This is a genomic window from Chitinophaga sp. CF418, from assembly GCF_900142925.1.
GTDB lineage: Bacteria > Bacteroidota > Bacteroidia > Chitinophagales > Chitinophagaceae > Chitinophaga.
Map to the genome: position 1 here is coordinate 173,014 of NZ_FRCN01000011.1, position 178,965 is coordinate 351,978.

Annotated in this window: 140 protein-coding genes and 1 pseudogene; 71 read left to right on the forward strand and 70 right to left on the reverse strand. The window is 46.2% G+C overall.

Annotation, left to right across the window (positions count from 1 at the left end):
- The first annotated feature begins 400 nt into the window (after positions 1-400).
- The 5 genes from thrA to rpe all read left to right on the forward strand — a co-directional run bounded on the left by thrA (position 401) and on the right by rpe (position 6,944).
- A complete protein-coding gene (thrA, locus tag F3I09_RS23385; RefSeq protein ID WP_149697473.1) occupies positions 401-2,848 on the forward strand; it encodes a bifunctional aspartate kinase/homoserine dehydrogenase I in 2,448 nt (815 codons plus the stop codon).
- Positions 2,849-2,888: 40 nt separating this feature from the next.
- Positions 2,889-3,824 carry a homoserine kinase gene (locus F3I09_RS23390; protein ID WP_149697474.1) on the forward strand — a complete coding sequence of 312 codons (936 nt, stop codon included), beginning with the start codon at positions 2,889-2,891 and terminating at the stop codon, positions 3,822-3,824.
- Positions 3,825-3,830: 6 nt separating this feature from the next.
- Positions 3,831-5,138 (forward strand): threonine synthase, encoded by a 1,308-nt coding sequence (gene thrC / locus F3I09_RS23395; RefSeq protein WP_149697475.1) that lies wholly within the window; start codon positions 3,831-3,833, stop codon positions 5,136-5,138.
- Between the two features lie 104 nt (positions 5,139-5,242).
- Positions 5,243-6,250, forward strand: coding sequence for a tetratricopeptide repeat protein (locus F3I09_RS23400; protein WP_149697476.1), 1,008 nt, complete (start codon positions 5,243-5,245; stop codon positions 6,248-6,250).
- 28 nt (positions 6,251-6,278) lie between these two features.
- The gene (gene rpe / locus F3I09_RS23405; RefSeq protein ID WP_223233351.1) at positions 6,279-6,944 is read left to right on the forward strand and encodes a ribulose-phosphate 3-epimerase; all 666 of its coding nucleotides are present in this window, start codon (positions 6,279-6,281) and stop codon (positions 6,942-6,944) included.
- A 586-nt stretch (positions 6,945-7,530) separates the two neighbouring features.
- On the opposite strand, the gene F3I09_RS23410 is transcribed toward rpe, so the two are convergent.
- Both F3I09_RS23410 and F3I09_RS23415 read right to left on the reverse strand, forming a co-directional pair.
- A complete protein-coding gene (locus F3I09_RS23410) occupies positions 7,531-7,911 on the reverse strand; it encodes a response regulator (protein WP_176842524.1) in 381 nt (126 codons plus the stop codon).
- 23 nt (positions 7,912-7,934) lie between these two features.
- A complete protein-coding gene (locus F3I09_RS23415) occupies positions 7,935-10,148 on the reverse strand; it encodes a PAS domain-containing protein (protein ID WP_149697479.1) in 2,214 nt (737 codons plus the stop codon).
- A gap of 212 nt (positions 10,149-10,360) precedes the next feature.
- Here F3I09_RS23415 and purE point away from each other — a divergent pair, with 212 nt between their 5' ends.
- The 4 genes from purE to F3I09_RS23435 all read left to right on the forward strand — a co-directional run bounded on the left by purE (position 10,361) and on the right by F3I09_RS23435 (position 13,312).
- On the forward strand, positions 10,361-10,816 hold the full coding sequence (purE, locus tag F3I09_RS23420) for a 5-(carboxyamino)imidazole ribonucleotide mutase (protein WP_149697480.1): 456 nt from the start codon (positions 10,361-10,363) through the stop codon (positions 10,814-10,816).
- An 83-nt stretch (positions 10,817-10,899) separates the two neighbouring features.
- Positions 10,900-11,859, forward strand: coding sequence for a PhoH family protein (locus tag F3I09_RS23425; protein WP_149697481.1), 960 nt, complete (start codon positions 10,900-10,902; stop codon positions 11,857-11,859).
- Between the two features lie 216 nt (positions 11,860-12,075).
- On the forward strand, positions 12,076-12,543 hold the full coding sequence (locus F3I09_RS23430; RefSeq protein WP_149697482.1) for a DUF4878 domain-containing protein: 468 nt from the start codon (positions 12,076-12,078) through the stop codon (positions 12,541-12,543).
- A 223-nt stretch (positions 12,544-12,766) separates the two neighbouring features.
- A complete protein-coding gene (locus F3I09_RS23435) occupies positions 12,767-13,312 on the forward strand; it encodes an inorganic diphosphatase (RefSeq protein ID WP_149697483.1) in 546 nt (181 codons plus the stop codon).
- Positions 13,313-13,487: 175 nt separating this feature from the next.
- On the opposite strand, the gene F3I09_RS23440 is transcribed toward F3I09_RS23435, so the two are convergent.
- Positions 13,488-14,261, reverse strand: coding sequence for a C40 family peptidase (locus F3I09_RS23440; RefSeq protein ID WP_149697484.1), 774 nt, complete (start codon positions 14,259-14,261; stop codon positions 13,488-13,490).
- An 80-nt stretch (positions 14,262-14,341) separates the two neighbouring features.
- Here F3I09_RS23440 and F3I09_RS23445 point away from each other — a divergent pair, with 80 nt between their 5' ends.
- The 4 genes from F3I09_RS23445 (at position 14,342) to F3I09_RS23460 (ending at position 17,224) form a co-directional block, all read left to right on the forward strand.
- Positions 14,342-14,914, forward strand: a complete 573-nt coding sequence (locus F3I09_RS23445; RefSeq protein ID WP_149697485.1) for a sigma-70 family RNA polymerase sigma factor — start codon at positions 14,342-14,344, stop codon at positions 14,912-14,914.
- On the forward strand, positions 14,907-16,004 hold the full coding sequence (locus F3I09_RS23450; RefSeq protein WP_188133929.1) for a tetratricopeptide repeat protein: 1,098 nt from the start codon (positions 14,907-14,909) through the stop codon (positions 16,002-16,004). The genes F3I09_RS23445 and F3I09_RS23450 overlap by 8 nt, the downstream gene beginning before the upstream one ends.
- Before the next feature lie 241 nt (positions 16,005-16,245).
- A complete protein-coding gene (locus F3I09_RS23455) occupies positions 16,246-16,812 on the forward strand; it encodes an RNA polymerase sigma factor (RefSeq protein WP_149697487.1) in 567 nt (188 codons plus the stop codon).
- 58 nt (positions 16,813-16,870) lie between these two features.
- Positions 16,871-17,224, forward strand: a complete 354-nt coding sequence (locus tag F3I09_RS23460; RefSeq protein WP_149697488.1) for an anti-sigma factor — start codon at positions 16,871-16,873, stop codon at positions 17,222-17,224.
- A gap of 74 nt (positions 17,225-17,298) precedes the next feature.
- On the opposite strand, the gene F3I09_RS23465 is transcribed toward F3I09_RS23460, so the two are convergent.
- Together F3I09_RS23465 and gyrA are read right to left on the reverse strand one after the other, a co-directional pair.
- A complete protein-coding gene (locus F3I09_RS23465; RefSeq protein WP_149697489.1) occupies positions 17,299-18,552 on the reverse strand; it encodes a lipopolysaccharide assembly protein LapB in 1,254 nt (417 codons plus the stop codon).
- Positions 18,553-18,681: 129 nt separating this feature from the next.
- Complete coding sequence (gene gyrA / locus F3I09_RS23470) at positions 18,682-21,270, reverse strand: DNA gyrase subunit A (protein WP_149697490.1); 2,589 nt, start codon at positions 21,268-21,270, stop codon at positions 18,682-18,684.
- Between the two features lie 407 nt (positions 21,271-21,677).
- Between gyrA and F3I09_RS23475 the strand changes: the two genes are divergently transcribed.
- The gene (locus tag F3I09_RS23475; protein WP_149697491.1) at positions 21,678-23,003 is read left to right on the forward strand and encodes a saccharopine dehydrogenase C-terminal domain-containing protein; all 1,326 of its coding nucleotides are present in this window, start codon (positions 21,678-21,680) and stop codon (positions 23,001-23,003) included.
- Between the two features lie 94 nt (positions 23,004-23,097).
- Here the strand turns inward: F3I09_RS23475 and F3I09_RS23480 are convergent, their stop codons facing one another.
- Positions 23,098-23,784 carry a Sir2 family NAD-dependent protein deacetylase gene (locus F3I09_RS23480; protein WP_149697492.1) on the reverse strand — a complete coding sequence of 229 codons (687 nt, stop codon included), beginning with the start codon at positions 23,782-23,784 and terminating at the stop codon, positions 23,098-23,100.
- An 81-nt stretch (positions 23,785-23,865) separates the two neighbouring features.
- On the opposite strand from F3I09_RS23480, the gene F3I09_RS23485 reads away from it, so the two are divergent.
- A complete protein-coding gene (locus tag F3I09_RS23485) occupies positions 23,866-24,723 on the forward strand; it encodes a phosphatase PAP2 family protein (protein ID WP_149697493.1) in 858 nt (285 codons plus the stop codon).
- Here the strand turns inward: F3I09_RS23485 and F3I09_RS23490 are convergent, their stop codons facing one another.
- The 6 genes from F3I09_RS23490 to pdhA all read right to left on the reverse strand — a co-directional run bounded on the left by F3I09_RS23490 (position 24,724) and on the right by pdhA (position 29,361).
- Positions 24,724-25,644 (reverse strand): DUF4349 domain-containing protein, encoded by a 921-nt coding sequence (locus tag F3I09_RS23490; protein WP_149697494.1) that lies wholly within the window; start codon positions 25,642-25,644, stop codon positions 24,724-24,726. It lies immediately after the preceding gene.
- Positions 25,645-25,708: 64 nt separating this feature from the next.
- A complete protein-coding gene (locus F3I09_RS23495) occupies positions 25,709-26,119 on the reverse strand; it encodes an EVE domain-containing protein (protein ID WP_149697495.1) in 411 nt (136 codons plus the stop codon).
- 31 nt (positions 26,120-26,150) lie between these two features.
- Positions 26,151-26,870, reverse strand: a complete 720-nt coding sequence (locus F3I09_RS23500) for a (Fe-S)-binding protein (protein ID WP_149697496.1) — start codon at positions 26,868-26,870, stop codon at positions 26,151-26,153.
- Between the two features lie 126 nt (positions 26,871-26,996).
- The gene (ribH, locus tag F3I09_RS23505; RefSeq protein WP_149697497.1) at positions 26,997-27,488 is read right to left on the reverse strand and encodes a 6,7-dimethyl-8-ribityllumazine synthase; all 492 of its coding nucleotides are present in this window, start codon (positions 27,486-27,488) and stop codon (positions 26,997-26,999) included.
- A 19-nt stretch (positions 27,489-27,507) separates the two neighbouring features.
- Positions 27,508-28,212 (reverse strand): tol-pal system YbgF family protein, encoded by a 705-nt coding sequence (locus tag F3I09_RS23510; RefSeq protein ID WP_149697498.1) that lies wholly within the window; start codon positions 28,210-28,212, stop codon positions 27,508-27,510.
- Positions 28,213-28,350: 138 nt separating this feature from the next.
- Positions 28,351-29,361, reverse strand: a complete 1,011-nt coding sequence (gene pdhA, locus F3I09_RS23515) for a pyruvate dehydrogenase (acetyl-transferring) E1 component subunit alpha (protein WP_149697499.1) — start codon at positions 29,359-29,361, stop codon at positions 28,351-28,353.
- A 182-nt stretch (positions 29,362-29,543) separates the two neighbouring features.
- Between pdhA and F3I09_RS23520 the strand changes: the two genes are divergently transcribed.
- The 3 genes from F3I09_RS23520 (at position 29,544) to F3I09_RS23530 (ending at position 31,548) form a co-directional block, all read left to right on the forward strand.
- A complete protein-coding gene (locus F3I09_RS23520; protein ID WP_149697500.1) occupies positions 29,544-30,623 on the forward strand; it encodes a DNA replication/repair protein RecF in 1,080 nt (359 codons plus the stop codon).
- Positions 30,624-30,649: 26 nt separating this feature from the next.
- The gene (locus F3I09_RS23525; RefSeq protein WP_149697501.1) at positions 30,650-30,937 is read left to right on the forward strand and encodes a DUF721 domain-containing protein; all 288 of its coding nucleotides are present in this window, start codon (positions 30,650-30,652) and stop codon (positions 30,935-30,937) included.
- 179 nt (positions 30,938-31,116) lie between these two features.
- Positions 31,117-31,548: a DUF3828 domain-containing protein gene (locus tag F3I09_RS23530; protein ID WP_188133930.1), complete on the forward strand. Its 432-nt coding sequence runs from the start codon at positions 31,117-31,119 to the stop codon at positions 31,546-31,548.
- A 116-nt stretch (positions 31,549-31,664) separates the two neighbouring features.
- Here the strand turns inward: F3I09_RS23530 and F3I09_RS23535 are convergent, their stop codons facing one another.
- The 6 genes from F3I09_RS23535 to F3I09_RS23560 form a co-directional block, all read right to left on the reverse strand.
- Positions 31,665-32,177, reverse strand: coding sequence for a DUF4252 domain-containing protein (locus tag F3I09_RS23535; protein ID WP_149697503.1), 513 nt, complete (start codon positions 32,175-32,177; stop codon positions 31,665-31,667).
- A gap of 29 nt (positions 32,178-32,206) precedes the next feature.
- Positions 32,207-32,728, reverse strand: coding sequence for a DUF4252 domain-containing protein (locus F3I09_RS23540; RefSeq protein WP_149697504.1), 522 nt, complete (start codon positions 32,726-32,728; stop codon positions 32,207-32,209).
- A 36-nt stretch (positions 32,729-32,764) separates the two neighbouring features.
- Positions 32,765-33,265: a hypothetical protein gene (locus F3I09_RS23545; protein ID WP_149697505.1), complete on the reverse strand. Its 501-nt coding sequence runs from the start codon at positions 33,263-33,265 to the stop codon at positions 32,765-32,767.
- Entirely contained in the window at positions 33,255-33,770 is a 516-nt protein-coding gene (locus F3I09_RS23550; RefSeq protein ID WP_149697506.1) for an RNA polymerase sigma factor, read from the reverse strand. Before F3I09_RS23550 ends, F3I09_RS23545 begins: the two co-directional genes overlap by 11 nt.
- A gap of 172 nt (positions 33,771-33,942) precedes the next feature.
- A complete protein-coding gene (locus F3I09_RS23555) occupies positions 33,943-34,995 on the reverse strand; it encodes an ABC transporter permease (protein ID WP_149697507.1) in 1,053 nt (350 codons plus the stop codon).
- Between the two features lie 8 nt (positions 34,996-35,003).
- Positions 35,004-36,092 (reverse strand): BT_3928 family protein, encoded by a 1,089-nt coding sequence (locus tag F3I09_RS23560; RefSeq protein ID WP_149697508.1) that lies wholly within the window; start codon positions 36,090-36,092, stop codon positions 35,004-35,006.
- Between the two features lie 84 nt (positions 36,093-36,176).
- On the opposite strand from F3I09_RS23560, the gene folP reads away from it, so the two are divergent.
- Complete coding sequence (folP, locus tag F3I09_RS23565) at positions 36,177-37,046, forward strand: dihydropteroate synthase (protein WP_223233352.1); 870 nt, start codon at positions 36,177-36,179, stop codon at positions 37,044-37,046.
- Between the two features lie 29 nt (positions 37,047-37,075).
- On the forward strand, positions 37,076-37,885 hold the full coding sequence (cdaA, locus tag F3I09_RS23570) for a diadenylate cyclase CdaA (RefSeq protein ID WP_149697509.1): 810 nt from the start codon (positions 37,076-37,078) through the stop codon (positions 37,883-37,885).
- Between the two features lie 461 nt (positions 37,886-38,346).
- Here the strand turns inward: cdaA and F3I09_RS23575 are convergent, their stop codons facing one another.
- Positions 38,347-39,228 carry an FKBP-type peptidyl-prolyl cis-trans isomerase gene (locus F3I09_RS23575; RefSeq protein WP_149697510.1) on the reverse strand — a complete coding sequence of 294 codons (882 nt, stop codon included), beginning with the start codon at positions 39,226-39,228 and terminating at the stop codon, positions 38,347-38,349.
- A gap of 27 nt (positions 39,229-39,255) precedes the next feature.
- Positions 39,256-40,260, reverse strand: a complete 1,005-nt coding sequence (locus tag F3I09_RS23580; RefSeq protein WP_149697511.1) for a bifunctional oligoribonuclease/PAP phosphatase NrnA — start codon at positions 40,258-40,260, stop codon at positions 39,256-39,258.
- A gap of 158 nt (positions 40,261-40,418) precedes the next feature.
- Between F3I09_RS23580 and F3I09_RS23585 the strand changes: the two genes are divergently transcribed.
- The 3 genes from F3I09_RS23585 to F3I09_RS23595 all read left to right on the forward strand — a co-directional run bounded on the left by F3I09_RS23585 (position 40,419) and on the right by F3I09_RS23595 (position 44,163).
- Positions 40,419-40,838 (forward strand): nucleoside-diphosphate kinase, encoded by a 420-nt coding sequence (locus tag F3I09_RS23585; protein WP_149697512.1) that lies wholly within the window; start codon positions 40,419-40,421, stop codon positions 40,836-40,838.
- An 89-nt stretch (positions 40,839-40,927) separates the two neighbouring features.
- Positions 40,928-41,824, forward strand: coding sequence for a site-specific tyrosine recombinase XerD (gene xerD, locus F3I09_RS23590; RefSeq protein ID WP_149697513.1), 897 nt, complete (start codon positions 40,928-40,930; stop codon positions 41,822-41,824).
- A gap of 1,367 nt (positions 41,825-43,191) precedes the next feature.
- Positions 43,192-44,163, forward strand: a complete 972-nt coding sequence (locus tag F3I09_RS23595; RefSeq protein WP_149697514.1) for a phosphatidylinositol-specific phospholipase C — start codon at positions 43,192-43,194, stop codon at positions 44,161-44,163.
- 133 nt (positions 44,164-44,296) lie between these two features.
- On the opposite strand, the gene F3I09_RS23600 is transcribed toward F3I09_RS23595, so the two are convergent.
- Positions 44,297-45,163, reverse strand: coding sequence for a hypothetical protein (locus tag F3I09_RS23600; protein WP_149697515.1), 867 nt, complete (start codon positions 45,161-45,163; stop codon positions 44,297-44,299).
- A 429-nt stretch (positions 45,164-45,592) separates the two neighbouring features.
- On the opposite strand from F3I09_RS23600, the gene F3I09_RS23605 reads away from it, so the two are divergent.
- The 4 genes from F3I09_RS23605 (at position 45,593) to F3I09_RS23620 (ending at position 49,193) form a co-directional block, all read left to right on the forward strand.
- Positions 45,593-46,003, forward strand: coding sequence for a hypothetical protein (locus F3I09_RS23605; protein ID WP_149697516.1), 411 nt, complete (start codon positions 45,593-45,595; stop codon positions 46,001-46,003).
- Positions 46,004-46,691: 688 nt separating this feature from the next.
- Positions 46,692-47,495: a sensor histidine kinase gene (locus F3I09_RS23610; RefSeq protein WP_149697517.1), complete on the forward strand. Its 804-nt coding sequence runs from the start codon at positions 46,692-46,694 to the stop codon at positions 47,493-47,495.
- Positions 47,496-47,632: 137 nt separating this feature from the next.
- Positions 47,633-48,292, forward strand: a complete 660-nt coding sequence (locus F3I09_RS23615; RefSeq protein WP_149697518.1) for a response regulator transcription factor — start codon at positions 47,633-47,635, stop codon at positions 48,290-48,292.
- Positions 48,293-48,356: 64 nt separating this feature from the next.
- Positions 48,357-49,193 carry a DUF2911 domain-containing protein gene (locus tag F3I09_RS23620; RefSeq protein WP_149697519.1) on the forward strand — a complete coding sequence of 279 codons (837 nt, stop codon included), beginning with the start codon at positions 48,357-48,359 and terminating at the stop codon, positions 49,191-49,193.
- A gap of 243 nt (positions 49,194-49,436) precedes the next feature.
- Here the strand turns inward: F3I09_RS23620 and F3I09_RS23625 are convergent, their stop codons facing one another.
- The 5 genes from F3I09_RS23625 to F3I09_RS23640 form a co-directional block, all read right to left on the reverse strand.
- Positions 49,437-51,152 carry a sodium:solute symporter gene (locus F3I09_RS23625; RefSeq protein WP_149697520.1) on the reverse strand — a complete coding sequence of 572 codons (1,716 nt, stop codon included), beginning with the start codon at positions 51,150-51,152 and terminating at the stop codon, positions 49,437-49,439.
- A gap of 134 nt (positions 51,153-51,286) precedes the next feature.
- Positions 51,287-51,448 (reverse strand): hypothetical protein, encoded by a 162-nt coding sequence (locus F3I09_RS34170; protein WP_188133931.1) that lies wholly within the window; start codon positions 51,446-51,448, stop codon positions 51,287-51,289.
- An 8-nt stretch (positions 51,449-51,456) separates the two neighbouring features.
- Positions 51,457-53,934, reverse strand: a complete 2,478-nt coding sequence (locus F3I09_RS23630) for a PIG-L family deacetylase (protein ID WP_149697521.1) — start codon at positions 53,932-53,934, stop codon at positions 51,457-51,459.
- 80 nt (positions 53,935-54,014) lie between these two features.
- Entirely contained in the window at positions 54,015-54,344 is a 330-nt protein-coding gene (locus F3I09_RS23635; RefSeq protein ID WP_149697522.1) for a DMT family protein, read from the reverse strand.
- Positions 54,345-54,652: 308 nt separating this feature from the next.
- Positions 54,653-54,967, reverse strand: a complete 315-nt coding sequence (locus F3I09_RS23640; protein WP_149697523.1) for a carboxypeptidase regulatory-like domain-containing protein — start codon at positions 54,965-54,967, stop codon at positions 54,653-54,655.
- A gap of 385 nt (positions 54,968-55,352) precedes the next feature.
- On the opposite strand from F3I09_RS23640, the gene F3I09_RS23645 reads away from it, so the two are divergent.
- The 3 genes from F3I09_RS23645 to F3I09_RS23655 all read left to right on the forward strand — a co-directional run bounded on the left by F3I09_RS23645 (position 55,353) and on the right by F3I09_RS23655 (position 60,504).
- Positions 55,353-55,892, forward strand: coding sequence for an RNA polymerase sigma factor (locus F3I09_RS23645; RefSeq protein WP_149697524.1), 540 nt, complete (start codon positions 55,353-55,355; stop codon positions 55,890-55,892).
- A 147-nt stretch (positions 55,893-56,039) separates the two neighbouring features.
- Positions 56,040-57,047 carry a FecR family protein gene (locus F3I09_RS23650; protein ID WP_149697525.1) on the forward strand — a complete coding sequence of 336 codons (1,008 nt, stop codon included), beginning with the start codon at positions 56,040-56,042 and terminating at the stop codon, positions 57,045-57,047.
- Positions 57,048-57,060: 13 nt separating this feature from the next.
- On the forward strand, positions 57,061-60,504 hold the full coding sequence (locus F3I09_RS23655) for a SusC/RagA family TonB-linked outer membrane protein (RefSeq protein WP_149697526.1): 3,444 nt from the start codon (positions 57,061-57,063) through the stop codon (positions 60,502-60,504).
- A 210-nt stretch (positions 60,505-60,714) separates the two neighbouring features.
- On the opposite strand, the gene F3I09_RS23660 is transcribed toward F3I09_RS23655, so the two are convergent.
- Both F3I09_RS23660 and pyrR read right to left on the reverse strand, forming a co-directional pair.
- A complete protein-coding gene (locus tag F3I09_RS23660) occupies positions 60,715-61,656 on the reverse strand; it encodes an aspartate carbamoyltransferase catalytic subunit (RefSeq protein WP_149697527.1) in 942 nt (313 codons plus the stop codon).
- Between the two features lie 85 nt (positions 61,657-61,741).
- Complete coding sequence (gene pyrR, locus F3I09_RS23665) at positions 61,742-62,263, reverse strand: bifunctional pyr operon transcriptional regulator/uracil phosphoribosyltransferase PyrR (RefSeq protein ID WP_149697528.1); 522 nt, start codon at positions 62,261-62,263, stop codon at positions 61,742-61,744.
- Positions 62,264-62,365: 102 nt separating this feature from the next.
- On the opposite strand from pyrR, the gene F3I09_RS23670 reads away from it, so the two are divergent.
- Positions 62,366-62,875: a peroxiredoxin gene (locus F3I09_RS23670; protein WP_223233353.1), complete on the forward strand. Its 510-nt coding sequence runs from the start codon at positions 62,366-62,368 to the stop codon at positions 62,873-62,875.
- A gap of 145 nt (positions 62,876-63,020) precedes the next feature.
- Here F3I09_RS23670 and pruA read toward each other — a convergent pair whose 3' ends face one another.
- A complete protein-coding gene (gene pruA / locus F3I09_RS23675) occupies positions 63,021-64,655 on the reverse strand; it encodes an L-glutamate gamma-semialdehyde dehydrogenase (RefSeq protein ID WP_149697529.1) in 1,635 nt (544 codons plus the stop codon).
- Positions 64,656-64,905: 250 nt separating this feature from the next.
- Positions 64,906-65,995, reverse strand: a protein-coding gene (gene prfB / locus F3I09_RS23680) for a peptide chain release factor 2 (protein WP_149697530.1) whose coding sequence is annotated in 2 segments (ribosomal slippage) — positions 64,906-65,934 and positions 65,936-65,995 — 1,089 coding nt in all. Because the reading frame shifts where the segments join, the coding sequence is not laid out codon by codon here.
- A gap of 86 nt (positions 65,996-66,081) precedes the next feature.
- On the opposite strand from prfB, the gene F3I09_RS23685 reads away from it, so the two are divergent.
- Positions 66,082-66,888, forward strand: coding sequence for a hypothetical protein (locus F3I09_RS23685; RefSeq protein WP_149697531.1), 807 nt, complete (start codon positions 66,082-66,084; stop codon positions 66,886-66,888).
- A 156-nt stretch (positions 66,889-67,044) separates the two neighbouring features.
- Complete coding sequence (gene pgi / locus F3I09_RS23690) at positions 67,045-68,697, forward strand: glucose-6-phosphate isomerase (protein ID WP_149697532.1); 1,653 nt, start codon at positions 67,045-67,047, stop codon at positions 68,695-68,697.
- Between the two features lie 727 nt (positions 68,698-69,424).
- Here pgi and F3I09_RS23695 read toward each other — a convergent pair.
- From F3I09_RS23695 to F3I09_RS23715, 5 genes are all read right to left on the reverse strand, one after another.
- Complete coding sequence (locus F3I09_RS23695; RefSeq protein WP_149697533.1) at positions 69,425-69,853, reverse strand: DUF3276 family protein; 429 nt, start codon at positions 69,851-69,853, stop codon at positions 69,425-69,427.
- Between the two features lie 159 nt (positions 69,854-70,012).
- Positions 70,013-71,809, reverse strand: coding sequence for an ABC transporter ATP-binding protein (locus F3I09_RS23700; RefSeq protein WP_149697534.1), 1,797 nt, complete (start codon positions 71,807-71,809; stop codon positions 70,013-70,015).
- Positions 71,810-71,906: 97 nt separating this feature from the next.
- A complete protein-coding gene (locus tag F3I09_RS23705) occupies positions 71,907-72,836 on the reverse strand; it encodes a phosphoribosylaminoimidazolesuccinocarboxamide synthase (RefSeq protein WP_149697535.1) in 930 nt (309 codons plus the stop codon).
- 136 nt (positions 72,837-72,972) lie between these two features.
- Entirely contained in the window at positions 72,973-74,343 is a 1,371-nt protein-coding gene (locus F3I09_RS23710; protein ID WP_149697536.1) for an exonuclease domain-containing protein, read from the reverse strand.
- A 166-nt stretch (positions 74,344-74,509) separates the two neighbouring features.
- On the reverse strand, positions 74,510-75,079 hold the full coding sequence (locus F3I09_RS23715; protein ID WP_149697537.1) for a DUF4142 domain-containing protein: 570 nt from the start codon (positions 75,077-75,079) through the stop codon (positions 74,510-74,512).
- A gap of 305 nt (positions 75,080-75,384) precedes the next feature.
- On the opposite strand from F3I09_RS23715, the gene F3I09_RS23720 reads away from it, so the two are divergent.
- The gene (locus F3I09_RS23720) at positions 75,385-75,957 is read left to right on the forward strand and encodes a TetR/AcrR family transcriptional regulator (RefSeq protein ID WP_149697538.1); all 573 of its coding nucleotides are present in this window, start codon (positions 75,385-75,387) and stop codon (positions 75,955-75,957) included.
- Between the two features lie 57 nt (positions 75,958-76,014).
- On the forward strand, positions 76,015-77,046 hold the full coding sequence (locus F3I09_RS23725) for an alkene reductase (RefSeq protein ID WP_149697539.1): 1,032 nt from the start codon (positions 76,015-76,017) through the stop codon (positions 77,044-77,046).
- Positions 77,047-77,388: 342 nt separating this feature from the next.
- Here the strand turns inward: F3I09_RS23725 and uxaC are convergent, their stop codons facing one another.
- The 8 genes from uxaC to F3I09_RS23765 all read right to left on the reverse strand — a co-directional run bounded on the left by uxaC (position 77,389) and on the right by F3I09_RS23765 (position 92,707).
- A complete protein-coding gene (gene uxaC / locus F3I09_RS23730) occupies positions 77,389-78,822 on the reverse strand; it encodes a glucuronate isomerase (RefSeq protein WP_149697540.1) in 1,434 nt (477 codons plus the stop codon).
- Positions 78,823-78,850: 28 nt separating this feature from the next.
- Positions 78,851-80,518 (reverse strand): UxaA family hydrolase, encoded by a 1,668-nt coding sequence (locus F3I09_RS23735; RefSeq protein ID WP_223233354.1) that lies wholly within the window; start codon positions 80,516-80,518, stop codon positions 78,851-78,853.
- 13 nt (positions 80,519-80,531) lie between these two features.
- A complete protein-coding gene (locus F3I09_RS23740) occupies positions 80,532-81,977 on the reverse strand; it encodes a tagaturonate reductase (RefSeq protein ID WP_149697541.1) in 1,446 nt (481 codons plus the stop codon).
- Positions 81,978-81,991: 14 nt separating this feature from the next.
- On the reverse strand, positions 81,992-83,884 hold the full coding sequence (locus tag F3I09_RS23745; RefSeq protein WP_149697542.1) for a DUF4350 domain-containing protein: 1,893 nt from the start codon (positions 83,882-83,884) through the stop codon (positions 81,992-81,994).
- 96 nt (positions 83,885-83,980) lie between these two features.
- Positions 83,981-86,176, reverse strand: coding sequence for a glycosyl hydrolase family 28 protein (locus F3I09_RS23750; RefSeq protein ID WP_149697543.1), 2,196 nt, complete (start codon positions 86,174-86,176; stop codon positions 83,981-83,983).
- A gap of 20 nt (positions 86,177-86,196) precedes the next feature.
- Positions 86,197-87,846 carry a RagB/SusD family nutrient uptake outer membrane protein gene (locus F3I09_RS23755; RefSeq protein ID WP_149697544.1) on the reverse strand — a complete coding sequence of 550 codons (1,650 nt, stop codon included), beginning with the start codon at positions 87,844-87,846 and terminating at the stop codon, positions 86,197-86,199.
- Between the two features lie 24 nt (positions 87,847-87,870).
- Complete coding sequence (locus F3I09_RS23760) at positions 87,871-90,831, reverse strand: TonB-dependent receptor (protein WP_149697545.1); 2,961 nt, start codon at positions 90,829-90,831, stop codon at positions 87,871-87,873.
- A gap of 238 nt (positions 90,832-91,069) precedes the next feature.
- Positions 91,070-92,707 (reverse strand): glycoside hydrolase 43 family protein, encoded by a 1,638-nt coding sequence (locus tag F3I09_RS23765; protein ID WP_223233355.1) that lies wholly within the window; start codon positions 92,705-92,707, stop codon positions 91,070-91,072.
- A gap of 62 nt (positions 92,708-92,769) precedes the next feature.
- Between F3I09_RS23765 and F3I09_RS23770 the strand changes: the two genes are divergently transcribed.
- A complete protein-coding gene (locus F3I09_RS23770) occupies positions 92,770-93,792 on the forward strand; it encodes a LacI family DNA-binding transcriptional regulator (RefSeq protein WP_149697546.1) in 1,023 nt (340 codons plus the stop codon).
- 9 nt (positions 93,793-93,801) lie between these two features.
- Here F3I09_RS23770 and gap read toward each other — a convergent pair whose 3' ends face one another.
- Together gap and F3I09_RS23780 are read right to left on the reverse strand one after the other, a co-directional pair.
- On the reverse strand, positions 93,802-94,809 hold the full coding sequence (gap, locus tag F3I09_RS23775) for a type I glyceraldehyde-3-phosphate dehydrogenase (protein ID WP_370512666.1): 1,008 nt from the start codon (positions 94,807-94,809) through the stop codon (positions 93,802-93,804).
- A gap of 14 nt (positions 94,810-94,823) precedes the next feature.
- Positions 94,824-95,828 (reverse strand): GlxA family transcriptional regulator, encoded by a 1,005-nt coding sequence (locus tag F3I09_RS23780; RefSeq protein ID WP_149697548.1) that lies wholly within the window; start codon positions 95,826-95,828, stop codon positions 94,824-94,826.
- A gap of 194 nt (positions 95,829-96,022) precedes the next feature.
- Between F3I09_RS23780 and F3I09_RS23785 the strand changes: the two genes are divergently transcribed.
- From F3I09_RS23785 to F3I09_RS23825, 9 genes are all read left to right on the forward strand, one after another.
- Positions 96,023-96,607 carry an RNA polymerase sigma factor gene (locus F3I09_RS23785; protein WP_188133932.1) on the forward strand — a complete coding sequence of 195 codons (585 nt, stop codon included), beginning with the start codon at positions 96,023-96,025 and terminating at the stop codon, positions 96,605-96,607.
- Between the two features lie 118 nt (positions 96,608-96,725).
- The gene (locus tag F3I09_RS23790) at positions 96,726-97,910 is read left to right on the forward strand and encodes a FecR family protein (protein WP_149697550.1); all 1,185 of its coding nucleotides are present in this window, start codon (positions 96,726-96,728) and stop codon (positions 97,908-97,910) included.
- A 263-nt stretch (positions 97,911-98,173) separates the two neighbouring features.
- Positions 98,174-101,473: a SusC/RagA family TonB-linked outer membrane protein gene (locus F3I09_RS23795; RefSeq protein WP_188133933.1), complete on the forward strand. Its 3,300-nt coding sequence runs from the start codon at positions 98,174-98,176 to the stop codon at positions 101,471-101,473.
- 10 nt (positions 101,474-101,483) lie between these two features.
- Positions 101,484-102,908, forward strand: coding sequence for a RagB/SusD family nutrient uptake outer membrane protein (locus F3I09_RS23800; RefSeq protein ID WP_149697552.1), 1,425 nt, complete (start codon positions 101,484-101,486; stop codon positions 102,906-102,908).
- Between the two features lie 23 nt (positions 102,909-102,931).
- The gene (locus tag F3I09_RS23805; protein WP_149697553.1) at positions 102,932-103,687 is read left to right on the forward strand and encodes a DUF4843 domain-containing protein; all 756 of its coding nucleotides are present in this window, start codon (positions 102,932-102,934) and stop codon (positions 103,685-103,687) included.
- 33 nt (positions 103,688-103,720) lie between these two features.
- Positions 103,721-105,253 carry a PKD-like family lipoprotein gene (locus tag F3I09_RS23810; protein WP_149697554.1) on the forward strand — a complete coding sequence of 511 codons (1,533 nt, stop codon included), beginning with the start codon at positions 103,721-103,723 and terminating at the stop codon, positions 105,251-105,253.
- A gap of 21 nt (positions 105,254-105,274) precedes the next feature.
- Positions 105,275-107,263, forward strand: a complete 1,989-nt coding sequence (locus F3I09_RS23815; protein ID WP_149697555.1) for a TlpA disulfide reductase family protein — start codon at positions 105,275-105,277, stop codon at positions 107,261-107,263.
- 1 nt (position 107,264) lies between these two features.
- On the forward strand, positions 107,265-108,347 hold the full coding sequence (locus F3I09_RS23820) for a S9 family peptidase (RefSeq protein WP_149697556.1): 1,083 nt from the start codon (positions 107,265-107,267) through the stop codon (positions 108,345-108,347).
- 266 nt (positions 108,348-108,613) lie between these two features.
- Positions 108,614-109,618, forward strand: a complete 1,005-nt coding sequence (locus tag F3I09_RS23825; RefSeq protein ID WP_149697557.1) for an NADP-dependent oxidoreductase — start codon at positions 108,614-108,616, stop codon at positions 109,616-109,618.
- Between the two features lie 78 nt (positions 109,619-109,696).
- On the opposite strand, the gene F3I09_RS23830 is transcribed toward F3I09_RS23825, so the two are convergent.
- From F3I09_RS23830 to F3I09_RS23855, 6 genes are all read right to left on the reverse strand, one after another.
- Positions 109,697-110,818, reverse strand: a complete 1,122-nt coding sequence (locus F3I09_RS23830; RefSeq protein ID WP_149697558.1) for a glycoside hydrolase family 76 protein — start codon at positions 110,816-110,818, stop codon at positions 109,697-109,699.
- A 34-nt stretch (positions 110,819-110,852) separates the two neighbouring features.
- Positions 110,853-112,649 carry a RagB/SusD family nutrient uptake outer membrane protein gene (locus F3I09_RS23835; protein ID WP_149697559.1) on the reverse strand — a complete coding sequence of 599 codons (1,797 nt, stop codon included), beginning with the start codon at positions 112,647-112,649 and terminating at the stop codon, positions 110,853-110,855.
- A 17-nt stretch (positions 112,650-112,666) separates the two neighbouring features.
- The gene (locus F3I09_RS23840) at positions 112,667-116,044 is read right to left on the reverse strand and encodes a TonB-dependent receptor (RefSeq protein ID WP_149697560.1); all 3,378 of its coding nucleotides are present in this window, start codon (positions 116,042-116,044) and stop codon (positions 112,667-112,669) included.
- Positions 116,045-116,118: 74 nt separating this feature from the next.
- On the reverse strand, positions 116,119-117,048 hold the full coding sequence (locus F3I09_RS23845) for a FecR family protein (RefSeq protein ID WP_149697561.1): 930 nt from the start codon (positions 117,046-117,048) through the stop codon (positions 116,119-116,121).
- A gap of 240 nt (positions 117,049-117,288) precedes the next feature.
- Complete coding sequence (locus F3I09_RS23850) at positions 117,289-118,290, reverse strand: YhcG family protein (protein ID WP_149697562.1); 1,002 nt, start codon at positions 118,288-118,290, stop codon at positions 117,289-117,291.
- Between the two features lie 327 nt (positions 118,291-118,617).
- The gene (locus F3I09_RS23855; RefSeq protein ID WP_149697563.1) at positions 118,618-119,085 is read right to left on the reverse strand and encodes a hypothetical protein; all 468 of its coding nucleotides are present in this window, start codon (positions 119,083-119,085) and stop codon (positions 118,618-118,620) included.
- Positions 119,086-119,305: 220 nt separating this feature from the next.
- Here F3I09_RS23855 and F3I09_RS23860 point away from each other — a divergent pair, with 220 nt between their 5' ends.
- On the forward strand, positions 119,306-122,233 hold the full coding sequence (locus tag F3I09_RS23860; protein WP_149697564.1) for a trypsin-like peptidase domain-containing protein: 2,928 nt from the start codon (positions 119,306-119,308) through the stop codon (positions 122,231-122,233).
- A gap of 388 nt (positions 122,234-122,621) precedes the next feature.
- On the opposite strand, the gene F3I09_RS23865 is transcribed toward F3I09_RS23860, so the two are convergent.
- The 7 genes from F3I09_RS23865 to F3I09_RS23895 form a co-directional block, all read right to left on the reverse strand.
- Positions 122,622-123,215: an RNA polymerase sigma factor gene (locus tag F3I09_RS23865; RefSeq protein WP_149697565.1), complete on the reverse strand. Its 594-nt coding sequence runs from the start codon at positions 123,213-123,215 to the stop codon at positions 122,622-122,624.
- 100 nt (positions 123,216-123,315) lie between these two features.
- Complete coding sequence (locus F3I09_RS23870) at positions 123,316-124,278, reverse strand: MBL fold metallo-hydrolase (protein WP_223233356.1); 963 nt, start codon at positions 124,276-124,278, stop codon at positions 123,316-123,318.
- A 72-nt stretch (positions 124,279-124,350) separates the two neighbouring features.
- Positions 124,351-125,421, reverse strand: coding sequence for a serine hydrolase (locus tag F3I09_RS23875; protein WP_149697567.1), 1,071 nt, complete (start codon positions 125,419-125,421; stop codon positions 124,351-124,353).
- Between the two features lie 6 nt (positions 125,422-125,427).
- Positions 125,428-126,549: a lactonase family protein gene (locus F3I09_RS23880; protein WP_149697568.1), complete on the reverse strand. Its 1,122-nt coding sequence runs from the start codon at positions 126,547-126,549 to the stop codon at positions 125,428-125,430.
- A 60-nt stretch (positions 126,550-126,609) separates the two neighbouring features.
- Entirely contained in the window at positions 126,610-128,988 is a 2,379-nt protein-coding gene (locus F3I09_RS23885; protein ID WP_149697569.1) for an ABC transporter permease, read from the reverse strand.
- 244 nt (positions 128,989-129,232) lie between these two features.
- Entirely contained in the window at positions 129,233-130,843 is a 1,611-nt protein-coding gene (locus F3I09_RS23890; protein WP_149697570.1) for a M1 family metallopeptidase, read from the reverse strand.
- A gap of 28 nt (positions 130,844-130,871) precedes the next feature.
- Complete coding sequence (locus tag F3I09_RS23895) at positions 130,872-131,294, reverse strand: secondary thiamine-phosphate synthase enzyme YjbQ (protein WP_149697571.1); 423 nt, start codon at positions 131,292-131,294, stop codon at positions 130,872-130,874.
- Between the two features lie 127 nt (positions 131,295-131,421).
- On the opposite strand from F3I09_RS23895, the gene F3I09_RS23900 reads away from it, so the two are divergent.
- Positions 131,422-132,270, forward strand: a complete 849-nt coding sequence (locus F3I09_RS23900; RefSeq protein WP_149697572.1) for a universal stress protein — start codon at positions 131,422-131,424, stop codon at positions 132,268-132,270.
- A gap of 103 nt (positions 132,271-132,373) precedes the next feature.
- Positions 132,374-133,591: a PAS domain-containing protein gene (locus F3I09_RS23905; RefSeq protein WP_149697573.1), complete on the forward strand. Its 1,218-nt coding sequence runs from the start codon at positions 132,374-132,376 to the stop codon at positions 133,589-133,591.
- 71 nt (positions 133,592-133,662) lie between these two features.
- On the opposite strand, the gene F3I09_RS23910 is transcribed toward F3I09_RS23905, so the two are convergent.
- The 4 genes from F3I09_RS23910 to F3I09_RS23925 form a co-directional block, all read right to left on the reverse strand.
- Positions 133,663-135,342, reverse strand: coding sequence for a RagB/SusD family nutrient uptake outer membrane protein (locus tag F3I09_RS23910; RefSeq protein WP_223233357.1), 1,680 nt, complete (start codon positions 135,340-135,342; stop codon positions 133,663-133,665).
- 23 nt (positions 135,343-135,365) lie between these two features.
- Entirely contained in the window at positions 135,366-138,647 is a 3,282-nt protein-coding gene (locus F3I09_RS23915; RefSeq protein ID WP_149697575.1) for a SusC/RagA family TonB-linked outer membrane protein, read from the reverse strand.
- Positions 138,648-139,214: 567 nt separating this feature from the next.
- On the reverse strand, positions 139,215-139,964 hold the full coding sequence (locus tag F3I09_RS23920) for a metallophosphoesterase (protein ID WP_149697576.1): 750 nt from the start codon (positions 139,962-139,964) through the stop codon (positions 139,215-139,217).
- A gap of 2 nt (positions 139,965-139,966) precedes the next feature.
- On the reverse strand, positions 139,967-140,704 hold the full coding sequence (locus F3I09_RS23925; RefSeq protein WP_223233358.1) for a hypothetical protein: 738 nt from the start codon (positions 140,702-140,704) through the stop codon (positions 139,967-139,969).
- Positions 140,705-140,891: 187 nt separating this feature from the next.
- Here F3I09_RS23925 and F3I09_RS23930 point away from each other — a divergent pair, with 187 nt between their 5' ends.
- Positions 140,892-141,350, forward strand: a complete 459-nt coding sequence (locus F3I09_RS23930) for a hypothetical protein (RefSeq protein WP_149697578.1) — start codon at positions 140,892-140,894, stop codon at positions 141,348-141,350.
- Between the two features lie 99 nt (positions 141,351-141,449).
- On the opposite strand, the pseudogene F3I09_RS23935 reads toward F3I09_RS23930, so the two are convergent.
- A pseudogene (locus tag F3I09_RS23935) lies at positions 141,450-141,729 on the reverse strand (GMC oxidoreductase); the annotation flags it as partial.
- Between the two features lie 92 nt (positions 141,730-141,821).
- On the opposite strand from F3I09_RS23935, the gene F3I09_RS23940 reads away from it, so the two are divergent.
- From F3I09_RS23940 to F3I09_RS23980, 9 genes are all read left to right on the forward strand, one after another.
- Positions 141,822-142,583: an SDR family oxidoreductase gene (locus F3I09_RS23940; protein ID WP_149697579.1), complete on the forward strand. Its 762-nt coding sequence runs from the start codon at positions 141,822-141,824 to the stop codon at positions 142,581-142,583.
- A 36-nt stretch (positions 142,584-142,619) separates the two neighbouring features.
- A complete protein-coding gene (locus tag F3I09_RS23945; protein ID WP_149697580.1) occupies positions 142,620-143,228 on the forward strand; it encodes a TetR/AcrR family transcriptional regulator in 609 nt (202 codons plus the stop codon).
- 26 nt (positions 143,229-143,254) lie between these two features.
- Positions 143,255-144,640: a TolC family protein gene (locus F3I09_RS23950; RefSeq protein WP_223233359.1), complete on the forward strand. Its 1,386-nt coding sequence runs from the start codon at positions 143,255-143,257 to the stop codon at positions 144,638-144,640.
- Between the two features lie 15 nt (positions 144,641-144,655).
- Positions 144,656-145,705, forward strand: coding sequence for an efflux RND transporter periplasmic adaptor subunit (locus F3I09_RS23955; RefSeq protein ID WP_149697581.1), 1,050 nt, complete (start codon positions 144,656-144,658; stop codon positions 145,703-145,705).
- A gap of 11 nt (positions 145,706-145,716) precedes the next feature.
- Positions 145,717-148,770, forward strand: coding sequence for an efflux RND transporter permease subunit (locus F3I09_RS23960; RefSeq protein WP_149697582.1), 3,054 nt, complete (start codon positions 145,717-145,719; stop codon positions 148,768-148,770).
- 273 nt (positions 148,771-149,043) lie between these two features.
- Complete coding sequence (locus tag F3I09_RS23965) at positions 149,044-149,640, forward strand: TetR/AcrR family transcriptional regulator (protein ID WP_188133934.1); 597 nt, start codon at positions 149,044-149,046, stop codon at positions 149,638-149,640.
- Positions 149,641-149,914: 274 nt separating this feature from the next.
- Positions 149,915-150,685 carry a hypothetical protein gene (locus F3I09_RS23970; protein WP_149697584.1) on the forward strand — a complete coding sequence of 257 codons (771 nt, stop codon included), beginning with the start codon at positions 149,915-149,917 and terminating at the stop codon, positions 150,683-150,685.
- A gap of 84 nt (positions 150,686-150,769) precedes the next feature.
- Positions 150,770-151,807, forward strand: a complete 1,038-nt coding sequence (locus tag F3I09_RS23975; protein WP_149697585.1) for an SDR family NAD(P)-dependent oxidoreductase — start codon at positions 150,770-150,772, stop codon at positions 151,805-151,807.
- 55 nt (positions 151,808-151,862) lie between these two features.
- Entirely contained in the window at positions 151,863-152,678 is an 816-nt protein-coding gene (locus F3I09_RS23980) for an AraC family transcriptional regulator (protein ID WP_149697586.1), read from the forward strand.
- A 136-nt stretch (positions 152,679-152,814) separates the two neighbouring features.
- Here F3I09_RS23980 and F3I09_RS23985 read toward each other — a convergent pair whose 3' ends face one another.
- A complete protein-coding gene (locus F3I09_RS23985) occupies positions 152,815-153,213 on the reverse strand; it encodes a hypothetical protein (RefSeq protein WP_149697587.1) in 399 nt (132 codons plus the stop codon).
- Between the two features lie 187 nt (positions 153,214-153,400).
- Between F3I09_RS23985 and F3I09_RS23990 the strand changes: the two genes are divergently transcribed.
- Positions 153,401-154,450 (forward strand): hypothetical protein, encoded by a 1,050-nt coding sequence (locus tag F3I09_RS23990; RefSeq protein WP_149697588.1) that lies wholly within the window; start codon positions 153,401-153,403, stop codon positions 154,448-154,450.
- A gap of 141 nt (positions 154,451-154,591) precedes the next feature.
- On the opposite strand, the gene F3I09_RS23995 is transcribed toward F3I09_RS23990, so the two are convergent.
- Positions 154,592-154,918 (reverse strand): DUF4870 domain-containing protein, encoded by a 327-nt coding sequence (locus tag F3I09_RS23995; protein WP_149697589.1) that lies wholly within the window; start codon positions 154,916-154,918, stop codon positions 154,592-154,594.
- A 309-nt stretch (positions 154,919-155,227) separates the two neighbouring features.
- Between F3I09_RS23995 and F3I09_RS24000 the strand changes: the two genes are divergently transcribed.
- On the forward strand, positions 155,228-156,940 hold the full coding sequence (locus tag F3I09_RS24000; protein WP_223233360.1) for a LuxR C-terminal-related transcriptional regulator: 1,713 nt from the start codon (positions 155,228-155,230) through the stop codon (positions 156,938-156,940).
- A gap of 160 nt (positions 156,941-157,100) precedes the next feature.
- Here the strand turns inward: F3I09_RS24000 and F3I09_RS24005 are convergent, their stop codons facing one another.
- From F3I09_RS24005 to F3I09_RS24015, 3 genes are all read right to left on the reverse strand, one after another.
- On the reverse strand, positions 157,101-157,670 hold the full coding sequence (locus tag F3I09_RS24005) for a hypothetical protein (protein ID WP_149697591.1): 570 nt from the start codon (positions 157,668-157,670) through the stop codon (positions 157,101-157,103).
- Between the two features lie 369 nt (positions 157,671-158,039).
- Positions 158,040-158,927, reverse strand: a complete 888-nt coding sequence (locus tag F3I09_RS24010) for a RimK family alpha-L-glutamate ligase (RefSeq protein WP_188133935.1) — start codon at positions 158,925-158,927, stop codon at positions 158,040-158,042.
- 23 nt (positions 158,928-158,950) lie between these two features.
- A complete protein-coding gene (locus F3I09_RS24015) occupies positions 158,951-161,440 on the reverse strand; it encodes a glycoside hydrolase N-terminal domain-containing protein (RefSeq protein WP_149697593.1) in 2,490 nt (829 codons plus the stop codon).
- Between the two features lie 424 nt (positions 161,441-161,864).
- Between F3I09_RS24015 and F3I09_RS24020 the strand changes: the two genes are divergently transcribed.
- Both F3I09_RS24020 and F3I09_RS24025 read left to right on the forward strand, forming a co-directional pair.
- A complete protein-coding gene (locus tag F3I09_RS24020; RefSeq protein ID WP_223233361.1) occupies positions 161,865-165,950 on the forward strand; it encodes a two-component regulator propeller domain-containing protein in 4,086 nt (1,361 codons plus the stop codon).
- A gap of 11 nt (positions 165,951-165,961) precedes the next feature.
- Positions 165,962-166,525: an SMI1/KNR4 family protein gene (locus F3I09_RS24025; RefSeq protein WP_149697594.1), complete on the forward strand. Its 564-nt coding sequence runs from the start codon at positions 165,962-165,964 to the stop codon at positions 166,523-166,525.
- Here F3I09_RS24025 and F3I09_RS24030 read toward each other — a convergent pair whose 3' ends face one another.
- The gene (locus tag F3I09_RS24030) at positions 166,526-167,602 is read right to left on the reverse strand and encodes a WD40 repeat domain-containing protein (protein ID WP_149697595.1); all 1,077 of its coding nucleotides are present in this window, start codon (positions 167,600-167,602) and stop codon (positions 166,526-166,528) included. It lies immediately after the preceding gene.
- 174 nt (positions 167,603-167,776) lie between these two features.
- Between F3I09_RS24030 and F3I09_RS24035 the strand changes: the two genes are divergently transcribed.
- A complete protein-coding gene (locus F3I09_RS24035) occupies positions 167,777-168,247 on the forward strand; it encodes a VOC family protein (RefSeq protein ID WP_149697596.1) in 471 nt (156 codons plus the stop codon).
- Between the two features lie 72 nt (positions 168,248-168,319).
- Here the strand turns inward: F3I09_RS24035 and F3I09_RS34175 are convergent, their stop codons facing one another.
- Entirely contained in the window at positions 168,320-168,487 is a 168-nt protein-coding gene (locus F3I09_RS34175) for a hypothetical protein (RefSeq protein ID WP_188133936.1), read from the reverse strand.
- A gap of 549 nt (positions 168,488-169,036) precedes the next feature.
- Between F3I09_RS34175 and F3I09_RS24040 the strand changes: the two genes are divergently transcribed.
- From F3I09_RS24040 to F3I09_RS24070, 8 genes are all read left to right on the forward strand, one after another.
- Positions 169,037-171,904, forward strand: coding sequence for a TIM-barrel domain-containing protein (locus F3I09_RS24040; protein ID WP_149697597.1), 2,868 nt, complete (start codon positions 169,037-169,039; stop codon positions 171,902-171,904).
- A gap of 94 nt (positions 171,905-171,998) precedes the next feature.
- A complete protein-coding gene (locus tag F3I09_RS24045; protein WP_149697598.1) occupies positions 171,999-175,112 on the forward strand; it encodes a TonB-dependent receptor in 3,114 nt (1,037 codons plus the stop codon).
- An 18-nt stretch (positions 175,113-175,130) separates the two neighbouring features.
- Entirely contained in the window at positions 175,131-176,696 is a 1,566-nt protein-coding gene (locus F3I09_RS24050) for a RagB/SusD family nutrient uptake outer membrane protein (protein WP_149697599.1), read from the forward strand.
- Positions 176,697-176,722: 26 nt separating this feature from the next.
- Positions 176,723-177,487, forward strand: a complete 765-nt coding sequence (locus F3I09_RS24055; protein ID WP_149697600.1) for a hypothetical protein — start codon at positions 176,723-176,725, stop codon at positions 177,485-177,487.
- A 270-nt stretch (positions 177,488-177,757) separates the two neighbouring features.
- Positions 177,758-178,177 (forward strand): hypothetical protein, encoded by a 420-nt coding sequence (locus tag F3I09_RS24060; protein ID WP_149697601.1) that lies wholly within the window; start codon positions 177,758-177,760, stop codon positions 178,175-178,177.
- A gap of 11 nt (positions 178,178-178,188) precedes the next feature.
- Entirely contained in the window at positions 178,189-178,398 is a 210-nt protein-coding gene (locus F3I09_RS24065; RefSeq protein ID WP_149697602.1) for a hypothetical protein, read from the forward strand.
- A 24-nt stretch (positions 178,399-178,422) separates the two neighbouring features.
- On the forward strand, positions 178,423-178,584 hold the full coding sequence (locus F3I09_RS34180; protein ID WP_188133937.1) for a hypothetical protein: 162 nt from the start codon (positions 178,423-178,425) through the stop codon (positions 178,582-178,584).
- A gap of 110 nt (positions 178,585-178,694) precedes the next feature.
- Positions 178,695-178,965: transposase (locus F3I09_RS24070; RefSeq protein WP_149697603.1), on the forward strand; the 271-nt coding region annotated here is incomplete at its 3' end.

Consider the following 178,965-nt stretch of genomic DNA (forward strand, 5'->3'; position numbering starts at 1 on the left):
AAAGTCCGGAATTGCTCTATCCCATTTCCCCCTGCGCCCCCGCAACACCCAATCCCCATTGAAAATCAACAAATTTGTCCTGCCCCGCTCGATATGGGTAATTTTTCACAATTTTCCCTACCAAAATTTAAATAATTTCAAAACTTTGACAATTCATTTGTTAATCCGAAAGTAATTCCAGACTTTTGTTAGCGAAAAGTAAATTTCATAATAGTGCTACCAATAGTTACATACTTCACATCTGCATCTCGCACCATCTCCGGCGCGGGTATCAGCACTATTACAATTACATCTATTACAACCCCGGTGCGGGGTTAATGTTCACATATCATCCAACGACCACCTAAGGTGGTACTCCCGGTAAGGGGACAGGAATTTTTACGTATCAACATCTTCAGACATGCAAGTATTAAAATTTGGCGGAACTTCCATGGGAAGTGCCCAATCCATAGAACAGGTTTGTAATATCATACAACACAAAAAGCCAAACGGGCGCTTTTCCATTGTTGCCTCCGCCATGAGTGGCATTACCGATAAGCTGATCCAATGCGGACAGCTGGCCGGACAAGGACAGGAACAATACAGGACCGTATTACAGGAAATTGAAAACAAACACCTGGATACTATCCGCACCTTATTCCCCATTACCGTACAAAGCGGCATTATCAGCCAGGTAAAAAAGCGCGTAAATACTCTTGAAACCCTCTGTGATGGAATATTCCAGGTAGGTGAGCTAAGCGCCCGCTCGTTGGATAAGATCATGAGTTTCGGAGAACTTGTTTCCTCCTATCTCCTTGCTGAAAAGCTGAAAGCAAGCGGCTTGAATGCAGTATGGAAAGACAGCCGCGAACTGATCGTTACTGATAATAATTTTGGCAACGCAGCAGTCAACTTCCTGGCTACTAACCATCAGACTTCACAGTACTACCAGCAGCAGAACGCTGACTTCGTAGTATTACCCGGTTTCGTTGCTGCAACCGCCGATGGTGAAACTACTACCCTTGGCCGTGGCGGTTCCGATTATACCGCTGCTATCGTTGCTGCCGCCCTGCATGCAGAGGTCCTGGATATATGGACTGATGTAAGCGGCATGATGACTGCAGATCCCCGTATGGTATCACAGGCTATTCCTATCCCGCATATCTCTTATGAGGAAGCTATGGAGCTGTCCCACTTCGGTGCTAAAGTGATCTACCCTCCTACCATACAGCCGGTAATGGATAAACATATTCCTATCTGGATCAAGAACACCTTCGCACCGGATGATTACGGTACGCTTATCCACTCACAGGATGGCAATGGCCGTACCTACCCTGTAACTGGTATTAGTGGCATCCAGAAGATAGCCCTGCTTACCCTGGAAGGTAGTGGCATGGTGGGTATCCCCGGTTTCTCCAAGAGACTGTTTGAAGCATTGCTGACTGAACGTGTAAACGTGATACTCATCACCCAGAGCTCTTCGGAACACTCTATCACTGTAGGTATCCATGAGACAGATATGCTGAAAGCCAAAACTGCTGTGGACAGCGAATTCTCCCAGGAGATACTGGAAAAACGTATAGAACCACTCATCGTGGAAAGAGATATGAGCATCGTAGCCGTTGTCGGCGATAAGATGAAGAACCATCACGGCACCAGTGGTAAACTCTTTGCTGCACTGGGTCGTAATGGTGTGAACGTCCGCGCTATTGCACAGGGTTCTACCGAAAAGAACATCTCTGCTGTGATCAATAAAGCCGATGTAAAAAAAGCACTGAACGTAATACATGAAGCGTTCTTCGAAGAACCACTGAAACAGGTGAACGTGTTCATAGCAGGTGTAGGCAATGTAGGCAGCAAACTGCTTGAGCAACTGGACCAGCAGCATAAATTCCTGATGAACGAATTAGGCCTGCACGTGCGTGTAGCCGGTATCGCCAACAGTAAAAAAATGGCGTTCGGTCATGAAGCGATCAACCTCCCTGAATGGAAGGCAGCCCTGGAAGCCGGTGAAGCTTCCGACATGGTCGCCTTTGCACAAAAGATAAAAGCACTCAACCTTCGCAACAGCGTATTTGTTGATAATACTGCCAGTCCGGAAGTGGCGGCAACCTATGGAGAGTTCCTCCAGCATGGTATTTCCGTGGTGACTTGTAACAAAATCGCCTGCTCTTCAGACTATGCTTACTATAAAAGCCTGAAAGACCTGGCACGCAAATACGATGCTTCCTTCCTGTTCGAAACCAACGTAGGCGCTGGTCTGCCGGTGATCAACACCCTGAATGACCTGATCCGCAGCGGCGATAAGGTGAACAGTATTGAAGCGGTGTTAAGTGGTAGTCTGAACTTTGTGTTCAACAATTTCGTGAATGGCGCCAGCTTCCGCGAAGTAGTGAAAGCCGCACAGGACGAAGGTTATACAGAACCGGATCCACGCATTGACCTCAGTGGTGTGGACGTAATGCGTAAGATCCTGATCCTGGCACGTGAAAGCGGTGCCAAGATGGAACTGAATGACATCACCAACCATTCCTTCCTGCCGGTAGAAGCATTGGAAGCGCCTTCTGTAGATGCTTTCTATGAGCAACTGGATGTGCATGCCGGTCATTTCCTGGCACTGCGTGAAAAGGCAGATGCTGAAGGCAAACGCCTGAAGTTCGTAGCCCGCTATGAAAATGGCAAGGCTTCCGTGGGCTTACAGTCTATCGCACCGGATCATCCGTTCTTCAAGCTTGAAGGAAAAGACAATATCGTACTCTATACCACCAACCGCTATGCGGAACAACCACTGATCGTAAAAGGCGCCGGTGCGGGGGCAGATGTAACGGCTTCCGGTATATTTGCTGATATCATCAGATCAGCCAGATAAACCGTATATCAGTAACATATAGCTTAAATTTCGACTCCTCATGGAAAATGACTGTATAAAAGTATTCGCCCCTGCTACTGTTGCCAATGTAGCCTGCGGCTTTGACGTGATTGGACTGGCCATGGATGCTCCCGGCGATGAAATGATCATGCGGAAGAGTGATAAACCGGGCGTTACCATTACAGCCGTACATGGCGCCTCTCTTTCTACTGATCCGGCCCAGAACGTATGCGGCGTTGCCATCCAGGCATTGCTGCAAAAGTATGGACAGCCCGATGCCGGGATAGAACTGGAACTCTTCAAGAATATCCCTCCCGGCAGCGGCATAGGCTCTTCTGCTGCCAGTTCAGCCGGTGCTGTAGTGGGCGCCAATTATCTGCTGGGCAATCCTTTCACACCCAAACAGCTGGTACGCTTTGCCATGGAAGGCGAAAGACTGGCCAGCGGCGCAGCGCATGCAGACAACGTAGCACCTGCCATACTGGGAGGTTTCACACTTGTAAGGAGTTACAAACCTCTTGACATTACAGGCCTGCATACGCCGTCAGAGCTGTGGGTGACCGTTATACATCCGCAGATAGAAGTGAAAACTTCCGATGCCCGTGAGATCCTTAAACAAAAGGTACTGATGACCGACGCCATCCGCCAGTGGGGTAACGTTGGTGCGCTCGTTGCAGGGCTTTACCAGGAAAATTATGACCTGATCAGCCGCTCCCTCGAAGATGCTATCGTAGAGCCGGTACGTGCTATACTCATTCCTGCTTTCTATGAGCTGAAAGTAAAATGTAAGGAAGCCGGTGCACTGGGCGGTGGTATCTCTGGCTCCGGGCCCTCTGTCTTCATGCTGAGCAGAGGCGAAGAAAACGCCCGTAAGGTTGCCGCGATGATGGATACTGTCTATGCTCCGCTGGGCGTGGATTACAAGATCCATGTATCGAAAATAAATACGGAAGGTGTGAAAATTACAAAAGTGTAAAGTCTAATGAAATATTTCAGTCTACAGAATAAACAACACATTGTCTCTTTCGAGGATGCAGTAGTACAGGGGCTTGCGCCGGATAAAGGTTTATATTTCCCGGAGCGCATTCCCGCTTTTGAAAAGGATTTTATCGATAACATCGAACAGCAAAATGACCTTGATATTGCCTACACTGCCATCCGGCCTTTCGTAGGTGATGAGATACCAGAGGCTACCCTGCGGCAGATCATTGCAGATACCCTGAGCTTTCCTTTTCCCGTGCAAAAGGTAGCAGGCAACATCTATGCACTGGAATTGTTCCATGGTCCCACCCTGGCCTTCAAAGACGTAGGCGCCCGCTTCATGGCCGGCTGCCTGGGCTACTTCAGAAGGAATGACACCCGCCCGGTAACCGTGCTTGTTGCTACCTCCGGCGATACCGGCGGTGCAGTGGCCCACGGTTTCTACAATGTACCCGGCGTTCGTGTGGTGATCCTCTACCCTTCCGGCAAGGTCAGCACCCTGCAGGAAAAACAGCTCACCACCCTGAACGGTAATATCACCGCACTTGAAATAGCCGGTACCTTTGACGACTGTCAGCGCATGGTGAAAACCGCTTTCCTGGATGCTGAACTACAGGCCCACTGCCTGCTTACCAGCGCCAACTCCATCAACGTAGCCCGCTGGTTACCCCAGATGTTCTATTACCTGCTGGCATGGAAACAGCTGAAAACAAGCTATCCGAATGTTGTTTTCTCTGTACCCAGCGGCAACTTCGGTAACATCTGCGCTGGTATGATGGCCGCAGCAATGGGACTGCCCGTAGATCATTTTGTAGCCAGCACCAATGTCAACGATACCGTTCCAAGGTTCATGCAGACAGGCCAGTATACCCCCGGACAGGCAACACCGACCCTGTCCAATGCTATGGACGTAGCTGATCCGAGCAACTTCGTCCGTATACTGGAACTCTTCTCCAACAGCCTGCCGGCCCTGAAAGAAAAGCTGACCTCCATCTCTTTCGACGATAAAGCCACCGCCGCCACCATGGAACAGGTATGGAAGGAACACCAGTATATGCTGGACCCTCATGGCGCCGTAGGCTACCTGGGTCTTCAGCAATACCTGCAGCAGACAGGTGCAGCTAACAATACAGCGGGCGTCTTCCTCGAAACGGCACACCCGGTGAAATTTGCCGATACTGCGCCCGCGTCCCTGCAGGACAAGATCGTCACCCCGGAAAGGGTACAATCCCTGTATGCCCTCGAAAAGAAAGCCGTACAGCTTCCAAATGACTATAAAGCCCTGAAAGATTGGCTGATCGCCAATTGATCCGGCATGCAATCCACACAGAATGGCTGACCCTGATGGTCGGCCATTTTTTTTGCTGTATGACCTAACTCCAAAAGATCGAGCATTTTTTATATTATTGTCTTATGAAATACCTGTTTCTTTTATCAATTCCCTTTTTCTTTTCCTGCCAGTCCGGCAAGCCGGAAGAGCAGACAGCCCATAACGATGCCGACTCTTCCCTCTACGCTCCTTTGGTGCTCCCGCTAACGGACTCCATCGCACAGTTCCCGAAAGATGAAGCACTCTATTTCCGCAGGGCCCTGCTCCTCTTTAATACCGACCCATTACTGGCACAAAAGGATTTTGAAAAGGCAGCACAGCTAAAACCAGGCGTTACCGACTTCTGGGCAGGTGCAGGCGAAGCAGCATTGGTATTGAAAGACTATCCCCGTTCTATCGCGCATTTCAAACGGGCGTTACAGACCGCACCCGGCTATCCTTACCTGGAATATCAGCTGGCCACCGCCATGATAGAAAACAAGCAATATAAATCCGCCGATAGCGTGGCATCCATACTGGGACAATCGGAAGGTACCCACGATAAAGCCTTTTATCTGAAAGCCCGTATAGCCGAAGATAACAAGGACACCACCCTGGCCATCAATCACCTGACCACAGCCATCGATAAAGCAGGTTTACAGAGCGATTACAGCGCCGTAATGGAGCTGGGCGACTTGTTACACATCCGGCATTCATCAGCCGCTGTAAAGTATTATAAACTGGCAGCACGTCTGGATTCCGTCAACTCAGAACCACTGGTATCACTGGCACAGTACTATGAAGAGACCGGCAACTATACAGAAGCGATCGCCACCTATAACAACAGCATATCTACAGACCCGGACGATGAAAGGGCTTACCTCGCTTTAGGCAGGATCAACATGAGGAAAAAGAACTGGAAAGAAGCGTACCGTTATTCCGATCTGGCTGCTAAAGCGTCCCCGGCCAATGCAGAAGCCTATTATTACCGTGCTCAGTGCAATGAAAATCTGGGACGTAAGGAAGACGCCATAGACGACTATGTGAAGGCGCTCACTTTCAAAAAAGATTACCCGGAAGCAAAAGCGGCACTGGACAAACTAAAAAAATAACAGCTATATTCGTAACAACTTTAAACGCGTGGCTTTGGAAAATAGAAACACATTTGTCGCACCGTCTCTCCTGGCATCCAATTTCCTGGAATTGGGTAAAGAAGTGGAAATGTTAAATCGCAGTGAAGCAGACTGGTTGCACCTGGACGTAATGGATGGCAGATTCGTACCGAATATCAGCTTTGGATTACCCGTAATAACACACATCAGAAAGGCCACTAAAAAAACCTGTGATGTGCATCTCATGATAGAAGAACCGGAGAAATATGCAGAAGACTTCAAAAAGGCCGGCGCAGACATTCTGACGGTTCACTATGAAGCCTGTACGCACCTGCACAGGAACATCCAGCAGATCAAAGGACTGGGCATGAAAGCCGGTGTGGCGTTGAATCCGCATACCCCGGTACACCTGTTGGAAAACGTCATCAATGACATCGACCTCATACTGATCATGAGTGTAAACCCCGGCTTCGGCGGACAACACTTCATTCCCAAAACGCTTGAAAAGATCCGTCAGACCCGGGAAATGATCAACCACTATAAAGCGCACGCCCTAATCGAAGTAGATGGCGGCATCACCGTTGAAAATGCTACCTCCATCCTCGACGCAGGCGCCAACGTACTGGTTGCCGGCAGCACCGTCTTCGCTTCAAAAGATCCGGAAGCAACTATCAGCGCTTTAAGGAAGGCGTAAAAAATCTAAGTTCGTTATTCAATTCCATTATTCAATTCTGTTATCGCATTTCGTCATCCCCCGGTCGAAACCGGGGGTTACAAACACATAGCCCCCAAGGGAGCTGATTGGAGCGAACGCTCCCATGTTTTCGATTTAGTTTACCGCTGTCTTTTATTTACTGCTGTCCTTTAAATAGTAACTCAATGCACTCTCTCTGACGCCCCTACGCAGCAGAGAGTTTACGTCGCTCTGAAGAATTAGCCGCTCTACTATCATTTTGGAGACTGTACGGAGCGAGTGGTCAGGTGGGAATCGCTGGCCTAGTTATTTGAAGTATGCCCACGCGACCTACCAGGAGTTCAATACATATCAAACGGTCAACCCGCCTTCCCCAGGCCAAATATTAAGGAACTTTAAAGAACTACAGCCAGTGAGCCCAGCCTGAACCGTGAGCAGGAAGGTCAGCGCTGGAATCACTGTCAGCCTATATACGTCTTAATAAAAATGACCAGAAAAATCAATGTTCCAACACCTACTACAACAAAACACAAAAGGGCTGTACCCCCTGGTACAACCCTCCCATTTAAAAATATAACGCTGTTTCTCAGCTGGCTTGTAACTTCGTAATGATCTCGCTGGACAAAGGCTTGGTCAGATACCCCTTCACAAAAGAGTAATTATCTACTTTCTTGCGGTCTTTATCATCAATGGATGACGTCAACACAAAAATCCCAATCTGCTTCGCAAGATCTTTATAAAAGCCGGCATAATCATTCAGGAAATCCCATCCATCCATAACTGGCATATTAAGATCTAGTAAGATCAGATCAGGCAATTGCTCCGGTTCGAAGGAGTATTGGCGTAGATAATCCAACACATCCTGCGCGTCCGAAAAGGCCCGCACATTCTCCCCAATCCCCTGTCGTTTGATCATAATGTTCGCGATCTGCTGATGTATCGGATCATCATCTACGATAAAAATCATGTTGTGCAATTGCATACAGGGATTTATTCAGTTTTAAAGGTAATAATAAATTTTGTACCCTGCCCTGGTGTACTTTCCGCCCGGATGCTTCCCCCCATTGCCTCCACCTGTGTTTTAGTAATGAACAGGCCGATCCCTTTTGCGTCCTTATTCTTATGAAAAGTTTTCCGGAAACCGAATAGCTTGTGTCCGAAGCGTTCCATATCGATGCCCAGGCCGTTATCTTCCGCGGTGAGAATGGTATAACCGTTTTCCTGCCAGCTCATAAAATGCAGACAGGGCCGGCGTTCCTGCGTACGGTAACGGATGGCGTTGGTGATGAGGTTTTGCAGGATGCTATCCAGGTACAGGCGCGGAAATTCCAGCATAGGTACATCGAAGTGGGTGGTCAGCTGGATACCGCTCTTTTCGATATCTGCGAATAATACATCTTTCACATATTGAAGGCGCTCGGAAAAAACCAGCGGCTCCCGGTCCATATCAACGTTCTTACGGATCTGTACGACGTCTACCAGGTCATTCAGCGTCTCATCTATTTTAAATATCACTTCCTGCAGTAAGGAAAGATACTGCTCCTTTTCCTGCGGTAAAGATGAATCATTATGCATCTGCATCAACGCTTTGAGATTAGCGATGGGTGCACGCAGATTATGCGACGTAATATGCGCAAAGTCTTCCAGCTGCTGATTCTGGTTGACGAGGCTCTTGTTCAGCTTATTCAGTTGTTTGTTGGCGCGGAAAAGATCTTTCTGCATGTTGCGGCTATCCGTAATATCACGGATAAAAACAGACACAGTACCATCCCTTAAAGGAGTAATCAGAAATTCATACCACTTATACCGGCGGGGAAAATAACTACTGAAAGAAGCAGAAGCAGTGCCTGTCAGTGCCGCAGAGAAACGGGTTTTAAACGGTGTGGCATATCCCAGTTCCGGCATGATCTCGAAGATGTTCTCACCCGCAAATATCCTCCGGCCGGCCATCTCTTCCGCTTTGCGGTTAGCAAAAGATAGCGTACCATCTTTTTCCATAGTAGCATATCCCATATCCACCGCGTCAAAGAAGAGATGCAGCTGTTCTGTATTACGTTGCAGCAGATTGCGCATCTGTTGTTCCAGCTTCCTGTCGGTGATATCATTCACCAGTACAGCAACGATCTGTTGCTTGTCCACAGGGTCTTTCAGGGGAAAGAGGGTAAGGTCCAGCCATACTTCACGACTCTGCGCTGTCCAGCGACTGTCTTTGGAGAAGTCCAGCTGTTTCTCTACGCGGATCACTTTATTTCCTACCATAACATCCTTAAAGAGCCTGTCCAGGCCATATAAGCGGGCAAAGGGATCGCTCATAATGTTAAAAGGCGCTTCGCCCTCTTCATATTCGTACTGGAAGAATTCACGCTGGGTATGGTTGATACGGCGGACAAAGCCGAAATGGTCGAATTGAATATAACCTATAGGCAGATGTTCTATGATCAGGTCCAGCAGGCGGGCGCTCTTCTCCAGGCGCCTGAAAGCCAATTGCCGTTCGGTGATGTCTTTCATCACAAGCTGCAATGTGCTGATATTGCCCTGTTCATCAGTCACAGCAAATACTGTCACATCATAATACGAAGGCAGTATCCGAACTACGCCCTTAGTCTCATGTTCGCGGTATCCCAGTAGAATTTCTTTCCTGGCGGATGCTTTGGTACACAACACTTCTTCAAACATTTCGCAGAGACCCGTTTCCTGGAAGACCGGCTCCTCAAACATATTATATCCGGGCCGGGACATAGCCGGGTCTATCGCTTCCCATATTTCCTGCTGCACTTCGTTGGCGCAGCAATGAATGCCATCAGGGGTAAACTGTTGCAGCCCGCAGGGTAAAGAACGCAAAAGAGATTGATCATCCGCCAGGGGACGCCTGCCGGTAATATCCGTACCTGTCAGCAGGAAATATTCTCCCGCAGCACTAAGCTGCCACTGTACCCACTGACGGGTATGGCAATACATATCCACACAGGCACTTCTGCCCATTGTATACAGATGACAAAGCATAGGCCAGTACACACCGGTATTCTTTCCTATGACATCATTAAAATGCAGACTACTTATATTTCCTGCCGGATGAAATTCCCCCTCCGGTACCTGCAGCCATCCCGCTGCCCCCTGGTTGACATATAACAGGTTACCGTGCAGATCCAGTAATAGCGCTGGTATAAGCTTTATCAACGCATTACCCATTATGGCATTCATCATAGATCCCGAACGATAATCCTTTAAAAATACTCAATATATGATTAAAAAAATCTATTCTTTATAACTATCTGACAGGACGACAGTCATTTATATTATTTAAGCACGTAATTTTGCGTTTTTCCACAATGTGGATTTCCGTTTTTCGGCAAATGTTCAAGGATAAATATCTTTGGGCAACGGTAACACGGCACAAACCATAAATACATATAGCGATGAAAGTACTCATTCTCATGGGATCAGAAAGTGACAAACCGGTAATGCAGGAATCACTCAATTTTTTACAGTTCTTTGGTATTGAAGGTGAAATGGTGGTAGCTTCCGCACATCGTAATCCTGATAAAGTAAGAGAGCTGTGTATCACAGCACAGGAAAAAGGCTTTGGCGTGGTTATTGCCGCAGCTGGTATGGCGGCCGCTCTTCCTGGCGTGGTTTCTGCTTATACCTCTCTGCCAGTTTTAGGAGTACCATTGGAAGGCGGCTTACCCGGTGGTGTTGACGCACTGTATTCCATCGTACAAATGCCTGCTGGTCTGCCTGTAGGCACACTTGCTGTAGGTAAAGCCGGTGCAAGAAATGCAGCCGTTCTCGCTGCCCGTATCCTCGCACTGAGCAATCCTGCTATTGCAGAAAAAGTGGAAGCCTTCAAAAAACAAGGTTATAAACTATAGGTTTCTTAATGTAAGGTGTTTGAGGTATATTGCCTCAGACACCTTATACTCAGACACCTCAAACGCTCTAAATAAAATATCACTTGACAGAATCAATTATCAGCTTAGATAGTATTAACCCTATCGAGTTCTTCGGAGTTAACAATGGAAAACTTGATCTGCTGAAGAAAAAATTTCCGCTGTTGAAGATCCTCTCCCGCGGTACTCAGCTCAAACTCTCCGGCGCTCCGGAAGAAGTAGCTACCGCACAGGAAAAAATCGGACAAATCATTTCCTACCTCGAGCGTAATGGCAACCTCAGCGAAAACTATTTCGAACAGATCCTGGGCGATGAGGAAAAGGTGGACAACTTCAAAGACCGCAATTCGAACGATATCCTGGTCTTTGGTCCTAACGGACGCAACGTAAAAGCCAGAACAGCCAACCAGAAGAAAATGGTAGCCCTGGCCGACAAAAACGACATCCTCTTCGCTATAGGCCCTGCCGGTACCGGTAAGACTTATACTGCTGTAGCACTGGCGGTAAGAGCGCTCAAAAATAAAGCAGTCAGGAAGATCATTCTGACGCGTCCAGCCGTGGAAGCGGGTGAAAACCTGGGATTCCTGCCCGGCGACCTGAAGGAAAAGATCGATCCATACCTGCGTCCGCTGTACGATGCCCTGGATGATATGATCCCTGCCGATAAGCTCAGCTACTTCATGACCAACCGTGTTATTGAGATCGCTCCGCTGGCGTATATGCGCGGACGTACGCTCGACAATGCATTTATCATCCTGGATGAAGCGCAGAACGCAACAGACCTCCAGCTGAAAATGTTCCTGACACGTATCGGTTCTTCCGCAAAAGCTATCATTACAGGGGACCTTACACAGATCGACCTGCCTAAAAATCAGAAATCAGGATTGGAAAAGGCTACCCGCATCCTCCGTCATGTGGATGGCATCGGCTACCTGCAACTGGATGAAGAAGATGTGGTAAGACATAGACTGGTAAAAGCCATCATACGTGCGTACGAGGCTGCAAAGGAAAAAGAGGAACACTAACATTAACAATTCCTTAACAGTGTTTTAAGTATGTTCACGGCTTAAAATGTGAACTGTTAAAAGTATTCCTTACCTATACCGGTTTACAAGAAGGAAACCAACAATTTTCAAAAACAGGTCTGAAACTTTAAAAATTACAACCCGCTGCCTAGCTGCTTTTTGTAATTTTCCACTTTCCACCTATTTTTGTTAACTGTATTATAATAGAACATTTGCATGACCAGTTATCTGCGTATCCTCACCTTGGCATTATTATTCAGTACTGTACTTAGCAGCTGCAAAAAGCGTGCTTCCCCACAGGAAGTAGCACTGAATTTTATGCATGCAATACAGGAATCGAACTTTGACCTGGCAAGGGACTACGCTACCAAGGAATCGCAACAGGTAATACAGCTTTACTCCTTTTTTGATGCCCGCCGCAATGATTCAGAACGGGATAAGATCAAAAAGGCCGGTATAAAAGTAATTGAGACAGAAGAAAACGGTGACAAAGCAACAGTAACTGTCCTGAACTCTTCTTCACAACAAAAGGAAAGACTGCAATTGGTAAAGGAAAATGGCCGCTGGAAAATATCTCTCACTTTTGAAAGTATTATTCCAAATTATCTGCCGCCGGCAAGTGCGCCATTGGATTCTACCAATATGCCGCCCCAGGATACTACGTCTCCACTCCCAGGTAGATAAAACATTACAATTATTCTTATCTGTATAATTTTGTATCTATTGCGAAATTACAGTTGAGTTCCTTATTTTTGCGACGCGCCAGCAAACTTTTATTCTAAATTCCACATTAGCATACGGTACGAACAGCTGCCAGGGTCCCGAAAAACGACTTTGCGCCGTTATACTTTTGCAGTGCGGAATAAATGCAGGGCACCAAAATAATAATAAACGAAAAAACAAGTTGATGATGACGACGAACAATCCCTGGCATAGTGTCAGCACAGGATCAGAAGCGCCTAAGATAGTGAATGCTATTATTGAAATTCCTAAAGGCTGTCGCGCCAAATATGAACTGGACAAAGAAAGTGGCCTGCTCAAGCTCGACAGGGTACTGTATTCTTCCGTATATTACCCGGCTAACTACGGTTTTATTCCAAAAACCTACTGTGATGACCATGACCCGCTGGATATCCTCATCCTCTCCCAGGTAGATGTTGTTCCTATGTGTATCATGGAAGCCAAAGTGATCGGTGTAATGCAGATGATCGACAACGGCGAGGCTGATGATAAAATCATTGCCGTAGCTGCCAACGATATGAGCGTAGCACACATCAACGATATCTCAGAACTGCCTCCACACTTCACTGCTGAAATCCGTCACTTCTTCGAAGAGTATAAGAGACTGGAGCACAAAACAGTAAAAGTTTCTGAATTCCAGAACAAAACAGTGGCTGAACGCATCATACTGGAAAGCATCGAGTTCTACAACAAGACTTTCGGCGACAAATAATTAAAAAGGCTGGTAGCTCACCCGCTGCCAGCTTTTCAAAAAGAAACATCCCATAGCTACAGTACCTTCATGGTGTCTATTGCTATGGGATTTGTTTTTGCTGGACCTGCGTTTGTAGGCAGGGAACAAAACGATATCACTCGCTGCAATCAGCTCCGACGGGAATGGTTTCCCGTTAAAAGAATCGCTTGATGATCCTCAGCTTATGCGTTCTGACACCAGTATCGGTATTAGTAATTCCCTGGTTGTCGATAGGGTCCACCCTCACCTTCCCTGATGAATGAATGATCTCATGATCATTCAGCAATATTCCCACGTGCGTAATACGCCCCTCTGCATTATCAAAGAAAGCCAGGTCACCTAAACGCGCTTCCTGCAGAAAATCGACCGTCCCGCCCTGTGTAGCCTGCTGATAAGCATCCCTTAAAAGATCAATGCCCAGTGTTTTATATACCGTCTGCGTGAAACCGGAACAATCCACTCCAAATACCGACTTGCCACCCCATAGGTACGCCGTGTTCAGGTACTGGAAGGCCGCAGCCGTCAATGCACTGGTATCTACCGCATTCGCCTTGCCTGTAGCTGCCAGCTTTTCCTCAAACTGTACCGTTACCTTTCCCCAGTTTGTAACAGGGCCATCCCCCGGCTTTACAGCGCATCCGAAAGGCACATGCATAGGCTTGCCATTCAGCTGTATCCTGTTCACCCAACCAGTTGTATAATGTGTATACGGCGCATTATATAACTCCTCATCAATGGTTTCCAGATGATTGAAAGTAGCCCATCCTTCATACCCGTCAAACTGGCACTTCACTTTTACCCAACCATCATTTCCGGTAATAATAATTTCACTGCATTCACCCCACAAGGCTTGTGAGATAATTTCACTTTTGTGAGATGGTTCTGACCGTAACGGCATCACCGGTACAACAGTAATCGCGTATGGCATATTAATTGTCTAAAATAATTATATGTCAAAGACAACAAAATGAACATTTTTGTCTTTAATATGTAAATATAGGTAACACTATGCTACAGCAGTTAACTAATTTATCAGATAAAGAATTGATTTCCCGGGCAAGAAAACTCAAGGACCAGGAAGCAGAAGGTGTACTCATGGAAAGATACAGCCACCTAATGGTTGCTGTTTGCCTCCCTTACCTTAACAATGGTCCCGGAACCAGTCCCGAAGAAGTTTATCCCAGGCTGCTGCAGCGCCTCAGCGCCAGTCTTAGAACCCAGACGATCCCGAAAGCCAATGAATGGATATACCATACTATCAGGGCACAACAGGCTCAGACAGAAAAGAATAATCCATTTTTTCCCAGTACGGAATCCAGGGAACAGCAACAGATGGAAAACAAAGTAGAAAAGGTAGCTACCAACCTCAAAGAACAACAAGTGCTGGCAGCAGCAATGGAAGAGGCGCTTGGTAAACTGCCCGCAGAGGAAAAATATTTTCTGAAAGAATTTTACCTGAACAATAAAACCTTTACAGAACTGGCCGCCGGCAAAAAGTATACTGTCGAAAAAACGAGGCAGATTCTGCAGCAGGCAAAGCAAAAAATGGCTTCCTTATTGATGAATGAAACCTATGAGTAACTTGGAAAACAATGAAAAAATACTGAAGATCTTCAGTAACATCCGCTGCCTGAACAGGGATCAGCTTCCCCGTTACCTCGATGGCCGTCTCACTGATGTTGAGAAACACCTGGTGGAACAGCACCTCGTTGACTGTGACCTCTGTTTCGATGCATTACAGGTACTCCAGCAACCCCAGTACAGGGAAAAATACCAACCACTCGCCAGCAGCATGCAACAATTCATCCGCGCCAGTATTAAGCGGATATCACAGGTGCATAAGGTAGAACGCTACCAACGCCAGGAGCAGAAAAAGGAGAGCTTCCTGATCTACTTCTGGGTAGTGGCAGCTATTGCCATTGGTGCAGGCGGTATTTATCTCGTACAGCAGCAAAGCAAATTCAAAACGCCGGTATCTAAAGCAATTGCCAGCAATACAGAATTGCCGGCTACACAGTCGGAAACTCCCCGCGTACAGGCGGCCATCGTCACTCCTGTCCGGACTGAAAATGAAGTAAGCCGAAAACCTGCAGAACCGGTTACCACCACCACACCGGCGCCGGCGCCACCCGATATGCCCAAACCTGTTGTGAAGGATTCCGTAAAAACAAAAGTCAAACCACCGGCTACCGCCGCTGCTGTCAAAGACAGTATCAGGGATAGCGCCCGGAAACAGCTGACTGCTGCGCCTAAATCACCGGAAGTGAAAGACGCTCCGAAGGATAAACCAGCTACACCGGAACAAAAGGATACACCGACCGTAGCAAAGAAAACAGAAGATAAACCGGAGCCTAAAGCGCCACCTCCGCCAAAGAAAGAAAAAGAGGACGCCCCCGAAAAGAAGCCCGCTGCAGAGTCCACAAGTACGGATGAATTCCTCTATAAGGCTGCTATGGTATATCACCAGCAGGGCGACCTGAATGAGGCTATTTCCCGCTATAAACACCTTTCTGAAAGCCCCGGCAAGTACGGTGAACTGTCCCGCTATCAGTTGGCTGTCTGCTACCGCAGCAAAGGCCAGACCGGCAAAGCCCGCCGTATGTTCAAGGAGGTGGTGCGCATGAACGGCAGCATGAAAGACAAGGCACAGGCAGCCCTGGATAACCTCTGATCTCATTGATTCGGCCCCATCCCCCATAAACTGGTAAATAAGTCCATAAAGCATTCCCATACCCCAATAAACGGAGTTCTTTATGGGCTTAGCAGACCTCGATCCATTCCCCTGTCTTTCTGTTTATATCCTCCCGGTTAGGTAAGCATACAGTCCTCCCCTGTCCATCAGTTACTTTTATTTTTTATGGAAATTCCAGGGCTCACGCATCTTTATATTACAAGTATTTTATCTTTATCCAGTGAATTATAAGAATAGCCAGGAATTAACAGACGAAGAGCTGCTGGAACGGTTCAAAACCGATGAGAACAGCGATTGGATAGGCATCCTGTTTGACAGGTATGCGATCCTTTTATTGGGTATGTGTATGAAATACCTTAAAAATGAAGAGGATGCAAGAGATAGTGTACAACAGATCTTCCTGAAGGTATTAGCTGAGATCAACAAGCACAAGGTACAATTCTTCAGGGCCTGGATCTACCAGGTAACCAGGAACCATTGCCTGATGCAGTTAAGACACAAAACCCAGGTAAGACAGGAGGAAGTCAGTGAAAAACACATGAACAATCCTACGGAACAGGAAGAAGACAAAGCCAGATTTGTAGAAAAGGATAACTTGCTGGAGAATATGCAGCATGCCCTGGAACAGTTAAACCCTGAACAGCGTATCTGTGTCAAACTATTTTACCTTCAGAAATTATCTTACCAGGATATTGCCGGCCAGACCGGTTATACCCTGTTACAGGTAAAAAGTTATATTCAGAACGGAAAGCGTAACCTGAAGCTGTTATTGGGTGCGCAGGGATAGCAAAGTATTGTATGAATGCATCAGATAAGTATGCACGAATTTAATTATTGACGATTTTATGAACGAAGAATATCAGGATATTTTCACCACAACGGCCTGTCCTACCCAGCAGCAATTGCTGGATTATGTACAGGGCCGGTTATCGGCTGACGAGCAACATGAAGTGGAACTTCATCTGGCTGATTGTGAGATGTGCAGTGAAGCTGTGGAGGGATTATCTGCATTTGAGCAGAAGGAAAAGATACCCGTATGGCTACGCCAGATGAAATGGCAGATGCTGCGTAAACTGCGTGCCCGCAAACGTCGTAAGCACCAGGTGTCCTACTTTATTGAACTGGCCATCATCGTACTTGTGGTCCTTTTCATTATACTGGGGGCGTTCTGGACATACCATTTCATGACGCATAAATAAAGATCTTCCCCACATAAAAAAGTCCCGGCTGTATAAACAACCGGGACTTTTTTATGAAAAATGTATCAATACTATTATTTCAGATTTTCCAGCTTTTTCTTAACAACTTCTACTTTCGCATTGTCGTTCTTAATAGCATAGATCTTCTGCAGCGCATACAGACAGCTTTCGTAAGTCTGTTTGTCGCTTGGCTCCAGGCTTGCAGCTTTAGCAGTGAAGTTTTCGTCTGCTTTCTCAAAGAAAGGCAGCGCCTGATCCATCAGACCAGTAACTTTTGCCTGCAGTTCTTTTGCTTTAGGAGTACTCAGAGATTTGCTGTCCATTGCGTTCAGCTCTTTGTTGAAACCTACTGCACGGTTGAAGTACAGTGCGCCTAACTGGAAGTTAGCAGTAGCATCATCAGCTTTCAGTTCGATCGCTTTTTTGTAAGCAGCTTCTGCTTTGTTCATCAGCTCATCGTAGTTAGCTGGTTTTGCAGCATCCTGACCGCCTTCACCACGAGGGTTAGCCAGGTTGTCTACACGGATACCGTAGTCCAGCACTGTCTGAAAATCGTTTGGATTCTCCGCCATTTTCTTTTCCAGCATACTCAGTAACTCAGCAGTTTTACCGGTTTTGGAGTAGTACATCAGCTCCATATCGTTAAAACGCTTGTCTTTAGGGAAGGTTGTTTTACCTTCTTCTATAGTTTTCAGCCAGTTGGCGTTATCACCTTTTTCTTCGTAAGTCTGTGCCAGCAGCACATACAGGGCTGGTTCAGCCTTGAAATGCATATCAGCAGCTTTTCTCAGGTAGATCAGTCCATCATCTTTCTTACCTGCCTGGTTAGCAGCATAACCAGCATAGAAGGTCATAGAAGTATCTGCAGGAATAGAACCACCTAAGTTCTTACCGTTATAGAAGTCAGCGATGGAAAAAGCGTCTTTGAAATGTAAATACGCGGAATCCCATTTCTGGTCATTCAGGTTAGCATAACCTGCGTTACCTATGGTAGCATACAGGTTAAACATGCGCTGGTTCATTTCCAGCAGGGCTTCAGGTAATTTAGCATTGATATCCAGTGCTTTCTTATAAGCATCGAATGCTTCCAGTGCTTCTTTAGGATCTTTCTTCTCAGTAGCTGTTGCTTCGAAGATCTTACCCTTTACATACCAGGTTTTAGCCTCTCCTTTGGTTTTTTCATTTTCCAGTGCTGCCTGAATATCGGCTTTCGCTTTATCATAGTCTTTTTTAGTCAGTGCCTCTTCTGCGCTGTTTACCTTCGCACGCTGCGCTACAGCAACCAATCCTGCACTGCAAAAGACCAATGATACCAGTAGTTTTTTCATGTTGCTCAATATTTTTTTGTTTTCTTAAGTATGGCCTTAGATTTTAATGCCTGTTTCAACCATAATAAATACAATCCGCCGCAGGTTAACCATTATTAGTTCGCACAAATATTTTGCGGTTTCTTATAATTATTCTGCAGGCGTTCCATCTTCCGAAGCCTCAGCTGTTGCTGTTCCCGGATTTTCTGAGCTGTTGTCCAGGGGCTGTTCGCTTCCATCTCCTTCCATACCTTCATTATCGAGCTTTTCCTCTTCCTGTTCATCCAGACGTGCTACGGCCGCTATTTCATCGGTATCGTCCAGTCTGATCAGGCGAACACCCTGTGTAGCCCTGCCCGCCTCGCGGATGTCAGCTACCGCCATACGGATGGTAATACCGGACTTACAGGTGATCATCAGGTCATCTTTCTCTGTTACGTCAAGGATCGCGATCAGGTTACCTGTTTTTTCTGTGATATTGATGGTTTTAACACCTTTACCACCGCGGTTGGTAATTCTATATTCTTCAATCTCAGTACGTTTGCCGAATCCCTTCTCAGAAACCACCAGCACAGTGCGGGTTTCATCCTCCTTATTTACACAAATCATACCAACCACCTCATCTTTGTCATTATCCACCTCAATACCTCTTACACCGATCGCTCCACGGCCTGTGTCACGTACGGTATTTTCAGGGAAACGGATAGCGCGGCCGCTCTTGATAGCCATCATGATCTCACTGTTACCGTTGGTCAGCTTAGCTTCCAGCAATTGGTCGCCTTCATTGACGGTGATAGCGTTCACACCATTCTGACGCGGGCGGGAAAACTCTTCCAGCAGGGTCTTCTTGATGGTACCATTTGCCGTACAAAGCACAATATAATGAGAGCTGATAAAATCTTTATCACCCAGGTCCTTAATATCTATAATTGCTCTGATCTTGTCATCTGTCGGCAGGTTGATCAGGTTCTGAATAGCACGTCCCTTACCGCTCTTTTCACCCTCAGGAATCTCGTACACCTTCAGCCAGTAACAACGGCCTTTCTCTGTGAAGAACAACATGGTATGGTGGGTAGAGGCTACGAACAGGTGCTCGATATAGTCCTCTTCGCGGGTCTTGCCACCCAATGCACCACGGCCGCCACGTTTCTGCTGACGGTAGTCATATGCCGAAGTACGTTTGATATAACCCAGGTGGGAGATAGTGATCACCACATCTTCCTCTGCAATGATATCTTCCATACGCATTTCACTCGCCAGGTACTGGATCTCAGTCTTACGCTCGTCACCGAAACGTTTCTTCACATCTTCCAGTTCTTCCTTGATGATCTTGAAACGCAGTCCTTCGTCAGACAATACCTCCTTCAGGTAGGCTATCAGTTTCATTACTTCATCATATTCTTCCTTGATCTTATCACGCTCCATACCGGTCAGACGTTGTAAACGCAGTTCCAGTATTGCCTTAGACTGAATCTCACTCAGTTCGAAGCGGCTCATCAAACCGTCTTTGGCTTCTTCCGGTGTACGGGAAGCACGTATCAGGGCAATGACCTCGTCCAGGTGATCCAGCGCTATCAGGTAGCCCTGTAAGATATGCGCTTTTTCTTCTGCTTTACGCAGGTCAAAACGCGTTCTGCGTACTACTACTTCATGACGGAACTCTACGAACTCTGACAGCATTTCTTTCAGGTTCAGTACACGCGGACGTCCCTTTACAAGCGCCACGTTATTGATACCGTAAGAAGTCTGCAGTTCAGAATATTTATACAGCTGGTTGATCACCACGTTAGCAATCGCTTCACGTTTCAGATCGATCACCAGGCGCATACCGTCGCGGTCACTCTCGTCACGCGCTTCGGAAATACCTTCAATTATTTTATCATCAGCCAGCTGTGCGATCTTCTGGTGCAGGGCCGCCTTATTGATCTGATAAGGCAGTTCATAGATCACGAGGCGCTCACGGCCCGCTTTGGATGTTTCTACGTTGATCTTACCACGTACCACTACCCTTCCGCGGCCGGTCTCAAAGCCCTGTTTTACCCCTTCATAACCGTAGATGATACCACCTGTAGGGAAGTCCGGCGCTTTCACATGCTTTATCAGTTCTTCAATCGTAATGTCACGGTTATCGATGTATGCAATTGCACCATCCACTACCTCAGTAAGATTGTGCGGCATGATGTTGGTAGCCATACCTACCGCAATACCGGACGCACCATTGATCAGGAGGTTCGGAATACGTGTAGGCAATACAGTAGGCTCTTCCAGGGTATCGTCAAAGTTCAGCGTGAAATCCACTGTTTCTTTATCGATGTCCTCCAGCATTGCCTCCGCCATGCGCTGCAGACGGATCTCCGTATAACGCATTGCTGCCGGCATATCCCCATCCACAGACCCGAAGTTACCCTGACCGTCTACCAGCATGTAACGTAAGCTCCATGGCTGGGCCATACGTACAATGGTATCATAGATGGAGGCGTCACCATGCGGGTGGAATTTACCCATTACCTCCCCTACAATACGGGCTGACTTCTTGTAAGGTTTATTACTGTTATTCCCTAACTCATTCATACCAAACAACACGCGGCGGTGTACCGGCTTTAAACCGTCCCGGACATCCGGAAGAGCACGACCAACGATCACTGACATAGAATAGTCTATGTATGCCGTTTTCATCTGCTCCTCAATGTTGATCTGGATGATCCTGCCGTCTTGCTGATTTTCCGTATTTTCTGACATTGTATATTGTTGATTTACAATTTACTTCCTAAAAAAATAAATAGATGCAAATATAGCCATTTTAAGCCGTATTCCGGCCTTTTTGACAGAGAATGTGAATAAAAAAGGAATTGTCATATGCTACAAATACGCTATGCAATAGTAACTATTTCTGCAGATACTCCATTTAATCCTTATTTTGCAACAACTCCTTCAATTAATATTCCATATAATAGAAAAGAGGAATATTGGGAAAATAAAATATTGGCAAACATTTTGTTTTTAACCCGGTGAAAATCAGAGGGTCACGGACAGTTAATTAGAATTCAGGTAGGTTAAAAACGAAATTTACTGAAATTTCGAACATTAGTAACACGACTGATGTTAAATCCCTGTTCTGTAACCATATTAAAGATGAACAAATTAATATGAAGAATATACTCTTGTTTGGCGCCGGCAAGTCGTCCACCAGCCTGATCGACTACCTGGTATCAAATGCTCCGCGGCAAAAATGGCATATCACTGTCGCGGACCAGGATCTTGCACTTATTAAGTCAAAGACCGGCAAATCTTATTACGTTACCCCCGCCGTTATTGATATCCGGGACCAGGCCTCCAGGCAGAAACTGGTACAGGAAACAGACCTCGTGATATCGCTGCTTCCTCCCTCACTGCATATTTTCGTTGCCAGGGACTGCCTTCAGTTCGGCAAAAACCTGCTGACCGCCTCCTACATCGATCCAGAGATAAGACTCCTCGAAAAGGAAATAGAACAGGCAGGCTTGCTGTTCATGTACGAGATGGGTCTCGATCCAGGTATTGACCACATGAGCGCTATGAAGCTCATTCATTCCATTGAAAAGAAAGGCGGACAGATCTCTGCATTCCGCTCTTACTGCGGCGGCCTGATCTCCCCTGAAAGCAATGATAACCCCTGGCAGTATAAGATCTCCTGGAATGCGCGCAATGTTGTGCTGGCAGGCAGCTCAGGTGCTATATACAGGGAGAAAGGTAAAGTGAAGGAGATTCCTTACCAGCAACTGTTCGATCAGCCTAAAACCATCCATATCCCCAGCCTGGGCAAACTTGCTTACTATCCCAACAGGGATTCCATGGGCTACATGGATGCCTATAAGCTGGAAGAGATCCCGACCTTCATGCGGGCAACCCTGCGCTACCCTGACTTCTGTGAGGGATGGAGCACACTCGTGAAACTAGGCCTGACCGATGACTCAAAAAAAATACAGACGAATGCCCTGACCTATTACGATTGGGCCAGTCAAAAGGTCGAAAAGGATCCGAAACAGAGCCATGAAGAGAACATTGCCAGTTACCTCGGTATCAGCGCCAAATCCAAAGTACTGCGACAACTGAAATTCCTGGGACTGCTGAACGGTGAAACCATCGGGCTCGGTGAACAGACCAATGCCTCCATCCTCCAGCATGTGGTAGAGGCCAAACTGGGCATGGAACCTGCTGATAAAGACATGATCGTGATGACGCACGAAATAGAATTCGAAAGAAGAGGCATGACCACACGCCTGCATAGCTACATGATCACACAGGGAGAAGACAGCCTGCGTACCGCTATGGCCAAAACTGTAGGACTCCCCCTGGGTATAATGGCCAAGCTGCTGCTGCAGGAAAAGATCAGCCTCAAAGGATTACAGATCCCGATCATGCCGGATGTATATAATCCCGTTTTAAAAGAACTGGAAGAATACAATATCCGGTTTGAAGAAAGCTTTGAGTAAAACTGCCTGATATAAACTGAAAGAGGCCATCCACTATAAGGTGAATGGCCTCTTTCAGTTTATACGTTCCCGAAGGCTATACGGAAAATGCTTTTTATAATTTCGCCAATGCCTCCTCCAGGTCCAGTATCCCTTCGGTTGCAGGCTTTTCTATCTTCACCAGTTTTTTCCGGTAAGCCATCTCCGGAATTTTTTTATCGACCACAAAAGCAGGCACATGTACCGGCAGATGATCTATAAGACCTGCGGCAGGATATACCGCCAGTGAGGTACCAATTACAACAAAGATATCAGCTGATAACACCAATGCAGTGGCATCCACGATCCTAGGTACATCTTCTCCAAACCATACGATGTCCGGACGCAGTTGTGCACCGTCCGGCCCTTTATCTCCCACGTTAATATCGCCTACGATCTCATAGCTGCGCGACTTGTCCCGCACACTACGCATTTTCAGTATCTCTCCATGCAAATGCAGTACCTTCTTCGATCCTGCACGCTCATGCAGATTATCAATATTCTGTGTGATGATATCTACATCGAATTTCTCCTGCAACCTGGCCAGCCCGAAGTGCGCCTCATTAGGCACTGCCGCCAGCACATCCTTGCGGCGCAAATTATAAAAATCGAGTACGAGCTGCGGATTTCTCTGCCATCCCTTCGGGCTCGCAACTTCCTGTACGTCATATCCTTCCCATAGACCATCACTGTCGCGAAACGTCCGCAGTCCACTCTCTGCACTGATACCCGCACCAGTTAAAACTACTAAACTAGGCTTCATTTCTACAAGACATTTTTAAAATTTAAATATACGGGTTTTAACATTTACCGTAACTTTATCGCCTAGAATAAATAACAGCAATTGAAGATTTTACAGACGCTTACACTGTGCAGCGTGTTATTAGCGCATGTGAATGCCAACGCACAGTCAGACACCACCACCCTCCAATATACCGATAGCACAAAAACGAAGGAGGTACATACATTGACCGCAGCGGATACTACTATACGTTACCGCATAAACGGCGCTTACCTCGGAAGTATGTGGACAGACCTGAAATACACCGTATCCAGGCCTGCACACTGGAATGGAAGAGATTTTACCAAACTCGGTATCGTTCTTGGTACTGCCGGTGGCTTGCTGGCGGTTGACTATGAAGTGAAGCAGTTCTTCCTCCGTAATCATACCAACTTCTGGAATAGTGTGACCGGCCAGGTAGAACCTTTTGGAAACGCCTACTCTCCGTACCTGGTAGGCGGTATGTATGTAGCAGGCGTTATATCAAAAAACCGGCAGCTGGAACATACCTCACTGATGACGGCCAAGTCCTTACTCATTTCCACACTGATCTATACATTCACAAAGTCTGTGGTAAGACGCGGCAGGCCAACATACTATGATGACCCGCTGGTATTTAACGCGCCCTTCTCCATGGATAAATACCATACCTCCTTCCCTTCCGGCCATATGCTGACAGTGACTTCTGTGGCCACTGCCCTGGCAGAGGCTTATGGCGAGGAACATCCATGGGTGCCCTGGGTAGCTTATTCCATTGCGATCATGACAGGTACTACCCGCCTTTACCAGGAAAGACACTGGAGCAGCGATGTATGGATGGGCGCATCTCTCGGTTACTTTGTAACCAAAGGCGTCTTCAAACATCATCGTCAGCTGGAACGTAAAAAAGCAATGGCAGCCTTAGCGGCCACCATGCCATAATCACGCGCCAGCTTTTGTCAAACGGCGACGTTTTCTGTATCTGCGGATAATGATAAAGAGCGCAGTAGCCACTACCCATACAGGCCATAAGCCGGTGATTGAAATAAGCGCTGCCAGTACACTATTCCAGCCATCTTTAATGGAAAAGAAGATGCTGGAAAAGAAGCTCGGTCCCCGTGGTGTTGTATTAGAAAATGTCTGGAAAAAAGAGAGGTGGATAACGCTCATGGCTACATTGTGATCGATGTATTGCAAACGTCCCTGAGCTGCTTCCACTTCCTCCCGGATACTCTTCAGCTGCTCTTCCACTTTCAGAATATCTTCTACGGTCTTTGCCTGCTTCAGAATGTCGAGGTAACGCTGTTCCACCTCTTTCCTTGCCTTCATCCTGGCGGCGACATCCACATATTCTTCTGTAACATCCTTTGAAGTGATGTTCTTTACCAACAGGTTTTCCTCTGCACCAACCAATGCATCCAGGCAGCTATCAAACTTTTCGGCCGGTACCCTGATCTCCAGCTCCGCTTCCCATGATACGTCTGAACGATGCTCTGCCTCACTGATCACAGATCCTCCATTACGGGCCACAATGCCAATCAGTTCTTTATGGGCGTGCTTATAATCACGAACCGAATAACGGAGTGTGCCTTCTTTGATGATCTTTTGGGGTATGTCGGCATAATTCTCTGATGCTGCAGATGGTATTGGAGCCATCATCATTGATACAGGAGCAGCTGCATCCATTGCCTTGTATTCTGATATTTCATTATCAGACCGATAGCCTTCACTTTTTATGGCCAGCGACCGCTGAGCGGCAATGCTTCCGGGCTTTTTGCAGGCACTTAACATAAGTGCGGCAAACAAAAGCATACAGGGGAAAACAATTACAGTATTCATTAAAACAGAACATCTTCTTGTCATAGGAATTTATTTTTAGGATAAATACTATAACAGGAAGATGCCGCAGGAACTAAAATTCCATAAACTATTTCATATCACCCATCTCCAGGATGGTCTCAAATTCGCCTGCAGTCACTGCACAAACTGAGAGACGTCCCTGGCGGATAAGGGAAAGATTTTCCAGTCTTTTTTCAGCTTTCATCTGCGCCAGCGTTACCGGTGTTTTGAATGGCTTTACCGGCTGCAGATCTACCACTACCCAGTTAGGATCCGGTGTGGTCGGGTCCTGATAGTGTTCTTTCGCTACTTTTGCAATACCTACTACGGCCAGGCCCTCATTACTGTGATAGAACAATACCTGGTCTCCCTTTTTCATACCTTTCAGGTTATTGCGCGCCTGGTAATTGCGCACGCCGTCCCAGAAGGTTTTCCCGTCTTTTACAAATTGGTCCCACGAGTACTTAAAAGGTTCTGATTTTACAAGCCAGTAGTTCATTCTCTAATAATTTAAATTCGTCTTTTGCCGCTTACCAGCCACTGGCCAGTACATCGGCAATATGCATCGTTTTAATATTCAGTTCGTGTTTCCTGATATAACCATCCAGGTGCATCAGGCAGGAAAGATCTGTAGAGATCAGGTAATCTGCACCGCTGGCCACCGCATTGTTCACCTTCTGTTCTCCCATACCGATAGAGATAGGCTCGAACTTCACAGAGAATGTTCCACCGAAGCCGCAGCATACCTCACAATCATTCATTTCCTGCAGCTCCAGCCCTTTCACTTTTGAAAGCAGGCTGCGTGGGCCTTCCTTGATGCCACATTCGCGTAAAGCCCCGCAGGCATCATGATAAGTAGCCACACCATTAAGCGTTGCGCCAATATCTGTTACATGCAGTACGTCTGTCAGGAATTCGGTGAATTCATACATCTGCCTGCGCAACATCTTTACATCATTGTGTGCAGCGGAATTGTCGAACAGTTTGCCGTAGTAATTACGTACAAATCCTGTGCAGGAGCCACTGGGCGCCACTATATAATCGACAGTATGAAAGTCTTTGATGAATTTATTGGCAACGGAACGGGCTTCATCCCAATATCCTGCGTTAAAAGCAGGTTGTCCGCAGCAGGTCTGGTTGGGATTATACTTAACGTTACATCCCAGCTTTTCCAGCACTTTCACCATATTGAAGCCTGTTTCCGGGAACAGCTGATCTACGAAGCATGGAATAAAAAGCTGTACGTTCATTGAGTTAGTCTTTAGTGATAAACCGCAGTTTTGGTAGCTGCTGGTAACAGGAATAAAGTATACCGGCCTGAAACTGTAGCGATAATGAACATCACACGTAACTAATATGGGGCTTAGCAGCTATGCTTACAATTGACGCATCATAGATATCATTTTCAGTGCGGTGATAGCGGCTTCCTCCCCTTTGTGCCCATGTATGCCCCCCAGTCTTTCTTCCGCCTGCTGCATATTGTCGACAGTCAGGATACCGAAGATAACGGGTACCGGTAATTCCAGGTTCAATTGCATGATACCTTCCGTTACACCTTTACAAACATAGTCAAAATGCGGGGTTTCTCCTCTTATCACGCATCCGAAAGCAATAATAGCGCCAGGTTGTTTGGATGTACCCTGTGTACGGTGCCAGTACTGTTTGCAGGCAAAGGGGAGTTCAAATGCGCCCGGTACAACTACTTTTGAGACCTTGGATACGTTGTATTGCGCCAGCGCCCGGTCGCAACCTGCTACCAGTTCGTTGATCACCGTATCATTCCATTCGGTATATACTATAACAACACTGGCATCCTCTAGATTGAGAATGCCAGCATCGTTCAATAAGCTTTGATTATGTATTGACATGACCAGATTAAAATATCAATTAATTCCTCACCTCACCCAGGCGCGCCAGGTATTTGTCCATTTCGCGGCCTTCAGCGGTCTGAGGATATTTTTCGCGGATTTCTTTGTAAACAGCAATGGCGTCAGCAGGTTTGTTTGCTTTTTCCAGTGCCAGACCAGCGCGGAACAGGAAAGTAGGTGCAGTCAGCTCATTGTTGCTGTGATGACCTGCTTTCTTGTAATATTCAATACCTTCTTCAGTTTTGCCCAGTTCCATGTAAGCATCACCAGCTAAACCGTAGGCCATAGCCTGTACGATCTGGTCGCCGCTGCTGTAACTGCTCAGCAGGTCTGCACCTTTCTGGAATTCACCCAGTTTTACGTAGCATACGCCTGCATAATATTTTGCTAACTGACCTGTTTTGGTGCTGCCGTATTTATCAATTACCTGCAGGAATCCGTAATAGTTACCGTCTCCATTTAATGCAACACGGAAAGAATCCTTTTCGAAATACTGCTGTGCATGGAATACCATGTCCTGCGCTTTCTTTTCGTTAGGACCTTTGATGAATCTGTTGTAGGCAAAAGAACCGCCCACTACCACTACTATTACGAGCAGGGCTATGATAATGCTGTTTTTATTCTTGTTAAAGAACGCCTCCGCCTTGTGGATAGAGTCTTCCAGTTGGAATTCCTTTGACACGGAAGTATTTTCAGCTGCGGTCTTATTTTTTGTCTCGGTCATTGTAAATGTGATCGTTAAATTGTTATTTCTTATTACGGTACAGGTACGGCTGTGTAAAATTCCCGCAAATATAAAAAAGGTTAGCGAATCTACCCGTTTATATTAAACAGCCGGGATCGCTAACCTTTCACATATTATTTAGTCAACAATGAATGGGTAATCCTGTTGAACATATACGTCTTTCAGCAGCTCATCATCTGAAGGCCATGGAGACTCTTCTGCGAACTGTACGCAATGTTCCACTTCTTGTTTTACCTTTTCGTTGATAGCTTCGATTTCCGCTTCCGTAGCCCATTTGTTCTTCTGGATAGTAGCCAGTACCTGGTTGATAGGATCTTTCTCCTTATACTCTTCTACTTCCTCTTTGGTACGGTATTTAGCCGGATCGCTCATGGAGTGACCACGGTAACGGTAAGTCTTGATTTCCAGCAAGGTAGGACCTTCACCGGCACGTGCACGTTTTACGGCTCTTTCAACGCCTTCGTGTACAGCTTCAGCGCTCATACCATCGATAGTGGCGCTAGGCATATCGTAGGCGTTCGCTAACTTATAGATATCCAGTACGTTGGAAGTACGTTCTACTGAAGTACCCATCGCGTACATGTTGTTTTCGCAAATGAATATTACCGGCAGTTTCCACAGCATGGCCATGTTGAAGGTCTCATGCAGCATACCCTGACGGGCAGCACCATCACCGAAGAAGCAAAGCGCTACGCTGTCAGTGCCCTTGTACTGCTCAGCAAAAGCCAATCCAGCACCGGTACCGATCTGTGCACCCACGATACCATGACCACCATAAAAACCTTTATCCGGAGCAAAGAAGTGCATACTACCACCTTTACCCTTGGAACAACCTGTAGCTTTACCATACAGTTCAGCCATACACTCATCAGCAGTCATTCCTTTTGCTATAGCCAGCGCGTGGTCGCGGTAGGCAGTGATGAACTTGTCGTCCGGTTTAGTCGCAGACATCGCACCTGCGGCAATTGCTTCCTGTCCTATGTACAGGTGACAAAAACCACGAATCTTCTGCATCCCATACAATTGGCCGGCTTTTTCTTCAAAGCGGCGCAGCAAGAGCATCAATTCATACCAGTACAAATATGTCTCTTTGGTGAATTTCGTCTTTACGTCTGTTTTTGTAGCCACTGTTTCTTAATTTGTCCGCAAATATAACAGGAAAATCCTAAAAACTAAATACTTTGCAACTTTGCAGCAACTTGTCCGCAAATAGTGGGGTTTCGGGAAGGCCTGATTACCAGTCTTTCCGCGTACACCGGCAGGTTACGATAAATATATTTTTAATTCATAACTGATAATCAGAAAGTTAATTGCTGTCGCTCAGAAAGATATCACTTGTTCAGTTTAAAAATTACTCCGGGAAAAGTTTCACCTTCAACAAGCGCATCATCGGCATTACCGGTCGCAACGGCTCCGGTAAGACCAACCTGCTCGATGCTATATATTATATATGCTTCACCAAAAGCTACTTTACCAGCAGCGAAGCACAGAACACCCAGTACCATACCAATGGCTTCCGCCTGGAAGCCCTCCTCGACAGGGACGGCCAGGAAGGAAAGATCGTCTGTACCCTCAAAGACGGCAAAAAGGAAATTGCCCTCAACGATGAGCCTTACGAACGTTTCTCCCGCCATATCGGTCAGTTCCCTGCTGTTATGATCGCACCCGACGATGCGGAGATCATTCTTGGTGGCAGTGAAGAACGCCGTAAATGGCTGGATGCCCTGCTCTGCCAGTTGCATCCCGGCTACCTCGATCATCTCATTACCTACCAGAAAATATTACAGCAGAAAAACAGCCTGCTGAAAACCATCGCTACCCAGGGAGGTAACCAGGACGCCCTCCTGGATGTATTTGATGAACAACTCGTGCATCACGGCACTCCCGTCTTCGAATGGAGACGCGCCTTCCTCCCGGGATTTATCAAACAGGTGCAGGAACTATATGATTACCTGGCCGGTAAACATGAAATTGTCAATATACAATATCAATCCGGTCTGCATGAACAGACCTTCACTGAACTGCTGGCTGCCAACCGGTATAAGGATATGATGATGCAAAGAACTACCGGCGGCATACACCGGGATGACCTTCAGTTCCTGCTGGACGATCATGCCATGAAAACAAGCGCCTCACAGGGACAACGTAAAAGTTTTCTCTTTGCATTGAAACTAGCACAGTTTGAAGTCATTAAAGAACATAAAAAATTTCCTCCGCTCCTCCTGCTCGATGATGTCTTTGAAAAATTGGACCAGGAAAGAGTGAGTAGACTGATAAAACTAGTGAGTAGTCAGGCATACGGCCAGGTCTTTATTACCGATACGCATGCAACAAGAATACGCGAAGCGTTCAAAGAAAATGAAGAGAGTTTTCAGTTAGTAGAGATGTAGTAAGACGAAATGCTTATCTTTGCCGCATGCGCTACGGAATGACGTCAATGGAGGATGCACTCAGAGATTTTATGTCTAAAAGCCGGTTAAAACCGAGGCTCACTGAAGTGCGTATACAGGAAAACTGGGAACAACTAATGGGAAAGACCATCTCCCGTTATACAGAAAGTATACAACTCATTGACAATAAATTACACATCACTACCACTGTAGCTCCACTGAAACAAGAGCTGAGCTATTCTAAAGACCGTATTATCAAACTGGTAAATGAAATGCTGGGAGAAACCGTGGTAAGAGAAGTGGTGATAAGATAAAATAACACTATTAATAAAACAAGAAGAGGCCGTTTCAATGATAATTGGGACGGTTTTTTTTATATAACGCTGTACATACCGGCCGTCGCATTCTTTATGGTACGGACTGGTCGATAGTCGTAATCCGAAGGTCTGATTATTTGGAACTTCAACCTTCATAAAATTTATAGATGGTATATATGAAAACACAATTTTTAGCTTCCTGTTTTGTCAGTATCCTGATATTCTTTAGCTCATATTGCCGGGGGCAGAATAAGACATCCAATGATAGTGCAGCAACCATGTTAAAGCAGTTTTATACCAGTTACATTACTGCAAGCGTGGAGTCGCTTGACGAAAAGAAACTTACTTTAATTAAAAAGCAATATTGTACAAAAAAAATCCTGAACAGGATAGCCAAAGATGAGGAATTGGATAATGATCCATTTGTGAATGCACAAGACACGGACATCGACTGGCTGAGGACTTTGGTTATAAATAAGGATCCCAAAAAGCCAAATGTCTATATTGCGTCTTACATAAGCAACTACACCAAAAAGAGGATCATTAACAAGTTACTCGTAGTAAAAGAAGGCCAGACCTATAAAATAGATGATATCCTGACGTATTGAAACAGTGCGCTGGATTAACAAAAAAGCCGTCCCAATAATAATTGAGACGGCTTTTCTTCATAAATGCAGTATATAGGCTATCGGTCTGGTCTATCAGTAATATTCAGGAAGCATTTTTAGTTCTTTGCAAATCCTTCTATCAGTGTGTTCACATCATTCATGTGCAACTTTGTACGTAAGCTCACGATCACAAATTCGGTATCTTCCTGTACCAGCATCACCACATTACCTAACTCATCTTCCCTCCCTTTATTCATGATAAAGACATTCGCACCTTCATGTCTCACTTCCATGAGGGTTTCAAAACCGTCCTTATCCATAAGTGTTTGCTTCAGTCGCTGTATGGAGGCCACATCCACAAAGTTCTGGCTGCCCATCAGCGTATACACCTTTACCTTCTGCACTTTTCCGATCAGCCGTTTCAGGGGTACTCCTTCTTCCTTCATGGCGCTCTTTGGCACTATCCAGGAAGCCAGTTTCAGCGGGATTCTTCCTACGCCTATTCTCACTCCCATTACATCGCTATGACGGCGTTGCTCGCGGTAAAATTTACGGAGAGATTTCTTCTGGGCCATAGCCGGACTTACCGCCAGCAAAAGTGCTGCTACAAGGATGGAACAATATTTCATTTCAAAAGGTTATGTGGTGATAAAGTGGGTTAATGTTTCAGGTTCTTGAGCTTGTCAAAACCGTCTATATTCATATTTGATGCCAGCTGGCTGATCTCCGCGAGGTCAATGTCTCCTACCAGGCTCATTGCCAGGAACTCGTCGTCGCTGCCTACCAGCATGATCAGTTCAGCAATGTTCCCTTTCGCATTTTCCTTTACCAGGAAACGAAGGTCGTCTTTTCCATCGCGGACGGTCATCAGCTCTTCAAATTCTTTATTCAGCATAGAGGATGCTTCTTTGAATAACTGATTCCCTCCTTTGGTGTTTTCTTTCGCCAGGATACGCAGGCCCCTGATCTTTTTTACGATCTGGAGGAATTGTTTTCCTTCGGAGGAATTGATGTCCAGTTTACTGAACATGCTAAACATCTTGGGTGTGACACTTATCAGGGTGAAACTCTGATCGCTCTCATATTTTTCAAAAAAGCGGTCTATTCCACTTCCCTGCTGGGCAAATAGCGGCGTGCTGGTGACTGCAACAAGCAGCAACAGTAACAAAAAGCGTTTCATGTGTTTTTTTTTTATCGAAATTTAGAATGGCCTTGATTAATTTGCTTTGATCTTCTCCGTAGCATCGTTGAAGTAAGCCAGTTTCTGCATTTGTGCTGTACCCTTGTTCAGGTTGCGGGACAGCAGCTGCAATGCTTTCTGTGTGACAGCAAATGCTTTTTCGGGATCATCAAAAGTGTCCTGCTCTGACAGTGATGCCATTATCCGGTCCTGCTTTGACTCGACCTGCCGCGCTGCATACCCGATACCCACTGCGACCAGCAGCATGGCGGCATACTTCATCCAGTGCTGCCATATCATTTGTCTGACAGGCCTTTCCGGCGTCCGGGCCACTGGCATCTCTATATCAGGGAATACTGGCATCGGAATATCGCTTTCCTCAGCAAAGTATCTGAACAATGGCTGCGCCTCTTTCAGATCCGCAGGGAGATTAGCGATTTCCCTGCTGAAAAAACTGCGCAAAACTTCCTCTTCCTCCAGTGTAGAGGTACCATCCCAATAGCGGTCCAGTAGTTCCCTGACTTTGTTAAACTCCATACACTTGCAGTTTTTGTAATTGTTCACGCACTGTTTTCCTTGCACGGTGAAGGTTTATCTTCACTTCACTCAGTTCGACAGACAGTATCTCTGCTATCTCCTGATAGCTGTACCCGTCAATATCTCTCAGTTGTATAATAGTACGGTATTTTTCCGGCAAAGCCGCAATAATACGATGTACCCTGTTCATTACGTCCTGTTGCTCTGCAGCAGCATGAGGATTAGGCTGATGTTGTGCAGGCATATCCCCTGCCTTGTCCAGCTCTTCCGACCGCCTGTATTTCCTGGCTTTCAGTTTGTCAAGGGCCAGGTTGCGTACGATACGCATGCACCAGGCTTCCACGCTCTGCAGATCGGTCATCCGCTCCTGCTGCTGCCATACCTTCATCAGGGCGTCCTGTGTTATGTCCATCGCATCTTCCTCGTTCTCAAGCAACCGGTAGGCAAAGCGGTACAGCTTCTGCCTGACGGGTACTACCTGGGAGAGAAATATTGCTAATGACATAGATAACAGATTCCTTGTTCTAAGTTACTAATTAACCCCTACCGCTTTTTCTCTCCTCTTCGATCCGGATGCCACAGGGCGTTTATACAAAGAAGACGACCCGTAAAATACTTTGTTACAAAAAAAGGGAAGATTTTTAGAAAAAAAGGACAATCTGTTTAAAATGAGTAGGTTATAATTTTATCCGCGGATCTATAATGGTGTACAAAAGATCCGCCAGCAGGTTAATGATCACAAAAATACCCGCTGTAAATAAGATAGCTCCCATCAGCACGGGAAAATCGAACTTTTCCAAAGCATCCACCGTCACTTTCCCGATACCCTTCCAGCCGAAGATATATTCCACGAAAAATGCCCCTGCCAGCAATTCGGCAAACCAGCCGGTGATAGCAGTAATAACGGGATTCAGGGCATTCCGGAGTGCATGCCGCAATACCACCAGCCTTCCGGGCAGGCCCTTGGCATAAGCAGTACGTATATAATCCTGGTGCAGCACGTCCAGCATGGCGCTGCGCGTTAACTGCACAATAATGGCCAGCGGCCGGATGCCCAGTGTAATGGCAGGCAGGACGAGGTTCTGGAGATTGATGGTCCTTCCCGCAAAAGGATCTGTTTCATACAAACTGCCCGTCATATGCAGCCCTGTATAATCGCTCCATACAAAGCCAAACAGGTAAGCCAGCACAATACCCATAAAGAAAGACGGGGCAGAAATACCCACCACACTGGCAAATACAGCCCCTGTATCCATCCAGGTATTTTGTTTTACTGCGGATATGATGCCTAGTCCTATCCCCACCACAGTTGCAAACAGCATGGCAGCAATGGCCAGGACCAGCGTTCCCGGCAGGGCTTCCGTCAATATTTCCCAAACGTCTTTCTTTCCCTGGTAGGAACGGCGCAGATAGGGTGTTTTCAGTACAAGCATCCTGTCGCCTGATAAATGAGCTAGTGTAAGATAATGCAGGACGCCTTTCGCTTCCTCCTGGGTATGAATACTCAGCGGGGAAATGTCATTTAAATACAAAAGGAACTGCACCGGTAATGGTTTATCCAGGTGCAATTCCTTCTTTACATTTTCAAGCGATGTCACATCTGCGCGCTGTCCCAGTGTCAAACGGGCCGGATCTCCCGGCAATACATTGAACAGGAAGAATACCAGGAGTACTACACCCAGCAGTACTAGTACCCCATAACTGAGTTTACGCAGCAGAAATCTGAACATGCATTTATTTATGGTATGTCGTTATAATGCCATTTGCCCTTTACAGTGCCTTTTTCCAGCAATATCAGGCATGGATTGCTCCTTCCTGCTGTCTTGATTGCAGTGCCGTCCATCTGTAAGAATGGGAACTGCAATCCATGTGCAGCGGTAAAAGCCGAAATATCCGCTTTACCGGAAGCGGTCACACCGTAAATATAGACCTTACCAGCCTTAAACTGTTCCTGCAGGGCATGCATTTTGGCATCCCAGCCTTTACCTGCTTCATTTACATTCTTCACGAGGAACAGGTATACCGGTGTTGGTTCAGACAGGATAGCCTGGGTCTGATCTGCGCCATCCAGGTCTGTCAGGATGAAGTCCTTCACAGGCGCCTCTCCTTCTGCTTCACGTACCAGCTTATCACGACGGTCTACAAACTTCCAGGTGCTGTCTGACCATGGATAGTTCTCAGGAGTGAATTCTTTCTGCTGACCATCCTTTTCGTATATCAGCACTGTTTCATATTCCGCAGGACGCGCACCTGGAGGCAGTTTCATCTTCTCCGGCAGGTTGTTACCTACTTTATATCCCAGGCAATCCACGATAGGCAGGTGTGACAATGTATACCATTGTAAGCCGGCCGCAAATAAAACAGATACAAGCGTCAGCACAGCCGTCAGCTTTTTACCAAACAGTGGCTGTATGCGTTTCCTGTAGATGAAAATGATCAGTATCATCACCAGCAGTATCACATCTTTCCAGAACGTTTCTGTAGCCGTCAGTTTGATACAGTCGCCAAAACATCCGCATTCCTTTATTTCCCCGCTGTACAGGGCATAACCTGTCAGGAAGGTAAAGAACGCGATCATGAGAAGCAGTAAGGTGGAAGTCAGACGCATGCTGAATCCTAAGATTAAAGCAGCGCCCAGCGCTATCTCCAGGGTATTCATCACCAGGGAGTAGGTAAGCGATAACGGAGACATGAAGGTCATGTGCAGGACCTCAAAAAACTCTTCCATTTTATAACTGAGTCCCAGGGGATCATTTGCTTTGACGAGACCTGAGAAGATAAATAAAACGCCAACGATAATTCTTAATAGGTTCAGGAGCAGTTTCATGGATAACTATTTTTAGTGGTGCTCACATACTTACTTGCAGATCACCACATTATTCTATTTTTGTCTGGCAAAATAATCAATAAAATGCAAATGGATACTATGGAAGGGAGGAACGGCGAATATACCGGCACGATCAACTGTCAGGGCTCATTACTGGATTTGTCCAAACCAGTTATAATGGGCATCATCAACATCACGGAAGATTCATTCTTTGCCGGCAGCAGAACGCAGCATATTGATCTCATTCTTGAAAGAGCGGCGCAGCTGCTGGAACACGGAGCACAGATCCTGGACATCGGTGCACAGAGCACCCGTCCCGGCGCCATCGACGTCGGTCCTGAAACAGAACTGGCGCGCTTACTACCGGCTGTCAGGATACTGAAAGAACATTATCCAAAAGCCATCCTCTCTATCGATACATACTACGCGAATGTAGCAGAACAGACTATACATGCGGGCGCAGCCATCATCAATGATATCAGTGCCGGTGATATGGATAAGGAGATGATCCCCACTGCAGGACGGCTACAGGTGCCTTACATCGCCATGCATATGAAAGGCACACCTGCTGATATGCAACATAGGCCGGCCTATGAAGATGTAACACAGGAAGTGCTGGATTACTTTATCCGTAAACGTGCAGAATGCCTGCAGGCAGGTATCAAAGATATCATCATCGACCCTGGTTTCGGCTTTGGAAAAACCATCGCCCACAACTATACGCTGATGAAGAAGCTCCATGTGTTCCACATGCTGGATTGTCCGCTGCTGGTAGGCATTTCCAGGAAATCAATGATCTATAAATTGCTTGACATTACACCTGCTGAAGCATTGAATGGTACAACAATACTGCATACACTTGCTTTGCAGCAGGGCGCACACATCCTGCGTGTACATGATGTGAAAGCTGCTATGGAAGCGGTAAAGATCACGCAGTATATGAATACACTTTAGCTGATAAATATTCGCTATTTTTACGATCTATGGAGAGCTTATTTAGTTTTTACGGTTATCATTTCCACTGGTTAAATATACTCGACCTGGCAATCGTGATCTTCCTGGTGGTACAGCTGTACCGCCTGTTGAAAGGTAGCCTGGCCTTTAACATCTTCGTAGGACTATTGATCATCTATCTGGCTTACTTTGTAGTACAACACCTGCAGATGCCGATACTTTCTACTCTGCTGCAGAGTTTCATCAATATCGGACTGATCGCTATTATCATAATTTTCCAGCCTGAGATCAGGAAGTTCCTGCTGGTATTGGGGAAAAAGGCGCCGCTCAGTAAAGACAGTTTTTTCACCAAGTTGTTCCTGCCTGATAAGTTTAAAAGTTATAAGGAAGAAGAGAATATCATCAATGAAGTGATCACTGCTATAGCCCGTATGGCCGGCAGCCGCACAGGAGCGCTGATCGTGATCGCCAATACTTATCGTGTGAAGTTTGACACTGCATCCAGTATAGCTATCGACAGTAACATCAACGCCAAATTACTGGAGAGCATCTTCTGCAAAGGCAGTCCCCTTCACGATGGCGCACTGATCATTGTAGGCAACAAAATACTCGCTGCAAAAGTGATACTGCCTGTGTCAGAGAATCCTAACCTGCCCACGCGGATCGGTTTACGTCACCGCTCAGGTGTAGGCATCACGGAGCACAGCGATAACCTGGCGCTTATCGTTTCGGAAGAAACAGGTGCTATTTCATATGCGCAGGATGGCAACCTGGTGCAGGATGTCTCGCTGGAAGAGCTGAAGGTGAAGATGTATGAGGTAATGGTGGATGGATATTGATGATGATGGCTGGAGCTGCCTCCGTCGCCCGGTATTTACAAAAACGTCATTAATACAACATAATGGGGCTGTCTCATAAATAACTTTTACCCAAATTTATTCGGGTACCTGATGGAGAAAATTTTCGTATAAGAAATTCTCAGAGCCATCGAGTTACTTATGACACAGCCCCTTGTTTGTAACGCGGGGTGCAACCCCGGGGGAACAATACAGGATCATTCATGGTAATCGGCTCCCGGCGGAGTCCTTTGTTTGTAGCGCGGGATGCAACCCCGGGAACGTGTCGTTTATAACCTCGGAAATCCCTTGAAACGTGTTGTTTATAACCTCTGGTGTAATCCCCGGGGATTGGATGGACGCGTAAATGGAATCAATGAATTTTAAATGATAGGACAAATCATAAAACAAAAACGGCCGTTCGCATAAGACGAACGGCCGTTTTTATTATCGGTAACTTTTGATTATTTCTTACCTGGTTGCAGCGCAGCAGGTGTAGCAGGAGCTTCAGGAGCACCAGCTTTAACATCTACCAGCTGAACATCAAATGCCAGTACGGAGTTACCTGGGATAGCAGGAGGACTACCCTGTAAACCGTAAGCTAAAGTAGAAGGAATGATCAGCGTTGCCTTGCTTCCTTTTTTCAGCGAAGCGATACCAGCATCCCAACCTTTGATCACGAAACCGCGACCGATAGGGAATTTGATAGGCTCGATCTTCATACCTGGTCTCAGTGTAGAATCCAGGCTGGAATCAAATACTTTACCATCCAGCAGTTTACCGGTGTAGTGTACATAAACGGTATCGCCTGCTTTAGGCTGAGCACCAGTACCTTCTTCCTTTACGGATACGTATACGCCCTCAGGAGTAGCGGTAGCGGTGATCTTGTTTTTATCCATGTATTCCTTAATGACTTTTTCGTCTTTTGCTTTCTGCTCAGCAGCTGCATATTTACCTACTACTACGAAAGTCACATTCAGCTTATCACCTTTTTTACCGAATGGTGGATGAGGCTCAGGCAAGCTATCGATAGGAATAGAGAAAGTAGCGCTATCGCCTTCTTTCAGCATAGCCAGACCGTCCATCAGGTCGTACTTGTTTACGGACTTAGAGATAACGAAAGGTACAGGACCTCCCGCCATCTTGCGGGACTCAACGAGTACGGAATCATTCAGACTTTGGATGATGTTCAGCAGTACAGTGTCACCCAGCTTCAGCTGCGCACCACTTCCTGACTTATGAACAACGAAGTCTACGCCGCCTGGTGTCTTTTTGGAGCCACCGGCACCGCAGCTGGCCAGAAAGAGGCCTAATGCTGCAACTAACAACTGTTTGTTCTTTTTCATTTGACTGTATTAGTAGGATTGAATAACTTATTGTAACTGTTCTTCGTTCTCTTTAATGGCCTCAATAAAATGCTCCACTGTTTTATCAAGTGATTCGGAGCTGTGGCCGCCGGCTGCGTGGAAATGGCCGCCACCGTCGAAGTATTTCCTTGCGAACGTGTTCACATCAAAATCACCCTTGGAACGGAAAGATAGTTTTATTTCCGCATGACGATCTATGATCAGCGCTGCCAGCTTGATACCCTGGATAGACAGCAGGAAGTTCACCACTCCCTCTGTATCGCCGGTCTGCAGGTCGAAGCGCTTCAGGTCCGTATACGGAATTGCGATCATGGCTGTATTATATTCGTAATACACCTCCATACGGTTCAACAGGCTGTGGCCCAGGAAACGCAGGCGGTTTTCAAGGAAATTGTCATAGATCGCTGAGTGGATGATCTCGTGTTTCAGACCGCGGTCAAACAGATCAGCCACCATACGGTGTACTCTCGCAGAAGTAGAGGTAAAACGGAAAGAACCTGTGTCTGTCATGGTGCCCGCATAAATACACTGGGCCATATCTTCATTGATCAGGTCCTCATCTCCCAGTTTATAGATGATCTCGTATATCAGCTGTGCAGTGGAAGCCGCCGTAGTATCGCTAATGCCGTAGTCAAAAACCGGCTGCGGTTCCAGGTGATGGTCCACCAGGATCTTCGTGCAGGCCATCTGTGTCAGGTATGGTTCCATACTCTTCGTACGATACAACGCATTGAAATCCAGGCAAAACAGCAGTTCAATTCCGTCCAGCGCTTTCAGCGCTTTTTCCTGCATGGATTCAAAATCAATTACTTCCTTAGCACCAGGCATCCATATCAGGAAATCCGGGAAATTAGTAGGGGAAATAACGGTTACATCATGACCTTTCTGTCTGAGATAATGGTATAAGGCCAGTGATGAGCCCATTGCGTCTGCATCTGGTTTCTGATGCATTGTTATTACCACTCTTTTAGGGGTTTCCAGCAAGGGCTTGATTTCCTCTATCCTCTTCATTCTTAACCTTTAAATACAGGCGTACCTGCTTTTATATTAACAATAAAATATAACCGTTTCTTTCCAAAAAATGAAGTGCGAAGTTCTCTTTTTTTTCATCACTAAACAAATTCTGGTTACATTTGCGCGCAAAATTAGTTAATTAGGAATCTAAATATATGGCTAACAACAGAACTTTTACAATGATTAAGCCGGATGCCGTTGAAAATGGGCATATTGGTGGTATTCTGGACAAAATTAACGCTGCCGGTTTCCGTATCGTAGCAATGAAAATGACCAGGCTCTCTGCAGAGAAAGCGGGTGAATTTTATGCTGTGCATAAAGAAAGGCCTTTTTACGGCGAACTGGTAGAATTCATGAGCAGCGGTCACATCGTGGCAGCTATCCTGGAGAAAGCCAATGCTGTAGAAGACTTCCGTAAACTGATCGGTGCTACCAACCCTGCCAACGCAGAAGAAGGTACTATCCGTAAGAAGTACGCTGAGTCTGTAGGCCGTAACGCTGTTCACGGTTCTGACTCTGACGAGAACGCAGAGATCGAAGGTAACTTCTTCTTCTCCGGTCTGGAAAAATTCTAATTAGACTGCCGGCAAACTGATTGCCGGTGAATGATATAAGAGGCCTTCCCATTACTTTGGGAGGGCCTTTTTTATGTAACTTGCCGCCCATGTGGGACATATACCTGAAAGGATTCAAAGCATATCTGCAGCTGGAGCGATCCCTGTCAGCCAATTCTATCGAGGCCTATATCCGCGATGTAGAGAAGCTGGTGCAATACCTCCAGTCAGCCGGCTCACAACTGCCCCCCGACCAGGTAACACTTTCTGAATTGCAGGCCTGTGTGCAGTGGATAGCTAACCTGGGTATGAGCGCTACTTCCCAGGCCAGGATCATTTCCGGTATCAAGGCTTTCTACCGCTACCTGCTGCTGGAAGATATCATCCGCCAGGACCCTACCCTGCTGATCGAAGCGCCCAAAACACGCCGGCAATTACCGGATGTGCTCAGCTTCGATGAAATAGAGCAGATCATTGCACAGGTGAAGGCAGGTACCCCGGAAGGCCAGCGTAACCGCGCCATCCTGGAAACTATGTACAGCTGCGGCCTGCGTGTCAGCGAAGTGGTGAGCCTGAAAATATCCCAGTTACATTTTGACGCAGGCTTCATCCGCGTAGTCGGTAAGGGCGACAAGGAACGCCTGGTGCCTATCGGCCCCGATGCCATCAAATACATCAATATTTATAAGGACGAAATACGGGTACATGTGCCCATAAAAAAAGGCCAGGAAGATATCCTTTTCCTGAACCGCCGTGGCAGCGCACTGACCCGGGTCATGATCTTCATCGTTATTAAAGATCTAACCGCAGCAGCGGGCATTGAAAAACAGGTATCGCCCCATACCTTCCGCCACTCCTTTGCCACCCACCTCGTAGAAGGCGGCGCCGACCTCCGCGCCGTACAGGAAATGCTGGGGCATGAGAGCATTACGACTACAGAGATCTATACACATCTTGACAGGGAGTTTTTAAGAGATACATTACAACGGTTTCACCCGCGGTTTTGAATGTGTTATTCACGCGAAGTAGCCCGGTTTCATGGGGGCTTTCTGGATTGCAGTTGAGGGGTGTCGATTATTCACGCTAAGTAGCCCGGTTTCGTGGGGCTTTCTGGATTGCAGTTGAGGGTCGATTATTCACGCTAAGTAGCCCGGTTTCGTGGGGCTTTCTGGATTGCAGTTGAGGGTCGATTATTCACGCTAAGTAGCCCGGTTTCGCGGGGGCTTTCTGGATAGCAGTTGGGGGTCGATTATTCACGCTAAGTAGCCCGGTTTCGTGGGGCTTTCTGGATTGCAGTTGAGGGTCGATTATTCACGCTAAGTAGCCCGGTTTCAGAATGGGATGGCGGTCGGCGCCTCTCTGGATGGCAATTGAGCGTTGTCAAGCGAATAGGGTTTTGAATATGGATTGAACAGCAGCGGTCGTGTCACCCGAGAGCCGAAGGCCCGCCATTCCCATCTGAAACCGCTGCTACTTCCGCTCTCCCTACGACTATGCATTGGGTCCTGCTTATCAGGACGATGATGGGTATATTGCCATCACATCAGCAGGGATATAGGGATATCACTTACATACGCTTTATACCCGACGCATCCCCGACGCATATGTGGACCTATACCCGGCGCGCCCGGACTACAAACACGTGGCACGCCCGCGGCAGCCTATCGCCGGATCATTCCGTATTGTTACCAGGCTTTTACCATGCCTTTACCATGCCTTTACCATGCCTTTGACTTGGACTTAATGCGTTTTATCCGGGGGGACGCGATCCCTCCGTGTTGCACTCCGGCTTACAAACACGACGCCACGCCACAGGTCGGCAGGAATGCAAAATTCATCTCAAAGCCAACTCATAACATCTATATGCAATACGAACTACAATTATTAGCAACAACTAACAAATAAATGTTTCTAAACAATCTCTGTAAGGGCGCTACTATACTCTGTTTTCGGAGATAACCCATATATAACCCATATATAAGCCATATATGACCCATATATAACCCATGTTTAAGAGGTATGGATTATATATGGGTTATATATGGGTTTATAAAGGATTAAATATGAGATGCCGGCAAGAAAGAACCCTGTTAACGTACCGTTTCAATACCTATCAGGATTAAGAAGTTAAGAAGCAATAAAAAAGGCCCTCAGCGTAACTGCCTTTTTAAGGGTTGTTACACTGAGGGCCGCGACCGTTTGACGGACTGTCCTCTGATTATTATCGTATTGTTAACTCCTTTTTTCTGATAGTTGTGCCCGTTATCTTGTGTGTCTTATTAATGTGCAGGCTGTATTATCCGTGTTGACGAAAACCTGTAAACAGAAGACCAATAAAACCTTATAAAACCTTATAAACCTAAACCTACCACTGATGAACACACAACGTTTCATGCCCGTAGCAGGCGTCCTGCTGTCTGCAGTATTTTTTTCCGGTTGTTACAAAGAAGACGCTATTCAGCCGGCACTGAAGGTGGACAATGAAGTAGCCGTTGCATCCCAGGCGGCTGCAGTGGCGATGAACAACTGGATGACCAGCCTTCCTGACAACAGTAGCATTGCTGCCCTGTCTATTCCAGGTACACATGACAGTGGTGCACGCGTTGAACCAGTATCTGGCACCGCTAAATGCCAGGACCTGACCATCGCCGCTCAACTGGAAGCTGGCGTACGTTTCCTGGACATCCGCTGTCGCCACATTGGTAATGCCTTTGCCATCCACCACGGTTCTATTTACCAGAACATGAACTTTAACGATGTATTAGTGGCCTGCACCAGCTTCCTGACCAGCCATCCGGGAGAGACCATTATTATGAGCGTGAAAGAAGAGTACGATGCGACTGACAACACCAGGACTTTCGAGCAGACTTTTGACACCTATGTACAGCAGTATTCCAGCTTCTGGTCTTTAGGTGCCACTATCCCGGCACTGGGACAGGTAAGAGGAAAGATCGTATTACTGAGAAGGTTTGGCGCAACTGCCACGCCTAAAGGTATTGACGCCACTGCCTGGGCGGACAATACTGTCTTCACTATCAACAACAGCAATGCCAGCCTGAAGATCCAGGACCAGTATGTAGTGCCTGACAACAATGCAAAATGGAACAACATCAACGCTTTGTTCACTGAAGCAAGCACACAGAGCAACAATGTACTGTACGTTAACTTCACCAGTGGCTACAAATCACTGATCTTCAGTATACCGAGCATCACCACGGTATCCGGCAATATCAACCCCAGGATCAATACTTATTTTACCAGCAATACGCATGGTAGGTTTGGTATTATTCCAATGGATTTTGTGAATGCTGAAAGGGCATCCCTGATTGCTAACACTAACTTTTAGGCATAAAAAAAACAGCTACCCTGGGAACTGGAAAAGGGGTAGCTGTTTTTACTGAATGTGTGTGTATGTGGGTCACCAAACTTCGTAATTGAGGCATGTAGTACTGAATATAGGTTAAATAGCACCTTATCTCTTAATGACTTACCAGTGAGGACTTCCGTCCTGGCACCGCCCAGTGGCTTAACCAACCAGGTACATAGCCTGATGTTTTTTTGAGTGCAATGTTCTGCATAATGATATTGATCATGCTGCAGGGCCTCACTCCTTTTCGTTCCGGCATCGCAGCTACCTGGGATTCTTCTTCCCAGAGCAGCTGTTTATCCCGATACACCTTAAAATAAATATCCGGTCCGCTGACGTTCCGGCGTTCACCGACCAGCATTAGTCTGCTGGTCAGTTGTTTTCTGCTGAACCGGAGTTGATAGCGCCCTTTTTCATCGGTGCGCGCACATCCCAATAAGCGATGGTTTCCGGCATTGTACGCTTCTACTCTTAATTGTGCTTGTCCCTCCCTGGCGTGTAATCGTCTTACTGTTCCTGCGATCACCCAGGTACCATAATTGGCCCTTATCTGCCGCCAGCTTTCAACTGGCAGGATATATGCATAAGCCGCAACATATTGTTGTCCTGAACGTTTCCAATGTAGCACCGTAGTACTCAGATGGTAATGGGATTCCATCCCTCTGATGTCTGCCTGTTCAGGCATATGGCGCAAACAAATGTCAAGTTCCAGTGGTTCCGTAAATAAATGTAATTGTTCCCAGGTCAGCGTAAAATTCCCTCTCTCATCCAACCTGGTCTCGGCAAGTAAGCGATCCCGCTTCGCCTCGACCTGTCCCGCTGTAAGCTGACCGGGACTCTTAAAAATGTCTCTTTTGGGGTGGGCTTCTATGGGGTGACGCCCATCTGGTAAATAAACACGTAAAAATGCATCTACCAAAGGTTCTGTACAATCATCCGAGATCAATGCAGAAATGTTTCCAATTAACAGGTAACACATAGCTTTAAGATTTAAAAGAAGGGGGTTAACACACTTAACCACATTCTGGCCGATATGGATAGCCGCTTTTTTTTCTCTGCATTGTCTAGTAAAGGAAGAACAAACATGGGTAGAAAGGCCCATTTTACTATGCTCGCATGAGATAAAGAATTTATCCTTAACTCACTATGCAAAGATTACTAAGTTATTGACAGCAGACAAGCGTTAAAGTACTGTTTGCACAGAATGCGTAGTTCTACGCATTTTTTATGGGACACTACGTTAGTATTTTGCCCCTAAAACGGATAAAATCACCTTAAACTACTAATAATCAGCCAATTAACACACTACCCGAACACTACGTGGTACAAAGATGTTATATACGTATATGCTTTGCCAAGTGATTATTTATAATAATTTTACCATCAACTTAAAAACCACAGCACAATTATGGAGATTCCAAAACACTTCCCCCCAGACACCGGCGCCTTTATCTCCAAGAAGGAAGCCGAACGCTTAAGAGGCAATTACATGACGAGGAAAAGAAAACAGCATGGACATGATGATTTCATCCAGGCTTACTTCTTCGGAAAAGAAAAATTATTGGAGCTTCTTTCCTGTCAGGAAGACATTGCGGGATTACGCATCTATTACGGTGAGGATACCAACAATGACGGAATAGATGACAGAAAAATGGTGATTTATGCCGTTGACAAAAACGGTAAGAACATTCTTTACAAAAAGAAGAATGAATCCGCAGATGCAAATTCATTCTCCGCATCTGCAGCCGCTAAAGGCGCAGATGACGACGAAGGTGGTGCACTTGATACGGGCCTGCCATGCCCAGCAAATTGTGAGTGATTCATCCATTAAACTCGAGTTAAGTGCACATTTATCTGATTTTTTTTTACATCATGATGGGGATCGAATGCTTGCTTTTGATCCCCTTTACGATTCGGTTCAACAGGCTAGACAGCAGTGGGAGATGGATTTTTTACTTTCTCATAAGTAGCCTTGTTTTTTCTACAGGCTCAAAATTAATAGCTATCATTACGGGAAATAACCTATGGTTTTGGCACTCTATGTACTACATACAGTTTGTAATCCTTTCACTATACTTCAGAGAAAGCATTAAGCATAAAACTATCAGATTTACAACGATTGCCCTGATTTTACCCATTTTAGCCTTCGTTTTACTCGACTATTTTGTACTGGAAGGACCCAATATCTTTAACTCTTATTCAGTCGCTGCGGAAACCTTTATTCTCATCATATATGGAGCTCTTTATTTCTGGCAATTGCTTAGGGACGAAGAACTTGTACAACAATCCATCTTTATCAATTCACTTCCTAATTTCTGGTATAATGCGGGAATTTTTATTTATCACTGTGGTTTCTTCCTTTTCTCGCTTGCCTATAATATATTGAAGCTGAGTTTTCCGATAAAAGGTGATTCTGGATTGTGGACATTTGCAATAACATTCGGTGCCGGCATTATCCAGTTGATACTATTATTCATTGGTGTTTCAAAAGTAAAAAAGAGCCACACATGAGGTTCTCAGACATATTAATCATCGGGACAGCGGTCATGTTGTTGCTCAGCATCCTGGTAGTAGTACTGGTGATCTTTCAGCAAAAGCAGGTAATCCAACACAAACTTGCTATCCGTGATAAAGATCTGCAATTACAGAAAGAACGATTATTAGCCATCCTTCAGGGCCAGGAACAGGAACGCAAACGTATTGCCGAAGACCTCCATGATGAAGTGGGGGCGCAGTTATCCGTATTGAAACTCAATCTTAACCAACTACAACCTTTATTGAAGACCGGTAATGGAGAAATGGAGCAGTTAAAGGAAACCAAAGATTTTACAGATACGATCATACAGCATCTCCGCTTCATCTCTCAAAGCCTGCATCCCCAGGCACTCGAAAACCTCGGACTTTCCAAAGCACTCGATTCCTTCTGTAACCTGATGAATAAGAACAAACAGGTGAAGATCCTGTTTAAAGATGAAGGCGGACAGCAGGACGTGGATATTGAAAAAGCCCTGAACATCTACCGCGTTGTACAGGAACTCATCAATAACATCCTGAAACATGCCCAGGCTACCCAGATAGAAATTACTTATAGAAGTACCCCTAACTTATTGCAGATCAACGTAATTGATAACGGTAACGGCTTATTGCTGCGTTCTCTGGACAATTCACGCCAGAAAACCGGTAGCCTTGGATTGAAGAATATTGAGAGCCGGCTGAACGTGATCGGCGGTAATATCAGGTACCTTCCGGGCCAGAATTGTGGTACAATTGCTGAAATAAGAGTGGAAAATTTCCAAAGGCCTGAGGAATAGCACGAATTTTTCTAGCTTTGTCCTGCTGAGCAGTCGATATATCCTATGACTTTGGGACCGCAGATCCCCGTCATGGAGAGTACTATTATGCTGTAAGCAAGGGACAATCTAATAAAATACTTAAACAGCCTCCCCCTATGGTGAACAACATTAAGGTAGCCATCGCCGACGATCATAAGATCTTCCGTAGTGGCGTTATTAATACCCTCACCCCGTACGAAAATATAACTGTTGTGTTTGAAGCTGAAGATGGGGCGCACCTGCTGCAGATAATGGAAGAGCAACAGCCTGACGTTATTCTTATGGACCTCAAAATGCCTAATATGGATGGCATTGAGGCCACTAAAAAGGTGCGTGAAAAATATGCAAACGTAAAAGTGATCGTTCTTACCATGTATGAAGACGATAACTTCATCGTACACCTAATTGAAAACGGCGCCAACGCTTACCTGCTCAAGAACGCCGAACCCGGAGAAATATACGAAGCTATCTGCACTACCTACGAAAAAGGCTTTTACTTCAATGAGAACGTCAACCTCGCTCTCCTCAAAAAAGTGATGCACAAAAACAAGCAACACTTTAAACCTACCTTCCGCAATGAAGTACAGCTTACCGACCGTGAGCTGGAAGTACTCCGTCTTATCTGTAACGAATATACTACGCAGGAGATCTCCAAGGAGATATTCTTAAGTCCCCGCACCGTTGAAGGCCTGCGCCAGAAACTGCTGGAAAAGACCGGCGCCAAGAACATTGTAGGCCTGGTCATGCACGCTTTCAGAAATGGATTGATTGAATGATAAGTGGGTTGATAGAATGACAAAGATGACTCATCTTTGCAGCTCATTAAACCACCAGTCAATTATGAAACCTTTATTTCGTTATCTGGCTGCCGGCTCTCTGATACTCAGCGCACAATTATCATTTGCGCAGGTAAAAATGCCAGCTCCCAGTCCCGGACAAACCATTCACCAGGATTTTGCATTATCATTCGTTGAGGTAAATTACTCCCGCCCTGCTGTGAAAGGCAGGACCGTAATGGGCGATCTCGTTCCTTATGGTAAAGTATGGAGAACCGGCGCTAATAGTGCTACTACCATCACTTTCGGAGACGATGTTACCTTCGGCGGCACGGCGGTGAAAGCTGGTAAATACGGCCTGTTGAGCATTCCCGGCAAGTCAGAATGGACGATTATCCTGACCACAAGTCTTGATGTAACCAGCCCTGCTGCTTACAAACCTGAAAATGACGTAGTTCGCGTGAAGGTAACTCCAACTGAGCTCCCTTTTGCTGTTGAAAACTTCATGATCACTTTTGATGATATCAGCTCTAATGCAGGCAACATGCTCCTGATCTGGGAAAAAACCATGATCACTATACCGCTGAAAGCCGATGTAGACAGCAAAGTAATGGCACAGCTGGATGCTGCTATGAAGGGTGATAAAAAGCCTTATTTCCAGGCTGCGTCTTACTACTATGAAACAAACCGTGACCTGAAACAGGCGCTGGCATGGGCAGAAGAAGCTGTGAAGGAAAATCCGACTGCTTTCTGGGTTGCTACACTGAAAGCTCGTATCCAGGCTAAAGCTGGTGATAAGAAAGCTGCAAAGGCTACTGCTGAAAAAGCGATTGAACTGGCAAAAACTGCCAAGAACGATGACTACGTAGTTATCAATCAGAAGATCATTGCTTCTTTGTAATACGCTATAGTTATTTGTTTCAACTTTATGCGATGAACATTATCTGTTTCAGTAAGTGTAAGATGTGCTGTACCCGCCTGGTAGTGAATGGCTATTGAGCATTTTCAATCGTATCGGCGTTGGCTGTTGATCTGTCAGCATCAAGCGTGTACCAATCGGCTAAAGCAAATCTTATCACTTACTGAAACATCTTCTTCCAGACTCCCACCAATCGAAATCATTCTCCGCGATCAACGCTGTCAGCTACGTGTTTGTAGAGCGGGGCTTCAATGATTCCTCCTTCCCCATAATCAGCTGGAAGATCGCAGCAATACCGATCACCAGGAAACAGCCGATGGCATTCAGCCAGAGGAAAGATACAATGTTACAGCGCCATATAACAATAACACCTATTTCAGAGACCACAGCTGCCCAGAATGTAGCGGTACCGCCAATCCTTTTACAATAGAATGCCACAAGGAAGATACCCAGTATCACGCCGTAGAACAACGATCCCAGGATGTTCACCGCCTCTATCAGGCTACCCAGCTGACTGGCGAATTGTGCTACCACGATACAGAATAATCCCCAGGCAACCGTCCACCAGCGGGATACCTGCAGATAGTGCCCATCGGTCTCCTCCTTTTTGTACATGCGCTGGTAAATATCTATCACCGTTGTGGAAGCCAGCGAATTCAGTGCTGCTGCAATACTCCCCCAGGCTGCCAGGAAAATAATGGCGATGAGCAGACCCACTAGTCCCTTTGGTAAGTTGTTGACAACGAAATGCAGGAAGATATAGTTCGTATCGTTTGTGTCTGCGGCGGGATCTGCTTTCCGGATCAGGGCGATGGCTCTGGTACGGGCTTCTTCAGCTGCACTTTCTGTCTTCTGCAAGGCAGCCTTGCCGCTGGCAATAGCTGCTTCGTCGCCCTTTTTAATAGCTGCTGCCATCTCTTTGACCTGCGTCTGTTTTACAACAGCCAGGCGGTTATATTCATTCTCCACTGCCTTAAAAGCAGTGCCCTGTTCCGATTTGTAGACCTTTTTTATCTGCGCTTCGTTGAAAAATACCGGCGCCCTGAAATAGAGATAAAACACAAATACCAATGCGCCGATCAGTAATATCAGGAATTGCATGGGTACCTTCACCAGTCCGTTCATCAGGAGGCCCAGACGGCTTTCGGTTACGGAACGGGCAGTCAGGTAACGGCCTACCTGCGACTGGTCTGTACCAAAGTAAGACAATGCCAGGAAGAACCCTCCTATCAGGCCACTCCATATATTGTACCTGTCCTTCCAGTCGAAATCAGTTACAATGACATTCAGTTTATCCATTTTACCGGATACCTGCAGGGCTTCTATGAAACCAACATTCTCCGGCAACAGATGCACCACCATCCACCCTGCCAGGAACATTGCGGAAAAGATGATCACCAGCTGGAAGGTTTGCGTATAACTCACCGCCCTGGTACCGCCTGATACGGTATAGATAATGAGCAGGCCGCCCATAATAATGTTTGTGAGATAAATATTCCAACCCATCAGGGAAGACAGGATGATGGACGGAGCATAGATGCTGATACCGGTTGACAGCGCCCGCTGTAATAAGAACAGTCCAGAGGTAAGGGTACGGGTTTTCAGGTCAAAACGTTGTTCCAGGTATTCATACGCCGTATATACTTTCAGTTTATGAAAGATGGGCACAAAGGTGATACAGAGCACCACCATTGCCAGCGGCAATCCGAAATAATATTGCACAAAACGCATCCCATCAGTATAGGCCTGACCGGGAGCAGACAGGAAGGTCACTGCACTTGCCTGCGTGCCGATAATTGATAACAATACGATGTACCAGGGCATCGACTGGTTGTCCAGGAAATATCCCTGCATATCGCGCTGACCGCGACTTTTCCAGACACCATATAAGATGATCCCTACCAGTGTAACCACCAGTACAATCCAATCAGCTACGCTCATGAAAATACTTTAGTGAACAAATAAAAGCCTGCTATCAGTAATGCCAGCCAGATAATTACAAATACGTACCACATCCACCAATGCGGCAGTAATGGCGGTTTTTCTTCTGTCATAACAGATTGTTTTTACTTCCTTTATCTTTTCTTCAACATGTTTCCGCTCAGTAACCCCAGTCCAAGACCTATCAGCAGCCCGATATGCACTCTTTTGATCTCAAAACCGATGACCAGCCCTACTACTATGCAGAGAACGGCCATTATTGTGAGCCGCGACCCGCTTTCCCTTTTCTTACTCATGGATGGGTTTATTTCTTTGTTGAAATAAGATTCACAAATAGGCGGTAAGCGCCGGGCACACCTGCAGGCAGTTCTCTGAAGAATGCCAGTGAAGTGTAGACATATCTGCCCTTACCGTATTTCGCTACCAGCGTAGAGCCCTGCAATGCTTCCTCTCCTTTGTCGTGCATCGCAAACAGTTTCTCATATGCCGGGTCGGCCATTTGGGTGAAGTAAAGCCCTCTCTCCTGTATCCAGCCATCAAAGTCATGATCAGTGATGTTATTGGGATAATGCATTGTCTCTCCCTGAGGTTGTAACAGCGTCACAGCTGCTGTTTCATCTGTCACACGGTCGCGGGTAATTGTGAAAGGATAAGGCCCCATATCGGTTATTACCAACGGAGAACTTACATTGTACTGTACCAGGTAGGTACCGCCGTTTTTCACATATTCCATGAGGCGTGGCTGCCAGTATTTAATACGTGGATTAACGTTATATGCTCTTACGCCGGCAATGATGGCATCATATTGCTGCAGGTTGCCGTTCATGATCTCTTTTTCGTCCAGCTGGGTCACTTCGTAACCTACCTGCCGCAGCGAAGCGGCCACCATATCGCCCGCACCCGGAATGTATCCCAGCTTGCGGCCATTATACTTCAGGTCTACGGTCACCAGCCTTGCAAAAGCCTCGGGGAAAATATTGATGTCGGGAATATGATCGTACGCGATGGTACGCAGGCTTTGGGTATACAATTTACCCTCACTGCGCACTTCCACACGCAGGGTATCAGTGCGGTTAATGCCGGTCACTTTCTGCGGAGCGATGTGGAAGGTTAGCACTGTTTCATCTCCTTTGGATGACAGTTCATATGACTGCTCTGCCTCCTGGCTGGTGAAACCTGCCGGCAGCTGCAGACGTACTGTACCTTTCGTCTTCTGACCCATTGCCCTCAGCTTCACCTGTACCGGTTGTGACTGCGTTTGTGTGAAGATGAACACACTGGTATTCAGCATCGCTACTACCGGCGGAGCCACTACCAGTGGTTCGTATAATTCCCCCTTTACAGGGTCGGTGAATTTGTATTGTACCGGCCTGGTAACCGTCAGCGGTTCTCCATTGATGCGGAGCTTAATGACTGCTTCCAGGGAGGGTTTATTTTCCGGGTAACCTACCTGCATTGGATCTTTGATGGTATAGATCCCGATCGGATGTGGCGATTGCAGCCAGTATGGCTGGGATACAGGCAGAGAAGCCGGTAATGTCAGTGATTCGGGAATGGTACGCGTACGGTTATACTCCAGCGGCAGTTTATTGAGCACGGTGTCCTTACCGTCAAAGCTGATCTGATCTACCGTAACGTTGGTATTGCTGTTACACAGCAGCTGTACGCTGCCCTCCATTGGTTGTCCGGGCACTACTACCTGCGCATTACTGTATGCTTCCATCCAGATGGCGGCACAGGCGATGATCAGGTCTTCCGTTTCCTTCAGTTTCTGTGTACGCCAGTAGCCTTCAGGCAAGGCCTGGATAGCTTTCCGGATCTCCAGCAGGGCTGGTACGGAAGCCGCAGGATTTTCCATATTATAGGCTGCCTGGGCTTTGTCGATCATTTCACCGATTGGTTTACCGCCCGGTACGCGAGACCAGGTAGTATTAACACCATCCAGTAAGCTACCTACCGGTTTATCTCCTTTTACAGGGCTGAAATATTCATAGGAGCTTCCCCTGGAAGCCGGAACACCAAATCCCTGGCTTTTATGCTGGGAGCGGCTTTCTGCAGCAATTTCCCCATATCCGCGACCCAGCAGGTAGTTAAAGGTGCCTACATTGAGCTCGAAGAGATTTCCGGCGGAATTATCTACAGCGCCAGTCCAGTTAAAGGTATTCCACATGATGCGGTGAGCTTTCCAGGGTTGCAGCACTTTGAGCTGCTCCGGAAAGCGTTTTGGGTCGGCAGCCGCTTCATAGGCTTCTTCCGCCAGCATAGCGGAAGCGGTATGATGCCCGTGACCTGCACGGCTATCGGGTGGAAAACGGCATACAATAACGTCGGGCTGGAATTTGCGGATCATCCATACCACATCTCCCAGGATCTTTTCTTTGTCCCAGATGGTAAATGTTTCAGTAGGATTTTTCGAGAAGCCGAAATCCAGGGCGCGGGTGAAGAATTGTTCCGCTCCGTCAATACGGCGGGCGGCCAGTAGTTCCTGGGTGCGGATCAGGCCCAGTAATTCGCCCTGTTCATCCCCTACCAGGTTTTGTCCGCCGTCCCCCCTGGTGAGGGACAGATACCCGGTACGGTATAATTTTTCTTTTGCCAGATATCCCAGTAAACGGGTGTTCTCATCGTCAGGATGAGCGGCGATATATAAAACGCTACCAAGCGTATCCAGTTTCCTGAACTGTAATCTGATGTCTGCTGCATTTACGACCGGTGAGCGCTGAGCCCATGTGGTAGCGGCGAATAACCCTGAAATAAGTGTTAAAAACAATCCTTTGACCATTGCTCTTGTTTGTTAAACAGTGGCCAAAAATAGTGATTAAATATAGCCGTTAAAGAAAATGTGATAAAAGGTGAAAGCCATTATTTTTTAAACATAAAATAGACGGCGCCGAGAATGAATAAAAAGGAGATGAGATAGTTCCAGCGGAGCGGCTCCTTTAATATAAAGATGGCAAAGACGGCGAAAACGGTCAATGTGATCACTTCCTGGATGGTTTTAAGTTGGAAACCGGAAAAGCCTTCCTGGGCGCCGAAACGGTTGGCGGGCACCATGAAGCAGTATTCAAAGAAGGCGATACCCCAGCTGATGAGGATCACTTTCCAGAGCGGCACGTTTTCATATTTTAAATGGCCATACCAGGCAAATGTCATGAAGGTGTTGGAAATCAATAAAAGAAAGATGGTGCGCATGATGTTTAAGGCTCAAAAAAAGGCATAAAGATAGACGATAGATCAGAAATAATCCCATTAACAGGCAAGCATTTGTTGGAATTATCCTCACTATCGTCTATCTGATCAATGATATATGTGAGGGCGAAACAGAATGGTCTGATATGGCAGTAAAGCAGGAATGTTACTGCCCGGAGATCCGTTTCCTGGTTCGGCATCTGGAATTTCGGAAAAAAATAAACCGGCCCAAAAGAGCCGGCCGGTTGTTACAGGTCTCAACTTTCCTATCATGCTTAGGAGTTGTAAGTTTAAACGCTAAAGCGGTAATGTTAGTCCAGCTTTATTTCCCCCAGGTCTGTTACTTTGCCGTCTTCGACTTTTACGTCTTTGAGGGTGGCGTCTTTATAAGGATCTTTAGCGTCGATAATCACGGTATAGGTACCCGCTTTGGCGGGCTGTACTGAAAATGCTCCGTCTGTAATGGGCGCCTTCAGGGTATCCATTCCTGAAATAGCCCATACTTCTGATGCCCCATCTGCCGGCGTGATCTTGCCGCTGATAGTTCCTCCATCGAAGGTGGTGAAAGCCAAGGCTCCAACTACCAGCGCAACAAGGGCCGACAGCCCAAACGTTGTCCTTTTCATACAAATTGGTTTTAGGTTTTTTTTACAATATCGAAATGGTATAAAAAAACTTTATTAAAACCGCACTTGTGTAGCAGGCGCCTGCAAAGTGCCGCTTTGTTCACTGTCTATACATACAATACAACCAATTTGAACCTCACCATTAGTCGTTTTGAAAAAAAAGTTGTCTTTTTTTTAGCATTTGGGGAATTTCACTGAAAACCCTTTACTATGGCGGATTTAATTTTTTATAAATTCGAAATATCCGGTTCAGGGCCCTATGGGTCAGTCAATTGGCTGATTAATTGCAGGAATAAACTAATTTTGCTACGTTCTGTTTTTGATAGCCGACTTTAGTCCGTTGCAATAGCAATTACATAAAAGAATAGAAAAGATTAGTTACAGGATGCCGCTCAACAATACAGATATAGTTAATGGGGTCCGGAACAGGGATAAACAGGTTTTTGAGATCATCTTCAATCAGTTTTCCTCCTCAATGTTCAGTATCGCCCTGCGATACCTGCGTGACCAGGACGAGGCACAGGATATTGTGCAGGACGTATTCCTGAACCTATGGCGCACGGCAGACAACCTGGATGAACGCGCTCCCATCCAGCATTACCTGGCAAGAGCCACTGTCAATACCTGCCTTAACCGGATAAAGAAAGCTCAGAGACAACAACAATATACTAAGGACCAACAGCTTACCTCTACGGAATCTACTGTCGAACACCTGTTATTGGAACACAAAGAATTGGAAGCCCAATACTTATCCATTCTTGAGAAATTGCCGGAACAATGCCGCCGGGTATTTGAAATGAGCCGGTTCAAGGGATTGTCTCCCACAGAAATATCCCAACAACTGAATATTTCCATCAATACGGTTTATACGCACCTTACCACCGCACTGAAAAAGATCAGGCTGGGACTGCTGAATCAGCAGTAAGGAGGGAACAAAGGCCTTATATTATCTGTTTACCTGCTATATATATTATTATATAGCACTGACAATAAAGAAAGGTCTCCTCTCACGAAGGTTTTTTTAAAAAAGAACTAATGGTAAGGATATTTTTGATTGTATTAATACTAAGAGATGAAACAGCAACCTGATATCGATGTCGTTATCCGCTACCTGGAGGAACCAGGGAATGAGGAGCACAAACGTTCACTGGATGAATGGTTGCAGCTGGATGCTGCCAATCTGGATATCTTCCTGGAAACTAAAGCGTTGTGGCAGGGAGATGTATTACCTGCAGCTGCATCTTATAATATCTCCCGGCAATGGCAACTACTGGATGCACAGCTTACTGCTACCATCCCCCCGGTGACTGTTGAGGCTCAGCCGGAACTAACTCCCACAGCCCCTGTTGCAGAAAAAGGTAAGATAAAGCCAATAATAGCCCGTTACTGGTGGGCTGCTGCTGCTGCCGTCCTGGTGGTGATAGCAGTGACCCTGTACCGCCAGCCTTTATATATCGCCCAGCAAACCGCTCAGAATACAGATAGCCTCCTGCTGCCCGACGGCACACGCCTCTATCTGAATGCCCACACCAGTGTAAAATACCCCCGCCGTTTCCAGGGAAGCAACAGGGAAGTATTTGTACAACAGGGTGAGGTATTCGTAGATGTAAAACATATGCCGGAAAAGCCATTCTCCGTTCACCTCAAGAATGTGGATGTAGAAGTACTGGGTACCTCTTTCGATGTGAAAGAGACCAAACAGGGAGTGAAAGTGTTTGTGCAAACGGGAAAAGTGAAGGCGGTCTATAAAAACGGTAAAAAATCAGTCATACTCACTCCTGGAGAAGAAGCAGAAATGCTGCTGGCAGGTGCTACAATCAGTACCCGTCATCACCGGAACAATAACCCCATTGCCTGGAAAACCGGTCAGCTGACCTTTGTTGACGCTCCTCTTTCCGAGGTGGCCGCGGTACTGGAGGATTACTACAAAGTAAATATTGTTCTGAAGGGAGATGGACTGGCAGACAAAAAGCTGCTCGCTACTTTCCATAAAGAAACTCTCCCCGAAGTACTGGACATTCTGTCCAAAACATTGCAGGTAAAGGCCATACAAAAAGATAGCCTGGTAGAAATTTATTAGTCCTACGGAGAAAATGCAGTTGACGATACAGGCACTCCGTAAGGCGGCTTACTATAAGCGCTGGTGCATACTACTATTTTGTGTATGTATAGGCCTGTCATTTGCCCATTCTTCCCGAGCTACCAACAGTCCTATTCCCTATACCGATTTTCAGGATGGAGATACCATCAAGGTAACCTTGAAAGTATACCGCGCCAGCCTCCGGCAAGTCATCCACCTGATAGAAAAACAAACCGGCCTCACATTCGCCATCTCTTCCACCCTTCTTGATAATGCCCGCTCAGTATCCTTACAGGTACGACGTCAGCCACTTACATCCGTTCTCCGCCAGATCTTTGCCGGCAGCAGGTATGCCTTCGAGATCCGTAATAAACAGATCATCGTCTACCCCGAAGATCAGGCGCCCGCAACGCCCGGGATCATCAAACGGCCGGCAGACAAAGAACTGGAAAAGTTTGTCGTAACAGGTCTGATCACCGACGGGGAAAGACCACTGGCAGGTGTTTCTATACGTGAAAGAGATACACACAACGGCGCCAGTACCAATGAGAGCGGCCGCTTCCGCATACCAGTGGCCAACGGACAGGCCATGCTGCAATTCTCCCTTATCGGTTATGAGACCCGGGAAATTGCCCTGAGAGACAGAAAAACCCTGGAGATCATCCTCCAAAGCGATACCAAGACTTTAAATGACCTCGTCATCATCGGTTATGGTATTCATAGCAAAGCCAACATCACCGGTTCCATTACAAAAGTGGAAGGCCGCCGCTTAAAAAGCCGTCCTGTTACCAACGTTATGGCGGCATTACAGGGCACGGCCCCCGGATTGCTGGTAACCCGCAACAACGGGCAACCCGGTAAGGAAGGCTTCAATCTCCAGATCAGGGGATTATCCTCCGGCAACTATAGTGAGCCGCTTGTACTTGTAGACGGGGCGCCTGGGTCCATTACGTTACTCAATCCCAACGATATTGAATCCATCTCTGTGCTGAAAGATGCTGCCGCGGCGTCTATCTATGGTCCGCTGGCAGCCGGCGGCGTAGTGCTGGTCACCACCAAAAGAGGAAAAGCCGGCAAGATCTCCGTTGAATACAACAGCCTGTTCGGAATAGAAAAGCCCATCGCACTGCCTAAGCGGATGCGCTCCTGGCAGGCAGCTTCACTACAGAATGAAGCGGCACAAAACGCAGGCTTGCCGCCTGTATGGTCAGCACAGGATATATCCCTGATGCGGGACCCTGATATTAATTTCCTGCCCAAACTGGATGGCAGCCGGAATTATAATTATTACGATGACTTTAATCCGCTGGACAACGTTACCCGCAATAACAGCACTACTTCCACTTATACCATCACAGCCAAAGGCGGTAGCGAAGAACATCAGTACCTGCTTTCCCTCGGGCAATTCTCCCGGCAGGGATTGTTCAATACCGGACCTGATAAAACATCCAGGACCAACGTACAGATCAATGTCAACAACCGCTTCAGTGATGTATTAAGCCTGGAAACAAGCCTGCAGTACGCCAATAGCAATACCCTCTCCCCCGGATGGCGAGTGGACGGCAATTATGGATTATTGAACTTTTTATACCAGGCCCCTGGCTATGTACCTGTTTATGTGCCCTTCACCAGGCAGTATACAGCAGGTTTCAATAGCATCGCTCTACTGAAGGATGCCGGCAAACGTGACGAACGCACCTCCTATGCAGATGCCGTATTTACATTGAAAGCCGAAAACCTGTACAAAGGGCTTACCTTAAAAGCCGTGTATAGTCCTCAGCTGACTACCAGTCACGACGGCCTGGGTAAACGTACCGTCAACTTCTATGATGGCAGCGGTTATATCAATAGCGTCAACGAGCCTAATTCACTGAAAACAGGTTACCTGATGGAGGTGCAGCATAGCTTACAACTGCTGGCTGACTACGATCTTTCTGCCGGGAAAAAACATACCGTGCATATACTGGGCGGTTATGCCTATGAAAGCCATTATCAGCATCAGCGGATCATGAAAGCCGCCGGTGTATCGTCGAATGAACTATCGCAGCTGTCGTTCAATGATCCGCTTAAAGTCAACACGATAGACTTTAAAGGCGCCGGCGGACTATCGTCTCTCTTTACGCGGATCAACTATAACTTCAGTGACCGCTACCTGCTGGAAGCAAACCTGATAGCAGCAGCGCTGACTTACAACAGCACACAACAGCCGGAGATGAACAGACAACATCTCTTCCCTTCCTTCTCCGCCGGCTGGCGACTGAATAACGAGAAATGGTTTGCAGCTGCCTTCCCCTTCTTCGATGAGTTTAAGCTACGCGCCTCCTGGGGTATGCTGGGCAATTTCAACTGGCGCAGCGGACTCAATGATTTTAATTACCGCGATCAGATACTGCATCCGTCGGCATATCCGATCATTTCTTATGATGAGAATGACCGGTACATTCCCGGGAATAACAACTGGGAGACCATTTCCACAACCAATGCAGGGCTGGACCTGACCTTCTTCAAAGGCAGGCTGAATATTAATGCGGACTACTTTGTGAAACACAATTCCCGTATGCAGATCGCCACGCAGACCTATCCAGGGGTCGACTGGTTATCGCCTACCTTCTATACTGCGGTACTGCGCTCCTGGGGATGGGAACTGAATCTGGGCTGGCGCGACAACCGCGGACCTTTCAGTTATTGGGTGAATGCAAATCTCTTTGACGATCAGAATAAGATATTAAAGGCCAATGGTGCCACTGCCTGGCTGAATGGGAACAACCGTGGATTGGTAGGGCTGCCTTACAATGCGATAGTGGGTTACAGGGCTACGGGATATTTTCAGAATGAAGCAGAAGTGGCCGGTCATGCGTATCAGAGCACCACCACTGCTCCCGGCGATATCCGCTACCAGGATGTTAACAATGACGGTGTTATCAGCGGTGGCAGTCATACCAATGAGGATCATGGAGACCTCGTATACCTGGGGAGCACACAACCCAGATACTCCTATGGCTTTGATGCGGGCTTCTCCTTCAAAGGCTTTGACTTCTCTATTTTCTTCCAGGGAATTGGCGCCAAGAAAGTACTGGTGCCGGCAAAGTATAGCATGCCATTTGTCGACAACTGGCAGCAACCCTGGCTGATACATAGCGATCACTGGTCGCCATCCAATCCGCAGGCCGACTTTCCCCGCCTATATGCTGGCTATAATCAGAACCTGCTGCCATCATCTTTCTGGTTGATGAATGCGTCTTATATCCGCTTAAAGAATCTTCAGATCGGTTATACTTTCCACTTCGACAAGAACCATCCGCTGATCAACAGTCTGCGTATTTATTTCTCCGGACAGGATCTCTGGGAGGTGAATAAGATGAAGATCCGGTATTATGATCCGGAACAGGCTACCAGTATTGGTTATCAATATCCTTTCTTCCGGTCTTTTACACTGGGATTGAATGCGAATTTCTAGGATGGGGTCTCATTTCGGGGGTTAATCACCATATAGCGATCCCGGGTTTGAAACCCCGTGCTACAAATACACAGCACCTCCGGAGCCGATCGCAGCGGATAAACCCTTAAGGATTTTATACAGTTCCGGAAGGTATTTCCTACAGTTGGCGGCATAAAAAAGGTGAAAAGTAACGAGACCTTTCACCTGCTTATTTTTTAGTCGTGTTAATTACTCTACTACTTTGCCAGCCTTCTTTCCGGACAGCAGGTATAAAACCGCCATACGGACAGCCACGCCATTCTCTACCTGGTTCAGGATAATGGAATGTCCGGAATCTGCAACATCAGAGCTGAGTTCCACACCGCGGTTGATTGGGCCGGGGTGCATAATCACGATCTCTTTTTGCAGGCTGTCCAGCAGCTGCCTGTTCACACCGTAAGCCAGGGAATATTCCCTGAGGGAGGAGAACAACGGCGTATTCTGTCTTTCCAGCTGTATGCGCAATACATTTGCTACGTCGCACCATTGCAGCGCCTCACGGATATCATAGCTTACATTTACTCCCAGCGCCGCTTCCATATATTTCGGGATTAGTGTGGGAGGTCCTACTACAGTCACTTCCGCTCCCAGCAACCGCAGGCAGTAGATGTTGGAAAGGGCTACCCTGGAGTGCATAATATCACCACAGATAGCGATTTTCTTACCAGTTACACTACCCAGCCTTTCCCTGATGGAAAAAGCATCGAGTAATGCCTGTGTCGGGTGTTCGTTAATACCATCTCCCGCATTCACGATCGGTACATCAATATGTTTTGAGAGGAAGTGAGGCGCTCCGCTGGCAGAGTGTCTCATCACCACCATATCCACTTTCATGGACAGGATATTGTTGACCGTATCAATGAGCGTTTCACCTTTGGAGACGGAGGAACCTGATGCGGAGAAATTCACCACATCTGCGCCCAGCCTCTTTTCAGCCAGCTCAAATGAAATACGTGTGCGCGTTGAATTTTCGAAGAATAAATTAACGATGGTAGTATCCCTGAGAGAAGGAACCTTTTTGATCGGTCTTTGCAAAACCGCTTTGAACTCATCAGCTGTTTGAAAAATAAGCTCTATGTCCTGACGCTGCAGACCGCGTATTCCGAGAAGATGATTTACTGATAATGACATTTAAGATGCAAATATAAATGACCTGACTACAAATCCCAAAATCAAAATCCGGATGCGGACAATCCAGCGCATCCATCAGTATTGCTTATTCGAGGATGACCTCGTCTTTCCCGTCACGTTCTGCCCAGCGCACCTTCACTTTTTCGGAGGTGATAGCATCGACGGTACGACCTGTATAATCTGCCTGGATAGGCAGGTGACGGGTAAAACGGCGATCTATCAGTACCAGTAATTCCACCACGGAAGGGCGGCCGAAGTCCAGCATTGCAGCCAGCGCCGAACGGGTGGTGCGGCCGGTATACAACACATCATCCACCAGGATCACTTTTTTATTTTCCAGGGAGAAATCTATCGTTGTTTGATTGGGTACATGCAACTGGGTATTGAAGTCATCCCTGTAGAAGGTGATGTCCAGTTTCCCGTAGTTGATATGTACTCCGGGCAGTAATTTTTGCAGGGTGTGATAGATACGGTCTGACAGGTAGATCCCTCTCGGCTGTAAGCCTATCAGCACGCTCTTTGAAAAATCCAGGTGATTTTCAATCAACTGGTGACAAAGCCTGTCTATGGTTATGGCCACTTGCGTACCATTCAATATGGTCTTCAAAATATGTGGATTTAAAGCGCCAAAAATAATGATTAATAGCGGGTAAGAAAAGTTTCCCTGCTATTTTCTATTTCCGGCGTACATTTATCACAACGTAAACAGATGAAATTTCTATCCATACTCACACTCTCTTTTATGTTTTTATTTGGTAATGCCGACGCCCAGCTTAAAGCGGGTGATAAAGTGCCTTCTTTTCAGTTACAGGACCAGGATGGTCAGACTTTCGATATTAACAGCGTGCTGGGTAAACAACCGCTTGTGATCTACTTCTATCCCAAAGATGAAACCGGAGGCTGTACCAAAGAGGCCTGCTCTTTCCGGGATGCCTATGAAGATTTCACCAGCCGGGGTGCAAAGGTGATCGGTATCAGCGGGGATGATGTGGCATCGCACAAAAGCTTTGCTACCCATCACAAGTTACCATTTACATTGCTGGCAGATACGGGTAATAAAGTGCGTAAGTTATTTGGTGTGCCGAAAACGTTATTTATACCAGGTAGGGTAACCTATATTGTAGATAAGCAAGGGGTTATCACCTATGTATTCAATAACCTGAGTGACGGGCCAAGGCATGTAAAAGAAGCGCTGGCAGCGCTGGAGAAGATGAATTAAACGTAACGCGTCATGCCCATATTCCACCCCGGGCTACAAACACGGAGACTCCTGACGGAGTCGATTTCACGGGGACGACAAGATATAAAACAAAACGGGGAGATCATTCCGATCTCCCCGTTTTCTATTTCAACGTATATACGTCCTATTTATCTTCTTTCAGGAATGGATACCTGTAATCAGTAGGCGGTACAAGCGTTTCCTTAATCGTTCTTGCACTCAGCCAGCGATAGAGGTTCAATGCGGAACCAGCCTTATCGTTGGTACCGGAAGCGCGGGCGCCACCGAAAGGCTGCTGCCCCACTACTGCACCGGTAGGCTTGTCATTGATGTAGAAGTTACCTGCACTGTTCACCAGTCTCCTGGTTGCCTGGTCAATAGCGTAACGGTCCTGCGCAATGATAGAGCCTGTCAGTGCATATGGAGAGGTGGTATCAACGATATCCATGATCTCATCGAACTTATCAGCCTCATACACATAGATCGTCAGTACAGGTCCGAAGATCTCTTCACACATAGTCACATATTTCGGATCAGTTACTTCGATCACAGTCGGCTCGATAAAGTAACCTTCTGTTTTATTGTAGTTACCACCGGCGATGATCTTTGCGTTAGGATCTTTCTTCGCGTTGTCGATGTATTTGGCGATCTTATCGAAAGAGCGTTCATCGATCACGGCGTTGATAAAGTTGGTAAAATCTTCTGTAGTACCCATTTTCATGGTCTTCAGCTCAGCCACCAGTTTCGCTTTCACGGCTTCTGCAATATTGGATGGCAGATAAGCGCGGGAAGCGGCGGAGCATTTCTGTCCCTGGTATTCGAAAGCGCCACGGGCCAGTGCAATAGCCACTACATCTGCGTTAGCAGATTTGTGCGCCAATACGAAGTCTTTACCACCGGTCTCTCCTACTATGCGAGGGTATGTTTTGTATTTGCTGATGTTAGTACCGATTGTCTTCCACATCTGCTGGAACACACCGGTAGAACCTGTAAAGTGGATACCTGCAAAATCAGGATGGCTGAAGCAGATATCACCCAATACCGGACCATCAGCATATACCAGGTTGATCACACCTGCAGGCAGACCGGCTTCCTGTAATACTTTCATGATCACGTGTGCAGCCAGTACCTGTGTGTAGGCAGGTTTCCATACCACCACATTACCACACATAGCGGCAGATGTTGGCAGGTTGCCCGCGATAGCGGTAAAGTTGAACGGCGTGATAGCCACTACGAAACCTTCCAGCGGACGGTATTCCAGGCGATTGTGGACACCCGGAGAGCTAACTGGCTGTTGGTTATATATATCGGCGAGATAGTGTACGTTGAAACGGAGGAAGTCGATCAGTTCACAGGCGCTGTCTATTTCCGCCTGATAAGCATTTTTACTCTGCCCCAGCATAGTAGCCGCATTGATCTGGTAGCGGTATTTGGTAGCGAGTAATTCTGCAGCTTTCAGGAACACGGCAGCACGTTGTTCCCATGGAGTATCCGCCCATTTAGCGCGGGCTGCGAGAGCTGCAGCAATAGCGTCTTTTACGTGGCTGGCATCTCCTTCATGGAAGTGGCCCAGCTTGTGTTTTATTTCATGAGGAGGACGGAGGTCAATAGTCTTGCCGGTACGCACCTCTTTATCACCAATATACATGGGGATATCAAATTCCTGGGCTTTAAAAGCAGCCAGTTGTTTTTTCAGCGCGTCCCTTTCGGGGGAACCCGGAGCATAGCTGTACACTGGTTCGTTGGCAGGTGCAGCAAAGTGGAAATAAGCATTATGCATTCTCAAAAGTTTTTATGTTCGATCTTGTTGTTTTCTTCCAGATGTTAGCAGGTGTCATATAGATCTTCTCTCATTAAGCAGGGCCATGGACGGCCATAAAAACGGGTTGAGCATTGACGCTGACATCCTGGTCCGGGCTAATAGTAAGCAATGCATTATCATCTCCGGACCAGTCCCGCCTAATATGCAAAAGTGCTGATAAGTTGAGCATTCTCAATTTATCAGCACAGGGCATATTTGCAAAGTTACGTTAATCTTCTCCTTTGGACATCATCAGGTAAGCCTTGATGAAGCCCTCCAGTTCGCCGTCCATAACAGGCTGAACGTTACCTACTTCATAATCCGTACGGTGATCTTTGATCATTTTGTAAGGATGGAATACGTAGGAACGGATCTGCGATCCCCATTCAATTTTGCGCTTGTTTGCGTTGGCGGCGTTCTTCAGTTCTTCCCTCTTACGCAACTCTTCTTCATACAAGCGGGATTTCAGCATGGTGAGCGCCTTTTCACGGTTCTCGCCCTGCGTACGTGCCTGCTGGCATTCGATGATGATGCCTGAAGGAATGTGTTTCAAACGCACTGCGGTTTCTACCTTGTTTACGTTCTGCCCTCCTTTACCACCGGAACGGTAGAATTCCCATTCCAGGTCGGCAGGGTTTACTGCAATTTCAATGGTATCATCCACCAGCGGATATACAAAGATGGAAGCGAAGGAAGTATGTCTGCGGGCATTGGCATCGAACGGAGAGATACGCACCAGCCGGTGCACACCACTTTCCGCTTTCAGTAACCCATAGGCAAAGCTGCCGTCCATTTCCAGGGAGGCTGATTTAATACCGGCGCCATCCCCGTATTGTACATCTATTTCAGATACTTTCCAACCCTGCTTTTCGCCGTACATACGGTACATGCGTAACAGCATCTCCGCCCAATCCTGGCTTTCGGTACCACCGGCGCCGGAATTGATGGTGAGCACTGCCGGCATCTCGTCTTCGGGCTCGTTCAGTGTTGATTTAAATTCCAATTCATCAAGAGCTGTCAGTGCTGTCTGGTAGGCCTGCTCCACTTCTTCCTCAGTGGCTTCGCCTTCTTTCTGGAAGTCGAGCAGTACGCTGCTGTCCTCTATTGACGTTTGCACGCTTTCATAGAGTTCCACCCAGAACTTATTCACTTTGATCTCTTTCAAAATTGACGTAGCCCGGGCATTGTCGTCCCAGAAGCCGGGGGCTAACGTAAGTTGCTTATCATTTTCTATTTTTGCTATGCGGTCCTGGACGTTAAAGAAAACCTCCCAGGACATGGAGACGGTCCCTCATAGCTTTAAGTTGTTCTGCTGTCATAGGGCGCAAATGTACGGAAAAAGGGGAACAATATTTGCGGGACTTTTATCATATTAATTTCCAGTTATTTAAAACTATTGCTATCTATGACAACCTCCCACAAAACCCTCTATTATAAGAACAGCGCGGTTTTCAATACAATAGGGTACATAATGGTGATCGTTGTCAATGCCTTTGCCAACTTTAATCTGATCAACAACAAGAATACCGGCGATATCTCAGACAAGTACGACAACCTCTTCATACCGGCAGGATTTACCTTCGCTATATGGGGCCTTATCTATCTGTCACTGCTGGCTTTTATCGTATTTCAGTTATGGCTCGCATTCTCAAAAGGTCACATCCCTGCACTGGAATTATTTATGGAACGGCTGCGCGGCTGGTGGCTGATCAGTTGTATGGCTAATTCCTGCTGGCTGTTTGCCTGGCATTATGAACTGCTGCCGCTCTCCATTCTGCTGATGATAGCCCTGCTGGTATGCCTGCTGGCCATTCATCTGAACTTTAATATAGCACTGGCTCATCCACCGGCAAGCAAAACAGAAAAGCTGTTCGTACACTTTCCTTTCAGCCTGTACCTGGGATGGATATGTATAGCAACAGTGGCTAATATTGCCGCCTTCCTGGTATACCTGGGATGGGACGGCATGAGTATTCCGGGGACTATTTTTCTCATAGTGTTATGCACCGCGTCCACAACGTTGCTGATTATACGCAGACACAACATTGTGGTAGGACTGGTGGCCCTTTGGGCGCTCTGTGGCATTATTGTGAAACGTCAGTCTGTGGGTGGCTCCGCAGAAATGCCTATCGTCGGCGCCTGCATCGGGGCCATGATCATTATAGCCGTCAGCAGCACCTGGCGACTCATTACCAACAGAAGATTGTCATGAGGTATGTCTTTATTCCAGATTCCCTTGTATATATTACCGGAAGTATAGTTTACTCTGTCTGAATGAATTATCTTTAATATTGGTCTCCCTTTCCGGCGGATTGGTTCTGAGACTATCCAACTATTTATTACTTTTGATGCCATAAAATGCGTTTTTATGTTCCCAACGACTAATCCGACTGCTACAAAAGCCTGGCAACAGTTGCAGCAGCATGCTTCCAAGATGAAGGAAACGCACCTGCGCTCATTGTTCGCGGAGGATGCTGACAGATTTAAGAAGTTCACTCTTTCTTTTGAAGATATTTTGTTCGACTATTCAAAGAACATCATCACAGAAGAAACGCTCTCCTACCTCCTGCAGCTGGCAAAGGAATCTGGTGTGGAAGAAGGTATCAAAGCCATGTTCAGTGCTGAAAAGATCAATGCCACTGAAAACAGGGCAGTATTACACACTGCGCTCCGCAACTTTTCCGGTAATCCCGTTGTACTGGACGGAAAAGATGTGATGCCGGAGGTACAGGCCGTACTGAAGAAAATGGAAAGCTTTACCCAGCGTATCCATAGCGGCGAGTGGAAAGGTTATACCGGCAAACCTATACGTTATATCGTGAATATAGGTATTGGTGGTTCCGACCTGGGCCCGGTAATGGTGACCGAGGCATTGAAACCTTACTGGAAAGAGGGTATTCAGCCTTATTTCGTTTCCAATGTGGACGGTACGCATATCGCAGAGACACTTAAAAAAGTAACTCCGGAAGAAACCCTCTTCCTTATAGCTTCCAAAACTTTCACTACCCAGGAAACAATGACCAACGCGCTTACCGCCCGTAAATGGTTCCTGGATGCTGCGAAAGACGAAGCATTTGTAGCGAAACACTTTGCCGCTCTTTCTACCAACGAAAAGGCTGTAAAGGCTTTCGGTATAGATCCGGCCAATATGTTCGAGTTCTGGGACTGGGTTGGGGGCCGTTATTCTTTATGGTCCGCAATCGGTCTGAGCATCGCGCTGACTGTTGGGTACAACAATTTCAAGGCCCTGCTGGAAGGTGCACATGCGGTGGACAATCACTTCCGCACTACCCCACTGGAAAAGAACATTCCGGCTATCATGGCTTTAATTGGCCTCTGGTACGGCAATTTCTTTGACACCTCCACCGAGGCGATCCTGGCGTACGACCAGTATATGCACCGCTTTGCAGCCTATTTCCAACAGGGAAATATGGAAAGCAACGGTAAATATGTGGACCGTACAGGTAAGCCGGTAACATATGAAACCGGTCCTATAGTGTGGGGCGAACCGGGCACCAACGGACAGCACGCATTCTACCAGCTGATCCACCAGGGTACACGTATCGTGCCTGCAGACTTCATCGCTCCTGCCATCAGCCACAATCCTATCGGCGACCATCATGTAAAACTGCTTTCCAACTTCTTTGCACAGACAGAAGCACTGATGAATGGTAAGACAGAAGCAGAAGTACGCGCTGAACTGGAGAAATCCGGCCTGAAGGAAGAAGAGATCAAGACCCTGCTGCCGTATAAAGTATTTACCGGTAACAGACCTACGAATTCCTTCCTCGTAAAAGAGATCACACCACGTTCACTGGGTTCATTAGTTGCACTGTATGAACACAAGATCTTTGTACAGGGCGTTATCTGGAATATTTACAGCTTTGACCAATGGGGTGTTGAACTGGGTAAACAACTGGCTAACAAGATCCTGCCTGAACTGGAAAGTGCGGATAAAGTTACCAGCCATGATGCATCTACCAATGGATTGATCAATGCATGGAAGCAAATGAAGAAATAACGTTTAGTCAATAGATATTTATCGGCAAAGGGCTCCTGCGGGAGTCCTTTGTTATTTTAACTGAGATACAAACATGCAGCCCCGCCAGAGGAATGCTTCTTAGGTTGTTGGGCTGACAGTGATTATTGCGCTGGCCTTCTTGCTCACGGTGCAGGCCGGGATCACTGGCTGTAGTTCTTTGAAGTTCCTTAATATTGAGCTTTGGAGGGCAGATTGGCCGTTGAATATTTATTAAACCCCTTGCAGGTCGCTTAAGCATACTTCAAATAACTAAGGCCAGTGATTCCCACCTGCCCGCTCGCGGCGTACGGCCTCCAAATTATAGTAAGACGCCCATATGGAGGAGTAACATTGACGGACCTGATACGAAATAAACCGTCAGGCGGAGCTACGCACTCCGTCAGGAGTGCCGTGTTTGTAGCCCGGGGTTTCAACCCCGGGGATTCCGAACGCGCGTACACCCGGGAACGAAATGGGTTTCAACCCCGGGGATTCCGAACGCGCGTACACCCGGGAACGAAATGGGTTTCAACCCCGGGGATTCCGACCGCGCGTACACCCGGGAACGAAATGGGTGACAACCCCGGGATTCCAAACGCACGTACACTCGGGAACGAAATGGGTTTCAACCCCGGAGACCGATCCTGCATATCACGCACAAAAAAACCCCCGGAGAAACCGGAGGTTTTATTTATCATCAAATAAAAATGAATGATCAAAGCTTAGATTACCACTTGTCTACGTCTTCGCTATGAGAAGAAGCGGATGCAGCAACAGCAACAGGTGCTTCTGATACCACAGCTTCAACTACAGCTTCAGAAGTTTCAGCACCTTCACCATCTTCATCATCGCGCACGTAATCGTGATTGTAGGCATCAAAATCGAAGTCGGGCATCAACTCAGTTTTCACATAGTTGATGGTCTCTGTCAATGCATTCAGGAACTTGTTGAAGTCTTCCTTGTACAGGAATACTTTGTGCCTGTCATAACCATTGTCGTTGAAGCGTTTCTTGCTTTCGGTAATGGTCAGAAAATAATCATTTCCACGAGTGGTCTTTACATCAAAGAAGTAAGTCCTTCTTTTGCCCGCTTTCAATCGTTTAGAAAAGATACTGTCATTATTTCTTTCCTGCTGATTGGTATTTTCGTACGCCACAGTTGATAGATTTAAGTTGTTAACGAATCAAATCCTTTTTCCAATAAGAAACAAATATACTATTAGTTTACAAATATCAAAATAATTTTAAATGATTTTGAAAAATGATAGAATAGTGCTTTACCTACTGGTTTACAGGCATATATAAGGAGATGATTATTATTCTATTATAGATTCCTCTTCGCCAGACTGCTGGCGGGCGTACAATTCTGCGTAATAACCGTTTAATGCCAATAATTCATTATGTGTACCCGTTTCTACAATTCTACCGTCTTCCAGCACGATGATCTTATCAAACTCAAACAGCGCAAAGATGCGGTGGGTAATGATTATAGCCGTTTTATCTTTCAAATAGGCATATAGGTTACCAATGATCTCTTTTTCCGTACGGGCGTCCACGGCTGACAGGCAGTCGTCGAATACCAGCAGATGAGGGTTCTTGATGAGGCCACGGGCAATAGAGATACGCTGTTTCTGCCCTCCGCTGAGCGTCACGCCTCTCTCCCCTACCACGGTGTCGAACCCTTCCCGGAAGCCCAGGATATCTTTTTCTACCGATGCCTGCCGGGCTGCCGTCTTTACCATTTCCGGATTGGCCTCCGGGGTACCGAAGCGGATATTGTTCATGATAGAATCGGAAAACAGGAACACATCCTGGGGTACGTAACTTATCTGGTTACGCAGGCTCTCCAGCGTTACATGGCGGATATCCTGTTTATCCATCAGGATCTCTCCTTCCTGCGGATCATACATACGTATAAGTAACTGGGCAAGGGTGGACTTTCCGGAACCTGTACGACCGATCACTGCCACCTTTTCTCCCGGTTTTACTGTCAGGTTAAAGTTTTTGATGGCCTGGATACCGGTATGAGGATAGGTGAAAGAGACATCCTTAAATACCACTTCTCCCTTAATATTAATAGGTTTGGCGCCGGGGCTATCAGCTATCACCGGCTTTATGTCAAGAAATTCGTTGATCCGTTGTTGGCTGGCAGCGGCGCGCTGAATCATGGAGGCAACCATCCCGATGGAAAAGAACGGGAACATCAGCATGTTCACGTAGATCACAAACTCGGCCAGGTTACCTACCGTAATGTTACCATGAATCACCTGTATCCCCCCTATAAAGATGGTCAGCACCACACTTAGGCCGATCATCAGGGACATACTCGGCTGGAACAGGGCGTCTGTTTTGGCCAGGCTCACAGAGCTTTTCTTATAGGCTTCGCTGGCCTCTTCGAAATGTTTAATACTGGCTTCTTCCTGTATATATGATTTGATCACCCTGATACCGGAATAGGACTCCTGGGCGATAGAAGTAATGTTGGACAGCTGCGCCTGTATACGCTCGCTTTTACGGTGAATGATATGATTCACGTAATAGATGATCAATGCCAGTACAGGCAGCGGAGATAAGGTATAGAGTGTCAGTAAAGGGTTCACCTCTATCATCAGGTATACCACTATCACGATCATAAAGATGGTACGGGTAGCGTACATGATAGCCGGGCCTACGTACATACGCACGCGGGACACGTCTTCCGTAATACGGCTCATCAGATCACCGGTACGGTGCATTTTATAAAAGTTGAGGTCCAGCACCTGGTAATGCTGGTAAATTTCGTTCTTGAGGTCGTATTCAATGTAACGGCTCATCACGATGAGGGACTGCCGTTGTAAATAGAGGAAAAATCCGCTGAGGAGCGCGAACAGCAGGATGCTGATGCCATAAAAAGCCAGTACACTGGTAAATTGTCCACGGAAAGCTGCTTTCAGGCCGGTATCGCTGAGAAGGTTATAACTGTCAAGGTTGAGGGCAAGGAGGTCGAAAATCTGTCTGACCATGATAGGTTGGAACACGCTGAATACAATGGAGACAGCAGTACAGATCAAACCGGTGAGAAATCTCCACTTATATTTAACGAAGTACTTATTGAGCGTGGCCAGGTGTTTCATATTGGTCTATAGTCGGATATCCGTCGTTAACAGCCCGCAAAACAGGAACATAAGGCGCAATTGCTCATGTTCCTGTCTGCGGTCAGTTGCTATTTTCTTATAATTTCTGCAGTGTATCGACGATCTTCTTTTCAGCATCTGCTTTGGAAACATCTTCCTTCACAAATTTCTGACCAGTGATGTTTTCGAACAGCTCGATATAACGTTCGCTTACGCTGTTGATAAACTCGTCGGTCATTTCAGGTACCTGCTGACCGTCTTTACCCTGGAAGCCGTTTTCCATCAGCCACTCACGAACGAACTCTTTGCTGAGCTGTTTCTGAGCCTGGCCAGCCTTCTGTTTTTCCTCATAGCCTTCTGCGTAGAAGTAACGGGAAGAGTCAGGTGTATGGATCTCATCGATCACATAGATGGTATCGCCGATCTTACCGAATTCGTATTTGGTATCCACCAGGATCAGACCGCGTTCAGCTGCCATTTCCTTACCGCGTTCGAACAGAGCGAGGGTGTATTTTTCGAGTTTCTCGTAGTCTTCTTTGCTTACAAGGCCCTGCGCGATGATCTCTTCACGGGAGATGTCTTCGTCATGACCTTCGTGTGCCTTGGTAGTAGGCGTAATGATCGGAGAAGGGAAAAAGTCATTTTCCTTCAGTCCTTCCGGCATGGTTACACCACACAGCTCGCGTTTACCGCTTTTGTAAGTTCTCCAGGCATGACCGGTGAGGTTACCACGCACCACCATTTCTACAGGGAAGGTTTCACATTTCAGACCAATGGTCACGTTTGGCAGAGGCACCGCCTTAACCCAGTTAGGAACAATATCCTTTGTAGCTTCCAGCATGATAGCAGCTACCTGGTTCAATACCTGTCCTTTGTAAGGAATGGGGCGGGGTAATACAACGTCAAATGCTGAGATACGGTCGCTTACCGCCATCACCATCAGCTTGTCATTAATTGTGTATACGTCCCTTACCTTTCCCTTATAAAAAGCCGTCTGTCCGGGAATCTGAAAATTTGACTCTAACATGAACTTAATAATTACCTATTAAAAATGATTAATGAATAGCCCTCATTCACAGGCTGTTGATAAGCAAATCAACAAGCGGTTATGCATTCAGGTTCGCAAAAATACTTTAGGTTGAGGGAATTATTACAGATAATCTCTAAGAAAACTTTACAAGTTCCTGAACATTGTTGCCCGCATGTGCATGAATGAGGTTCAGAATATATTCATTTTCAGGGTACTGTGTCAGCCATTCCTTCACTGCATGTTCTTCCGTAATGGCTCTATCCCGGGGAATATAGCCCATCCCGTAGAAGCGGCCTTTCTCCATCAGGATACAACTTTGCTCCTGTGCATCACGGCCGTTGCCCATGATCACAAAGGTGGGCTGTTGTTGCTGCATATGATTGATAGCGGCCTTCACCCGCAGGTTATATGTCTCAGGACCTTCTTTCTTCTCGCAGGCGCCCCGGCAGGTATGGTCAGGAATAGGCGAACAGGCGCCGTTCCCTTTCTGGAGGAAGCATAAACGCGGACAAAGATCAAACTCCCTGATCAGGCCCCGTAGCATCTGGTGTCCGTGTATCAGCAAAGGGAATGCATGTAATGGCATCGTGTACTTTCTGCGTTTCTCTATCGCGAGGCGGAGATAGCCCTGCTGGTCTTCGAAGCAGTAGAAGCCATATTTAAATTCGATATGTTTCTGCGAATAGTTATAAACAGGCCACAACCGTTTGATCTCCACGCTTTCCAGTATATGGGCCATCAGTTCCGTACCAGTCACCTCATGGGAAACACCGTAAATATTACGGAGGAATTCCTGACGTTTACGACTGGCGCTGTTGCCGGTGAAATGGCTGTTCACCCTTTTCCGGATATTCTTAGCCTTACCCACATACACCACTCTCCCTTTCTGATCATGGAAATAATAAACGCCCGGACTGCCCGGTAATGCAGTAACCTGTTCCGGTGGCAGATTAGGCGGTAGGAACTGTTCCTTCGAATGTGCGTTCAGTGCGTGGGCAATGGCATTATTCGCGTCCTGCCGTTGCAGCAGGGCGAAGAGCTTCACGGTTGCTGAAGCATCGCCGGTGGCGCGGTGACGATGGGTGACCGTTATCTGCAATGATTTGCAGAGATTACCCAGGCTGTATGATGGCAGTCCCGGCACGATCTTACGCCCTAGCCTTACTGTACACAGTTTCCTGCTGCGCAGCTGGTAACCGGCCTTTGCCAGGTGATATTGCAAAAAGGAATAATCGAAATTGACGTTGTGGGCCACGAAAATCTTATCGTGTATAAGGTCATATATGTCAGCCGCCACCTCTTCGAAAGAAGGTGCGCTGGCTACCATATCATCTGTAATACCTGTCAGGGATTGAATGTACCTTGGAATGGGCACACCCGGATTAATCAGCGTTTCATACTGCTGTACTACTTCCTGGCCGTCGTAAACAAAAATGGCTATCTCAGTAATACCATTCGCACTGGCATGGCCACCTGTGGTTTCTATATCAACTATTGCGTACATAACTCTCCACTCAACGAACAAATATAAAGACAAGTTCGTACCTGGAGAATTATATATTTCAACAAAAGAGTTGTTAGCCACCAGGAGCGACATTCCCGAACTCAACAATCCCGACACATCACCCGGGGGCTAACAACTACTTAGTTACACATTCATGCCATAGCCTTTATTTCTTAAAAGCTGCCTGGATAGCCTTTGCTGAGTCCTGATGGGCTCTCAGCGTCGGCAATGTATTGGCTGCCCATGTTTTCAGATCAGGATCGGTCAGGTTATTGGCTGCCTTGTCAAATTTGTCCACATCTTTATCATGATCATCCACCATCATATCGATATAGTGTTTGTCAAAGTCTTTTCCTGACATCTTGCTCATTTTTTCCATGTGGTCCCTCGCGTCTCCGGATACACTGTCCGGCAAAGCAATATTCTTACTCTGTGCCAATCCTTTCAGTTCATCTACCCCTTTTGAATGGTCGCGTACCATCATAGCGGCGAAGTCTTTTACCCGCTGGCTTGTTGCTTTTTCCTGAGCCATTTTACCAAGTTGTACTTCCATCATACCTCCATTAGCAGCTTCTACCGCAAAGTCAGAGGATTCTTTGTCAACAGGAGCCATTTCCTTGTTTACAGCCTGTGCGCTGTCCACAGCATTTTCGTGTTTGGCAGTATTACTTCCTCCGCAAGCCTGTAGCATCCAGGCGGCCAGCAAAGTAGCGGCAAAAAAAGTGAGTTTTTTCATTTGTACCCTTTTTGGTTTAACAATTTTTAGATGTAATCAGTAATAACGTCTCATATAGTTTACGCCTGTTGTTTTGCAAAAAGAGTACCATGCCAGCCTGTAGGCAGAACAGATGGCGAACCAATCCGTGCAGACCTTTACCCTTTCTTATTTGGCAACTGCGGCCTGTACTATAATGATAATCAATACTTATAAAAGAAATTTGTAGATCAATCTCCCCGTCCTGTCCTTTCGGAGAATACAATTCCAGAACATTCGTTCTAAAATAATTTGGAACATTCATTCTGAAATTCTAATTTTGCGACATGGCACGGAATAAAGCATTTGATCCTGAGGAAAGGCTGGAAAAAGCAAGGGATCTCTTCTGGGAGAAGGGGTACAATGCTACATCTATGCAGGACCTCGTGGAAGGTATGCAACTGAACCGGGCCAGTATATATGATACTTACGGCGACAAATACGCCCTCTTTCAGCAGTGCCTGCAGAACTACGCAAAAGAGAAGCTATTTGATTACAAACAGTGCTGTGATAAGGTCTCTCCTATGACAGCAGTGGAAAGTATCGTACGAAGAGCCGTAACGAACAGGAAAGAGGGTAAAACCTGCCTGATGGTCAAAACATCCTTCGAACTGGCTTCTATGGATGACGGTATCAAAATGATCGTTCAGGAACAGGCCAAAGCAAGCATCCGCGTTTTACAGGAACTATTGGAAAAAGCCAAACAGATGAATGAGATACCGGCAGAGAAAGACCCTGCCACATTAGCCCAGTTCCTTTACGCCAGCTTCAGCTCCCTCTGGATGATGGACGTTCTTTTTGGTGATAAAGAGATGTTGGAACGTATGGCAGACCATATATTGGATAGCATCAGGCATTGATATTTTTTTACCTTTTTTTGGAACAATCATTCTGGAATCATTAACGAAACGACAGGCATGTATCCAACATTATTATCATCCACTACAATAGGCAATTACGCCATATCCAACAAGGTAGTTATGGCGCCTACCTTGAGCAAGACGCACGTCCCTGCGGGCATTCCGAACGACGTGATGGTGAACTACTATAGCCAGCGGGCCAAAGCAGGCCTGATCATAGCAGAGGGGACCGGTCCTGCGGAAAACGGTATGGGCAAGGCACACATGCCCGGCATTTACAGCAAGGACCAGATAGCGGGATGGAAAAAAGTTACAAAGGCAGTTCATGAGAACGGAGGCCGGATCTTCCTGCAGATCATGCATACAGGGCGCATATCACACCCGGCAAATATGCCGGGAAAAGCAGAGGTGATTGCTCCTTCAGCAGTTACCGCCAAAGGTGAGATATGGACAGAGCAACACGGATGGCAACCATATGCCACTCCAAGAGCTATGACCACTTCAGAAGTGCAGAAGATGGTGCAGCAATATGTGAAAGCAGCCACCCAGGCTATTGCAGCCGGGTTTGACGGAGTAGAGCTGCACGCAGCACATGGCTACCTGATGGACCAGTTCCTGCATCCTGACACTAATCAGCGTACAGATAAATATGGCGGCAGCATCCCAAACAGGATTCGCTTTATACTGGAAACAGTAGCCGCTGTAAGTCATGCCATCGGCAAACACCGCACGGGCATCCGCCTGTCGCCTTACAGCCAGGTAAATGACCTGCAGCATCATGATGAGATAGATGCTACTTACGAATACCTCGTGGATGCACTGGATACGTATGGTTTATCTTACATCCATCTGCTGCCGGAACATTCCACCCCGGCTACCCTGATAGCTGGTATCCGCTCAAGGTTCAACGGTACGCTCATCCTGAATGGTGATTACGATGCAATACGTGCAGAACAGACAGTGCTGAATGGATTAGCAGATCTCATCGCTTTCGAAAATCCATGTGTTTCTTCCCCCCTCTCCGGAAAGTTTGAAATGACTTCCAGTGAGCCACTTAAAAAACCCAATTACGCTTGCGCGAATTGTTGATCATAAATCTGAGAGTTGTTTAGTTGTTTACACTTCCGTAACGGAAGAGCTGTTGCGGAAGTGGTTCTTTCAGGTAAGGAATCAGGATACTTTAGTGTAGGATATAAATACGATTAGCTTTTAGTCAATCACCTGAGGGAACGTTAAATAGGTAAATAGAACTTAGGCTGGGAAGAGCAATTCTCAAATAGTGCCGGCAGTATAAAATGGGCAGGATCTGTTTTTTAGAATAATATTAGACGTAAACAGATAGGATTTCAAAAAACAGCTTAGCCATAATTAGCATATAGCAGATCAGGCCCATTTTATACTGCCCGGATTTCTATGAAAACAGGGTGCTAGTTACCGACTGACGCCAGCTTCAACGCCGAGTTCTTTCCAGTTGAAATATTGTTGTGCGTTATAGTAGCAGATGTCTTTTACCACCTTGCCGATCCATTCTATGTCGTTTGGCAATTCTCCGTTTTCAACCTCCTGTCCCAGCAATTCACATACGATACGACGGAAATATTCATGACGCGGATAAGATAAAAAGCTGCGTGAATCTGTCAGCATACCCACAAAGCGACTCAACAATCCCATATTGGATAAAGCATTCAGCTGCCTGATCATACCATCCTTCTGATCCAGGAACCACCATGCAGAACCGAATTGTACCTTTCCTGCAATAGAGCCATCATTAAAGTTACCGATCATAGTGGCGAGCAGTTCATTATCAGCCGGATTGAGATTGTAGAGGATAGTCCGGGCCAGTTTATCCTGACTATCCAGCCGGTCCAGGAACTTCGCCAATGCTCTTGCCTGTGAGAAGTCGCCGATAGAGTCCCAACCGGTATCAGGTCCTAACAAGCGCATCATACGGGAGTTATTGTTGCGTAATGCGCCCAGGTGATATTGCTGTACCCAGCCCTTCTCCCAGTCCCATTCCGCCAGCTGTAACAGCAATGCAGACTTGATCTGTCTTGCTTCCTGCAGGCTGAGTGTATGGCCACCTCTTACCTTCCCGAAAATAGCATGGATATCTTTCTCCTGGAAATCTTCCGCATAGATCTCTTCGATACCATGGTCAGATACAGAACATCCCTGTGAGGCAAAGAAATCGTGCCTGTTCTTCAATGCATCCAGCAGATCAGTGTAAGTAGCGATAGTGATACCGGAAGCTTCCTCCAGGCGTTGCAGGTATTGATTGTATTTTTCGGGGTCATCTACATTCATGGATTGATCAGGCCGGAAAGCAGGCAGAATAGGTATTTCAAAGCCATCCTGTCTTAACTGCTGATGATGTTCCAGCGTATCAGCCGGATCATCTGTTGTACAAACCAATGCCACATTCATCTTACGCAACAGGTTGCGTGTGCTGTAGGCGCTGGTTCCCAGCTGTGCGCTGGCATTATAATAAATGTCTGCTGCCGAAGCAGGATTCAGTACATCATGAATATCGAAGTAACGCTGCAATTCCAGGTGCGTCCAATGATACAATGGATTACGCAGGGTGTAAGGTACTGTCTCTGCCCATTTCTCAAACTTCTCCAGGTCAGATCTGCTGCCGGTGCAATAGCTTTCAGGCACCCCATTGGTACGCATCGCCCTCCACTTATAGTGATCTCCATACAGCCATGCCTGCGTAAGATTGCCAAAGCGGGTATCAGCCGCTATCTGCGCGGGTGGCAGGTGGCAGTGATAGTCGATTACAGGCATCTCTTTTGCATAGTCGTGGTACAAACGTTTCGCAGTATTATTACTCAGGAGAAAGTGTTCATCCAGGAACTTCTTCATTGTTGACATTAATTAATAATTAGTAAGATTACAGTGACACACCTCTTTTCCAGGGAATGAAATCATCCTGTCCGTTGATAACGGATCTGGCTTTTGTAATTCCGCTGGCCACATCGATCACATAGTTGAGAATGCGTTCACCAGCTTCCGGAATGGACTCTTCTCCATCGATGATAGTGCCTGTATTGATATCGATTATATCGGGCATCCGCTCATAGAGCTTTGTATTACTGGAAAGTTTTATGACGGGCGTCACGGGATTGCCGGTAGGCGTACCCAAACCGGTTGTGAATAATACAATAGTAGCCCCTGCCCCTACTTCTGCGGTTGTTGACTCCACATCGTTACCGGGCGTGCAAAGCAGATTGAGCCCCGCTTTACTCACCTGCTGCGGATAATCCAGTACAGCTGTTACCGGCGAAGTACCACCTTTCTTAGCTGCTCCTGCTGATTTAATAGCGTCTGTGATCAGACCATCTTTAATATTACCTGGTGAGGGGTTCATATCAAAACCAGAACCTGCTTCTTCCGCACGGCGTGCGTAGGTGCGTATCAGGTCTATAAAGCGTAATGCATCTTTTTCATCAACACAACGGTCACTCAGCTCCTGCTCTACACCGCACAGCTCCGGAAATTCGGATAATATTACCGAACCACCCAAGGCTACCAGCAGGTCAGAAGTATAGCCAATAGCCGGATTGGCAGAGATACCGGAGAAACCATCTGAGCCTCCGCATTCAAGTCCTATACATAGTTTGGACAGTGGAGCAGGCTGACGGGTGATGGTATTGGCCTGGATCAATCCTGCCATGGTCTGCTTCACAGCCGCAGTGATCAATGCCTGCTCAGTACCTGTCTGTTGCTGATCCAATATGTATAAAGGTTTACTGAACTGAGGCGACCTCTTTTTTATCTCTTCTTCGAGCATTGAGATCTGTGCATTCTGGCATCCCAGGCTTAGTACGGTGGCGCCAGCTACATTCGCATGGGTAATATATCCGGCCAGCAGACCGCACAACGTCTGTGCATCCTGTCTGATACCACCACAGCCACCTTCATGTGTCAGGAACTTGATACCGTCTACATTTTCGAAAAGGCGGGGTTGCAGTGCTGCGCCATCATCTTCAGTATACACTGTTTCAAGTATACCATTGGCATCTGCGCCTTGTCTGTATTGCTCCGCCAGCTTGCGGGCAAATGCCGCATATTTCTTCGGGCGGCCATATCCCAGTTCTTCTACCAGTGTTTCCCTTAATACTTCCACGTTCCTGTTCTCACAAAATACCATCGGTATCACCAGCCAGTAATTGCCTGTACCTACACTGCCATCTGCGCGGTGATATCCCATAAATGTGCGTTGCTGCCATTTGGATATATCCGGTATATGCCAGGAGGTCCTTCTTGCGGGCGCCAGTTGAAAATCACTTGCGGCATGCTGCACATTACCTACCGCTATTTTAGCGCCGGCCGGCAATGCTTGTTTTGCACGGCCTACCAGCACACCATACATCGTTATGGCATCTCCCGTATTGAGCGCTGTTTCCGTAAACTTGTGCTTTGCCGGTATATCTTCCGCTACGGTATATACCTGGCCGTTTTCCTGTACACTGTCTCCTTTTTTCAAGTCAGTAAGTGCCACTACCACATTATCATGCGGATGTACTTTTAACACTTTCCGTTTCATCCCCGTCGTCATATCTGTTTTTGTTTTAAGCAATCGTTGTTTCTACTGATACTCTTCTGATCAATGAACCAGCTCCTTCATTGAGCAATGCGCCCAGCATTACTGTTACCGCATGAGCGAAACCTGTCAATGCCGTCAGGTCTGTTCCCCATAAAGCAACATCCTTCAATACTGTTTGTACCAGCACTGCAGGCTCCAGCTGCTGCCATTTCTCTTTGAAATAACCGGCATGATCGTCTGTTACATTACCTTCGCGCATGAACAGCAGGTAAGCTGCAAAGCCAAGCGCCGTCAATGCAGGCACTTCCTCAAAGCGCTGATAATGGCGTTGTAATACCGGTATCACCCGCATCTTCATCTTGGATGTGTATTGCATGGTGATGCTTAACCATCGGTGTTCTATATAAGGATTTCTGAAGCGGTCCAACACACTTCCGGCAAAGCGTAATGCCGCATCTTCACGGATAGCCACATCTGTAATAGCCGGTACTATTTCATGTTTCATCAGCGCAGATATGCAGCTTTCCATCGCAGCATCTTCCATCGCATCCTTTACTGTATCAAAGCCGGCTAAAGCGGCCAGTCCGCAGGTCAGCGTATGCGTGCCGTTCAGCAGACGTAATTTCAATTCGCGGAATACGTTGATGTCCGGTGCTAACACTACACCGCTATCGGCCTGGTAAAAAGCCAGTTTCTTCCTGACTGTTTCATTGTCTGTCTCTATTGCCCATAACGCATATGGCTCAGACATGATCATCAGTTTATCTTCATAGCCCAGTTGTTTTTCAACCACATCATGCGCTGCCGCAGGTAATGCACCGGGCACGATACGGTCTACCAGGGAATTGCAGATATGATTAGCTGTAGTTAACCATTGAATGAACGGCTCTTCCAGCTGATTACGCTTTGCCAGTTCCAGGAGTATAGTTTTCAGTTTAGTGCCATTGTCAGGGATCAACTCCGTAGGAATGATCACCATCCCTTTATCCGGATCTCCCTTGAAATGCTGGTAGCGCCGCAGGAGGAACGCCAGCAGCTTACCGGGGAAAGAAGCAGGTGGAGCAGCATGTACATTATCATCTGATAAAGTAATGCCTACTTCCGTGGTATTGGAGATCACTATTTCCATCTCAGGAGAAGCAGCGCAGGCCAATATTTCCTCCCATTCAGCAGCGGCAGACAATACCCTGCTGATAGCCGCGTTAACAATATATTCCTCTACTCTGCGACCCTGCATGATGCCCTGTATACAATGCGTGTACAGGTTGTCCTGTTCCTGGTAGGCGTCCGTATTGCCTTTGTCCGTAGACTTGATCATAACAATGCGGCCATTGAAAATGCCTGCTTTATTGGCCTTGTCAATAAAATAATCCGGTAGTCCCCTTAACAATACCCCGGTACCGAATTGCAGCACCTTTTCGGGCAGCGCAGGAGGTTCTCCGCCGCTCAATAATTGTTTGTTCAATTGCATATGCCTCGTTTACATTATTTACGCACTACCTGTTTGAACAGCCATTCCGTAAGGTCGACAGCTGCCTGGTAATTTTCAAAAGATGACGGTAAACGGCGTCCGTCAAGATATTCGTTATAGAACCATGGATCGCCTACAGCGAATACTGTTCCTTTACCAACTTTAGATACCGCCATCACTACATCCCCCTTATCGGTATACACCGCTCTTGCTGGTTGTGCAGTCGTGATTGTAGAGATCTCCTTGATATAGATCTTTTTGGTATGCGGGAATACTTCATTGCCTGCAGGCAGGAATAAAGCGCCCTGTTCAAACTGTTTGCCCTCTACATGGTTACGGCTGTCTTCCTTAAACGTGATACCGAAACGGCCTGTCAGTTTATTGAAGGTTTTTATCTCGGAATTCCCTGCGTCATTCTGCAGGATGACCAATACACCACCTTTCTTCACCCAGTTGTATATTTCTTCTGCATGAGCGTCCGTCATATAATTCGGCTGCGTCGTTTCCTTTTCTGTATCGGGGTCAACAATGAGGAAAATATCTGTCTTTGCAAGGCTGGCAACAGTCGGTGCTACAGACAATATCTTTGTTGTTGCGCCCCTGTTACGGAAGATATGTCCCCAGAGAGAATAACCGCCGTTGTCCATTTCATTCCATACATAATGCCAGGATTCAGGTTGTCCCGCAGGCCCTTTTCTGAATTCATTGTTGAAGTAATTGTCGATAGTCACCGTTATTCCTTTCCCTGTTTTGGGGATCGCTGCCTGCTCCATTTCATTTGCCGCCTGCATATACGCGCCTACTCCCTTAGGATCATTCACTACTACCTTCTCACTGAGATAATAAGCATAACTGCCATCACGGTAAGGATCACCACCCAATCCGGCCACACTCACGGTACCCTCCAGGTTCACGCCACCTTCAGGTGCAGACCTTACAAACTGTTTCGTCAGTCCTTTATAACCTTTGTCGGCCACTGTACTATAGCTGGCTGGCAGGTATCCCAGACGCACGCCTTTAGCCAGTGTATACACAAACATGCAGGAAGCAGATGCTTCGAGGTAATTCCCTTTTTCCTTGCCTTTATCCAGCACCTGCCACCAGCAGCCGCTGGCAGGGTCCTGGTATTTCTTAACAGCAGCTGCCATCCTGTTCAGGATCTGTATCAGGCTGTCCCTGCCAGGATGTCCCTGTGGAAAATATTCCAGTGCATCTACCAATGCCATTCCATACCACCCCATGGCACGGCCCCAGAAATTGGGTGAACGGCCAGTGGTTTTATCAGCCCAACGCTGCTCACGCGATTCATCATAACCATGATACAGCAATCCCGTTTTGGCATCACGGGAATGCACTTCCATCAGCACAAACTGACGTGTAATATCTTTGAACGCCGCTTCATCATGAAAGAGCGCTGCATACTCTGCATAGAAAGGCTCTGCCATGTACAGACCGTCCAGCCACATCTGGTAAGGGTAACGCTTCTTATGCCAGAAACCTCCTTCATTTGTTCGTGGTTGCTTATCCAGTTGGGCTTTCAGTTTATCAGCTGCCAGTTTATATTTTTCTTCATTGGTCACTTTATAAAGCAACAATAGAGAACGGCCATTTTTGATATTGTCGATGTTGTAATCTTCTGCCTTGTAAGTACGGATAGTACCATCCTTTTCCAGGTAATGATCTATGCCTGTCTGTATAAAACGGAAGTACTTTCCGTCTCCCGTATTCTTCCATAATCCTGTAAAGCCTTCCAGTACCACACCCTGATCATATGTCCAGTGTGCGGGCCTTCCTGCCAGCTGTAAGGAATCTCCCCATATCCGGATCATCGTTTCGGCCATCTTTGCAGATTGTGCGAAAGCAAATGCAGGCAGCAGGAGGAAAAGGATGCTCAGTTGTTTTTTCATGCCGTGTGCGTTTTCTTAAAATCAGGCATTAAGCACCAGGAGATAAATGCGGCAATAATTGCCACATTTACTCCTGGTGCTTAATGCCTGATCAGTTTATCGTTTTGTAATATCAAGTTTCACCTGTTTGCTATCCTGCACATTGATCTTACCACTATCCTTCGTAACAAGCGTAACATTGGTCAGACTGATATTGCTCCCCGCAATACAGTCGCCTGATGCCTTCGCCTTGATAGTGATATCTTTCAGGTAGATATCGCTGATCGGCATTTCCGGTAGTCCACGGATGAAGATCGCTTTCTCTGCCCCATGACATACCACATTGCTGATATGAAAATCCCTGAACTGCGGCGTTGCCTCCGTTACGGGGAACAGCTGCACTTTAGGCGCCTCGCGCTTTTCGCCAGACAGCGGCACAGGGTCTTTCGCCATGTAATACATATCGAACAGAATAGCCTCCGCCGGGATATCTTTCATGTTGATATTATTCACATAGATCTTCTCTACTATACCTCCGCGGCCGCGGGTGGTTTTAAAACGCAGACCAATATCGGTGCCCAGGAAAGAGCAATCTGATACAAACAGGTTGCGCGCACCACCCGACATTTCACTGCCTATCACAAAACCGCCGTGTGCGTGATATACTGTACAATTATTGACAATCACGTCTTCTGTAGCCACGCCGCGTTTACGTCCCTGTTCATCCCTGCCTGATTTGATACAAATGCCGTCATCACCCACATCGAAGGTGCAGCCCTCTATGCGGGAATAGCGGCATGACTCGAGATCCAGCCCGTCGCCATTCTGTGCATACCAGGGATTCTTCGCATATACATTGCGCAAAGTAATATGTTCTGTCAGCAGCGGATGGATACACCAGGCCGGAGAATTCTGGAAGGTCACGCCTTCCAGCAACACATACTTACAGGAGGTGATGCTGATCATATTAGGACGGAGGAAGTCCTTGATGTCGTCATAGTCGGCAGCAGTCTTACCTGCCTCTATTACACCGGCCAGTTTGGTGCTGGAACCCTTTAATGATTTTGCGGAAGGATACCAGGTCTTTTTATCCTCTCCCTCTATACCACCGGAAGCCAGCAGTTTAGTCCACTGAGATTCCGTCAGCTTATCCTTTTTCACAATACGCCAGGCATCTCCGCCGCCATCCAGGATACCACTACCAGTAATGGCAATATTCTCTGCATTTACGGCAGATACAGGCGCCTGGCAACGCATAGCTTTCAGGCCCTCGTAGGTGGTCTCCACCAGCGGAAACTGGTCAAAATCCGTTGTAAACTGTAAGATGGCATTGGGCGCCAGGTACAGGTTCACATTACTCTTCAGCACAACAGGTCCCGTCAGCCACAGTCCCGACGGCACCATTACTACACCGCCGCCTTTGTTGTTGCAGGCGGTGATGGCGTCGTTAATGCTTTTACTGTTCAGCGTGATGCCGTCAGCTTTTGCGCCGAAAGCCACGATGTTCAGTGTATCTCTTCTGAAATGTGGTTCATAGATCTCCGGCAGCTCAAAACGGTACTTTCCTTCAAAAGCGGTCTGTTCCAGGTATTTTTCCAGCCCGATATGTTTATCCCTGATCTCCCGGGCTACCAGCCCTGCAACCAGGGTGGCGCCATAGGTATTAAAATGGGTATTATCGGTAACGCCATTGGGCAATGTTGTATAATGCCCCGGCCCTGTGGTCTTGAACAACTTTTCAGAGCCCTGTACGCCATGCTGTACGAGCAGGGCTTCGCTGCTTTTATGCAGGTCTATCAGGGGCACTTTATTGCTGGCGGCCACTTCTCTTACTACACGTGGATATTCCCCATGCTGGTCTACAAAGGTTCCTTTCTCATCAAACTTCCGGCGTTGTACCGGGGTGATGAGAATAGGATTAGCCCCTTTCGCGCGGGCTTCCTTTACAAAACGGATCAGGTTATCCCTGTATTCGCCATCAGGAGCCGCATAACGGTTCGGATCATCCTTTTTGGCATCATTATGCCCAAACTGGATAATAAGCCAGTCTCCGGGCTTTAATTGCGCTAAAACACTATCCCAGCGATGCTCATTAATAAAGCTTTTGGTACTGCGTCCGTTGACGGCATAGTTCTTTACGGTCACACCTTTCTGCAAAAAGAGCGGGAACAGCTGTCCCCATCCTCTTTCGGGATTGTCTTCCAGGGGCTTATTGGCCATCGTAGAATCACCGATCATAAACACGCGCGGCGGATCGTCTGTCGCTATCCAACTGATCAAAGGAAAAAGCAGCGCCAATAGATACAACTTCATGAGCTTTCGGTTTAATAGTATTACTGATAGTTCGGATTTTGAGTAAACTCACTCTTGTTCGTCACTGCATCGATCTGATCCTGTGGAATAGGACGAACGGTATGGAATGACTGGAAATTCTTGGCCGCATCAGGATTATGTGCAGAGATCTGGGTGCCCAGCTTACCGGTACGTTTCAGATCAAACCAGCGCAGCTGTTCGCCAGCCAGTTCACGGGCCCTTTCAGCCAGGATGAAATCAATGGTCATATCTGCATCTGTCACCAGCATTTCTGCTTCGTGACCGGGAATAATAGAACGTTTGCGTAACGTGGTAATGTATTCCGCCGCTTTGGCTTTGTTACCCAGGTTAATCTGTGCCTCTGCAGCGATCAGGTACACTTCGCCCAGACGGATAATATAGGCGTCACGGGCGCTTTGTTCTTCATCCTTGCCGCCTCGTGTAGGATCTTCAAATTTCTTCAGAGAGATATAATGGGTACGGTCAGAACCTCCTTCACCCGGAAGATAAGAAGTATTCCTGTCATACACACGATATGCCTTACCGGCAGTGTCCGCAGGAGCAACCACATATTTGGTACATACTACTGCAGTATCTCCCAGTTTCATACCTCTGCGGCCCGTTGCCGGGTTATTACAATACCATACGCTTTTGAAGCTGGCATCAAATCTTGCATCCGCCTTTTCATTAAAAAGTTGCAGCAGGTACAATGTAGGCATATACCTGTTGAAAGGCCGGCCATTGGCAATATCGCGTTGCATACCTGGCAGGTCATCGTATTTCATCGTAAACATCAGGTGACCATTGTTAGCGCCACGGGAATGCCCGTTAGGATATAAAGTAGCGTCCAGTCTGTCGTTATACACCAGGTTCTTCATATAGTTAACGGCCCACACGATCTCTTTGTTTTGCAGGTTGTCCATACGCCAGAGGTCAGCGTATTTAGCCTGCAGTGCAAATCCGAAGTTACCGATCACTGAGTCAGCCAGTGCTGCAGCTTTATCATTCTGACCACGGGTGAGGTACACGCGGGCCAGGAATGCCATAGCTGCTGGTTTGGTAGCACGGCCATAGTCGCTTGTAGTGCGCGGCAGATTGGCAGCAGCCATTTCCAGGTCGCGGAAGATCTGCGCATAAAAAGTATCAACCGGAGTACGGTTTGCGGTGGTTTGCACACCGTTTGTTTCTGTCAGCGTAAAATGAACGCCGCCCCATGTTTCCACGACATGCCAATAGTAGAAGGCCCTAAGGAAACGCAGTTCTGCTTCGCGGATCACTCTTTTATCTTCTGTTAAGCCGGCTTTACCCACCCTGGCTATTCCTGTATTACAGAGATTGATGGCTGAGTACAGCTGCCGCCACAATCCGCTCATCACACTATTGCTTGCCTGGAGATTGATGTACTGCGTAAGATCAGGGTATTTGTCGCCGGTACCACTGGTCCAGAGGTCTGTGCCCATTTCAGAGATGCTATAACCTTCTTCTTTTCCGTACCACCAGCGGTTGTAGGAATAAGCAGCATTTACCAGTGTTTCAAAGCCGTCGGGTGTACCGAACACCTGGTCGACGGTGAGTCCGGAAGGGTTGTATTCTTCCAGCTGTTTGTTGCAGGCGGCCAGCAAACCGGCGCCAAGCAGTATGATAATGAACAGGTTTATATAACGTTTCATGGTTTGTCAGGTTAATTGAATGAATCAGAATTCTACGTTCAGGCCAGCTACATACATCTTCGTCAGCGGGTTGCTCAGGTCACCTCCCCTCTCAGGATCATAATCTTTCACTTTGCTGAAAGTGAACAGGTTCTTACCTGTTACATAGACACGCAGATTACTCATATGCATGGTCTTCAACGCACCTGCTGGCAGTGTATAACCCAGTGAGATGTTACGGATCTTCACGAAAGAACCATCCTTATATCCCAGTGTTTTGATATAAGGCGTACCGTCTTTTGACACACTTGCATTTGGACGGGGATAGGCGTTAGTTTCATGCTCCGGCGTCCAGTAATCAAGTGGCGCACTATTTTCCAATCCCTGCGGGTCAAACTTGGCAGCATATTCTGAATTGATCCATTGCCCGATACGCGCAAACACATACACGTTCAGATCGAAATTCCTAAAGCGGATATCGTTATTGAAACCACCACTCCAGGTAGGTACCTGTTTACCAACTACAATGCGGTCGCTGGAATTCAGTACACCATTATTGTCCTGGTCACGCACTTTGATATCGCCGGGTTTGTTTTTGTATTTGGCAGCAGCATCTGCTTCTTTCGTTTGCCAGATACCGATCTTCTCATAGTCGAAGAATACTTTGACAGGCTGCCCAATGAACCAGCTGTTGGCTACATCATTGGTGTTGGCGTCCGCCAGTGCTACGATCTCTTCCTTGTTCTTTGAGAAGGTGATATTGGATGTCCAGCTGAATCCATTCACTCTCACATTGCTGGTATTGATACCCAGTTCTATACCTCTGTTCCTCGTTTTACCAATATTCTGGATCACTGAACTAACGCCCGAAGAACCAGGCAATGTTCTCTGCAGCAGCAGGTCTTTCGTATGTGTATCGTAATAGTCGATGGTAGCATTGATCCTGCCGTTCAGGAAACTCATGTCCAGTCCGATGTCAGTAGTGGAGGACAGTTCCCATTTCAGGAATTTATTACCAACCTGGCTGCCGATGGCATATCCCATTGCAGAGTTGGTATCATCATAAGAGAATGGGATCTTGGTCAGATAACTGGCCGTTGCATAAGGCGGTACCGCATCATTACCGGCAATACCATAGCTGGCACGCAGTTTCAGATCACTGAAGATATGCTGGTCACGCATGAAGGCTTCGTCAGAGATACGCCATGCTCCTGCAACAGATGGGAAGAAGGCCCATTTATTGCCGGGCGCCAGTTTGGAAGATCCATCAGAACGCCCTGTTAATGACAGAAGATATTTTCCTTTATAGCTATAGTTGATACGGCCTGTGAATGAGATCAGTTTGCTGGCCATATAGCTGGAACGGATAGCAATGCCGCTCACGCTGTTTTGCAAGGCATAGTATAGTTGTGAAGGGAGTAGTTGTCCTTCACCCTGCAGGAAACTGGAATCCCGCTGATCAGAGAGCAAGCTGGCTACGCCGGTCACTCCGAATGAATGATCGCCAATGGTACGCTGATAGTTCAACACATTCTCCCAGCTGAGAAAACGTCTGCTGCCGCTATTGAGCTGCGAACGGGAGGCCGAAGCCGTAGCACGGTCGATCGTATTTTTAGCTGCGTAGATCCCGGTACGTGTATTATCCAGTGTAACACCGAAGTTGGAACGTAGAGACAGGCCTTTTAAAGGTGTCAGCTCCACATAAGCGTTCACGAATGTGCGGGTCACCCGGCCATTGTTCTGATATGCATTGGGTTGTTCATCCGCCAGAGGGCTGATCATCGTGCCGCCGTTAGGAAATACGACCAGCTTACCGTCCTGATCATAAGGAAGGCCGAGCGGTATGATCTTGTTACCCTGATTCAGCGGATCACGGCGGCTATTCTGGTTGTAGTAGGTCACCTGGCTCTGCATACCCACTTTCAGGTAATCGTTTATGATCTGGTCGAGGTTCAGACGGGCGGAATATCTTTTCAGGTGATCGAGTTTGAAAAGCCCCTTTTCATCGAAATAATCCAGCGAGAGATAAACTTTCGTTTTATCAGCACCTCCGGATACACTTACCTGGTAATCCTGTTGCAGGCCATCATGGATCAGGAGGTCCGCATAGTTTGTCCAGAGGTTATTCTGGATGGCGTTCACTTCGGCTGCATTAAAGATCAGCGGATCATCTGCTTCCGTTTTCCAACGACCTGTAGTGCGGTTGGCTTCACGTTTCAGCGCTACATATTGTGGGCCGGTGGACATGTAGGGATAACCAGCTACCTGCGACGAGCCAACATATGTATTTACGGTTACACGTGGTTTACCACTAACGCCCTTTTTAGTCGTAACAATGATAACGCCGTTGGCGCCTCTGGAACCATAGATAGCCGTAGAGGAAGCATCTTTCAGTACTTCCATGGACTGGATATCGTTCGGGTTGATATCCTGGATGTTCTCGTACTGTACACCGTCTACGATATACAGGGGTCCGTTATCTGCACGGATAGAGCGGTTACCTCTGACGGTCACATTGACTTTAGCACCGGAGGCCCCACTGCTTTTGGTAATATCCACACCGGGCAGTTTACCCTGTACGGACTCCATCACATTCGTGGAAGGGATCTTCTTCAACTCTTCTCCTTTCACAGAAACAACAGCGCCGGTGAGGTCACGTTTCTTTACTTCACCGTAACCTACTACCACGACTTCATCCAGTTGTTTATTATCTTTTTCCAGTTTCACAAAGATGTTGCTGCTACCATTAATGTTTTGCGTCAGTGCCTGATATCCGAGATAACTGAATATCAAAACACCTGTTCTGGCATCGGGAACTGTAAGAGAAAATGCGCCGGTGGCGTCTGTCTGCACACCTGTTGTGGTACCTTTAAGTTGTATGTTCACCATTACGAGCGGCTCTCCTGTTGCTGCGTCGGAGACACGCCCTTTTATAACCTGGCTCTGTGCAAATGCCATCCCGGCAACGCCCAGCAATAGCCAGTACATCAATAACAGTTTTTTCATAACGTAATTTATATATGTCTCTAAATTTGGGTTCTGTTAATCCGCAACGGAATACTATTGCTACAGTGGCAATACAAAGCAGTACTGGTTTGTATCGGATCCTTCTACCGATATCCCCGAAACAATTCTACAGCTATATTCATTAATATGGAAAGGTTTGCAGGTATTTATTTACGCAAACGTTTGCGGAAAGCATGGTTTTTAGTGACTGACATATACTATTACAATTTGCTAGCTGTTAATGCGCAGCAGTGATCCGGAACCAATCAAAATCGGCAAATCCGGAATCGTTGATCTGTGAAGCCCGGGTACAGAAGATCCCTACTTTGGCGCCTATCCATCTGCCCGCTTGTGCAGTAAATGGTTTGCCTGCAGGAATGAATTGCCGGCCGTCCGGGCTATAGCTAAACTGGCAAACAGCCCCCTTGCTTACCTGCACGCGGAACCAGCAGGTGCTGTCTTTTACGGTGGTCAGTACTTCCTGTTCTTCTGCTGTTCCTTTATCGGCATGCAGACAGGAGGCATAAACCACTTGTAATGTATTACCCTTCTTCATAAGCGAGATACCTGCATAGTCTGTACCCATGACGATCAATCCCGTACGTTCGCCTTCCAGTGAAGGGTTAGGCGTAAAAGTAAGTTTGGTAGTAGCTGTAAAACTATCCGCAGGAAATTTCTGCAAAAGCAGATTTGGCACTTCCCAGTAGTTACGGCAGGAATCGGGCATCCGGGCGGAGAACAAACGTAAGACACCACGGGCCGGGAAAGGCATCATCCAGGTAGAGGCAGGGTTTGCCTGCCATTGCCATTGCAGTCCTGATGATTGTCCATTGAACTCGTCCGATTCCTGCGTTGTCATGGCTGTACTTCCTGCCAAAGGCTTACGATAGGTCATTACTGGTTCTCCCTTTCCGTCTTTGTCAGGATCATTGCCGATCACCGGCCAGTTATTCACCCATTGTAAAGGTTGCAGGTGCACCACACGGCCATAAGCGCCTTTGTCCTGGAAATGCAGAAACCAGCTGGAACCGGAAGGCATATCCACCCAGGCTCCCTGATGCGGGCCATTAATGGTCGTATTGCCCTGGTCCATCACGATCTTCTCCTCATAGGGACCGTAAATGTTCTTTGACCGCAATACCAATTGCCAACCGGTGCTTACACCTCCTGCCGGAGCGAATATGTAATAGAAGCCATTCCGTTTATATAATTTCGGGCCTTCCAGTGTAGGATGTGCGCCATGGCCATCAAATACCAGCACGCCTTCATCCGTTACTGCCGTTCCCGCTGCATTCAATCTGTTCAACGTCAATATGCTTTTAATACCCGCCCTGCTGCCCGCCCAGGCATGCACCAGGTACACCTTGCCATCGTCATCCCACAGCGGACAAGGATCTATAAGGCCCTTCCCTGCTTTTACCATTACCGGCTCTGACCATGGTCCGGCTGCATTTTTTGCTTTGATCATATAGATACCAAAGTCAGGATCAGGATAATAGATATAAAATTCTCCTTTGTGATAACGGATAGAGGGCGCCCAAACACCATTGCCATGCCTTACCTTAGTGAAGTGCTCAAAAGGCGGCTGCCGTTGCAGCGCATATCCGGTTATCTCCCAGTTCACCAGGTCTTTCGAATGTAGAATGGGCAGTCCCGGTGCAGCATTGAAACTGGAGGCTACAAGATAAAAATCGTTCCCTGCCCTGCAGGCGTCAGGATCAGAATAATCGGCATTAATAACAGGATTTTTGTAGGAGCCATTTCCCAGGTCCGGCACCCATGATTGTGATAGCTGCTGCCCGTAAACAGTGGAAAAACAGGTTAATCCGGCAGCCAGAAATATCAGCGCTTTATTCATCTGTGAGGCGTTTTTCATACGTGTTAGAATGACACCAATATAGTATAAAATAAATTATAAGTATATTTACTCATTACGTTATGAAATTCGAAGCTGCCACTATAAAAGATATCGCTATTGCGCTGGGGTTGTCCACCTCTACCGTGTCCCGTGCCCTGCGGGACAGTCATGAGATCAGTATTGCCACCAAACAGCTGGTTCTCGAATATGCCACCAGGATCAATTACCATCCTAACCCGATCGCATTAAGCCTGAAAGAAAAGCGAAGCCGCTCCATAGGCGTCATCGTCGCCGAGATTGCCAACAGTTTCTTCTCACAGGCCATCAACGGCATAGAATCCGTTGCGAAAGACAAAGGGTATAATGTAATGATCTCTCAGACGCATGAATCTTTCGACAAAGAAGTGATGACACTGCAATACCTGGCATCCCGCTCCATAGATGGACTGCTCATCTCTGTATCCAGCGGTACGGAGAACCTGGACCACCTGAAGGCATTACACGAAAGAGGCTTTCCTATCGTATTCTTTGACCGTATCGTTGAGGAGATACAGACCCATAAGGTGATGGTAGATAATTTCAGGGGCGCTTATGATGCCACACTCCACCTGATCAATAAAGGCTACAAACATATTGCGGTTATTGCAGGTCCTGAAAACCTGTCTATCAGCCGCGAGCGCATTGCAGGATACAGGGAAGCGCTGGCGCATACAAGGGTAAAACCTGGTAAGGCATTGATCAAATACAGCCGTTACGCCGGACTACAACTACAGGAAGTAGAACAGGCCGTGAGTCAGCTGTTGAAACTGCGCCCACGGCCTGATGCTATTTTTACGGCGTCAGATAAGCTGACCACCAACTGTATGCGTGTATTAAAAAGCAAGGGTATCCGTATTCCTCAGGACATTGCCCTGGTTGGCTTCTCTAATTCAGATCTGATAGAACTGCTGCACCCACCGCTGACCGTAGTCAGACAACCTGCCTTTGAAATGGGGCAGATCGCTACAAACCTTTTGTTACAACTAATAGAGAGCAAAAAGCCTGTAAAGGAATTCGAGAGAAAAATATTGAACACCAGCCTTATCGTACAAGCTTCATCCTGATGCAGCATATCATGCAGGCACCTGCTGAGCAGCCAGTTCCACGGTCAGCTCAGCAATCCTGTTGGAGATACCCACTTCATTGTCATACCAGGCCACTATTTTCACCAGGTTGCCTATCGCACGTGTCAGCGTTCCATCTACGATGGAAGAATGTGTATTCCCCAGGATATCTGCAGAAACCAGCGGTTCCTCTGTATATTCCAGTATCCCTTTCAGTGATGTATCCGCATAACTTTTGAACAGCTGATTGATCTCTGCTGCTGAAGCAGGTTTCACCAGGTTCAGCGACATATCTGCAATAGAACCGTCAATCACTGGTACCCTGTAAGAGAACCCATCCATTTTACCTTTCAAATCCGGCAATACATCGCCGATCGCCTTTGCCGCACCAGTGGTGGTAGGGATGATAGACTGCGTGGCAGCCCTGGCCCTTCTGTAATCTTTATGCGGACCATCCTGCAGCATCTGGTCCATCGTAAATGCATGCACAGTGCTCATATAACCAGATGCAATGCCATATTCCTTATCCAGCAGGTATAATACCGGTGCGATACAGTTCGTTGTACAGGAAGCCGTAGAAAGGATTTCATCTTCGACGCCTATCTGATCGTTGTTGACACCTGCTACGATCGTCTTTACACCGCCACTGGCAGGTGCCGTGATCAACACCTTTCCTGCTCCTGCAGTAATGTGCTGCTGCGCCAGTTCCCGCTGGGTAAAACGGCCTGTAGATTCAATCACTACATCTACGCCCAGTTGTGCCCAGGGCAGTTTCTCCGGCGACCGTTCATTCAGTAGCAGGATATTCTTACCATTCACAATAAGATGTTTATCATCGTGTGTCACTGTGCCCGGAAATTTCCCGTGAGATGTATCATATTTCAAGAGGTGCGCGAGCAACCCGATATCAGTGAGGTCATTAACTGCTACTACTTCCACTCCTTTCTTGTCCTGTAACGCTCTCAGCGTCATTCTGCCTATGCGTCCGAATCCATTGATAGCTACTTTCATCGTTATATATTTTTGGGTGATCAATTAAGTGTTTGTAATGATGTTCTGAAAGAACGGCGGTAATCCGACGGCGATACCATCATGTGCCGCATAAACGTGCGCCGCATGGAGACCAGCCCTCCCAGTCCGCATTTCTCTGCAATCTGTTCCATGCTCAGGTCACTATCTTCAAGATATTTTCTTGCTACTTCCACACGTACTTTCTCTACGAATTTTGCAGGTGTCATACCTGCTTCTTTGATGAATACGCGGTTGAAATTGCGCAGGCTCATATTGCTATGCTCAGCCAGGTGCTCTACGCGGAGATCTCCCTGTAAATGGCGGATCATCCAGGGATATAGCTTCCCTGCTATGGAATGCTCCATCGTATGCATCTGTGACAGAGAACTAAACTGTGACTGATAACCGGTGCGTTTCAGGTATAGTACCAGTTTGCGTGCGGCAGCGAGGGCCAGGTCTCTTCCATAATCTTCTTCCACCAATGCCAGCGAGAGGTCTATTCCGGAAGCCACACCTCCTGAAGTATATACATTACCATCACGCGTATAGAAAGGATTTGTATCTACTTTGATGCCGGGGTACCTTTGCTGGAAATCCTGGCTGAACTGCCAGTGAGTCGTGGCGTGTTTACCTTCCAGTATACCCGCTTCTGCCAGCGCATAAGTGCCCACACATACAGAGCAAATACGGCGCACTTTTGGATAAATGTTGTGCAGCCAGCTGATAAAGGCACCGCTGGTTTCCAGCATGGACATAGGAAAGCCTGCGATGATCAGTGTGTCAATAGGTTTGTCGATCGCATCTACCCTCACCTCGCAACTCAACTCCATACGGCTTTTTGTCGTGATCTTTTTTGTAGTGAGCGGAGAGGCAAGCAACACATTATATCCATCTCCTGGCGATGCCCCCATTTCGTTCAATATACCGTCTGCCGCGGTGAAGACGTCCACCGGACCGGCGATGTCCAACAGGAAAGTACCCGGCATAGGCACAATTACAACGAGTTTCTTTGTTTTTACCGGCATAAGATTGCTTGAACGTTACAAATTTAATATGTACAGAAGATGGCACAAATGCCATAATTTATACAATTTATGCCATTTAATGGCAATATTCCCCTGCCGAACACACACCATAAAATAAAGCTCCGTTTGCAGGCATCAGATAAAATAGCCTGTAAAGTTTCTTATCTTTAGCGCTTCAGCTAGTCATTACATACTTGGATATTACGGAATTACATAATGAGCGTGAACTATTGGGACAGATCGCAGCAGGTGATGAATCTGCATTCCGTACTATTCTCCGCTTTTACCATCCCAGGGTATTCTCCCATGCCCAGACCTTCACTAAGTCCTATCCCGAGGCAGAAGAAATCACCCAGGACATCTTCCTCCGAATCTGGCAGCAAAGGGAAAAACTGCCGGAGATCGAAAACTTCCGGAACTATCTGTTCATCCTGGGCCGTAACCAGATTATTTCCGCCATGCGCAAACAGGTCATGAAAACGGACACGGCTGCTGAAGACCCTATGGAAGATATACTCATCCCCGATCAGCAATACCAGTACAAAGAAACCTATGCGCTTATCCTGAAGGCGGTGGACAAACTTCCTCCGCGGCAGCGGGAAGTCTTCACCATGAGCAGGCTGGAACATCTCAGCCATGAACAGATAGCTGAAAAACTGAATATCTCAAAAGCAGCGGTAAACTGGCATATTGTACAGGCCCTGAACACCCTGAGGGCTTATTTGGCCAATTACCCTGAAGTACTTATTCTGCTGATAGCTATCGCTCCCATGTATTAATAAAATAAAAATCTGAATTTATTTTAGGGTTGACCTATTATCCTTCTCTTCCGTTTGCGTCTTTATATGTGCAAGGGACAAATATTTCATTCAGAACAACCGTACAGGCCAACAGCTCATGGATCATAACGTTTTTACTTCTTTACTGGAAAAGTATATCGACGGCAGCATCAGCACAGCCGAAAAAGCCCAATTTGCCCGCCTCATGGAGCTGCCGGAAAACCGGGAGATCCTGGAGCATGCCTTGCAGGATGCTATGCTGACTGACAAATATCTTTTCCCGGTACCAGCGGCTCAGACTGACCGTTTTATAGAACAGTTTACTACACAACTCCATGAGCCGCCACCTGCACCTGTTAAACCTATATATGTATACCGGCGCTGGGCTGCTGCCGCCGCCATTCTCTTATTATTGGGAACGGGCGCCTACTTCTGGTACAGGCACACGCCGGCTTCCCGCCCGATTACATCCGTTACACCCGCAAGACCGCTGCACGACGCCACACCAGGTGTAACGGGTGCCGTACTTACACTGGATGATGGCTCACAGGTGGTACTTGACAGCACCGGCAACGGCGTCATCGCCAATCAAAACGGCACAAAAGTGCTGCTCAGGAAGGGACAGCTGGATTATGAATCAGGCAGTCCTTCCGCTGGCATCTCCTACAATACCATGACCACTCCCCGCGGCCGTCAGTTTAAACTCGTGCTGCCGGATGGCACCAAAGTATGGCTCAATGCCGCCTCTTCCCTGAAATATCCAACCGCCTTCACAGGAAATGAAAGAAAAGTGGAGATCACCGGTGAGGCATACCTGGAAGTAGCACAGAATGCAGACAAACCCTTTATCCTGTCTGCTGCCAACAATGTTACCGTAAAAGTATTAGGCACCAGCTTCAATGTGAACGCCTATGCCGACGAAAATGCCGTACACACCATGCTGGTATCGGGTAGTGTACAGGTAGCCGCAATAAACGGCGATGCTCCTGTTACCCTGCAACCGGGCAAACAGGCAATCATACAGAAACGGTCAGGAAAGCTCAGCATACAGCCGGCCGATGAAGAGCAGGTGCTGGCATGGAAGAATGGCTATTTCTATTTTGACAGGGCCGATATACAGACCATCATGCGACAGATATCACGCTGGTATGATGTAGAAGTAGAATACAAAGAAATACCGGATAAAAAATTCAGCGGTACCATACCGAGAAATGTCAATGCTTCACAGGTATTTAAAATACTGGAGCTTACCGGTAATGTACATTTTAATATAGAGGGCAATAAAGTAACTGTAAGATCATAAACCAACCATACAAATCAATCAGCCACCACAACAATTGTATTTGTTCACATTTTAAACAGCATTTTATAGAAAACTACAAAACACATCTCTGAACCGTCTTCCCATTAAAAAATAAACCGGCGATGCGCTAACATCCCGGTTTGGTGGGCGACGAATGTAACGTTGGATCACATTTCTTCAACCAAAACAAATTTATGTATTTAACTGCTTTGTGCAAAAACAAAGAGCGTGGCTTTGCTTTGCCAACCAAAATCTGGATGATCATGAAATTGTCCTTTATACTTATGCTGGCTTGTACACTGCACGTCTGTGCAGCAGTAAATGCGCAGACCGTCACATTACACGGAAAAAATATCAGCCTGGAAAAGGCCTTTTCCGACATCCGTAAACAGACAGGGATTAACTTCTTCTATACAGCGGAAGACCTGGACCGTGCCGGGAAAGTGGATGCTGATATCAACAACCTTCAGCTTAAAGAAGCACTTTCCCTCCTTTTAAGGGATAAGGCGCTTACTTTTTCCATTGTGGATGGAGTTGTCATCATTAAGAAAAAAGAGGCTGTAAAAGCTCCGGAAACGGCTTTACCACCAGGAGATATCACCGGTAAGGTCACCAATGAAAAAGGTGAGCCCATACCGGGGGCCACCGTCATGGTGCTTGGCACCAAAAACGGTACGCTCACCAACTCTTCCGGCGTGTTTACCCTGCGCACCGGCAGTCAGGATGTGACCCTGATGGTAACCGCCATTGGTTTCAAACGCCAGGCGGTGAAAGTGAAGAATGATAATTCCCTGCAGGTCGTTCTGGAGCAGGAAGCTACCAAACTGGATGACGTCGTGATCTCTACCGGTCTGTTTAACCGCCGTAAAGAAAGCTTTACAGGCGCTGTGGCTACTTTTTCTGCCGAACAGCTGAAAACAGTCTCCAATCAGAATGTACTGAAATCACTCGCTATACTCGATCCCTCCTTTCAGATCGTTGAAAATCTGAATGCCGGCTCCAATCCCAACCAGATGCCGGACATACAGATGAGAGGACAAACGGGCTTCCCCGACCTAAAGGGAGACTATACTACCAATCCTAACCTGCCGCTTTTCATCCTGGACGGTTTTCAGACCACCCTGGAGAAAGTGAATGACCTGAACATGAACCTTGTGCAGAGCATTACCCTGCTGAAGGATGCTTCTGCAAAAGCTATCTATGGTTCCAAGGCAGGTAATGGCGTGGTGGTAATAGAAACCAAACCTCCCACTGCAGGCAAACTGAGGGTATCCTACAACGGCAGCATGGACATCACCGCTCCTGATCTCAGCAGCTATAAACTGACCAACTCCACGCAGAAGATTGACGCGGAAGTGCTGTCAGGCAAATACAGCTCTACGAACCCGGCTACCCAGGCAGACCTGTTACGTCAGTACAGCACTAATCTGCAGGCGGCCCTGGAAGGTGTGAATACCTATTGGCTATCACAACCACTCCGTAACGGTATCGGGCAGCGTCATGCCGTAGCCCTGGATGGCGGCGATGATGCGCTCCGTTATGCAGTTAGTCTGAACTACAACAATATAGCGGGTGTCATGAAGGGTTCAGACAGGAATACCATTTCAGGTATTATCAACCTCATATACCGGAAGAAGAATTTCCAGTTCAGGAACAGCCTTACCATAGACCGTAACCGCTCTGACAACTCTCCCTATGGCAGCTTTACGCAAACAGCCATGCTGAACCCTTACTGGAGAATCACAGACAACAACGGCAACTTTATCAAAACATACAATAATGGCGCCGCTGGCAATCCCATGTACAACGCCACCCTAAACTCAAAAGATTTCACTACCTATACCAATATCATTGAGAATTTCTACACCGACTGGGACGTAGCACGCAACCTGCGACTCACCGCCCGTGTAGGGATACAGGCACAGAAGAATGACCTGGAGCAGTTCACTCCGGCCAATCATTCCTCTTATGCCAATGTGCTGCCTGGTACCGATGCCTATCTCGACCGTGGGGAATATACCATCCGTAATGGAAAAATGAATAGCCTGAATGCCGACTTACTGGCCAACTACTCCTTCCGCCTCAACAAACATCATTTCTTCCTTAACGGTGCTTATTCCGTTACACAGGATGTCACCACTGCCAATGGTATGACAATGGTAGGTTTCCCGAACGACAAGATAGACGATATCTCATTCGGCTACCGCTATAAACCTGGCACCAAAGCCCTCGGAACGGAAAATACCAGCCGCTCCATTGCGCTTACTTCAGCACTTAACTACTCTTATGACGACCGCCTGCTGCTGGACCTCTCCTACCGCGGAAATGCCAGCTCCCAGTTTGGCGCCGACAGTCGCTGGGGGCTGTTCTGGTCAGCAGGTGCGGGCTGGAACCTGCACAGGGAAAAATTCATGCAGTCCTTTCATTTTGTTAATGTGCTGAAATTACGTGGTAGCGTTGGTACCACCGGTACACAGAACTTCAACTCCTACCAGGCGTTGGCCACCTATAACTACATCACCGACAGAACCTACAACGGAGATATGGGGCTTGATCTGGCTGCGCTTCCCAACCCACACCTGCAATGGCAGCAGGTACAGGATAACAATATCGGTGCAGACATCACCCTGTTCAACAGGCTCAGTCTGCGGTTTGATTACTATATCCGGGATACAAAGAACCTGCTGAGTGACATGATCGTTGCTCCTTCCGCAGGTTTTGACACCTATAAAGAGAACATCGGCGAGTCCCGCAACAAAGGCTTCCAGCTGGGCGCCAGCTTCCGGGTGTATACCAACAGTGAAACACGCACTTCTGTAAATGTCTTTGCCAACCTGGCGCAAAACACCAACCGTATACGCAAAGTCTCCAACTCACTCGTACAGCTCAATGAAGAGGCAGACGAAGATAAAGGAGACGTGACCACCGGCAACGGCGATAGCCGTAAACCAGCTACCCGCTTCGAACCAGGCCAGTCCATGACGGCAATATGGGTGGTACCATCAATGGGTATCGATCCTGCCAACGGTAAGGAGATCTTTATGAAAAAAGACGGTTCACTGACCTATGTATGGTCTGCCAAAGACTATATAGTAGGCGGCGACAGCAATCCGGAATACCAGGGATCCTTTGGCGCGAATGTGCAACATAACGGCTTGTCAGCCAACTTCGCATTCACTTTCAGGACCGGCGGACAACAATATAATTCTACACTCGTAAACAGGGTGGAAAATGCCGATTTCAATTACAATGTAGATATACGTGCGCTGGAACAACGCTGGAAACAGCCGGGCGACAGAACACTGTTCAAAGACATTGCTGACAAGACAGATACCAGGCCCAGCTCCCGTTTTGTACAGAACCTGCATGAACTGCTGTTCTCCTCTGTCAGCCTTGGTTATGATTTCAGCCGTGCCAACTGGCTCAGGGCGGCCAACATCAACCGTGTATACCTGGCTTTGAATATGAACGACCTGGCCCGGATCAGTTCCGTAAAAACAGAAAGAGGGCTGGATTATCCTTTTGCAAGGACCATCTCTACTTCTTTACAGATCACCTTTTAACAGTGCAATTATGAAATTCAGAAATATATTACTGCTGTTCATTCCGGTATTGCTCTTTACGGCCTGCAATAAGTTCCTGGATGTAAAGCCTAAAACACAGATCGATACAGATGATGCTTTCAGGGATGAACAAGGCTTCATGGATGCACTGACAGGCGTATACCTGAAGATGAACGAAAATGCCGTATACGGGCAAGAGCTCAGCTTCGGGCTGACAGAAGTATTGTCCATGCAGCACAGCCGCTTCCCCAGTACCTTTCATGAGTATTATTACGCCGCACAGTACAATTATACCAATGCGGCCATAAGAAGCAAGATAGATGGTATCTGGAAAGGACTGTACAATGCTATCGCCAATGACAACAGCCTTATAAGCCATCTGAATACAACCGATCAGAAAATGTTCAGGGACGTGAACTACAGCATTATCAGAGGAGAAGCATACGGCCTGCGGGCATTTATGCACTTCGACCTGCTGCGCCTGTTCGCTCCTGCTCCTGCTTCAGCGGGCGGTCTTGGCGCCAAAGCTATTCCCTACGTGGACCAGCTGACGGTAAACGCATTACCCCGGCTGACCGTACAGGAGGTCATCAACCGTATACTAGCCGATTGCGCTGTTGCCGAAGCAGCATTGAAAACAACAGACCCGATCGTACCCGGCAGCACTACGCCGGCCACTACCACCGGTTATCTGCGTGACCGCTCTTATAAATTCAACTACTTCGCTGTAAAAGCGCTGGAGGCAAGGATCTATCTCTATATTGGCGACAAAGAAAAAGCACTCGCCGCTGCTGAAGAGGTAATCAATGCCAATACATTTACCTGGGTAAATATTCCAGAGATATCTTCCGGCAACAAAGTATTTCCTTCAGAACTGATCTTCACTTTGTATAAGTCAGATATGGATGCATTCACGCAGACCTATTTCACACCAACCTCTAACAATGTGCTGACAAAAACAAGCAGTGATGAGTTCCTGGCCATTTACGAAACAGATGCCGATATCAGGTACACCGCACTTACTCAGCTGGAAAACACCTCAACCAATCTTCGGGTGTCTACCAAACTGGCACAGCCAACAGGGGTATCCACAAGCTTCCTCAGAAGAATGCCCATCATGCGTATTTCTGAATTGTATTATATCGCGGCGGAAGCAGTGAAGGAAAGCAATCCGGAGCAGGCAGTGACCTACCTCAATACTGTGAGAAGAGCCAGGAACGTACTGGCGGATCTTCCGACTACACTCACTACAGAACAGATACAGGAAGAAATATTCAAAGAGTACAGAAAGGATCTCTATTGTGAAGGACAGCTATTCTTCTATTACAAACGACTGAACCTGCCGACCATCGTTTATTCCAGTGTGACTGCCGACAATAAGGTATATGTGTTGCCTTTGCCTGACAATGAAGTGGAATACGGGAACGGGAATTAATTCAGTAACAAAAAAAGATCATCATGAAAACAGTTAATAAAATAACAGGTCTGTTGGTACTGCTGCTGTTTCTCCTGACAGCATGTGAAAAGGATATTTCTTCTTACAATAATGATCCGCGGGTCTATTTCTTCGAAAGGAATACAGACCTTACGCAAAGCCGTATCACTTTCAAATCTTTCTCCTTCCTGAAACTTCCGGCAGAAGTCACGAAAGATACCTTCCTGATCAGGGTGAAGATCATGGGGGATGCAGCGCCTTATGACCGTGTGGTACGTGGCCAGGCAATCCCCGACAGCACCACTGCCCAGGCAGGCAAACACTATGATTTCATAGACGGGATCATACCGGCAGACGCTATCACCGGTTACCTGCCGGTAGTATTATACCGCACTGCGGATATTGCTGATTCGTCTGTTACATTGAACCTGTCTATCGCTCCCACCAAAGATTTTAAACCAGGTGTTACGGAAGACGATGTCTTCACCCTCACCTGGAGCGATAACGTGGTAAAGCCCTCCAACTGGGATGGATTCATCAGTCTCTCTGCTTATTTTGGTACTTACAGCACTGTTAAATACCGCTTTATCATTGCCACCACCGGCATCGAACAATTCCCTTTACAGCAAAGCGGAAGGGTACCTCCAAAGGATGGTGAGTTCACCGCTGCTGCCATGAATGACATTAAGTCCATGCTGAAGGATGCACTGAAGTCATATAATGACAGCCATGATCCCGATCTCACCGATGAATTCGGACAACTGGTTACGTTCCCCTGATGAGGGCTATTATTAACAAACAATGATGCTGACATGAAATTTATTTCCAGATATATACTCCCCTCCCTGCTGTCGCTACTGGTGCTGAGCGCCTGTAAGAAAGACCTGGGCGACTATGATTATACTACCGTGGGCATGCCTGTAATAGATACTGCCGGTATTGGCAATCCCTACTACATTGAGCGCTATGCATCGTTACAGATCGATCCAGCTATCCACTACGAAGGGGGCGACACAAAGGCCCTGCGCTATCAATGGCTGCTGTATCCTAATATTACTAATAGCACCAGTGGCACAATAGAAGTAAAGACAATTTCAACAGAAAAAACACTGAATGTTCCTATTGTCGAGAAAGTAGGCGAATATCGTGTAGAGCTGATAGCGACGGATACTACCAACCAGCTGAAGGTGAATATGATCTTTACTGTTGTTGTGTCTGTAGGTATTGAATACGGTATCATGGTATTACATTCGGAACAGGACTCTTCCGACATTGATTTTATCACCACCGCTAATGCAGTACCTGTAGCAGGTATTACGCCTAAACACATCAGGCATATGTTCTCTGCATCCACCGGTAGTAAAATAGCCGGCGCACCGCGCTTTATTGCACAGGAAAGGCGCTCCCAAACTATGCAGAACTGGATAATGACCGGCAGTGAAGGACATATAGCCCGTCTGAGTGGTAGCGACTTTTCTTTACTGAGGGAAGATAAAGCACTCTTTCGCCGTAACGATGCAATAATAGATCCGCAGGCATTTATGTTGCTCGGCAACAGTTATAGTGCCCTGATCAATGGAGGCAGATTGCACATGTATACCACTGTCTATGAAACAGATGCTTTGTTCAGTGCCTCAGTTGCCGGTGATTATGAACTGGCGCCTTATTTCGCACAAGGCTCTTACTACAGCGTTGTAGCCGGTGTTTATGATCAGAAGCATGGTAAGTTCATTCACCCTGCATCGTTAGTTGGTTCCATGATAGATTTTGTTGCACCACCGGACAGCATACATCCGCCGTTCGACCTGCGTAATATCGGAAAAGACATGTTGTACATGGACCGTGGATTCAATAACTATACGCATGCCTTCTTCAAAGACAAGACCGGCAGCGGCTACTGGCTGTACATCATCAACTTTAATACTGCTGACAATGGCAATCTCGCCATAAGTGCCAATGATATGAGCATGCTGCCTGAAATAAGCGCTGCTAAATTCTTCCAGGCCAGTGAGCAGGGATATGTAGACCTCTATGCTACTGACCGGAAGATCTATGCATACAACTATCAGGGCACCAATACTGCAACACTGGCATTTGACGACTTACCTGCCGGAGAGACCATCACCTGCATGAAGATCTACAAACCCAATCCCAGTTATAACCTGACAACTGTAACTGGTTGGATACTGTATGTAGGTACCTGGGACGGTCAAAAGGGTAAGGTATATGAGCTGCAGCTGAATGCACTCAGTGGTCAGATCACATCCACACCGCTTAACGTATTCGAAGGATTTGGAAAGGTTGCTGACATCAGCTCTAAGTCGAGAGGTTCAGGAACCTATTAACAACGGAAATCAAAAACATTTATGAGAAAGAATTTAATGATCGCAGCAACAGTGATATTGTTGCTGATGAGCACTTACGTGTCTGCACAAAAGGGCTTCCGCGTTTCGCCCCAATATCCTAACGCCGGCGATACGGTCACTATTACCTACAATCCTGACAGCACCATACTGAAAGGACTAGCCCCGGTAACAGGCACGATCTATCTGTTTGCCGGCTTTAAATGGGAAGCGGATGACCTGAACATGCAAATGACAGATTCCGGCTGGGCGGCCAGGTATATATTACCCGCCGACGCCCGTTTACTGGTCTGCGACTTCAGTGCTGCAGGAAAAACGGACAAAGGGGGTAAGATGACCTACGCATGGATGCTCTCCGGCGACGACCACAAAATATTGCCGGGGGCTTTTGCAGGATGGGCATTTCTACGTGCCAGGTCCATTCACCAGCGTATTCCGGATGCGGTTGACACCATTGCACTGATCAATGATGAATTGGCCTTACAATGGATGATCTGGGAAACAAGAGATCATCCCGAGAGTGCCAGAAAGATCTTTTACAATGCCTGCACATTTATGAAGAATCATTATGGCCGCCGCGCCGATTCGACCATAAAGGAGCAGATCAAATACATTACTTCACTGCCTGATGTTACGGAAGAAGAGCTGATATCTGTTTCCCGCGCCTATCATGACCTGCTGTATAGCAAAACCAGCGCGGACTCCATGAACAATATCATCATACAGAAATTCCCCACAGGCATTACTGCCAGGGATAAATGGATATACAGGATGTTCCGCGAATCCGACAAAAGGGACAGCCTATGGGAACACTTCGTACAGTTATTCCCGCTGAAGAAATTCAGTAACGTAGACACTGAGATAGATCAGATGTACTATCAGAAAGTATACAAAGCTGTGGCCTATACTCCGATCATTAAACGTAATGATTATAGTGTCATGTATGAAATGATACCGGATGCACCACTGATCTGTCTGACAGAGTTTCACCGGCAGGTGATCATGAACCCGTTTGAACATAATACAGTAAAGCCGGACTCCATTCTCCCCTACTCCCTGGCCATCGTTGACCAGCTGGAAAAATTATCCGGAAAGAAACAGGGCGCGGAAAGCCAGTTCCTCTCGCCTTCTGCCTGGAAGCTCCATGTACTCCAATATAGCAGCCCTGCATTTTTCGGTCACGCTTTGCTGCTGCATATGACAGGCGACGATAAACGCGCCCTGGCATATATGGAAAAAGCAAACACATACCATGATCCGGAACGGGTTGGCGCCGAATTTAACGGGCTGTATACCACCTTACTGGAAAAGAACGGTAAACATGCGGAAGCCATCCAGGTAGTAGAAAACAGTGTACGTGAGAATAAGGTTACTCCTGAAATGATCGCCATGCTGAAAAAAGAATACGTTACCAAACATAAAAGCGAGGCAGGCTTTGAGGCTTACTTCAACAACATGAAGAATCCCGATCAGCTGAAAGCGCAACAGGAGCATCTGAAATCAGCCCTGATCAGGCAGGCTATTCCATCCTTTAAACTGGAGCAAATGAAAGGCGGATACGCTGATCTGGCAAAACAAAAAGGCAAGATAGTCGTGCTGGACTTCTGGGCTACCTGGTGTGGCCCTTGTAAAGCAGCACTTCCGGGTATGCAAATGGCGGTGGACAAGTATAAAAATGATGACAAGGTCGCTTTCTATTTCATCGCCACCCAGGAAACAAAACCCAACTACCGTGAGGAACTCAAAGCCTATATCAAAGAGAAGAATTACAACATCAACGTGCTCTACGACGCACCCAGTAAGAAGACTGGCCACCTGGACGACACCTATTCCAAATACGCAGAGCTGATGCACTTCTCCGGTATTCCGCAAAAAATGATCATTGACGGAAACGGAATGGTAAGATGGATATCCACCGGTTACATGGGAAGCCCCAGTGCACTGGTCGATGAAATATCCTATGTCGTTGAACTGCTGAAAAAAGAGAATTGATATGTTAAGATTGTTACTGATTGTCCTGATTATTCCTCTACTGATACCTGGCCGTCTATGCGGCCAGGTATTACCCTATCGCAGCGAGGCTGTACACTTCAGCAATGCTGATGGCAGTATCCGTTTTGGTGGCACGCTTACGATACCGGTGGGTAAGAAACGCTATCCTGCCATTGTACTGGTATCTGGTACAGGTAAACAGGACAGGGATGCCACCATGGCAGGACACCCCATGTTCCGCGTACTGGCTGACTCCCTGACCCGCAGGGGCTTTGCCGTATTACGCACAGACGACCGCGGCGTGGGCGAGACAACGGGAAAATATGAAGACGCCACTACTAAAGATTTTGCAGATGATGCCCTGGCCGCTGTACACTTCCTCAAACAACATAAAGCGGTCCGTAAAGTTGGCATCATGGGACATAGCGAAGGCGGCGCCGCTGCCATCATTGCGGCAGGTTCCTCCCGTGACATCAACTTTGTGATCACCCTGGCAGGCCTTGCCATCAACGGGCTGGATGCATTGAAATTACAGAACTACGCCATCACCAAATCGGCGAAGATCAGTGACTATGACCGCAATCGTTATGACACCATCAACACACGGATGTTTGACACTGTTTACAGGTATGTCGGTGCTCCTGAACTGGAAAGTAAACTGCGGAGTACCTACGCAGCCTGGAAACAAGCCGATGACAGTGCCTTTAAGAAAGATTTCCCGGATAAGTACGATCATCTGCGCTTTTTCCTCGAATCTTACATCACACAGGCAAAAGGTCCCTGGTATCAATACCAGATCAGGTTTGACCCCGTCCCCTATCTGCAGCAAATCAAAGTGCCTTTCCTCGCATTGAACGGAGATAAGGATATCATGGTCACCTACAAGGAAAACCTTGACATGATCGCTACTACGCTGAAACAGGCAGGTAACGCGAAAGTGACAACACATGTCCTGCCGGGTACCAACCACCTCTTTCAGCACTGTGTAACCTGCACAAGAGAAGAAAGCAGCACTTTACAGGAAGACTTTTCTGCAGAAGCATTTACGACTATCATTCAATGGCTGCAGCCATTTCTGAAATAATTCGCTTCTTTGTTGAAGATCAATAGATAAATGACAAACGCGGCTTATCGAGGCCGCGTTTTTGTATTTCCCCCCTCGACGATTTCGTACATTTACCCACAATTTTAACCACTTTTCAGACGTTTCTCCGGCCCAATACCTCAAATTGCAACAGCGTATCTGTATCGCAGCCGGAAGGTCTTAATTTGGTCTTATTTTTGCCAGACAGCTACCATCAACTCAGCTATTCATTCAACTTCAACCGGTTGGATACAATAAGACAAGACATGAAAGCGATCACACTCAGGCAGTTTGGCACCACGGACAATTTCTTCTTTACGGAAACTGATACCCCGGCAATCAATGATAACGACGTACTTGTAAAGATATATTCCACCGCCTTCAATCCCATCGACTACCAGATGAGAATAGGCGCCAATGAAAGTAAACGCATGCACTCGCATATCCTGGGAAGGGAATTTTCCGGGGTCGTGGCGAATAAAGGCAAATCCGTAAAAGATCTTGAGATCGGAGATACTGTATACTGTGCGTCCGGCAGCATGGGCTCCAACGGCACCTATGCGGAATATATCAGTGTGCCACAACAGATCCTTGCAAAGATGCCGGCCAATCTCAGCTTTGACCAGGCAGCGGCCCTGCCCATCAGTGCCCTGACCGCTATGCAATGCTGTAACCGGCTCAAAGTATCCCCCGAAGAATCCGTCTTCGTCAGCGGAGGCGCCGGTGGTGTAGGGCTGGTATTAGTCAAGATCCTGCTTTCCCAGGGCATCCGCAAGATCGTTACCACTGCAGGCAATCCCGGTAGCAGGCAGGAACTGATCAATGCCGGGCTCAGATACGATCAGATCGTCGACTATAAAGCAGCTAATGCCATTTCCCTCATTATCCAGGCTAATGGCAACCAGCTGTTTGATTATTGTATAGACCTTGTGGGCAGAAAGATGTCTGAACTCTGCAGCAATATCGTACGATTGAACGGGACTTATGTAGACGTAACTGCATTCACCACAGAAGAGGCCCGTGAGAATCTCTTCAATATCGGGGCTGTAGTGGTCCATATCTCCAACTACGCCTATAGCCTGAAAGGCAATTTCTCGTATTATGGCGACCTCTTACGACGTATCACTGCCCTGGTGGAAAAAGGCGTCATCAGTCCCTCTCCTATTCAGGTGGTAGGCGACTTCGAACTTGAGACCGTCAAAAAGGCACATACGCTCATGGAGACAAATCAGACGAAAGGCCATAAACTCATCATGCGTATCAGCGAATAATAAAGGGTGTATCAACAAGCCGTGGAGCTGGCCTGTTGATACACCCTGTTGGTATTAATATGGCAGGATATGGATTGGTTATTTTTCCGGCGGACAAACCTGCATCAGTTCCACCGCGCTGCTGGCCTCGTAGGACTGCACAATGCCGGAAGGACAAGGCACTTTGTAATTCCGGTACATGATCCCTCTTGTAGCATCCCGGTTTCCAAAGGCCATATTGATGTTCCTGCGGATCCATGGCAGGTATTGCTGCTGCCCCGCATCTTTCACCAGCGTCATGATATAATGGCCGAAAATTGCCTTCAGCACACCCTGCTCATTCCAGTCTCCTTCAGCGGGCAGAATGCCATCCACATCACACATCTTCTGCTGTGTATAATCAGCTCCCTTCTTTGCATTGTCCAGGTAAGACTGCTGACCGGTAGCCTTGTACAACATTACAGCAGCACCGATGAAAGTGCCCTGGTTATAGGTATAATCAGAAAATCCTTTATTGCCTTTGATGTTGTTATCTGCCGCCCTGCCACTAGTGCTATCGGTCAGATTCGCCAGCGACCAGCTATAGATATCTTTCGCCTTGTTCAGGTAAGACGTATCCTTAGTAATATTGTACAGCGTCATGGCTGCAATCACAGTCGGGAAGTTGATGCAGGAGTTCTTGCCGGTATGATTGAAGTCCCACCACATACCACCGGCTGCAGGATCGTATGATTCCTTATAGACATACTGAAATCCTTCTACAGACCTGTCCAGGTATTCCTTATTACCCGTGATCTCATGTGCCCTGGCCAGGGAAATGATCCACCACATCATATCATCATAAATGAACCATACTACTTTATTGCTCCAGTTGTATTTATCATAACGATTATAACCACCCTGGTACAGGTCATCTATCATTTTACGGTGAGCGGCATCGCCAGTACGTTTATAGGTATCCATGATCAGGTCCCAGTACACTGCCTGTGTCCAGATAGCGCCTATATCCTTCTTTTCCGTATTGGAATAATACAGCTTATCTGTAGTGCTGTAAAAATACTGGTTGAAGGTATTAAAAGCAGCGGTGGCATCTTTCGATGTAAAAGACACGGGAGGCAATACCGGAGGATCTTCAGTTCCTACTCCCGGCGTATTGCTTTTACCACAGGAGATGCTTGCCAGCAGCACTGCCACGGTCAGAAAACAACGTAATTTATTCATCACAAAAACAAGTTAGTGTCGGTTAATAAAGTTATTACCATCCGGGATTCTGCACAAGCTGCCTGTCATTATTTACATCGTTGGATGGTATTGGGAAAAAATAATGACGCTTGTTGAACACCCTTGTTTCAAAAGTTACCACCTTCAGGAAATCTGGCATGTCAGCACTGATATTCAGTCCGCGCATAGGTCCATTTTGGGTTTGTTCCCCTGTCTTCCAGCGGCGTACATCAAAGAAGCGGTTATTCTCGAATGCCAGTTCTACCCTGCGTTCTTTGCGGATAGCCTCACGCATGGCATCCTGACCCGCAGGTACTGCCAGCCCTTCTGTTCCGTATTGTGGTATACCCGCTCTTTCACGGATCAGGTTCAGGTATTTCAGTGCATCAGGATTGGACGGATCTGATTCATTCACACACTCTGCATAACTCAGGTAGATCTCCGCCAGGCGTATCAGTATCAGGGTGCGGTTGGAAATATCCCAGGCGCCCAGTCCCATTGCCTTACGGACAATGTAACCGGTGGGAGAATAATCGCCGCCACCTGTTTGTTTACCGGAATTACCTGTATTATACAGACGGGTAGTAATCTCACCGAAAGATCTGTTCAACCAGGTGCTGCCATCAAAAGTGATGTTCACATAGAAACGTGGTTCCCTGTTCACCCACTGGTTATAGATCTCTTTCTCATGTGTATCGTTTGGCGGCTGGAACATAGAAGTTCCTTCCTTTACATAACCGGACGAAGGATCATCTATACTTCTGCCATTCTTCATAAAGAACGCATCCACCATATTCTGCGTAGCGCCCAGGCCACCGCTGCCTCTTACATCGCGGGAGCTGGCGCCGTTATGATAAGGGGTCATCTCATACTGCTTGGGACTTACAGAGCTGCCTGTCCTGGCAAAGATCACTTCCTTATTCCAATCGGTCAGTATTACATCGCGGCAGGACAGGTAAGGATCATAATTACCATTGGCATCGTTTTTCCTGAACAGGTCATAAGTGCCGGGTACAAACGTGGAAAGAAAGGCCTTATAAGCTTCTGCTGCTTTGCTCCATTTATTGGCGTCAAAGGTCTGGCTGATCAGGTGTTTACCGTCTTTGTTCACCATATCGGCAAAGTCGGTATTACCGTTATACAGCGGGCTGGCGGCATACATCAGTGCATTGGCGCGGAAAGCCAGGGCAACACCCTTTGTAATATGACCGTAGTCTTCGTCATTCCTTGGTATTACCGGCAGATCTGCTGCTGCTTTTTCCAGCTCCGTGGTCACATACTCCACACACTCATCAAAGGAATTTCGCGGCAATTGCAGGTCTGCATCCACTGCAGGCGCTTTCTCACCCAGGAGGATCACCGGTCCGTAGATGCGCATCAGGTAGAAATAATACATCGCTCTCAGCGCCCGGGCTTCCGCCTTGTATTGTTTGATCAGGTCGGGCGAGAGATCTTTGATCGCATCTGCATTTTCCATGAATACACTGGCGCTGCGAATACCGCGATAAAAGTTGCGCCAGTAGTCGCCTACAAAACCGGAGTTGGCATCCCAGTTACCGATGTTAACATCATTGGATTGCACAAAACCCCATACAAAATCCGCTTCATCACAACCACCGGTCCACAGACCGCGATTGGTTTCAGAACCGGGATTACGCTGCCCGAATTCATCTGGCACACTGCGATACACATCTGCCAGGAAGCGCTGTGCAGTAGACCATGTTCTGAAGGTTTCATCTAAAGTCAGCCTGTCGTCCGGTACCTGATCCAGATACTTTGAACAGGAGGACGTGAGTACTATAACGAGGAATAGATATAATAGCTTTTTCATCATCTTTACTTGTAGCATTAAAATTTCAGGTTCATACCAAGAGAAATGGTCCTGATGTTAGGGTACTTGGAACCATTGTCTGTATTCAGCTCAGGGTCCCACAGCTTGAACTTACTGAAGGTGAACAGGTTGATGCCTTGTACGTATACAGACGCATTGCGGATGCCTGTTCTGTTCAACCAGGTGGTAGGCAGATTATACGCCAGCTGTGCTGATTTCAGCCGCAGGAAACTCACGTCTTTTATCCACCAGGAGCTGGCCTGTGTATTGTTCTTATTCTCAGCTTCCCCATACGCCAGCCTTGGATAGAATGCATCAGGATCAGGGTTATCTACCGTCCATCTGTCTTCTGCAATAGCGTATGCGTTGGTCAGACCGCCACCACCGTTAAACGGTATAACCGCTGATCCCTTCAACATCCTGTCTGCATCCGAAATCCCCTGGAACAACAGGCCAAAATTGAATCCTTTATACCCCAGGTCAAATCCAAACCCATATACCGTAGTTGGCAGATCACCACGGCCTATTTTGGTAACATCATAGCTGTTGATGATACCGTCGCCGTTCAGATCTTTGTATTTGATATCGCCGGGTTTTACTTTGGACTTATCTCCCGGTACAGCGCTCTTGTTCACTTCATCATCGCTGACAAACAAGCCTTCAGCGATATATCCGTAGCGAGCCAACACATTATTACCTCGGTGTTCCATCCATTGGTAAGTCTGCGGTGGACGGTCATCTTCTCTCACCACATCTTTTGTATAGGTGATATTACCTCTCAGTCTCACGTCGACTGCACCAATGCGGGTACTATATTCAAGTGAAGCGTCAAAACCTTTATTATCCACAATACCCAGGTTCGCAAACTGCTGATTCTGCAATCCCATGAAATCCACATTGGAAGCTCTTTGCAGGAAGATGCCGGTACGGTGCTCCTTGAACAGATCCACGATCACTGACAGACGGTCTTTCAATGTACGGAACTCAATACCCAGGTCCTGCTTATTGGATACAGACCATTTTACATTTGTTGCATAGCGATTGATATTGATACCGCCAAAGTCGTTAAATGTCTTACCATACTTATAAGCATGATCATAAGTACTCATGTTCGTGATATACAGGAAACGTTCTTTCGCACTTCCCAGACCGGTATTACCATTAGAATAGCGGAATTTCAGGAAGGTGATGGCATTCTTCAGCGGAGCAAAGAATTTCTCTTCAGAGATGATCCAACCCACACCTACAGCAGGGAAGAATCCGAAACGATTACCCGGTGCAAACAGTTCGGAACCATTATAACCAGCGTTCACTTCCAGGAAATATTTATCCGAATAGGAATAAGCTACCCTGCCTGCAAAACCTAATGATCTTTCGGGAATAGAGCTGATAAAATCTCCTGCCAGCGCATTTGTTTTGTCGCTGGAATAGAACAACGCCAGCCCGCCAAAGCGGTGTTTACCAAAGCTTCGGTCATAGTTCAGCGCGGCTTCAGTATAGAATTTACGACTGGTCTGCCTGTCGTTGGAATTATTATCAAATCCGAGGTAAGCATTTCCGGTGTATGTTTTCACGAGGTTCAGCGTACCATCGGGTTTATAAGGCATGCTCTGATCGGGATAATAGGTATCCTCTCTCTTGGAGCGGGTAATATAGTTCTGGTTGTACGTATCAAACGCAAACATCACACTGGCCGTCAGCCCTTTGGTTAAGGCATCCAGTTCCTGTGTAGCCCTGAGGTTAGAGAACAGCTGATTGCGGAACTCGTTGCGGTAACCTCTGCGGGTCAGGTCAGCATAGGGGTTACGGAAACCACCGTTGGAAGATTGCCCGGGCACAAGGCCTCCGGGATACATGATGGGATATGCCACAGGCGCAGCATCCATCGCACTCTGGAAAATATCGCCAGAATTGATACCCGGATAATTACCATTAGAGAAATATCCCTGTAAACCTACATCCAGTTTGGTGCTTTTGGTTACACGCAGATTGAGGTTGCTGGTGAAATTGTACCGGTTGTATTTCATGGACGAATTGTACTTCGCCAGATCATCCGTTTTCAGGAAACCGGATTCACTAAAGTAACCCAGAGATACATAATACTGTGCATTCTCCACTCCACCGCTGGCATTCAGGTTGGTGCTGCGGGTATGGCCATATTTATTGAATACGGCATCCATCCAGTCCACATTAGGATACAGCAAAGGATCTTTGCCGCTTTTGGTATTCTCTATATATTCCTGCGAATATTTCGGGTTCTGGTTCCGGGTGGTCAATGCTTCATTCGCCAGGTTCATATAAGCGATGCCATCCAGCATTTCCGGGCGACGTACAAATGTGTTCACACCCTCGTTATAATCCAGGAAGATCTGTGGTTTGCCCACCTTACCGGTCTTTGTCTTCACCAGTATCACACCGTTGGCGCCACGTACGCCATATACGGCTGTACCTGCAGCATCTTTCAGCACAGTGAAAGACTCAATATCCTCCGGTGAGATGTTATTAATAGAACGTTCCACACCGTCCACCAGGACCAAGGGACCGGAGCTGTTACCATCACCAAAAGTAGAGATACCCCTGATCCAGATATCAGCGCTTCCCTTGCCCGGTTCACCGGAACGTTGTACGCCAACCACACCGGCAATACGACCTGCCAGCATAGTCGTGATATCCGCCGCCGGCTGTTTGAATTCTGTTACCTTCACGGTAGACTGTGCACCTACCAGACTCACTTTACGTTGTGTACCAAAACCCACTACAGCTACCTCACCGAGCGATTTACTGGCCACCTTCATCCGTATGTTCAGACTTGTTTGGCTACCAACTGTTACGACAGCGGTTTCATAACCAATGAAGCTAAAAGCCAGTACGGCATCCGCCGACTGCACGATCAGTTTGAACTTACCGTCATTGCCGGTGGAGGTCATGGTGCTGGCCCCGCGTACAGCTACGCTCACACCAGGCATAGGGGTTCCTGTTTCATCCAGTACAGTACCGGATACCACAATGTCTTCCCGCCCTCCTTTAGCAGCAGGTGGAGCATTACCGGCAGCAGCCCTGCTGATCACAACAATGTTGTTGACCTCTGCAAATTCCAGCTGCTTGTTGCGGAGTAACTGTTCCAGCACTACATCCAGCCGCTCGTTGGAGAAAGAGCAGTCGTGGATGGGAAAAGAGCGTAACAGTTGTTTGTCATAGGCAAAAGTAACTTTCGTGGATGAGTGCAGCTCTTGTATGGCTGACTCCAATGACCCGCTTTTCAGCCGGATCGTGACATTGGTTTCTTTCAGGATCTGTCCCTTACCTGCGTATACCGGCAGGAAAAGGGAAGCTCCCATCAGGAGAAGAACGGCGGAGAATAACCGTCTTCTGAAGGTTGTGGCAATTTTTTTCATACGTAGTTTAGGCGTTAAGATGTTACGTTAGCAGAACTCCCGTGACTCCTTGTGTTTGTGTTAGTCTGTTGGTTTTATTCATAGAGTGTGACCACGTGGCCGGTCACTTCAATCTTCAGGTTGTGGATAGCAGCCAGTACTTCTGCGGCTTTCACAGGGTCCATGTTAGTGGACAATTCCGTGGTGTACCTCGTCTCCCTGATCTTCACCTGTGAGGTGGTCAGTGTAAGGCCAAAGTTCTTTTGCATCAGGACCACCATATCTCCAAAGGAGGCATCGTTCAGCACCATTGTACCCTGCCGCCATCCGAGGAGGCTTTTATCAATGGCGTCTATCGTGGCGATGTTTTTCGCCCGGTCGTAGGTCAGGGCCTGGTCTTTCACCAAAACATGCGCGGTGCTACCGGTTCTCAGCACACTTACTTTACCATCGGTCACGGCGATGCTCATCCTGTTTATGTCTTTGTAGGCGGCTACGTTAAAGGAGGTACCGAGTACGGTAGTGGTGAGCGGGCCGCTTTCCACGATAAAGGGGACAGCCGGATCACCTTTTACGTCGAAGAAGACCTCCCCGTCTATGATGTTCAGACGGCGTTCTTCACGCATGTTTTTGGGGATACGGACAATAGAACCTGCGTTCAGCGTCAGTTGAGAGCCGTCTGCCAGTTGTATGGTTTTTCTTTGGCCAATGGCAGTGGCTATTTCTGTGTAGGCGCTGATGGATTTATTTACCATATAATACGTTAGCCCTCCCGCCAGTAACAGGATCACTGCCGCAGCGGCCGCCAGGGTTCTTTTCAGGTAATGCACCTTTTTCTTTTCCAGCTCCGGACGGATGTTCTGCCAGATCTCCAGGCGGATGGCTTCTTCCTCTTGCCTGTTGAGCGGGGCAATAGGCTCATTGTCAAATGATTGGTACCAGTTATCGATGGTCCCGGTCTCCTTTTCCCCGGATTGTCCAAGGAGGTATTGCCGGAAGAGTCGCTTAAGTTTATCAGTTTCCAAAGTGGACGTTTTACTAGCTTATCCGGGAAATGGGGGTTTGGTACTAGAGGGGAGGGAAAAAAAGTTGAGAATCTTATCGAGTTCAGGCTGTGGGCATTCCATGAATTATCGGTAAATTCCTGAAAGCAGCGAACAATATGGGCAGAAGAATTTCAAAGCTAGAGGATGTCACGTGGTTTCTTAATTACCACATGAGAAGGCATCACCTAATCCTAATAAATCTATTTTGCCGGGCACACTTCAAATATCTAATAGTTTATTTAAAGCTCCTTCCAGTAGCTTCTTATCCGGCAGATACAACTGATATTTAGCAAGCAGAATCTTATTTGTGATGCTGTTAGTAGCGTATTCAACTAATATGTGATCTTTATAAGCGCCCAATAATATTCCAACAGGTTCATTATCGCCTTCAGTGGCCTCTTCTTTTCTAAAATAATTAAGATATAGATTCATCTGTCCTACATCATTATGATCAATTTCACCTCGCTTTAAGTCAATAAGAACAAAACATTTCAGTATCCGATGATAAAATAACAAATCTATGCGAAAATGTTTCCCACCAATACTAATACGATATTGCCTAGCAATAAAAGCAAATCCCTTTCCTAATTCGAGCAAAAACTGCTGCAGATTATTAATCAACTTTTCTTCCAGTTCATTTTCCAAATATTGATGTTGCTCTGGTATATTCAGGAATTCGAGTACAAATGGATCCTTAATTAAATCTTCAGGTTGTTGAACCTCATGACCATTATTAGCTAATTTTAATACGCCTTCTTTGTCTTTGCTTAATGCTAACCTGTGAAACAACATGCTTTTCATTTGCCTTTTCAATTCCCGCACACTCCATTTTTCCATTTCAGTCTGTTTAGCATAAAAGCCCATTTCTAATTCACTTTCAGCTTTTAATATTTCGACATAATGGCTCCATGTCAATTGTCCAGACAGTGTCTGGACAATTGGAAATTTCAAATAAAGCATACGTATCTGAAAGAGATTAGACCGGCTGAATCCTTTCCCATACGCATTAGTCAAATCTTTAGAAAGCCGTTCAAATAGCAGACTACCATATTCAGCTTTTTCATTTCCATTTTGTTCATACTCTACAATATATTTACCTATTTCCCAATATGTATGCACTAAGATAGCATTTACTTGTTGAGCAGCTTTTCTTCTTCCCTCAATCAATAAATCACCTATCCCACTAACCAGATCCTTATAACCTTGATCTTGTAATTCCATTGGAGATAATTTCTAAATTACTATTTTAATTGCTCGGACTATATTTTTATGTATTGATCAGCAATCACATCATATTATTGAAATGAATAGTCACTTATTCAAAATGAATGATGCGCCATTATAACCTGATGTTCAGCCTCGAACTTTTGTTTTACTAAATTATCTTATTTGACATCAACTCCCAATAATCTGGATAAGTTCTGATAATCTTGCTCGAGTTTACGATAGCGCAGGTCACAGAAATTAAAAAATTGCAGGTTTAAAAACCTGAGGCTTTTTTGTTTTTGACTATATACGCTGTCAATCCACAGCAATAGGCGATTCGGTCTATTTTAAGTCTGCCATCTTAATCCCCGTTAAATTGTGCTCTGATACATTTAACAACTCGTCAATATTGTGTTCAATGACCTCAAATGCGACCTTATCTGCGAGTAGCTTAATCCACTGCGGCCTGTGTATAGAAAACCCATCATCAAACCACGCAATATTAATGAAGTTCCAGATAGCAGTATTAACTCCTCTACGTTCAAAATTAGGCTGTATAATTATTGCTTTAAAAATTCCATTGTCTACCCAATCAATTCTTCTTTCTTCAAAAGCTCCCAAAATGGCGGGATATCCGGAACGGTCTTTTGTTAGTGTCGCGTCGAGTCTCTTACTAAGATCAATCAATTTATTATCAATTTGTTCGAATCTACTCCCGGTACGAAGATTATTATGCTTCTTCTCAATTAAAGGAATAAATAATCGCTTCAGTTTACCGAAAAGTTCTTTTACTTCGAATGTATATTTCATAAATTTTCCTCGTCTTAAACTAAGGTTTTCCGTCCTTATAGCCTACGCAAATTACTTCTTCCTAACAAAGGTGATCAATCTTTCTAAAATTGTGTACGACGCCATTGGTGCTGATAACTACACCTCCCCCCTAATTTTGTCCAAATTCCTTTGCTCATCCCCCCGGAAACCGTAAATTTAGTCTACAGAAACCCCAATAACCCCTCAAAACCCCAATCATATGTCCCACGCAACAGGAACACATGTTACATTGCCTGCCCCACAAGGTATTGGCCCGGCGTTTGGTGCGCCTGATCACCTGGATTTTGTGCCCGCACCTGCCCCACCACCCGTCACACCACCGGGCGGTATTAAACTGCTCATACTGCATTTTTCCGCCGCCAGCTTCCCCGGCAACAGCCGTCTGGAAGTAGAATTAGGCTATGGAACAGATGTATTTACCTCCGCAGACGGCGTTGAATTCTGGACGCGCCCCATTAATGCCAGCCTTTTTCCCGGCGGCATCTCCATTACTTATTTCCCCGATGGCGGCGGAGGTGTACAACTGGTATCGTATGGAAGAGGAGAACGGCATGAAGAAGATGAGCCTGGAGGAATACACGACAGCTATTCGAACTGCGATCCTTTCCTGAAAGATGGAGACTATACAGAGCCACAATATGATCCGTTCTGGTTCTGTAATACGCCCCCGCATTGGGAGAATGTCGCAGCATTACCTGACGGTATACAAAAGCAGGTATCCGCCAGTGTATGTATGCTGGTTGCTGTTCATGGCGAGCACGTATCTACCTGCTCCGCTACATTAGTTGGCCCTGATCTTGTCATTACTGCCGGCCACTGTGTGACAGACCCTGATATGGAAGTACCCACCATGTCTGTAATATTCAATTATCAGACAAATGCCGACGGCTCTAAACCTCCTGGTTATAATGGTGTATTTCATAAAGTAATTAAGTACGTACATCATGGTACACTGGGCGAAGGTGGATCCGGCCCGATTGATTACCTGATGATCCAGATAAAAATACCCCCCGGTGGCCTTGGCGTTCCTCCTATCCCTATGCGGAATAGCCTGCCCGCAATAGGAGAACAGGTTTTCGGTATACATCACCCCAATGGAGCGGTAAAAAAAGTAAGCCGCCGGCATACAGATGCAGCTGCTACGGTCACCAGCAATGCCCCAACAATAGGCGTGAATATTGACGTTTCCGGCGGTAGCTCCGGCTCAGGGCTTTTTGATATGATGGGCCGTTTTCTGGGCGTACTCTCTTCCGGCGGCAAATGCAGCCTGGGCTATGCACCCTCTGTCTCTATCCTGGAGCATATCAGCAGCACACCGGTCCCTTCCCCTGCACGCGATGTAATGATCGTATTTGACCGCTCCGGAAGTATGTTGATGGACGCAGGCACTGGCCAGAGTAAAATAGAAGAAGCACGGGACGCCGCCTCTTTATTTGTACAGCTGATACGAACAGGCACAGACCGCATCGGCCTGGTGTCTTTCAGCACCGCTGCCAGTGATCCCGTCGAGTTTACCCTGCACACGGTCAATAACGCAAACAAAACTATACTAATAGGTCCAATGCCTTTTTCAGGTGGTATTATAGGCGATCTCATGGCTGATGGCAATACCAGCATCGGCGACGGCCTTGCTGCCGCCAGAGATACTTTTACAGGTGGGGCTAACCGCAAAACCATCTTTCTGTTGACTGATGGTTTGCAGAATACACCACCTATGATTGAAAATGTCGAAGGCAGTCTTTCCAATATTGACGTCGTGGCAGTTGGCTTTGGTACGGAAGCAGGATTGAATGGTCCTCTGCTTACCCAACTTACGCAAACCCATAACGGATTATACATGCGGGCGGGTGATGGACTGGACCTGAAGAAATTCTTTTCACTTGCTTTCGGTAACATATTTGAAGCAGGCACGCTCAATGATCCCGTTTACTTCCTGCCGGCGGCAGAACGGGCGGCTAAACCCATACCTTTTGCAGTATGCGAGGAGTCTTCCATTACTGTAGTGCTGGGATGGGACAAGGAAGTAGCACCACTCCACATGGCATTAAAAGCACCCTCCGGTAAAATAATACTTTCTTCTGATGCAAGTGTGGAATCATCACGCGGGAAAACCTGGGAATTTATGCGCCTGGCCCTTCCTGCCGGCAGTGACCATAGCGGACAATGGCAAGTCCTTGTAACCCGTCCTGGCGGCGGAGGTGAGTTTCCTCCACCCGGAATAGATGTCCGTTTCTTCGTGAACGTTATCGTGAAGGATGGCCCTTATATGGCGCTGAGAATGAAGCGGCGGAAATTCTTTACCGGTGAGACTGTCAACCCCCTGGTAGCCATTTATAAGTCCAACGGCTATCCGCCGGCCAATGCCGCCATAAAGGTGACGATAACAAGTCCCATACAAAGCGCAGGTAACATATTAGCTGATAAAGGACTCATACCGGCAAGTGAAACCGGCGGAGACGGCGTTCCTCCACGTTACGCCACGCTGCTGCAGATGGAAGCCGACCAGAAAAAACCGGTGATTGATTACCGGAACGATAGCTTTGATTTGTTCGATGATGGTTCACATGATGACGGCAGCATGGAACCGGACGGTATTTTTGGCAACCCACTTGTAAACCTGCTACGTCACGAAGGGCACTATACTTTCCGTGCAGTCGCTACTTATGGCGATAATTGCAAGGGCACCCGCGAGCTAACCTGGACCGTATATGCAGATATTGGGATAGACCCGGGACAAACAACTGTATCCACTACCGTGATCAGTACTTTGCCGGATGGCCGCCAGCATATAAGTGTCACCTTCACTCCTAAAGATAAATATGGCAACAAAGTTGGCCCCGGAAGGTCTGATGCTTTTACCCTGAACGGGCTGCCAGGTTCTGAGATAGAAGGAGCAGTAACCGACAAGGGAGATGGCAGTTATGAAGTGATCGTGGACTGGGATACTGATTCGTCATATCCTCCTGGTATCATTATAACCCAGGACGGTCGTGACCCGGTGATAGTACACCCCAAACAGGATACAAAACCGGATTGCAGTAAATGGAAACACCGCAACCGCCTGTTATGGATCCTGTTGCTGCTGTCATTGCTGTTATTGCTGCTTTGCCTCATCATTCATTGTTGATCTACCGCATAAAAAAGCTACGGCCCTGTATTGCAGGGCCGTAGCTTTTTTTTGTACTAAGACACCATATTCAAAATCCTATTCGCTTGACAACACTCAATAGCCATCCAGAGAGGCGCCGACCGACATCCCATGCTGAAACCGGGCTACTTCGCGTGAATATAGATAATTAGGAAATCGGGGGAGACTACGGGACAATCTCCAAGGTCTCTAAATGGTATATATTTCGGTGGAGTCTATAGCCTACAGGCTCTCTACTATAGCATTATAGGCACTGTTCTATAGCCAAGGCTATACAAAAGCTATGCTAATGCAGGACTACAGCGCCTATAGATAGGGGCATCGAAGCGAATTCGGACACCACGGAAGGGCAAAGGCATATTAGCCCCTACCTGATATGACAAAAAAGATAAGCCACTAACAACGCCCAGTCTCCGGAGGAACTGGATTTCAAATAACTGCGCACTCTGCGGAGGGCTTCCGTCAGCTGGTTTTTGACTGTTTGTTCCGAGAGGTTCAGTTTACGGGCTATTTCTGCGATAGAGAGGTCTTCTTCCCGGCTCATCCGGAAGATCTGTTGCATACGGGTGGGTAACAGGCCGACTGCAGCGGCAATATTGGCTGTCAGTTCTTTAGTTTCCAGCCTGTCATTGAATTCCTGGCTATCCAGTATGTCAAATAAGGATATCTTTTTGATCTCTGCTGCACTGAAGGCATAGTGGCTGATCACCCTGTATTTAATAGCAGCATGCAGGTATTTTGCGAATTCGCCTTCCTTAAAAACGGGGATCTCTTTTCTTCTACGCCAGAGGCTCAGCATGACTTCCTGTACCAGGTCTTTCGCATCATTCACATCCACCCGCTGACAGGCCTGCGTGTATAATACTTTCCAGTACCTGTTGTACAGCATCTCGAAAGCAGCGGTATCATCTCCTTTTAGCAATTGCAGTAAATCTCCGTCACTGATATGCGTTTCGAACATCTTGATCTTGGTGAGCCGTAAAGTAAAAGCGAATTACTTAAGAAAGCAAGTGAATTACAAATAATTAACCTGCTCCTGATTACTACTGATTATCAGCCGCTTATTGTATTTTCAGTTCCTCTCCTACCTTCAGCAGTTCCAGGTGCCCTTGTATGGCGCCCTGTTTTTCAAGCCCCTTCAGCGCATTAAAAGGGTCGCTCCGCGGTTCGTCAGCCAGGTCAAAAGTGCCATAATGCATAGGGATCATCACCCTGGCATGCATTTCATTCGCCGCCTTCACGGCATCCTGGGGAGAGATATGGCTCTGCGCCATGAAAAAGGCAGGTTTATACGCCCCTATCCCTACGATACAATAGTCTATAACGGGAAAGATCCGGCCTACGTCAGTAAAATGACTGCCATATCCTGAGTCGGAAGCGAAATAAATGGTCTTGCCTCCTCCCTGGATCACAAAAGCGCCCCAAAGCTGGCTATTAACATCACGAAGCCCCCGTTTGGACCAATGCCTTGCCGGGAGGAAAAAAACCTTAATACGGGCGTCTGTGTGATATTGCTGGTACCATCCCGCAGTCTGCACCTGCTCACTACCTGTCAGTTTCTTCAGCAGGCCTTCCATTCTTAGCCCCGTCAGGTAGATGGCCTGCGGATTATTCTCTGCCAGTAACCGCAGGCTGCGCTTATCGCAATGGTCCAGATGATTGTGGGATACCAGGATATAATCCAGGCCTTTCAGTTTTGCGGGATCTATAGGAAAAGGCGTATGCCGTTTGAAGAAGACAATATCATAGAAAACAGGATCGATCAGTATATTGACGCCTGCCAGCCGGATGAAGAAAGAGGCATGCCCCAGCCAGACGATACAATCCCTGCCAGCATGCAGAAACTCATCATTATGCACTACCTCCGGATGCCAGGTATCCGCTTCCTTCTCCGCCTTCTGCGGATTGCGCTGGAACCGCCATTTCAGGAATTCGGTGAATGAATAAATATGCGGGAACTCATGATTCACGAATCTTCCGTTTTCATCTACCGGTGTTCCTTTCCAGTCAAAGGGTAATTGCATGCCGGACAAGTCCGGGTTTGAGACATATTCCATAGCAGCCATCATGTGTACCTGACAAATATACGTTATCTGTTATTCTCCATACAGCCTGGTCAGCTCTTTCAGCAATACGTCAACAGCGTCTTTGGTAGCTGGGGTTGCCGCATTCGTAAAGATCACATACCCCCTGTCAGCCTCTTTGATAATATGCACTCTCGTAATGAACGCGCCTGCATTTCCCTCGTTGAAGGCAACATGATGTTGCGGTAACTGAGGCGGGTTAAACCATCCGTAAGAGAACTGTGGCATCCCGAAGAGCAATTGCTCAAAAGTCTTCTTCGGCAACAGATCACTCTTCCCTTTTAGTCCCAACAACTGCAATCGCACAAAACGGGTATATTCTTCCAGGCTCACATTAATATTGCCTGCTGCCAGCAGCCAGTTCATTTTATAGCTTTCCGCAGGTGCCAGGGGCTGCAGATTTTCATCATGTCCCCATGGCTGCATGGTATCTTTCAGGTTGGGATAATCAAAGTGAAAATTAATTCCCAGGCGTGTTCCCAGTTCCTGTACAAGTGTTTTATAAGATTTTCCGCTTGCTTTCTCCAGCATCAACCCCGCCGTGATATAGTCAAGATTAGAAGGCGTTAGTCCATTTTTATCCAGCTTCTGAGGTGCTTGGGTCAGGAAATTAGCCGCCAGTTGCATACGCTGTGCGGCATAGTCCCCATGCAGTTCTTTAAATGTAGGCGTTTCAGAATCGTATGAATAGCCTTGCAGCCTGCCCCGAAACGTCAGCAGGTTGGCCAGTGTAACTGTATCATATACATAACGGGTCCTCCATCTCAGTTCGGGAAACACAGTTAAAATGGTGGTATTCCACTGGATCTTCTGCTCCTTTACCAGTAAAGCAGCAATAAAAGAAGTGATAGCCTTAGTATTGGAACCAATATGGAACCTGTCTCCCGGCTGGGCGGCATAGGTAGTATTGGCGCGTTTTACACCCAGCACATGGCATTCCAGCACACTATCTGAAGAGACAACAGCGAATGCCAGTTCAGGCACCTTATAATGTTGTCTTACACTATCGGCAAAAGATATAATGCTTTGACTGTGGCACAGATGGGTAATAGCCAGCAGTAGTGGCAGCAAAAGGCGTTTCATTGGTATTTAGTCGTTATATGTTCTGGTCTGTAAACAGGAAGGTCCCTGCATCTTTACTTCTACGCCTGTTTTCGTCAGCAGGCCGGTTTGAGCATTCCGTTTAAAGACCACCACATTTCCACTGATCTGGTTGGCTACTATCAGGAATTCCCCCGTGGGATCTATCAGAAAATTACGGGGATGGTCTCCCAGCACAGGCTCATAGCCCACAAGGGTCAATGTCCCGTTTTTACTGATGCTGTAAATGGCTATATTATTTTCTACGCCCCGGTTGGATGCATACAGGAAACGGCCGTCGGGCGAAATATGGATATCGGCACTATTATAAAAACTCCGCGGCACACTGTCATGTGCCATCAGCCTTTGCAGGGAATCCAGCCTGCCCCTGTTATATTTATAAGCCGTTACTGATCCTGATAACTCTTCTATACAGTAAGCAAAACGTCCATTAGGATGAAAGGTGAAATGCCGGGGACCACTACCGGGCACAGTGCGGATAAAACTATCCGCCTGCAGCGGCTTTGCCTGGCTGGCGTTAAAGGTGAAACGCCGTATTTTATCCGCCCCCAGGTCGGGAGAGAATACATAGTCCTGTGCAGGAGAAAATACAGTGGAATGAATATGTGAACTTTTCTGCCTTTCGGTAATGCTGCTATCGGTAAATGACAGAATCGTTACCGCGGCCCCGATGGTACCGTCGCCATTCAATGGAAATACGGAAAGACTACCACCTGTATAGTTTCCATTCACGAGCCAACGCCCGCTTTTATGTACGGTGAGATAAACGGGGTTATCCCCTCCACTGGGTTGTTTACTTAGTAAAGTGATAGCTCCCTGCCGCCTGTCGAACCGGTAACTGCTTACACTGCCTAAGCCAGGTGTACGGGTCTCACTACAGGCATAAATATACTGCCCGTCAGACGAGAGGGTCAGATAGGAAGGGTTCAGGATGCCGGAAAAAGTACAGACCTTATCAAGTCTTCCACTCTCCATATCCATCCTGTAAATGTAGATACCGTCTTTATCTTTTGCGTCATTGTACGATCCGACAAACAAATAGGTTGTCTGGGCATAGATAAGACCGTTGGCGAGTAATGCCAGTAACAGCAGACATGATCTTTTCAGCAAGGTGATGAAGCGATTTATGGGTCCGGAATCGATGTGCCGGACAAAGATAATATTTACGCCTCATTCCATTTTAAGGCTTTTTACAGGATTGGTGAGCGCCGCCTTCATCGCCTGAAAACTGATGGTCAGCAATGTGATAACCAGCACCGCTGCTCCTGCACCCAGGTAGACGGGCGCGCCTATACTTACACGATAAGCAAAGTCGTTCAGCCAGTTTTCCATCACCCAGACCGACAGGGGGAATGCAATGCCCACAGCTATCAGCACCAGCTTCAGAAAATCCAGGGAAAGCATCCATACCACATCACTTACAGTAGCGCCCAGTACCTTACGGATACCGATTTCCTTACGCCGGCGCTCTGCTGTAAAGGCGGTCAGTCCGAACAGTCCCAGGCAGGAGATCAGGATAGCCAGACCGGTAAAATACTGCGACAGGGAAGCCACCAACTTTTCAGCCGCATACTGCCGCTGGTAACTGGCGTCCAGGAAGGTATAGTCAAAGACATACCCGGGGTTAAACTGCTTATAAAAACTAATGATCCTGTCAATGGTTGCCCGCTCCTGTCCTTTTGCAATCCTTGCCATGATCATTAAGGTCTCGGAAGGGGCCAACCTGAATATAAATGGCCGGATGGCTTCATGCAGGGAATTGAAGTGGAAATTCTTCACAACACCCACTACATGCCGGGGTTTGTTATAGATATTGATCTCTTTGCCTATAGGATCGCTCAGCCCCATTACCCTCACGGCCGCTTCGTTCAGTACAATAGCAGTACTGTCTGTTCTATAAGCAGCCGAGAAAGGTCTTCCGGCTGCCATCTGCACATCTAATGTCTCTATCAGATCAAAGTTTACCGGCATCTGGTAAAAGCGGATGGCGCCGTCCGTGTTCTTGCCCTCCCAGCTCACACCTGCCGAAGGCATATATGTCGGCATGATGATCTGCTGCTCAATACTGGATGCATTCACTACACCAGGAACGTTTTTCAGGGCTGACAGGAAGCTGCTGTAATGCGCTGCTACCCTTCCTTTCATTTCAAAGCAGATCACATTATCCTTGTCATAACCCGGTTGTTTGGTCTCTACAAACCTTACCTGCTTATTGACCACCAGTACCGCGATGATAAACCCAACGGATATAGTGAACTGGAAGATGACCAGTCCTTTCCTGGCCCATAAGCTGCCCCCGGAAGCGTCGGTCTTTCCTTTCAGCGTATTGACAGGTTGCAAACGGGAAAGGTATAATGCAGGATAACTACCTGCCATAAAGCCTGTCAGCAGGGTAATAACCACCACTGCAAGTATAAACCCGGCATCCCATTGCAGGCTAAGCGTCTTTCCGGACAGGATATTAAACTGAGGTAACAACAATATCACCAACAGCAATGCCCCCAGCAGGGACAAAGTGGTCATCATCAGGGATTCTCCCAGGAACTGCAGTATAAATGTCCCTCTGCCTGCTCCCAGCGTTTTCTTTACACCGATCTCTTTCATCCGGCCACTCACTTTTGCGGTAGACAGGTTCATGAAATTGATACAAGCCAACAGCAATATAAAAAGCGCGATCAGGGAGAATAGTTTCACATAGGCAATACGTCCTCCGGCCTGTACACCATTGTCATATTTCCCATAGAGATAACCATCAGAAAAACGGCGCAGGAACAGCTGCATACCATCTGTCTTCAGTGTTTCCCTCACATAAGTGTTAAGCTTCCTGTCCAGCTGCGCAGCAGTCATCCCTTTCTTCAGCACAACATAGGTATTAAAAGGCCCGCTGCCGGTTATCAGCTGACCGGAAACCGGTACTATCTCCTTCCAGGCTTCAAAAGGCAATACGAAGTCGAAACGTTCGCTGGCACGGACAGGCATATCCTCATACACTCCTGAGATGGTACATTGCTTACTGAATGTGAGCCATTTCCACGCCAGCGTCCGGCCTGTTACATGACTCGTTGTATTGAACAACCGTCGGGCCAGGCTGGCGGAGATAACGAGGGAGTTCTTATCTGCCAGTACTCCCGTGGCACTCCCCTCTATCAGTTTATAGGAAAAAATGCGGAAGAAATCACCACTTACGAAATTACCCGTAGCGCCTACGGTATTTTCTTTATAGGAAACATTGAATTGCTGAAACCAGCTGGGCGGCGTGGTAGTCACTGCATATTCCACCTCAGGCATCTGCCGGGCAAGCACATGGCCCAATGCGCCATCTGTGCCAGTGGATGTAGCCACCTGGTCGCCGTTCTTTTCATTGATCATCACCTGGAACAGGCGACCGTCATATTGATGGAACCTGTCTGTCTGCCATTCATCCCACACCCATAAACAGATGAAGATCGTACAGGCCAGTCCGGTGGAAAGACCTATCAGGTTCAGAAAAGTAAATTGACGGTCTTTCAGCAGATGCCGCCAGGCTATTTTAAAGGCATTTCTAAGCATAGTACAGTCAGGGTGTAATCTATCTCTGCACCAATAAGATACCAGTTTATGCCGCTGTTAATAATCAGCTACTTATGGTCCGCAAACAGTGTTTAACTGTCCGGTTTCGATACATATGCTGTCCGCTTATATTCCCTCTTCACTACGCCCGTTTTCTATCCCCTATATATCTTTGCTATAGGTAACCAAAAGGTTTATGTGCTGTCCGGTCATATTCCTTCTTCGACAGCCCCACTCCTATTCCCTACATGTCTTTGCCATAGGTAAACAGCAGGTTTATCTGCGGATCGATATGTATGGTATGGTTGGCGTGTATATTGATCACCGTTACCCTGTCTTTGATTTGCACTTTATATATCCGTGGGTCATTGTCGATAGCATATTCCAACGGAAAAGTAAACAAATGTTCCTGTTGCTGCCTGATAATAAACTTTCCCTCACCGCCAGGTCTGATAGTCAGTTCCGGCATCCCCGGTGTATACAGCCATTGCTGGAAGAAGCCCTCCAGGTCCTGCCCGCTCTCCTTTTCCATTACCTTCCTGAAGTCAGTTGTATTGGCATTATGCCCTCCATAGGTCGCAAAGTAGGTCCTGATGCCCTTCCAGAAAGTACTATCTCCCAATTGCCGTCTTAGCATATGCAGTACCCACCCTCCTTTCTGATAGCTATTCGCATTCAACAACTGTGTATATCCACCTTTTGCGGTAGTATCCACGACGGGAGTATATCTTTTCTTCTCAAAGGCGATCACTTTCTTCCGGTCATCTTTTAACTCGGCCTTCAGGGTATCCGCCCCGTACTTATGTTCCAAATACAGCTGCGTCATATAGGTAGCGAAACCTTCGCTGAGCCATACATGCTCCCAGTCCGTTTCTGTGATGGCATCTCCAAACCATTGATGAGCTATTTCATGGGCCAGCAGCTCCTCGATATACTTAGAGCCCACCGATTCTTCCGAGTAGAAGATAGCACCGGCATTTTCCATACCGCCATAGATGGTTTTGGACTGGATATTGGCCAGTTTTTTATACGGGTATGGCCCTATCTGTTGCATAAAAAAACGAAGAATCTCTCCTGCCTTTCCATAGTCTTTAAAACCCTGTTTCTTATTTTCGGGGAATACATAGCTATACACAGGTATGCCCTGCACATCTGCCGAACGGTCTACCGCGAAAGCGGCTATACCTATAGCGAATATTTTCGCAGGCAGTGGCGCCTTTTCTGTATAATGCGTCTTCCTGAGGTGGTTGCTCATCAACACATCCTGTGTTTTCAATCCGTTGGCTATCACGGTATATTTATCAGGCGCAATCACATCGAAATCCACGGCGGCCTTATCCGATGGATGATCTATACATGGTAGCCAGTGGTGCGCACGGTCGGGCCAGTTATCTGTAAAGAAGGTACGCTGGCCGAATTTGTTCCTCGAGATGATCAGGCCATCCCTGGGTATACCGGCATATTCAATCCTGTAGGTATGCGTTTCATCCTTCCCGCCGCCGACCGATAAATAGACTGCTGCGCTATCCTGCCGGAAGGGGATGTTCTTTAATCCGTTTGTTCCCCCTGACTTCCCACCGTTGGCTGTCGCGCGGCCTGCGGCTGTTCTTTCTGTCACCTTCAGTACTGTCATGCCGGTATCGGCTATTTCCGGGCCTACCAGATCGAGGCGCAGCTCCGGTACGCTGTTCAGGAAACGTACGGTTATTTCCGCAATACCAGTTATTTTATCGGTGTTATCGCGCACCGTCAGGGAAATGCCGTAGTGTTGCACATCTACAGACTGACGCTGGCCTAAAGAGTTGAAATAGATTCCCAGTAGCAATAACGGGAGTACAATCAGTTTTTTTGACATACGGTATAATATCAGTTTTCCAGGATTATTATTCTCCCCAGGCTGTGATGACCAGCCTTCTGCTGCCGCCGTGGTTACGGTGCTCGCATAAATAGATGCCCTGCCAGGTGCCCAGCTCCAGGTTGCCGTTCCGGATCGGGATCATCACAGAACTACCCAGCATAGCCGCTTTCAGATGTGCAGGCATATCGTCAGGGCCTTCATCGTCGTGCTGGTAGTCAGGATCATTTTCCGGCACCGCCTTGCTGAAATACATCTCAAAATCCTTCCTGACGGTGGGGTCTGCATTCTCATTGATGGTGAGAGATGCCGAAGTATGCTGGATGAAGACCTGGCACATGCCCGTCCTGATCTCCCTTAACTGCGACATGGCCTGTACCACTTCTCCCGTGATCAGGTGAAAACCTCTTCTCCGTTCATGGAGCTGCAATAATTCCTGGAATATCTTCATTTCATTCGGTTTAAACACGCTTACACCTGTTGTAACAGCACTTTTCAAACCCACCGGTAAACGGCATATTTTTTTCAGATTTAGGCAGGACAAACTTAACTTAGTAAAAGAGAAAAATGAAATCGTTATGAAAACATTACTGATTCCCGTTGATTTCTCCACTACTTCGGATAATGCAGTCGATTTTGCGATAGAATGGAGCAAAGCTTACGATTACGAACGCATTATCCTGCTCAAGACCTTTTACGACACTGTCTTTGATCATATTGTGGTTTCTGCAGAATACGCCCCCGTTAGCCCCCATTACATGGCCCGGGAACGGCAGGAAGCCGCTCTGCAAATGGAAAATCTTTCCCAACATATTATCTCAAAGACGAACAAAAGTGTGCAGGTCGTTTCCATGGTCAGTGAAGCCCCCCTGTTAAGGGCTATACTGGAAGTGATGAGAGAAGAATCGCCCGAAATGATCGTACTGGGCAGCGATAACTTTAAGTATTCCAGCGGCAGCTTTATTGCCGGCAACCTGATTTCCATCGCCAAGGCCAGTCCTGTCAGGGTAATGATCGTACCAGCCACCTATACTTACCAGCCGGTAAAAAACATCCTGGTACCCTGCGACTACAAAACGCTGGATTCCCTGGATAAACTGGAAAATCTCCGGATCCCTCCCCAGTGGGATGACAGTAAACTGCTGGTCCTGAACGTGGACGGAAAAGAAAAGTATCTCAGCCCGGACGATCAGCTAATAGCCGCAGAAGAGCGTATACATCAACGCCTACGGGACTATAAACATGAAATATGTTACAGCAGCGACAAGAATACCATTAACGGCATCCTGAGTTTTACAGAAAAACATAAGATCCAGCTCATCATCTCTTTACCCGGCAAACACAGTTTTCTGTACTACCTGACCCATAAAAGCATATCTGACGCCATCTGCCGCAATGCAAGGGAACCAGTTATGATACTCAAATAAATATCGCTTTTCTGAGCACTTTCCCTCAAAAAACACCCATTAAGCCAATAAACAATATGTATAATAAATTAATTTATTATTTTGGGTGGAATAGTTAGTTATCATGCCAATAAGGAAAATTTCATCTGCTTTCAGGGCGCCCTCCCTTGGAGTACTGTTAATGGGGAAGGAAGATGAGTTCTCCTTTGAGCACCGGGTATTTAATCTGACCGGCGCCATCACCCTGATGATACTGTCTGCTTTCCTTGTCATTGATGTACTTATTGCCGCCAATAAATCTACCCTGCTTTTACTGGGACTAATGGTCATACAGATTGTCTATTACATTCTGTCCCGCAAAATGCGCAAATACCGGTCTATTATTGTCAGCTATGTCATTGTGGTATATACAGGCCTCAGTGCCAACTATTTCTTCAATGCGGGCATTGACGGCCCTACCTTGTTGCTGTTCTTCACTACCCTCCAGCTGGCATTGAATATCTCCCACCGGGAAAAATATCTTCTATGGCTGATATTAAGCCTGATTATTCCGGGTTCCCTGCTGGCTACTGAATTATATTTCCCCAGACTGATAACCGGTTATTATAAAACCCCGACAGAAAAGATCATCGACCGTTTCGGTTGTTATGTCCTGTCCACCATTTATATCTTCTTCGCCACTTCCAGTTTCAAAAGACATATCACGGGGCAACAGGAACGTGAGCAAAAAGGAGCTGCCGACATCGTCGAATATGGCATCCGGCTGCAGGCCTTTTTCGAAAGCCTGACAGACAACTTCGTCCTGCTGGACAGGAACATGCGGGTGCTTTACTTCAACAAAGCAGCTGTAGACCTTACCTCTACCTTTTATGGCAGAAAGATCGAAGAAAACCTGAATATCGACCAGTTTGTACACGAGTCCAATAAAGCGTCTTTTTACTACTGTTTTAACACCGCATTAGGCGGTACCGCCATTGCCAGGGAATTCCAACGGGTATACTCAACAAAAGAAACCTGGTGGCTAAGCACCTTCAACCCTGCCAGGAATGAGAACGGAGAGATCATCGGCGTAACACTGATCATGAAAGATATCACTGACGCCTATCTCTATAAACTCAAAATAGAACGTAAGAACGAACTGCTGGAAAAGATCGCCTTTATACAGGCGCATGAACTAAGAGGTCCACTTACCTCCGTACAGAGCCTTCTGGAGCTCATAAAGGAAGAATATTGCGATATGGACCTGATATATACCCAGAAGCTGGAAGAGGGCTTAAACAGGCTGGATGACAAAATAAAAGAGATCATTACGCTATCTTCCGGTCATAAGGAGGAATTATAAGGCATTATAAGCAAAAGGCCGCCCATGCATAAAGCAAGGACAGCCTTTTTAGTGAAAACCCGAACGTTATCTTAGAAGTTAGGATTCTTTACCGGTGCACTCCCTTCACCCGGAGGATTCAGATCTGCTTCATCTGCAGGTACATCCCAGTAATCCATAAAATTATAATTGATTGTGACATTGGTATTTACCACACTGGCAGACGTCAGGAATGTATTACCATAACTACCGCCGCCATTGCTGATATCATACGTCCATCCCCATCTCCTGTTGTCATAGAAAGACAGGCCTCTGAACACAAGCGCAGCTCTCCTTTCCATTACCAGCTCTTTCAGCGCACTCACTTTTGTAAGCCCGGTGCCGGCTACAGCGGCAACGCCCGCTCCCATATACGCCCTTACAGCATCTATGTAAGCAAGTCCGGCATCGGTATTACCCAAACGGATATTCGCTTCTGCCAGCATCAGGGCATTTTCTTCATAACTGGGACCAATAAACAGTTCATAATTTCCCGTTGATTTACTGCCATATACATATACACCGCTGGTGCCTGCACCACCGTCTATCATACTGTACCTTGTACCAAAGGAAAGATCATCCAGGTATTTGGTAGTTGTATTGAAGTTATTGGCCAGCCGCTTGTCGCCGGCTTTCAGGTTCTGCACAAAGCGTTCGCTCAGCCTGAACGTAATAGCAGTATTCACACCAGTGGTCAGTGCTGCTACGTTACCGCCATCCGCAGTAAAGAAACCGTTGGCCGCAGCGCTTCTGCCGGTAAATACATAATCACTGGCCTTGACACCGTTTGTAGCCAATGTCAGTACTTCATTCCAATCCGCCGTTGTCATTACGTCGGTAGAAGCCTTTGTGATCACAGCATCCGGATTGCCATTCACAAATGGCGCCAGCTTGTTTACAAGTATGTTCCTCGCCAGCAAGGTATTGATATTCCTGAGCCACATATCTGTGGTCAGCACACCTCCCTTACCCACCTGGCAGAAAGCAGGGATCAGTTGTCCCAATACGGAAGAGTAATCTCCGGAGCTGGAAATACCGCCCGATAACAAATCAGCCGTCATATGCAGATACTTGTTGGATGCAGCGATCACAGAATCTTTCAGCACGTAGTTGTTACTGCTTGTGCCATCCTGGTCAATGATCAGACCGGAATAATACATTGAACCGATAGAAGCATATGCATAACCTTTCCACCAATAGCACCAGGCTTTGATAGTATTGCTCTTTGTTTTTGCATCACCTGAAAAAGTAATATTGTCGACGATACTTAACACCTTATTGCAGGCGCCATTCAATGCATACATATTCAGCCACTGATAGTACAGCGGATTATATCCGGAACCTGTCTGTGCGCGGGTATTATTTGCTCTCAGCTGGCTGACATTGGAAATATTGGTGTTAACCCGGGAATTGTTATCCAATATAAAATATTCCGGTATGCTGATAGTACTTATCAGCTGATTGGAAGCCTGTGCGCCTACCACATCGGCCAGCAATTCACTATAGCCGTAAGGCAATGAAAAATAGCTATCGCCCAGCCATGCATCCCCTTTCTGAAAACCGTTTATATATACGGCGCCGATGGACAGTGCAATGATGCCCGACTCATTATTCACATTCTCATCTGTTGTAGGCAGGTTTGGATTACCCACATTGAGCTCTTTCTTACAGGCGAAGGTGCTACATAAAAAGAGGAACCCTAAAAGCCCTGAAACATATTTATTCCTGATCATAATTTTCTCTTTTTTGATAAACATTAGAATCCGACATTTAAACCTACTGCATAAGATTTGAGGTTCGGTATAGTACTGTTGTCTATGCCTCTATCGAAAGAAGAGTTCACAGCACCGGAACTAACCTCCGGATCAAAGCCGGTATAATGGGTAACAGTCAGTATGTTCCTGCCTGTCATCACTAACTGCAGTTTATTGAAGTATTTTATCTTCATCACCTTCGCGAAGTCAAAGCCTACAGAGATATTCCGCAATCTCAGGAAAGAAGCATCTTCATAGAAATAGTCCTTGGTAGCGTTGTTACCCGGACCATACAGACTACCCCATGAACCACTGTAAGCACTGCCGTAATAAGCTGTATACGCAGCGGTAGTACCGTTGATGGTAACAGGTTTGGAAAAGTCGCCGTGGATACCGTCCCTATACATCCATTCTTTTGTCTGATTGTACAGGTGACTGCCATATATCCAGTCAAACTGGAAAGAGAATGTCAGGAAATCCTTGTAACCAAATGAACTGATAAAGGAGGCATTGAATTTCGGGTTAGGATCGCCCAGTGGATAAGCTTCGGAAGAGAACTGAATGCCCCTAGTAGTGGTGTCCACGAGATGCCCGTTCACTACCTGATACTTTCCGGCATCCTGTTCTGAGATATATTTCGTTCCATTCTTGTTAACAGCATCTACACTGGTCAATGCCTTATAACCAAAGATCTGTCCGATCTTCTGTCCTGCCGTCAACACCAGTGCAGTACTACCTGCCGCAGAAGTGAGGATGATGTCTGCGCCACCATTGATCTTATCTATCATAGATGTCTGGTGACTGAAGTTGGTAGTAAAGTCCCAGTTAAAGTTCTTACTATGATATAGCGGCAGGTTCAGCTGGAACTGATAACCTTTGGAAGACATATTGATCGCATTGTTCAGGATACCTGTGGCACCTGATGAAGGCGGTGCGCTCACAGTATAGATCACATTTTCACTCTTACGTTTCCAGTAGGTAAAGGAGGCGTTCACGGTATTCAGCCACTTGCCTTTGGCGGCATTGAACGTGAGGTCTGTACCTGCTTCAAACTCTTTGGATACTTCTACCTGGAGGTTAGGATTCTGTCCTGTAACCGGTACGGAATATACTACGTCAGAACCAACGGTGTTCTGGTCCAGCGTAGGATACCTGTCAAAAGGACCAGGCTGTATACCTGCTTCACCATATGCAGCTCTCAATTTAAAGTAAGGTATTCTGTTCTCCAGCTTATCAGCCCAGAAGTTAAAGGAAGAAGGGAGTATATAGCCAAATACATTAGGGAAAGTAAAAGGAGACGCACCGCTTCCGAAAGCAGAAGACCAGTCACTTCTGAAGCCACCACCTACACCGCCGTAATCACCGAAATCGATCTTCTGGTTGATGAGGTATCCATAAGTAATAAAGGATTCCTCGTAGTTACCGGTTGTCTTGGTAGTGGTGGAATAAGGCGCCACAAACAATTGTTTGGCAGTAGAGATATTCACCGGGGGAGAAAGCGGTAGCCCCAGGCCATACACGTCTTCTTCCTTGTACTTATTCTTTCTGTAGTCGTAGGAGATTTGTGTAGTGGTCTGGATAGGCAGATGAATGTTAAAGTCTTTCTCGAAATCTGTCCTGATATAAGCACTTCCCAGGAAGTTCTGGAAGGTGGTATTATAGTTCCAGTTATCTATCTCTCCGGTAGCATCATTGGCAAACTGGTAAGCCCATGAATCATAGAGCATGGTATTGGCATTCTGTGTCTGGTTTCGGTAGGTCCAGGTGGCCTTTTCTGTTCTGTAGTTAATACCGTATTTCGCGTCCAGTTCCAGGAAATGATTCACCTGAAAGTTGGCATTAAAACTCTGTACGATATCTACCTTGTTATCCAGCCCACTCGCATACTGCTTTACGAAGTATGGGTTGAAGGCATTGATACTTAAGAAATCGGCCGTCTGGTAAGCAGGTGAATTACCATCTGCCATTTTATACGTCAGGTCAAAGAAAGGCGAAGTATTCAGGAAGCTGTAGATATTATCATTTTTACCTGCTGTATTCCCCTTACCATACAGGTAGCCACCGGCGCCTCCTAAACCAGGCACGGTAGTATTCTTTGTATAGATCACCTGCGTGATGGAACGCAGTTTGAAACCTTTGAACAACTCTGTTCCCAGGTTGGCAGTCAGGTTGGAACGGTCTACATAACCATTCTTCATTACAGGGCTCACAGTATGATTATTGGCAACGCCGAGAGAGAAGTCTGATTTATCGGAACCGCCGGAAATGCTGATATTATTATTCCAGGATGTTCCTGTCTGGAACACCTGTTTAAAGTGGTCGTAATATTTCAGGTTGGCATTGTATGGTTTGTTGGCAATATTCCTCGGATCGAGTATGCCGTATCGGGTAGCGCCGCCGTAAGCGTAGGATATACCTTCAATACTGCCCACATCAGTGTATTTCAGGATATTCCCGGATGCATCAACGATATTATTGTTACCATCGGTTAAATAAGGATGAAGACGTGCTTTTTCAACACCCCCGCTGTTGATATAACTGTTCGAGGCATAATTGGTAGAATAGGTAACGGCAATAGGGCCACGTTTCCCTTTTTTAGTGAAGATCTGCATTACACCATTGGCGCCCTGCGCTCCGTACATGGAAGCGGAAGCCGCACCCTGTACTACTTCTATCCTTTCCACATTACTCAGGTCAAGCGAGTTGAGGTCCGTAGCGGAAACCTGCACACCATCCAGCATGATCAGGGGTTTGGTACCATTCTGTACGGTATTGACACCTCTTAACAGGATGTTGACAGGATCGCCCGGGTTACCGCTCACAGAGGAGATCTGCGCACCGGGTATCTTACCGATGAGCGCCTGGTCAATACTGGTAGAAGGGCCGCTCACCAGCTTCTCGGCTGTAACAGATTCTACTGAGATCCCCAGTTTACGTTTACTCGTAGCAGTACCCACACCGGTAATAACTACTTCTGATAGTATCTTTTTGTCCACCCCAAGTGTAACGTTAAGCACGGAACCATCCACGGTCACTTGCTTCGTTTCATAGCCAATAGCCGTAAATATTAATGTGCGGCCTTTTTCAACACTGATCGCGAATGCGCCATTGGCATCCGTTACAGTCCCCCCGCCACCTTTTATTTTGATACTTGTACCGGGAAGGGGCGCACCTGAATCGTCAGATACAGTCCCGGTAATTTTAGTGGTGGTTTGAGCCTGAAGAGTGCTGACATAGGCATGGCATAGCAATACCAGCAGGCATAATAGCATTTTCTTTCTCATAATTGTGATTTAAATATTACTGTTTTAACCGAGTAACATGCTTGCACAGGGAAGCCGGGCAATAGGTACAATACTGTCCACTACCACGCTATAAAGCGCGGCATCAAATAACAAAGCCTGTATGTACTGTGGTTGTTCAGTACATAGCATTCCCCCTGGATAATTCGCTTATCTTTTCAATTCCAGTGACAAAAAATAATTAAGTTAAGTGGCAATTATTATTAAACTGCACGGCCACTTTTAAAGCAACTGTTCACCACAAAAAGTCAATAATAAATCAGGCATAGTACCTGGGTTTTCCAAGCTAATGTGTCATCACCACATTGATCTTAATATCTGGTCTTTAGTAATTTAGATTCTGGTTGACATTCTTATCATGCTAAATATATAAACCTTTTGCTAGATTTCACAATTTTTGAAGCAGAAAAAGAGAAAAAAAGTAATATTGAATTTATTGTAATATGATTATATATAGAGGTGTTATTCTACTAACACTGTTATCTCCGGGCAGTGATTTCCATCTGTACTCCCCCCAAACAGATTCGCCAAAGCATTGCGGAAGCGCCGTTATATCTCCACCACATAAAATGGCATTTCATACCCTGCCTTTAACAATACCGGTTTGGCCACATTAAACACCTTCACGCCGCCCGCCAACGTTCCCTCAAGTGTGCCCATATGTGCATGCCCATGGAAAACAGCTGCTACCTGCCGGCGAATCAATGGTTCTGCCAGCCTGGATGAGCCCAGGAAAGGATAGATAGGCTCCGGCTCGCCCTTCACCGTATCTAACATAGGGGCATAATGCATGATAGCTACTTTTTTCAGATGCTCATGCTGCTGATCTATCCTGGCCAGCGCCCTGTCGAGGTGCAGGGCTTCGTTCACCGCTTCCTGTACGAATGCTTTCATGGCATCTTCTCCGAACATGGACAGCATATAGTTATCAAATCCACCGCCAAAGCCCTTTACACCGGCAAAGCCCACCCCTCCTATTACCACAGCTTCTCCATCCAGAATGTGAACGTTCTCACTTTGCACCGTCTGTCTGATCAGCTTCTGTCTGCCTTTTTCATGATCATGGTTACCAAGTACCGCCACTACCGGAATAGTGCAGGACTTCAACTCATCGCATAAGATCTTTGCTTCGCTTTCATCGCCGGTATTTGTCAGATCTCCGCAGATAAGCAATACATCTGCCTTGCGGGATACTTCCTTGAAGTACTCCGCCCACTTATTCTTATCTGTGTCAGTTATATGGATATCGGCAACAGCAGCGATGCGTATCTTTTTGTCTTCAGTGTTTTCAGCATCCATTATCAAACCGTTTTTATGGTCATTCCTTTATAATGCCAGTCGGTAATATCGACTGCATATTGTGTCTGATCTATCAATGGCCCCCTACATACTTTTTCCTGTGAGGGAGGTAGTTCATATTGTTCATGCGCCCGTTGCATCAGTTCGTCAAACAGCCAGCGGGGAATGATCTCCGTATAGTCGGCCGGGTATACAAACTGGAATATCAGTAATTGTGCCAGCAACAGATGCCAGTATGGATCACAACGGTGTAACAGTCGTTTCCAATCGAGCTGTTTGCCATACTTTAACATGACATGATTAATATCTGCACCATCAAACCGCTCTCTATTCTGTATGAAGATCTTACTCCAGATCAGTTCTTCCGGCGCTATCAGCCTTACGGGCAGTCCCATAAAGTCCACATTCACTGCGTGCAGATACCAGCTTTCATCGACAAGACAGATATTGTTGGTGCTGCTGAAAATAATGTCTATATAATATTCCCCTTTATAGACCTTAGCCAGCCAGCGTGTATCTGTCAACACAATTTCATATCCATGCACCGCAAACAGCTTCATAAGGCCCGGATATTGCGTAGGAGTACAGAATATATCCAGGTCTTTGGTGTCCCGGAAAAGATCCGCATAATGAAATAAGGCAAATCCTCCTCCCAGCAGAAAATCTTCCCCACTCTCCACAAGGATGGACAACGCTTCACGGTAAAAGGAATGCGCTTCCCGCTTTTGTTCATCATTCATTATCATACCCTTTATATTGCCTAAAAACTGTGCCGTTGCAGCTTCGTACCAGCCTTATCAGGCAGGAACCCTACTACTTGCCGGACTTATCAGGCAGGCCGGAATACAATTTCTGTGAATAATTGCCGAACGCTGTGAAGATTTTACCCCATTCATTATATTTGAGACAAATCCTTAATTTCAATCCATGAAATATCTTCCGTTTATCGCTATCGCGATCTCATTGCTATCCTGCAGCCAGCAAAAAGAGTCTTCAACAACCGCTTCCGCTTCGCCACTAACAGGTACATGGAAACTGATCAGCGCAAAGTCTATTCAAAACAAAGACACTACGATCACTGCACCTGTTGCGGGACAGGAAACCATCAAAATATTCAATGACAGCTACTTTGCCTTCTTCACACATGACCTGAACCATGGCGCCGATTCAACGGCTGTATATGGCTCCGGCAGCGGTACCTATACCCTGGTGAAAGACGTGTACAGCGAGCACCTGGAGTACTGCAGTTACAGGGGTTGGGAAGATAAAGACTTCTCCTTCGTCCTGCAGATCAGACAGGACACGATCATTCAGAGTGGTATCGAAAAGATTGATAGCCTGAATATCAATCACGAGATCGTAGAAACTTATGTAAAGATCCGCTAGGACATAAAATAAAAACAGGCTGTCCGCTTTAGAACGAGGCAGCCTGCTTTTTATCACAACAGGTAATCGTTTGAGTAATTCCTTTCCTGTAGCAGCGACTTATAATCCCATCCGTTTCAATGCTTTTACCGCATAATCAGCTGCACGTGCCCGTCAATGCCATATGGGTCAGGGAAGGGTTCTGACAGGCGGAAGAGGTCATACACGCCCCATCAGTCACAAATACATTCTTTGCACTATGCACCTGGTTCCATTTATTGAGAATGGAAGTAGCAGGATCATTCCCCATACGCGCAGTTCCCATCTCATGTATGGCCATTCCAGGATAGAAATCAAGCTTGAAAGGCGTTACGTTCTTTAAGCCTGCGACTTCCAGCATAACTCCCTGGTCAAAAAAATCGAAAAGATTTTTTTTATTGAACAGTGTTCAATAACTTTGTGCCATATTAATAATATTTAATAAATCAACGAATGAAAAAAGCATTGATAACAGGGGCAAGCGGGGGTATCGGGTTGGAAGTAGCCCGGCAGCTTGCTTCCAAAGACTATAAAATAACACTGGTAGCCCGTAGTGAGGATAAATTGAACAAAGCAGTGGCAGGATTAGAAAATGAAGGCCATACTGCATTGGTCGCTGATATTACAAATAAAAATGATTTGCAAAAATTGCTAAATCTGCTTCGGACAGAAAGTTATGATGTCCTCATTAACAATGCAGGTGCTGGAATTTATGGCCAGTTTATTGATACCCCATTAGAAGATCAATTGGGCACTATGGAATTGAATATGAATTCTTTAGTTACTCTGTCATACGGATTCTTAGAAACTGCCGCTCCAGGAAATATCCTGGTAAATATTGGCTCCTTACTTGCCCATTCTTCTTTCCCCGGTGCAGCAGTTTATGCAGGTACCAAAAGCTTTGTTGCCAATTTCACAGAATCTTTGTGGTATGAGTTTAAACAGAAAGGTATATTTATAATGAATTTCAATCCTGGTGCTACAAAATCCGATTTTCACAAGCACGCCGGAAGACAAACCAATACCTTCCCGAATTTTGTGCTCTCCTCTGTAGAGGATGTTGCTAAAGAATTGGTTGTGGCATTAGAAAAGACCAGAAAGCCAAGGGTAGTGCAAGGCTGGAAAAACAGGTTAATGCTTTTCGGGTTTAGATTTTTAAGCAGACGTGCTGCCATCAATATTATGGGAAAAATAAGTCCCGGCATGGCTCACTAAATATATAAACTAAATTTTACGTTTTAAATTACTGATATGGGTATTGCAGAGAGAAAACAAGAGGAAAAACAAGAAATGACTACTCGGATCCTAAATGGCGCCCGTAAGGTATTTCTCGAGAAAGGTTATGAGCAGACAAGCATGCGCAATATCGCCAGTGAAATCAATTACAGCCCGGGCTTACTCTATTTCTATTTTAAAGATAAAAGTGATATTTTCCATGAACTGCACAGGGAAGGGTTTCGATTGCTGCTCAGCCAGTTAAAGGTTCTGAACAAGGTGGCAGATCCATTTGAGCGGTTAAAAGCTATGGGGCATGTTTTTATTGAATTTGCGCAGAATAATAAGGACTATTACAATTTGATGTTTATTGTTGAAGTACCCGCAAAAATGCCTGAAAGCAGCGGCTTTATGATAGCGCAGGAAGCGATTAGCCTTCTGGCTTCTACTGTAAAAGAATGTCAACAGAAAGGCAGATTTAAGGATATGGATGTTGAATATTTCTCATTTATGATCCTTTCAACATTGCACGGCATCTGTGCATTGTTCTGTAAAGATCGCACAGCCAGCTTTGCAAATAAGACCAATGAGGAACTTATGCTGCACGGTTATGAGTGTTTTGTTGCTTTGCTCGAAAAGAGCTAAGCTTTTTTTTACAATATTATTGAACAGTGTTTAAATTAATTACAGTGATTAAATTATCTGAGAACCGGGTGTTTCGAAGGCCTCTTCTTGTAGCCCTCTTCATCGTGACAATGCATCCGTTGAGGGCCCAAAGTAGGTTAGATGAATATATCCAGGAGGGGCTTTCCTCCAACCAGAGCATTAAGCAGCAGACTTTTATGCTCGACAAAAACGTATACGCGCTGAAGGAAGCTAAAAGCATGTTCCTGCCAGACGTCTCCTTTTTAACGACCTATACAAAAGCGGATGGGGGAAGAACGATAGATTTCCCAACTGGCGACCTGCTGAATAGCGCCTACGCCACGCTAAATCAGCTGACCGGAACTAATTCATTTCCTCAGCTCAAAAACCAGCGCATTCTGTTAAACCCCGATAATTTCTATGATGCTAAGTTTCGTACAACCTTGCCAATTCTTAATGCAGAACTTATCTATAATAAGAGAATTAAACTGCAGCAGGTGGATTTGCAAAAAGCAGAAGTATTGCTTTATAAACGTGAATTGGTAAAAGAGATTAAAACGGCTTACTATAACTATGTAAAAGCCATTAATGCCACTGAGATCTATAAATCATCACTTCGGCTTGTAGAGGAAGGTCAACGAATTAATACCGCCCTCTTTAATAATAGCAAAGTAAACCGTACCGCAGTTATACGAAGTACGAATGAAGTTTCGAAGATAAACGCCTCACTTATTGCTGCAACCAAAACGGCGGAGTCAGCCCGTTACTATTTCAATTTCCTGCTGAACCGTTCTTCAGCGGATAGCATACTGTTAGACGATATCATAGAATTACCGAAACAGGATTATCTGCCGGCTGATAATGTAAGTGGCAGAGAAGAACTGGCCAAGCTCAGGATAGCGAAAGATATTAATAGTAACCTGAACGGGCTGGCAAAATCATACCTCATTCCCAAAATAGGCACTTATCTGGATCTTGGTTCACAAGCTTTTAACTGGCAATTTGACAACCATAGTCGCTACTATTTCTGGGGAGTTTCGTTAGAATGGAATCTCTTTTCATTTGGCAAAAATTCTTACAAAATCAAACAGACGATTGCCGGCCGTCAAAGCATAGAGGCCCAGACTGATTACGTGGAGCAGCAGCTCACTACAGAGCTAAAAGTTCGTCAGAATGAGATGCAAAGCACAGTTGCCGAATATAACGCAGCACAATCAGAACTAAAAACCGCGCAAACCTATTACGATGATGTGTTGAAATTATACAAGGAAGGTATGGTCATTTATATTGAACTGTTGGACGCTCAAAACCAATTAATCAATGCCCGGTTGAATGCCAACATTGCCCTTTTCGATACCTGGATTTCTCACGCAGCTGTAGAACGCGCTAACGCCAGTTTCAATATTCAATAATAAAAAACAACTAAGATGAAAAAAATACAATTGCTCAGTCTTATCGCAGCAATATCAGTTCTATACTCTTGCAAAGAAGAAGACAAATCAAAAAATTCATTGGGAGAAACGGATATTATTCCTGTAAAGATTTCAGCTGTATCTGCATTAGGATTGCCTCATAAAATAAGTGCAACAGGCCTGGTAAGCACGGAAAACGAAGCCAAATATTCTTTCAAAATAGGAGGCGTAATTAACCGTGTTCTCGTAGAAGAAGGCCAATTCTTTAAGAAAGGTCAGTTGCTCGCCACACTTAATTCAACGGAGATTTCAGCTGGTCTGGAGCAAGCCAGTTTGAACGTAGACAAGACGCAACGTGACTATGTGCGGGCAGTGAACCTTTACAAAGACAGCGTTTTTACTTTAGAGCAACTGCAAAACACTAAAACAGCCCTGGATATTGCTCAGAAAGCAAAAGAAGCAATAGCTTTTAACGAACGCTATTCAAAAATATACGCGGCATCCGATGGCTTTGTAAGTCAAAAAGTCGCCAATGAGGGGGAAGTAATTGGACCGGGTATGCCAGTCTTTACAATTAACGAAACACGGGGAAACGATAACTATTTACTTAGGGTTGGTGTAACAGACCGTGAATGGTCCGTTATCAGTCTGGGACAGACCGCGAAAGTAACCCTGGACGGATATGCCAATAAAGAAATTGACGCTTTCGTATTTCGTAAGTCACAGACGGCAGATCGTGCACTTGGCTCCTTTCAGATAGAACTGAAATTGAAATTAAAGGACATAAAACCTGCTGTGGGCATGTTTGGCAAAGCGGAAATATTGACCAATCAGGATGAAAATGTAAAAGCCATCCCATACAGCTCTTTGGTGGAAGCCGATGGCGATAAAGCATTCGTATTTACACCCGATGGAACTGGTAAGGTTAAGAAGATTCCGGTAACTATTTCAAAGATTGACAATCAACAGGTTTACCTAAGAGAAGGACTTGGTGACGTGGAAGAAATTGTGATCTCCAACAGTGCCTATCTCAACGAAAAATCTACAATAAAAATTATCCGGTAATAATAACAGATATGAAGATTACAAACTTTGCCGTTAAAAATTATCAGTTCACGCTCATTATATTCCTGCTGTTTGCTGTGGTGGGTGTACTCACCTTGTTTACAATGCCGCGCTCGGAAGATCCGACCATCCATCCACCGGAATATCTCATAACTGTCATATATCCGGGTACAAGTCCTAAAGACATGGAAGAGCAAGTGGCAAAGCCAATTGAGAACAAAATTTACGGCCTGGAGAATATCGACAAAATGCTTACCACAGTTGAGGATGGGATTGCCGTGATCCAGCCCAAATTTAAGTATGGTGTTGATGTCGACAACAAGTACCAGGAAATATCTACAGAAATGAACGCCCTGAAAAACAGTGAACTTCCTAAAGATATTTACCTGATAAAAACAGAAAAGATTTCTTCTTCCGATGTCAAAGTTTTACAGGTGGCATTGGTTTCCAATAATGCTTCCGATAAATTGATGAGAGATGAAGCTGATATACTTAAGAGCCGACTGGAAAAAATAACCAACCTTAAAGAAGTCAAATATTTCGGAATGCCAGAGCAGGAAATCCGGATTGATGTACAATTGGATAAACTGGCACAACTAAAAATCCCGCTCAACCTGGTTGTGGGTAGTTTACAGAGTGAAGCGGCAGATATTCCCGGTGGCAGCATCAACCTCGACAGTAAAGTATTTAATGTGAAGACCAGCGGTAAGTTTAAGGATATTGAGGATGTAGCTGGTACCGTCATTTACAATGCGAACGGGAAAATTGTCTATCTGAAAGATGTGGCCGAAATTAGTTATAAGAACGAAACGGTTAATCATATTACACGTATAAATGGACATCGCTGTGTTTTGGTTACGGCAGCAATGAAGGACAATGTTAATATAGCTAAAGTACAGCAAGAGTTCCTTCCCATACTGGATGAATTTTCCAAAAGGTTGCCTTCTAATATCCGGCTGGTCAAAAATTTTGACCAGGCTAATATGGTTTCCCAACGATTAGGACATCTTGGATTTGATTTTGGCCTGGCTATTCTTTTGGTAGTGATTACCTTATTGCCATTAGGGTTCAGGGCATCACTCATTGTAATGATTTCTATTCCACTTTCTTTAGCACTAGGGCTTATAGCATTGAACATGTTAGGGTACTCATTAAATCAGCTAAGTATTGTTGGGCTTGTTGTTGCCTTGGGATTATTGGTAGATGACAGTATTGTAGTTGTAGAAAATATAGAACGATGGCTCAGAGAAGGGCATTCACGAAAGGATGCTATTCTAAAAGGTACAAAACAAATCGGGGTGGCAGTAATAGGCTGTACCGCTACATTAGTAATCGCCTTTTTACCCCTGGCCTTCCTTCCCGATACTGCTGGTGAATTTATCCGCAGCTTACCTATGGCTGTTATCACCAGCGTATTGGCATCAATGATCGTGGCTTTAACGCTAGTTCCGTTCATTGGAAGCCGGATATTGAAAACCCACACACATGGGGAAGGCAATTTCTTCCTTAAATATCTGCAAAGATTCCTGACTTACAGTTACCGGCGTATTATGCCCTTAGCTTTGAAATGGCCTAAAGTAACCATTGGGTTATCTTTAATAGTTAGTGCGCTGGCTTTTTTCTTATTTACCAAAGCAGGATTCAAACTTTTTCCCACCTCCGAAAAGCCAATGTTCCTGATCAATATCAAAATGCCTCTGCAGGCTGATATTCCCGAAAGTGACCGCGTGACTAAACTCGTAGAAGATGAATTAAAGCAGCACAAAGAGATTGTTTATTATACAAGCAATGTAGGTAAAGGCAATCCACAGATATATTATAACGTACACCAACAGGACATTAAGCCCGACTTTGCCCAGATATTTATACAGATGGACCAGGAGGCTAGCCCTAACTCAAAGATAGATTTAATCAGGCGGCTAAGACAAAGGTTTAAGGATTTTCCTTTTGCGAAAATCGAAGTCAAAGATTTTGAACAGGGCACGCCAATAGAGGCTAACATAGTAGTCAGGGTTTTTGGAGAAGATCCAGATAAACTGCGTGAGCTTTCCTTTAAGGTGGAGAATATTCTGCGGAACCATCCGGGTACCGTTTACATCAATAACGAGTTAAATACCTACAAATCGGATGTAAAGATAAAAATAAACAAAGAAAAAGCCCGCACCTTAGGTGTGCTTACAAGTGATATTGACAAGGTGATCCGATTGGCGGTAGCGGGATTAACCGTTGGTGATTATATCGATGACAGGGGTGACTCCCGCAACGTTGTCATAACGCTTGCAAGGGATAAATTTTCAAATTTAGATGCATTCAAAAACCTATACGTAAATAACATACAAGGTGTTCCTGTATTAGTTAGCCAGATTGCAACTATTTCTTTTGAAACATCACCGACGGCTATAAATCATTTTAATAAATCCCGTTTTGTAAAGGTTACCTCTCTAACCAAGGAAAATGTATATGCCAATGATGTACTAAAGGACATTGTTCCGCAACTTAACGAACTTAAAATGCCTCCTGGCTACTATTACAAGCTATCAGGCGAGGCAGAGTCGGAAGGCGATACCCTGGGAGGTAACTTCCTTTCGGTTATCCTGTTAAGTGCATTCCTCTTTATTGGGGTTTTATTATTACAATTTAAAACTTTTAAAGGCATCATCATTGTGCTGTCAATTATCCCATTGGGAATTTTCGGTGGGGTAGTAATGCTGCTTATCACGGGCAATCCGATGTCACTGGTTTCCATCATTGGATTTATTGGCTTGTCGGGTATACAGGTCAAGAATTCGCTACTGCTCGTTGATTTTACGAATCAATTGCGGGTTGAAGGATATAGCATAGATGAAGCGATTAGTATGGCAGGTGAAACCCGTTTCCTACCAGTTGTACTTACCTCGATAACTGCTATTTGCGGATTAATTCCTCTTGCTATGAACCCCAATCCACTTATAGCACCTTTAGCAATCGTGTTAATTGGAGGACTGATAAGCTCTACAATACTTTCCCGGATTGTAACACCTGTGATGTATAAACTAATTCCACCAAAAGTTGAATCAATACAATAAACTATTACTAACGTAAAAGCAAAGAATAATGAAAGAATATATATTGCTCACAGCAGCATCGTCAGGCATTGGTTACGAAATCGCAACTCATTAATCGCCCGAAAATCGAACTTGCTCTTGGTTGCCCGTAGCGAAACCCAATTGCGACAAATGCAAAAAGGAACTAACTACCAATCACGGAATTTTGGTTAAATAAATCGTGAGTGATTAGGCAAGACCTTTTTATGAAGTATACTCAATTTGTAAATGATAGTGTTCTTCTTAATAAAAAATATGGGAAGTAAAGAAAGAAAAGCAAGGAATCGGGCGAATATGCATAAAGATATTCTTCATGCAGCACTGAGAATTGTTAGAGAGGAGGGGCATCGGTCGCTGAGTCTGAGAAGACTGGCTAACGATATTGAATTTTCCGCTACTGTCTTGTATCTTTATTTCAAAAACAAGGAGGCTTTATTAGTCGATCTGGCCAAGTTTGGATATCAGCAACTTAATACAAATATAGATAGGAACTGCAATAGTATAATTGATCCGAAGAATAGATTAAAGGCAATGCTTACGATCTATTGGCGCTTCGCAACCCGTGAAAAGGAGCTATACCTTCTTATGCAGGAGACTGGAATGAATCTAAACGAATTAGAGCCGCTATTCCCGGAAATGCTGACATTTATCAACTCGATAAATCAAGCAATTACGAAGGTTGATGGAAAAGGAAATAATACAGATGTCTTTTTGAAACACAAGTGTTATATGGCAATTGCTATTGTACAGGGGCTTGCGGCGCTCAATTTAATTCACAAAGATTTGGATGCTCTCTCCCAATCTCAGATGCTGGATGATGCGATTGATAGCCTGATAGATTCTTTAAACTAACTAATAACAGAGGCTGCCTCACAAAAACTGTTGAGCAGCCTCTGTTCAATAACGCAACAGGATTTATTTGTTGTTGCAAGAAACATGCTTTTGAGGCAGTACATAAAAGTGCATCCAAAAAAAAAGATTTATCCAGTTTACAATTTTGGCAACTGTTTAATACAAATATCGTTAGAAACAGGAAGGATAATTTGGTCATAGCAGGCGTAAAATAGTGAAGAATAAGAAATACCAACTGCTTAACCTCTAGGTAATCTGCTTAAAATTTACCATCTTGTTGTTCATCAGTAAACAATCAAGAGCTATTATTTTCGTGAAAGCACAGGTAACAAGAAGAAATTTCATCGGCCTTATTGGCATGAGCGGACTAGGTCTCGCTTTGAAAGGCAGTGCTTTCGCAGCTGCCCGTTCTGTCGTTGCTGGCGTTCCATTGGAGGCCAGTATTGAAATCGACTTCACCCATCCGGAGGGCTATATAGACGATGGCATTTATGGCCAGTTCATAGAATATCTTGGCAGAGCCATCAACGGAGGGATCTTCGAAGAAGGCTCTCCGCTGTCTGATGCCACAGGCGTCCGCAAAGACGTACTGGAAAAAATACGTGGTTTACAACCAAGCGTACTAAGATATCCCGGTGGCACCTATACCAAGATCTATCACTGGATGGATGGTATAGGTCCGCTGGCAGAAAGACGCAGCCGACCCAACCTTATATGGGGTGGTGTGGAAGATAATCACTTCGGTACGGATGAAGCCATCGCTTATGCAAGAGAATTAGGGGCAGATCCCTATTTTGCGGTCAATATGGGTACCGGTACGGCGGAAGAAGCAGGCAACTGGGTCGAGTATTGCAACGGCACACAGGATACCTATTATGCGAATCTGCGCCGCAAAAACGGCCATTCCGATCCTTTTAATGTAAAGTACTGGGGAATAGGCAATGAAGAAGCTGCCGGTCCGGATATCGGCCATTTACAGGATGTAAAAGAGTTTGTAAAAGAAGCGTGGTTGTATACCAAGCCCACCCACCACCCGAAAAATTGACCCTATAAACAAAGTAATTCGGCCTTTACAACAAAGTTGACCGACAAAATGCTTTCTAGTTTTGCCCTAATAAATTTTTTAGAAATGGGACAAAATAATTACAACGGAGCATTACAAAAACCAATAGGTTCTGGCTTCAACGCAACATCAACAACTACAGCTGTAATCAAGGGAATTGACCTAAGAGGCAAAACAGCAATCGTTACAGGCGGTGACGGAGGTCTTGGTTTAGAAATCACCAAAGCATTAACTTCGGCAGGAGCAACAGTTATCGTTCCAGCTAGAGATGTGGAAAAAGCTAAGGAAAATCTAAATGGAATTACCAATGTAGAAGTAGAAACATTAAACTTGACGGAACCTGATTCCATTGACTCATTTGCTGAGAAGTTTTTGGATTCGGGCAGACCGTTGTATATGCTTATTAACAATGCAGGTATTATGTGGACGCCTCTACACCGTGACGTACGTGGATATGAAGGTCAATTTTCTACCAATCATTTAGGGCATTTTCAACTTACTGCAAAACTTTGGGATGCATTGAAAAAAGCAAATGGAGCAAGAGTGGTGAATGTTTCGTCTTCAGCACACCATTACTCGCCTGTTATTTTTGACGATATAAACTATAACACAAGGGAGTACAACAAATTTGAAGCTTATGGACAATCTAAAACAGCAAATGTACTTTTTACAGTAGAATTGGATAAAAGGGCACAGCAATTTGGCGTTCGAGCTTATGCGTTGCATCCTGGTTTGAGTTTGGAAACCAATTTGGGCAGGCATTTAACGTTTGAAGATTTTGTTGTCTTAGGTATCTTAAATTCTGACGGAACACCTAACCCTGAAGCTGAAGCCGCAATGAAAAAAATACAAAAAAGTAAGGAACAAGGAGCAGCAACCTCGGTGTGGGCTGCAACGAGTCCCCAACTTCAAAACATTGGAGGTGTGTATTTAGAAGATATTGAAATTGCAAAATACGATAAAACTAATTATGATAGTGATGCAGCCTATAAAAGCCCTGGCGGATTTGCTGGTGTTGCACCTTTTGCATTGGATATGGAAGCAGCACAAAAACTCTGGACACTAAGTGAAGAATTGACTCAGGCAAAATTTGATATACATTAATCGAAACTAATGAGGCTCACATTGCTGAGCCTCTTCTTTTCTTTACCTTTGCACTATGCCAATAAGACAAATAAATAATAACGCTGAAATTGTTTTCACCTGTAGTGAATCCATACTCTACAATACCGAAATGATTGTGGAGGAACATTCTGTTGTTCGTGTATTGGCAGGCGAATTAAAAGTTATACAATCAAATAAAACCTATGTTTTTGGCGCAGACGAAACGTATTTATTTCCGAGAAATCGGCTGGCTACATTAATAAAATCAGAAAAAAACGGACTGCCTTACAAAGCCATTGTAGTAAAACTTACTCAAGACGTTTTGAGAGCTTTTTACGAGCAAAAAAAATTGCAGGCTGCTATGGTTTCTAAAACCGATCATATCATTCCATTGCCCAAAAGTCCTTTGCTGGACAGCTTTTTCAGTTCGATGCTGCCGTATTTCGACTTGGACTACAAATTGCCACAAGAACTATCCCAATTGAAAATTCAGGAAGCGATTACCGTTTTGCGATCCATAAACAGAGACATCGACAACATTTTATCCGACTTTTCGGAACCGCATAAAATTAACCTTGTCGAATTTATGGAACGCAATTATATGTTCAATATGCCAATAGAAAAATTTGGTTACTTAACAGGGCGTAGTTTAACTACTTTCAAACGGGACTTTAAAAAGGCATTTAATACGACACCTCAAAAATGGCTGACCGAAAAGCGTTTAGAGCTTGCCTATTATCAACTGACAAAAAAAGGCAGAAAACCTATTGACGTTTTCTACGAAGTTGGCTTTGAAAACCTATCACATTTTTCTTACGCTTTTAAAAAACAATTTGGACAGTCGCCAACAGAACTGACAAAAAAGAATTAAATCTATCCGACCTCTCCTCTTTTTCATTAAATTTTACTGACAGCCGACACGGACAACTTTGTTTTTAATGTCGCAATATACTCTTCCAGGTCACCCACTTCCAGTTGTATCCGGTTCCATCCGCCAGCCAATCCTGTCAAGAGTTTGATGAGCGGGTAGCGCTTGTTACCGGCTTGCGCACTTCTACCCGGAAGAAAGATATATAATTAAAACCGGCGGCTATAAAAACCAGTCCAATGACTTTGGCATTCAGCGCACAAACACAGTATATGCCAAACAATGCGAGTATAAGTCCCATGCTGGCTACTCTTACATTGGTGAGCTCAACATTTTTATCTGCGATACGGATCGTCTTTTTCGGGAAACGGAACCGCTTACTAAAATCTGTCTTATAGGTCAGGATGATATTGATAATGGAGCAGCAGGTGATCAGACCGGCCACCAGTGATGCCTGCACTACTGTAAAGTCAATAAAAAACACGGCAGCCTGGGACAGGAGCACAATAGCGAGGGCAATGTACAAATAGATCTTCATCGAATGTTGTTGGTTAAATGCCCGAAGCTACATATAATCTTAAAACCCTGCAACTTACCGTCCTCAGTCTCGGCGATTACACGCTTTTATTTGTGAAGAAAACATTACCGCAACAGGAGCTTGTCATTGGTATTATCGAAACACATTATATTTGGACACCCGCGCCCCATCGAAGCGCCATATATCTATGATAATCAAAAATATAGCAATTTTATCCCTGCTGCTCCTGGCTGTTTGTGAGATCACTACTGCGCAGACAACTATAACATTTGAAGTACCAGAAGGAAAAAATGTGATTGACAGCATACAGATCCATAGCCCCACCAATAATAAACTCCAGACAATTCCCTTTAAGAATAACATCCGCATATCATTTACAGAAAAATTCCCCGAGCGATACATGTTCATTTATCTCGAAGGAGATATAATAAGAGAGACATCGCAGTACTGGATAGATACCGGCAACATCAGGATAGTAGTAAAAGGAGGCGAGCCTGGCGATTCGACCTATACCCCAATAACGGAAACGATAATCGGATCACCGCTCACTTATAAGGCTATTGATTTTCTGGAGAAACGTAGTTCCATGGAGCGCTCAAAAGATACCGCCGCTGTAAACAGCTATCTAATCCGCTTCTACAAGGAGAATATGAACAATCCTTTATCCTTTGTTGCAGGAGATTTTTTCTACCTCTACAATAGAGAGAATAACATCCAACAGTTTACACAGATCAATTCACTTGATGAACTGCAAGACAGTGTCATCAAAAAGAATGGTTTTTATGCAAAAATGCTCAACCACAGATTATGGACTAAAGCGCACTTCCTTATCAACTTCTTTAACACACAATCTTTTAACAATATACACGGAGGAACGGTAACAGGTCTGATTCGACCTATATGGGTGAATGTCCTGTTTTTCCTGAATGATAAAACGCCAGCGGCTCTTAAAGAATTAGCAGCTCTTAAAAAGGCACTCCCCCGCTTCACTTCTCAAAAGATCAATTTGTTAATTGCTGTTAACAAAGTCCATTATCCTTCCTGGAAGAACAGATTGATGAAGCTCCATGTTAAGGATATTATTTTGGTGGACGGCGATACATTTTTTGACCAGACAAGCTTCTCTCCCTTTACAAAGTTCTATTTTATCGAATATGGCAGAAAGCTCTCCGGCTATTATGATTCTTTCGACGACGTGAAAAAGATTTATTCCAGCCACTACGAAGGCTCTCTGTAAAAAAGAAGACATGGATTCGCCGATACATCTTTTCATAGCAAGAGCCAGTCAGTTTCCGACCGGCTCTTTGATCTATTATTGCACATGACAATTAGAGGGATTAACAGCAATGAGTGTCAGACCTGCTGCCTCAGTTGTAGGTTATAGGTTAAATTTCCCCTCCACAAACTTACCTATCAATGGTATAGGGCGCTGCGCCTCGTTGGACGCTGTTATTATTCCCATCAGCATCAATACAAACGGGCACAGCGAAATAATATAGAACAGGGTGGCCAGTGAAGGCAGTATTCTTAGCAGTACACCGCTAACAATACTTAACACTATAGAAAAAAGAATTATACCTATTGATTGCGTAAGGTGATATTTTACCAGTGGACTTTTATCGTCGGACTTACGATATGACAGATAGGCAACTACCCATCCGATAATAGTGATATAGGCAACTATGGCCATCGTGCGGTTTGTCATGATATGATGTTTTTTGATACGGTGCAAACCTAGTCAGTACTGTAGGGAAAACCATAAAAACAGCAACTACATTGAGGCTACATCAACAAATGGGTGCGTCTACAAAGCGTCTACGAAAAACTATAACTTACATGATTTTCAACCAATTAATATTTTATCACTTTTTAAAACCTGATTCTTTTACCTATTTTTGAGGGGATGTTACGAAATATTATAACCATATCATTATTATTAACCTGCTTACCCACGCTTACGTTTGCCCAACAACGGTATAGGGATTCTCTTGAGCAAAAGCTTTCTCAGGCCAATTTGTCAGATTACGAGAAAGTGATCGTTCAATGTAAGCTGGCAAGAGCATATTTTGAAACGGACCTTGATAAGGCCATTGCGTTCACAAACGATGCCGCTAATGCCCCTGGAGCTGATGCGAAAGCCTGGCTCTATGCAACAAGGATACACCTGCTTGTACAAAAAAAGAATAAACCGGCAGCATATGCCGCCCTGGATAGTGCCCTTCTTTATGTAAACCAGGCGAAAGATCCCCTGGCGAAAGGTATGGTCTGGCTTAGGAATGGATGGTTGGATATTATTGATAACGAAAATGATCTTGCCGCTTCCAAATTGCTGAAAGCGGTTGATTGCTTTAAGACACCTGCCGGAGCACCATACGCAGCGCTTACCTATCACTATCTTGCCAGCATTTATAGTTATGGAACAGATACTGCCAGACAGGGGAATTATGCAAAAGAATGCTATGTCCAGGCGCTGAAGAGTGGCGAACCGGATGTATTGAACACCGCTTACTATACAATGGGACAGTATTTCTATGACTGTTATAAACTAAACTCATGGAAGCAACTGCTTGATTCAGCATTATCTTACTATAACAAATCAATAGCGCTTAGCAACCACGAAAAAGGCCGGATAATATTACGAAGCAATACTGCCGCTGTTGCACTGAACACTGCCAATATCTATTTCCAGCATTACCCATCGTCTTTCCGGGACAGTGTATACCGCTACCTGGACATAGCCGAGCAGATCGCTACAGAAACCCGGCTAACAGAAATACTGATCAATTGTTATGGAATGCGCAGTGAATACGCCCTCCGGAATAATAAGGCAGATGAGGCAGAACAGCTGTTGTTGACTGCACTCAGCGAGGCAGATGCTTCCCCGGTTAAAATGCCACTCACCCAATCCCGGATATATCGTGCACTGGTAAGAGTAGCAGAACAGAAAAATGACGCAAGACTGGCCTTGTCATACATGAAAAGCTATGTATCCAGTAATGAGGCAGCATTTAACCAGGAAAAAATCAACAATGCGCAAAAGATCGATGCACGATACCGCGCTGCGCAACAGGCACAAAAAATTGCCTTGCTCGAACAGGAAGCAAGCTTCCGGGAAAAACGTAATCTTCTTTATATTGGCCTGGGAGCGGCAGGAATTGCGGCGCTGTCATTCCTGCTGATCTCTTATAACTATAAGCTGAAAGCATCAATGCGGAAACAGGAGCTGATAGATAAAGAAAAGGAGGAAGTCATTCTGAAGGTGAAACTGCAGGAAGCAGAAACTAATCAGCTGCTGGCAGAACAGGCCCTGTTACGCGAGAGGCAGCAGCGTCTGGAGAAGGAACTGCTGGCAGAACAACTGCTGAAGGAGGGAAAAAACCAGATCATGGAAATACTGGCAGATAAGCACACTAGCGGCAACGAAGAGATCAAAAAGCTTATCAAACGTCAGCAACAGCTTGATGAAGAATATGAAGATCACAAAACTGACTTTGTGGAGGTACATTCCGGCTTCTTCGAACAGCTGCAGCAACGCGCCGGCAGTTCCCTTACGAGACTGGACATGAAGTACTGCTCATATATACTGATGGGACTATCAAATAAGGAGATCTCAACACGGCTTAATATAGAACCCAAAAGTATCAGGATGGCCAGATACAGGATCAAACAGAAATTAGGCCTTGGAAAAGAGGACAGCCTCGATAATTTTATAAAAACTTTAGGCTAGGCAGACAAAAAAATACCATCTACTCATTTTTTGAGATAGTTAATGTGATCCCGCAAGGATATCTTTCCGTAGCACTACAACGAGACTACGGAATAGAAATGTATCCTCTATAAAGTATTTACGGTTAGGCTTATTGCGCCGGTAAAGCTCCCATATCAGTTTACAATATCCATTCTTCGAATGTCTGGTTCCCCGGCAGGTCTTCTGCCATTGCCTGCACCTTACCTCCCTGATAGCCAGGATTGTCTTTCCGGGTCGTATAAACCCATTCTATGCCATTTCTGCCCTGTAATGCATTCCCCTCTTCTACCAGGGTTCCTGCAGCCGTATAGATGCCTATAACGACCTGGTATACGCGGAAGTCGTCGGTAGCACGAACCCAGATCTTCTGCCCTGCTTTTCCCGTGTATTCTTTTGTTCTAAGCTCATGGATCTCCGGGGCATTGTAAAAGTCTTTTATCGCCAGATTATTGGCATTCTGACCGGGTTTTGCAACAGCCATGTAGGCGGCTACCATATCAGGGTCAGCCTTCACCTGGGCGGCATAATCGGTTGCATCGGTAAACCTGGACTGCACGTCCAGCTGTTTTGAGGAGAATTTGTAGCGTTTTCCTTTTTTAGCCTTCGCTTTACCCAGGATGACCTGTCCCGCTCTCTGTGTTACGGTCAGCTGTTTTCCGATAGTACCGGATACCTGGGCCAGCAGGAGATTGTTTTTAGCTCTTGCCATATAATTGGTTTTCAGGCGTTAACAAGAATAAGATAGTTGATATAGCAATATACTAAATATGGTTGACTTCGGCAAATATTCGTTTGCAATAGGCTTTTACGTCGTCCATGTCTCTATATCTCCATATTACTATAACGTCATCTGGATATCACTTTAGGCTCATATGTATATCGGTTCGATATAGAAATGTCGGTGAAGTGATATGGAAATGACGGTACCAGGATATGGAAGAAGCGGGAAAAGATGCATAACAAAAGGGCTTTGAAGCGATTTTAAACCCTTTTTGCCTTCTGGTTGCCGGTAGCCTAAAAAAGCAAAGGGCAGGCTGTATAAACACAACCTGCCCCTGAAAAATATATAGTATGTAGATCAGCTGACCATCATCGTCTTTTCTTCCAATGCTCCCAGATAGCTCTCAAAGCTCCTTTCTTCAAATGCCGTATAGAGCAAAGGCTCTATCAGTTCCAGCTCCATTAGGGCGAGTTTTCCATCTACTAAAACGCCATCCACGCGGGTATACAGCGCATCTGCTGCAAAACGGCGTACCAGGGCTGTTGCATCTTTGATCACTGCAGCATCGGGCTGCACCCCATTGATAGTAGCGCCATATTGTGGCTGCACGCGGAAATCACCCTCCTTTGGCTTTTTCACGATCGCATGACTGAAACGGCCGCCAAAGAAGACGAGCGACCACTCACCTGCATGGATCTCCTTTAAGAATGGCTGGGCAATAAAAGCTTCCTGACGCAGTAATTCATTCAGGGGATGCTTCGCTAATTCAGGATCTCCTTGCACCAATGTGAAGGTATTCTTTGAACCGCCGCTTACACATGGTTTTACAATGATCTTGTCCGTTCCCAGGCGGGTGAATAAAGTCGAAAGATCGGTCGTAATATCCTTTTCGAGGAAGATGGAAGGAATGATATAAAATCCTGCATCACTGATTTCTTTCAGATAATGTTTGTCTGCGTTCCACAGCACCATCTTCACCGGGTTTAATAAGCGCACTTCCAATGCGGAGAGTTTGTGCAACCAGGTCCTGAATTCTTCCAGCCTGTTATGATAATCATAAGGCGATTTCAGGATAACCAGATCGTAAGAAGACCAGTCGGCCTGCGGATCTTTCCAGTCTTTTACTTCCGTTTCCCAGCCACGGGCATTAAGGCTTTCGAGCAGTTTTTTGTCTTCATTCCTGGCCATCTCAAACAGGTTGGCAGGGTCTTCACATATCAGTGCTATTCTCTTGTTATCTGGCATAGTAATTTGTTTCTGCGTTACTATCATTCTGCTCCCTGTAAAGTATATACGCTACCGGCGCTTGTCTTCAGGGCATATGGGTAACCGGCGGATGGATCTTTCGGTTTCATCGGCGCCAGTTGTGCATTACCTGTGGCTTTCAGACGATTTTTTGATACGAGGTAACAGGTGCCTGCTCTTGTTGCATGCACTGTTACTTTAGTGATCTTCCCATCTTTCCAGCTCATGTCAATCGTATGGCCATCAAAAGCCAGTAAGCCTTTTACTTCGCCACTGGTCCAGCTATCAGGAAGAGCAGGCAGCAAATGTATAGCATTTGATTGTCCGTTCAGCAACATTTGTGCGATACCGGAAGTTCCGCCGAAATTACCATCTATCTGGAAAGGCGGATGTGCACAAAACAGGTTGGCATAAGTACCGCCTGCATCATGCATATCGATAGAACCTTTACCGGTGAGGGTCAGCAGCTCCCGCAATAACTTATACGCATGATTGCCATCTTCCAATCTCGCCCAGGTATTGATCTTCCATGCCTTGCTCCAACCGGTGCCACCATCACCTCTGATCTCCAGTGTGCGCTTAGCTGCATTGGCCAGTTCCGGTGTTGCTGATGGAGAGATCTGATCTCCCGGGAAGAGGCCATACAGGTGTGAAATATGACGATGCTCTACCTCAGCAGAAGCCCAGTCTTTATACCATTCCTGTAAGCTGCCATCTTTCCCCGTCTTAAACGGATAAAGACGATCGGCAGCGATCTGTAAAGAATCGCGCAGCGCATTATCTACCTGCAATACTTCACCGGCTTTGATCACATTATTGAACAGTTCACGAATGATCGTCATGTCCATCGTACTGGCAACTGATACTGCTTCCCGCGTCCCGTTTTCCAATACGAACATATTCTCCGGAGAAGTAGCCGGAGCAGTAACAAGATATCCGGAAGCCGGATCTTTTACCAACCAGTCCAGGCTGAAAAGCGCCGCTGACTTCATGATAGGATATGCCGTATCGCGCAGGAACTGTACATCGCCTGTATAACGATAATGCTGCCAGAGGAACTGACATAACCAGTTACCTCCCATCATCCAGTTAGCCCATTGCGGATCTCCTCTGCCGGTATCACCCACCGGATTGGAGATTGCCCATATGTCCGTATTATGATGTGCTACCCATCCGCGGGCATTATAAAAATTGCGTGCAGTATGCTGACCAGTTGCTGACAGTTCCTTCAGTAACTGGTATAGTGGCTTTTGCATTTCCATCAGGTTACACACCTCTGCCGGCCAGTAATTCATTTCTGTGTTGATGTTGATGGTATAGTTCGAGCTCCAGGGAGCGCGTAGTTCTTTATTCCAGATACCCTGCAGATTAGCAGGAGCGGCCTTTGTACGGGAACTGGAGATCAGCAGATAACGGCCAAACTGGAAATAAAGGCTTTCCAATGTCGCATCCTTCCCTCCTGCTGTATAACGCCGCAGTCTTTCATCTGTAGGCAATGTACTCCGATCAGCTCCTTCAAGTTGCAAGACTACTCTGTTAAAGAAAGCATGATAATCCTGCTCATGACGTTTCAACAGATTGTCATAAGATAATGCAGCCGCCTTTTTGAGATATCCGTCAACCAGCGCTTTTTCATCCAGACCTTCACTGTCCGGGCATTTATCATAACCATTAAAACTTGTAGCTGCCGTCAGTAACAATGTAACTTCCGTTGCATTCCTTACTGTGATACCGGAAGTATCTGTTGTAATGCTGCCATCAGGACTAACAGCACGCATACGCAGTTCATAACGCATACCATTGCAGCTACCGGGAGCCTCGTATTTAATAGGCTCTTTGTTGTAGCCTACATAGCTAGGGTCTGCATGAGAAGGCGCTTTACCTCTCATTGCAATCTCTTTTTTACCGGTCACTACATTACTGTATCTCAGCTGACTGGAAGTGGATGCGGTAAAGTTTAACTGACCTTTCTTACTAGCTTTAAGACGAATTACGATCACCTGATCGGGTGCTGAGATGAACATTTCACGGGAATAGGTAACACCCCCACTGATGAAACGGGTCACAGCTTTCGCATCTGCAATATTCAGATCGCGGTAGTACTGACTTACAGCTGTATCCTTCAGCTGCTGCCGGATGCGCACATCGCCTAATGGCAGGAAAGACTGGGAATAGGCACCCTGCATCTTCCGTAAAATACTATCCGCTTCATGATACTTTTCTTTGAACAACGCATCTCTCACTGCAGGTAAATATTTAACTGCACCGGGATTAATGTTGTTATTAACGGGTCCGCCGGACCATAAAGTAGCTTCATTGAGTTGCATTAACTCTTCACTGGTACCACCAAATACCATAGCTCCCAGTCTGCCATTACCTAATGGTAAAGCCTGAGACCATTCTATAGCTGGTTCCTTATACCAGAGTTTCAGCTTGTTAACGGGTTGCTGCGCCCGTAAATGACCTGTTCCTGCAAAAAGCAAAGACAGCAAAAAGAGACCTGTTCTGTTCATACACGTGAAAAAATAAAATTATTGTCGAATTAACAAGTTCTACTTTTTTAGCACGAAATGCAAACGATTGCGAAAAAAAGCGGGGAAACCTTTGGTTATCACTCATAGGGATATTACATTTGTTGTGTCAATCATATATTACCGGGATCGGATATTAGTTACCTCCAGCTCAAGTGAATGAATGAAATCATCCCGGAAAATGCTGATCAGCCAATATAAGCTCATACATCCAGCGAAAATTTCATCATAAAGAAATAAAAAAGTATTATAAGCAAGACGCTAAACTTTTTATGGACCTGAGTACCATAACGTGGAATTTTAGCACAAAGGTCGAATTCTTTCGACCTTTCTTTTTTTATTTACCTGAGAGAGTCTATATTGTAGAACATACATTTAAAATTCTATATCCGCGTTAATTACACAAGTGGACAAAAAACTATTTATTCTATTCCTGCTGGTATTCCTGCCCGCCTTACTGAGAGGACAAACAAGCGCGTCACAATATCAGCTGACCAGGATAGATATTACACAGGGACTTTCAGCTAACCAGGTCAATTGCATCCTGAAGGACAGTCGCGGGTTCATGTGGTTTGGCACCATGTCGGGCCTGAACCGCTACGACGGCTACAATTTCAAGGTATTCCGCCAGGCCCTCAGCGATTCCACCACCCTTTCCGATAACTTTATCAGCAGTCTCATGGAAGGCCCCGATGGCCTGCTATGGATTACAAACCGTAATGGTCAGAACATCTATCATCCTGATAAAGGGAACTTCCAGCGGGACATCCGGCCGGTGCTCAGGCAGTACGGAATTCCCGGCGACTCCGTTAGCCAGATTCTGAAAGACAAGACAGGTATCTACTGGTTTGTTGTACCCAGGAATGGTCTATTTGGTTATACACCTGCTTCACATAAAACAGCAAAGATCCACTTTAAAGCAACGGAGAATAGTCCCGTTGCAACCCTTGCTGAAGACTCCGCCGGCAATATCTGGATACTGCATGCAAATGGGCTCCTGCAAAGAATGGATGGCCGCAGTCACCAGATCGTTTACCAGGTGCAGATGCCGGAACAGGACGGCAGCAGCAAGCAGCAGGACTACCAGATGATGGCCGACAATGACAACGATCTCTGGATCTTCAGCAATTCTGATATACAGGGTATTTACTATTATAATCAGCGTCAGGCCACCTTTACGCATTATAACCAGAATACCGGTACAATAAGGCTCAACACAAATATTGTACGCGGTGTAGTACAGGATAACCAGGGCCTGATATGGATAGGCACAGATCATGGAGGATTGAATATCATCGATAAACAAAAGCAATCCATACAGTACCTCCTCAATAATAGTGAAAATCCTAAAAGCCTGAGTCAAAATAGTATCAATGCCTTGTACCGTGATAACTCCGGTATCATCTGGATTGGTACTTATAAGAAAGGTATCTGCTATTATCACGAGAATATTGTCAAGTTCCCTTTATACCAGCACCAGGTATTTGCAGCCAACAGTCTTCCTTATGATGACGTTAACCGTTTTGCGGAAGATGCGAAAGGTAATCTCTGGATCGGTACCAATGGTGGCGGCTTGATCTACTTCGACCGCCAGCACAATACCTATAAACAGTACCTGCACGAAGCCGGCAATCCCAATACGCCCAGCGGGAATGTGATCGTGAGCCTCTGGATAGATCGTACGCAGAAATTGTGGATCGGTTCATATTTCGGCGGACTGGATTGTTTTGACGGCAGCCGTTTTATCCATTATAAAAATGATCCCGCTGATCCCAATAGCCTCAGTGATAACAGCGTCTGGGAGATCTACGAAGATAGTCATCAGCGCCTGTGGGTAGGTACATTAGGCGGAGGATTGAACATACTTGACAGGACTACCGGCAAGTTCCAGCGTTTTGTCAACGGAGTGTCCAACACCATGCGATCACCGTATGTAGCTGCCATACTGGAAGACAGGGCCGGCAACATCTGGATAGGCACTGCCGATGGTATGGACGTCATGAACAAAACAGGTAAGTTCACGCACTATGGTACCATTGACAAGCAACCCGATGGGCTGAGCAATAAGAACGTCATCTGTCTCTTTGAAGACAGCCGCGGGCTGATATGGATAGGTACCCGTGAAGGATTAAACCTGTATGATCCTGCAACGAAAAAGATACGCATCCTGAGAAGAGAAGATGGGTTACCCGACAATACGGTACTGAACATCCTGGAAGCGAAGGATAAAACGCTATGGATGAGTACCGCCAATGGCATATCTAATCTCAGTGTACAAGGGCAATCCGCGGGGTATACCTTTCACTTCAAGAATTATGATGAATCAGACGGATTACAGGGAAGAGAGTTCAATGAAAATGCTGCCCTAAAAACCAGCAAGGGGGAACTGGTCTTCGGGGGAGGTAATGGTTTCAACCTCTTCTACCCGCATTCCATTGCTATCAATCAGAATGTGCCGCCCATCGTATTCACCGACTTCCAGATCTTTAATAAAAGTATGGCGCCGGGAGAAACCATCAACGGGCGTATATTGTTGCAGCAATCTATCACACAGACGCAAAAGATTACATTAAAATACAGGGAGAATGTATTCTCCATTTCCTTTGCAGCGTTGAACTTTTTTCATCCGGAGAAGAACCAGTATGCCTACATGCTGGAAGGCTTCAACAATGAATGGTTGACAGCGGATGGCAATCTGCGCAAGGCTACCTACACCAACCTCGATCCGGGCGATTATACCTTCCGCGTCAAAGCATCCAACAATGACGGCGTATGGACACCCGCTCCGGTGGAATTACATATTACTATACTGCCTCCATTCTGGAGAACGCCGCTGGCATTTATCCTGTATGCGCTGCTCATTATAGGAGCGCTGATACTGGCCAGAAGGATTGTATTGGAAAGGGAAAGACTACGCGCCCGCATTGAGCAGGAGAAACAGGAAGCGCAGCGTATACATGAACTGGATGCATTAAAGATCCGCTTCTTCACGAATGTCAGTCATGAATTCCGGACGCCCCTGAGCCTGATCATCACACCACTGGAAAAGATACTGGGTAAGGGACTGGAGAATAATCTACAGCAACAGCTGGTGCTGGTGCAACGCAATGCACGCCGCCTGCTCAACCTCGTAAATCAGCTGCTTGATTTCCGTAAGATGGAAGTACAGGAGATCAAGCTGTACACCAGTGAAGGGGATATTGTTGCATTCATAAAAGAGCTGACCACCTCCTTCTCCGACCTGTCGGAAAAGAAGCAGATACACCTGGACTTTCATAGCAGCATCAGGGAACTAAACATGTTATATGATCCGGACAAGATAGAAAAAATCATCTTTAACCTGTTGAGTAATGCGTTTAAATTCACCCCCGAACAGGGAAATATTTCTGTGGATGTGCAACTGCAACATGGGTCGGTGTTGGCCATTATAGTCAAGGATACAGGTATCGGCATTCCTTTGGAACAACAGGAGCGGATCTTCGAAAGGTTCTTCCAACACGACATTCCAGGCTCTATGGTCAACCAGGGCAGTGGTATTGGTCTGAGCATCACGCGTGAGTTTGTGAAGCTGCATGGCGGCACCATCTCTGTTGACAGCGCACCCGGTATGGGTAGTTGCTTTACTATTCTGCTGCCAGTACAGGGAATATCCGGCAAGGCTGTCACTACCGCGCCGGAAACAACAGCGATCATGTCTGCTGCTCCTGTCACAGAGACTACCCCTGTGACGTATACCGGTAAGAAACCGGTGCTGTTACTGATAGAAGATAGTGAAGATTTCAGGTTCTATCTCAAGGATAACCTGAGTGTTCATTTTCATATCATTGATGCACCCAATGGGCAGGTAGGATGGAATATACTGCAGCAAACAATTCCCAACCTGGTAGTGAGCGATGTGAACATGCCTGAAATGGATGGCCTGGAGCTTTGTCGCCGGATACGGCAGCAGCAACGCCTGGCACATTTACCTGTCATACTGCTCACAGCGCGTGCTTCAGAAGAAGATCAGCTGGAAGCGCTGGATAACGGCGCTACAGACTACATCACCAAACCATTTAACTATGAGGTGTTGTTGTCGCGCATCCGTAATATCATTACGCAACAGGCATCGCTGAAGAAAACTTTCCAGCAGCATATTGACGCACATCCGGAAGAAATAGCCATCTCTTCACAGGATGAGCTGTTTATTCAGCAGGCTTTACAGATCGTGGAAAAGAATATCTCCAATCCGGATTTCTCCGTAGAAGAATTAAGCCGCGAACTGCATATGAGCCGGGTATCTGCGTATAAAAAACTGTTATCCATTACAGGGAAAACACCGCTTGAATTTATACGCTCCATCCGTCTGAAAAGGGCAGCTCAATTACTGGGCAAAAGCCAGTTGACGGTAGCAGAGGTAGCGTATGAAGTAGGATTCAATAATCCTAAGTATTTTGCGAAATATTTCAAACTGGAATACGGCATACTGCCTTCAGCATATAAGAACACTTAAAACCGACTTCTATGCAAGCATTTCTCAACAAACTGGACAATCATCTGGCAGCTAAAAGGGCGGCTTATTATGCTACTTTACAACCGGGACTTTCGACGGAAGAAATAGCCGCACTTGAAAAGGAATTTAATGTAACGATTCCCGCAGATCTTCGGGCATTATATCAGTGGAAGAACGGACAGCGTGATAATTCTTATGAGGCATTTGTCAATAATTCCATGTTCCTGTCGCTGGAGCATGCCTTGGCCACAGCAAAGGAACATACATCCATGATAGGTTTTGACTTCGAGCTGGAGAACTGGTGGCATCCCGCATGGATACCAGTCTTTGATAATGGTGGCGGCGATTGTATCTGTTATGATACTGCAGGTGTGTTTACCGGCATCAGGGGACAAATTATTGAATTCTGGCATGCCGATAATGACAGGAACACCATCGCACCGGATCTTACCACGTTTATCATTTCCCTTAATCACCTGTATGATACTACTGCTGCAGCAGATTTCGATGAATACTTTGAAGTGAAAGCGCCTGATGGCTATCCGAAGGGTAATTATGCAGGAGAAGCTGAATGATCAGAAAAGCGTTTCAGGGAGATCATAAGTCCTTACTTCGCCGGAGTTATGCGTCAATAATAACTGACGTTGCTTAGTCAGTGCAACAGTAACAATCTCTCCTGCGTACTCAATCACTTCTTTGGGATTAGTAGTAGGCCGGCCGTCAAGGTCGTAGGCCCTGATCTCACAGCCTTCAGGGATGAGCTCTCCGGTGCAACGTAAACTCTTCCTGTCTATCAGTAATAACCTGCCAAAGCGTGTAAATGCAAGCAGTGTTTTATCGTTCACATACAATACTACATATTCAACACTGTCGCTATCGTCCGTAGTCGGGTATTCATTTCTCTCAGCGAACAATTCGTTACTTTCCAGGATAGCTGTCTTTTTTATTTCAGGAAAAGAGAACAAGCCGATTCCATCTTCATGATGGGGAGCTGTTACAAATTCTTTTCCGTCAGGAGAAAAGCTTCCCATGATCTTGTCATGGCATTCGGATATTTCTTCGCAGCTGATCTTCCCGTCCTCCAATCTCACCCGGTAGAATAAACTGGCATCCTGTCCGGCAGCGGCCTCGATGATCATCGCTTTATTATCAGGCGTATCGTAGAACATGTAGTTGTAATCCTGGTTTCCATCCATCATCCAGGTATCTGCAACTTTATAATCACATGCTCTTACTGCATATAAGATATCATTCTCCAGGGCAGAACTGCCTGGTATAATAAACCAGATCAGTTGTCCGTCGGATGAAAAAGCGCAGGGCGACCCGAGGAACTTACCCCATGGCTCATGCGGAAATGCCCACAACAAATTAGCGTCGAGGTCTAGTATGCGTATGGTCTCATTGCCTGAAAGGGCCATCATCTTTCCATCCGGGCTCGCAGTGATCATGCAGTTGACGTAGTTGATCGTCTGTGCCTGCAGGTCTTTCTTCCATACCTGATTGAATGAACTATCCAGCCGGATAACGTGTGGATCTTTATTAAAATTAAGCAGGTAGCCGCCATCAGCCAGCTCTGTTATACAGATGGGATTAGCTTCCAATGCTAACCGTTGATGGATATTGAGTGGTATTTGTGTAAATGTATTTCCCATATCTCGCGGTAACGCAAATTAATGGTAATATTCGATATTTTACGGCTCAGCATGGTACATCACATGAAATTAATACTGTCCGAATTCCCCCTTTAAGATGTCCTCTTCACACCGCTTTCGTACAGATTTCTAAGGGTAAGTTTGTTGCATCAACACACCTCAAAAATTACTGTTATGCAAAAGATCACTCCTTTCTTATGGTTCGATACCCAGGCGGAAGAGGCAGCAAAGCTGTATACTTCCCTGTTTAAAAATTCATCTATCGGAAAGATCAGCCGTTATCCTCCCGGTGTTCCCGGACAGGAAGGGAAAGTAATGACGGTAGAGTTCAGGCTGGACGGACAGGATTTCATTGCTATGAATGGTGGACCTCATTTTTCTTTTACACCTGCAGTGTCTATGTTCATCAAATGTGAAACGCAGGAAGAAGTGGATAGACTGTGGGATGCCCTTACTGAAGGCGGCACTGAAGACAGATGCGGATGGCTGAAGGATAAATTCGGCTTATCCTGGCAGGTTGTGCCAAACGGTTTGCAGGAATTACTGCAGGATAAAGATCCCGGCAGGGCTCAAAGAGCTGTCACTGCAATGATGCAGATGCAGAAACTGGATATTGGGGTGCTGGAAGAAGCGGCAGCGGGATGAGATGAGATTTTATTTATAACATGAAAAGCCTGCCGGTTAAGTGGCAGGCTTTTTTTTTAGATTCAAATAAGTTTATATCTGTTTCAAAGTCTTTTTTGACTTTGCGGATTTTACAGCTTTAGCAGCTTTAAATATCCGGGCAGTTCTATTATCATGGTATTTTTTACTGGCCTCAGATCTTTCTTCCTGCACACCAATAAAACCAATTTCATCAAGTTTATAATAGTTCTTATTACCCATTGAAATAGTCTTTAAAGTATGATTTTACTAATTTTCTGACAGCTAGGGTAAGTATACCCAATCTTTAAAATCCCCCTGACATCTTTTTTTGAGACTTCCTCCAAAATGGTATCTTTTTTTAGTCCCGTGGAAATGTCCTCTATACAATCGGTTATTTTTGTCAATAAAGAAACTGTTTTCTATTGTCATTTGGATTAACACTTAATTTACTTCTTTAATGGTGGTTTGATTATTTAGCGATGTTACGAAACTGCCAATTGCCACTAGTTAATAAGAAGTTAAAGATTTAAAATTTATCATATGACGAAGTCAACTAATCAATTTAGATGCTAACATAGCACCATGCCTTAACAAATCATACCCTTCCTTTTATCAAATGCCTCCTCCCTGCCGCCAGGCACTTAACATTTATACCCCTAATCAAAAACAATCCCCTCCCCTGGGTCTTAAAGCGGACTGCTAAATTTGTCTCAACACGTTAGTAATAGAACCTATTAATAATATATTCTATCAGCTGCCAACAATAATTATCAGATCAATTCCATGGATATGAAGAAAAAGAGACTACTCCCGGTCCTGGCATTTACCTTTTGCATGCAGTTCTGCTATGCAGGAAAGATTGAAAGATTTAAGGATGGTTTGCTCGTACGGTTAGAAAAGACTACCGCCGGAGGAGTTAAACAGGTAAGATTACAGGTAATTACTGACAACATTATCAGGGTAACTGCCAGCCCGGCAGATTCCATTTCCGGAACGCCCAGCCTGATGGCTGTGGTAGGCGGTACCCGGGAAATAAAATGGACCAGCGAGGAGAAAAACAACCAGGTTACATTAAAGACAGGCACATTAACCGCCAGCATTGATCTGACTACCGGAGAGGTTGTATTTAAGGATCTGAAAGGACAGGTGATCCTGCAGGAAAAACAGGGCGGCGGAAAGACCTTCACTCCTGCCGTAATCGACGGTAAGCCGCTTTATAAATTACAGCAGGTATTTGAATCGCCCACCGGAGAGGCATTTTATGGATTGGGTCAGCACCAGACAGGATTAATGAACTACAAAGACCAGGATGTAGACCTCACCCAGTACAACTCTGTTGCCGTGATACCCTTCCTGGTATCCAGCCGGCATTATGGTATACTCTGGGACAACTACTCTATTACCCGTTTCGGAGACGAGAGACCGTATGAGGAACTGGGCAGTCTCCAGTTATCTGACAAAAATGGCAAGCCTGGTGGCCTGACCGCTACCTATGCCCTGCGGAATAAACCAGACAGCATTTTCCTGCAACGGCCGGAGTCGCTGATCGACTTTACCTTTCTACCTGATCTGAAGAAAATGCCGGCAGGCTATCCGATGGGAAAAGGAGTGATCACCTGGGAAGGAGATATCACATCACAGACCGGCGGACAGGAGAAATTCTATATGACGGCTTCAGGTTACATCAAAGTATGGATAGACGGGGAGTTAAAACTCGATAAATGGAGGGAGGGATGGAACCCTGGCCCCTCCGTTTTCCGTCACCAGCTCGACAAGGGAAAGAAACACAGACTTAAAGTGGAATGGATCCCTGAATCTGACCAGGCATTTGTTTCTGTTAAACATCTCTCCCCTACTCCGGCAAAACTGCAGAACAAGGCAGCGCTGACATCAGAAGCTGGCGAAAAGATAGACTATTATTTTGTGTATGGCCAGCAGACAGATGATGTCATCAACGGCTATCGTACCATCACCGGTAAAGCAGCCATTGTTCCAAAATGGGCATTAGGTTACTGGCAAAGCCGGGAACGTTATAAGACACAACGTGATGTGATCAGCACTGTCCTGGAATTCCGCAAAAGGCAGATCCCTCTGGACAATATCGTAATGGACTGGTCTTACTGGAAAGAAGATGCCTGGGGTAGCCAGGAATTCGATCCCGCGCGTTTCCCTGATGCAAAAGGCATGATAGATTCCCTACACAATATTTATCATACCCATTTCATGATATCCGCCTGGCCTAAGTTCTATAAGGATATTCCGAACTACAACCTCTTTAACGAAAAAGGCTGGCTCTATAAACAAAGCATTAATGATGGCATCAGGGACTGGATCGGCCAGGGATATGTGTCCACTTTCTATGATGCGTTCAATCCCGGCGCCCGTAAGCTGTTCTGGCAGCTGCTCAGCAAACACCTGTTCAGCAAGGGAGTGGATGCCTGGTGGCTGGATGCTACAGAGCCGGATGTGTTGTCCAATGCCACTATCAACTATCGTAAACAGTTGATGAACCCTACAGCACTGGGACCATCTACACAATATTTCAACACCTATGCCCTCATGAATGCAAAAGGTATTTATGAAGGTCAGCGCCAGGAAAAACCAGACCAGCGCGTGTTCATCCTGACACGTTCAGCTTATGCCGGCATGCAGCGCTACGGAGCAGCCACCTGGAGCGGAGACATTGCCGCACGCTTTGATGAACTGGCAAGACAGATACCAGCAGGATTGAATTTCGGCTTGTCTGGTATGCCTTACTGGACAACAGATATCGGAGGATTTTATGTAGAGGATAAATATGACCAGCCTGATCCGCAGGGAGCAGACCTCCAGGAGTGGAGAGAACTGAACACCCGCTGGTTCCAGTACGGTTCCTTCTGCCCACTGTTCCGCTCGCATGGACAATATCCTTATCGCGAACCGTTCAACATCGCGCCGGAAAACAGTGTGGAATTGACGTCAATGGTCTATTATGATAAGCTACGTTATCGTTTGATGCCGTATATTTATTCTCTTGCAGGACAAACCTATCATCGTGGATATACCATGATGCGTGGGCTGGTCATGGATTTTGACAAGGATACAGCTGTCAGGAGCATTGGTGATCAGTTTATGTTTGGTCCCGCACTGCTGGTAAATCCGGTATATACTTACAAAGCTCGCAGTCGTAAACTATATCTCCCTGCCAATACCGGCTGGTACGATCTTTACAACGGCACTTATACCGAAGGTGGACAATATATTACGGCGGAAGCTCCGCTGGACAGGATCCCCCTATATGTAAAAGCAGGCAGCATTGTTCCTTTCGGCCCGGCTATGCAATACACAGCACAGCGTCCGGCCGATACAATCACTCTTTATGTATATACAGGAGCCAACGGAAAATTCACACTCTATGAAGATGAGGGTGTCAATTATAATTACGAAAAAGGACAATACAGTACCATCAACCTCACATACGACGAAGCCGGCCAGACGCTGACAATAGGCAAACGGGAAGGTAATTTCCCCGGCATGTTGCAGCGCAGGACCTTCCGTATTGTGAGAGCAGGAAAAGATAAACCAGTGAGCATGGATTTCGACAACAGGAATGCAACCGTCATCCCGTATGATGGTACAGAAAAAAAGATCTCATTAAAAAATCAACCACGTACATGACAAAAAAGAAGTTTTGACAATTAACACGTTGTGAATTGTATTCACGTATGACCATCAGATAAAAACATCCCGTAACTACTAACATTCTAACATTATGAAAACTGCTTACAAAATCAGAGATTTTGTGACTGCCTGCATGATCCCCGTTTCATGCGGATTAAGCAGCGTGCTGCTGATGACGATGCTGTTGCCCGTCAATGTGGCAATGGCGCAAACAGCGAAAAGAGCGCTTTCCGGTAAGGTAACTGCCGGAAAGGATAATAGTCCATTGCCCGGCGCCAGCGTGCGTATCAAAGGCACCAACAATGGCGCTATTACTGACGCTAATGGTAGCTTTAACCTGCAGGTAAGCGATAGCGACTCGCTGGAGGTGACACTTGTGGGTTTCACCAAACAGGTGATCTCTGCAAGAGGCAAGTCCACGCTTACTGTGAATCTTTCCGAAGGCGCTACCGGTCTGGACGAGATCGTGGTGGTAGGTTATGGTACCGAAAAGAAAAAACTGGTGACCGGCGCTATTGACCATGTAAACACACAGCAGCTGGAACAGAACCACGCACTGCGTGTAGATCAGGCCTTACAGGGACAGACACCTGGCGTACAGATCACCGCAACTTCTGCTCAACCGGGAGAAGGCATGAAAGTGCGCATCCGCGGTACAAGTACTGTTGGTAACGCTGATCCTTTATATATCGTGGATGGTGTGCCTACTTCCGACATCAGCTACCTGAACGCTTCAGACATTGCAGCGATGGATGTACTGAAAGATGCGGCATCTTCCGCTATCTATGGTGCAAGGGCTGCTAATGGTGTGGTGCTGGTTACCACACGTAAAGGCCGTGCAGGAAGTATGAAAATGTCTTACGACTCCTACTATGGTATACAGAATCCTTCACATAAAGTATCCCTGCTCAATGCACATGACTATGGCGTGATCATGAACGAGATGGCCATTAATTCCGGCTCCGTTCCTTATTTCACCGTGGATCAGCTCAGCAAACTGGGTAAGGGTACTGATTGGCAGGAAGCGATCTACAATAAGAAAGCACCAATGCAGAACCATTCCCTGGCATTTGCAGGCGGAAATGAGACCTCTGTGTTCTCTTCTTCCGTTGCCTATACCAAACAGGACGGTGTCATAGGCTTAAAGAACCAGTCTCAATATGACAGGCTCTCTTTCCGTATGAACAGCGAGCACAAAATGTATAAGGACATTGTGATATTCGGCGAAAACGTGACCTATACACAATCCCGTAAAAGAGGTGTTGGTGTGGGCAATATCTACGGCAATGCTATCCGCTCTGTGTTCACAGTAAGTCCGCTGTTCCCTGTATACAACCCTGATGGTAGTTACGCAAAATCTACTTTTAACGTAGAAGAGGCTAACCCGGTGGCAGTAATGGATTATCAGAACCAGAACAAATCCAAGACCGACCGTATCATGGGTAATACTTACCTGCAGGTATCTCCCATTAAAGGACTGACATTACGTACAGACTTCGGTATTGATATGAGCAATAACGATTCCAGAAGTTATACGCCAATATACGATCTGTCTACGAACGTGGTGAATGAGCACTCCCGCGCTACACAGGGCATTTACCGCACACATACCTGGAACTGGGATAACACCATCAACTACCAGCGTGATTTCGGTAAACACAATGTAGGTGTGTTGGTAGGTATGAACTCCAATGAGACCAAAACTTCTTACCTGTATGGTTACAAACAGGACCTGACCAAAGAAGGGCTGGACAATGCTGTTATCGACAACGGTACTACAGACAGCACACAACGCATCTTTGGGGCAGACAGCTCCGCTACTATCTATTCTTATTTCGGACGTCTCAGCTATTCTTATGCTGACAAATATATGTTCACCGCTGTGGTAAGATCAGACGCATCTTCCCGTTTCGGACCGAACAACCGCAGAGGTACTTTCCCATCCTTCTCTATTGGCTGGGTACCTACCAATGAGGATTTCTTCAAACTCTCCTGGCTGGACTTCCTGAAAGTACGTGCAGGCTGGGGACAGAATGGTAATCTTCCTACGGGATATTATCAGTACCTGTCCACTATCTCAACACAATATCTGGGTTATTATTTTGGCAGCGGCGACAATCCTTATATCGGAGCAGCGCCTATCAAGATATCCAATCCTGACCTGAAATGGGAAACTTCAGAACAGGCTAACGTCGGTATCGATGCGACATTATTCAGAGACTTCAACCTGACAGTGGATGTATACCGCAAGACGACAAAAGACTGGCTGGTACCAGTAAACGTACCTGCTGTTTCCGGGGCATCAACAGTACTGATCAACGGAGGTAATGTACGTAACCAGGGTGTGGAGGTTTCCCTGGGCTACAATCATACCTTCCATGGTCTGACGGTGGGTGTGAATGGTAATATCGGTGTGAACCGTAATGAAATCACCGATATCCCCAACCGGGAAAAGATCATCAACGGATCAGGGGGAATAACCTACGCGAGTATGCCGGAATTCTACCGTGCACAGGTGGGCTTCCCTATGGGCTATTTCTACGGATATAAGACAGCGGGCATCTTCCAGAATGAAAGTGAAGTGGCCTCCTATGTGGGCAAAGACGGTAAGAAAATACAGCCTAATGCCCTCCCCGGTGATGTTCGTTTCCAGGACCTCAATGGAGATGGTGTAATAGACAGCAAAGACGAGACGCAGATCGGTAATCCTTATCCTAAGTTCACCTATGGTCTGAACATCAACCTGGGTTATAAAGGGTTCGATTTCTCTGCTTCGCTGTATGGTAACTATGGCAACCAGATCTGGGATGGTACACATGATTTCTCCCGTCCGCTCAGCAACTACACCACAGAAATATTGGGCCGCTGGACTGGTGAAGGTACCTCTAACCGCCTTCCCCGTGTAACAGATGGCGCTGAACTGAACCAGAACTGGATCCGTTCTTCTGACCTGTATGTACACAATGCGTCTTTCCTGCGTATAAAAAGCCTGAACCTGGGATATGATTTCAAAAAGGTATTGCACACATTGCCTTTACAGCAGCTGAGATTATACGTTTCTGCTACCAACCTGTTCACCTTTACTCCTTATAAAGGCGTAGATCCTGAAGTAGGTTATGGTCCTACCGGATGGGCTTCTGGTATAGACCTGGGTACTTATCCACAACCTAAAACAGTACTGGTTGGCCTGAACGTTAAATTCTAATCCGGTAAATCAATCCACATGAAAAAGATCTTTGTATCCATTATAGCAATTGCACTTCTTGCGGCCTGCCGTAAGGACTTCCTGGAGCTTTCGCCTGTAGATGAACAGACGGAATCCTCCTTCTATCAGACACCGGCACAGGCCTTACAGGCGCTGGTGTCCATATACAATCAGCTCAATATCGGTGACTATGATAATATTCACCTGGTATCCGAACTGGCCAGTGATGACTGCTTCGGCGGTGGTGGTACTTCTGACCTTGTATGGAAACAGTGGGACCGCTTCCAGGAAGCATCCAATATGAACCTGGGGCTGTGGCAGAGAGGTTACACAGGCATCTACAGAGCCAATGTATTACTCTCCAAGATAGACGGTGTTAGCTGGGGAGCAGACACTACCCTGAAAACCACTTATACTGCTGAAGCCCGCTTCCTGAGAGCGTACTTCTACTTCGACCTCGTGCGTGTATTCGGTAATGTTCCTCTGACAACCAAACCACTCACTGTTTCCGAGTACAATATACCGCAGGCTGCTCCGGCTGATGTATATAAACAAATAGCCGAAGACCTGCAGTATGCAGCAACTAACCTGCCTGCTACCGCCTATCAGGGTATCTCTCCTAACAACTATGGCCGTGTAACCAAATGGGCAGCACAGGCGCTGTTAGGCCGCGTATACCTGTATTATACCGGTTACTACAATCAGCCGGACCTCGCTGGTGTTGTTACCAAAACCCAGATGATCAGCTACCTGGAAAACATCATCAATACAAGCGGCTACGGACTGGTAGACAGCTTCCCCCGCTTGTGGCAGGCATCCGGAAGGTCTTTTGTGGGAGAAGATAATAAAGAAACTGTCTGGTCCATCAAATTTACCTACAAAGGCCTGGGTAGCTGGGACCAGCATAATGGTAACCGCATGCAGGTAGACATCGGTATCCGCAGCCAGGTACTTGATCCTTACTACAAAGGATGGGGCGCCGGTACTGTAACACCCAAATTATGGAATGCCTACGATGCTACCGATACCAGGAGAAGCGCCAGCATCATTTCTATCGAAGGTGAAAACCTGACAGCATATTCTCTCGGTGACCAATCACAGTACACCGGTTATTTCTGGAAAAAATATATGCCGCTGAATGATGGCAATGCAGATAGCAAGGGAGGTAATTTCCAGATCGACAACTATTTTGATGATGTTATTATCCGTTATGCAGACGTGCTGCTGATGGCGGCAGAACTGAATCTTGATGTTGATCTCTCTAAAGCGCAGAACTATTACAACCAGGTTCGTGACAGGGCATTCCTGAATACCACCAGCCGCAAAACACTGACCGGAGATGCCAATGGCAAAAAGCTGATCATGGAAGAGCGTCGCCTGGAATTTGCACTGGAAGGACAGCGCTATTGGGACTTACTGCGTCAGGGTGTAAGCGTTGCCAAAGCCGCTATTGATAACAGCAACAGCGATAACCAGTTCGATGTGAATTTCCGCACTGAAACACAGGGACTGTTTAAGATCCCTGAACAGGAAATCAATCTGTCAAGCGGTGTTTATAAACAAAATACCGGCTGGGCTAACTAATGTCGAATCATTCAAAAAACTGCATTATGAAAAAGTTTATCACCTTATCCCTGCTTGCATTATCGGCTATGCTGGTATCCTGTACCAAGGAAGATGAAGAAAGCCTTGGCGGACCATCCATCGCCAAAAGTGATGTGAAGTTCTCCGTTACACAGGAACAGGGACACGACAATATAGTAATGTTAAACAGCCTTACGCAAGGTGGTTATATCCCCTACTGGGAATTTACCGGTGGTTTCTCCAAAAAGAAACAGGATACTATCAATCTGCCTTTTGCGGGTAACTATACCATCCGTTATACCATCTATACACAAGGCGGTCCAACATCTGATTCTACCAAAATCTCTGTTTCCGAGAATGATCCTGAATATTTTGCCAGCCCTATGTGGAACTTACTGGCAAATGCGCAGGACGGCAAGACATGGGTATGGGCATCTGATATTCCCGGAGGCATCTGTTATGGTAACGGCTCTGGCGGAGCAACAGCGCCTGAATGGTGGCAGAACGGTATCGCCTATCTGACATCTGAGAAAGTAGCTGCAGATGAAATGACCTTTGATCTGAAGGGTGCGAAAAACTATACGTTCACACATGCGGGTGTTTCGCAGAAAGCAATATTCGAACTTGATACTTTAAATAAGACATTGAAGATAACAGGTAGTGATATCAGCCTGGGTAATAAAGTTACTTACGTTGTCGTAAAACTTACTGCCGACGAACTCACCCTGGCACAGCAGGGTGATGGCTGGAGGAACATCTGGATGTACAAAAGGAAGGGATTTAATTATTAGTTTACGGGATTTAAGATGGAAGAAAAAAGGGATGAGGTTTCGTACTTCATCCCTTTATTTTTTTTTTGAAAAAAGTTGAGAGAAAATTTTGAGATCCTGAGAAAAGGTGTAATTTAGTGATAGAGAAAACGCCACCCCTGATGATCACACGTCAGGGGTGGCGTTTTTTTTATAGTGATATGTTCAGCATAAAAACCATTGTTTAAGACAAAGCCTACGGGAATGCATTTAGATCATTATTTGTTTAGATTAACTTCAAAGACAGTAACAATGACTGAGTATGAATTTACAAGTATTGGGCCTAAGGGGCCGATTAGAAAGACTATACTGTTTGCAATGATGGAATATAACTACTATAACCTTGCATTTGGAGAAAAGAATCCACAAACAGGGAATGTAGATGATAACATCAATTCCGGAAATAATGACCATGAGAAGATATTGACAACTGTGGCTGCAGTAGTTGAAACCTTTATAGCAGAACATCCTGAAGCATACATATATGCAAAGGGTAGTACACTCTCAAGAACAAGACTATATAGGATCTGTATTACTAAGTACTGGAATGACATTACTAATCAATTCGACGTATTTGGGTTACAAAATGACCAATGGCAGGATTTTATCCAAAACCAAACATACAGTGCATTCTTAGGCAAGAAGAAATCTTTCGAAATAATAAACAATTAAAATTATCATTCATGGAAACTACAATCTCAAAAAGGAAAAAAGTTGGAACATTCACTTCCCAAAAAAAGGTTGCTACATTAGATCACCCACTGCGTCAAACGACGCTTGAAGAAGTTTTAGAAAAAAGTCCTTTTATAAGAAAAAAACATGAAGATGCAATAGCCACATTGAAAAGATGTCCTTTTCCTGAAGAACTGTTGTTGAAGCGTTACAGAAAATAAATTCTTTCCGTTAAATCATCATTCATGGAAAATGCAATCACAAAAGGGAAAAGAACAAGAACTCGTGAGAGAAATGAAGATATCATGGTTTCTGCACGGCCTGATATGGCTCTTGAAGAGGTTTTGGAAGCATGTCCCTTCACAAGGAAAAAATATGAGGATGCGGTGGCACAGGTACCCAAATAAAAAGAAGCCGTCTCAAAAGTAATTTGGGATGGCTTCTTCTTTTTATACAGTTTTTTAAATAAAAGGAGCCGTTTTGTTAACCATATAATGTTTATTGTGTTATAGGGAGTATGGCAAGAGGCAAAACATTATCAGTTGTATTTAAGAGCAATCACCAGAACCAGGGGATGCTGTTACCACCAGATTTGAATGATCTGATTCCAGCTAATCATCCAGTCAGAACAGTCAACGATATTTTGGATAAAGTTGATATCACAAAGTTAATCCAACAATATAAGCCAGGGGGAACCAGTAGCTATCACCCACGTATGTTGTTAAAGGTCCTGGTCTATTCCTACATTAATAATATATATAGCAGTCGTAAAATAGAGGAGGTTGTTA

What these genes read in the sequence shown, in the direction of transcription:
- thrA (WP_149697473.1), top strand. Translation starts at nt 401, where the DNA reads ATGCAAGTATTAAAATTTGGCGGAACTTCCATGGGAAGTGCCCAATCC.
- F3I09_RS23390 (WP_149697474.1), top strand. Translation starts at nt 2,889, where the DNA reads ATGGAAAATGACTGTATAAAAGTATTCGCCCCTGCTACTGTTGCCAAT.
- thrC (WP_149697475.1), top strand. Translation starts at nt 3,831, where the DNA reads ATGAAATATTTCAGTCTACAGAATAAACAACACATTGTCTCTTTCGAG.
- F3I09_RS23400 (WP_149697476.1), top strand. Translation starts at nt 5,243, where the DNA reads ATGAAATACCTGTTTCTTTTATCAATTCCCTTTTTCTTTTCCTGCCAG.
- F3I09_RS23410 (WP_176842524.1), bottom strand. Translation starts at nt 7,911, where the DNA reads ATGATTTTTATCGTAGATGATGATCCGATACATCAGCAGATCGCGAAC.
- F3I09_RS23415 (WP_149697479.1), bottom strand. Translation starts at nt 10,148, where the DNA reads ATGATGAATGCCATAATGGGTAATGCGTTGATAAAGCTTATACCAGCG.
- purE (WP_149697480.1), top strand. Translation starts at nt 10,361, where the DNA reads ATGAAAGTACTCATTCTCATGGGATCAGAAAGTGACAAACCGGTAATG.
- F3I09_RS23430 (WP_149697482.1), top strand. Translation starts at nt 12,076, where the DNA reads ATGACCAGTTATCTGCGTATCCTCACCTTGGCATTATTATTCAGTACT.
- F3I09_RS23435 (WP_149697483.1), top strand. Translation starts at nt 12,767, where the DNA reads ATGATGACGACGAACAATCCCTGGCATAGTGTCAGCACAGGATCAGAA.
- F3I09_RS23440 (WP_149697484.1), bottom strand. Translation starts at nt 14,261, where the DNA reads ATGCCATACGCGATTACTGTTGTACCGGTGATGCCGTTACGGTCAGAA.
- F3I09_RS23445 (WP_149697485.1), top strand. Translation starts at nt 14,342, where the DNA reads ATGCTACAGCAGTTAACTAATTTATCAGATAAAGAATTGATTTCCCGG.
- F3I09_RS23450 (WP_188133929.1), top strand. Translation starts at nt 14,907, where the DNA reads ATGAGTAACTTGGAAAACAATGAAAAAATACTGAAGATCTTCAGTAAC.
- F3I09_RS23460 (WP_149697488.1), top strand. Translation starts at nt 16,871, where the DNA reads ATGAACGAAGAATATCAGGATATTTTCACCACAACGGCCTGTCCTACC.
- F3I09_RS23465 (WP_149697489.1), bottom strand. Translation starts at nt 18,552, where the DNA reads ATGAAAAAACTACTGGTATCATTGGTCTTTTGCAGTGCAGGATTGGTT.
- gyrA (WP_149697490.1), bottom strand. Translation starts at nt 21,270, where the DNA reads ATGTCAGAAAATACGGAAAATCAGCAAGACGGCAGGATCATCCAGATC.
- F3I09_RS23475 (WP_149697491.1), top strand. Translation starts at nt 21,678, where the DNA reads ATGAAGAATATACTCTTGTTTGGCGCCGGCAAGTCGTCCACCAGCCTG.
- F3I09_RS23480 (WP_149697492.1), bottom strand. Translation starts at nt 23,784, where the DNA reads ATGAAGCCTAGTTTAGTAGTTTTAACTGGTGCGGGTATCAGTGCAGAG.
- F3I09_RS23490 (WP_149697494.1), bottom strand. Translation starts at nt 25,644, where the DNA reads ATGACAAGAAGATGTTCTGTTTTAATGAATACTGTAATTGTTTTCCCC.
- F3I09_RS23495 (WP_149697495.1), bottom strand. Translation starts at nt 26,119, where the DNA reads ATGAACTACTGGCTTGTAAAATCAGAACCTTTTAAGTACTCGTGGGAC.
- F3I09_RS23500 (WP_149697496.1), bottom strand. Translation starts at nt 26,870, where the DNA reads ATGAACGTACAGCTTTTTATTCCATGCTTCGTAGATCAGCTGTTCCCG.
- ribH (WP_149697497.1), bottom strand. Translation starts at nt 27,488, where the DNA reads ATGTCAATACATAATCAAAGCTTATTGAACGATGCTGGCATTCTCAAT.
- F3I09_RS23510 (WP_149697498.1), bottom strand. Translation starts at nt 28,212, where the DNA reads ATGACCGAGACAAAAAATAAGACCGCAGCTGAAAATACTTCCGTGTCA.
- F3I09_RS23525 (WP_149697501.1), top strand. Translation starts at nt 30,650, where the DNA reads ATGCGCTACGGAATGACGTCAATGGAGGATGCACTCAGAGATTTTATG.
- F3I09_RS23530 (WP_188133930.1), top strand. Translation starts at nt 31,117, where the DNA reads ATGAAAACACAATTTTTAGCTTCCTGTTTTGTCAGTATCCTGATATTC.
- F3I09_RS23535 (WP_149697503.1), bottom strand. Translation starts at nt 32,177, where the DNA reads ATGAAATATTGTTCCATCCTTGTAGCAGCACTTTTGCTGGCGGTAAGT.
- F3I09_RS23540 (WP_149697504.1), bottom strand. Translation starts at nt 32,728, where the DNA reads ATGAAACGCTTTTTGTTACTGTTGCTGCTTGTTGCAGTCACCAGCACG.
- F3I09_RS23545 (WP_149697505.1), bottom strand. Translation starts at nt 33,265, where the DNA reads ATGGAGTTTAACAAAGTCAGGGAACTACTGGACCGCTATTGGGATGGT.
- F3I09_RS23550 (WP_149697506.1), bottom strand. Translation starts at nt 33,770, where the DNA reads ATGTCATTAGCAATATTTCTCTCCCAGGTAGTACCCGTCAGGCAGAAG.
- F3I09_RS23555 (WP_149697507.1), bottom strand. Translation starts at nt 34,995, where the DNA reads ATGTTCAGATTTCTGCTGCGTAAACTCAGTTATGGGGTACTAGTACTG.
- F3I09_RS23560 (WP_149697508.1), bottom strand. Translation starts at nt 36,092, where the DNA reads ATGAAACTGCTCCTGAACCTATTAAGAATTATCGTTGGCGTTTTATTT.
- folP (WP_223233352.1), top strand. Translation starts at nt 36,177, where the DNA reads ATGCAAATGGATACTATGGAAGGGAGGAACGGCGAATATACCGGCACG.
- cdaA (WP_149697509.1), top strand. Translation starts at nt 37,076, where the DNA reads ATGGAGAGCTTATTTAGTTTTTACGGTTATCATTTCCACTGGTTAAAT.
- F3I09_RS23575 (WP_149697510.1), bottom strand. Translation starts at nt 39,228, where the DNA reads ATGAAAAAGAACAAACAGTTGTTAGTTGCAGCATTAGGCCTCTTTCTG.
- F3I09_RS23580 (WP_149697511.1), bottom strand. Translation starts at nt 40,260, where the DNA reads ATGAAGAGGATAGAGGAAATCAAGCCCTTGCTGGAAACCCCTAAAAGA.
- F3I09_RS23585 (WP_149697512.1), top strand. Translation starts at nt 40,419, where the DNA reads ATGGCTAACAACAGAACTTTTACAATGATTAAGCCGGATGCCGTTGAA.
- xerD (WP_149697513.1), top strand. Translation starts at nt 40,928, where the DNA reads ATGTGGGACATATACCTGAAAGGATTCAAAGCATATCTGCAGCTGGAG.
- F3I09_RS23595 (WP_149697514.1), top strand. Translation starts at nt 43,192, where the DNA reads ATGAACACACAACGTTTCATGCCCGTAGCAGGCGTCCTGCTGTCTGCA.
- F3I09_RS23600 (WP_149697515.1), bottom strand. Translation starts at nt 45,163, where the DNA reads ATGTGTTACCTGTTAATTGGAAACATTTCTGCATTGATCTCGGATGAT.
- F3I09_RS23605 (WP_149697516.1), top strand. Translation starts at nt 45,593, where the DNA reads ATGGAGATTCCAAAACACTTCCCCCCAGACACCGGCGCCTTTATCTCC.
- F3I09_RS23610 (WP_149697517.1), top strand. Translation starts at nt 46,692, where the DNA reads ATGAGGTTCTCAGACATATTAATCATCGGGACAGCGGTCATGTTGTTG.
- F3I09_RS23615 (WP_149697518.1), top strand. Translation starts at nt 47,633, where the DNA reads ATGGTGAACAACATTAAGGTAGCCATCGCCGACGATCATAAGATCTTC.
- F3I09_RS23620 (WP_149697519.1), top strand. Translation starts at nt 48,357, where the DNA reads ATGAAACCTTTATTTCGTTATCTGGCTGCCGGCTCTCTGATACTCAGC.
- F3I09_RS23625 (WP_149697520.1), bottom strand. Translation starts at nt 51,152, where the DNA reads ATGAGCGTAGCTGATTGGATTGTACTGGTGGTTACACTGGTAGGGATC.
- F3I09_RS34170 (WP_188133931.1), bottom strand. Translation starts at nt 51,448, where the DNA reads ATGAGTAAGAAAAGGGAAAGCGGGTCGCGGCTCACAATAATGGCCGTT.
- F3I09_RS23630 (WP_149697521.1), bottom strand. Translation starts at nt 53,934, where the DNA reads ATGGTCAAAGGATTGTTTTTAACACTTATTTCAGGGTTATTCGCCGCT.
- F3I09_RS23635 (WP_149697522.1), bottom strand. Translation starts at nt 54,344, where the DNA reads ATGCGCACCATCTTTCTTTTATTGATTTCCAACACCTTCATGACATTT.
- F3I09_RS23640 (WP_149697523.1), bottom strand. Translation starts at nt 54,967, where the DNA reads ATGAAAAGGACAACGTTTGGGCTGTCGGCCCTTGTTGCGCTGGTAGTT.
- F3I09_RS23645 (WP_149697524.1), top strand. Translation starts at nt 55,353, where the DNA reads ATGCCGCTCAACAATACAGATATAGTTAATGGGGTCCGGAACAGGGAT.
- F3I09_RS23650 (WP_149697525.1), top strand. Translation starts at nt 56,040, where the DNA reads ATGAAACAGCAACCTGATATCGATGTCGTTATCCGCTACCTGGAGGAA.
- F3I09_RS23655 (WP_149697526.1), top strand. Translation starts at nt 57,061, where the DNA reads ATGCAGTTGACGATACAGGCACTCCGTAAGGCGGCTTACTATAAGCGC.
- F3I09_RS23660 (WP_149697527.1), bottom strand. Translation starts at nt 61,656, where the DNA reads ATGTCATTATCAGTAAATCATCTTCTCGGAATACGCGGTCTGCAGCGT.
- F3I09_RS23670 (WP_223233353.1), top strand. Translation starts at nt 62,366, where the DNA reads ATGAAATTTCTATCCATACTCACACTCTCTTTTATGTTTTTATTTGGT.
- pruA (WP_149697529.1), bottom strand. Translation starts at nt 64,655, where the DNA reads ATGCATAATGCTTATTTCCACTTTGCTGCACCTGCCAACGAACCAGTG.
- F3I09_RS23685 (WP_149697531.1), top strand. Translation starts at nt 66,082, where the DNA reads ATGACAACCTCCCACAAAACCCTCTATTATAAGAACAGCGCGGTTTTC.
- pgi (WP_149697532.1), top strand. Translation starts at nt 67,045, where the DNA reads ATGTTCCCAACGACTAATCCGACTGCTACAAAAGCCTGGCAACAGTTG.
- F3I09_RS23700 (WP_149697534.1), bottom strand. Translation starts at nt 71,809, where the DNA reads ATGAAACACCTGGCCACGCTCAATAAGTACTTCGTTAAATATAAGTGG.
- F3I09_RS23705 (WP_149697535.1), bottom strand. Translation starts at nt 72,836, where the DNA reads ATGTTAGAGTCAAATTTTCAGATTCCCGGACAGACGGCTTTTTATAAG.
- F3I09_RS23710 (WP_149697536.1), bottom strand. Translation starts at nt 74,343, where the DNA reads ATGTACGCAATAGTTGATATAGAAACCACAGGTGGCCATGCCAGTGCG.
- F3I09_RS23715 (WP_149697537.1), bottom strand. Translation starts at nt 75,079, where the DNA reads ATGAAAAAACTCACTTTTTTTGCCGCTACTTTGCTGGCCGCCTGGATG.
- F3I09_RS23720 (WP_149697538.1), top strand. Translation starts at nt 75,385, where the DNA reads ATGGCACGGAATAAAGCATTTGATCCTGAGGAAAGGCTGGAAAAAGCA.
- F3I09_RS23725 (WP_149697539.1), top strand. Translation starts at nt 76,015, where the DNA reads ATGTATCCAACATTATTATCATCCACTACAATAGGCAATTACGCCATA.
- uxaC (WP_149697540.1), bottom strand. Translation starts at nt 78,822, where the DNA reads ATGAAGAAGTTCCTGGATGAACACTTTCTCCTGAGTAATAATACTGCG.
- F3I09_RS23735 (WP_223233354.1), bottom strand. Translation starts at nt 80,518, where the DNA reads ATGACGACGGGGATGAAACGGAAAGTGTTAAAAGTACATCCGCATGAT.
- F3I09_RS23740 (WP_149697541.1), bottom strand. Translation starts at nt 81,977, where the DNA reads ATGCAATTGAACAAACAATTATTGAGCGGCGGAGAACCTCCTGCGCTG.
- F3I09_RS23745 (WP_149697542.1), bottom strand. Translation starts at nt 83,884, where the DNA reads ATGAAAAAACAACTGAGCATCCTTTTCCTCCTGCTGCCTGCATTTGCT.
- F3I09_RS23750 (WP_149697543.1), bottom strand. Translation starts at nt 86,176, where the DNA reads ATGAAGTTGTATCTATTGGCGCTGCTTTTTCCTTTGATCAGTTGGATA.
- F3I09_RS23755 (WP_149697544.1), bottom strand. Translation starts at nt 87,846, where the DNA reads ATGAAACGTTATATAAACCTGTTCATTATCATACTGCTTGGCGCCGGT.
- F3I09_RS23760 (WP_149697545.1), bottom strand. Translation starts at nt 90,831, where the DNA reads ATGAAAAAACTGTTATTGATGTACTGGCTATTGCTGGGCGTTGCCGGG.
- F3I09_RS23765 (WP_223233355.1), bottom strand. Translation starts at nt 92,707, where the DNA reads ATGAAAAACGCCTCACAGATGAATAAAGCGCTGATATTTCTGGCTGCC.
- F3I09_RS23770 (WP_149697546.1), top strand. Translation starts at nt 92,770, where the DNA reads ATGAAATTCGAAGCTGCCACTATAAAAGATATCGCTATTGCGCTGGGG.
- F3I09_RS23780 (WP_149697548.1), bottom strand. Translation starts at nt 95,828, where the DNA reads ATGCCGGTAAAAACAAAGAAACTCGTTGTAATTGTGCCTATGCCGGGT.
- F3I09_RS23790 (WP_149697550.1), top strand. Translation starts at nt 96,726, where the DNA reads ATGGATCATAACGTTTTTACTTCTTTACTGGAAAAGTATATCGACGGC.
- F3I09_RS23795 (WP_188133933.1), top strand. Translation starts at nt 98,174, where the DNA reads ATGAAATTGTCCTTTATACTTATGCTGGCTTGTACACTGCACGTCTGT.
- F3I09_RS23800 (WP_149697552.1), top strand. Translation starts at nt 101,484, where the DNA reads ATGAAATTCAGAAATATATTACTGCTGTTCATTCCGGTATTGCTCTTT.
- F3I09_RS23805 (WP_149697553.1), top strand. Translation starts at nt 102,932, where the DNA reads ATGAAAACAGTTAATAAAATAACAGGTCTGTTGGTACTGCTGCTGTTT.
- F3I09_RS23810 (WP_149697554.1), top strand. Translation starts at nt 103,721, where the DNA reads ATGAAATTTATTTCCAGATATATACTCCCCTCCCTGCTGTCGCTACTG.
- F3I09_RS23815 (WP_149697555.1), top strand. Translation starts at nt 105,275, where the DNA reads ATGAGAAAGAATTTAATGATCGCAGCAACAGTGATATTGTTGCTGATG.
- F3I09_RS23820 (WP_149697556.1), top strand. Translation starts at nt 107,265, where the DNA reads ATGTTAAGATTGTTACTGATTGTCCTGATTATTCCTCTACTGATACCT.
- F3I09_RS23825 (WP_149697557.1), top strand. Translation starts at nt 108,614, where the DNA reads ATGAAAGCGATCACACTCAGGCAGTTTGGCACCACGGACAATTTCTTC.
- F3I09_RS23830 (WP_149697558.1), bottom strand. Translation starts at nt 110,818, where the DNA reads ATGAATAAATTACGTTGTTTTCTGACCGTGGCAGTGCTGCTGGCAAGC.
- F3I09_RS23835 (WP_149697559.1), bottom strand. Translation starts at nt 112,649, where the DNA reads ATGAAAAAGCTATTATATCTATTCCTCGTTATAGTACTCACGTCCTCC.
- F3I09_RS23840 (WP_149697560.1), bottom strand. Translation starts at nt 116,044, where the DNA reads ATGAAAAAAATTGCCACAACCTTCAGAAGACGGTTATTCTCCGCCGTT.
- F3I09_RS23850 (WP_149697562.1), bottom strand. Translation starts at nt 118,290, where the DNA reads ATGGAATTACAAGATCAAGGTTATAAGGATCTGGTTAGTGGGATAGGT.
- F3I09_RS23855 (WP_149697563.1), bottom strand. Translation starts at nt 119,085, where the DNA reads ATGAAATATACATTCGAAGTAAAAGAACTTTTCGGTAAACTGAAGCGA.
- F3I09_RS23860 (WP_149697564.1), top strand. Translation starts at nt 119,306, where the DNA reads ATGTCCCACGCAACAGGAACACATGTTACATTGCCTGCCCCACAAGGT.
- F3I09_RS23865 (WP_149697565.1), bottom strand. Translation starts at nt 123,215, where the DNA reads ATGTTCGAAACGCATATCAGTGACGGAGATTTACTGCAATTGCTAAAA.
- F3I09_RS23870 (WP_223233356.1), bottom strand. Translation starts at nt 124,278, where the DNA reads ATGCAATTACCCTTTGACTGGAAAGGAACACCGGTAGATGAAAACGGA.
- F3I09_RS23875 (WP_149697567.1), bottom strand. Translation starts at nt 125,421, where the DNA reads ATGAAACGCCTTTTGCTGCCACTACTGCTGGCTATTACCCATCTGTGC.
- F3I09_RS23885 (WP_149697569.1), bottom strand. Translation starts at nt 128,988, where the DNA reads ATGCTTAGAAATGCCTTTAAAATAGCCTGGCGGCATCTGCTGAAAGAC.
- F3I09_RS23890 (WP_149697570.1), bottom strand. Translation starts at nt 130,843, where the DNA reads ATGTCAAAAAAACTGATTGTACTCCCGTTATTGCTACTGGGAATCTAT.
- F3I09_RS23895 (WP_149697571.1), bottom strand. Translation starts at nt 131,294, where the DNA reads ATGAAGATATTCCAGGAATTATTGCAGCTCCATGAACGGAGAAGAGGT.
- F3I09_RS23900 (WP_149697572.1), top strand. Translation starts at nt 131,422, where the DNA reads ATGAAAACATTACTGATTCCCGTTGATTTCTCCACTACTTCGGATAAT.
- F3I09_RS23905 (WP_149697573.1), top strand. Translation starts at nt 132,374, where the DNA reads ATGCCAATAAGGAAAATTTCATCTGCTTTCAGGGCGCCCTCCCTTGGA.
- F3I09_RS23910 (WP_223233357.1), bottom strand. Translation starts at nt 135,342, where the DNA reads ATGATCAGGAATAAATATGTTTCAGGGCTTTTAGGGTTCCTCTTTTTA.
- F3I09_RS23915 (WP_149697575.1), bottom strand. Translation starts at nt 138,647, where the DNA reads ATGAGAAAGAAAATGCTATTATGCCTGCTGGTATTGCTATGCCATGCC.
- F3I09_RS23920 (WP_149697576.1), bottom strand. Translation starts at nt 139,964, where the DNA reads ATGGATGCTGAAAACACTGAAGACAAAAAGATACGCATCGCTGCTGTT.
- F3I09_RS23925 (WP_223233358.1), bottom strand. Translation starts at nt 140,704, where the DNA reads ATGAATGATGAACAAAAGCGGGAAGCGCATTCCTTTTACCGTGAAGCG.
- F3I09_RS23930 (WP_149697578.1), top strand. Translation starts at nt 140,892, where the DNA reads ATGAAATATCTTCCGTTTATCGCTATCGCGATCTCATTGCTATCCTGC.
- F3I09_RS23940 (WP_149697579.1), top strand. Translation starts at nt 141,822, where the DNA reads ATGAAAAAAGCATTGATAACAGGGGCAAGCGGGGGTATCGGGTTGGAA.
- F3I09_RS23945 (WP_149697580.1), top strand. Translation starts at nt 142,620, where the DNA reads ATGGGTATTGCAGAGAGAAAACAAGAGGAAAAACAAGAAATGACTACT.
- F3I09_RS23955 (WP_149697581.1), top strand. Translation starts at nt 144,656, where the DNA reads ATGAAAAAAATACAATTGCTCAGTCTTATCGCAGCAATATCAGTTCTA.
- F3I09_RS23960 (WP_149697582.1), top strand. Translation starts at nt 145,717, where the DNA reads ATGAAGATTACAAACTTTGCCGTTAAAAATTATCAGTTCACGCTCATT.
- F3I09_RS23965 (WP_188133934.1), top strand. Translation starts at nt 149,044, where the DNA reads ATGGGAAGTAAAGAAAGAAAAGCAAGGAATCGGGCGAATATGCATAAA.
- F3I09_RS23975 (WP_149697585.1), top strand. Translation starts at nt 150,770, where the DNA reads ATGGGACAAAATAATTACAACGGAGCATTACAAAAACCAATAGGTTCT.
- F3I09_RS23980 (WP_149697586.1), top strand. Translation starts at nt 151,863, where the DNA reads ATGCCAATAAGACAAATAAATAATAACGCTGAAATTGTTTTCACCTGT.
- F3I09_RS23985 (WP_149697587.1), bottom strand. Translation starts at nt 153,213, where the DNA reads ATGAAGATCTATTTGTACATTGCCCTCGCTATTGTGCTCCTGTCCCAG.
- F3I09_RS23990 (WP_149697588.1), top strand. Translation starts at nt 153,401, where the DNA reads ATGATAATCAAAAATATAGCAATTTTATCCCTGCTGCTCCTGGCTGTT.
- F3I09_RS23995 (WP_149697589.1), bottom strand. Translation starts at nt 154,918, where the DNA reads ATGACAAACCGCACGATGGCCATAGTTGCCTATATCACTATTATCGGA.
- F3I09_RS24005 (WP_149697591.1), bottom strand. Translation starts at nt 157,670, where the DNA reads ATGGCAAGAGCTAAAAACAATCTCCTGCTGGCCCAGGTATCCGGTACT.
- F3I09_RS24010 (WP_188133935.1), bottom strand. Translation starts at nt 158,927, where the DNA reads ATGCCAGATAACAAGAGAATAGCACTGATATGTGAAGACCCTGCCAAC.
- F3I09_RS24015 (WP_149697593.1), bottom strand. Translation starts at nt 161,440, where the DNA reads ATGAACAGAACAGGTCTCTTTTTGCTGTCTTTGCTTTTTGCAGGAACA.
- F3I09_RS24025 (WP_149697594.1), top strand. Translation starts at nt 165,962, where the DNA reads ATGCAAGCATTTCTCAACAAACTGGACAATCATCTGGCAGCTAAAAGG.
- F3I09_RS24030 (WP_149697595.1), bottom strand. Translation starts at nt 167,602, where the DNA reads ATGGGAAATACATTTACACAAATACCACTCAATATCCATCAACGGTTA.
- F3I09_RS24035 (WP_149697596.1), top strand. Translation starts at nt 167,777, where the DNA reads ATGCAAAAGATCACTCCTTTCTTATGGTTCGATACCCAGGCGGAAGAG.
- F3I09_RS34175 (WP_188133936.1), bottom strand. Translation starts at nt 168,487, where the DNA reads ATGGGTAATAAGAACTATTATAAACTTGATGAAATTGGTTTTATTGGT.
- F3I09_RS24040 (WP_149697597.1), top strand. Translation starts at nt 169,037, where the DNA reads ATGAAGAAAAAGAGACTACTCCCGGTCCTGGCATTTACCTTTTGCATG.
- F3I09_RS24045 (WP_149697598.1), top strand. Translation starts at nt 171,999, where the DNA reads ATGAAAACTGCTTACAAAATCAGAGATTTTGTGACTGCCTGCATGATC.
- F3I09_RS24050 (WP_149697599.1), top strand. Translation starts at nt 175,131, where the DNA reads ATGAAAAAGATCTTTGTATCCATTATAGCAATTGCACTTCTTGCGGCC.
- F3I09_RS24055 (WP_149697600.1), top strand. Translation starts at nt 176,723, where the DNA reads ATGAAAAAGTTTATCACCTTATCCCTGCTTGCATTATCGGCTATGCTG.
- F3I09_RS24060 (WP_149697601.1), top strand. Translation starts at nt 177,758, where the DNA reads ATGACTGAGTATGAATTTACAAGTATTGGGCCTAAGGGGCCGATTAGA.
- F3I09_RS24065 (WP_149697602.1), top strand. Translation starts at nt 178,189, where the DNA reads ATGGAAACTACAATCTCAAAAAGGAAAAAAGTTGGAACATTCACTTCC.
- F3I09_RS34180 (WP_188133937.1), top strand. Translation starts at nt 178,423, where the DNA reads ATGGAAAATGCAATCACAAAAGGGAAAAGAACAAGAACTCGTGAGAGA.